The 229163-nt window shown below is 67.7% G+C and carries 202 protein-coding genes and 6 pseudogenes (1 of these 208 running past the window's edge); 95 read left to right on the top strand and 113 right to left on the bottom strand.

Features of this window, described 5'->3' with window-relative positions; genetic code table 11:
• Window positions 1–1515, bottom strand: a 1515-nt coding sequence (locus DIE13_RS07800; protein ID WP_148094083.1) for a PAS domain-containing methyl-accepting chemotaxis protein, incomplete at its 3' end; no start/stop codon positions are given.
• Window positions 1516–1882: 367 nt separating this feature from the next.
• Entirely contained in the window at window positions 1883–3427 is a 1545-nt protein-coding gene (locus tag DIE13_RS07805) for a PAS domain-containing methyl-accepting chemotaxis protein (RefSeq protein WP_124826605.1), read from the bottom strand.
• 417 nt (window positions 3428–3844) lie between these two features.
• Here DIE13_RS07805 and DIE13_RS07810 point away from each other — a divergent pair, with 417 nt between their 5' ends.
• Together DIE13_RS07810 and DIE13_RS07815 are read left to right on the top strand one after the other, a co-directional pair.
• Window positions 3845–4405 (top strand): GNAT family N-acetyltransferase, encoded by a 561-nt coding sequence (locus DIE13_RS07810; RefSeq protein ID WP_124826809.1) that lies wholly within the window; start codon window positions 3845–3847, stop codon window positions 4403–4405.
• 76 nt (window positions 4406–4481) lie between these two features.
• On the top strand, window positions 4482–5006 hold the full coding sequence (locus DIE13_RS07815) for a DUF523 domain-containing protein (protein ID WP_124826606.1): 525 nt from the start codon (window positions 4482–4484) through the stop codon (window positions 5004–5006).
• A 108-nt stretch (window positions 5007–5114) separates the two neighbouring features.
• On the opposite strand, the gene pcaF is transcribed toward DIE13_RS07815, so the two are convergent.
• Window positions 5115–6317: a 3-oxoadipyl-CoA thiolase gene (pcaF, locus tag DIE13_RS07820; RefSeq protein ID WP_124826607.1), complete on the bottom strand. Its 1203-nt coding sequence runs from the start codon at window positions 6315–6317 to the stop codon at window positions 5115–5117.
• Window positions 6318–6544: 227 nt separating this feature from the next.
• Between pcaF and DIE13_RS07825 the strand changes: the two genes are divergently transcribed.
• Window positions 6545–7330, top strand: coding sequence for an IclR family transcriptional regulator (locus DIE13_RS07825; protein ID WP_175750635.1), 786 nt, complete (start codon window positions 6545–6547; stop codon window positions 7328–7330).
• A 228-nt stretch (window positions 7331–7558) separates the two neighbouring features.
• Here DIE13_RS07825 and DIE13_RS07830 read toward each other — a convergent pair whose 3' ends face one another.
• Together DIE13_RS07830 and DIE13_RS07835 are read right to left on the bottom strand one after the other, a co-directional pair.
• Window positions 7559–8674 (bottom strand): succinylglutamate desuccinylase/aspartoacylase family protein, encoded by a 1116-nt coding sequence (locus tag DIE13_RS07830; RefSeq protein WP_124826609.1) that lies wholly within the window; start codon window positions 8672–8674, stop codon window positions 7559–7561.
• Window positions 8675–8722: 48 nt separating this feature from the next.
• Window positions 8723–9505, bottom strand: coding sequence for a transporter substrate-binding domain-containing protein (locus tag DIE13_RS07835; protein ID WP_124826610.1), 783 nt, complete (start codon window positions 9503–9505; stop codon window positions 8723–8725).
• A gap of 145 nt (window positions 9506–9650) precedes the next feature.
• Here DIE13_RS07835 and DIE13_RS07840 point away from each other — a divergent pair, with 145 nt between their 5' ends.
• Window positions 9651–10571 carry a LysR family transcriptional regulator gene (locus DIE13_RS07840; RefSeq protein ID WP_124826611.1) on the top strand — a complete coding sequence of 307 codons (921 nt, stop codon included), beginning with the start codon at window positions 9651–9653 and terminating at the stop codon, window positions 10569–10571.
• 39 nt (window positions 10572–10610) lie between these two features.
• Here DIE13_RS07840 and DIE13_RS07845 read toward each other — a convergent pair whose 3' ends face one another.
• A complete protein-coding gene (locus DIE13_RS07845; protein WP_124826612.1) occupies window positions 10611–11942 on the bottom strand; it encodes an MFS transporter in 1332 nt (443 codons plus the stop codon).
• Window positions 11943–12005: 63 nt separating this feature from the next.
• On the bottom strand, window positions 12006–13193 hold the full coding sequence (locus tag DIE13_RS07850) for a M20 aminoacylase family protein (protein WP_124826613.1): 1188 nt from the start codon (window positions 13191–13193) through the stop codon (window positions 12006–12008).
• A gap of 240 nt (window positions 13194–13433) precedes the next feature.
• Between DIE13_RS07850 and DIE13_RS07855 the strand changes: the two genes are divergently transcribed.
• The 3 genes from DIE13_RS07855 to DIE13_RS07865 all read left to right on the top strand — a co-directional run bounded on the left by DIE13_RS07855 (window position 13434) and on the right by DIE13_RS07865 (window position 15765).
• The gene (locus DIE13_RS07855; RefSeq protein WP_124826614.1) at window positions 13434–14072 is read left to right on the top strand and encodes a TetR/AcrR family transcriptional regulator; all 639 of its coding nucleotides are present in this window, start codon (window positions 13434–13436) and stop codon (window positions 14070–14072) included.
• Window positions 14073–14117: 45 nt separating this feature from the next.
• Window positions 14118–15101: an MDR family oxidoreductase gene (locus DIE13_RS07860; protein WP_124826615.1), complete on the top strand. Its 984-nt coding sequence runs from the start codon at window positions 14118–14120 to the stop codon at window positions 15099–15101.
• An 85-nt stretch (window positions 15102–15186) separates the two neighbouring features.
• Complete coding sequence (locus DIE13_RS07865; RefSeq protein WP_124826616.1) at window positions 15187–15765, top strand: peroxidase-related enzyme; 579 nt, start codon at window positions 15187–15189, stop codon at window positions 15763–15765.
• 58 nt (window positions 15766–15823) lie between these two features.
• On the opposite strand, the gene DIE13_RS07870 is transcribed toward DIE13_RS07865, so the two are convergent.
• Together DIE13_RS07870 and DIE13_RS07875 are read right to left on the bottom strand one after the other, a co-directional pair.
• Window positions 15824–16162 (bottom strand): BON domain-containing protein, encoded by a 339-nt coding sequence (locus DIE13_RS07870; protein WP_175750631.1) that lies wholly within the window; start codon window positions 16160–16162, stop codon window positions 15824–15826.
• A 120-nt stretch (window positions 16163–16282) separates the two neighbouring features.
• The gene (locus tag DIE13_RS07875; RefSeq protein ID WP_175760759.1) at window positions 16283–17320 is read right to left on the bottom strand and encodes a porin; all 1038 of its coding nucleotides are present in this window, start codon (window positions 17318–17320) and stop codon (window positions 16283–16285) included.
• A gap of 394 nt (window positions 17321–17714) precedes the next feature.
• On the opposite strand from DIE13_RS07875, the gene DIE13_RS07880 reads away from it, so the two are divergent.
• The gene (locus tag DIE13_RS07880) at window positions 17715–18335 is read left to right on the top strand and encodes a TetR/AcrR family transcriptional regulator (RefSeq protein WP_124826618.1); all 621 of its coding nucleotides are present in this window, start codon (window positions 17715–17717) and stop codon (window positions 18333–18335) included.
• A gap of 64 nt (window positions 18336–18399) precedes the next feature.
• On the opposite strand, the gene DIE13_RS07885 is transcribed toward DIE13_RS07880, so the two are convergent.
• From DIE13_RS07885 to DIE13_RS07895, 3 genes are all read right to left on the bottom strand, one after another.
• Window positions 18400–19920: a sulfatase gene (locus tag DIE13_RS07885; protein ID WP_124826619.1), complete on the bottom strand. Its 1521-nt coding sequence runs from the start codon at window positions 19918–19920 to the stop codon at window positions 18400–18402.
• A 123-nt stretch (window positions 19921–20043) separates the two neighbouring features.
• Window positions 20044–22191, bottom strand: coding sequence for a beta-glucosidase (locus DIE13_RS07890; protein WP_175786752.1), 2148 nt, complete (start codon window positions 22189–22191; stop codon window positions 20044–20046).
• Window positions 22192–22300: 109 nt separating this feature from the next.
• Window positions 22301–23725: an MFS transporter gene (locus DIE13_RS07895; RefSeq protein ID WP_124826620.1), complete on the bottom strand. Its 1425-nt coding sequence runs from the start codon at window positions 23723–23725 to the stop codon at window positions 22301–22303.
• 347 nt (window positions 23726–24072) lie between these two features.
• On the opposite strand from DIE13_RS07895, the gene zwf reads away from it, so the two are divergent.
• Entirely contained in the window at window positions 24073–25548 is a 1476-nt protein-coding gene (gene zwf / locus DIE13_RS07900; RefSeq protein WP_124826621.1) for a glucose-6-phosphate dehydrogenase, read from the top strand.
• A gap of 97 nt (window positions 25549–25645) precedes the next feature.
• On the opposite strand, the gene DIE13_RS07905 is transcribed toward zwf, so the two are convergent.
• A complete protein-coding gene (locus DIE13_RS07905; RefSeq protein WP_124826622.1) occupies window positions 25646–26590 on the bottom strand; it encodes a LysR family transcriptional regulator in 945 nt (314 codons plus the stop codon).
• A 157-nt stretch (window positions 26591–26747) separates the two neighbouring features.
• On the opposite strand from DIE13_RS07905, the gene dkgB reads away from it, so the two are divergent.
• The 4 genes and pseudogenes from dkgB (at window position 26748) to DIE13_RS07925 (ending at window position 29602) form a co-directional block, all read left to right on the top strand.
• Complete coding sequence (dkgB, locus tag DIE13_RS07910) at window positions 26748–27554, top strand: 2,5-didehydrogluconate reductase DkgB (RefSeq protein WP_124826623.1); 807 nt, start codon at window positions 26748–26750, stop codon at window positions 27552–27554.
• 61 nt (window positions 27555–27615) lie between these two features.
• Entirely contained in the window at window positions 27616–28731 is a 1116-nt protein-coding gene (locus tag DIE13_RS07915) for an alkene reductase (RefSeq protein WP_124826624.1), read from the top strand.
• A pseudogene (locus DIE13_RS33805) lies at window positions 28719–28847 on the top strand (aldo/keto reductase); the annotation flags it as partial. The gene DIE13_RS07915 and the pseudogene DIE13_RS33805, both read left to right, overlap by 13 nt.
• 218 nt (window positions 28848–29065) lie before the next feature.
• Window positions 29066–29602, top strand: coding sequence for a DUF3455 domain-containing protein (locus DIE13_RS07925; RefSeq protein ID WP_124826625.1), 537 nt, complete (start codon window positions 29066–29068; stop codon window positions 29600–29602).
• 106 nt (window positions 29603–29708) lie between these two features.
• On the opposite strand, the gene DIE13_RS07930 is transcribed toward DIE13_RS07925, so the two are convergent.
• On the bottom strand, window positions 29709–30374 hold the full coding sequence (locus tag DIE13_RS07930) for an O-methyltransferase (RefSeq protein ID WP_124826626.1): 666 nt from the start codon (window positions 30372–30374) through the stop codon (window positions 29709–29711).
• Window positions 30375–30422: 48 nt separating this feature from the next.
• On the opposite strand from DIE13_RS07930, the gene DIE13_RS07935 reads away from it, so the two are divergent.
• The 6 genes from DIE13_RS07935 (at window position 30423) to DIE13_RS07960 (ending at window position 37367) form a co-directional block, all read left to right on the top strand.
• Window positions 30423–31109: a TetR family transcriptional regulator gene (locus DIE13_RS07935; protein WP_124826627.1), complete on the top strand. Its 687-nt coding sequence runs from the start codon at window positions 30423–30425 to the stop codon at window positions 31107–31109.
• Between the two features lie 538 nt (window positions 31110–31647).
• The gene (locus tag DIE13_RS07940) at window positions 31648–33036 is read left to right on the top strand and encodes an NCS2 family permease (protein WP_096506545.1); all 1389 of its coding nucleotides are present in this window, start codon (window positions 31648–31650) and stop codon (window positions 33034–33036) included.
• 213 nt (window positions 33037–33249) lie between these two features.
• A complete protein-coding gene (locus DIE13_RS07945) occupies window positions 33250–33846 on the top strand; it encodes a hypothetical protein (RefSeq protein WP_124826628.1) in 597 nt (198 codons plus the stop codon).
• Between the two features lie 217 nt (window positions 33847–34063).
• Window positions 34064–34984 (top strand): LysR substrate-binding domain-containing protein, encoded by a 921-nt coding sequence (locus DIE13_RS07950; protein WP_174928709.1) that lies wholly within the window; start codon window positions 34064–34066, stop codon window positions 34982–34984.
• Between the two features lie 225 nt (window positions 34985–35209).
• The gene (locus DIE13_RS07955) at window positions 35210–35992 is read left to right on the top strand and encodes an ABC transporter substrate-binding protein (protein ID WP_124826629.1); all 783 of its coding nucleotides are present in this window, start codon (window positions 35210–35212) and stop codon (window positions 35990–35992) included.
• Between the two features lie 259 nt (window positions 35993–36251).
• A complete protein-coding gene (locus DIE13_RS07960) occupies window positions 36252–37367 on the top strand; it encodes a succinylglutamate desuccinylase/aspartoacylase family protein (RefSeq protein ID WP_124826630.1) in 1116 nt (371 codons plus the stop codon).
• Between the two features lie 131 nt (window positions 37368–37498).
• Here DIE13_RS07960 and DIE13_RS07965 read toward each other — a convergent pair whose 3' ends face one another.
• The gene (locus DIE13_RS07965; RefSeq protein WP_124826631.1) at window positions 37499–38305 is read right to left on the bottom strand and encodes a MetQ/NlpA family ABC transporter substrate-binding protein; all 807 of its coding nucleotides are present in this window, start codon (window positions 38303–38305) and stop codon (window positions 37499–37501) included.
• Window positions 38306–38612: 307 nt separating this feature from the next.
• On the opposite strand from DIE13_RS07965, the gene DIE13_RS07970 reads away from it, so the two are divergent.
• The 10 genes from DIE13_RS07970 (at window position 38613) to DIE13_RS08015 (ending at window position 48005) form a co-directional block, all read left to right on the top strand.
• Window positions 38613–39773, top strand: coding sequence for a porin (locus DIE13_RS07970; protein ID WP_124826632.1), 1161 nt, complete (start codon window positions 38613–38615; stop codon window positions 39771–39773).
• 206 nt (window positions 39774–39979) lie between these two features.
• Window positions 39980–40240, top strand: coding sequence for a DUF2866 domain-containing protein (locus tag DIE13_RS07975; protein ID WP_059448988.1), 261 nt, complete (start codon window positions 39980–39982; stop codon window positions 40238–40240).
• Between the two features lie 124 nt (window positions 40241–40364).
• Window positions 40365–40748, top strand: a complete 384-nt coding sequence (locus DIE13_RS07980; RefSeq protein ID WP_124826633.1) for a DUF6232 family protein — start codon at window positions 40365–40367, stop codon at window positions 40746–40748.
• A 71-nt stretch (window positions 40749–40819) separates the two neighbouring features.
• Window positions 40820–41047 carry a hypothetical protein gene (locus DIE13_RS07985; protein WP_124826634.1) on the top strand — a complete coding sequence of 76 codons (228 nt, stop codon included), beginning with the start codon at window positions 40820–40822 and terminating at the stop codon, window positions 41045–41047.
• A gap of 232 nt (window positions 41048–41279) precedes the next feature.
• Window positions 41280–43550, top strand: a complete 2271-nt coding sequence (locus DIE13_RS07990; RefSeq protein ID WP_124826635.1) for a TonB-dependent hemoglobin/transferrin/lactoferrin family receptor — start codon at window positions 41280–41282, stop codon at window positions 43548–43550.
• Between the two features lie 49 nt (window positions 43551–43599).
• The gene (locus tag DIE13_RS07995; RefSeq protein ID WP_124826636.1) at window positions 43600–44691 is read left to right on the top strand and encodes a hemin-degrading factor; all 1092 of its coding nucleotides are present in this window, start codon (window positions 43600–43602) and stop codon (window positions 44689–44691) included.
• Entirely contained in the window at window positions 44688–45596 is a 909-nt protein-coding gene (locus tag DIE13_RS08000; protein WP_124826637.1) for a hemin ABC transporter substrate-binding protein, read from the top strand. The genes DIE13_RS07995 and DIE13_RS08000 overlap by 4 nt, the downstream gene beginning before the upstream one ends.
• A 15-nt stretch (window positions 45597–45611) precedes the next feature.
• Entirely contained in the window at window positions 45612–46706 is a 1095-nt protein-coding gene (locus DIE13_RS08005) for an iron ABC transporter permease (RefSeq protein WP_124826638.1), read from the top strand.
• Between the two features lie 18 nt (window positions 46707–46724).
• Complete coding sequence (locus DIE13_RS08010; protein WP_124826639.1) at window positions 46725–47546, top strand: heme ABC transporter ATP-binding protein; 822 nt, start codon at window positions 46725–46727, stop codon at window positions 47544–47546.
• 78 nt (window positions 47547–47624) lie between these two features.
• Window positions 47625–48005 carry a VOC family protein gene (locus tag DIE13_RS08015; RefSeq protein WP_124826640.1) on the top strand — a complete coding sequence of 127 codons (381 nt, stop codon included), beginning with the start codon at window positions 47625–47627 and terminating at the stop codon, window positions 48003–48005.
• Between the two features lie 54 nt (window positions 48006–48059).
• Here DIE13_RS08015 and DIE13_RS08020 read toward each other — a convergent pair whose 3' ends face one another.
• Window positions 48060–48671: a trimeric intracellular cation channel family protein gene (locus DIE13_RS08020; protein ID WP_124826641.1), complete on the bottom strand. Its 612-nt coding sequence runs from the start codon at window positions 48669–48671 to the stop codon at window positions 48060–48062.
• A gap of 185 nt (window positions 48672–48856) precedes the next feature.
• A pseudogene (locus DIE13_RS08025) lies at window positions 48857–49219 on the bottom strand (penicillin-binding protein); the annotation flags it as partial.
• Window positions 49220–49424: 205 nt separating this feature from the next.
• Here DIE13_RS08025 and DIE13_RS08030 point away from each other — a divergent pair.
• On the top strand, window positions 49425–49727 hold the full coding sequence (locus DIE13_RS08030) for an aminoglycoside phosphotransferase family protein (protein ID WP_124826642.1): 303 nt from the start codon (window positions 49425–49427) through the stop codon (window positions 49725–49727).
• Window positions 49728–49838: 111 nt separating this feature from the next.
• On the opposite strand, the gene DIE13_RS08035 is transcribed toward DIE13_RS08030, so the two are convergent.
• From DIE13_RS08035 to DIE13_RS08055, 5 genes are all read right to left on the bottom strand, one after another.
• A complete protein-coding gene (locus DIE13_RS08035; RefSeq protein WP_098554206.1) occupies window positions 49839–50675 on the bottom strand; it encodes a bifunctional allantoicase/(S)-ureidoglycine aminohydrolase in 837 nt (278 codons plus the stop codon).
• Window positions 50676–51477: 802 nt separating this feature from the next.
• Window positions 51478–51906: a hypothetical protein gene (locus tag DIE13_RS08045; RefSeq protein WP_124826644.1), complete on the bottom strand. Its 429-nt coding sequence runs from the start codon at window positions 51904–51906 to the stop codon at window positions 51478–51480.
• A gap of 377 nt (window positions 51907–52283) precedes the next feature.
• Window positions 52284–52943: a methyltransferase family protein gene (locus DIE13_RS08050; RefSeq protein ID WP_124826645.1), complete on the bottom strand. Its 660-nt coding sequence runs from the start codon at window positions 52941–52943 to the stop codon at window positions 52284–52286.
• Window positions 52944–53122: 179 nt separating this feature from the next.
• Window positions 53123–53287, bottom strand: coding sequence for a hypothetical protein (locus DIE13_RS32820; protein ID WP_172441920.1), 165 nt, complete (start codon window positions 53285–53287; stop codon window positions 53123–53125).
• Between the two features lie 232 nt (window positions 53288–53519).
• Window positions 53520–53939: an HIT family protein gene (locus tag DIE13_RS08055; protein ID WP_124826646.1), complete on the bottom strand. Its 420-nt coding sequence runs from the start codon at window positions 53937–53939 to the stop codon at window positions 53520–53522.
• A 239-nt stretch (window positions 53940–54178) separates the two neighbouring features.
• Here DIE13_RS08055 and DIE13_RS08060 point away from each other — a divergent pair, with 239 nt between their 5' ends.
• Window positions 54179–55597 (top strand): serine hydrolase, encoded by a 1419-nt coding sequence (locus DIE13_RS08060; protein ID WP_124826647.1) that lies wholly within the window; start codon window positions 54179–54181, stop codon window positions 55595–55597.
• A gap of 96 nt (window positions 55598–55693) precedes the next feature.
• Here the strand turns inward: DIE13_RS08060 and DIE13_RS08065 are convergent, their stop codons facing one another.
• The 6 genes from DIE13_RS08065 to DIE13_RS08090 all read right to left on the bottom strand — a co-directional run bounded on the left by DIE13_RS08065 (window position 55694) and on the right by DIE13_RS08090 (window position 61243).
• The gene (locus DIE13_RS08065; RefSeq protein WP_124826648.1) at window positions 55694–56317 is read right to left on the bottom strand and encodes a glutathione S-transferase family protein; all 624 of its coding nucleotides are present in this window, start codon (window positions 56315–56317) and stop codon (window positions 55694–55696) included.
• 71 nt (window positions 56318–56388) lie between these two features.
• Window positions 56389–57888, bottom strand: coding sequence for a TIGR01777 family oxidoreductase (locus DIE13_RS08070; protein WP_124826649.1), 1500 nt, complete (start codon window positions 57886–57888; stop codon window positions 56389–56391).
• Window positions 57885–58754: a thiol-disulfide oxidoreductase DCC family protein gene (locus DIE13_RS08075; RefSeq protein WP_124826650.1), complete on the bottom strand. Its 870-nt coding sequence runs from the start codon at window positions 58752–58754 to the stop codon at window positions 57885–57887. Before DIE13_RS08075 ends, DIE13_RS08070 begins: the two co-directional genes overlap by 4 nt.
• A gap of 93 nt (window positions 58755–58847) precedes the next feature.
• Window positions 58848–59318 (bottom strand): DUF2269 domain-containing protein, encoded by a 471-nt coding sequence (locus DIE13_RS08080; RefSeq protein WP_124826651.1) that lies wholly within the window; start codon window positions 59316–59318, stop codon window positions 58848–58850.
• Between the two features lie 2 nt (window positions 59319–59320).
• Entirely contained in the window at window positions 59321–60568 is a 1248-nt protein-coding gene (locus DIE13_RS08085) for an SDR family oxidoreductase (RefSeq protein ID WP_124826652.1), read from the bottom strand.
• Between the two features lie 141 nt (window positions 60569–60709).
• Window positions 60710–61243, bottom strand: coding sequence for a GbsR/MarR family transcriptional regulator (locus tag DIE13_RS08090; protein ID WP_124826653.1), 534 nt, complete (start codon window positions 61241–61243; stop codon window positions 60710–60712).
• A 207-nt stretch (window positions 61244–61450) separates the two neighbouring features.
• On the opposite strand from DIE13_RS08090, the gene fabV reads away from it, so the two are divergent.
• On the top strand, window positions 61451–62653 hold the full coding sequence (gene fabV, locus DIE13_RS08095; RefSeq protein WP_124826654.1) for an enoyl-ACP reductase FabV: 1203 nt from the start codon (window positions 61451–61453) through the stop codon (window positions 62651–62653).
• A 55-nt stretch (window positions 62654–62708) separates the two neighbouring features.
• Here fabV and DIE13_RS08100 read toward each other — a convergent pair whose 3' ends face one another.
• A complete protein-coding gene (locus DIE13_RS08100) occupies window positions 62709–63413 on the bottom strand; it encodes an SDR family oxidoreductase (RefSeq protein WP_124826655.1) in 705 nt (234 codons plus the stop codon).
• 340 nt (window positions 63414–63753) lie between these two features.
• On the opposite strand from DIE13_RS08100, the gene DIE13_RS08105 reads away from it, so the two are divergent.
• On the top strand, window positions 63754–64338 hold the full coding sequence (locus tag DIE13_RS08105; protein WP_124826656.1) for a TetR/AcrR family transcriptional regulator: 585 nt from the start codon (window positions 63754–63756) through the stop codon (window positions 64336–64338).
• Between the two features lie 47 nt (window positions 64339–64385).
• Here DIE13_RS08105 and DIE13_RS08110 read toward each other — a convergent pair whose 3' ends face one another.
• On the bottom strand, window positions 64386–64964 hold the full coding sequence (locus tag DIE13_RS08110) for a hypothetical protein (RefSeq protein WP_124826657.1): 579 nt from the start codon (window positions 64962–64964) through the stop codon (window positions 64386–64388).
• Window positions 64965–65257: 293 nt separating this feature from the next.
• Here DIE13_RS08110 and DIE13_RS08115 point away from each other — a divergent pair, with 293 nt between their 5' ends.
• Window positions 65258–66175, top strand: coding sequence for a DMT family transporter (locus DIE13_RS08115; RefSeq protein ID WP_124826658.1), 918 nt, complete (start codon window positions 65258–65260; stop codon window positions 66173–66175).
• A gap of 94 nt (window positions 66176–66269) precedes the next feature.
• Here the strand turns inward: DIE13_RS08115 and DIE13_RS08120 are convergent, their stop codons facing one another.
• Together DIE13_RS08120 and DIE13_RS08125 are read right to left on the bottom strand one after the other, a co-directional pair.
• A complete protein-coding gene (locus DIE13_RS08120) occupies window positions 66270–67055 on the bottom strand; it encodes a YhfC family intramembrane metalloprotease (protein ID WP_175750621.1) in 786 nt (261 codons plus the stop codon).
• 75 nt (window positions 67056–67130) lie between these two features.
• On the bottom strand, window positions 67131–67661 hold the full coding sequence (locus DIE13_RS08125; RefSeq protein ID WP_124826659.1) for a GNAT family N-acetyltransferase: 531 nt from the start codon (window positions 67659–67661) through the stop codon (window positions 67131–67133).
• A gap of 195 nt (window positions 67662–67856) precedes the next feature.
• Between DIE13_RS08125 and DIE13_RS08130 the strand changes: the two are divergent.
• From DIE13_RS08130 to DIE13_RS08145, 4 genes and pseudogenes are all read left to right on the top strand, one after another.
• Window positions 67857–68150: pseudogene (locus DIE13_RS08130) on the top strand (ArsR/SmtB family transcription factor); the annotation flags it as partial.
• Window positions 68146–68307, top strand: a pseudogene (locus DIE13_RS33360) (polyketide cyclase); the annotation flags it as partial. The pseudogenes DIE13_RS08130 and DIE13_RS33360, both read left to right, overlap by 5 nt.
• 119 nt (window positions 68308–68426) lie before the next feature.
• Window positions 68427–68903 (top strand): SRPBCC family protein, encoded by a 477-nt coding sequence (locus DIE13_RS08140; RefSeq protein ID WP_124826660.1) that lies wholly within the window; start codon window positions 68427–68429, stop codon window positions 68901–68903.
• A gap of 197 nt (window positions 68904–69100) precedes the next feature.
• Complete coding sequence (locus DIE13_RS08145; RefSeq protein ID WP_124826661.1) at window positions 69101–69739, top strand: 2-hydroxychromene-2-carboxylate isomerase; 639 nt, start codon at window positions 69101–69103, stop codon at window positions 69737–69739.
• 25 nt (window positions 69740–69764) lie between these two features.
• On the opposite strand, the gene DIE13_RS08150 is transcribed toward DIE13_RS08145, so the two are convergent.
• Window positions 69765–70748 carry a LysR family transcriptional regulator gene (locus tag DIE13_RS08150; RefSeq protein ID WP_124826662.1) on the bottom strand — a complete coding sequence of 328 codons (984 nt, stop codon included), beginning with the start codon at window positions 70746–70748 and terminating at the stop codon, window positions 69765–69767.
• 100 nt (window positions 70749–70848) lie between these two features.
• Here DIE13_RS08150 and DIE13_RS08155 point away from each other — a divergent pair, with 100 nt between their 5' ends.
• Window positions 70849–72090 carry an MFS transporter gene (locus DIE13_RS08155; RefSeq protein ID WP_124826663.1) on the top strand — a complete coding sequence of 414 codons (1242 nt, stop codon included), beginning with the start codon at window positions 70849–70851 and terminating at the stop codon, window positions 72088–72090.
• Between the two features lie 161 nt (window positions 72091–72251).
• Here DIE13_RS08155 and DIE13_RS08160 read toward each other — a convergent pair whose 3' ends face one another.
• Both DIE13_RS08160 and DIE13_RS08165 read right to left on the bottom strand, forming a co-directional pair.
• Window positions 72252–72911 carry a glutathione S-transferase family protein gene (locus DIE13_RS08160; RefSeq protein WP_124826664.1) on the bottom strand — a complete coding sequence of 220 codons (660 nt, stop codon included), beginning with the start codon at window positions 72909–72911 and terminating at the stop codon, window positions 72252–72254.
• A gap of 128 nt (window positions 72912–73039) precedes the next feature.
• The gene (locus DIE13_RS08165; RefSeq protein WP_124826665.1) at window positions 73040–74110 is read right to left on the bottom strand and encodes a rhodanese-like domain-containing protein; all 1071 of its coding nucleotides are present in this window, start codon (window positions 74108–74110) and stop codon (window positions 73040–73042) included.
• Window positions 74111–74291: 181 nt separating this feature from the next.
• Between DIE13_RS08165 and DIE13_RS08170 the strand changes: the two genes are divergently transcribed.
• Entirely contained in the window at window positions 74292–75200 is a 909-nt protein-coding gene (locus DIE13_RS08170) for an HTH-type transcriptional regulator ArgP (RefSeq protein WP_124826666.1), read from the top strand.
• Between the two features lie 45 nt (window positions 75201–75245).
• On the opposite strand, the gene ltaE is transcribed toward DIE13_RS08170, so the two are convergent.
• The 3 genes from ltaE to DIE13_RS08185 all read right to left on the bottom strand — a co-directional run bounded on the left by ltaE (window position 75246) and on the right by DIE13_RS08185 (window position 77340).
• Window positions 75246–76259: a low-specificity L-threonine aldolase gene (gene ltaE, locus DIE13_RS08175; RefSeq protein ID WP_124826667.1), complete on the bottom strand. Its 1014-nt coding sequence runs from the start codon at window positions 76257–76259 to the stop codon at window positions 75246–75248.
• 213 nt (window positions 76260–76472) lie between these two features.
• The gene (locus DIE13_RS08180) at window positions 76473–77000 is read right to left on the bottom strand and encodes a hypothetical protein (protein ID WP_098554232.1); all 528 of its coding nucleotides are present in this window, start codon (window positions 76998–77000) and stop codon (window positions 76473–76475) included.
• Between the two features lie 13 nt (window positions 77001–77013).
• Window positions 77014–77340, bottom strand: coding sequence for a hypothetical protein (locus DIE13_RS08185; RefSeq protein WP_124826668.1), 327 nt, complete (start codon window positions 77338–77340; stop codon window positions 77014–77016).
• A gap of 523 nt (window positions 77341–77863) precedes the next feature.
• Here DIE13_RS08185 and DIE13_RS08190 point away from each other — a divergent pair.
• Genes DIE13_RS08190 through DIE13_RS08200 form a run of 3 tightly spaced genes read left to right on the top strand, consistent with a single transcriptional unit; the run spans window position 77864 to window position 80464 of the window.
• Window positions 77864–79276: a cytochrome ubiquinol oxidase subunit I gene (locus tag DIE13_RS08190; protein ID WP_124826669.1), complete on the top strand. Its 1413-nt coding sequence runs from the start codon at window positions 77864–77866 to the stop codon at window positions 79274–79276.
• A 29-nt stretch (window positions 79277–79305) separates the two neighbouring features.
• A complete protein-coding gene (cydB, locus tag DIE13_RS08195; RefSeq protein ID WP_124826670.1) occupies window positions 79306–80313 on the top strand; it encodes a cytochrome d ubiquinol oxidase subunit II in 1008 nt (335 codons plus the stop codon).
• The gene (locus tag DIE13_RS08200) at window positions 80285–80464 is read left to right on the top strand and encodes a hypothetical protein (RefSeq protein ID WP_124826671.1); all 180 of its coding nucleotides are present in this window, start codon (window positions 80285–80287) and stop codon (window positions 80462–80464) included. The genes cydB and DIE13_RS08200 overlap by 29 nt, the downstream gene beginning before the upstream one ends.
• A gap of 91 nt (window positions 80465–80555) precedes the next feature.
• On the opposite strand, the gene DIE13_RS08205 is transcribed toward DIE13_RS08200, so the two are convergent.
• Window positions 80556–81230, bottom strand: a complete 675-nt coding sequence (locus tag DIE13_RS08205; RefSeq protein WP_233410046.1) for a hypothetical protein — start codon at window positions 81228–81230, stop codon at window positions 80556–80558.
• Window positions 81231–81328: 98 nt separating this feature from the next.
• Here DIE13_RS08205 and DIE13_RS08210 point away from each other — a divergent pair, with 98 nt between their 5' ends.
• Window positions 81329–82234, top strand: a complete 906-nt coding sequence (locus DIE13_RS08210; RefSeq protein ID WP_233410047.1) for a LysR substrate-binding domain-containing protein — start codon at window positions 81329–81331, stop codon at window positions 82232–82234.
• Between the two features lie 35 nt (window positions 82235–82269).
• Here the strand turns inward: DIE13_RS08210 and DIE13_RS08215 are convergent, their stop codons facing one another.
• Both DIE13_RS08215 and DIE13_RS08220 read right to left on the bottom strand, forming a co-directional pair.
• Window positions 82270–82464, bottom strand: coding sequence for a YqaE/Pmp3 family membrane protein (locus tag DIE13_RS08215; protein WP_014900862.1), 195 nt, complete (start codon window positions 82462–82464; stop codon window positions 82270–82272).
• 161 nt (window positions 82465–82625) lie between these two features.
• Window positions 82626–84302, bottom strand: a complete 1677-nt coding sequence (locus DIE13_RS08220) for an alkaline phosphatase family protein (RefSeq protein ID WP_124826673.1) — start codon at window positions 84300–84302, stop codon at window positions 82626–82628.
• A 308-nt stretch (window positions 84303–84610) separates the two neighbouring features.
• Between DIE13_RS08220 and DIE13_RS08225 the strand changes: the two genes are divergently transcribed.
• Window positions 84611–84832 carry a hypothetical protein gene (locus tag DIE13_RS08225; RefSeq protein WP_124826674.1) on the top strand — a complete coding sequence of 74 codons (222 nt, stop codon included), beginning with the start codon at window positions 84611–84613 and terminating at the stop codon, window positions 84830–84832.
• An 82-nt stretch (window positions 84833–84914) separates the two neighbouring features.
• On the opposite strand, the gene DIE13_RS08230 is transcribed toward DIE13_RS08225, so the two are convergent.
• Both DIE13_RS08230 and DIE13_RS08235 read right to left on the bottom strand, forming a co-directional pair.
• Window positions 84915–88685, bottom strand: coding sequence for a DUF748 domain-containing protein (locus tag DIE13_RS08230; RefSeq protein WP_124826675.1), 3771 nt, complete (start codon window positions 88683–88685; stop codon window positions 84915–84917).
• Between the two features lie 163 nt (window positions 88686–88848).
• Window positions 88849–90285, bottom strand: a complete 1437-nt coding sequence (locus tag DIE13_RS08235; protein WP_124826676.1) for a DUF1254 domain-containing protein — start codon at window positions 90283–90285, stop codon at window positions 88849–88851.
• Window positions 90286–90654: 369 nt separating this feature from the next.
• Between DIE13_RS08235 and DIE13_RS08240 the strand changes: the two genes are divergently transcribed.
• On the top strand, window positions 90655–93441 hold the full coding sequence (locus DIE13_RS08240) for a heavy metal translocating P-type ATPase (protein ID WP_124826677.1): 2787 nt from the start codon (window positions 90655–90657) through the stop codon (window positions 93439–93441).
• Window positions 93442–93573: 132 nt separating this feature from the next.
• On the opposite strand, the gene DIE13_RS08245 is transcribed toward DIE13_RS08240, so the two are convergent.
• On the bottom strand, window positions 93574–94053 hold the full coding sequence (locus DIE13_RS08245; protein ID WP_124826678.1) for an N-acetyltransferase: 480 nt from the start codon (window positions 94051–94053) through the stop codon (window positions 93574–93576).
• Window positions 94054–94246: 193 nt separating this feature from the next.
• Here DIE13_RS08245 and DIE13_RS08250 point away from each other — a divergent pair, with 193 nt between their 5' ends.
• Window positions 94247–95452 carry an MFS transporter gene (locus tag DIE13_RS08250; protein ID WP_124826815.1) on the top strand — a complete coding sequence of 402 codons (1206 nt, stop codon included), beginning with the start codon at window positions 94247–94249 and terminating at the stop codon, window positions 95450–95452.
• Window positions 95453–95496: 44 nt separating this feature from the next.
• Here DIE13_RS08250 and DIE13_RS32825 read toward each other — a convergent pair whose 3' ends face one another.
• From DIE13_RS32825 to DIE13_RS08260, 3 genes are all read right to left on the bottom strand, one after another.
• Window positions 95497–95652 carry a hypothetical protein gene (locus DIE13_RS32825; RefSeq protein WP_006481665.1) on the bottom strand — a complete coding sequence of 52 codons (156 nt, stop codon included), beginning with the start codon at window positions 95650–95652 and terminating at the stop codon, window positions 95497–95499.
• Between the two features lie 185 nt (window positions 95653–95837).
• The gene (locus tag DIE13_RS08255; RefSeq protein WP_311768320.1) at window positions 95838–97019 is read right to left on the bottom strand and encodes a flagellar hook-length control protein FliK; all 1182 of its coding nucleotides are present in this window, start codon (window positions 97017–97019) and stop codon (window positions 95838–95840) included.
• Between the two features lie 286 nt (window positions 97020–97305).
• Window positions 97306–98004, bottom strand: coding sequence for an MgtC/SapB family protein (locus DIE13_RS08260; protein ID WP_124826680.1), 699 nt, complete (start codon window positions 98002–98004; stop codon window positions 97306–97308).
• A gap of 112 nt (window positions 98005–98116) precedes the next feature.
• On the opposite strand from DIE13_RS08260, the gene DIE13_RS08265 reads away from it, so the two are divergent.
• Window positions 98117–99226, top strand: coding sequence for an AGE family epimerase/isomerase (locus tag DIE13_RS08265; protein ID WP_124826681.1), 1110 nt, complete (start codon window positions 98117–98119; stop codon window positions 99224–99226).
• A 252-nt stretch (window positions 99227–99478) separates the two neighbouring features.
• A complete protein-coding gene (locus DIE13_RS08270; protein WP_124826682.1) occupies window positions 99479–99922 on the top strand; it encodes a PaaI family thioesterase in 444 nt (147 codons plus the stop codon).
• Between the two features lie 51 nt (window positions 99923–99973).
• Here the strand turns inward: DIE13_RS08270 and DIE13_RS08275 are convergent, their stop codons facing one another.
• From DIE13_RS08275 to prpB, 5 genes are all read right to left on the bottom strand, one after another.
• Window positions 99974–101026 (bottom strand): CaiB/BaiF CoA-transferase family protein, encoded by a 1053-nt coding sequence (locus DIE13_RS08275; protein ID WP_124826683.1) that lies wholly within the window; start codon window positions 101024–101026, stop codon window positions 99974–99976.
• A gap of 250 nt (window positions 101027–101276) precedes the next feature.
• Window positions 101277–102467 carry a 2-methylaconitate cis-trans isomerase PrpF gene (gene prpF, locus DIE13_RS08280; RefSeq protein ID WP_124826684.1) on the bottom strand — a complete coding sequence of 397 codons (1191 nt, stop codon included), beginning with the start codon at window positions 102465–102467 and terminating at the stop codon, window positions 101277–101279.
• A gap of 120 nt (window positions 102468–102587) precedes the next feature.
• Window positions 102588–105185: a Fe/S-dependent 2-methylisocitrate dehydratase AcnD gene (gene acnD, locus DIE13_RS08285; protein ID WP_124826685.1), complete on the bottom strand. Its 2598-nt coding sequence runs from the start codon at window positions 105183–105185 to the stop codon at window positions 102588–102590.
• Window positions 105186–105267: 82 nt separating this feature from the next.
• Entirely contained in the window at window positions 105268–106440 is a 1173-nt protein-coding gene (prpC, locus tag DIE13_RS08290) for a 2-methylcitrate synthase (RefSeq protein WP_124826686.1), read from the bottom strand.
• Window positions 106441–106553: 113 nt separating this feature from the next.
• Window positions 106554–107447, bottom strand: coding sequence for a methylisocitrate lyase (gene prpB / locus DIE13_RS08295; protein ID WP_124826687.1), 894 nt, complete (start codon window positions 107445–107447; stop codon window positions 106554–106556).
• Window positions 107448–107617: 170 nt separating this feature from the next.
• On the opposite strand from prpB, the gene prpR reads away from it, so the two are divergent.
• The gene (prpR, locus tag DIE13_RS08300) at window positions 107618–109609 is read left to right on the top strand and encodes a propionate catabolism operon regulatory protein PrpR (RefSeq protein ID WP_124826688.1); all 1992 of its coding nucleotides are present in this window, start codon (window positions 107618–107620) and stop codon (window positions 109607–109609) included.
• A gap of 42 nt (window positions 109610–109651) precedes the next feature.
• On the opposite strand, the pseudogene DIE13_RS08305 reads toward prpR, so the two are convergent.
• Window positions 109652–110297, bottom strand: a pseudogene (locus DIE13_RS08305) (CGNR zinc finger domain-containing protein).
• A gap of 235 nt (window positions 110298–110532) precedes the next feature.
• Here DIE13_RS08305 and DIE13_RS08310 point away from each other — a divergent pair.
• Window positions 110533–110916, top strand: coding sequence for a VOC family protein (locus DIE13_RS08310; RefSeq protein ID WP_124826689.1), 384 nt, complete (start codon window positions 110533–110535; stop codon window positions 110914–110916).
• 194 nt (window positions 110917–111110) lie between these two features.
• On the opposite strand, the gene DIE13_RS08315 is transcribed toward DIE13_RS08310, so the two are convergent.
• A complete protein-coding gene (locus tag DIE13_RS08315) occupies window positions 111111–111959 on the bottom strand; it encodes an ureidoglycolate lyase (RefSeq protein WP_124826690.1) in 849 nt (282 codons plus the stop codon).
• Window positions 111960–112574: 615 nt separating this feature from the next.
• Between DIE13_RS08315 and DIE13_RS08325 the strand changes: the two genes are divergently transcribed.
• Both DIE13_RS08325 and DIE13_RS08330 read left to right on the top strand, forming a co-directional pair.
• Window positions 112575–113399 (top strand): IclR family transcriptional regulator, encoded by an 825-nt coding sequence (locus DIE13_RS08325; protein WP_124826691.1) that lies wholly within the window; start codon window positions 112575–112577, stop codon window positions 113397–113399.
• 194 nt (window positions 113400–113593) lie between these two features.
• A complete protein-coding gene (locus DIE13_RS08330) occupies window positions 113594–114145 on the top strand; it encodes a hypothetical protein (protein WP_124826692.1) in 552 nt (183 codons plus the stop codon).
• A gap of 685 nt (window positions 114146–114830) precedes the next feature.
• On the opposite strand, the gene DIE13_RS08335 is transcribed toward DIE13_RS08330, so the two are convergent.
• The 5 genes from DIE13_RS08335 to DIE13_RS08355 all read right to left on the bottom strand — a co-directional run bounded on the left by DIE13_RS08335 (window position 114831) and on the right by DIE13_RS08355 (window position 120570).
• Window positions 114831–117188 (bottom strand): GNAT family N-acetyltransferase, encoded by a 2358-nt coding sequence (locus tag DIE13_RS08335; RefSeq protein WP_124826693.1) that lies wholly within the window; start codon window positions 117186–117188, stop codon window positions 114831–114833.
• Between the two features lie 572 nt (window positions 117189–117760).
• Entirely contained in the window at window positions 117761–118057 is a 297-nt protein-coding gene (locus DIE13_RS08340; protein WP_124826694.1) for an H-NS family nucleoid-associated regulatory protein, read from the bottom strand.
• 102 nt (window positions 118058–118159) lie between these two features.
• Window positions 118160–118444, bottom strand: a complete 285-nt coding sequence (locus DIE13_RS08345) for a hypothetical protein (protein WP_172441939.1) — start codon at window positions 118442–118444, stop codon at window positions 118160–118162.
• Window positions 118445–118506: 62 nt separating this feature from the next.
• The gene (locus DIE13_RS08350) at window positions 118507–119034 is read right to left on the bottom strand and encodes a BON domain-containing protein (protein WP_124826695.1); all 528 of its coding nucleotides are present in this window, start codon (window positions 119032–119034) and stop codon (window positions 118507–118509) included.
• Window positions 119035–119100: 66 nt separating this feature from the next.
• Window positions 119101–120570 (bottom strand): sigma-54-dependent Fis family transcriptional regulator, encoded by a 1470-nt coding sequence (locus DIE13_RS08355; RefSeq protein WP_124826696.1) that lies wholly within the window; start codon window positions 120568–120570, stop codon window positions 119101–119103.
• 324 nt (window positions 120571–120894) lie between these two features.
• Between DIE13_RS08355 and DIE13_RS08360 the strand changes: the two genes are divergently transcribed.
• Entirely contained in the window at window positions 120895–122298 is a 1404-nt protein-coding gene (locus DIE13_RS08360) for a GntP family permease (RefSeq protein ID WP_124826697.1), read from the top strand.
• Window positions 122299–122773: 475 nt separating this feature from the next.
• Window positions 122774–123025: a DUF4148 domain-containing protein gene (locus DIE13_RS08365; protein WP_124826698.1), complete on the top strand. Its 252-nt coding sequence runs from the start codon at window positions 122774–122776 to the stop codon at window positions 123023–123025.
• 52 nt (window positions 123026–123077) lie between these two features.
• Here the strand turns inward: DIE13_RS08365 and DIE13_RS33365 are convergent.
• Both DIE13_RS33365 and DIE13_RS08375 read right to left on the bottom strand, forming a co-directional pair.
• Window positions 123078–123615 (bottom strand): annotated as a pseudogene (locus DIE13_RS33365) (thioredoxin family protein); the annotation flags it as partial.
• A gap of 94 nt (window positions 123616–123709) precedes the next feature.
• Window positions 123710–124210 (bottom strand): GNAT family N-acetyltransferase, encoded by a 501-nt coding sequence (locus DIE13_RS08375; RefSeq protein ID WP_124826699.1) that lies wholly within the window; start codon window positions 124208–124210, stop codon window positions 123710–123712.
• A gap of 529 nt (window positions 124211–124739) precedes the next feature.
• Between DIE13_RS08375 and DIE13_RS08380 the strand changes: the two genes are divergently transcribed.
• The 3 genes from DIE13_RS08380 to DIE13_RS08395 all read left to right on the top strand — a co-directional run bounded on the left by DIE13_RS08380 (window position 124740) and on the right by DIE13_RS08395 (window position 128734).
• Window positions 124740–127079: a phosphocholine-specific phospholipase C gene (locus tag DIE13_RS08380; protein WP_124826700.1), complete on the top strand. Its 2340-nt coding sequence runs from the start codon at window positions 124740–124742 to the stop codon at window positions 127077–127079.
• Between the two features lie 239 nt (window positions 127080–127318).
• Window positions 127319–127588 (top strand): hypothetical protein, encoded by a 270-nt coding sequence (locus DIE13_RS08385; protein WP_098554272.1) that lies wholly within the window; start codon window positions 127319–127321, stop codon window positions 127586–127588.
• Window positions 127589–127741: 153 nt separating this feature from the next.
• A complete protein-coding gene (locus DIE13_RS08395) occupies window positions 127742–128734 on the top strand; it encodes a DedA family protein/thiosulfate sulfurtransferase GlpE (protein WP_124826701.1) in 993 nt (330 codons plus the stop codon).
• Between the two features lie 68 nt (window positions 128735–128802).
• Here DIE13_RS08395 and DIE13_RS08400 read toward each other — a convergent pair whose 3' ends face one another.
• The 7 genes from DIE13_RS08400 to DIE13_RS08430 form a co-directional block, all read right to left on the bottom strand.
• Complete coding sequence (locus DIE13_RS08400) at window positions 128803–130275, bottom strand: OprD family porin (protein WP_124826702.1); 1473 nt, start codon at window positions 130273–130275, stop codon at window positions 128803–128805.
• 159 nt (window positions 130276–130434) lie between these two features.
• On the bottom strand, window positions 130435–131457 hold the full coding sequence (locus DIE13_RS08405; protein ID WP_175750613.1) for an ABC transporter ATP-binding protein: 1023 nt from the start codon (window positions 131455–131457) through the stop codon (window positions 130435–130437).
• Complete coding sequence (locus tag DIE13_RS08410; protein ID WP_124826704.1) at window positions 131454–132446, bottom strand: ABC transporter ATP-binding protein; 993 nt, start codon at window positions 132444–132446, stop codon at window positions 131454–131456. The genes DIE13_RS08405 and DIE13_RS08410 overlap by 4 nt, the downstream gene beginning before the upstream one ends.
• Before the next feature lie 2 nt (window positions 132447–132448).
• Window positions 132449–133351, bottom strand: coding sequence for an ABC transporter permease (locus tag DIE13_RS08415; RefSeq protein WP_124826705.1), 903 nt, complete (start codon window positions 133349–133351; stop codon window positions 132449–132451).
• 13 nt (window positions 133352–133364) lie between these two features.
• Complete coding sequence (locus DIE13_RS08420; protein ID WP_124826706.1) at window positions 133365–134303, bottom strand: ABC transporter permease subunit; 939 nt, start codon at window positions 134301–134303, stop codon at window positions 133365–133367.
• 11 nt (window positions 134304–134314) lie between these two features.
• Complete coding sequence (locus tag DIE13_RS08425) at window positions 134315–135928, bottom strand: peptide ABC transporter substrate-binding protein (RefSeq protein WP_124826707.1); 1614 nt, start codon at window positions 135926–135928, stop codon at window positions 134315–134317.
• 178 nt (window positions 135929–136106) lie between these two features.
• Window positions 136107–136685, bottom strand: a complete 579-nt coding sequence (locus DIE13_RS08430) for a cupin domain-containing protein (protein ID WP_124826708.1) — start codon at window positions 136683–136685, stop codon at window positions 136107–136109.
• Between the two features lie 500 nt (window positions 136686–137185).
• On the opposite strand from DIE13_RS08430, the gene DIE13_RS08440 reads away from it, so the two are divergent.
• Entirely contained in the window at window positions 137186–138709 is a 1524-nt protein-coding gene (locus tag DIE13_RS08440) for a peptide MFS transporter (protein WP_124826709.1), read from the top strand.
• Between the two features lie 120 nt (window positions 138710–138829).
• Window positions 138830–139036 (top strand): hypothetical protein, encoded by a 207-nt coding sequence (locus DIE13_RS08445; RefSeq protein WP_124826710.1) that lies wholly within the window; start codon window positions 138830–138832, stop codon window positions 139034–139036.
• On the opposite strand, the gene DIE13_RS08450 is transcribed toward DIE13_RS08445, so the two are convergent.
• The 3 genes from DIE13_RS08450 to DIE13_RS08460 all read right to left on the bottom strand — a co-directional run bounded on the left by DIE13_RS08450 (window position 139025) and on the right by DIE13_RS08460 (window position 141771).
• Entirely contained in the window at window positions 139025–140164 is a 1140-nt protein-coding gene (locus tag DIE13_RS08450) for an OpgC domain-containing protein (RefSeq protein ID WP_124826711.1), read from the bottom strand. The two genes, DIE13_RS08445 and DIE13_RS08450, sit on opposite strands and share 12 nt — an antisense overlap.
• Window positions 140165–140562: 398 nt before the next feature.
• Window positions 140563–141462 (bottom strand): EamA family transporter RarD, encoded by a 900-nt coding sequence (rarD, locus tag DIE13_RS08455; protein WP_124826712.1) that lies wholly within the window; start codon window positions 141460–141462, stop codon window positions 140563–140565.
• Window positions 141463–141474: 12 nt separating this feature from the next.
• Complete coding sequence (locus tag DIE13_RS08460) at window positions 141475–141771, bottom strand: acylphosphatase (RefSeq protein ID WP_124826713.1); 297 nt, start codon at window positions 141769–141771, stop codon at window positions 141475–141477.
• Window positions 141772–141958: 187 nt separating this feature from the next.
• On the opposite strand from DIE13_RS08460, the gene hpnA reads away from it, so the two are divergent.
• Together hpnA and DIE13_RS08475 are read left to right on the top strand one after the other, a co-directional pair.
• Window positions 141959–142966, top strand: a complete 1008-nt coding sequence (gene hpnA / locus DIE13_RS08470; protein WP_124826714.1) for a hopanoid-associated sugar epimerase — start codon at window positions 141959–141961, stop codon at window positions 142964–142966.
• A gap of 108 nt (window positions 142967–143074) precedes the next feature.
• The gene (locus DIE13_RS08475) at window positions 143075–144370 is read left to right on the top strand and encodes a phage tail protein (protein ID WP_124826715.1); all 1296 of its coding nucleotides are present in this window, start codon (window positions 143075–143077) and stop codon (window positions 144368–144370) included.
• A 108-nt stretch (window positions 144371–144478) separates the two neighbouring features.
• Here the strand turns inward: DIE13_RS08475 and DIE13_RS08480 are convergent, their stop codons facing one another.
• Entirely contained in the window at window positions 144479–145666 is a 1188-nt protein-coding gene (locus tag DIE13_RS08480; protein ID WP_124826716.1) for a glycosyltransferase, read from the bottom strand.
• Between the two features lie 397 nt (window positions 145667–146063).
• On the opposite strand from DIE13_RS08480, the gene ispH reads away from it, so the two are divergent.
• The gene (gene ispH, locus DIE13_RS08490) at window positions 146064–147005 is read left to right on the top strand and encodes a 4-hydroxy-3-methylbut-2-enyl diphosphate reductase (RefSeq protein WP_096507844.1); all 942 of its coding nucleotides are present in this window, start codon (window positions 146064–146066) and stop codon (window positions 147003–147005) included.
• Between the two features lie 12 nt (window positions 147006–147017).
• Window positions 147018–148178 (top strand): adenosyl-hopene transferase HpnH, encoded by a 1161-nt coding sequence (hpnH, locus tag DIE13_RS08495; RefSeq protein ID WP_124826718.1) that lies wholly within the window; start codon window positions 147018–147020, stop codon window positions 148176–148178.
• Between the two features lie 149 nt (window positions 148179–148327).
• On the opposite strand, the gene DIE13_RS08500 is transcribed toward hpnH, so the two are convergent.
• The 3 genes from DIE13_RS08500 to DIE13_RS08515 form a co-directional block, all read right to left on the bottom strand.
• Window positions 148328–148588 carry a hypothetical protein gene (locus DIE13_RS08500; protein WP_124826719.1) on the bottom strand — a complete coding sequence of 87 codons (261 nt, stop codon included), beginning with the start codon at window positions 148586–148588 and terminating at the stop codon, window positions 148328–148330.
• A gap of 152 nt (window positions 148589–148740) precedes the next feature.
• The gene (locus tag DIE13_RS08505) at window positions 148741–149220 is read right to left on the bottom strand and encodes a hypothetical protein (RefSeq protein ID WP_124826720.1); all 480 of its coding nucleotides are present in this window, start codon (window positions 149218–149220) and stop codon (window positions 148741–148743) included.
• A 223-nt stretch (window positions 149221–149443) separates the two neighbouring features.
• On the bottom strand, window positions 149444–149821 hold the full coding sequence (locus DIE13_RS08515; protein ID WP_124826722.1) for a hypothetical protein: 378 nt from the start codon (window positions 149819–149821) through the stop codon (window positions 149444–149446).
• Window positions 149822–150310: 489 nt separating this feature from the next.
• Between DIE13_RS08515 and DIE13_RS08520 the strand changes: the two genes are divergently transcribed.
• Both DIE13_RS08520 and DIE13_RS08525 read left to right on the top strand, forming a co-directional pair.
• Window positions 150311–150664, top strand: a complete 354-nt coding sequence (locus DIE13_RS08520; RefSeq protein WP_124826723.1) for a DOPA 4,5-dioxygenase family protein — start codon at window positions 150311–150313, stop codon at window positions 150662–150664.
• A gap of 142 nt (window positions 150665–150806) precedes the next feature.
• Window positions 150807–151241 (top strand): nuclear transport factor 2 family protein, encoded by a 435-nt coding sequence (locus DIE13_RS08525; RefSeq protein ID WP_124826724.1) that lies wholly within the window; start codon window positions 150807–150809, stop codon window positions 151239–151241.
• Window positions 151242–151262: 21 nt separating this feature from the next.
• Here the strand turns inward: DIE13_RS08525 and trhA are convergent, their stop codons facing one another.
• From trhA to DIE13_RS08540, 3 genes are all read right to left on the bottom strand, one after another.
• Window positions 151263–151883 (bottom strand): PAQR family membrane homeostasis protein TrhA, encoded by a 621-nt coding sequence (gene trhA / locus DIE13_RS08530; RefSeq protein ID WP_124826725.1) that lies wholly within the window; start codon window positions 151881–151883, stop codon window positions 151263–151265.
• Between the two features lie 211 nt (window positions 151884–152094).
• Window positions 152095–152301, bottom strand: a complete 207-nt coding sequence (locus DIE13_RS08535) for a YbdD/YjiX family protein (RefSeq protein ID WP_014900797.1) — start codon at window positions 152299–152301, stop codon at window positions 152095–152097.
• 12 nt (window positions 152302–152313) lie between these two features.
• Window positions 152314–154392: a carbon starvation CstA family protein gene (locus DIE13_RS08540; RefSeq protein WP_096507853.1), complete on the bottom strand. Its 2079-nt coding sequence runs from the start codon at window positions 154390–154392 to the stop codon at window positions 152314–152316.
• 279 nt (window positions 154393–154671) lie between these two features.
• Between DIE13_RS08540 and dapF the strand changes: the two genes are divergently transcribed.
• Window positions 154672–155478, top strand: a complete 807-nt coding sequence (gene dapF, locus DIE13_RS08545) for a diaminopimelate epimerase (protein WP_124826726.1) — start codon at window positions 154672–154674, stop codon at window positions 155476–155478.
• 76 nt (window positions 155479–155554) lie between these two features.
• Here dapF and DIE13_RS08550 read toward each other — a convergent pair whose 3' ends face one another.
• Window positions 155555–155983 (bottom strand): PRC-barrel domain-containing protein, encoded by a 429-nt coding sequence (locus DIE13_RS08550; RefSeq protein WP_124826727.1) that lies wholly within the window; start codon window positions 155981–155983, stop codon window positions 155555–155557.
• Window positions 155984–156362: 379 nt separating this feature from the next.
• Complete coding sequence (locus tag DIE13_RS08555; protein WP_124826728.1) at window positions 156363–157493, bottom strand: 3-deoxy-7-phosphoheptulonate synthase; 1131 nt, start codon at window positions 157491–157493, stop codon at window positions 156363–156365.
• A 364-nt stretch (window positions 157494–157857) separates the two neighbouring features.
• Between DIE13_RS08555 and DIE13_RS08560 the strand changes: the two genes are divergently transcribed.
• On the top strand, window positions 157858–158286 hold the full coding sequence (locus DIE13_RS08560) for a hypothetical protein (RefSeq protein ID WP_233410048.1): 429 nt from the start codon (window positions 157858–157860) through the stop codon (window positions 158284–158286).
• 85 nt (window positions 158287–158371) lie between these two features.
• On the opposite strand, the gene DIE13_RS08565 is transcribed toward DIE13_RS08560, so the two are convergent.
• Window positions 158372–159082, bottom strand: a complete 711-nt coding sequence (locus tag DIE13_RS08565; protein ID WP_124826729.1) for a YceH family protein — start codon at window positions 159080–159082, stop codon at window positions 158372–158374.
• Between the two features lie 405 nt (window positions 159083–159487).
• Between DIE13_RS08565 and DIE13_RS08570 the strand changes: the two genes are divergently transcribed.
• Entirely contained in the window at window positions 159488–160252 is a 765-nt protein-coding gene (locus DIE13_RS08570) for an SDR family oxidoreductase (RefSeq protein WP_124826730.1), read from the top strand.
• A 44-nt stretch (window positions 160253–160296) separates the two neighbouring features.
• On the top strand, window positions 160297–161034 hold the full coding sequence (gene hutC, locus DIE13_RS08575) for a histidine utilization repressor (protein WP_124826731.1): 738 nt from the start codon (window positions 160297–160299) through the stop codon (window positions 161032–161034).
• Window positions 161035–161136: 102 nt separating this feature from the next.
• Here hutC and DIE13_RS08580 read toward each other — a convergent pair whose 3' ends face one another.
• On the bottom strand, window positions 161137–161985 hold the full coding sequence (locus tag DIE13_RS08580; RefSeq protein WP_124826732.1) for a phytanoyl-CoA dioxygenase family protein: 849 nt from the start codon (window positions 161983–161985) through the stop codon (window positions 161137–161139).
• A gap of 39 nt (window positions 161986–162024) precedes the next feature.
• Window positions 162025–162828, bottom strand: a complete 804-nt coding sequence (locus DIE13_RS08585; protein ID WP_124826733.1) for an ABC transporter substrate-binding protein — start codon at window positions 162826–162828, stop codon at window positions 162025–162027.
• Window positions 162829–163431: 603 nt separating this feature from the next.
• Here DIE13_RS08585 and DIE13_RS08590 point away from each other — a divergent pair.
• A complete protein-coding gene (locus DIE13_RS08590; RefSeq protein ID WP_124826734.1) occupies window positions 163432–164295 on the top strand; it encodes a LysR family transcriptional regulator in 864 nt (287 codons plus the stop codon).
• Between the two features lie 79 nt (window positions 164296–164374).
• Here DIE13_RS08590 and DIE13_RS08595 read toward each other — a convergent pair whose 3' ends face one another.
• The 3 genes from DIE13_RS08595 to DIE13_RS08605 form a co-directional block, all read right to left on the bottom strand.
• Entirely contained in the window at window positions 164375–164863 is a 489-nt protein-coding gene (locus DIE13_RS08595) for a nuclear transport factor 2 family protein (protein WP_124826735.1), read from the bottom strand.
• Between the two features lie 59 nt (window positions 164864–164922).
• Window positions 164923–166107 carry an amidohydrolase family protein gene (locus DIE13_RS08600; protein WP_124826736.1) on the bottom strand — a complete coding sequence of 395 codons (1185 nt, stop codon included), beginning with the start codon at window positions 166105–166107 and terminating at the stop codon, window positions 164923–164925.
• A 67-nt stretch (window positions 166108–166174) separates the two neighbouring features.
• The gene (locus DIE13_RS08605) at window positions 166175–167377 is read right to left on the bottom strand and encodes an amidohydrolase family protein (protein ID WP_124826737.1); all 1203 of its coding nucleotides are present in this window, start codon (window positions 167375–167377) and stop codon (window positions 166175–166177) included.
• Window positions 167378–167804: 427 nt separating this feature from the next.
• On the opposite strand from DIE13_RS08605, the gene DIE13_RS08615 reads away from it, so the two are divergent.
• The 3 genes from DIE13_RS08615 to DIE13_RS08625 all read left to right on the top strand — a co-directional run bounded on the left by DIE13_RS08615 (window position 167805) and on the right by DIE13_RS08625 (window position 169453).
• Window positions 167805–168455, top strand: coding sequence for a glycine zipper 2TM domain-containing protein (locus DIE13_RS08615; RefSeq protein WP_124826739.1), 651 nt, complete (start codon window positions 167805–167807; stop codon window positions 168453–168455).
• A gap of 116 nt (window positions 168456–168571) precedes the next feature.
• Window positions 168572–168823, top strand: coding sequence for a hypothetical protein (locus tag DIE13_RS08620; RefSeq protein ID WP_124826740.1), 252 nt, complete (start codon window positions 168572–168574; stop codon window positions 168821–168823).
• 123 nt (window positions 168824–168946) lie between these two features.
• Complete coding sequence (locus tag DIE13_RS08625; protein ID WP_124826741.1) at window positions 168947–169453, top strand: GNAT family N-acetyltransferase; 507 nt, start codon at window positions 168947–168949, stop codon at window positions 169451–169453.
• 69 nt (window positions 169454–169522) lie between these two features.
• Here DIE13_RS08625 and DIE13_RS08630 read toward each other — a convergent pair whose 3' ends face one another.
• Entirely contained in the window at window positions 169523–171517 is a 1995-nt protein-coding gene (locus DIE13_RS08630; RefSeq protein WP_124826742.1) for a glycoside hydrolase family 28 protein, read from the bottom strand.
• Between the two features lie 325 nt (window positions 171518–171842).
• Between DIE13_RS08630 and DIE13_RS08635 the strand changes: the two genes are divergently transcribed.
• Both DIE13_RS08635 and DIE13_RS08640 read left to right on the top strand, forming a co-directional pair.
• Window positions 171843–173201: an aspartate aminotransferase family protein gene (locus DIE13_RS08635; RefSeq protein WP_124826743.1), complete on the top strand. Its 1359-nt coding sequence runs from the start codon at window positions 171843–171845 to the stop codon at window positions 173199–173201.
• Window positions 173202–173314: 113 nt separating this feature from the next.
• Window positions 173315–173719 carry an Lrp/AsnC ligand binding domain-containing protein gene (locus DIE13_RS08640; protein ID WP_124826744.1) on the top strand — a complete coding sequence of 135 codons (405 nt, stop codon included), beginning with the start codon at window positions 173315–173317 and terminating at the stop codon, window positions 173717–173719.
• A gap of 8 nt (window positions 173720–173727) precedes the next feature.
• Here the strand turns inward: DIE13_RS08640 and DIE13_RS08645 are convergent, their stop codons facing one another.
• The 15 genes from DIE13_RS08645 to DIE13_RS08715 all read right to left on the bottom strand — a co-directional run bounded on the left by DIE13_RS08645 (window position 173728) and on the right by DIE13_RS08715 (window position 193390).
• Window positions 173728–174345 carry a PolC-type DNA polymerase III gene (locus tag DIE13_RS08645; RefSeq protein ID WP_124826745.1) on the bottom strand — a complete coding sequence of 206 codons (618 nt, stop codon included), beginning with the start codon at window positions 174343–174345 and terminating at the stop codon, window positions 173728–173730.
• Window positions 174346–174536: 191 nt separating this feature from the next.
• The gene (locus DIE13_RS08650; protein WP_124826746.1) at window positions 174537–176261 is read right to left on the bottom strand and encodes a tannase/feruloyl esterase family alpha/beta hydrolase; all 1725 of its coding nucleotides are present in this window, start codon (window positions 176259–176261) and stop codon (window positions 174537–174539) included.
• Between the two features lie 27 nt (window positions 176262–176288).
• Window positions 176289–177437 (bottom strand): porin, encoded by a 1149-nt coding sequence (locus DIE13_RS08655; RefSeq protein ID WP_124826747.1) that lies wholly within the window; start codon window positions 177435–177437, stop codon window positions 176289–176291.
• A gap of 67 nt (window positions 177438–177504) precedes the next feature.
• The gene (mhpT, locus tag DIE13_RS08660; RefSeq protein ID WP_124826748.1) at window positions 177505–178710 is read right to left on the bottom strand and encodes a 3-(3-hydroxy-phenyl)propionate transporter MhpT; all 1206 of its coding nucleotides are present in this window, start codon (window positions 178708–178710) and stop codon (window positions 177505–177507) included.
• 212 nt (window positions 178711–178922) lie between these two features.
• Window positions 178923–180836, bottom strand: a complete 1914-nt coding sequence (locus tag DIE13_RS08665) for a feruloyl-CoA synthase (protein ID WP_124826749.1) — start codon at window positions 180834–180836, stop codon at window positions 178923–178925.
• Complete coding sequence (locus DIE13_RS08670) at window positions 180833–182281, bottom strand: aldehyde dehydrogenase (RefSeq protein ID WP_124826750.1); 1449 nt, start codon at window positions 182279–182281, stop codon at window positions 180833–180835. The genes DIE13_RS08665 and DIE13_RS08670 overlap by 4 nt, the downstream gene beginning before the upstream one ends.
• Window positions 182282–182339: 58 nt before the next feature.
• Complete coding sequence (locus DIE13_RS08675; RefSeq protein WP_124826751.1) at window positions 182340–183170, bottom strand: p-hydroxycinnamoyl CoA hydratase/lyase; 831 nt, start codon at window positions 183168–183170, stop codon at window positions 182340–182342.
• Between the two features lie 241 nt (window positions 183171–183411).
• Window positions 183412–183951, bottom strand: coding sequence for a MarR family winged helix-turn-helix transcriptional regulator (locus DIE13_RS08680; protein WP_175760796.1), 540 nt, complete (start codon window positions 183949–183951; stop codon window positions 183412–183414).
• Window positions 183952–184972: 1021 nt separating this feature from the next.
• Window positions 184973–185872, bottom strand: coding sequence for an SMP-30/gluconolactonase/LRE family protein (locus DIE13_RS08685; protein WP_124826752.1), 900 nt, complete (start codon window positions 185870–185872; stop codon window positions 184973–184975).
• Window positions 185873–185914: 42 nt separating this feature from the next.
• Window positions 185915–186934: an L-arabinose ABC transporter permease AraH gene (gene araH / locus DIE13_RS08690; protein ID WP_124826753.1), complete on the bottom strand. Its 1020-nt coding sequence runs from the start codon at window positions 186932–186934 to the stop codon at window positions 185915–185917.
• Between the two features lie 31 nt (window positions 186935–186965).
• Window positions 186966–188528 (bottom strand): L-arabinose ABC transporter ATP-binding protein AraG, encoded by a 1563-nt coding sequence (gene araG / locus DIE13_RS08695; RefSeq protein WP_124826754.1) that lies wholly within the window; start codon window positions 188526–188528, stop codon window positions 186966–186968.
• A gap of 20 nt (window positions 188529–188548) precedes the next feature.
• Complete coding sequence (locus tag DIE13_RS08700) at window positions 188549–189553, bottom strand: arabinose ABC transporter substrate-binding protein (protein ID WP_124826755.1); 1005 nt, start codon at window positions 189551–189553, stop codon at window positions 188549–188551.
• A gap of 81 nt (window positions 189554–189634) precedes the next feature.
• Window positions 189635–190564 carry a Gfo/Idh/MocA family protein gene (locus DIE13_RS08705; RefSeq protein WP_124826756.1) on the bottom strand — a complete coding sequence of 310 codons (930 nt, stop codon included), beginning with the start codon at window positions 190562–190564 and terminating at the stop codon, window positions 189635–189637.
• Window positions 190565–190588: 24 nt separating this feature from the next.
• Window positions 190589–191518 (bottom strand): dihydrodipicolinate synthase family protein, encoded by a 930-nt coding sequence (locus DIE13_RS08710; RefSeq protein ID WP_124826757.1) that lies wholly within the window; start codon window positions 191516–191518, stop codon window positions 190589–190591.
• A 120-nt stretch (window positions 191519–191638) separates the two neighbouring features.
• Window positions 191639–193390, bottom strand: a complete 1752-nt coding sequence (locus tag DIE13_RS08715) for an IlvD/Edd family dehydratase (RefSeq protein ID WP_124826758.1) — start codon at window positions 193388–193390, stop codon at window positions 191639–191641.
• Between the two features lie 114 nt (window positions 193391–193504).
• Here DIE13_RS08715 and DIE13_RS08720 point away from each other — a divergent pair, with 114 nt between their 5' ends.
• A complete protein-coding gene (locus DIE13_RS08720) occupies window positions 193505–194455 on the top strand; it encodes a LysR family transcriptional regulator (protein ID WP_124826759.1) in 951 nt (316 codons plus the stop codon).
• A gap of 82 nt (window positions 194456–194537) precedes the next feature.
• Here the strand turns inward: DIE13_RS08720 and DIE13_RS08725 are convergent, their stop codons facing one another.
• Complete coding sequence (locus DIE13_RS08725) at window positions 194538–195182, bottom strand: glutathione S-transferase family protein (protein ID WP_260435045.1); 645 nt, start codon at window positions 195180–195182, stop codon at window positions 194538–194540.
• A gap of 20 nt (window positions 195183–195202) precedes the next feature.
• Window positions 195203–195679 carry an OsmC family protein gene (locus DIE13_RS08730; RefSeq protein ID WP_124826760.1) on the bottom strand — a complete coding sequence of 159 codons (477 nt, stop codon included), beginning with the start codon at window positions 195677–195679 and terminating at the stop codon, window positions 195203–195205.
• 94 nt (window positions 195680–195773) lie between these two features.
• Between DIE13_RS08730 and DIE13_RS08735 the strand changes: the two genes are divergently transcribed.
• A complete protein-coding gene (locus tag DIE13_RS08735; protein WP_124826761.1) occupies window positions 195774–196415 on the top strand; it encodes a GntR family transcriptional regulator in 642 nt (213 codons plus the stop codon).
• A 147-nt stretch (window positions 196416–196562) separates the two neighbouring features.
• Here DIE13_RS08735 and DIE13_RS08740 read toward each other — a convergent pair whose 3' ends face one another.
• A complete protein-coding gene (locus DIE13_RS08740) occupies window positions 196563–197597 on the bottom strand; it encodes a LacI family DNA-binding transcriptional regulator (protein WP_124826762.1) in 1035 nt (344 codons plus the stop codon).
• A gap of 189 nt (window positions 197598–197786) precedes the next feature.
• On the opposite strand from DIE13_RS08740, the gene DIE13_RS08745 reads away from it, so the two are divergent.
• The 5 genes from DIE13_RS08745 (at window position 197787) to DIE13_RS08765 (ending at window position 204149) form a co-directional block, all read left to right on the top strand.
• Window positions 197787–198935, top strand: coding sequence for an ABC transporter ATP-binding protein (locus tag DIE13_RS08745; RefSeq protein WP_124826763.1), 1149 nt, complete (start codon window positions 197787–197789; stop codon window positions 198933–198935).
• A 9-nt stretch (window positions 198936–198944) separates the two neighbouring features.
• A complete protein-coding gene (locus DIE13_RS08750) occupies window positions 198945–200942 on the top strand; it encodes a beta-galactosidase (RefSeq protein ID WP_124826764.1) in 1998 nt (665 codons plus the stop codon).
• A gap of 63 nt (window positions 200943–201005) precedes the next feature.
• Window positions 201006–202265 carry an ABC transporter substrate-binding protein gene (locus DIE13_RS08755; protein ID WP_124826765.1) on the top strand — a complete coding sequence of 420 codons (1260 nt, stop codon included), beginning with the start codon at window positions 201006–201008 and terminating at the stop codon, window positions 202263–202265.
• Between the two features lie 54 nt (window positions 202266–202319).
• Window positions 202320–203276 (top strand): carbohydrate ABC transporter permease, encoded by a 957-nt coding sequence (locus DIE13_RS08760; RefSeq protein WP_124826766.1) that lies wholly within the window; start codon window positions 202320–202322, stop codon window positions 203274–203276.
• Window positions 203277–203297: 21 nt separating this feature from the next.
• Complete coding sequence (locus DIE13_RS08765; protein ID WP_098554357.1) at window positions 203298–204149, top strand: carbohydrate ABC transporter permease; 852 nt, start codon at window positions 203298–203300, stop codon at window positions 204147–204149.
• Between the two features lie 167 nt (window positions 204150–204316).
• Here DIE13_RS08765 and DIE13_RS08770 read toward each other — a convergent pair whose 3' ends face one another.
• Entirely contained in the window at window positions 204317–204931 is a 615-nt protein-coding gene (locus DIE13_RS08770) for a GNAT family N-acetyltransferase (protein WP_233410049.1), read from the bottom strand.
• 270 nt (window positions 204932–205201) lie between these two features.
• Here DIE13_RS08770 and DIE13_RS08775 point away from each other — a divergent pair, with 270 nt between their 5' ends.
• Window positions 205202–205891 (top strand): CoA pyrophosphatase, encoded by a 690-nt coding sequence (locus DIE13_RS08775; RefSeq protein WP_233410050.1) that lies wholly within the window; start codon window positions 205202–205204, stop codon window positions 205889–205891.
• A 56-nt stretch (window positions 205892–205947) separates the two neighbouring features.
• Here DIE13_RS08775 and DIE13_RS08780 read toward each other — a convergent pair whose 3' ends face one another.
• The 3 genes from DIE13_RS08780 to glcC all read right to left on the bottom strand — a co-directional run bounded on the left by DIE13_RS08780 (window position 205948) and on the right by glcC (window position 209093).
• Window positions 205948–206526 (bottom strand): hypothetical protein, encoded by a 579-nt coding sequence (locus DIE13_RS08780; RefSeq protein WP_124826767.1) that lies wholly within the window; start codon window positions 206524–206526, stop codon window positions 205948–205950.
• Between the two features lie 116 nt (window positions 206527–206642).
• On the bottom strand, window positions 206643–208124 hold the full coding sequence (locus DIE13_RS08785) for a nitronate monooxygenase (RefSeq protein WP_124826768.1): 1482 nt from the start codon (window positions 208122–208124) through the stop codon (window positions 206643–206645).
• Window positions 208125–208322: 198 nt separating this feature from the next.
• Window positions 208323–209093 carry a transcriptional regulator GlcC gene (gene glcC / locus DIE13_RS08790; protein WP_098554359.1) on the bottom strand — a complete coding sequence of 257 codons (771 nt, stop codon included), beginning with the start codon at window positions 209091–209093 and terminating at the stop codon, window positions 208323–208325.
• 223 nt (window positions 209094–209316) lie between these two features.
• On the opposite strand from glcC, the gene glcD reads away from it, so the two are divergent.
• The 8 genes from glcD (at window position 209317) to DIE13_RS08830 (ending at window position 220064) form a co-directional block, all read left to right on the top strand.
• Window positions 209317–210816, top strand: a complete 1500-nt coding sequence (gene glcD, locus DIE13_RS08795) for a glycolate oxidase subunit GlcD (protein ID WP_124826769.1) — start codon at window positions 209317–209319, stop codon at window positions 210814–210816.
• Entirely contained in the window at window positions 210816–211892 is a 1077-nt protein-coding gene (gene glcE, locus DIE13_RS08800; protein WP_124826770.1) for a glycolate oxidase subunit GlcE, read from the top strand. The genes glcD and glcE overlap by 1 nt, the downstream gene beginning before the upstream one ends.
• Window positions 211893–211915: 23 nt before the next feature.
• Window positions 211916–213136 carry a glycolate oxidase subunit GlcF gene (gene glcF, locus DIE13_RS08805; RefSeq protein WP_124826771.1) on the top strand — a complete coding sequence of 407 codons (1221 nt, stop codon included), beginning with the start codon at window positions 211916–211918 and terminating at the stop codon, window positions 213134–213136.
• Between the two features lie 22 nt (window positions 213137–213158).
• Window positions 213159–213563 carry a GlcG/HbpS family heme-binding protein gene (locus DIE13_RS08810; RefSeq protein WP_098554363.1) on the top strand — a complete coding sequence of 135 codons (405 nt, stop codon included), beginning with the start codon at window positions 213159–213161 and terminating at the stop codon, window positions 213561–213563.
• Window positions 213564–213605: 42 nt separating this feature from the next.
• Window positions 213606–215780 carry a malate synthase G gene (locus DIE13_RS08815; RefSeq protein WP_124826772.1) on the top strand — a complete coding sequence of 725 codons (2175 nt, stop codon included), beginning with the start codon at window positions 213606–213608 and terminating at the stop codon, window positions 215778–215780.
• 549 nt (window positions 215781–216329) lie between these two features.
• Window positions 216330–217892 carry a sensor domain-containing diguanylate cyclase gene (locus DIE13_RS08820; protein WP_124826773.1) on the top strand — a complete coding sequence of 521 codons (1563 nt, stop codon included), beginning with the start codon at window positions 216330–216332 and terminating at the stop codon, window positions 217890–217892.
• Between the two features lie 116 nt (window positions 217893–218008).
• The gene (locus tag DIE13_RS08825; protein WP_124826774.1) at window positions 218009–219388 is read left to right on the top strand and encodes a cache domain-containing protein; all 1380 of its coding nucleotides are present in this window, start codon (window positions 218009–218011) and stop codon (window positions 219386–219388) included.
• Window positions 219389–219419: 31 nt separating this feature from the next.
• Window positions 219420–220064 carry a response regulator gene (locus tag DIE13_RS08830; protein WP_124826775.1) on the top strand — a complete coding sequence of 215 codons (645 nt, stop codon included), beginning with the start codon at window positions 219420–219422 and terminating at the stop codon, window positions 220062–220064.
• A 15-nt stretch (window positions 220065–220079) separates the two neighbouring features.
• On the opposite strand, the gene DIE13_RS08835 is transcribed toward DIE13_RS08830, so the two are convergent.
• Window positions 220080–221603 carry an MFS transporter gene (locus tag DIE13_RS08835; RefSeq protein ID WP_124826776.1) on the bottom strand — a complete coding sequence of 508 codons (1524 nt, stop codon included), beginning with the start codon at window positions 221601–221603 and terminating at the stop codon, window positions 220080–220082.
• Window positions 221604–221746: 143 nt separating this feature from the next.
• Here DIE13_RS08835 and DIE13_RS08840 point away from each other — a divergent pair, with 143 nt between their 5' ends.
• Window positions 221747–222382: a TetR/AcrR family transcriptional regulator gene (locus DIE13_RS08840; protein ID WP_124826777.1), complete on the top strand. Its 636-nt coding sequence runs from the start codon at window positions 221747–221749 to the stop codon at window positions 222380–222382.
• 92 nt (window positions 222383–222474) lie between these two features.
• On the opposite strand, the gene DIE13_RS08845 is transcribed toward DIE13_RS08840, so the two are convergent.
• Entirely contained in the window at window positions 222475–223071 is a 597-nt protein-coding gene (locus tag DIE13_RS08845; RefSeq protein WP_124826778.1) for a phospholipid-binding protein MlaC, read from the bottom strand.
• Window positions 223072–223398: 327 nt separating this feature from the next.
• Here DIE13_RS08845 and DIE13_RS08850 point away from each other — a divergent pair, with 327 nt between their 5' ends.
• Together DIE13_RS08850 and DIE13_RS08855 are read left to right on the top strand one after the other, a co-directional pair.
• Window positions 223399–226032 (top strand): MMPL family transporter, encoded by a 2634-nt coding sequence (locus DIE13_RS08850; protein ID WP_124826779.1) that lies wholly within the window; start codon window positions 223399–223401, stop codon window positions 226030–226032.
• The gene (locus DIE13_RS08855) at window positions 226025–227029 is read left to right on the top strand and encodes a VacJ family lipoprotein (protein WP_124826780.1); all 1005 of its coding nucleotides are present in this window, start codon (window positions 226025–226027) and stop codon (window positions 227027–227029) included. Before DIE13_RS08850 ends, DIE13_RS08855 begins: the two co-directional genes overlap by 8 nt.
• Before the next feature lie 105 nt (window positions 227030–227134).
• On the opposite strand, the gene DIE13_RS08860 is transcribed toward DIE13_RS08855, so the two are convergent.
• Both DIE13_RS08860 and shc read right to left on the bottom strand, forming a co-directional pair.
• Window positions 227135–227842 (bottom strand): phosphorylase, encoded by a 708-nt coding sequence (locus tag DIE13_RS08860; protein WP_124826781.1) that lies wholly within the window; start codon window positions 227840–227842, stop codon window positions 227135–227137.
• Window positions 227843–227845: 3 nt separating this feature from the next.
• Window positions 227846–229163 carry the 3' portion of a squalene--hopene cyclase gene (gene shc / locus DIE13_RS08865; RefSeq protein WP_124826782.1) on the bottom strand. It continues 656 nt past the right edge of the window, so the window shows 1318 of its 1974 coding nt (coding positions 657–1974); the start codon falls outside the window, past its right edge; the stop codon is at window positions 227846–227848.

Consider the following 229163-nt stretch of genomic DNA (forward strand, 5'->3'; position numbering starts at 1 on the left):
CCGCGTCGCCTGCTGCTTCAGGCTCTCCGACGCCGCCGCACTCTGCTCGACCAGCGCCGCGTTCTGCTGCGTGATGTTGTCCAGATGCACGACCGCCTGATCGACCTGCGCAACCCCCGTGCTCTGCTCGGCGGTCGACGAGCTGATCTCCGCGATCAGGTCCGACACGCGCTTCACCTGCGTGACGATGTCCTCCATCGTCTTGCCCGCTCCATCGACGATCCGTGCACCCGACTCGACCCGTTCGACGCTCGCGCCGATCAGCGTCTTGATCTCCTTCGCCGCATTCGCGCTGCGCTGCGCGAGCGCCCGCACTTCGCCCGCGACCACCGCGAAGCCGCGTCCCTGATCGCCCGCGCGCGCCGCTTCGACCGCCGCGTTCAGCGCGAGGATGTTGGTCTGGAATGCGATCCCGTCGATCACGCCGATGATGTCGGCGATCTTGCGCGAGCTGCCGGTGATGTCGTTCATCGTCGTGACGACTTCGCTCACCGCCTGCCCGCCCCGCTCGGCCGCTTCGCTCGCGGACACCGACAACTGGTTCGCCTGCTGCGCCGTCTCCGCATTGCTCGACACCGTGGCCGTCATCTCGGCCATCGACGCGGCGGTTTGCTGCACGCTGGTCGATGCCTGTTCGGTGCGTGCGCTCAGGTCGTTGTTGCCCTGCGCGATCTCGTTGCTCGCACGCTGCACGTTGAGCACTTGTTCGCTGACGTCGTCGACGAGCCAGCGGAACATCAGCCCGAGCTGGTTGATCGTGCGCAGCGTCATGCCGATTTCGTCGACGCGATTCATCGCGACGCCGCTACGGCTTTCACCGGTCGCGACACGCAATGCCTGATCGCGCAACTGCATCAGCGGACGCGCGATCTGCGCGTCGAGCCATAGCCCGGCGGCAATCGACGCCCCAGCCGTCGCGGCGGCAAATGCCGCGAACCCGGCACCGGCCAGCCCGCATGCCCACCCCGCGCCGACGACGGCCGGCGCCAGCACGCACAGCGTCGAATGCAGCCGCGCACGCACCGACATCGTCTGGAACAGCGACGCGACGCGCATCAGCCCGCCTCGAACAATCAGACCCTTGTGGAAACGGCGGTTGCCGGCCTTGCCTTCGCGGAACGCGCGGTACAGCTCGTCGGCCGCCGCGATCTCGTCGCGCGATGCCTTCGTGCGCACTGACATGTAGCCGGTCGGCTGCCCGTTGCGCATCACCGGCACCGTATTCGAACGCACCCAGTAATGGTCGCCGTTCTTGCGGCGGTTCTTCACGAGCGCGGTCCACGGCTCGCCGTTCCTCAGCGTCGCCCACATGTCGGCGAACGCCTCCTTCGGCATGTCCGGGTGACGCACGACGTTGTGCGGCTGACCTTCGATCTCCTCGGGGGAAAATCCGCTGACCTGAATGAATGCGGCGTTCGCGTACTTGATGTAACTGTCAGCATCGGTAGTCGACATCAGCGTCGCATCATCCGGAAAATCGAATTCGCGTTGCGTGACAGGCTGGTTATTGCGCATGGTGTGGAGTCCCGGGTTGCGGATTTTGCGTCCGCCTGTGGATGAATTCGAGACCGTACGCATCGCGGACAGCCCGCATGCGTTCGATCAGACTCCTGCGCTTTCGGCAAATCTGGCGAAAACATTATGCCAACCACGGGTAAATATGCATTAATCGTTCATCGCCTTGATTTAGCCGAATACTTTGTTTATACGTAAATCAAAAACTCCGCTTTATCAAATAGTTGCGCGCCAATCGTCTGATCATTCAGGACAATTCCTTCGACCGGATTGGCGCATAAATCCGGTTTGATGCATTCGAATCCGATCAAACCGGAAAGAGATTTCGCCGCCTCGTCGCGACGGGATACGCAAGCACGCGCGGCGATTACCGAAACACGTTCACCGCATCCACGAGCCGCGTCGCCTGCTGCTTCAGGCTCTCCGACGCCGCCGCACTCTGCTCGACCAGCGCCGCGTTCTGCTGCGTGATGTTGTCCAGGTGCACGACCGCCTGATCGACCTGCGCAACCCCCGTGCTCTGCTCGGCGGTCGACGAGCTGATCTCCGCGATCAGGTCCGACACGCGCTTCACCTGCGTGACGATGTCCTCCATCGTCCTGCCCGCGTCGTCGACCCGCCGCGCGCCTGATTCGACCCGCTCGACGCTCGCGCCGATCAGCGTCTTGATCTCCTTCGCCGCATTCGCGCTACGCTGCGCGAGCGCCCGCACCTCGCCCGCGACCACCGCGAAACCGCGCCCCTGCTCACCCGCACGCGCGGCTTCGACCGCCGCGTTCAACGCGAGGATGTTGGTCTGGAACGCGATCCCGTCGATCACGCCGATGATGTCGGCGATCTTGCGCGAGCTGTCGGTGATGTCGCTCATCGTCGCGACGACTTCGCTCACCGCCTGCCCGCCCCGCTCGGCCGCTTCGCTCGCGGACACCGACAACTGGTTCGCCTGCAACGCCGTCTCCGCATTGCTCGACACCGTGGCCGTCATCTCGGCCATCGACGCGGCCGTCTGCTGCACGCTGGACGCGGCCTGCTCGGTACGCGCGCTCAAATCGTTGTTGCCCTGCGCGATCTCGTTGCTCGCGCGCTGCACGTTGTGCACCTGTTCGCTGACGTCGTCGACGAGCCAGCGGAACATCAGCCCGAGCTGGTTGATCGTACGCAGCGTCATGCCGATTTCGTCGACGCGGTTCATCCGCACGCCGCGGCGGCTTTCGCCGGTCGCGACGTTCAGCGCCTGGTCGTGCAGCAGCTTCAGCGGACGCACGATCTGCGCGTCGAGCCACAGCCCGGCCGCAACCGACACCCCGCCCGTCGCGGCGGCAAACGCCGCGAGCCCTGCACCGGCCAGCCCGCATGCCCACCCCGCGCCGACGATGGCCGGCGCCAGCATGCACAGAGCCGAATGCACGCGCGCGCGCACCGACATCGTCTGCGGCAGCGACGCGATGCGCAGCAGCCCGGTGCGGACGATCAGTCCTTTGTGGAACTTGCGTTGCCCGGCCTTGCCGTCGCGAAACGCACGGTACAACGCGCCGGCGGCCTCGATCTCGTCGCGCGGCGCCTTGGTACGCACCGACATGTAGCCATGCGGCGCGCCGTTGCGCATCACCGGCACCGCGTTCGCGCGCACCCAGTAATGGTCGCCGTTCTTGCGGCGGTTCTTCACGAGCGCGGTCCACGGCTCGCCGTTCTTCAGCGTCGCCCACATGTCGGCGAACGCCTCTTGCGGCATGTCCGGGTGACGCACGACGTTGTGCGGCTGGCCGACGAGCTCATCGTTCGAGAAGCCGCTCACATGGGCGAACGTCGTGTTCGCGTACGTGATGTAGCTGTCGGCATCGGTGGTCGACATCAACGTGACGTCGTCGGGAAATTCGAATTCTTGTTGGGTGACAGGCTGGTTGTTGCGCATGCAGGGCTCCGAAAGGCGGATCGGAAGACAGGATCCGCGCGGCGCGAAAATCACGCTCAGTAGCCGAAAAACGGTTTATCGCTTTACGACGGTCTCGTTCTTGCTGTCGGCAATTTCAGCTAAAACCTTACCCCTCGAATACAAAAAACACCGAATTCGCTTATCAAAATGACTTGGATCAAATAATCTCGCGATAATCGATGCCCGCACTGTTCCACCGCGGCTCGATGCGTTATGGGAGAACGCCGGGCGGCAAGCCAATGCCGGCAACGGCGACGCTCAGCGAAACGATTCGCCCCCTTTCGCCCAATTCAACCGCCATTCGAAAAATTCGATGAAAAAGATCCGGCACGAACTGAATCGGCCACGCAGGCATACGCCATGCCGCTCGCAACGCGCCACCGGCCAGGCGACCGGATGACGCGCCGCACCGCTACCGAACGCGACGCGCTGTCGGGCCGCCTGCTCGCGCGCGACGAACTGCCGCTGGTGTGGAGCATCGACCGACGCGAGATCATCCACCATCTGTACGCGCTGCGCGACGGCGAGCTGCATCTGGTCCCGGACTTCTACGACGTGCAGGGCTGGCCCGACGGCGAAGCCGAACACTACACGCCGATCCTGCTCGACTGTCACGATCGCGGCGGCTGGTGCCTCGGGATGTTCGACGGCACGCGGCTCGTCGCGGCGGTCATCGTCGACGCCGATCCGCTCGGCGCGCAGCGCGACATGCTGCAACTGAAGTTCCTGCACGTGAGCCACGACTGGCGCGGCTGCGGGCTCGGCGCACGGCTCTATCGCGCGGCCCGCACGCAGGCGCGCGCGATGGGCGCGAAACGTCTGTACGTCTCCGCCACGCCGTCGCAGCACACGATCGACTTCTACCTGCGGCTCGGCTTCACCGTCAGCGCGTCGCCCGACCCGGTGCTGCATGCGCTCGAGCCGGAAGACATCCATATGGAAGCACCGACCGCCTGACGCGAACGTGCGAGCGCGACCGCGAGCCGCGCATAGCACTTCCGCTCGACCCACGCCGCCAACACGGAGAACGACCATGCAGAACGCGCCGCCGCAGCCGGTCCCACCGAAAATCCTCGTCAGCATGTGCGTGCTCGGTCACCCGGTCCGCTACAACGGCTCGGCCAGGACCGCCGCTCACGCGGCGCTCGAACGGTGGCAGCGCGAAGGGCGCCTGGTGCCGGTCTGCCCGGAACTGGCAGGCGGATTGAGCGTGCCGCGCCCGCCCGCCGAGATCGCGGGCGGGGCATCCGGGCAACGCGTGCTGTCGGGTGCCGCGCGCATCGTCGACGTGCATGGCACGGACGTCACGGCAGCGTTCGTCGACGGCGCGCAAACCGCGCTGGCGCTCGCTCGCGCGCACGACTGCCATTTCGCGATCCTCGCGGACGGCAGTCCGTCGTGCGGAAGCCGCTTCATTCATGACGGAAGTTTCACGGGCCGGCGGCATGCCGGTGCCGGCGTCACGGCGGCGTTGCTGCGCGAGCATGGCGTCGAGGTGTTCGCGGACACCGAGATCGACGCGCTCGTCGCCCGCCTTGCGCAACGCACGGAGGGCTGAATGACGAAGTGGCCGTCACGACGATCTCGTGACGGCCACTTCGTTGGCGTTGAAGCAGCGGCGAAGCGGCGCGGATCCTGATCCTGCCGCTTCTTCCGGGTGACGCGCTCAGACGCGTTCGATCGCGATCGCGATGCCCTGGCCGACGCCGATGCACATCGTGCACAGCGCGAAACGGCCGTGGGTGCGATGCAGCTGGTACATCGCGGTCGTCACGAGACGCGCGCCCGATGCGCCGAGCGGATGGCCGAGTGCGATCGCGCCGCCGTTCGGGTTCACGCGAGGATCGTCGTCGGCAACGCCGAGCATGCGCAGCACCGCGAGACCCTGCGACGCGAACGCTTCGTTCAGCTCGATCACGTCGAACTGGTCGATCGTCATTCCGAGTCGCGCGAGCAGCTTCTGCGTGGCGGGCGCCGGGCCGATGCCCATCACGCGCGGCGCGACGCCGGCCGTCGCGATGCCGAGCACGCGGGCGCGCGGCGTCAGGCCGAAACGCTTCGCGGTGGCTTCGTTCGCGAGCAGCAGCGCGGCGGCGCCGTCGTTGACGCCCGACGCATTGCCCGCCGTCACCGAGCCGTCCGGGCGCACGACGCCCTTCAGCTTCGCGAGCGTCTCCAGCGACGTTTCGCGCGGATGCTCGTCACGCGAAAAGACGACGGGATCGCCTTTCTTCTGCGGAATCGTGACCGACACGATTTCCTCGGCAAGCGTGCCGTCCTGCTGCGCACGTGCGGCCTTCTGCTGGCTGCGCAGTGCGAACAGGTCCTGGTCGGCGCGGCTGATGTTGTAGTCGACCGCGACGTTCTCGGCCGTTTCGGGCATCGAATCGACGCCATGCAGCTTTTTCATCAGCGGATTGACGAAGCGCCAGCCGATCGTCGTGTCGTGGATGTCGGCCTGGCGCGCGAATGCGCTGGCAGCCTTGCCCATCACGAACGGCGCGCGCGTCATGCTTTCGACGCCACCGGCCACCATCAGCGCGGCCTCGCCCGACTTGATCGCGCGCGCGGCCACGCCGACCGCGTCCATCCCGGAACCGCACAGGCGGTTGATCGTCGAACCCGGCACACCCTCCGGCAGGCCCGCGAGCAGCGCGGACATGCGCGCGACGTTGCGGTTGTCCTCGCCGGCCTGGTTCGCGCAACCGTAGATCACGTCGTCGATCGCGGTCCAGTCGACGTCGCGGTTGCGCTCGACGAGCGCCTTGAGCGGCACCGCGCCGAGGTCGTCGGCACGCACGCCGGACAGCGCACCGCCGTAACGGCCGATCGGCGTACGAATCGCATCACACAGAAAAGCTTCAGTCATCAGTGTCTCCGGTCTCATGCAAGGCTGGGAAGTGAATGAAACGCGCCCCTTGCATTGCCCGCCGGGATGCGCTTAAATGTTCTATATACGAACATAAGATCGTGTATCGAACGTTCAACGCATCATAGGGAGTGCGGGGACGACCTGTCAAGCGCCTGGTCCGCCGTGCGGTTGGCGTGTCAGGCCCCATGCGCTATCTTCTCGGCTGCACGACAATTCGACCGTTCATGACAACCGAAGACATCCAGAAACCCGGCGACTCCTATGTGCAGTCGTTCGCGCGCGGCCTCGCGGTGATCCGCGCGTTCGACGCCCGGCGCCCGGAGCAGACGCTCACCGAAGTCGCGTCGGCCACCGGACTCACGCGCGCGGGCGCGCGCCGGATCCTGCTCACGCTGCAGACGCTCGGCTACGTCGAGGCCGACGGCCGGCTGTTCCGGCTCACGCCGAAGATCCTCGAGCTCGGCTTTGCGTATCTCACGTCGATGCCCTTCTGGAATCTCGCCGATCCGGTGATGGAGCAACTGTCCGCGCAGATCCACGAAAGCTGCTCGGCGGCCGTGCTCGACCGCACCGAAATCGTCTACGTGCTGCGCGTGCCGACCCACAAGATCATGACGATCAACCTGTCGATCGGCAGCCGCCTGCCCGCGTACTGCACGTCGATGGGCCGCGTGCTGCTGTCCGCGCTCGACGATGCGGCGCTCGACGAGACGCTCGCGCAAAGCGGCATCCGCGCCCACACGCAGCGCACGATCACGGATCTCGGCGAACTGAAGGCGACGATCGCGCAGGTGCGCCAGCAGGGCTGGGCCGTGGTCGACCAGGAACTCGAAGTGGGACTGATGTCGATTTCCGCGCCGATCCGCAACCGGCGCGGGCAGGTGATCGCCGCGATGAACATCAGCGGCAACGCGCAGCGGCACACTGCGAAACAGATGGTGAAGGAATTTCTCGGGCCGCTGCAGCAGGCCGCGCAGACGGTGTCGGATCTGGTGGCACGACGCGGCTGAGCGGCAGGCTCGCATGCCGGCTCGGCGATACGGCATCTCGCGGACAAAAAAAGACGGGCGGCATGCGCCGCCCGTTCAACTCTCTGACTCTGCTGCAACTCCTTCTCACGGAACACGGAGCATGCTCCGCACCGCCCAATTTAGTGACGCGGCGCAAGGCGGTCAATTTGACGAGAACGAAATTGCCCGGCACCTTTCGGACGCCGGGGTGCCTCAGCGCCCCGCCGCTCATGCGCCGAGCAACATCCCCTTGCGCACCGGCACCGTGCCCGTCACGCGGCCGAGCGGCGCGCCGGCCGTCACGAAGCGGATCGCGCGACGCATGTAGAACACGCCGTCGGTGCTGCTCGACACGGTCGTGATCGCATCGGTCAGCGGATCGACGATGTCGAACAGCGGATCGCCGGCGCGGATCGTCGCGCCGATCGCCGCGCGATGCACGAGAATCCCGCTCACCGGCGCGTAGAACTGCTCGCTGCCGGCGAGCGGCGTGGCCGGCGCGAGAAGCGGCGGCAGCGGCGTGCGCTCGCCGCGCACGGCGCCGCACCACACCAGATAGGCGACGAGCGCATCGGCGTCGCGCTCCGCGTATTCGTACGTCACGTCGCGCTGGCCGCGGCATTCGACCGTCACGGCCACCGTGCCCGCCGCCATCGGCGTATGCGCCGGCAAATGCTGCCGCAACTGCGACCACAGCAGGTGATGCGCATCGTCGAACGCGTGGCCGCCCGAATCCTCGGCGAGCAACGACACCTCGGCACCGAGATAGCGCGCAAGCGGCTCGACCTGCGGCCACGCGGTGTCGCTCGTGTACACATGCATCGCCGCTTCGAGCGAACAATGCAGGTCGATCACGACATCGGCATCGTGCGACAGCTTCAGCAGCGCGAGCTGCAACGCGTCGAATTCGGTGCGCGGCGCGATGTCGTCGAGCGCCGCGCCGACGCAATCGCGCACGATCGCGCGATTGCGCGCCGGGTCCGCGCCGAGCCGCTCGCGTGCCCGTGCGGCGATCTCCGCGAGCGGCAGGAAGCCGCGATTGAAGTTGCGCCCGCTCGCGAGATCGAAGCGGCCGATGAATTGCCCGAGCAGATGATGATTGAGGCCGACCGGGTTCGCGACCGGCACGAGCACGATTCCGGCCGCGAGCCGGCCTTCGGCGTCGAGTTGCGCGAGACGCTGCTTGAGCACGACCGCGGCGAGCATCGCCGGGGTCTCGTCCGCATGCAGCGCGGCCTGCAGGTAGATCTTGCGGCCGGCGTCGGCCGGCCCGAAATGGAAGCTCGTCAGCGTGCGCTGTGTGCCGATCGACGGCGACAGGAGCGGCGTGGTGCGAATCTGCATCGATGATCTCGAATGAGGAAGAACGGGAGAATGGGAGATTGGCGCGGCTCAATCGCCGTACGGGTTGAAATCGAAGTACTTCTTCGCGATCCGGTCGTACGTGCCGTCCTTCAGCATCGACGCGATGGCGCCGTCGATCGACGCCTTGAGCGCCGTGTCCGACTGGCGCATCCCGATCCCGACGCCGCGATCGCCCATGTCGAGCGGCGCGCCGACGAACGCGAAGCCCTTGCCCTTCGGCTGGCGCAGGAATCCGTAGTCGGCTTCCACCGCGCCGAGCAGCGCCGCGTCGAGCCGGCCGTTGACGAGATCGGCAAACACGTCGTCCTGGCTCTTGTACGGCACGATGCCGACGCCGGCCGGCGCCCAGTGCGCGAGCGCCCACGATTCGAACTGCGTGCCCGACTGCACGCCGACGCGCTTGCCGGCGAGCGACGCGGTCGTACTGCCGAGCCCGAGCGCGGGCCGCGCGACGAGGCGCGACTTGAAGCGGAACAGCTTCGACGAGAACAGGATCTGCTTCTCGCGCTTCTCGGTGATCGCCATCGACGACAGGATCGCGTCGATCTTGCGCGCCTGCAGTGCCGGGATCATCCCGGAGAATTCCAGCTCGACCCACTGGCAGCGCAGTTGCGCGCGGCGGCAGATCTCGTTGCCGAGATCGACGTCGAAGCCCTTCAGGCTGCCGTCGGGCGCCTTCGCGTCCATCGGCGGATAGGTAGGATCGATGCCGAGACGCACCACGTGCGCGTCGAGCGCATGCGCGGGCGCGGCCGCGAATCCGATGCACAGGGAAACCAGCGGAAGGAGGAAGCGACGGAAGCGTTGCATGCGTTTCATGGTCGACGGAGGGCAGGAAGAGGAACAAGCGGCACGAGCCGGACTGCCTGCGATCGTAGTGCGTGCACGTCGCCGCCGGAACGCGCGGCTGTCTTATCATGATCACTCTTTCCGATCACCGGCACCGCGCTCGACCATGGCGTTCACGCTGTCCCAGCTTCGCATCTTCCAGGCCGTCGTCGAGCATGGCAGCCTGCGCGCCGCCGCACGCGCGCTCGATCTCGCGCAAAGCGGAGTCACCCAGCAGTTGCAGAGTCTCGAAGCAACGCTCGGCGCAACGCTGTTCACGCGCACCAATCGCGGGATCGTGCCGACTGCCGTCGGCCAGCGGCTGCTCGCCCGTTCGGGCGCGATCCTCGGCGAATGCGAACAGGTCGAGCACGAGATCCGGCAACTGAGCGGCACCTATGAGGGCACGGTCACGCTCGGCCTGGTGGCCGAACCGCTGATCGACGCGTTCGCGCCGGTGCTGACGGCATTCCGCGAGCGCTTCGCGAAGGTCGACGTGCACCTGCGCACCGGCACGTCGCGGATGATGATCGGCTGGCTGCGCGAGAACGCGGTGGATTTCGCGATCGCGCTCGTCGCGAAGCAGACCGACACGACCGATCTCGCGGTCACGCCGCTGCATGCGTCGGCGCCGGTGGTCGTCTGCCGCAGCGGCCATCCTGAGCGGCACGCGCAATCGCTTGCCGAGCTGGCCGATTACGCGTGGGTGTCGACGCGTTCGCCGAACCTGAGCGCCGATCCGGTCGTCAACCGGCTGCTCGCGTACTTCGATGTGCACGGCCAGCCGCCGCCGAAGATCATCGCGACCGTCGAAGGGATGTTCGAGACGCTGCAGCTCGTCACGCAGACCGATTGCCTCGCGCTCGAAACCGAAGCCGTCACGCGGCACGGGCCGTTCGCCGGCGCGCTCGCGAAAGTGCCGGTGCGCGAGCAGGCGGAATCGCAGGAGATCTGCCTGCTGCAGCGCGCGGCCGTGCCGTTGACGCCGGCCGCACAGGAACTGGCGACGATGCTTGCGTCATACCTGAGGGCCGTGCGTGGGCGGTAAGCGCGGCGCGCCGCCCGCGGCACGGTCAGTCACGTCGTGTCAGTCCATCGACTCGCGCGCCGTCTCGCGCAGCATCGCCACCGCGATCAGCGACAGCACCACGCACGCCGCCACATAGCCGGCCGGCGCGAGCTTGCTGCCTGTCGTCTTCACGAGCCACGTCGCGATCAGCTGCGCGGTGCCGCCGAAAATCGTCACCGCGAGCGCATACGCGATCGAGATGCCCGTCGCGCGCACGTGGCGCGGCAGCGACTCGCACATCAGCGCCATTTCCGATGCCGACCCGAGCGAATAGAACAGCAGCATCAGCGCGGTCAGCGGCAGGATCACCGACAGCGTCGGATGATGGTTCATCAGCCAGAACGCGGGGAACAGCAGCGGCACCAGCACGCCGCGCCCGACGAAGATCGGCATGCGCCGGCTGCCCAGGCGATCCGACAGCCAGCCGAACATCGGACACGTGACCAGCATCACGCACCCCGACGCAACGCCGACGAACATCGACAGCTTCATCGGCAGGCCGAGCGTATGGATCGCATAGGTCGGCATGTAGAACGTCAGGATGTAGGTCGACACCGTGCCGCCCATCACCGTCAGCATCAGCAGCACGACCGTGCGCGTATGCTGCGAGAACAGCTCGCGCAGCACGCCGCGTTCGATGCCGTGATGGCTGTCGCCGGGCGCATCGTCGGCGAGCCGGCGGCGCAGGTACATGCCGACCGGCGCGATCAGCACGCCCACGAAGAACGGCAGGCGCCAGCCCCAGCCTTCGAGCGCCTCCTTCGTCAGCGTGTTCGACAGCAGCGCCGCGAAGCCCGAGCCCATCAATGCCGCGCCGCCTTGCGTCGCGAGCTGCCAGCTCGCGCGAAACGCGCGGCGCGAAGTGCCGCCCTGCTCGATCAGCGTCGACGTCGCCGCGCCAAACTCGCCGCCCTGCGAAAAACCCTGCATCAGCCGCGCGCAGACGACCAGCAGCGGTGCGGCCACGCCGACCTGCGCATAGGTCGGCGCGATCGCGATCAGGCCGGTGCCGAGCGCCATCAGCATGATCGTCAGGTTCAGCGCGGCCTTGCGGCCCTTGCGGTCCGCATAGACGCCGAGCACGACGCTGCCGAGCGGCCGCGTGAAGAAGCCGGCGGCGAACGTCGCGACCGACAGCAGCAGCGACGTGGTCGGATCGCTCGACGGGAAGAACAGCTTGCCGATCAGCACCGCGAAGAACCCGTACACGGTGAAATCGAAGAACTCCAGCCAGTTGCCGATCACGGCCGCCGCGATCGCGCCGCGCCGCGTGACGGCGGGTGCGCCGTGCGTCTCGGTTCCGGCTGCCCCCGTTGACGCGGGGTGCAGCGCGAGATGGTCTTTCTGCATGCTTCGTGCCTCCTCTCGATGCGGCCGGAAGCGCCGGCCGCCCGCCGTCTCCTGCCACGCTCACTACCCCAGGTAGCGCTCCACGAGACGCGCCCAGAACGCCGCGCCGATCGGCAGGTTGCGGTCGTTGAAGTCGTATTTCGGGTTGTGCACCATGCAGCCGTCCTCGCCTTCGCCGTTGCCGAGCCGCACGAACGAACCCGGCCGCTGCTGCAGCATGAACGCGAAATCCTCGCTGCCCATCAGCAGGTCGGCCTGCTCGACCACGTGCGCATCGCCCACGAGCTCGCGTGCGACCTGCGCGGCGAAATCCGTTTCGGCATCCGTATTGACGACGACCGGATAGCCTTCGATGTACTCGACATTCGCCGTCGCGCCATAGCTCGCGGCCTGCGACTCGGCGAGCTCGACGATGCGGCGCTTGAGCAGCGCGCGCACTTCCGGGCTGAACGAACGCACGCTCAGTTCGAGGCGCGCGCCGTTCGGGATCACGTTGTTCGCGGTGCCCGCATGCATCGAGCCGACCGTGACGACCGCCGGCTGCGACGGGTCGACGTTGCGCGCGACGATCGTCTGCAGCGCCATCACGATGCTCGCCGCGACCACCACCGGGTCGACCGTCAGGTGCGGGCGCGCCGCGTGGCCGCCGACGCCTTCGATCGAGATGATCGCCTTGTCGCCGGCCGACATGAACGGGCCGCGCCGCGTGAGGAACACGCCCGGCGCCGCGCCCGGATGGTTATGCATGCCGTACACGGCATCGCACGGAAAGCGCTCGAACAGGCCGTCGTCGATCATCTTCTTCGCGCCGCTATCGACGCCGTGCTCTTCGGCCGGCTGGAAATACAGGTGCACGGTGCCGGAGAAGTTGCGCGTCTTCGCGAGATGCTGCGCGGCGCCGAGCAGCATCGTCGTATGGCCGTCGTGGCCGCACGCGTGCATCTTGCCGAGCGTGCCGCTCGCGTACGGCAGGCCGGTCGCTTCGAGGATCGGCAGCGCGTCCATGTCCGCGCGGATGCCAATGCTGCGCTTGCCGTCGCCCACGCGCAGCGTGCCGACCACGCCCGTCCTGCCGACCCCGCGCGTCACCTGCCAGCCCCATTGCTCGAGCTTGTCCGCGACGAGCGCGGCCGTTTCGTGCTCCTCGTACGCGAGCTCGGGGTGATGGTGGATGTGGTGGCGAATCTCGCGCAGCCCGTCGGCGGCGGGCATCAGGTCTTCGATTTCGGTGAATCGGACGTCGGTGGTCATCAAGCGGCTCCTGCTGTTTGTCAGCGTATCTGCGCACGCGGGCGATTGCGTGCGGTAAAGCGAGCCACTATATCGAGCCGATACCGGTTCAATAAGATGCTGAATTTTTCACCGCGATAAGCTTTATTAATCAGGGTTAATACTGGCAAGCGCTGCCCGAGCGACGTCGCCCGACAGGCCATTCGCCCCGATTGCCGCCTCGGTCATTGATTTTTGAGACGAACGGTCTATTATTCGCGGATGGACGTTCGAACCGACCCGCCTCGCCGCCGCGGCAGGCCACCCAAACGACACGAGGACCTCGTCGCCACGCGTGACATGCTGTTGCGCACCGGGCTGGAGGTGCTCACCGAAAAGGGCTTTTCGGCCACCGGGCTCGACGAGATCCTCGGCCGCGCCGGCGTGCCGAAGGGCTCGTTCTATCACTACTTCGACAGCAAGGAGGCGTTCGGCCTCGAGTTGATCGACCGCTACGCCGAATTCTTCGCCCGCAAGCTGGACCGCCATTTCAGCCAGCTCGACCGTACGCCGCTGCAGCGCGTGCGCGCGTTCGTCGACGACGCGTGCGAAGGGATGGCCCGCTACGCATACCGCCGCGGCTGCCTGATCGGCAACCTCGGCCAGGAAATGGGCGCGCTGCCCGAGCCTTTCCGCGCGCGGCTGCGTGCCACGTTCGAGGACTGGCAGCGCCGTCTGGCCGACTGCCTGGCCGCCGCGCAACAGGCAGGCGAGCTGGCGGCCTCGGCCGACGTCGCCGAGCTGGCCGCGTTTTTCTGGATCGGCTGGGAAGGCGCCGTGCTGCGCGCGAAGCTCGAACGCAGCGACGTGCCGCTCAAGCTGTTCGCGCAGTTTTTCTTCAACGGCCTGCCACGCCACTGAGTTTTTTTGCCATTGACTAGACGATCGGTCTAAAAAGGAGAACGCATGTTCCAGGGCATCGTGATCGACAAGGACGAAACCGGCCAGCACGCGCGGCTGCAAACGCTGGACGACGCGCAGCTGCCCGCGGGCAACGTGACGATCCGCGTCGGCTATTCGACACTCAACTACAAGGACGGGCTCGCGATCACCGGCAAGAGTCCGGTGGTCCGCAAGTTCCCGATAGTGCCGGGCATCGATCTGGTCGGTGAAGTCGAGCACAGCACGCATCCGGATTACCGCGCGGGCGACCGGGTCGTGCTCAACGGCTGGGGCGTCGGCGAAACGCACTGGGGCGGCCTCGCGCAGAGGGCGCGCGTCGACGGCGACTGGCTCGTGCCGCTGCCGGCCGCGTTTTCTCCAGAACAGGCGATGGCCATCGGCACGGCCGGCTACACCGCGATGCTGTGCGTGATGGCGCTGGAGCGGCACGGCGTGCGTCCGGACGACGGCGAGATCGTCGTGACCGGCGCGGCAGGCGGGGTAGGCAGCGTCGCCACCGCGATTCTCGCCCGGCTCGGCTATCGCGTCGTTACCGTGACCGGCCGCCCCGACGATGCCGACTACCTGCGGCAACTCGGTGCGGCGGAGATCCTCGACCGGTCGCAGTTCAGCACACCCGGCAAGCCGCTCGGCAAGGAACGATGGGCCGGCGCGGTCGACGTTGCCGGCAGCCATGTGCTCGCCAACGTGTGCGCGACCACGCGCTATCGCGGCGTGGTGACCGCCTGCGGCCTCGCCGCCGGGATGGACTTCCCCGCGAGCGTCGCGCCTTTCATCCTGCGCGGCGTGACGCTCGTCGGCATCGACAGCGTGATGTGCCCGCGCGCCGAGCGGCTGGAAGCATGGCGCCGTCTCTCGTCCGATCTGGATGTGGAGAAGCTCGGCACGATCAGCCACCAGGTCGGCCTCGGCGATGTCATCCCGCTCGCCGGCGAACTGATCGGCGGCAAGGTGCGCGGCCGCATCGTCGTGGACGTCAACGCGTAACACGCGCCATGGCAACCCGTCGTTTCTTTTCAGGCGCGCGGCTCGAGCATCGGGCCTGGCCGCGCCGCTTCCTCCAGGAGACTCCATGACCGCTGCAGACAACGCCCCCATCAGCCGCTTCCCGGTGCCGGCACTGGAAGACCTGCCCGACGACATTCGCGAACGCATCGCGGCCGTCCAGGAAAAGTCGGGCTTCATCCCGAACGTGTTCCTGACGCTCGCGCATCGCCCGGACGAGTTCCGCGCGTTCATGGCGTACCACGACGCGCTGATGGACAAGCCGGGCAATCTCACGAAGGCCGAACGCGAAATGATCGTCGTGGCGACCAGCAGCGTGAACCAGTGCCAGTACTGCGTAATCGCCCACGGTGCGATCCTGCGCATTCGCGCGAAGGATCCGCTGATCGCCGATCAGGTCGCGACCAACTACCGCAAGGCCGACATCACCGTGCGTCAGAAGGCGATGCTCGACTTCGCGATGAAGGTGTCGCAGACCGCGCACCAGGTCGGCGAGGCGGACTTCGACACGCTGAAGTCGCATGGTTTCACCGAGGAAGACGTGTGGGACATCGCGGCAATATCGGCGTTCTTCGGGATGTCGAACCGCATCGCGAACGTGACCAACATGCGGCCCAACGCGGAGTTCTACGCGCTGGGGCGCTGAGGGGGCAGGCCGCTTGGCGTCGCGGCGATGCGGCGCCGCCCGCCACGTCGCTGGCCCCTTACCAGTCCTGACCGCGAATCCGCAACCGGTCGCGTACCTCGGCCACGCCCGGCACCGACTGCGCCACCGCAACGGCGATCGCAGCCTGCTGCGCATCCTTCACGTCACCCGACAACGTCACGATGGCGCCGCGCGCAAAGATCAGCATCCGGCTTGCATCCAGGGTCCTCGCCCTGCCGAGCGCGCGTGCAACACGCCGACGCAATGCCCGATCGGCCGCCTTGTTCGCCGCCTTGCTCTCCCCGGCGGGCGCAGATGCCTGCACCGCGGCCGCCGGGGAGGACGCCTCCGTGCGCGGCTCCTGCGCCGTCGCGGCCGCCGCGATCGTCATCATCATCGCGGCAACCACATACCGCCGTTTCGTTGTTCGACCCTGCATGTCCTTTTCTCCTCTGTTTCATACGATCCGGATATCGGCGCGACTCGCGCACCGTCGACCGATTGGCACGCGGCCCGGCTAGAACTGGGTGATGACGCCCATCGAAATGCCGGTGACGGTCCTGCCGTCCGGCCGCAGGCCCAACCCCGCCACGTTCGCCGGGTCCTTCTTGTACGCGCCGGAAAACCCGTTCCGGTCGAACTCCAGATAGAGCTCGGATCGCTTCGACAGGAAATATTCGAGCATCGCGTATGTGGACGTCTTCTTGCCGTCCGCGTTGGTGCGATTGCCGAGATTGCTGGCGATGTCGTAATACGCGGCACCGGTGAACCGTAACGCCGGCGTGATCTGATAGATGATCCCCGCCGACGGAATGCGATCGTGCCGCTCCGCGCCCGACACGCTCGCCGCGCTGACGTCCAGCGCGCTGTAGCCGAGATAGAGCCGCGTCGGTCCGAGTTGCCACGTCGCGCCGCCGATCACGGTTCTCGCCCATTGAGCCGCGGTGGCGTTGTAGGTTTGCTGATACGCGCCGGCGACGAGCACGTCCCGATACTGATAGCTCGCGCCGAGCGCCAGGTTCGTCCCGGCCCGGAAGTTCCCTGCCGCGCCGCCCGGAGAGTAGCTCGCGCGCAGCGCGAAGCCGCCGACGCGTCCGACGTACTTGATCGTGTTGTTGAAGCGTGAATCGAGCGTAAAGAAACTGCCGGCCCAGACGACGCCGGGCGTCGTCGCGAGCGCGGGTCCGTTCGCCTGATTCGGATCGAGCTGCACCCCGATATCCTCGGCGGCGTTGAGCTGGCGCCCGAGTGTCAGTCGGCCGAAGCCGCCTTCCAGCCCGACATACGCACGCTTCGAAAAGAGGCTGCTCGACGAGGCCAGGCTACCGGTCCCGCTGATGAATCCGCTTTGCAGCAGAAAGGTGGCCTTCCATCCGCCGCCGAGATCCTCTTCGCCGCGCATGCCGAACGTGTTGCCCGATACCGAATTGCTGTCGAAACCGACCTGTTGCCCGCCCTTCGCGCCGTCGGTCCACCGTACCCCGCCGCCGATCGTTCCGAACAGCGCGACGCTCGACTGCGCCGCTGCGCACGATGTGAACGTCATGACGCTCATAGCCAGTATTGCTCTCCTCACGATGTCTCCATATTTATTAGTTTTACTGAACGACAACACAAACAAACCTCTACGGCTGCGACGCACGTGCGTGACGAAATCGACCGTTGCGTCGGGTTCGCTCCGCTCTATTGCAGCCGGCGCATCGGCTCCCGGCTCGTCGCCCGGCCGATAATTATCCGATCGGATAATTTAAAGACAAGCCGGACTCCATGTCAAACAACGTGTCGGAATTAGAATAGGTCGACGGTACGGATTTCGATTCGATCCCTGACGAACAGGCGGGCGCTGCACGCGGCCACATTGGAACGGTTTGCCGGCGTCTGCCGCCTGACCATTGCGACGCGCCGCGCGCGGCGGCAGAATTGCACATTTCGATCGGCGGAATACGACGATGCAGATAGCCCGGCAAGCGCAACAGGAACGCAGCGAGCAAACGCGTGCCGACATACTGGACATCGCGCTTGAGCAGTTCTCGACGCGCGGCTTCGACGCGGTGAGCCTGCGGGACATTGCGGACGCGGCCGGGGTCAATCACGCGATGATCCGCTATTACTTCGGCAACAAGGAGAATCTCTGGCGCGCCGCCGTGACACAGCTTTTCGACCGGTTCATGGCCGGTGTCGAACTGCCGTCGCCATCGTCGGATACGTTCTCCATCAATGCGGTCAAGCAGTACATCCGCAACTACGTGCGCTATTGCGCCGCGCATCCCGAGCATGCGCGGCTGATGATGCAGGAAGCGAACCGCGACTCCGAACGCCTGAAATGGATGGCCGAAACCTTCGTGCGGCCTCGCCACGACCGCACCGTCCCGCTGATCCGCTACGTCAGCGAGCAGATCGACGGGCTCGCCGGAATCGATCCGGTGAGATTGCTGTACATGATCACCGCGATCGCCCAGGTGCCTTATCTGCTCACTGCCGAGATGCGCTACGCGCACGGCATCGACGCGCTCGACGAGCAGGCGATCGACGCGCATTGCGACGCGGTCATCGCGCTGGTCTTTCGCTGACCGCCCCAGCATTTGCCGCCGTCGCGCGATGGCACGCGTCGCGCCCGCGCCGAGCCGAAGCCGCTCAGACGATTCGCAGGTTTCGGATCGGAAAAGGCGGCTTGACCGGCTCCGCCGGACGGCGCAGATCATCCGCATGCTTCAGCGCAAGCGCGTCGGCCAGCTCCGCGCGCCCCGTCGCCCGCAACCGTTCGAGATACGCGTGCAGCTTGCCGCGCACGTGATACGGGCCGCCCTCCTTCACGACGTTGACGAGCGGGTCGCGGCCGCGCGCCGCCGACGGCAACATGTCTGCTTCCCATGCATCCAGAAGGCCGATCCCCCGCGCCACGATGTCGGGCCGCTCGCCGGCCAGATTGTGCTGCTCGTGCGGGTCCGTATCGAGGTCGAACAGCAGGATGTCGTCGAACAGGTGATATCCGTCGTGCAACGTACGGATCATCATCCAGTTCTCGAACCGCACGCCGCGCTGGCAAGTCCACGCGCCCTGCGAAACGACCAGGTGATCGCGCCCCTCGTCCGCTCCGGCTTGCAAGCTGGCGGCGAACGACGCGCCGTCCCAGCCTTCCGGGACGGGCTGCCCCAACAGTTCCAGAAGCGTGGCCGTGATGTCGATCTGGTAATGGAACGCGCGATATTCCCGGCCGGCCTCGAGCCCCGGCCACTTCAGCAGCAACGGCACGTGCGTCGTGAACTGGTCCGCGGTCTGGTGATCGCCGTAGACGTTCAGTTCGCCCAGCGTCTCGCCATGGTCGGACGACAGCATGACGGCCGTTTCATCGCCCACGCCGAGCGCCGACAGTTGCGCGAGCAACTTGCCGACATACTCGTCGGCCACCCGCACGCCGGTGTCGTAGCCGTCGAACATCGCGCGAACCGCCGCCATGTCGGGAATGCTCTGCGGCTGGCGCGGATACCACGCGCGCGCGGCTTCGTTCGGCGCGAAACCCGTGCACTCCTGCGCGCCGTGCGGGCCGCAGCCTTCCCAGTGACGGGCCCGAACCGCTTCGGTCAGCCATGCCGGCAACGGCGCATCGGCGAAGGGCTCGCCGTATTCGGCCGCCGCGCGATACGGCGTATGCGGATCCCACATGTGAACGTGGAGAAACCAGTTGTCCTCGGCGCCATGGCGCGCGAGCCAGTCCGACGCCAGCGCGAAGACCTCGTCGGCCGTCTCCCGGCCGAACTTGCCGACGTTGTAGGTTTCGTCGAAACCGGCATACCAGTGAAACGCCGAATGGCGATGCGCGAACGAACTGACGCTCACGGTCTTCAGCCCTGCCTGCTGCATGCGAAACGGGAAGCTGTCGAAATGCAGTTGCGACCAGAACTTACGGTCGGGGCCGCCGATCACCGGATCGGCGTCTTCGCCGCCGTGATTGACGACACCGTTATGGATCCCGAAGCGTCCGGTCAGCAGCGCCGTGCGGCTCGGCAGGCAAGGCGTGTCGGATGCATGGACGTTGCGGAACAGGATGCTCTGTGCGGCGAGCCGGTCGATGTTCGGGCTGGTATTGCGATGGTAGCCGTAGCAGCCGAGATGATCTGGCCTCAGCGTGTCGATGTCGATATAGATGAGTCGCATCGTTGTTCGTCTCCGTATGTTGAATGGATGCGGGCAAAGACCCGCACGTAATCGGTTCGTGGCCGCACCGCATGCCAGGCTGCGTGGCGGCCCGAGAAAGCGACGCGCCGATTGAAGGCGCAGTCAACGTCCGAACGCCCGCGCCTCCAGCGTCGCTTCCGCCGACAGGGCGAAGTCCCCCGCGGACCGTCCGAGCGCCACGCGGTACCGCCCCGCGTCGATACGCCAGCATTTCGACGGCGAGTGAAATCGCGCAAGCAGCCGAGGATCGGCACGCACGGTTACCCGGATCGATTCGCCGGGTTGAAGATGAACGCGCCGGAATCCGAGCAAGCGCATGCGGCAGTCGCCGGCCGCCTCCGTCAGATAAAGCTGCGGGACGTCGGCACCGGCGCGTGCGCCCGTATTGGCGACCGTAAAGGTCGCCGTGACCGTCTCGCCGGCGTCGATCCGGAGATCCTCGTAGGCAAAGCGCGTATAGCTCAACCCGTGCCCGAAGTGAAACAGCGGTTCGCGGCCCGTCTTCGCAAACCAGCGATAGCCGACCTCGGCGCCCTCGTGGTAGTGGACGACAATCGGCGACCCAAGTTCGACATCGGCACCGGGCAACGCCGGATGCGGCGTCTGCTCGACGCCGGCCGGAAACGTGACCGGCAGCCGGCCGGACGGATTGACGTCGCCCGTCAGCACGTCGACGAGCGCCTGCGCGCCCGCTTGACCCGGGAACCATACCTGCACGATCGCACGAACCTTGTCGTGCCACGGCATCGCCACGGGATTGCCGGTCTGCAGCACGACGACGACATGATCGTGCACGCCCGCCAGCGCATCGATCAATGCATCCTGGCCGAACGGCAGCGTCATGTCGGGGCTGTCGAAGCGTTCCGCCTCGTGCCGGATCGCATGCACGATCACGATGTCGGCACGCTTCGCCACGGCCGCCGCATCGGCCACGTGCGCGCCGCTGTCGAACTCGACGACGGCCTCCGGCAAGCGCTTGCGCAGTTCCGCCAGCGGCGCCGGCCCGAACAGCCGCATCGTGGTGGGACCCAATAGCGGATGGCTGCGCAACGGCACCTGCGCGGCATAGCCGCCCGGCGGCATGACCTGGCTCGAGCCGTCTCCTGACAACACGCCCGCCTGCGCATAGCCGCCGATCACGGCAATCCGGCATCGCCCGGGCGACAGCGGCAACGCATGCGCGTCGTTCTTCAGCAGCACGATTCCCTCGCGCGCCGCTTCCAGCGCCACCGCGTGATGCGCAGTGAAGTCGACCGGTTCGGCCGGGCCCCATCGGTCGATCCCGACCGCGTAGCAGGAGCGCAGCATGCGCCGCACCATCTCGCCGATCCGCGCCTTCGAAATCCTGCCGGCTTCATACGCTTGCCGCAGCGGCCCGTTGAACCACTCCTGCGCATCGAGCTGCGCACCGGACTGCTGGTCGAGCCCGTGCAGAGCGAATTCCCAGCCGTAGACCGCCCGCCAGTCGGACATCACCCAGCCCTTGAAACCCATCGCATCCTTGATCGTCTCCTGCAGCAGTTCGCGATTGCCGCACGCATACGCGCCGTTGACGAGGTTGTAGGCGCCCATCAGCGCGCCGGGCTCGCTCGCCTCGAGTGCGATCTGGAAGGCCAGTAGATCGCTTTCCCGATGCGCGGCCGGATCGATCACCGCGTCCAGGAAAAACTTGTTCGTTTCGGTCGCATTGAGCGACACGTGCTTGAGCACGGCGATCACGCCCTCCTGCTGCGTGCCGGACACCATGGCGGCGCCAACGAGACCCGACAGCAGCGGATCCTCGGAGATGTACTCGAAGTTCCTGCCATTGCGCACGTCGCGCACCAGATTGATGCCGCCGCCCAACGCAACGTTGAAGCCGCGCGCCCGCGCCTCCTTGCCGACCGTGCGGCCGATCGCGAGCGCCAGGTCAGGATTGAAGGTCGCCCCGAACGCAAGCCCCGACGGAAAAGCGGTCGCGCAGTCGTCCGGCCCATGCGTATGACGCAGCCCGAGGCTGGCGTCCGCCATCTTCAGCGCCGGAATGCCAAGACGCGGCACGCCCTGCGTGTAGCCGGCGATCACAGGCAACTCGGCCGGCACTCTCGGCTCGCGTCCGGGCCTGCCGAACACGCGTACCATGAGGCTGTAGAGCAGCGCAAACCGCTCGTCGTCGGTCATTTGCGCTTCGCATTCGCTGGCGCGCCGGTCGGGATCGACCTGCGCAGGTTGAATCAAATCGGGCCGGTCGAGAAATTTTTCGGATTCCATGACAATTTTTACAGGGTCGTTCATCGGGTATGTCGACGCCGGTGGCGATGGCCGCACGCGCACGACGCGGCGCACGACGTCACCGCGAAGCGCCCGCAACGGCGCTCGTTCAGGCAGATGGGTGGGTGCGGCGCGCGTGCAAGTCGCGCACGATTTTCCCGTGCAGATCGGGCGAGACCGGATAGCAATACGCAAATAGCGCCGCGATCCCGAGCAGCACCGCCGGCCCCTGCCACTGCAGGGCCCACATGCCGTCGATCGCGGCTTTCGACTGCGGCTGGTTCGCGACGAAACCGATCGCCCCGAGCACATGGCCGATACCGGCCACCGCAATCGCAAGCGCCGCCTTGCGCACGAAAGCGACCACGCCGAAAAGCGTTCCTTCGCCCCTGACGCCGGTGCGCCATTGACCATATTCCACGGTGTCGGGAATCATTGCCCATAGCGAGAGCGACGTCGCGGCCGTGCCGAAACCGATCACGCCGAGCGCGACGAGGAACGACGGCACGCCGATACCCTGCAGCCCGAGCGCACCGAGCATCGCGTTGCCTGCGATCGTGAAGCCGCAACCCAACAGCGCAACGCGCCGCTTCGACGTACGGCGCATGATCCACGCCCAGAACGGAATGGCGACGAACGCCTGCAGCGCGACGACGCCGAGCGCCGTACCGATCAGGTCCTCTCGGTGCAACACGTACTTCAGCAGGTAGGGCAGCATCTTCGACATGACGGTGCTGGCGGCGAACAGTGCGATCGACATCCCGCAAATCAGCAGGAAGGCGCGATTGCGCGACACGGCGGCGAACGCTTCGCGCACCGAGATCGGGTGCGCGTCGGCGCCGATGCGCTCGGCGGTGCAACAGAACGTGAAGAGCAGGACCGGCAATGACGCAGCCGCATAGACGATCGCCACGACGAGGAAACCGTGCCGTTCGTCCGTCGGGCCGAACACGTGCACCAGCTTCAGCATGGACAGCGCCACTACGACGCCTGCCGTGCTCGCGCAGATCATCCGGTAGGCCGCGAGACTGCCACGCTCGCGACTGTCGTCCGTCAGGGTCGCCATCAGCGAATCGTAAGGCATCGACAGCACGGTATAGGCCGTCCGGAAGAGCACGTGCGTGCCGAGGACGAATGCGGTCAGGCCGATGCCACCCGCCATACCGGCGGGGACGAACATCGCGACGAAACTGACGGCGAGCGGCACGCAACCGTACAGCAGATAGGGCCGATAACGGCCCCAACGGGTGCGCGTGCGATTCGCGACGTAGCCGACCACCGGGTCGCACAACGCATCCCACAGCACCGCCCCGCTGAATATCCAGCCGGCCGTGACGGGCGACAGGCCTACGACGTCCGTGTAGTAGTACAGCAGGTACAGCGTGGTCGCCTGCCAGTACAGGTTGAGCCCGAAGTCGCCCATGCCGAAGGCGAGCCGGGTGCGCAGCGCAAGCCTCGCCTTCGATTCCGGCCGGGTTGCCGCAGGTGTCGTCGAATCGGGCAGCGCCACGGAATCGGAATGTGCAGCAGTCATCGAACTCGCCTCGCCAGAAAGGACCTTCCGCGCCCGCCGCGTCAACGCGGCCGGATCGAGCGGGAAAGGCCGACGGCCGTCGCGGGCTGCGCCCGGCCATAAATTATCCGATCGGATAATTTATGGCCGGGCGCGATACGTGTCAAGCGCGATAGCCTTCCATTGGGGCAATCCCCAGGCCCGCGAGCCCACGGATGCAACGCAATCCCTGTTGCATACGGGGGAACCCATCCGCGATCGGGCAAAACCGTGCACTATTGGCGTTTTCACGTACGGGCGCCAACGCACCGGCGCCCGGCGCTTCGACGTCCGCTCCACGCTCACCCGTTTCAGACCGCGAACCACTCATGACGAATCAGCCCAACCAGACCGAAGCCGACCGGCCCGTCGACATGATCATCTTCGGCGGCGGCGGCGACCTGGCCGCCCGCAAGCTGTTGCCCGCACTGTACATGGCGCACCTGCACCGCAACCTGCCGCCGGAGACGCGCATCATCGCGGTCGGCCGCCGCGACTGGGGCATCGACGGCTACCGCCAGTTCATGGACGAGCAGTCGCGCCCGTTCATCGACGACAAGGCCTTCGACGCCGACGCGTGGGCGCGCTTCCTCGACCTGTTCAAGTACGTGCTGATCGACGTGAACGCGCCGGAAGACTATGCGCGGCTCGCGGAAGCGGCGCGCGGCGACGCGATCCGCGTGTTCTACCTGTCGACGTCGCCGGAGCTGTTCACGACGATCTGCGACAACCTGTCGGCCGCGAACCTCGTCGATTCGCGTTCGCGCGTCGTGCTCGAAAAGCCGCTGGGCCACGATCTCGCGTCGGCGAAGGCGATCAACGATGCGGTCGGCAAGCACTTCGAGGAATCGCAGATCTATCGGATCGACCATTATCTCGGCAAGGAAACCGTGCAGAACCTGATGGTGCTGCGCTTCGGCAACCCGATCTTCGGGCCGCTGTGGCAGGCGCCGAGCATCCGCAGCGTGCAGATCACGGTCGCCGAGACGGTGGGCGTGGGCAGCCGCGCGGGCTTTTACGACCATACCGGCGCGCTGCGCGACATGGTGCAGAATCACCTGCTACAGCTGCTGTGCATCGTCGCGATGGAACCGCCGGTGTCGCTCGACCCGGACGCGGTGCGCGACGAGAAGCTGAAGGTGCTGCGCTCGCTGCGGCCGATGGCGCTGTCGGATGTCGCGCGCGACACGGTGCGCGGCCAGTACACGGCCGGCGCGGTCGACGGCCAGCCGGTGAAAGGCTATCTCGAGGAAGACAACGTGCCGGCGGACAGCCGCGCGGAAACCTTCGTCGCGCTGCGCGCGCACATCAACAACTGGCGCTGGGCCAACGTGCCGTTCTTCCTGCGCACCGGCAAGCGGCTGCAGCGCCGCCAGTCGGAAATCGTGATCGAGTTCGCGGACATGCCGTTCTCGATCATTCCGAGCGGCCCGCGCCACTACAGCAACCGTCTCGTGATCCAGCTCCAGCCGGAAGAATCGATCCAGCTGCAGATGCTCGCGAAGGAACCGGGCAGCGGGATGAACATGGTGCCCGTGAGCCTGAACCTCGACCTGCAGCAGGCGATTCCGGAACGGCGCGCGGAAGCGTACGAACGGCTGCTGATCGACGTGATCCGCGGGCGCCTCACGCACTTCATGCGTCGCGACGAGCTCGAAGCCGCATGGTCGTGGGTCGAGCCGATCCTCGACGGCTGGAAGCAGCTCGGCGATCGTCCGCGCCTCTACACGGCCGGCACCTTCGGGCCGGCGGCCTCGTCGGCGCTGCTCGCGCGCGACAACATGTCGTGGTCGGAAGAGGCATAAGGAGCACAACGCGCGACGGCGTGCCCGCGGCGCAAGCGCCGCACGGCACGCCGGTGCATGACGGCGGCTGCCCGTCTGCCCGTTCCGCCTGCCGCGCTTACAGCGGCCCCACCCACGCGGCCTTGCGCCGCGACGGCGCATCGCCCCCGCCACCGGTGCCGCCCAGCACCTCGATCATGTAATCGACGAACGACGCGATCCGCGACGAAATCGCCGTGTTGCGGTAATACACCGCGTTGATCGGCTGTTCGACGTCGAGCGTCTGCCGCGCGAGCACCTGCACGAGGCGCCCGGCCTCGCGATCCTGCGCGGTCATGAAATCCGACAGGCACACGACGCCCGCGCCCTCCAGCGCGAGCTGCCGCAGCGTCTCGCCGCTCGACGACCAGATGCCGGGCTCGATGCGCGACGGCTCGCCGTCCGCGCCGAGGATCGGCCACACGTTCAGCGATTCGGGCTGCGTGAAGCCGAGCAGCGTGTGCTTGTCGAGATCCTCGACCTTGCGCGGCTGGCCGTGCGCTTCGATATACGCGGGGCTCGCGAGAATGCGCAGCCGGCTGTTGCCGATCCGCCGGCTGTGCAGCGTCGAATCCTTGAGCCGGCCGATCCGGATCGCGACGTCGGTGCGCCGCTCGAGCAGGTCGATGATCCCCTCGTTGCTATTGAGCTCCAGATCGACCTTCGGGAAGCGCTCGCGGTAGCCGCGCACGAGCGGCACGATCACGTGCAGCATGAACGGCGTCGCGGCGTCGACGCGCAGCCGCCCCAACGGCATCTCGCGCCGCGCGAGCATCTGCTCCTCGGCATTCTCGACCGATTCGATGATCGCGCGCGCGTCCTGCAGGAACGCGCGCCCTTCTTCCGTCAGCTCCAGCCTGCGCGTGGTCCGGCGCAGCAGCGTGGTCTTCAGCTTCTCCTCGAGCCGCGCGAGCGTGCGGCTGGCGGCCGACACGGTGAGGTCGAGCTGCTGCGCGGCGGCGGTGATCGAACCGGAGTCGACCACGGCCGCAAAGGCCTGGAGTTCGTCGAGCGTGATTTTCATCGCTGCATTCTTGACTGGAAATCAAAACATTTTGGTTTATAGACGTGTTTTTCAGCAAAAGTAAAGTCGGCACACTGTCCATCGATCGCATCCGGACCGCCTTCGACACCGGCCCGACAACCGGCGCGAAGCCGTTTCACTTTCCCAGGAGCACATGATGAGCAGGATTCCCGCATTCGGCCTCGGCACCTTTCGCCTGAAAGACCAGGTTGTCATCGACTCGGTGCGCAACGGCCTCGACGTCGGCTACCGCGCGATCGACACCGCGCAGATCTACGGCAACGAAGCCGAAGTCGGCGCAGCGATCGCCGCCTCGGGCGTGCGCCGCGAAGACGTGTTCCTCACGACCAAGATTTGGGTCGACAACTACGCACCGGAAAAGCTGGCTGCCAGCCTCGAGGAAAGCCTGCGCAAGCTGCGCACCGACACCGTCGACCTGACGCTGATCCACTGGCCGGCCCCGGGCAACGGCGTGTCGATCCAGGCGTTCATGACCGCGCTGGCCGAAGCGAAGGCGAAGGGCCTCACGCGCCGGATCGGCATCTCGAACTTCAACATCGACCTGACGAAGGAAGCGATCGCGGCCGTCGGCAAGGATGCGATCGCGACGAACCAGATCGAACTGAGCCCGTATCTGCAGAACCGCAAGCTGGTCGAGTTCCTGAACGCCGAAGGCATCCACGTGACGTCGTACATGACGCTCGCGTACGGCAAGGTCCTCGGCGACCCGGTGATCGGCGCGATCGCGCGGCGTCACGACGCGACGCCGGCGCAAGTCGCGCTCGCATGGGCACTGCAGCTTGGCTACTCGGTGATTCCGTCGTCGACCAAGCGCGAGAACCTCGCGAGCAACCTGCTCGCGCAGACGCTGCGCCTGACCGACGAAGACATGGCGCAGATCGCCGCGCTCGAGCGCAACGGCCGCGAAGTCGACCCGGCCGGCCTCGCGCCGAAGTGGGACTGAGCCACACCCTCAATCGACCCGTCCGCGGCCAGCCGGCCTCGGCACCCGACAGGACACCATCATGACCCAGGACCCGCTTTTCCAATCGCTGCAGTTCGGCGCGCTGACGCTGCCGAACCGCATCGTGATGCCGCCGATGACGCGTTCGCGCGCCAGCCAGCCCGGCGACGAAGCCAACGAACTGATGGCCGCGTATTACGCGCAACGCGCGAGCGCGGGCCTGATCGTCAGCGAAGGCACCTATATCGCGCCGCTCGGCAAGGGCTACGCATGGACGCCCGGCATCCACACGCCGTCGCAGGTGGCCGGGTGGCGCAAGGTGACGGACGCCGTCCACGCCGCGCATGGCCGCATCTTCGCGCAGCTCTGGCACGTCGGCAGGCTGAGCCACACGAGCCTGCTCGGCGGGCGGCAACCCGTGTCGTCGTCGCCGCTCCAGGCGAAGGGCGTGAACGTGTTCGTCGCCGGTGCAGACGGCAGCACGCCGGGCTTCGTGCAAGCGTCCGAGCCGCGCGCGCTGTCCGTCGACGAAATCCGCGAGATCGTCGATCAGTACCGCGCCGCCGCCCGCAATGCGATCGAGGCCGGTTTCGACGGCGTCGAGCTGCACGGCGCGAACGGCTATCTCGTGAACCAGTTCATCGACTCGAACGCGAACACGCGCACCGACGCATACGGCGACTCGCTCGAAAACCGGCTGCGCTTCCTGCGCGAAGTCGCGCAGGCGCTGATCGAAGGCACGGGCGACGCATCGCGCGTCGGCATCCGCCTCGCGCCGCTGACCACGCTGAACGGCTGCGTCGACGACGATCCGCAAACCACCTACCTCGCCGCGGCGAAGCTGCTCGGCGAACTCGGTGTCGGCTACCTGCACATCGCGGAAGCCGACTGGGACGACGCGCCGCTGATGCCGGTCGAATTCAAGCAACGGCTGCGTGCCGCGTACCCCGGCGTGCTGATCTACGCCGGTGCCTACACCGCCGAGCGCGCACGTGAAGCGATCGCCGCCGGCTGGGCCGACCTCGTCGCGTTCGGCCGCCCGTTCGTCGCGAACCCGGACCTGCCCGAGCGCCTGCGTACCGGCGCCACGCTCGCGCAGCACGACCGCAACACGCTGTTCGGCGGCGGCGCACAGGGCCTGACCGACTATCCGACGCTCGCCCAGGCTGCGGCGTGAGCCGGATCGAGCCTTGCACGCTCGCGCTCGAACGCCCGGCCCCGGACGGCTTCCTGCTGGCCGCCGGCCGCTACACGCTGCTCGACCATGCGGGCGCGCTCGAGCAGCTGATGCCGTAAAGCGTCGCGTGGGACGCGCTGAAGGCCGAACGCCTGATCGCCAGGCATGCGCCGGCGCCGGCCGGCGCGCACCGAGATTGCCGGTTTGAATCGGCCAGGCGCAAATGACTATCGCCGCGATCGTCATTTGCGCATTGCGGCCGGCGCGATTGGCGTCTAGCGTTGACGGGTTCGCCGATAGTTGACCGTCACCCGACCTGAAAGGATGCCCTGCCATGCGAAGCCGTTCCCTGCAACGCGCCACGCTGCCGGCCACCGTGGCCTGCCTTGCGCTGGCCGTCTGTACCGTCTCCGCCCGCGCCGACGAAGCCACCGGTCTCGCGCCGCCCCAGCCGGCCACACCCGTGCTGTCGACGACGGCAGCCGGCGTGCAGGTCTACACGTGCGACTACGACGCCGGACACAAGCTCACGTGGGTGTTCCAGCACCCGGAGGCGATGCTGTTCGACAGCAGCGGCACGCTCGTCGTCCGGCACGGCACAGGGCCGTCGTGGGAGGCGACCGACGGCAGCCGGATCACCGGCAAGAAGCTCGCGCAAGCGCCAGGCGCGCGGCCGGACAGCATCCCGCAACTGCTGCTCGCCGCGACGCCTGCCGCAACGGACCCGAAGACCGCGACCGGCGCGCTTGCCGGCGTGCGCTTCGTCCAGCGGCTCGACACCGCGGGCGGCATGCCGCCGGAATCGGCGTGTTCGACCGAGCATGCGGTCGGCCGTTTTCCGTATTTCGCGCGTTATGTGTTCCTGAAGTAACGCACGACGACGGCTGCCCGAATCCGGGGCGTCGCCGCCGCATCCACTTGATCAGGTATCCTCCATTTTTTCGGCGCCGCTCCGGCTGCCGTGCAACGACCCGGCCTCAGCGAATCCGCATAGACAGCTCGACATCGCCGCCGAACGGCACCGACAGATAGCCGTTGCGCGGTGCGCGCACGTAGGCAAGATAGTCGGGACTGTATTCCGCGTTGTCGGCGACGACGAACGCGCCGGGCCGCAGCCGCGGCTCGACCCGCGCGAGGATCTCCGGATACAGCGCCTTCGCGCCGTCGAGCAGCAGCAGGTCGACGGTATCCGGCAGATCGACAGCCAGCGTGCGCAACGCATCGCCTTCACGGATCTCCACGAGATCGTCGAGCCCGGCCGCGGCCAGGTTCGCCCGCGCCCGTACAACCTTCGACGCTTCGAACTCGCTTGTGATCAACCGGCCGCCGCCGTTGTCGCGCAGCGCGGCCGCGAGGTGCAGCGTCGAAATGCCGAACGACGTGCCGAACTCGACGATCGAGCGCGCGCCGCCGCTGCGCGCGAGCATGTACAGCAGCGTGCCCGTCTCGCGCGACACCGCGAGCGGATAGTCCTTCAGGCGCGCATAGAAATCGGCGTAATCGGTCTTGCTGCGCATCAGCCGCGCGTGCTCGTCGTGCGTCAGGTCGGCGAAGTCCGGATGCGACGCGGGCGACGACGCATCGGCTTCGTCGAACAGGCGCGCGAGCAGCGACGCCAGCGGGGGGTGAATCAGGGTGGTCATGCGAATCTCCGGTGTCAGGTTGAGTGCGTCAGCGCACCCGACTAGAATATGACGAACCATTCACGTTTTACCATTCGCATTGGCAGACCCGTCATGACCGACCGCCGCAACGCCCCGATCGCCTCGCGCAGACAGCCTCGGCAGGCCCGCTCGACCCGGCTCGTCGACGACGTGCTCGAAGCCGCTGTTCAGGTTTTGGCGGCCGAAGGCGCGCAGCGCTTCACGATGGCGCGCGTCGCCGAGCGCGCCGGCGTGAGCGTCGGCTCGCTGTATCAGTACTTCCCGAACAAGGCGGCCGTGCTGTTCCGGCTCCAGCACGAGGAGTGGCGGCAGACGTCCGACATGCTGTGCGGAATGCTTCAAGACGAGCGGAAGACGCCGCCCGAGCGGCTGCGCACCGCCGTCCACGCGTTCATCCGTTCAGAATGCGACGAGGCGCCCATGCGCATCGCACTCGACGATGCGGCGCCCCTCTATCGCGATGCCCCCGAGGCGCAGGCAGTGCGGGCCGAGGGCAACCGGATCTTCAGCGCGTTCATGCGCGAGGCACTGCCCGACGTGTCCGACGCCACGCATGAGATCGCGTGCGAGCTGGTCATGACGACGCTCACGACGGGCGGCAAGGCGTTCTCGGAGACCGCGCGCACGCCGGCGGAAATCGACGCCTATGCGTCCGCGATGGCCGACATGTTCTGCGCGTACCTCGCGCATCTCACGCATCCCGTACAGGATTGACGAAACGAGGGGCCGGAACGAGCGTCAGCGCAGCCCGCGCGCGGCACCGGTATCATCCGGATGCAGGTTGCGCGCGGCCGCGTCTAGCGTAAAACACGGCCGGTTTCACGCGCTTGCGCAGCCTCGACGAAAGACATTCGTAAGATCAGATGCACCACCCGCTCCCGCCCTGCCCGCCGACCCCGCATTCAAATAATCGCCTTAACGGATTCGAACTAGGCGTATACACGCGTTCCGCGACGACGAAGCCCCGTTACACGCCGATATAAGCGCTGAGACATGCGCTGCATGCTTTTCGCCCAATGGGACGTGATGGGCCGTTCGCCTAACCTTCGCTACGGCAAAGCACACGTGACGGGGTCGACCACACCACGCGTCGTACGACGCGACACACTCGCGCCCGCCTCACGGCGCGTACGACGACACGAATCACGCGTCAGGCGTCCCCACGACGTTGCCGACCATTCCAACCAGATTCGAGACACCCTGACGACGGTCCGCTACGACCGTTTCAGCATGCTGATAAAGGAGCAAGCTCATGAGTGATACCCCGGTGCAGCCGACGGTCGGCGTCGGCGCGGAAGAAACGGACTTCGGCACCAAGGGAGTCATCGACCGGTACTTCGACATTTCGTCGCGCGGCAGTACGCAGCGCCGCGAAATCGTCGCGGGCGTGACCACATTCCTCGCGATGGTCTATTCCGTGTTCGTCGTTCCCGGCATGTTCGGCAAGGCCGGCTTCGACACGAGCGCCGTGTTCGTCGCGGTCTGCCTGACTACCGCATTCGGTTCCCTGCTGATGGGCCTGTGGGCGAAGCTGCCGATCGCGATCGGCTGCGCGATTTCGCTGACCGCGTTCACCGCGTTCGGCCTCGTGCTCGGCAAGGGGCTGCATCCGACCGTCGCGCTCGGCGCGGTGTTCCTGATGGGCCTCGTGTTCACGGGCATTTCAGTCACCGGCGTGCGGTCGTGGATCCTGCGCAACCTGCCCGCGGGCGTCGCGCACGGCACCGGGATCGGCATCGGCCTGTTCCTGCTGCTGATCGCGTCGAACGACGTCGGGCTCGTGATCAAGAACCCGGGCGCCGGCCTGCCGGTGTCGCTCGGCCAGATCACCGCGTTCCCGGTCATCATGTCGGTCGTCGGCCTCGCCGCGATCTTCGGGCTCGAGAAGCGTCGCGTGCCGGGCGGCATCCTGCTCGTCGTGATCGCGATCTCGCTGATCGGCCTCGTGTTCGATCCGGCCGTGAAATACCACGGCATCTTCGCGCTGCCGTCGCTGAGCGCACCGGGCCATGCGTCGCTGATCGGCGCGATGGACATCAAGGGTGCGCTGTCGATGTCCGTGCTGCCGAGCGTGCTGGCGCTCGTGATGACCGCCGTGTTCGACGCGACCGGCACGATCCGCGCGGTGGCTGGCCAGGCCGGCCAGCTCGACGAGAACGGCCGCATCATCAACGGCGGCCGCGCGCTGACCGCCGATTCGGTCAGCTCGATCTTCTCCGGCTTCCTCGGCGGCGCACCCGCCGCGGCCTACATCGAATCGAGCGTCGGCGTGGCCGCCGGCGCGAAGACGGGCCTCGCGGCAGCCGTGGTCGGCCTGCTGTTCCTGGTCGTGATGTTCCTGTCGCCGCTCGCGGGCCTCGTGCCGTCGTACGCCACGGCCCCCGCGCTGATGTACGTCGGCCTGCTGATGCTCGGCAGCGTGAGCAAGCTGCACATGGACGACATGGTCGACGCGATGTCGGGGCTCGTATGCGCGGTGTTCATCGTGCTGACCGCGAACATCGTGACGGGCATCATGCTCGGCTTCTCGACGCTCGTGATCGGCCGCATCGCCAGCGGCGAATTCCGCAAGCTGAACGTCGGCACCGTGCTCATCGCCGCCGTGCTTGTCACGTTCTATCTCGGCGGCTGGGCGATCTGACCGCGGAACATGCGCGACGCTGCCGGCAGAAGGGCGGCGCGCATCGGGACGATCTCGTCTCCTCCACCATCCTCGTCGATGGCCTCCAGGCCTGGAAACGCATGTTTCCAGGCTTTTTTTGTCGGTACGGCGCATGGCGGCGCACAGCGCCCAAACGGCGCGACGCGAATTCCCGCCCGGTGCTACGATCGCGCTTTGCCTTCGGGAGCCGCCATGAAAGCGCTCGGCATCGTCTCCGAATCGAGCACCAGGGAGTCGGCGCACAAGCCGCCGTTCATTCCGTCGTTCGGCTTTCACGAGGTGCATGAGTCGCAGCCGATCGGTGCGGCAGCCGCGCGCATCATCGACGCCGTTGCGTCGCTCGACATGCGCACCGATCCGGTCGTCGACGCACTGCTTACGGTGCGCGAGTTGCCCACGGCACTCGTCCGCACGCTGCGCGACGGGCCGGCCCGAGGCGGCGAACGCGCGCGCTTCGGTTTCGATACGTTCACGCTGCTTCACCGCGACGACACGTCGCTGTCGCTCGGCCTCGTCGGACGCTTCTGGCGCCCGGCGCTCGACGTGCGGACGATCGCCGACGCAACGGCCTTCGTGCGGCACGACGACCCGCGCGACGCCAAGCTGGTGCTGCGATTCGAGGTCGTCGGGCTCGCAGCCGGCGCGCACGTGCTGCGCACGGAAACCTTCGTGCACTGCCCGAGTGCGCGCACGCGGTGGCTATTCACGCCGTACTGGCTCGCGATCCGGCTGGCGAGCGGCTGGATCCGGCGCCGCACGCTGACAGCGGTCGAAGCGGCGCTCGCCTGACGCACGCGGCCAGGCTCGAACGCATGCGCGATCCGCCGCATCCGCAAACACGCGTGCTGCGTCATCTGCAATCCTGACCGGCGCGCCGCGGACAGCGGCTCAAAAAGGCCGTCCGCCGCCCGGCGATCCTCGCTGCGCCCGGCGTCCGCCCCGCGACGCGCTACCCTATCGCTCTTCGCGCCGGCGCCCGGCCCGACGCGAGATCCGAATCCGATCGATGACCCGCATCCGAAACCAACTGAACATCGCGCAGCTCCAGGCGTTCGTCTCCGCCGCGCATCACAAGAGCCTGCGCGCCGCCGCGCGCGAGCTCGGCGTCACGCAGCCCGCGATCACGCATACGATCCGCGAACTCGAAACCGCGCTGAACGCGGAACTGCTCGTCCGAAGCGTGCGCGGCGTCGAATTGACCGCGTGCGGCCACGCGCTGCTGCCGCGCGCCGAGCAACTGCTCGGCGACATGCGCCGCACGGTCGAGGCCGTCGAGCAGGTGAAGGGGGAAATGTCGGGCCGCGTCGCGGTCGGCACGATGCCGTCGATCGCGCTGACCGCGCTGCCGCATGCGGTGACGGCATTCCGCCGCTCGATGCCGAACGTGAGCCTGCATCTCGAGGAAGTGACGGTGCCCGACGCGCTCGCGCAACTGCGCAACGGCACGCTCGACATCGCTGCGATGCACCATGTGCCCGCGCTCGACCGCGATTTCACGCAGGTGCCGCTGCTGTCGACCGAATTCACCGTCGTGATGCGCGAAGGGCATCCGCTCGCGCACGCGCGCCGGTTAGAGGAATTACTCGACGCCGAATGGATCGTCACGGTCGGCGCCGAGCAGTTTCCGCACAGCGTGATGATCGCGATGTTCGAGGCCCGCGGGCTGCCGCTGCCGAAGCGCCTGCTGCGCTCGCCGATGTCGTTCGCGGTGACGCTCGGCCTGGTCGCGCACTCCGACGTGATCGGCTGCTTCACGCGTCCGCTGGCCGCGATGGTGGCGCCGCTCGGCATCCGCACGGCCGAACTCGACGAAAGCATGCCGCGCTTCGACCTGTCGATCATCGCCCGGCGCGACCTGCTGCCGACGCCCGCCGTCTCGCAATTCGTCACGTGCCTGCAGCGCGCGGTCAACGAAACGCTCGGTTGAATCGTTCATTCGTCTGAAACGGTCGCGCATGTTCGCACTGCCGTCGGGTCCGGTATCGGGGCATGTCCTAGGCGCCCCGCCGGCATTTTGTCTTGATAATCTTGCGCACGTCGCGCGCCCGAATCGGGCAAGCGAAACGGACAGTCCGACGCGAAACCGCGCCGGGCCGAAGGCTTACGGCGCGGCACAACCGCGCACCCATCGAACAAAACGAGGAGTCACCGAGTGAAAAAGATTCTTGCGGCTGTGACCGTTGCCGTGCTCGCCGTATCGGCCGGCAGCGCCTATGCGAAGGAATGGACGACCGTGCGCTTCGGCGTCGACGCAAGCTACCCGCCTTTCGAATCGAAAGACGCTAGCGGCAAGGTGGTTGGCTTCGACGTCGATCTCGGCAACGAAATCTGCCGTCGCATGCACGCGAAGTGCGTGTGGATCGAAAACGACTTCGACGGGATGATCCCGGCACTGAAGGCCCGCAAGTTCGACGGCGTGCTGTCGTCGATGTCGATGACGCCGGCGCGCCAGGAACAGATCGCGTTCTCGGCGAAGCTGTTCAACACGCCGACGCGCCTCGTCACGAAGAAGGGCGCGGGCCTGCTGCCGACGGCCGAATCGCTGAAGGGCAAGTCGGTCGGCGTCGAGCAGGGCACGATTCAGGAAACCTACGCGAAGACCTACTGGGCGCCGAAGGGCGTAAACGTCGTGCCTTACCAGAACCAGGACCAGGTCTACGCCGACCTGATCTCGGGCCGTCTGGACGGCGCGCTGCAGGACGCGGTGCAGGCTGAAATCGGCTTCCTGAAGACGCCGCGCGGCGCGAGCTTCGACTTCGCCGGCAAGGATATCGACGATCCGAAGACGCTCGGCAACGGCGCCGGCATCGGCCTGCGCAAGGAAGACACCGACCTGAAGACGCAGATCGACGGCGCGATCGCCGGCATGCGCAAGGACGGCACGTACGACAAGATCGCGAAGAAGTACTTCGATTTCGACGTCTACGGCAAGTAATCGCACGTAAAAGCGCGCTTCGCATCCGCGCAGACGGGCCCCGCCAGGGGCCCGTTTTTTTTGTCCGCACGCGGCCGAACACGACGAGAAGCGCATGGCCGAGGCGCTGCCGCGAGGTTATTTTTTACGCGCCAACCTGATGATTCGCAAAGGAAAATAGCGTGCTCGGGGAGCGGTTTGATAGGTTCGACGAAGGCAACGTACAATCGACCTTCCACGCATACCGGATCACTCGCGGCTGCGCCGCACTCTCCCCATCATGCAAACGCAGACCCATCCGCTGATTTCCCCCGCCATCGGCACCGAACGCCAGATCACGAGCTTCCACTACGGCCCGCGCGGCGGCAAGAAGGTCTACATCCAGTCGTCGCTGCACGCGGACGAACTGCCCGGCATGCTGGTCGCCGCGCTGCTGCGTCGCAAGATCGCCGCGCTCGAGACCGCCGGCAAGCTGCGCGGCGAAGTCGTCATCGTGCCCGTGCCGAACCCGATCGGCCTGTCGCAGCACGTGTTCGGCGACCACCTCGGCCGCTTCGATCTCGGCTCGATGCAGAACTTCAACCGCAATTTCTACGATCTCGCGGCGCTCGTGCTGCCGCGCATCGAAAGCCGCCTGACGAACGACGCGCAGCGCAACGTCGCCGCGGTACGCGCCGCGATGCGCGAAGCACTCCACGAGCAGATGCCGCGCACCGAGCTCGACTCGCAGCGTCTCGCGCTGCAGAAGCTGTCGTTCGATGCGGACATCGTGCTCGATCTGCATTGCGACAGCGACGCGGTGCTGCACCTCTATACGAACCCCGACCTGTGGGAAGACGTCGAGCCGCTGGCGCGCTATCTCGACGCGCAGGCCTCGCTGCTCGCGCTGAATTCGGTCGGCAATCCGTTCGACGAGATCCACAGCTTCTGCTGGTCGGACCTGCGCAACCGCTTCGGCGACCGCTTCCCGATCCCGAACGGCGCGATTTCCGTCACGGTGGAGTTGCGCAGCGAGCGCGACGTGTCATACGAGTTCGCGGAGAAGGATGCGCAAGGGATCGTCGAATACCTGACCGAGCGCGGCATCATCGACGGCACGCCCGCGCCGCTGCCGCCGCTCGCGTATCCGGCCACGCCGCTCGCGGGCACCGATCCGCTCGTCGCGCCGGTGTCCGGCGTGATCGTGTTCCGCACGCCGGTCGGCGCGTGGATCGAGGCCGGCCAGGAAGTGGCCGACATCGTCGATCCGCTGACCGACCGCGTGATCACGCTGAAGAGCAGCGTGTCCGGCGTGCTGTACGCGCGCCAGATCGTGCGCTTCGCGACGGCCGGCATGGAAGTCGCTCGCATCGCGGGCGCCACGCCGATCCGCACCGGGTCGCTGCTGTCGGCCTGAGCGGCCCGAACGCCGGCTCGCACGCCGCGCAGCGGCGCGCAGCAACGAAATCGCCCGCTTGCGCGGGCGATTTTCTTTTCGGCTTGACGGCATGCCCGGCCGCGGTGCCGGGCGGCGGCGTGCGTCGACGCTCAGAACGCCGGCACGATCGCGCCGCCGAACTTCTGATCGATGAACTTGCGCACGTCGTCCGATTCATAGGCCGCGACGAGCTTCTTCACCCACGGCTTGTCCTTGTCCTGCGCGCGCACCGCGATCAGGTTCGCGTACGGCCCGCGCAGGTCCTCGATCGCGATCGCATCCTTCACCGGCGTGAGCCCCGCCTTCACCGCGTAGTCGGTGTTGATCGACGCGGCGTCGAGGTCGGGCAGCGCGCGCGGCAGCAGCGCGGCGTCGAGCTCGACGATCTTGATCTTCTTCGGGTTCTCGGCGACGTCGAGCGGCGTCGCGTTCACGCCGTTCGTGCCGGCGCCCGCCTTCAGCTTGATCACCCCGTATTTCTGCAGCAGCAGCAGCGCGCGGTTGCCGTTCGACGGATCGTTCTGGATCCCGACCTTCGCGCCAACCGGCAAGTCCTTCAGCGATTTGAGCTTCTTCGAATAAAAGCCCATCGGCGCCGTGTAGGTCAGCCCGACGTTGACGATCTTGTAGCCGCGCTGCTTGATCTGGCTGTCGAGGAACGGCTGGTGCTGGAAACCGTTCGCATCGAGGTCGCCCGAATCGAGCGCCGCGTTCGGCTGCACGTAGTCGTTGAACTCGATGACCTTGATCGCGAGGCCTTCGCGCGCGGCGACCTTCGTCACCTCGGTCCAGATCTGCGCGTCGGGGCCGCTCATCGTGCCGATCTTCAGCGTCTGAGGGTCGGCGTGCGCGCCGGGCGCCGCAAAGGCCAGCGCCGCGGCGAGCGCGCCGAGGCCGGTCAGGATCGAACGTCGCATGGTGTTCCTCTTGTCCCGTGTCGTTGTTGAACGCGCATCGTGGCACGGGGCCGGAACGGCACCAACCAAGCTTATTTCATGTGCATATTCCGGCGCCGAATCGACGCTCAGGCGGAATCGGTATAACTCCCCGCTGTACAAGCAGGCAGAATCCAGTGTCGCATCGGCACCACACATTCGTCATATGACAAACGCTGTCACATTCATTACGTGGCCCGCCGATAAAGTTGCGACCGGTCCGTGAAAGCGCCCACAGAGAGCGCCGGAACCGCAACTGGACACGCCATTTATTCGCTCGGAGAATCCTTTGAACAAGAAACTGTTGACCCTCGCCGCCCTCGCAGCAACGACTGGCGCGGCGCACGCGCAAAGCAGCGTCACCCTGTACGGCGTGATCGATGCCGGTATCAGCTACGTGAACCACAGCAAGACCGCCAACGGCGGTAGCGGCAAGCTGTTCAAGTACGACGACGGCGTGGCCCAAGGCAGCCGTTGGGGCCTGCGCGGCACCGAAGACCTCGGTGGCGGCCTGAAGGCGATCTTCGTGCTCGAAAACGGCTTCAACAGCGGCAACGGCACGATCGGCCAGGGCGGCGCGATCTTCGGCCGCCAGGCTTATGTCGGCCTGAGCCAGGCGCAATACGGTACGGTCACGCTCGGCCGTCAATACTCGTTCTCGACCGACATCCTCGGTTCGAACTACTCGACGGGCGGCAACACGGTCGCCGGCAACTACGCGTACCACGTGAACGACATCGACCAGCTCACGTCGAGCCGCATCAACAACGCGGTGAAGTTCCAGAGCGCGAACTACGCCGGCTTCACGTTCGGCGCGTTGTACGGCTTCTCGAACTCGACCGACTTCGCCGGCGCACCGTCGACGACGACGGGCACCACGACGACGGCCGGTTCGTCGCGTGCATACAGCTTCGGCCTGAACTACGCGAACGGCCCGTTCGCCCTCGGCGCCGCGTATACGGACATCCGCTTCCCGAGCCAGGCATCGCCGGCGTTCTCGACGTCGATCGCGAACATCGCGCTGACCAACATCCGCGACCTGCGCACGTACGGCGTCGGCGGCCGCTACGTCTTCGGTCCGGCAACGGCATGGGCGCTGTGGACGCGCACGCAGTTCACCCCGGTCGCCGCAGGCGCATCGGGCACGTTCTACAACGCATACGAAGCAGGCCTGAAGTATGCGATCACGCCGGCCCTGTCGGCAGCAGTCGGCTACACGTACACGAACGCAACGCAAAGCGGCAACTCGGCGCACTGGAACCAGGGCAACGTGGCGCTGGACTACGCGCTCAGCAAGCGTACGGACGTGTACGGCCTGGTCGTCGCGCAGAAGGCATCGGGCAACAACGTGCAGGCTCAGATCGGTTCGAGCACGAGCTACTTCAGCACGTCGGGCAACGGTTCGACGAACCAGATCGCCGCTCGCGTCGGTATCCGTCACAAGTTCTAAAGCATCCGCTTAACTCGCGGATCACGACGGCAAGAAGCGCCCCGCTCACGCGGGGCGCTTTTTTATGGGCTTTTAAGTTTCGCTTAATTCTGGACTGAGAGGATGCTCTCACCCCCCCTGTTGGCCGCCTGAGCATCGGCGGCTTTTTTTTTGAGCCCCCTACGGCACCGCCATCAACTGCCCACAAGACAGGATCGGAGGCCATGATGATCGAAGATACCGTTTTCAGCCATCTGCACGCGATTCTGACGCGCCAGCATTCGCTTCCCGTTCAGAGTTGCCGCGTGTCGGTGGAAATGCAGCGCCCGTGGGGCCGCCCGTACCGGCTCGTCGAATGGACGATGCATCTCGACGCACCCGCGCGACGCCAGATCGTACCGGCCGAATCGACCGACGAAGAGATCGCCGAAGTCGTCGCATCGCACGTGCCGGGCCGCCTGTACGGCGACGGCAGGCTGCAGTTCTGACTCCCATACTGTTCCGCTCGTCATCCCCATGCCGGCTCCTCCGCACATGTCATGCGGCACTCGGCCTCGTTTGACGCAGCAACGAAGTCTGCTACGCTGCGCGTTTTCGTCCACGCAACATACGATGGAAAACGCATTCAATGAACGCGGCGTGATGGTCACGCGCAACGGCCTGTCGGCCGCGGGCCAGGTCTTCCCGCTGCGCGACATCCGCAACGTCGACGTCGTCAAGATCCCGAAGAATCGTCTCGTACCGTCGCTGATCTCGCTGATCGGCGCGGCCACCGCCATCGCCGGCGGCATCGGCGCATCGAGCGCGGCGCTCGTCGTCGGCGTGATGCTCGCCGTCGTCGGCTATCTCGCATGGACCACGCAGGACGTCACGTACCGGCTGATGGTCGAGATGCCCGACGGCAAGCGCGAAGCGCTGTCGAGCGTCGACGCCGAGTTCGTCGAACGCGTCGCGCAGATCGTGCGCGATGCACGGACGGCGACGGCCGCCGGCTGATTTCCGCTGCGCGCGGCGACCACCTACTATGGAATGAGCGGCACGCCGCCGCATCGTTCCAGGAGGTCGGCATGAACGCCCAATCGTTGTCCGGCATGCTGCGCGCGCAGGAACTGCTGCTCGTCTCGATGATCCGCTCGCTTCCTCCCGACGCGCGCACCACACTCGTCGACCTCTACGCCGAGCAGCTCGCGTTCGCCGAACAGGCCGGCTTCGAAGGCCACGGCGACCGCGCGACGCACGACGCGTTCATCGCGCATGCGCGCAGCCTCCTGATCCGCATCGAATCGCTGGCCTAGGGCCGGCTTCTCCCGGTTTTCCCCCGCGCGACGCGTACGCCCCGCGCATGACGGCGCTCGTCCGCACGAGTCGCCTTTCTTTCTTGTATTGATAATAATTCTCATTTACACTGACAAAATTGTCAGATTCCTTTCAATTCGCCGTTCGCCGCGTGTCGCGCAAACGGGCCAGCCAGGTGGACGCGTCACCCAGCCAGCCTTCGGGCTTGTTATCGTCAATGGGAGACCACCTGTGCATTACTATCCGCTGGCACGGCAGCCGATCTGTGCCGCGCTGTTCGGCGCGTTCGGCCTGTCCGCCGCCCCGGCTCACGCCGATTCGTCGCCGCAAGGCGCCAACCCGCCACCCGCCGTCCTGACCACCGCCGCCGCGTCCACGCGTGGCGATGCGCTGCTCGATCCCGTCACCGTCACGGCTACCCGCACCGCCACCGCCGCGAGCCGCACGGCTGCGTCCGTGTCGGTCATCACCGCCGACGACCTCGACGAGCAGCAGGCCACCAACATCAAGGACGCGCTGCGCTACGAGCCGGGCGTCACGGTGCGCCGCACCGCGTACCGCCCGGGCAGCGCCGCGCTCGGCGGCGGCCGCGACGGCGATTCGAGCATCAACATCCGCGGCCTCGAAGGCAACCGCGTGCTGCTGATGGAAGACGGCATCCGCCTGCCGAACGCATTCTCGTTCGGGCCGCTCGAAGCGGGCCGCGGCGACTATGCGGATCTCGACATGCTCAAGCGCATCGAGATCCTGCGCGGGCCGGCCTCGGCGCTGTACGGCAGCGACGGGCTGACCGGCGCCGTGAACTTCATCACGAAGGATCCGCGCGACTTGCTGTCGATCTACGGCAAGCCCACCTACTTCTCGTTCCGGCCGAGCTACGATTCCGCCGATCGCAGCGTCGGCGCGACGGTGTCGGCGGCCGGCGGCAACGATCGCGTGCAGGGGATGATCATCGCCGACGGCCGGCGCGGCCACGAGGTCGACACCCGCGGCGACAACAATTCGGCGAGCACGCTGCGCACGACGTCGAACCCTCAGGACGTCTATTCGGAATCGCTGCTCGGCAAGCTCGTGCTGACGCCCACCGCGCGCGACACGATCAGGTTCACCGCCGAAACCGTGCAGCGGCGCGTGAGCACCGACGTGCTGTCGGCGATCAACCCGCCGGGCACGCTCGGCCTCACGACGAACGACCGGCTCGAGCGCAACCGCTTCAGCGTCGACTACGACTTTCGCGACGATACGTCCCGCTGGTTCCAGAATGCGCACGTGCAGTTCTACTACCAGGACGCGAAGCAGGACCAATATGCGTTCGAGACGCGCGGCACGCAGCCGTCGCGCTCGCGCGACAACCAGTACAAGGAGCGCACGTTCGGCGGCTCCGCGTTCGCCGAAAGCGGCTTCTCGACCGGCCCGCTCGCACACAAGCTGCTGTATGGCGTCGACGGCAGCCTGTCGCGCGTGACGAACATGCGCGACGGCACGGTGCCGGGCGTCGGCGAAGCATTTCCGAACAAGGCGTTTCCCGATACCGACTACACGCTGTTCGGCGCGTTCGTGCAGGACCAGATCGGCTATGGCCGGCTGCTCGTCACGCCGGGGCTGCGTTTCGACACGTACCGGCTGAGCCCGACGCAGAGCGATCCGCTGTTTACCGGCACCGCGGTGTCGACGAGCGCGAACGAAGTGTCGCCGCGCGTCGCCGTGCTGTACGAGATCACGCCCGCGCTGATTCCCTATGCGCAATATGCGCACGGCTTCCGCGCGCCGACGCCCGACCAGGTGAACAGCAGCTTCTCGAACCCGGTGTACGGCTACACGTCGATCGGCAATCCGAACCTGAAGCCCGAAACCAGCGACACGTTCGAAGCGGGCCTGCGCGGCAAGGCCGGCACCGGCTACGGCGTCGTGCGCTACAGCGCGGCCGCGTTCACCGGCCGCTACCGCAACTTCATCTCGCGCACGACGATCGCGGGCAGCGGCCGCCCGAGCGACCCGTTCGTGTTCCAGTACGTGAACTTCGCCGATGCGCGCATCCACGGCCTCGAAGGCCGCGCCGAATGGATCATGCCGAACGGCATCACGCTGAAGACGGCGATGGCGTTCACGAAAGGCTCGACGCAGAACGACGGCGCGGCAAGCCAGCCGCTGAACACGATCAACCCGTTCTCGGCGGTGTTCGGCGTGCGCTACGAGCCGGGCGAGCGCTGGTTCGTACAGACCGACCTGCTGTTCCAGGCCGCGAAGCGCGACAAGGATATCGACAAGTCCGACTGCTCGAACAAAGCGTGCTTCGCGCCGCCGTCGTCGTTCGTCGTCGACCTGCGCGGCGGCTACCGCTTCAACAAGCACGTGAGCGCGACGATCGGCATCCGCAACCTGTTCGACCGCAAATACTGGAACTGGTCGGACGTGCGCGGCATCGCCGACGATTCGAAGGTGCTCGATGCGTACACGTCGTCCGGGCGCACCGTCGCCGTCAGCATGAAAGTCGATTTCTGATGCGCGCCGCCGCGCGCTGCTACCCAACCGTCACTTGAAGGAGTCCGACATGATGCATTCCGCCCTTCCCGGTCAACCCGCCACGCCGGCGCGTGCGCCCGCCGCCTTGCGCGACGCGTTCGTCAAGCTCAAGGCCGAGCGCCAGCTGCGCAACCGCGACGTCGCGCAGGCGCTCGGCGTCAGCGAAGGCGAGGCGCTCGCCGCGTTCGTCGGTGAACACGTGGTGCGTCTCGACGCGCGCTTTCCGGCGATGTTCGAGGAAATGCCGCGCCTCGGCCGCGTGATGGCGCTCACGCGCAACGACACGGCCGTCCACGAGAAAGACGGCGAGTACGCGCAGATGAGCCACGACGGCCCGGTCGGCCTCGCACTCGGCGACATCGACCTGCGCATCTTCTATCGTCACTGGGCGTCTGCGTTCGCGGTGCACGACGAAACCACGCACGGCCCGCTGAAGAGCCTGCAGTTCTTCGATGCGCAAGGTCATGCGATCCACAAGGTGTACCTGCGCACGCACAGCGATCATGCGGCGTACGACGCATTCGTCGCACGCTGGCGCGCGGCGTCGCAACAGCCGGGGCTCGATGTCGCGCCCGCCGCACCGAAAGCGCCCGAGCGCGCCGACACCGACATCGACGTCGCGGGCTTTCGTACCGCGTGGGACGCGATGACCGACACGCACCAGTTCTTCGGCATCACGCAGCGCTTCGGCGTGAGCCGCATGCAGGCGCTGCGCCTCGCCGATCCGCGGTACGCGTACCCGGTCGAGACCGCGCATGCGCTGCGCCACGTGCTCGAACGCGCCGCGCAGAGCGGCCAGCCGATCATGGTGTTCGTCGGCAACGCGGGCATGATCCAGATCCACACGGGCCCCGTCGCGAACGTGCGCGAGGTCGGTGCGTGGATCAACGTGCTCGACCCGGGCTTCAACCTGCACGTGCGCGAGGACATGATCGCCGCCGCATGGGTCGTGAAGAAGCCGACAAGCGACGGCATCGTCACGTCGCTCGAACTGTTCGATCGTCAGGGCGACCATGTCGCGCTGCTGTTCGGCGAACGCAAGCCCGGCCGGGTCGAGCGCGACGACTGGCGCGCGCTCGTCGCGACGCTGCCGGCCACTGCACACGGAGAGGCCCGGTGAGCGCCCGATCGTTCGATGCCCGGCGCCGCGTCGTGCTCGCGAGCGCGGTTGCCGGTGCGCTCGCGGGCGTACTTCCCGGCCGCGCGCTGGCGCAGGCCGCGCCGAAGCGCGTCGTCGTGATCGGCGGCGCGATCGCGGAAACCGCGTTCGCGCTCGGCGGCGCCGACGCACGCGGCTACCGGCTCGTCGGTGCGGACACCACCTGCACGTACCCGGATGCCGCGAAGCGCCTGACGAAAGTCGGCTACCAGCGCGCGCTGTCGGCCGAGGGGCTGCTGTCGCTGCGGCCCGATCTCGTGCTCGCGTCGGCGGAAGCCGGCCCGCCCGCCGCGATCGCGCAGGTGAAAGGCGCCGGCGTCGCGGTAACGACGTTTGACGAGCGTCACGACGTCGACTCGGTGCGCGCGAAGATCACCGGCGTCGCGCAGGCGCTGGACGTACGCGATGCCGGCGTCGCGCTGCTGCAACGCTTCGATCGCGACTGGCAGGCCGCGCGCGATGCGGTCGCCGCGCACGTGCCCGGCGGCGCGCAGCCGCCGCGTGTGCTGTTCGTGCTGAACCACACCGGCAACCAGGCGCTCGTCGCCGGCCAGCGCACGGCCGCCGATGCGATGATCCGCTACGCGGGCGCGCGCAATGCGATGCAGGGCTTCGATCACTACAAGCCGCTGACGACCGAAGCGCTCGCCGCCGCCGCACCGGACATCGTGCTGATCTCCGACGAAGGGCTCGCTGCCGTCGGCGGGCGCGCCGCGTTGCTCGCCGCGCCCGGCTTCGGCGCGACGCCGGCCGGCCGCGCACGGCGCGTCGTGTCGCTCGACGCGCTGTTCCTGCTCGGCTTCGGCCCGCGCCTGCCGCTCGCCGTCACGACCCTGCACCGACGCCTGTCGGATGCGCTCGCCTGATTCCGGATCGTCCCGATGCCTGCTCATGCTTCGCCTTTCTCCGCGTCGCCGCACCCGCCGGGCGCCAACGCCGGCGCCGCGCGCGTCGGCGCGTCGCGCCGCGTTGCGCCATTTGCGCTGGCCGCGCTCGCCGTCCTCGTGTGTGCGATGTCCGTCGTCGCGCTGTGCGTCGGTGCCTACCGCATTCCGTTCGCCGAAGCGTGGGCCGCGCTGAGCGGCGACCCGGCCGCGCAGCAGGCACACGCGGTGCTGTTCGACATTCGCGCGCCGCGCGTTGCGCTCGCGCTGCTGGTCGGCGGCGGCTTCGGCGCGGCCGGCGCCGCGATGCAGGCGCTGTTCCGCAATCCGCTCGCGGACCCGGGGCTCGTCGGCGTGTCGAGCGGCGCGGCGCTCGGCGCGACCACGACGATCGTGCTCGGCCCCGCGCTTTTCGCCGCGCACGTGAGCGCGGCCGTGCTGCCCGTCGCCGCATTCGCGGGCGCGCTCGCGGTCGCGGCGCTCGTCTACCGGCTCGCCGCATCGCGCGGCCGTCTCGCGCTGCCGCTGCTGCTGCTCGCCGGCATCGCGATCAACGCGCTGGTCGGCGCGGCGATCGGGCTGCTCACGTTCGTCGCCGACGACGCACAATTGCGCTCGCTGACCTTCTGGAGCCTCGGCAGCCTCGGCGGCGCGCAATGGTCGGCGCTGGCGGCCGTCGCGCCGTGCGTCGCGATCGGCTGCGTGCTGCTCGCGCGCGACCGCGATGCATTGAATGCATTGCAGCTCGGCGAAACCGAGGCATTGCATCTCGGTGTGCCCGTGCAGCGTCTGAAGCGGCGCGTGCTCGTCGCGGTCGCGCTCGCGGTCGGCGCGCTCGTGTCGTGCGCAGGCATCATCGGCTTCATCGGCCTCGTCGCGCCGCACTGCGTGCGCCTCGCATGCGGCCCCGACCAGCGCGTCGTGCTGCCCGGCGCCGCGCTGCTCGGCGCACTGCTGACGCTTGCCGCCGATCTCGCCGCCCGTACGGCGGCCGCCCCCGCCGAGATTCCGCTCGGCGTGCTCACCGCGCTGCTCGGCGCGCCGTTCTTTCTCGCGCTGCTGTGGAAAAGCCGTGGCGCGCTCGGCGGTTGAACCCTTCATTCACGAATCATGCTGACCGCCCATCATCTCGACGTCGCCCGCCGCCACACCGCCGTGCTCCGCAACCTGTCGCTGTCGATCGAACCGGGCCGCGTGACCGCGCTGCTCGGCCGCAACGGCGCGGGCAAGAGCACGCTGCTGAAGACCTTCGCGGGAGAGCTGACCGGCAGCGTCGCGCCGAACGGCGTGCGCGTGACAGGCGACCTCGCGCTGAACGGCGAACCGCTCGCGCGCATCGACGCGCCGCGACTCGCCTGCCTGCGCGCCGTGCTGCCGCAGGCCGCGCAGCCGGCGTTTCCGTTCAGCGTCGACGAAATCGTGCTGCTCGGCCGCTATCCGCATGCGCGGCGCAGCGGTGCAACGTCGCGCCGCGATCGCGACATCGCGTGGTGGGCGCTCGAACGCGCGGGCGCCGACGCGCTCGTCGGACGCGACGTGACGACGCTGTCGGGTGGCGAGCTGGCACGCGTGCAGTTCGCGCGCGTGCTCGCGCAGCTGTGGCCGGACGACGACGCGCCGGAAGCCGCTCCGCGCTACCTGCTGCTCGACGAACCGACCGCCGCGCTCGATCTCGCGCATCAGCACCGGCTGCTCGATACCGTGCGCGAAGTCGCGCGCGAATGGCAGCTCGGCGTGCTCGCGATCGTCCACGATCCGAACCTCGCCGCGCGGCATGCGGATACGATCGCGATGCTCGCCGACGGCACGATCGTCGCGCACGGCGCACCGCGCGACGTGATGACGCCCGCCCATATCGCGCGGTGCTACGGCTTCGCGGTGAAGATGGTGGAAACGGGCGACGGGGCGCCGCCGGTCATGGTGCCGGCGTGACGCCGTTGCATGGCATGAACCGGCTGCGTGCTGCGCAGCCGGCCTCGTCATTCGCTTATCGCCTTCCAGGAGACACACATGCCGCTTCCGATGACCCGCATCATCCTGTACGTGCAGGACGTCGCATTGCTGAAAGCGTTCTATCGGCAATATTTCGATCTTCCGGTCGTCGAGGAAATCGACGACGAATGGGCCGTGCTCGACGCAGGTGCGATCGAGCTCGCGCTGCATCTGGCCGGCCCGGCGTTTCGTCACGCGGCAACGGCGCCCGCGCGCACGGATTCGAACAACGTAAAGCTCGTCTTCTCGATCGACACGGACATCGACGCGCATCGCGCGCGCTTCGTCCGCGATCGCGTGACGGTGCGCGCGCTCAAGCGCTACGACGGCTTCCCGTACCGGATGTACGACGGCGTCGATCCGGAAGGGAATGTCTTCCAGGTGATGCAGCCGGACTGAATGCGTGCGCGACGGCCTATCCGTCGCGTCGCCGCGTCCGGCACACCCGCTCGCTCAATGCTCGAGATCCGCGACGCCGAACGTCCGCATCTTCCAGCCGAGCCGCACCGCGAGCATCCGCATCGTGAAGCCCGCCGCCAGCGCGACCACCGTCGCGACACCCGCATCGATGCCGGCGTGCTGCATCCCGACGTACAGCGCGCCCGTGACGAAAGCGACGCTCGCGTACAGTTCCTCGCGCAGGATCAGCGGCATCTCGTTGCACAGCAGGTCGCGCAGCATCCCGCCGCATACCCCGGTGATCGCACCGGCGAGCACGACGATGATCGGCGCGGTGCCCGTCGACGCGCCGATGTCGCAGCCGATGATCGTGAACGCCGCGAGGCCGATCGCGTCGACGGTGACGAACAGCGTCTTCATCCGCGCGACGTGCCGCGCGGCCCACGAGGCGACGGTCGCCGCGGCGAGCGTGATCATCAGATACTCGGGATGGGCGATCCAGCCGAGCGGATAGTGGCCGAGCAGCACGTCGCGCACGGTGCCGCCGCCGAGCGCGGTCACCGCTCCCACCAGCGCGAGCCCGAAGCGGTCCATCCCGCGCCGCATCCCCATCAGTGCACCCGACATCGCTTCCGCGACGATCGCAATCAGATAAAGCGTATGCATCGTGTGCCTCAGTCTTCGGTACGGAACAGGTCGAGCACGCGCTCGCGCTCGGCCGCGTCGACGGCCGCGGGCGTCGGCGAGTCGGGTTTGCCGTCATTGCCCGGCGCATCGGACGCCGGCGCTCCGCCGCATGCGTAGCGGCTGCGGATGAACGGCGGCACGTCGGCGGTGCAGGTGCCGCGCAGGTATTCGGCGTACACGAAATCGCCGTCGGCGAGCGCGACGTGCTCGTAGAACTTCGCGTCCTCGGCCGCGAGCAGCGCGTGCCGCCTCAGCGGCGAAATGTGCTCGAGCGGCACGAACTCGCGGCGCTCGATGCCATCTTCGGCCAGCAGTTCGCCGTCGCGCGCGAAAATCCGCAGCGGCAGCGCGGGACGATAGACGGCCAGATGTTCGACGGACGGCAGTTGCGTCCAGATGCGATGGATCGTCCATGCGCCGATGCCCGCGCACGCGAGCGTCAGGCCGGGCAGCGCGCCCGCGAGCATGCGCCATTTGCGGCGACGTGGCGATGCGGGAGGCGGAGAGGAAGCGAGGTGGTCGGTCATTCGGGTTCCTTCTTCGATGCGGTGACGGCGGGCGCGCACCACGCGCCCATCCGTCACGAAAGGCGCGCATTGTCGAAGGGATGCCGGGATACCGGAACAATCTTTAGCCAATGTTTGGCTGGCTAAATTTTATTTAGGAATGGCGGTTCATTCGAACCGTCGAACCGCGCGGCGCGAGCTTCGCTTCGCCTGTACCATCGTCGGCATGTTCGACACCTGCCTGCGCCTGTGGGACCTCGTGCCCGACGGCGGCCCCATCCTGACCGCGTGCGGCGGCGTGCTGCCGAACGCCTGGCACGCGCGGCCGGCGATGCTGAAAATCGCCACGTGCGACGAAGCGCGTCGCGTCATGCTCGTCGCCAACGCGGCACAGCTCGACCTGCGCCGGTTGCTGCAATGGATCCTCGCATGGGCCGGCCTGTCGGCGAGCTGGCTGATGGAAGACGAACAATCGCCCGACACGCGGCTGCAGGTCGCGGCACTCGCCGCCACCGCGCTCGGCGCGTAGCACGCGGCGCGCTGCACGGCAACTTCGACGGCGCCATCCGCCGCCGCGCAAATAAAAAAGCCCGCCGGCAATTCACCGGCAGGCTTTCACATCCGACTACCTGCGCGATGCTCAGCGCGCGGGGTTCAGCGTCAGGTTCATGTGACGGTTCACATCCTTGTACAGCAGGTAACGGAAGCGGCCGGGCCCCCCCGAATAGCAGGCCTGCGGGCAGAACGCGCGCAGCCACATGAAGTCGCCCGCTTCCACCTCGACCCAGTCCTGGTTCAGGCGATAGACGGCCTTGCCTTCGAGCACGTACAAGCCGTGCTCCATCACGTGCGTTTCAGCGAACGGAATCACGCCGCCCGGCTCGAACGTCACGATGTTCACGTGCATGTCGTGACGCATGTCGCTCATGTCGACGAAGCGCGTCGTCACCCATGCGCCGTTGGTGCCCGGCATCGGGATCGGCTCGACGTCCTGCTCGTTGGTCACGAACGCTTCCGGCAGCGGAATGCCGTCGACGACCTGATAGTGCTTGCGAACCCAGTGGAAACGCACGGCTGCATCGCTGACGTTGTGCAGCGTCCAGTCGGCACCCGGCGGAATGAATGCGTAGCCGCCCGGCTTCAGCGTGTGCTTCTTGCCCTGCAGCGTCAGCTCGGCTTCGCCTTCGACGACGAACAGCACGGCTTCCGCGTTCTTGTCCTGCTCGGGCTTGTCGCTGCCGCCGCCCGGGTTCACTTCGACGATGTACTGCGAGAAGGTTTCGGCGAAACCCGACAGCGGACGCGCGATCACCCACAGGCGCGTGTTGGTCCAGAACGGCAGCCAGCTCGTGACGATGTCACGCATCACTCCCTTCGGAATGACCGCGTACGCCTCGGTGAACATCGCGCGATCGGTCAGCAGATCGGTCTGCGGCGGGTGGCCGCCATGCGGCGCGTAATACGTTGTCTTAGACATAGAGCATCCAGGCAATGGGTTGGTCCGGCCCCGGGAGAAAACGCCAACCGCGGCACACAGGCGCGTGGGGCACGCATGCGGCGGCGGAACATCGTTGCCGGGGTGGCTTGAAAGCGCGTGCGCCTTCGTTCGGTCGGCCAGGCTTCGCGACGGGTCCGTCCGGTTCAGCGGACGGAGCGACCCATGCTTGTGGGTCCGGCGGCCGGGCCGCGAACACCCGGGGTCATGCGGCGGGGCACGGGGGACGGCACGGTTCGATTCCGTACGCGGGCAGCGCTGACGATAGCGAAGTCGATCCCGATCGACCAATTAAATGTTGCGATGACATCCATTCGATTTCCCACTACCGGCCAGCGCCCGCGACGGCCAGTGAACAGGCATGTCGCGCGGTTTGCGTATCAGGGAAATCCTGATGCGCGGGCTCGTGGATGCGGTGCAGGTGAAATGTCCGGCGCGGACGCGATGCGGACGATCACGCGAATGATGGGCAAGCAGATGCCGCGCTGCTTCGATCACGCGTGCGCGTCGGCTTCAGGACGTGGCGTGACAATGAATGACGTGCATCGGGCACACGGGGATGCAACCGGCGATGTCGTCGCCTGGCGGGAGAGGTCGAGCGGAAGGGAAAGAATGCCGGCCCGTCGATCGGGGCTGACACGATGAACTGCTGAAACCGCGGAAGGTGGCCGGTCCGGCCGGCGATGGCGGCCCGGCTCAGGCTGCCGGTCCGACCATCGGATCGGGTGCTGACGCATCGGGCGCGCCGGTACGCAAGCCGCGCACCGCGCCGCGCCCGTGGCGCTCAGTCCCAGTGACGGTTGTGGCGATGCTTGCGGTGGCGATAGCCATGATCGCGCTCGTACGAGCTGCGCGACATGTTGCCGCCGAGCGCAGCGCCGGCGCCGCCGCCGACTGCCGCACCCAGCAGGCCGCCCGTGCGGCCGCCCATCGCGTTGCCGGCCGCGGTACCCGCGCCGCCGCCGAGGGCGCCGCCGATGATCGCGCCGGTGCGCTCGCGACGGTTCGACGTCACGGCGCCGCCGGCGCCGCCGCCGATCGCACCGCCGATGACGGAGCCCGTGCTGCCGCCGACCGCGCCGCCGACAGCCGCGCCGGCAACCCCGCCGAGCGCGCCGCCAAGCGCGTTGTTCAAGTCACCGGCCATTGCCGGCAGTGCGGTCGCGCCAGCCAGGGCGGCGACGACGAGAGCGGGGGCGATTTTCTTCCACATTCCCGTATTCTTCCTTGTTCGCAATCTGGTTATCGAAGGTCCGCTCGCTACGACGATCTGAACCGATCGACATCGATTCAGGCATTGTGCCGAATCCCGGACCAATTCATTTCAATGAGCTTGCGGCGAAGAATAGCACCGCTCCCGCCTCCTTGCCGTCGACATTCTGGTAACAAGTTGTTTACGAAAATGGACGCTCCGGCGGGCCGGTTGAGAATCCGCAAACGACCGCCGGACGGGCGTTCGCGCGATTTCGGCCCACCTCGGCGGAATGGCCGTGGGCACCGGAATCGCCCTGCCGAGACACACGTGGCAACACATCGGGAAGGAGCGGCGCGCGGTGCCGGCTTCAACCGGCCATCCGGAATTGATGAGGGTCAGTACAGGCCCGGGAGCAGGCGCCAGGTTCGCGCGAAGTACGCGTCGTATTCGGCGCCGAACTGTGCGCGCAGCAGCGCTTCCTCGGAGCGGATGCGCGCGACCAGCGGCACCAGCATCAGCGCGACCAGCAGCAGGCCGACGCCCGAGCGGAACGCGCACGCCCAGCCGATCGAATTGACGAGCAGGCCGAGATAGCTCGGGTTGCGGATGTGGCGATAAATACCGCCCGTGACCAGCGTATGGCCCGGCTGGATGGCAACCAGCCCGCTGAAGCGCTTGCCGAGCACGAATACGGGCCAGATGCGCAGCACCCCGCCCGCGACGTACAGCACGACGCCGAGCCACCGCACCGCATCGCCGCCAAAGGTCCAGACGTCGAGCCGGTCGGTCAGCGCGGGCAGATAGGCCAGCAGGAACCCGCTCGCCCCGAATGCCGCGAGCACCCAGCGGTTGTCGCGGTTCTCGCGCTCGCCAGCGCTCAGGTTGCCTTCGCTAAACATCGCGGCGCAGGCCAGCGCGAACGTCACGACGGCGACAGCGGTCAGTTGCGGATGGGAGAAGAAGGCGGCGAACCCGCCGATGCCGAGCACGGCGAGCCCGAGATAGACGAGCGTGGAGACGCTCGACACGATTGCGACCTTGCGCATGACGGACATGGCTGCCTCGCCGGGATGGGCTTTCCTGTGAAGTACGGGAACCCGGGCAAGCGATGCGCACGCGCGCCGCGACACGGTGCGCGCGTCGACCCTGCCGATGGCGCCACGGCGCCGAACGACACGGCTGCTCGATGTACGGCGCAGCACGCGGGCCGGGCCCGCATGCGTGCACCGCCTGCTCAGCGGATGCGGAAGTTGCCGCCGATCCCGACGCTGATGGGCGGTGCGTAATACGCCGGCGCATAACCGTAGTAGCCCGGCGCGGGCGCATACCCATAAGGCGGCGCAACGTAGCAGCCGGACAGGCCGCCGATCAGCGCAAACGTGATGAGGACTTTGTACATGGCTCGATTCCCGGCGAAAAGGACACGTGGCACCTTGCGAAAGCCGGACCGCCGCGACCTGCGACGACCGGCACGAAGAGGCGATCCGCCCTTCCTGTCGCTCGATGAAACAATGCGCCGAGTCTAGCGCCGGGCCCGCGCGGGCGAGTTTCGCGAGCGGTTACACGTGTTACCTCGCGTCACCGCTGATACAGATGCGCCCCGCGCCACCCACAGGCGAGCCGTGCCCGCGTTACACGAAATGGGCGCGAATGCGCTGCGCGACCGATTCGAGCGCCGCCGCGTCGGCGATGTCGCGCGCGTGCATCCGCAATTCGACGCCTTCCCAGCGCGGGATCACGTGGAAATGCACGTGCGGAACCGTCTGGCCCGCCGCCGCGCCGTTGAACTGGCCGATGAACACGCCGTCCGGTCCGAGCGCCGCGCGCACGGCCGCCGCGATGCGCTGCGCCATGCGGATGCCGGCCGCGGCCGCCTCGCCGGACAGATCGAAAATCTGTGCGGCCGACTCCTTCGGAATCACGAGCACGTGACCGTCGGACTGCGGCATGAGATCCATGATCGCGATGGTTTCGTCGTCTTCGGCGACCTTCACGCACGGCAGTTCGCCGCGCAGGATCTTGGCGAACGGGTTGTTGTTGTCGTAGGTCATGGCGTTTTCCGATAGCGGTTTGACAGGTAGAAGAGCAATGCCGGACGATTATCGGCCGACGCCTCGTCCGAGTTCAACCCGTCCTTTGCCGTGCCGGCCCGCCGATCGCCAAAGCGCGCGACCGGAAAGCGCACGCGGCCGCCATCCATTCGTCACGCAACCGCGATTGCGCCGCGTCGCCGGAACCTGCGACACTGCCGCATCGTTGCCGGCCGGCACGCCACCGAGGACGCTCGCGCATGACGATGTCCATCAAATCGCTGATCCTGCGCGGCGCGGCGCTCGCGGTCGTTGCCGCGATCGGCTACACGGGCTACATGCTGTCCCGGCTCGCGCCGATCGCGACCGGCTATGCGGCGAAAGCACTGTGCTCCGGCGTGTTCGTGTCGGGCCGTCCGGCCGCATCGGTGATCGACATCGACATCATGGCCGGCGTGCATCCGCTCCTGAAACTGGTGCGCCCGTCGATCGATCCCGAGCATCGTCGCGCCGTCGCGACCTTCGCCGGCTTCGCGCAACGCGAAGCGGACTTCAGGCCCGGGCTCGGCTGCACGCTCGCGCTCGGGCCGTCGCCCGGCGTGCTGCCGGCCGCGCTGCCGCCCTTCCCCGACCCGCCGCCCGCGCAAGCGGCGCCCGTCGCCCCCGTCGAGCCGATCGTGCCGCCCGCCGGCATCGACGCACGCAAGCTGCAGACCGCGCTCGATCGTGCGTTCGACGAACCCGATCCGGCGCGGCCGCGGCGCACGCGTGCCATCGTCGTGATGTGGCGCGGCCAGGTGATCGCCGAACGCTATGCGCGCGGCTTCACGGCCGACACGCCGCTGCCCGGCTGGTCGATGACGAAGACCGTGACGGCCGCGCTCGTCGGCATGCTCGTCGCGCAACACAAGCTGTCGCCGGATGCGTCGGCGCTGCTGCCCGAATGGCGCGGCAGCGGCGATCCGCGCGCGGCGATCACGCTCGACGAGCTGCTGCGGATGACGAGCGGCCTGCAATTCAACGAGGACTATGACGACCCGCTGTCCGACGTTGCGGTGATGCTGTTCACGCAGCCCGACACCGCGCGCTTCGCGTCGTCAAAACCGCTCGCCGTGAAGCCCGGCACGCAGTGGCACTACTCGAGCGGCACGAGCGCGATCGTCGCGCGCGTGATGCGCGTCGCGACGGGCGGCACCGAGGACGACTACCTCGCGTTTCCGCGCCGCGCGCTGTTCGCGCCGCTCGGGATGCGCAGCGCGGTGTTCGAGCCCGATGCGTCCGGCACGCTCGGCAGCGCGTCGTTCATGTATGCGAGCGCGCGCGACTGGGCGCGCTTCGGGCAGTTTCTGCTGCAGGACGGCATGTGGAACGGGCAGCGGCTGCTCCCCAAAGGCTGGGTGCGCTACCTGACGCGCGCGACGCCGCTGTCGCCGCACGAGGAATTCGGCGCACATCTGTGGGTGAAAGTGCCGGAGCCGTTCAACGATACGGGCCCGGATGCGCGAGCCCTGCCCGCCGACGCGTTTCATGCGGTCGGCCACGAAGGCCAGTTCGTGAGCGTGGTGCCGAGCCGCCAGCTGGTGGTCGTGCGGCTCGGGCTGTCGCGACCGGAATCCGCGTGGAATCACGAAAGGTTTCTCGAGCGCGTGCTCGACGCCGTGCCCGCGCCGGGCGCGTGACGGCCGGCGCGCGGCTTCCGTGATGCGGGCGGTGACACGGCGGCGGCGGCCAACGCCGTGCCGCCGCACCGCGCCGCGCCTGCTACTCGCGATGCATTACGGATTCGCGCTGCCCGCGTACAGCTTGAAGCCTTCGCGCGTCGCGAGACGGTCGATGTAACGCTTCACCGCCGGGAAATCCGGGTGCTCGAACGGCGTGCCGAACCAGCGGTTCACCGACAGGCCGATCGGAATGTCGGCGAGCGTGAAGTGGTCGCCGGCCACGTATGCGCCGGTCGCTTCGAGCTGCGCGTTCAGTACCGTCATGAGCTTCGTCCAGCCCGCGATCGACTGCGCGATCACCGCCGGATCCTGATGATCGGGCGACTTGCGCACGAGGCCGAGGAATGCGCCCACCCATGAACGGTTCAGGTCGGCCGCCTGCCAGTCGATCCACTGATCGACCCGCGCGCGCGCCTGCGGCTCGGCCGGATACAGCGCATCGCCGCCATACCGGTTCGCGAGGTAGCGGATGATCGTGTTCGACTCCCAAAGCACGAAATCGTCGTCCTTGATCACGGGGACGAGCGCGTTCGGATTCAACGCGAGATAGGTCGGGTCGTTGGTCGTGCGGAAGCCCGAGCCCCAGTCTTCCTGTTCGAACGGCAGGTTCAGCTCGGTGCACAGCCACAGCACCTTGCGGACGTTGATGGACGGGATCTTGCCGAGGACGTGCAGCATGCAGTCTCCTTGTGAGGTCGGATGCAAGGCGTTCGGGACACTCGACAGGCCCGAACGGGTATCCGCCGAATTTATACACGACCTCGGCGCAAACGGCAGGCCGCGCGCGCAAAATCGGTGTGCGGCCGATCGGTCAGGTCGCGCAACGCGTGCTCGGCCGTCGGGAACCGGAACATGAATCCGTCCTGATGCAGCCGTGCCGACATCACGCGCTGCCCGTCCAGCAGCAGCCCGGCCATCTCGCCCATCGCCAGGCGCAGCGGTGCGGCCGGCACGTGCAGCCAGGCGGGACGCCGCAACACCTTCGCGACGACCTGCACGAACTCGCGCTGGGTCAAGGCCACCGGCGCGACCGCGTTGTAGACGCCGCGCATGCCGCCATTCGACATCGCGCGCGCGATGATCCGCAGCACGTCGTCCCGGTGAATCCAGCTCATCACCTGCGCGCCGTCGCCGAACCGGCCGCCCATGCCGACGTAATGCGGCAGCAGCATCGGACGCAACGCGCCGCCGGGGCCGAACACGATGCCCAGCCGCAGCACCACCGTACGCACCCCGTACCGCTCGAGCGGCTGCACCGTCTGTTCCCACTGCCGGCACAACGCCGACATGAAGCCGCTGCCGGCACTGCTGTTCTCGTCGAGCCGCTCGTCGGCCGGCCGCACGCCGTAGTAGCCGATCGCCGACGCCTGGATCCACGTGCGCGGCTTGACCTCGGCGGTCTCGACCCAGCGCATCAGCGCCTGCGTGACGCCGACACGGCTGGCGAGCAGCAGCGCCCGGCGCCGCGTGCTCCAGCGCGCGCCCAGCACCGGCGCGCCCGCGAGATTGACGACCGTGTCGAAATGCTCGTGCGGCTGCAACTGCGCAGCGGACGTCACGCTGCGCACCCGGCCGTGAAACTGGCAGGCCGCACGCAGCGGATCGCGCGCCAGCAACGTGACCGTATGTCCCGCATCGAGCAACTGGTTCACAAGGATTTCGCCGATGAAGCCGGTCCCGCCGGTCACGAGCACGTTGCCGGCCGGCTGCCCGGCGAACGGATTGGCGGCCGGCGCCCGCCGCGCGACCCGGCAGGCCGCGATCCCGTCGCGGATGCCCGACAGCGTCACGCCGACGGCAAACAGGCTGAGCAGCCAGCCGCGCCAGCCGGAATCGAGCGCGCGCAACGCGGTCGGTTCGTGTGCCCACGCGGCCAGCTGCATCGCGAGCATCCCGAACAGCGCCCCGCCGTTGACGGCCAGCAGCGTGTGCAGCACGCGCTCGGTCGCGGGCAGCTTGCGGCTTTGGTCCTCGACGACGAAATCCCACAACGTCAGCGCCACTTCGACGAGCACGACCGCCGCGACGGCCGCCACCCACGCGCCGTGAAAGGCGACGTTCGCGATCGACGCGAACACGACACCGTAGAGCACGGAACGCGCCGCATGAATCGTCAGTTCGAGCCGCGCGCGCGGGCGGTGCGGCAGGTCCTGCGTGAGTTCGTGGTGGTAAAGCGTATCGAATGCGCCCATCGCGCCCTGCACGATCAGCAGGTCGAGTGCCCAGTGAAAAGCCGGCAGCGTGTTCATGCGGTATCCCTCCTCCACAACCAGACGAGCGGCGGCACCATCGCGACGAGCGCCGCAACATCGGCTGCCACGTGGCTCCCTGCCTGCGCGTGCAACGACAACAGCAGGTCCTGCGGTGCCCAGATCAACAGGCCGGCCAGCAGCCATCCCCACACTTCGCGTCTGCGCAGCCGATTGCCGAGGTGAACGAGCGCCAGCATCCAGACCGATGCGCATTGCAGCGTCGCGCCGAACAGCGACAGCCACCAGATCTGCTGCGCGCGCGCCGCGTCGGGCGCCGTTGCGGCCCAGAAATGCAACTCGATGCGCCGGTGATACGTGTCGAGCCACGACGCCCCGGCGACCCACGGAAGCGCCGTGCCGACGAGCAGATGCACGATCGCCGCCGCATACATCCAGTTCACGACGATGCGACGCATGTCGTCGCGCGCGGGCCGATCCGTCGCCGTACCTTGAGCGGCCGTGCCGCTACCGCACGCCCGGGTATCGCAGCGCGCTTCGGTGCGATACCCGAGCCAGCGCGACACGGCGTACCGGTTGCGCGCGACGCGGCGATACAGCGGCGCGAACACGTCGCGCACGGCCGGCGCGCGCAACAGCCAGACGAGCCCGTGACGCCCGACCAGCGTATAGGCGGCCACGATACTGTCCATGCCGGTCAGCATGCGTCCGTCGGGCAGGCGCGCATGCAGCTCGCGATTCATGGCGGAAAGGTCGACGCCCAGCGGCGCGGGATCGAAGCCCGGCTCGGCGATATCGACGCAGGCCAGCCGGTGCTGCCTGTCCCGCGCGCCGAGACGCCTGATTTCCGCCGCGCATAACGGACACCGCCCGTCGAAGTAAAGAACCAGTTCATTCGAACTCATGCTTTGCACTCCTTCTTTTTATCGCAATCATCCTGAATCGATCGACTGCGCGGAACTGCTTACCCCCACCGCACCTGCGCGGCGGCAACGCGCTTACATCGGCTTGAGCACCATCAGGAAGTAGACGGTCATCATTGCGAAGAATGCCGGATAGCCGAGCAGCTCCCAGCGCTTCGCATAGCGCCAGTAGCGCTCCGGCAAGATGGCGTCGCCGTTCGCGTATGCGAGCTTCGCCATCGAGGCCAGTTCGATCTGCAGCCACACGACCGGTAGCCAGCACACCCCCGCGATCGCATACAGCACGATCGACGCGACGAGCCACGGCGTATCCCACTGCCAGCCGGCCGTATGCGCGAGCCACAACCCGGACGCGGGCTGGAACAGTACGGCCGGCGTCGTGAACCACCAGTCCGCGCGCACCACGAGACGCGACACGGCCGCGATCGCCGGCACCGAGCGCGTACGGTTCGCGAAGAACAGGTAGAACGCGGTGCCGAAACCGGTGCCCACCATCAGCACCGAGGACAGGATATGCAGCGTCTTGACGATCAGATAGATATTCATTTTTATTTCTCTTCGGCAAACAGGATCAACAGGATCGCGAGAATCGGCACGTTCTTGAGCACGGGGCCGAACGGCTCGGCGAGCAGGGCCGGCATCGTGACCGCGATGACGGCCGAATACGCGACGATCAGCGCGCCTTGCGCGACCCACAGGCGGCGGGACGGCACGACGACGGTCGCCACGCCGAACGCGAAGTCCAGCGCGCATGCCGCGTAGAGCGCGATCAACGCGGGCAGCCCGGTCAGGTGGGCGTGCGCGAGCATCGCCAGGCTGTCGCTCCGCGGATGGACGAATGCGCTGACGATGGCCGTCCAGATCCAGACGATTGCAAGCGCGCCGAGCAGCAACGGCCGCCGCCACATCGCGAGCGCGTCGTGGCGCAGCACGACCGCGTCCGCGCCGATGAAATGTCGCAGCCCGCGCGGCGGCCGGCCGAGCACGGCCGCGATGGTCGCGGGGTTGCCCGTGTTGCCGCCGCGCAGCATCGTCCACGTGTCGCGGGTCAGCATCGCGCCCGGAATCGCGCCGGACAGCATGGCCGCCGCCCCGACCAGCGGGCTCGGCAGCGCGATACGCGCCGCCGGCGGAAAACCGAGCGCCGCACGATAGCCGCCCAGCATGTCGCGGTACTCGACTTCGTCGGCGCCGACGGCGTCGATGACGCGCTCGCCGGCCGCCGGCGCATCGACGAGCCGCGCGACGAGTTCGGCGAGATCGTCGACATGCACGGGGCGCAGCCGTTGATGGCCGCCCGCCGGCAGCACGTGCACGGGCAGGCTCGCGAGCATCCGGAAGAACCGCGCCGACGTGCCGGACGCGCCGTAGACGAGCGCCGGACGCACGATCCGGGAATCGAGCGGCAGCGTCTGCAGGAAGCGGTCGGCCGCGTGCTTGCTCGCGAAATACGGCGTATCGCCGCGTTCGACGCCCAGCGCAGAAATCTGGATCACGCGCCGCACGCCGCTGCGGCAGCACGCGGTAAAGAGCGCGCACGGCGCCGCCCGATGCACGGTGTCCAGCGCCGCACCGCGCCGGTCGGCGAGGATGCCGACCGCGTTGATCACCACGTCGACGCCGTCCAGCCGGGCCCGCCATGCATCGGCGTCGACGTCCTTCGCGAAGTCGATTTCGACGTCGCGCGGGCCGGCCGCGCGACGCACGCCGTGCAGCACGCGGTGGCCGCCGGCTTCGAGCCGCGCGCTCAGCGCCCGCCCGATGAAGCCGTTCGCGCCGCAGACGAGGATGTTCATGTCGCACTCCGTCGTGCGGCATGCCGGCGATTCGACAGCAAGGCCATGGTCATCGTCATCCTTTATTTACAGTTACTTCTGTAAAGACAGAAATATGAACTCCAAAAAAAGCGGGCTGTCTGCCCGCACGTCCGGTGCCGCCTACTTCGACGACTTGCGCCGGACCGTCTGGCTGATCTTCGCGCCGATGCCGAGCGCCTTCATCAGCGTGTCCGGCTTCAACCGCAGCATTTCGTCCGACCAGGTCGTGAGCGTCTCGACGAACTGCAGCGTGTCGCGGATGCGCTGTTCGGTCTCGCGGCTTTCTTCGGCGATCTCGGGGCTCGTCAGGCAATCGCGGAGCACCGTGAGCGTCGGTTCGATCTCGCGCTGGCGCCGCCCTTCGACGATCAGCTTGAACAGTTCCCAGATGTCGGTCGACGTCTCGAAATGGTCGCGGCGATCGCCCAGCACGTGCACGACCTTCGCTAGCCGCCAGGACTGCAGTTCCTTCAGGCTCGTGCTGACGTTGGAGCGCGCGACGTTGAGCGTCTCGGCGATCTCGTCGGCCGCGATGGGCCGCCCGGCCAGATACAGCAGCGCGTGGATCTGCGAGACGGTGCGGTTGACGCCCCACCGCGAGCCCATTTCGCCCCAGTGGAGAATGAATCGTTCGGCAATCGGTGTGAGTTCCATGTCGGAAAATTTAGTTTTTTCAGTCATTTCTGTCAAGAGAGAAATTAATCGGCGAAGACGCGATGCGCTGCCCGGATAGCCCGGCCCCCGCACGGCTGCGGTCGCCGTTACCGCCCGCCTTTGCCGCCCCGCCTGCCCGCTTCCATTACAATGCGCGGGATTTTTCCGATTTCAGGCCGTCCGCGCCTTTCTGACTAGAGGTTCCCAATGATCATCAAACCGCGCGTGCGTGGCTTCATCTGCGTGACGACTCATCCGGTCGGCTGCGAAGCCAACGTCAAGGAACAGATCGACTACGTGACTTCGCACGGCCCGATCGCCAACGGCCCGAAGAAGGTGCTCGTGATCGGCGCGTCGACCGGCTACGGCCTCGCCGCCCGGATCTCGGCCGCATTCGGCTCGGGCGCGGACACGCTCGGCGTGTTCTTCGAGCGCGCCGGCAGCGAAACGAAGCCGGGCACGGCCGGCTGGTACAACAGCGCCGCATTCGAGAAATTCGCCGCTGAAAAGGGGCTCTATGCGCGCAGCATCAACGGCGACGCATTCTCCGACAAGGTCAAGCAGGTCACGATCGACACCATCAAGCAGGATCTCGGCAAGGTCGATCTGGTTGTCTACAGCCTCGCGGCACCGCGCCGCACGCATCCGAAGACGGGCGAAACCATCAGCTCGACGCTCAAGCCGGTCGGCAAGTCGGTCACGTTCCGCGGCCTCGACACCGACAAGGAAGTGATCCGCGAAGTGTCGCTCGAGCCGGCCACGCAGGAAGAGATCGACGGCACCGTCGCCGTGATGGGCGGCGAGGACTGGCAGATGTGGATCGACGCGCTGGCCGAAGCCGGCGTGCTGGCCGACGGCGCGAAGACGACCGCGTTCACGTATCTCGGCGAGCAGATCACGCACGACATCTACTGGAACGGCTCGATCGGCGAAGCGAAGAAGGATCTCGACAAGAAGGTGCTGTCGATCCGCGACAAGCTGGCCGCGCTCGGCGGCGATGCCCGCGTGTCGGTGCTGAAGGCCGTCGTCACGCAGGCGAGCTCGGCGATCCCGATGATGCCGCTCTACCTGTCGCTGCTGTTCAAGGTGATGAAGGAAACCGGCACGCACGAAGGCTGCATCGAGCAGGTGTACGGGCTCCTGAAGGACAGCCTGTACGGCGCGACGCCGCACAGCGACGACGAAGGCCGCCTGCGCGCGGACTACAAGGAGCTCGATCCGCAAGTGCAGGGCAAGGTCGTCGCGATGTGGGACAAGGTGACGAACGAGAACCTGTACGAGATGACCGACTTCGCCGGCTACAAGACCGAATTCCTGCGTCTGTTCGGCTTCGAGATCGCCGGCGTCGACTACGACGCGGACGTGAACCCGGACGTGAAGATCCCGGGCATCATCGACACGACGGTCTGACGACCGGGCCCGCCGCGCGCGAGCGCGGGCGGCGGGTCGTCTTCCACGAGCGGCGTCAGACCGGCGCCGCCTCGTCCAGATACACACCGTCCGACAACGTGGCCTTCACCTGCCGCGTGAAGTCGTCGGTGGACACCTCCTCCGCTCCGGATTCGATCGCGTCGTAGGCCTGGCGCACGACGTCGGCCGGCGTCGCCTTGGGTACGTCGAGGCCGCGCGTCAGGTCCGTATCGATGAAGCCGGCGTGCAGCCCGACCACCTGCGTGCGTTGCTCGCGCAGCGAATGCCGCAGCCCGTTGGTCAGCGCCCACGCGGCCGATTTCGACACGCCGTAGCCCGACAGGATCGGCCGGTTCACCCAGCTCGCGACGGACAGCACGTTCAGGATCGCGCCGCCGCCGTGGCCGGCGAGCGTTCCCGCGAACGCGCGCGACATCGCCAGCATCCCGAACACGTTGGTCTCCAGGTGAGCGCGCAATGCGTCGACCGCGCCGTCGTCGGTCAGGCTGCCAAGCCGCGCGATGCCCGCGTTGTTGATCAGCAGCGTGACGTCGCGCGCCGCGTCGGCGGCCGCGGCGACCGCCGCCGGGTCAGTCACGTCGAGCTTCACGGGCACCACGCCCGGCAGCGTCACGCTGGCCGGATCGCGTGCGCCCGCATAGACCTTGCGCGCGCCCCGTTCGAGCGCCTGCTTCGCGAACTCGCGGCCAAGCCCGCGGTTCGCGCCCGTGATGAAAACGACTGCACCTTCGATCTTCATGATCGTTCCTTTCCGAGATTCGATCCCGTCCGCGCCGGTTCGCCGCGCGCCCGGAATCCGGTAAAAAACCACGCTGCCTTCGCGCACCGAACCGTTGCCCCGCCGGTACCGGAAGCCGGGCCGTCCCGCCCCCCGCGCCTCGCCGCACCCACGACCCCGACCGACATCCATCCGTGCCGAGCCGGTTGCTTCGCTTCGTCTGCGAAGTCGGCTACACTTAATCTCAATGTCGATCACCATCGTCTTTGCGATGCATAGTGCCAGCACGATTTCGGTACGTCAATGGTGATCGCCATTGTGATTTTCAATCGCGGCAATTGCTGGAATGGGGGAAGGATCGATGGGTGTCTCGAGACAACAGGCTGCCGACAACCGCAACGCGATCGTCGCGGCCGCCGAGCGGCTGTTCCGGGTGCGCGGCGTCGACGCGGTCGGGTTGACGGAATTGATGAAGGAAGCCGGCTTCACGCAGGGCGGCTTCTACAACCATTTCAAGTCGAAGGACGCGCTGGTCGCCGCCGTGATGGACAAGGCGATGCAGGATCGCGCCGATTCGCCGAACGCCGGCAGCGTCGCGAAACAGGCGGCGGCGTACCTGTCGGGCGCGCATCGGGACAACGTCGAAGCCGGCTGCCCGCTGTCGGGCTTCGCGGGCGATGCGCCGCGGCTGACCGACGCGGCGCGCGCTTGCTACACGCGCGGCGTCGCCGCGTATCTCGACCGGCTGGAACGCATGGTAGCCACGGAAGGCTCGGCCACGGCCGACGCGCGCGGCGACGCGATCGCCGTCTTCAGCCAGATGGTCGGTGCGCTGGTGCTGTCACGGGCGGTTGCCGGCACCGATCCCGCCTTGGCCGACGAGATTCTCGATGCGGCACGCCGCGCGCTCGTCGGACAGCCCGGCGATCCGGCCGGGCCGGCATAGCGGCACGGCGCCGTTCGAGCGCTACCGCTACTTCCTGTCGCCATCGCTTATTGGATCGCCCCCGCCGCATCCCACAGCGGCTGCCGGCCGAGCGCCGCATGCCATGTTTCGAACTGCGTGCGCCATGACTCGAACGGCTCCTTCAGCGGATGACGCGGATCCTCGCTGAGCGAATACGCCATCCCTTCGATCAGCCAGCGTGGCTTGGTCGCAACTGCGAGGTTGCCGAGCACTTCGGCCTGCCGGTGATGGATCAGCTCGTGCGCGAGAAAGTAGGTCTGCCAGCCGCGCGGCGCCACGGCCACGCCGAAATCCCCGAGCGTCAATGCCGCGCGTTCGCCGAGGCCGAAAGCATCCGCACACGCGCGCGTCGAGCAGAACACGACGCGCGGTGCCTCGCGAAACGGGCCCACCGCCGCCGCCGCGCGCGCGTAGCCGTCGCGATAGAGCTGCTGCGCCTCGTCGAGCTTCGCGAGATCGTCGATGCAGATGTCCGCGCGTGGACACGACACGCCGGGCAACAGCGCCGGCACGACGACGCGCAGCGGCTTGACGAGCGCGCAAGCGGCGATCGGCAGCGCGACCAGCAGCCCCGTAAGGGCGAAAGCGACGTGGGAGCGTTTCATCGTGGCGGCCATTCCGTTGGCGTTCCGGTGGAGTGTTGCAGCACGAATATATCGGAGCCACGCTGCCGCCGGCCGGCCTTTCTTGCCGCGTGGCTTGCACATGGGCGGCGCGGCCGGTGACGCGCGACAGGAGCGGGCGTCGGAACGTCGCATCGCTGCCCGCTCGGGTTGTCGTTCCGCCCAACTATTAAGACGTTTTTCGACTTGATTTCGCCTGAATAATATATTGGACGGATTACCGGAAGCGTCGCATCCTTGCCGCACATCGACCCGCCGCACCGCAAGGACCGCACATGAAACACAACGAATGGCTCACCGGAATCGGCTACGGACTGCTCGCGGCGCTCATCTGGGGCGGCTTCCCGGTCGTCACGCGGCTGGGCGTCACGCATGCCGCGCTCGACGCGTTCGACATCGCGTTCATCCGCTTCGCCGTATCGGGCACGCTGCTGCTGCCGGTCGTGCTGCGTCGCGGCGTCCGCTCGCTGCGCCCCTCGGCGATCGTGCTGATGGTGATCGGCGCCGGCGCGCCGTACATCCTCACGGTCGCGGCGGCGCTCAGTCGTGCGCCGGTCGGCTACTTCGCGCTGACGCCCGGCAGCATGATCGCGTTCACGGCCGTGCTCAGCCGGTGGATCGCGCGCGAGACGCTGTCCGCCGCACGGATCGCCGGCATCGTCACGATCCTGGCAGGGATGGCGCTGGCCACATCCGACGCACTGAGCGGCGCGATCGGGCCGCTCGCGCTCGCGCTGTTCGTGCTCGGCGGCCTGCTGTGGGCCGTCTATAACGTCACGACGAAGCACGCGGCCGCCGGTGCGCTGCATGCGACGGCCATCGTGTCGGTCGATTCCGCGCTACTCTACTGCCCGCTTTATCTCGTCGCGCGTGGCGACGCCGTATTGCACGCGCCCGTCGCGGCCATCGCCACGCAGGCGATCTACCAGGGCGTGCTGATGTCGGTGCTGGCGCTCTACTGCTTCAGCCGCGCCGTCGTTGCACTGGGCCCGGCGATCGGCGCAACCTTCGCCGCGCTGATGCCGCTGCTCGCCACGCTCGAAGCGGCGCTGCTGCTCGGCGAACGGCCGCACGCCGCGGCGCTCGCCGGCATCGCGGTCGTCACGGCCGGCATGATCGCGAGCCTCGTGAGCCGGAGGCAGTCGGGAGCACCGCGCGCCGTCGCGTCGCCGAAGCCGGCCGCGAACGGGTGACGCGGAAGGCGGCCCGTGCGTCGCCGATGCACTCCGGGCCGGCGCCGCGCTGTCGCAGATCGGGGCCGGCAGCGGCCGCATGCGACGACGCGCGTCATGCCACGCGCCCGCGGCCCGTCGCATCGGCCCCCGATCCTCGTCGACTCCAGCGAATGCCTGCCCACAGAATCGCGAGGCTGCAGACGAGCAGGATTGCCTCGATCAGTATCGAGTCGACATGCCAGTGCCGCGACAGCAGCACGACGACGAGATCGATCCCGAAATGGATCGCGATCGCATAGGCCAGCCATCGCTTCGTCCCGCGCACGAACGTCTGCAACACGATCAGCGACATCCCGACATGCGCCGCGAGCGCGCTAACGCGTTCGAGCAGCGCCAGGAACGGTGACGCGAGCGTCATTCCGGAGAACTGCGACGCGATCAGCGATTGCACGCCGGTGCTCGCGACACCCCCGGCGCGCTCGAGCAGGTAGCCGCCGCAGAGCGCGAGAAAGCCGACGCCGACGAGCAGCATCGCCTCGAGCCCGCCGTGTCCGAGCCCGTACATCACGGCGGTGCGCGGATCGCGTCGACCGGCCAGCAAGTAGCGGAACGCGACCCAGCGCCCGCACTCCTCGAAGAGCCCCGCCGTGAACGCCGCGAATACAAGCATCGGCAAATGCCAGGCCGGATCGGGACCGAGCCGGCGGAACAGCGGAATCTGCCACGACAGTCGCAGCACCGGCTGGAACACGAAAAAGATCAGCATCCCGCACCAGAACGCACGCATCGGCACGTGCGTGCGGCGCCGCCACGCGATCGCGAGCAGCGGCGGTCCGATCAGCGCGGCGATACCCGCGACGAACGTGGCGAACAGCAGAATCGGCGTGACAGCGTGCATGGCGGGCGCTGGATCGCGACGTGGTCAGGCATGCCGATGCGCCCCTGTGCACGGGGGCCGCATCGGCCGGTGCCTCTACACGAGCTGCTTGTGAAAATACGTGGTCGCGCACAGCGCGCCGTCGGGCATCAGCGCGTAGTTCGGCACGATGCCGACGCGCTGCCAGCCGGCCCGCTCGTACAGGCGTTCGGCATCGCCGCCCGTCACCGTGTCGAGCACGAGCACGGTCTTGCCGGCCTCGCGCGCGGCGTCGTCTGCGGCCGCCATCAGACGCGCGGCGATGCCCTGCCGGCGCGCATGACGGGACACGAGCATCTTCGCGATGTCCGCGCGATGCGGCTGGTTCTCCGGCTGCCCGGTCACGACCTGGACGGTGCCGACGATCCGGCCGGCGGCGTCCTCGGCGACGAGCAGGATGCGCTCGCCGCTCGCGACCCCGTCGGCGACGCGCGTCCAGAACGCGACGGCCGTCGCGCGTGCGATCGGCAACATGAAGCTGACGGACGCGCCGCCTTCGACGCAATCGATCAGCACGTCGGCGAGCGCGTCGATGCAGGCGTTCGCTTCGCTCGCGTCGACACGGCGAACGGTCACGGGTTCTGTCATACCCTCTCCGGTATATCAGGCGGGGCACGCGTTCGGCCGGCGTGCGCCCGGGTCGAAAGGCATGCCGCTGCGCAGTCGTGCATGCGCAACGGCGGCAGGTGTTCGGAAACACGTCGCCCGGCCTGGTCGGCGCGTGTTATCGCCCCATCATCCTACGCGACGAAAATTCTCCGTGCATTGCCCATACTTAGCCGCATGGCTAACTTGCGCCCCGGCATCGACGACGTCTTCCACGCCCTCGCCGATCCGACGCGCTGCGCGATCGTCAACGCACTCGGCGGCGGCGGGCGGACCGTGTCGGAACTGGCCGCGCCGTTCGACATGGCGCGGCCGTCGTTCATGAAGCACGTTGCGGTGCTCCAGCGCAGCGGCCTCGTCCAGGCCCGGAAAGACGGCCGCTCGCGCACCTGCAAGCTGGTCGGCAGCCGGCTGGCCGAAGCGGAGCGGTGGCTCACCGCCCGGCGCGCGCTGTGGGAAACACGCTCCGATCATCACGAAGGCCGCCGCCGACGCCGGCTGCAGCTACGAAGCACGCGTGATGCATCCGGACGCGGCGACGCGCGAGCGCCACGAAGCGCTCGACTTTTTCGAGGGCTGGAACATCTGCATCACGCAGCTCGACGAATTCGCGACCGCCTTGCGCTGATTGCATACGCATGCGCGGCCATTGCATGCCGCCACGCACGCGCCTAGGATTCCTGAAGGCAGCACGACGACACGCCGGTATCCAGCATGCACCGTCGCGCGCGCTCCGCGGGAGGCCACATGCTGCACACGCACACGCATTCGACCCGGGTCAGCCGGCACCTGAACGCCCCGCGCGGGCGCGTCTATCGCGCACTGCTCGACCCGCACGCGGTCGAACAATGGAAAGTGCCGGACGGCATGACGTGCCGCGTGCACGCCTACGACGCACGCGAAGGCGGCGCGCTGCGCGTGTCGCTGAGCTACGACGAATCGTCGGGCGGCACCGGCAAGACCGCCGCACACACCGACACCTATCACGGCCGCTTCGTGACGCTCGTGCCCGACGAGCGGATCGTCGAAATCGACGTGTTCGAAACCGACGATCCGATGCTGCGCGGCGCCATGACGATCACGATCACGCTGTCCGACGAAGCAGGCGGCACGCGCGTCGACGCCGTACACGACGGTGTGCCGCCGGGCGTGCCGGCCGCCGACAACGAAACCGGCTGGCAGATGGCGCTAGCAAGGCTCGCGACGCTGGTCGAGAAGGGTTAGTGCGCGCTCGCGTCACGCGGTAATGCCTGCATGCTGACTGCGGCAGCAGCGGGCGCGGCGTCATCATGTGCGCCGCAGGTCCCGTACCGGACCTTGCGGCAGCGCAAAACGCCGCCACGTGCGACACTGGCCCGCATTCACGTGCGCCGCCCCGCCCGCGCACACCCCATCCGAACACGCATGAGGAGACCGACGCGATGAACGCCGCGCGCACCGCCACCTGGTATTTCGATTTCGTTTCCCCGTTCGCCTATCTGCAGCAGGAACGGTTCGACTCGTTGCCGTCCACCGTGGCGTTCGAGCCGAAGCCGATCGTGCTCGGCGCGTTGCTCGCGCACTGGGGCCAGAAAGCGCCGGCCGAGATCGCGGCGAAGCGCACCTTCACTTATCGGCATGCGCAATACCGCGCGGACAAGCTCGGCGTCGCGTTCCGGATGCCGCCCGCGCATCCGTTCAACCCGATCCGGCCGCTGCGTCTCGCGATCGCGATGGGCGGCTCGCCCGACGCGATCCGGCGGATCTTCCGGCACATCTGGCGCGACGGCAACGACGTCTCGACGCCGGACGGCTTTGCCGCGCTGTGCGACGCGGTCGGCTTTCCCGAAGGCGTGACGGCCGTCGAAACCCAGGCGGTAAAGGACGAACTACGCGCGAACACCGATCAGGCGATCGCACACGGCGTGTTCGGCGTGCCGACCTTCGAACTCGACGGCGACCTGTTCTGGGGCGACGACGCGACCGACATGTTCGTCGACTGCGCGACGTCGCGCGCGTGGCTCGACTCGCCCGAAGTGCGCCGCATCAGCGCATTGCCCGAAGGGATCCGGCGCGGCTGACGGGGCGCGCGGCGGCGCCTGCCGCTCACGCATCGCGTCCTTCGACGAGGGCAGGCACGGCCTCGCGCATCATCGCGACGAAGCGCACGAGCCGCGACGGATAGAACTGCGCGTGCGGGTAGGTGATGTAGACCGGCAACGGTGCGGCCTGCCACTCGGGCGCGAGATGCAAGAGTTCGCCGCGCGCGAGATGGTCGGCCAGCATCCACGACGAACCGACGCACGCGCCGACACCCAGCAGCGCAGCGCTGCGCAGCGCGTAGAGATTCGCGGTGGTGATGCGCGGACGAATCGCGATGCGCCGCGTGTCGCCCGTGACGGCTTGCGTCAGCGTCAGCTCGGTCCGGTAGTACGTGCGCAGCGCGAGCCACGGCAACGCGGCAAGCGCGTCGGGATCGGCGGGCACCTCGGCGCCGTTCAGCACGGACGGCGCGGCCACCACGAAGCGCGGCACCTTGGTCAGCCGGATCGCGACGACAGACGGGTCGGTCGGCTCGCCGACCTGGATCGCGCAGTCGATCCCGCTGCCGACGAAATCCCGCACCTCGTCCTGCAACAGCCACTCCACCGATACGCGCGGGTAGTCACGCAGAAACCGCGCGAGCGGCGCGACGAAGCGCTCCTGTCCGAACGCATGCGGCACCGCGACCCGCAGCAGGCCTTCGGGCTCCTCCTGCGCGCCGCGCAGGTCGGCCTCGAACGCCGCCCAGTTCGTCAGCAGCTCCTTCGCGCGCGTGAAACAGCGCTCGCCGTCGACCGTCAACCGCATCGTATGGGTCGTCCGCTGCAGCAGCCGGACCCCGAGCGAGCGTTCGAGCGCCTGGAGCCGCCGGCTGATGGTCGGCTGGGTCGTGTGCAGTTGCGCGGCGGCGGCCGACAGGCTGCCGGCCTCGACTATGCGTACGAAGGTTTCCATCAACTCGAAACGATAGCCCGCGCCGTCGACAGGCACCGCCTGAATGCGCACAGACCCGCCAGCAGCAGGCGAAGCAGGGATTTTCTCGGTCATGCGCCAAGCGTATAACAAATCTGCGCCGGGCGGTACTACCATGGCCGGCCGCCGGTCGGCACACTCGCGTCCATCCGTTACCCCAACAAGGATGTACGCCATGTCCACCCCGACCCGTCTCGATGCCGCGCCCCGCGCGGCCCATGCACCGGCCCATGCGGTCCATGCAGCCGCCGCATCGATGCCCGATCGCCGGCTCGTGCTGCTGTTAGCGGCGGCAGCCGGCCTCGGCGTCGCGCCGCTCTACTATGCCCAGCCGATGCTCGCCGCACTCGGCTCCGATCTCGGCGCGTCGGCGCGCGCGATCGGCTTCGTGCCGACGCTCACGCAGCTCGGCTATGCGCTCGGCATCCTGCTGCTCGCGCCGCTCGGCGACCGCTTCGAGCGGCGCCGCGTGATCGTGACGAAGGCCGCCGCGCTGGTCGTCGCGCTGCTGCTCGCCGCGATCGCGCCGTCGCTCGGGCTGCTGCTGGCCGCGAGCTTCGCGATCGGCCTGACCGCGACGATGGCGCAGGACGTCGTGCCGGCCGCCGCGACGCTCGCGCACGACACGCATCGCGGCCGCATCGTCGGCACGGTGATGACGGGGCTGCTGCTCGGGATCCTGCTGTCGCGCGTCGTCGCCGGGTTCGTGGCGGAGACGGCCGGCTGGCGCGCGATGTTCGCGCTCGCGGCCGCGAGCGTCGCGGTCATCGGCGCCGTGGCCGCGCGCGGGTTGCCGCGCTTCGCGCCGACCACGCAGCTGTCGTACCGCGCGCTGATCGGGTCGCTCGCGGACCTGTGGCGCCGTCATCCGGCGCTGCGCCGCGCCGCGCTCGCGCAAGGGGTGCTCGCCATCGGGTTCAGTGCGTTCTGGTCGACGCTCGCCGTGATGCTGCACGGCGCGCCGTTCCACCTCGGTAGCGCGGCGGCCGGCACATTCGGCCTCGCAGGGGCCGCCGGCGCGCTGGCTGCGCCGATCGCCGGACGCCTCGCCGATCATCACGGCCCCGAACGTGTCACGCGCATCGGCATCGCGATCGCGACTGTGTCGTTCGCCGCGATGGGCGCCGCGCCGCTGATGACGCCGCATGCCCAACTCGCGCTGCTCGCCGCCGCGACGATCGGCTTCGATCTCGGCGTGCAGGCAACGTTGATCGCGCACCAGGCGATCGTGTACCGGATCGATCCCGCGTCGCGCAGCCGCCTCAACGCGGTGTTGTTCGTCGGCATGTTCATCGGGATGGCGGCCGGCGCCGCGCTCGGCAGTTCGTTGCTCGCGCAACTGGGCTGGAATGCGGTGATCGTGCTGGCCGTCACGACGTCGCTCGCTGCGCTGGCCGTGCGCATGTGGCGCTGGTGATTTCCGGCGTCGCGACCCAAAGGCGGGCTTGCCCGCCTTTTCTTTTCATTTTCGTTCGACGCTGCGCGGCCGGGCGCAGCGCGTCGGATCCGTGCGGCGCGCAAGCGGCATCCGATCGTTCGATGCCAGGTTTGCGATCGCCGCGCCCCCGGCCGCGCAGGTCAGTCGCGATCGGGCGCGCCGAGCGGAAAGAACGAACGATACGGCCGCGCCTCGTCGACCGCCCGCGCAAACGACGGCCGCGCAAGCAAGCGCTTGCGATACGCGATCACGTTCGCGAACGACGGATCGATCCGGTGGGTCCAGTCCGCGTAGAACAGGAACGGTGCCGCGCCGCAGTCGGCGAGGCTGAAGCGGTCGCCGGCCGCCCACTCGCGATCGGCCATCTTCCGGTCGAGCCACGCATACGACGTGTCGAGCATCGCCCGTGCATCGGCAACGCCGCGCACGTCACGCTCGTGCTCCGGCCGCAGCGCGTCGTACACCACCTTCTGCTGCGGCGTCGACACGTAGTTGTCGAAGAAGCGATCCATCGTGCGCACCTCGAGTGCCGCGCGCGGATCGTCGGGCAGCAGGCGCACGGGGCCCGGATGCGCGAGGCCGAGATACTCGATGATGATGGTGGCCTCGACCACGGTGCGCCCCGCGTCGACGAGCACCGGGAAGCGCTTCATCGGCCAGAGCGCGGTCAATTCCTGCATCGGCTTCGGATCGTCGTGCGCAAGCACGCGATATTCGAACGGCGTGCCGTTCTCGTACAGCGCGGTCAGCACCTTCTGGCAGTATGACGAAAAGGGATGGGCGTAAAGCGTCGGCGTCATCGCGTGGTCTCCCGGGTTTCGGCGCCGCGTCGTGCAGCGCCACGTGATCGGATACCTTGACGACGAACGGCACCCGCCCGATTCGACAACGTTCCGATCTTTTTTCTCCGGCGCGCGACATCGCACCGCTACGACCGGCCGTCCTTCACGACGCGCCCTTCGCCGCGCCAGCGCAGCATCCCGCCGCCGAGATTCGCCACCGCATCGAAACCCGCCTTCCGCAGGATCACGGTCGCCTGCGCGGAGCGGCCGCCGGCGCGGCACACGGTCACGATCGGCCGGTCGCGTGCGAGCTCGCCGGTGCGCTCGGCCAGCTCGCCGAGCGGAATCGGCGTCGCACCGGGCAGGTGGCCGAGCGGGCCGGCGAATTCGTCCGGCTCGCGCACGTCGACGATCTGCACGGCCGGCAGATGATCCTCGAGCCACTGCGGATCGATTTCCCAGAACCCGGCGAACGTATAGACGAGCGGCGCCCAGTCGGCGGACTGCTGCGCATCGGGTGCGTTCGCGGCGACGCCGCACTGCAGGTTCGCGGGCACCGCGACGTCGATCTGGCGCGGATGCGCGAGCCCGAGGTTGTGCATGTAGCCGGCAAAATCGTCTTCGCTGAGATCGCCGCCCAGGCGCGGATTGAAGCGCCGCTCCTCGCCGACGCTCGTCACCGTCAGCCCGCGATAGTCGTGCGCCGGATACAGCAGGCAGGCCGCCGGCAACGTGAAGAGCCGGCCGTGCACCGCGCGATACAGCGCGTGCGGGTCGCCCTGCTGGAAATCGGTGCGGCCCGTGCCGCGAATCAGCAGGCAGTCGCCGGTGAACGCCATCGATTCGTCGTCGAGTACGAGGCTGATGCAGCCGCTCGTGTGGCCCGGCGTCGCGCGCACCGTCAGGTAACGCGGGCCGAACGTGCAGCGGTCCCCGTCGTTCAGGTAGCGGTCCGCGCCCTGCGCGCCGCTCGCGGCCGAGATCACGATCGCGCTGCCGGTGCGCTGCTTGAGCAGCCACGCACCCGTCACGTGATCGGCATGCACGTGCGTGTCGATGGTCGCGACGAGCCTCAGCCCGAGTTCGTCGAGCAACGCCGCATCGCGGCGCACCTGCTCGAACACCGGGTCGATGAGCAGCGCTTCGCGCGATCCGCGGTCGGCGAGCAGGTAGGTATAAGTCGACGATTGCAGGTCGAAGAGTTGCCGGAAGATCATGGCGAAGTGGCTCCGTCGGCTGGGCGTGGCGGTTGTGCGGCCGGCCCCGTGTGCGCCGCCGCCGCGCGGGGCGCGCGTTCATACAGGGTAGTTCAAAACGCGCACGCCGCCCGGGTCGGGCGCGCATGCTGCCTTACACTACCGGCTGTTCTCGTCTTACGTTCACAGGAATTGCGTCGACATGTCGATGACGATCGATCCGAAGCAGGCCGCCGCACTGCTGGCCGTCGCCGACACCGGCAGCTTCGAGCAGGCCGCCGTGCGCCTGCACGTGACCGCGTCCGCCGTCACGCAGCGGGTCCGCGCGCTGGAGGCGAGCCTCGGCACGCCGCTCGTGTTGCGCACGCGGCCGTGCCGGCCGACGGTGGCCGGGCAACGCGTGCTCCAGCACCTGCGCCGCGTCGCGCTGTTGCAGGCGGACCTGCAAAGCACGCTCGCGACCGAGCGCGAATCGCCGATCTCGGTCACGATCGCACTGAACTCCGACAGCCTCGGCACCTGGTTCCTGCCCGCGCTGACGTCCGTGCTCGCGGGCGAGCGCATCCTGTTCGAGCTGATCGTCGAGGATCAGGACCATACGTTCGCGTTGCTCGAAAGCGGGATGGCCGTCGGCTGCGTGACGACCGAGCCGAAACCGATGCGCGGCTGCGTCGCGACGCCGCTCGGCACGATGCGCTACCGGCTGCTCGCGGCCGCGGCCTTCGCGGCGCGCTGGTTTCCACGCGGCCTGAATCGCACGAGCGCGCGCGCTGCGCCCGTCGTCGCGTATTCGCGGCGCGACACGCTTCAGTCTGCATTCCTGAAGGAAAAGTTCGGGTTGCCCGATGGCGCGTATCCGTGCCACTACGTGCCGGGCACGCACGCGCATTTCGCGGCGGTGCGGCACGGGCTTGGCTATGCGATGGTGCCGGAGCCGCTGATCGGCGGCTCACCGCTCGACGCGCAGGGGCTCGTCGATCTCGCGCCTGCGCATCCGACCGACATCACGCTTTACTGGCATGCGTGGACCGTGCAGTCGCCGACGATGGCGTCGCTGTCCGCGCGGGTCGTCGAAGCGGCGCGCCGGCTGCTCGCGCCGCTGCCGCAGTGAAGTGAAACGAAGTGCCGGGCGTCGTGCACGGCACCATCGGGGACGTTACGCGCGCCGCTGCGCGAAATACGCGCCGACCGCGTCGACGAACGTATCGATGTCCGCGCGCGACACGTCGCAGTGCGTGACGAAGCGCGACGCGTACAGCATCTGCGTGAGGATCCCGCGCTCCTTGAGCCACGCCTCGAGCGGCGCGCAGTCGGCTTCGGGGAATTGCGCGAACACCATGTTCGTCGCGTGCGACAGCACCTTCACCTGCTCGATGCGCGCGAGGCCCTGCGCGAGATGCGCGGCGTTCGCATGATCGTCGGCGAGCCGCTCGACGTTGTGGTCTAGCGCATACAGGCAGGCCGCCGCGAGAATGCCCGACTGCCGCATCCCGCCGCCCAGCACCTTGCGCCAGCGCTGTGCGCGCTCGACCAGCGCGCGATTGCCGACCAGCACCGAACCGACCGGCGCACCGAGACCTTTCGAGAAACAGATCGACACGGTATCGAACGGCGCGCACAGCCCGGCGATCGGACGACCCGACGCGACGGCCGCATTGCACACGCGCGCGCCGTCGAGGTGCGCGGCCAGCCCGCGGCTGCGCGCGAACGCCACGGCTTCCTGCACGTAGCCTTCGGGCAACACCTGGCCGCCGATCGTGTTTTCGAGCGCGAGCAGGCGCGTGCGCGCAAAGTGATTGTCGAGCGGCTTGATCGCCGCGGCGATCTTCGCGAGCGGCAGCGTACCGTCGGGGGCATTCTCGATCGGCTGCGGCTGGATGCTGCCGAGCACCGCCGCGCCGCCGCCTTCGTACTTGTAGGTGTGTGCGAGCTGGCCGACGATGTATTCGTCGCCGCGTTCGCAATGGGCCATCAGCGCGGCCAGGTTGCTCTGCGTGCCGCTCGGGAAAAACAGGCCGGCCTCCTTGCCCGCCCGCTCGGCCGTAGCCGCCTGCAGGCGCAGCACGGTCGGGTCGTCGCCCCATACGTCGTCGCCGACTTCGGCGGCAGTCATCGCGGCCAGCATCGCCTGGCTCGGACGTGTCACGGTATCGCTGCGTAAGTCGATCATATTCGTGCCCTGAGTGAACGCGGACCGGAACCGATGCGCCCGGCCCTGCCGAAACGAGACTCAGAGTGTACGCAATTCGCGCGGCGCGTGCCGATGGGGTCGGGCCGCGCAGCGACGATGCAAGCGCGCTCCGCCGACGAACGGGACGACCACGACCACGACCGCCGCGACGCGCCCCGCGCCGGCACGGCCGGCCAGGGCGAGGCGGTGTCGTCAATAACGCGGCGGCGGCGGCTGGATGCCCGCCGGCGGCATCGGCGGCGCCGAGGGCTGCGCGCTCCCGCCGTATCCGCCGCTCATCCCGCCCGGCACCGGTACGCGGTTGCCGGATGCGTACATGCACTGCAGGTACGCGTAGTCGTAGCGGCGCTGGATGTCGTACGCCGAGCCTTGCGCGGCGCCCGCGCCCACGACGCTGCCCGCGAGCAGCCCGGCACCCGCGCCGACCGCGGCGCCGGTGCCGCCGTTGAACGCCGCACCGGCCGCCGCGCCGAGCGCGGTGCCGACGGCCGCGCTGCCGAGCGCGCTCGCGGTCGAGGCCTGTCCGGCGCTCACGCCGCCCGATTGCTGGAATGCGTATTGCCGGCAGTTCGCGTCGTCGACCCGGAACTGGTCGAACGATTTGCCGGTGCCCGGCAGCGCCATCACGCTCGGGCCGACCGGCATGTATGCGCACGCGCCGAGCAGGCCGGCCAGCGCCAGCACGGCCGGCACACGCAGGGATCGAATTGCCTGGTTCATCGTCGGGCCTCCATCATTGCGGCCGCGCCGGCACCGATCGCCAGCCCGACTTGCAGGTCTTCACATACGGGTAGTAATGCCGCGACGCGTCGCAGTAGTACCAGAGGTTCGCGTCGCCGCCCACCTGCGGCTGATCCTTCTCGACGTACTCGGGCGGCGGGCCGGGATCGACGGGCACCGCGACGACGGGCGGCGGGTAGTAATACGGCGCCGGAACGACGGGGTAGTAATACGGGTAACCGGGGCCGACATAGACCCCGACCCGGGCGGCATGCGCCACGCCGCCCGTCGCGACGGCCACCGCGGCGGCCGCGCCCAGCGCGAGCTTCAATCCATTCACGTCACGTTCTCCGGCAGGACGGTTCGTCGATACGAACCCGATACTTCGAACGCTACGCCGAGCGCGATCCGGCATCCATTACCGGCGCGCACGCGATTGTTGCGCGACGTTACCCGTGTGACAGACGCGGGCGCGAAGGCCCGCCGGCACGCCGTCGTACGTTACACGCTAATGCGTGGAAACGGATCCGCGCGGATCTGAACAGACCGAAGGCCCGCACCGGCCGCGTGCGGCCCGTTGCGCGCAGCGTGGCGGACACGTCGCATCGTTCCGATGATGCGACGCGCCATATTGACGCACGTGCGGCAGACCGCCACGCCGCGGCAGCGCAAGCCGCGCACCGCGTTCTTGATACGAATCAACGATTTATCCCGAAATCGCCCGCAGCCGGCTGGACATCTGCGACGAGTTGGCACATTTCGCGACGCAACATCGCGATCCATACTCCAGCCAACCCCGATGCCCCGTCGGCCGGGGTCCGACGGCACCCGCCGTCGGGTATCGTCAGCCTCGGTCAACTGGTATGGACACCGCATTTTCGGCCCTCGATCTGGCCCGCCTGCAATTCGCGTTCACCGTCTCCTTTCACATCGTCTTCCCGGCGCTGAGCATCGGTCTCGCCAGCTTCATCGCCGTGCTCGAATATCGCTGGCTGAAGACCGGCAAGCAGTACTACAAGACGCTATGCCTGTTCTGGTCGAAGATCTTCGCGGTCGCGTTCGGGATGGGCGTCGTCTCCGGCGTCGTGATGAGCTATCAGTTCGGCACCAACTGGTCGGGCTTCTCGAGCTTCGCCGGCTCCGTCACCGGCCCGCTGCTGATGTACGAGGTGATGACCGCGTTCTTCCTCGAAGCCGGCTTCCTCGGCATCATGCTGTTCGGCTGGAATCGCGTGAGCCCGCGCGCGCACTTCGGCGCGACGCTGATGGTCGCGATCGGCACGCTGATCTCGACGTTCTGGATCCTCGCGTCGAACAGCTGGATGCAGACGCCGCAGGGCTTCGAGATCGTCGACGGCCGCGTCGTGCCGACCGACTGGTTCGCGATCATCTTCAACCCGTCGTTCCCGTACCGCCTGTTCCACATGGCGATCGCCGCGTTCATCGTCGCCGCGCTGGTGGTGGCAGCGACCGGCGCATGGCACCTGCTGAAGGGCCGCCGCGACAAGGGCGTGAAGAAGATGTTCTCGATGGCGCTGTGGCTGCTGCTCGTGCTCGCGCCGCTGCAGGCCGTGGTCGGCGACCAGCACGGCATCAACACGCTGAAGCACCAGCCCGCGAAGATCGCCGCTATCGAGGGGCTGTGGGACACCGAGAAGGGCGGCACCGCGCTCAACCTGTTCGGCATTCCGGACATGAAGGCGGAAACCACGCGCTACGCGGTGAAGGTGCCGCACCTCGGCAGCCTGATCCTCACGCACAGCTGGGACGGCGAGATCCGCGGGCTGAAGGATTTCCCGCCGCAGGACCGCCCGAACTCGACGATCGTGTTCTGGAGCTTCCGGATCATGGTCGGCCTCGGCTTCGCGATGATCGGCCTGGCCGCGCTCGCGTGGCTGCTGCGCCGCCGCGGCCGCCTGTATGAATCGAAGGGATTCCAGCGCTTCGCGCTCGTGATGGGCCCGACCGGTTTCGTGTCGCTGCTCGCGGGCTGGGTCACGACCGAAGCAGGCCGCCAGCCGTGGGTCGTGTATGGCGTGATGCGCACCGCGCAGGCCGCGTCGCCGCTGTCGGTGCAGCAGGTCAGCCTGTCGATGATGACGTTCGTGATCGTGTACTTCCTCGTGTTCGGCACCGGCGTGTACTACATGCTGAAGCTGATGAAGGCCGGCCCCGCGCTGCCCGATGCGCCGCACGACGATACGCCCGACACGCGCCCCGATCACACCGCGCGCCGTCCGATGTCGGCCGTCGACGAGCTGATCGAGACCGTCTGAGCCCACCCATTCCGCATACGAGAAAACCTATGGACGTCACCGTAATCTGGGCCGCGATCATCGCACTGGGGCTCTTCATGTACGTCGTGCTCGACGGCTTCGACCTCGGCATCGGCATCGTCTTCCCGTGCTTCCCGGACGAGAAGGAACGCGACCTGATGATGAACACCGTCGCGCCGGTGTGGGACGGCAACGAAACGTGGCTCGTGCTGGGCGGCGCCGGACTGTACGCCGTGTTCCCGATCGTCTATTCGACGGTGCTGTCGGCGCTGTACCTGCCGCTGATCTTCATGCTCGTGTGCCTGATCTTCCGCGGCGTGTCGTTCGAGATCCGCGCGAAGGCGCGCCGAACGAAACAGCTGTGGGATCTCGCGTTCATCGGCGGCTCGGCCGGTGCGACGCTGTTCCAGGGAATCGCGCTCGGCGCGTTCCTGCAGGGCATCGACGTGAAGAACGGCGTGTACGCCGGCGGCGCGTTCGACTGGCTCACGCCGTTCAGCCTGCTGACGGGCCTCGGCCTGATCGTCACGTATGCGCTGCTCGGCTGCTGCTGGCTCGTCGCGAAGACCGAAGGCGACGTGCAGCGCCGCCTGCATCGCGTGGTGTGGCCGCTGACGGTCGTGCTGCTCGGCTTCATCGCGGTGATCAGCCTGTGGACGCCGCTGCAGGATCCGGCCATCGCGCAGCGCTGGTTCGATTCAGGGCTGTTCTGGCGCCTGCTGCCGGTGCCGTTCCTGGTCGCCGGGTGCGCGGTGTGGATGCGCCGGGCGGTGCGCGACCGGCACGACATGACGCCGTTCGTGCTCGCGCTGGCGCTCGTGCTGCTCGGTTACGTCGGCCTGCTCGTCACGCTGTTCCCGTATGCGATTCCGCAGACGATGACGATCTGGGAAGCGGCCGCGCCGCGTTCGAGCCAGACCTTCACGCTGGTCGGCGCAGCGGTTATCCTCCCGATCATCATCGCCTACACGACGATGGGTTACTGGGTATTCCGAGGCAAGGTGCGCCATGAAGACCAGCATTACTACCACCACTGATTCCACCGCCGGCCAGCCCGGCGCCCCGCGCCCGAAAATGCGCGGCTGGATGTGGTTCATCGTCCTGTGGGCGGGCGGCGTGCTCGGCGCCGTCACGCTCGGCTATGCGTTCAAGATCTTCATGAACCTGACGCTGTTTGCGGTGAAGTAGGCCGCGCGCCACGCCCGACGGCAATCGTTCGCCGCCGGGTGGCCGCCCCGGCCCTCCCTCCACGCTCCCCGCCACGGCGCATGCGCGCCTGTCATTGCGTGCACGACGTCGTGCACAGCACCTTGTCCAGTTCGCCGAAGTAGGTCCGGTAGTAGTCGGGCTCGACGACGGTCTTCGTGCGCGAATCGCCTGCGCTGTCCCACACCGTGCGATCGAACCGCGCCCGAACGATCGCGCCGCGCGCATCGCGCGCCGGGCGGACCGTCACGACCGCCGCCACGCGCTCGTGATCGGGCTTCGCCGGCAGCCATCCGGCACGCGTCTTCAGCGCGCCGCGCAGCAGTTGCCGCCACTTCGGAATCAGCGTGTCGCTGCGTCCGCCTTCGATCAGCCCCGCATCGCGATCGACCGTCACCGGCGCATAGCCCTGCGCGCGCAGCACGCCCGCTGCCGCGTCGAGCGCGCGCGCCTGCGTCGCACCCGCATAGCGGCGATCCGTCATCATGCGCAGCGTCTGCTGTTCGCTGTCCGTCAGGTCGATTTCGGTCTGGCTGGAACTGTAGCGCACCAGCGATCCGCCGCTGCCGGTCTGGCGCTCTTCGGGCGGCTGCTGCGCGCAGCCGGCCAGCATCGCGACCAGGCTCGCGGCAGCGAGCGCCCGCGTGCCGCGTCGGCACGCGAATGCACACTGCATGCGATACGGCGTCGCGCCGCACAAGTCGTCACGTCCGGGTTCCAGCACATCGCGCGGCGCTATGATCGTCATCGGGTCATTCTCCTGTCGGCGCCATGATAGGGATGCGCCCCGAACGAGACAAACGACATTTTTTGACCCACTGTGTAGCTTTTCTTCGCGATCATCCGATGCGCCGCTTGCCGCCCCTGAACGCGCTGCGCAGCTTCGAAGCTGCCGGCCGCCTGCAAAGCCTCACCCTCGCCGCCGAGGAACTGAACGTGACCCAGAGCGCGATCGCGCAGCAGATCCGCGTGCTCGAATCGTTCTTCGGGCAGAAGCTGTTCGAACGCGACGGGCGTTCGCTGCGGCTCACGCCGCGCGCACGGCATTACCTCGTCGACGTCGCGGGGTGCCTCGCGCGGCTCGCGCAGGCGACCGGGCAAATGTTCGAACCGATGGACGGCCGGCCGGTCCGGATCAATGCATCCGTGTCGTTCTCGCATGGATGGTTGCTGCCGCAACTGGCGTTGTTCCATGCCGCGCATCCGGACATCGACGTGCAACTCGTCACGAGCGCCGACGCCGAGCACGATCGCATCGACGAAACGTGCGACGTCGTGATCCGCCGCTACACACCGGAGCTGCGCCGCAAGGGCTTCGTGTCGCGCCCGCTGCTCTCGACCGTCGCGGTGCCCGTGTGCGCGCCCGGCCACCCGGTGCTCGAACAGGCGCGCGCGCCGGCAGACCTGCGCAGCGCCCCGCTGCTCCATTACGCGGGGCTGCCGCAGGCGTGGCAGTACTGGTTCCACCGGGCCGGCAGCGACGTCACCGAAACGCTGCGCGGGCCGTTCTATCGCGAGTTCTTTCTGATGGTCAAGGCAGCCGCGAGCGGGCTCGGCGTATGCCTCGCGCCGCGGGCGGTCATTCGCGACGATCTCGCGAACGGCCGGCTCGTCGCGCTGTTTCCGGAAGTGCACCTCGAAGGGCCGCCGTTTCATTGCCTGTCGCGCGACGACGGCCATCCCGCGCTGCGCACGTTCGTCGACTGGCTGTTCGCGCGGGCCGAGGCGCTCGAAGGGCCGCCGCCGCAGTAGCCGGCGGCAGGAGGTGTCGCCTGCCGCCGCCGGTGTCAGCGCCGCTCGCGCAGCGCCGCTTCGATCTTGCGATCGGTCTTGTACTGGCTCAGCGCATACACCGACCAGATCGCGGCCGGCAGCCAGCCGATGATCGTGAGTTGCAGGATCAGGCAGATGATCCCGGCGATCGGCCGGCCGATCGTGAAGAACTGGAACCACGGCAACAGCAAGGCGAGCAGCAGGCGCATGAACGATCCTCTCGGTGCGTCGTTGAACGGGTGACACGTGGCGAATATGCCGGCGCACGCGCCCGAATTCAACCCGTGCCCCGGCAGCGCGGCGCCGTCACCCGCCCGGCCCCGCCCGCGCCCGCGTCATGCCTCGGGCGCGACCCTCCCGTTCCCTGCGCTCAACGCTCGATACCGAGCCCCGGCAGCACGCGCGTGTTCTCGGCCACCACCGCGTTCAGCAGACGCGGTTCGGCGCCGAGCAGCCCGAGGATCGTCGGCGCGACCTGCTTCGTGCCGACGACGTCGGTTACGGTACGCGCGCGGTGCAGCCCCGGATACGACACGAGCAGGCCGAGGTGGCTGTCGTCCGGCGCGTTGCCGCCGTGCTCCTCGTCCTTCGTCTTGCTCGACGTGTAGATAACACCAGGATTCGGCTGGACGATGATGTCCGGCGTGCGGCCGTTGGCCGGATCGCCGAAGCGCTCGGCCAGCGCCGCGCCGTACAGGATGTAGGCCTGCGAGCCGTCCGCGCAGATCCCCGGCGCGTTGCAGCTCAGGTTCGCCTTCAGCGTCTGCACCACGGCCGTGCGCTGGTTGCGCTCGCGCAGCCAGATCAGGCCGACGTCGTCGGTCTGCACGAAGCCCGTGTCGACGAGGCCGGAGCCGTCGTTCAGGTTGCCCGTCTTCGTGTTGTTCTGGCCGAAGTTGCCGTTCGGGTCGAGGTAGTTGTTCGCCTCGAGCAGCTTCGTCAGCGTGTCGCCGTTCTTCACGAGCTTCGTGTGATCGGTCGGCGACTGGCCATGCTTCGACGTGACGATCACGGCCGTCGACGAATACAGGTTGGCCTGCTTCAGCGCCGCGACGATACGGCCGATCGAGTTGTCGACATAGGTGATCGCGTTGGCGACCTGCCCGTTCGGCGTGAAGTTCGCGTCGAGATAGCCGCCGCCCGTCGCGACCGTCGCCTTCTGCGCGACGCTGAGCGTCTGGAAGTCGGCGCCGAACAGCGTCGGCACCGGCGCGCTCTTCGTGCCCGTCGAATCGCGACCGTCGATCTGGTTGATCAGCGCCTGCACGTGCAGGTTGTCGAAGCGCGCGGTGTGCGAATAGACGTCCGTGTAGTTCGTGCCGGTGGCCGGGTCGATCGAGTTGATCTCGGTGCGCGCGAGATCGTCGACGCCGGTGCCCGACGGCCCGTTCAGCCAGTCATAGCCCCATGCGTGCTTGTCGGCCCACGCGGTGTACGCGTTCGGGATGCCGGCCTTCACGGCCTCGAACACCGTATTGGTCTTCACGTAGTTGTGCGGATAGACCGGCACGCACTTGCCGTTGACCTTCGCGTTCGGGATCGCCTGCGGGTTGAACGCACCGCCGCCGTCGAGGTGGACGAGCGCGCCGCCGTTCTCGGCATCGATGCCCGTCGTCTCGTCGAACACGACGTTCCAGCCCTGCTTGCCCGAACACGTCGTGTCGCTCGGCGCGTACAGGTTGCGGTCGTACGACACGTCGTAGAACAGGCCGGCCGTCTTCGGCGAGCCACCCGTCACGAGCGCCGCGAGCCCCGGGAACGAATCGGACAGACCGGGCGTATACGCGTTCGTGTACGTGACGCCGCTTTGCGCGAGCACCGCGATGTTCGGACACGTGTTCGCGCCGATGCAGCGCGCGAGATCCTGCTCGTGCAGGCCGTCGATGCTGAGCAGCAACACGTGCTTCACGACGCGCCGGCCGCGGCCAGCGTCGTTGCCCTGACCGTTGCCGTCCTGCTGCGCCGCGTAGGCGCCCGCGCTTGCGAGCGCCAGCGCGCCCGCCACCATTGCCGCAACCTTCCGCTGCTTACCAAGGAAAGACATCATCACCCCACCTCATCGATTGACGTTGAATTGCGTGCCCTGCCATCAGGCGCGCAAAATATCGCCGCGCCGTGGGGCGCTCGCATGAAGCGGGGCTTTCTGTTTTCTATCAAACGTAACCAATCGCAAGCGACGCGAAGCCGTCGCGAAGCAAGGTGACCTGGCGCACGCTGCGACGTGCGCGCCCGACACCCGCACCGGGCCGGGCCGGTGCACCGTGCGGGCAGCGGCCCCGCCGCGAGATTTTTTTTCGGGGTTGGCGCGGAACTATTGGCGTGCGATAAAGGGTTTTCCCTGACCCGGAGCCGAGTATGTCGACCCTGGAAGCGCTACGGTTCGTGCTGGACGATGCACGCACCCCGGAAATCATTCGCCATCACGTCGTCGACGCGCTGCAGTACGCGTTGCGCAACCACGGATCCGTGTTCACGGCAAAGGAAGTCGAATGGCTCGCGCAGTGGGACGATGCCCGGCTGCCGCTGGCCGCGAGGAAGGAACTGGACAAGCGCGAACCGGCGATTGCCGTGCGCTGAAACGAAACGCGCCGCCGCGCCCGCTCGATGTGCGGACGCGGCGGCGGCGAAGGGTGGATGGCGGGGTAGTACCGCGCGCGGCTTACTGGAGCCCGAAATCGACGCGCGTCGTCGCACCCTTGTCGTCGATGCCCTTCGCGTCGAGCTTCGGCGCCACGATGAACATGCGGCTCGCATCGATCTTGCCGTCGAGGTACTGACGCACGGCCTCCGCGCGCTGCTGCGCGAGCGCGCGCAGCGCGTTGTCGTCGGCCGGTGCGTGATCGGCAAGCGCCTTCTTCATGTCCGCATCGGGCAGCGTCTTCTGCATGCCGATCAGGTTGCGCGGCTTCTTGAAGTCGGCGGCCTTGTACGCGCGCGTCAGGTACTTGGTGTACTCGGACGGATCGACCTTCACCGACATCGGATCGACGCTCTCGCCCTGGCCGACCACGTCCTTCAGCTTCTGCTGGCGCACCAGGCGATCGACGTACGCTTCGCGCAGCCCCGGCGTGTCCTTCGCCGGATCGACGCGGCCGATCAGGTCCAGCCGGATCGACGGCTTCTCGGTCAGCATCTTCACGACGGTGTCGAGCTTCTTCTGCTGTGCATCGGCCAACTCGTACGAGCCCGGTGCGAACTCGACGTAGCCGAGATCCGCACCGCCGCTGCCGAACGCATTCGCGAGCAGCGTGAACGGCGACGTGACGGCCTTCGCGATCAGGTTCAGCACCGCGTGCCAGATGAGGCCGCCGACGCTGAACTCCGGATTCGACAGCGAGCCCGACACCGGCAGGTTCACGTCGATCTGGCCGCGCGTGTTCTTCAGCAGCGAGATCGCGAGCTTCACCGGCAGCTTGGTCGCCGTGTCGTTGTCGATGTGATCGCCGAACGTGAGCTGGTCGATGAAGATGTGGTTGTTCGCCGACAACTGGTCGTTCGCGAGTTGGTAATGCAGATCGACGTTGAGCTTGCCCTTCGTGATCGGATAGCCGGCGTACTTCGCGGAATACGGCGTCAGGTTGGTCAGCTCGATGTCGTGCGCGGTCGCCGTCAGGTCCAGCGCCGGCTTCTCGATCAGCGGGTTCACCGAGCCCTTGATCGAAATCGGCCCGTTACCTGAAAGGTTCGCGGCGACATCGACCGGCGCGGACGTCGTCGAGTCCGTGCCGAACGCGCCGACCGTGCCCTTGATCGCAACGAGGTTCGCCGTGTAGTTCGGCTTGATGAAGTTGTCGGTGTAGGTCACGCGGCCGTTCTGCAGCACGAGCTGGCCGAAATGCATGCGCACCGGGTTCTGCGGCGGCGTCGCGGCCTTCACGACCGCCGTTGCCGACGCGGCCTGGGTGGCCGCCGGCGGCGTCATGCCCGGCGACAGCGGCACCGGTTCGGTCTTGCTCGCATCACGCGTGAGCGACTGCGCCGGGCCCGACTGCTGCGCGACGACGTCCTTCAGGTTCAGGCGCCCCTGCGCATCGAGCAGCACGCGGCCGTAGAAGTTCGAGAACGTCACGCGCGCCGCGTCGACGTCGGTGCCCTTCTCGTCGTAGCGCACCTTCAGGCTCGACAGCGCGAGCGAGCGCCAGCCCGCGAACGGATCGGAGGTCGCCTTGTCGAGCATCCGCACGTCGACCAGCGCGACGTCGCCGCGATAGGTCGCGCGCGGCGCGTCCTTCACCTGCGCGAACGTCAGGTTGCCCTGCGCGTCGAGCAGCGCGCTCGCGATGGTCGCGTTCAGCGCGCTGCCGAAGTACGGCTCGAACGCGGCCGCGTCGAGGCGGTTGCCGTTGATCTTCAGGCCGAGCTTCAGCGGCTGCGCGGTCACGTCGCCCGACACGTTCAGCGAACCCTTGCGGTTCAGCGTCGCCTTCAACTGCACCGGCAGCGGCTTCGTCATGTCGTCGCTGATCTTCTGCACCGACAGGTCGAGCGGCTTGATCGCGAGCTTCACCGGGCGCGGCGTCGACAGGTCCGTGAAGTTCGCGGACGAATCCTTCACGTTCAGCGCGTCGATCCGGTAATGCCAGGACGGCGCGGCCGCCTCGGCCTTGCGCGCGACCGTGCGCTTGGGCACCGACGCCTGCGCGGGTTCGGCCAGCGCCGCGAGATCGATCTTGCCGTCCTTCAGGCGCTTCACGTCGAGCCCGAGCCCGGTCGCATCCACGCTCGCGATTTCCGCGCTGCGCGCGGCGACGTCGATCTTCGCGATCGTCGCGGTCGCATCCGATAGCGCGATCGCGGGCGCCTTCGCGTCCGGCGTCGCGAGCTTCAGCGACTTCAGGCTCACCGTGCTGTCGGCGACCTGCGCGTCGAGCGGCGTCTTGCCCCAGTCGGCCTTCGCGTTGACGCTCGCGCCGAGCGTGCCGTCGAGCACGCGTGCACGGGTCGCCTCGCCGAGGTAGGGCTGGAACGCCGGCAGCGCGAGCGCATCGATCGTCAGCTTCGTGTCGGCCTGCTTCGCCGCCAGGTCGAGCGCGCCTTCGGCCTTCACGTCGCCGCCGTGCGACAGCGACGTCGACAGCGTGTACTTCGCGGGCGTCTTGCCCTGCAGCGTGAAGCCGTCGAGCGTCGCGGCAAGCCTGGTCAGCGACATCGCGGTCGGCGTCGCCGGCACGCGGTCGTCGACGTTGATCGTGCCGCCGTCGATCGCGAAATGGCGGATCGTGAGATCCAGCGGCGGCGCTTCCTTCGCGGCGGCTTCGGCCTTCGCGCCGCTTGCCGCATCGGCGACAGCAGCGGTGGTGGCGCCCGATGCAGCCGATGCAGCCGATGCAGCCGGCTTGGCCGCGGCGGCCTTCGGCGCGGCAGCAGGCTGCCCGGCGAGCTTCTCGACGTTCAGCACGCCCTGCTTGTCGCGCGACAGGTCGACGACCGGCTGGTCGATCCGGATCTCGTCGAAATGCAGCACGTTGCGCAGCGGCTCGAGGCCGGCCGCCGCGACGTGCACGCCGCGCGCGGCGAACAGCGGCTCGGAAGCCGGGCCGGTGACCTTCGCGTCGTTCAGGTCGACGGTGCCCGACACGCGCAGCGCGGGCGAATCGCCGCTCATCACGAAATTCAGCGTGAGGTCGCTGCTCAGCAGGCCGCTCGTCACGATCACCGGCAGCTTCGACGGCGCGTACGAAATCAGCTTCGGCACGTCGAGCCGGTCGAACTTCAGCGCGACTTCGGATTCGCGCGACTGCGCGAACGGCTTGGTCTTGCCGTCGATCGCGATCGGACTGCCGTCGAACCGCGCGCGCAGCTTCGGCTGCACGAAGATGTCGGTCTTCGACGGCAGCGTCGCGATGAACGGAATCCCGAGCGTCCAGTTGTCGACCACGTGCTTTTCTTTCAGCAGACGATCGTCGAAGTCGATCCGGCCATCGTTGACCTGGATGTTCGATACCGAGAAATGCGTAGGCTTGCTGTCGGGTTTGGACGGCGTCGAGAACTTCTCGATCAGGTCGGTGAAGTTGAAGCGCTGTGCGTCGTAGCGGACGATATGAAAGCGCGGCGAGTCGACCCGCACTTCGTTGACGATCGGCGCGCCGCGGAACAGCGACGACCACGACGGCCGCACGACGAGCTTGCCGATGTCGATGAAGTCGCCCTGGCCGCCGCGCTCGCCGATATGGATGCCGTCGGCTTCGAGGTTCAGCGTGTACGGGTTCAGTGCGATGCGCTGGACGGTGGCCGGCCGGTCGAGCTGCTGGCTCAGTTGCTGTTCGGCGATGTGCCGGATCAGCGGCGGCGCCGCGAAGAACCCGAGCAGTCCGAACAAAACGAGGAAGATCAGCACGCCGAGGCCGATACGCCGGGTCCGGCGCGAGCGTGCAATGCCGCCGAGGGCATGGAGAGTCGAGGGTACGGTTTCTTTGTCTGCGCTTGCCATGCTTGGATGCCTCGGGAATGGATGCCGGGCCGCCCCGGAAACCGGCACGGCCGCGCACGCTATCCCGAAAGTATAGGCTCAGGTGGTGACGGAACGGCGGATGGGCGCGGCCGCCGCGCCCGCCGTTCGGACAGCGGCGGCCGTCATCCGTTCATTTCGGACGTTATTTCCGAACGACGACGGGCGGCATCCACGATCCGTCGCTCGCCTGCGGCTTCGGTGCGTACAGCCGCAGCGCGAGCGTGAATTCGGTGCGCGGCGCAGGCAGCCAGTTGGCGCCGTGCGCGCCGCCCGGCGAGCCCGACACGACCACGTCGATCGAGCCGTCGTGGTTGCGGCGCAGGCGGTCGCGATCGCCGAGCGAGCGGCGCGCCGACCCGACGTCGGGCAGCGCGCCGCCGGCCGTGTACGGCGTAAGCGTCCAGAATCCGCGCACCGGCGGCAGCGCGCCCGGTGCGAAATGCAGCACGTAGCGGTTCGCGCCGTTCAGCGGATGGCCGTCGCTGTCGACGCGCACGAGCGCGAGCGTCTCGTCGTCGCGCGTCGCGGTGCCGAACTGCGTATAGGCCGCATAGGCGCGCAGCGCGTAATCCTGGCCGTACTTGCCTGCCGTGTCGCCGATCCAGCTCCAGCCGTTCGCGTTCAGCAGGTTCGGCGGCGCCGCCGCGAGCCGCGCGCGCGCTTCTGCGACGCCGGCCGTCGCGGCGTTCAGGCGGTCGCCCGTCCACAGCACCGGGTAGCCGGCCGACACGCCGATGTCGTTCAGCAGTTCCTGCGCATGCGCATCGTCGGCCGGGGCCGGATTGTCCTGCAGCGCCTGCGCGAAACGCGCAAAGAACGCCTTCGGATCGAGCGCGGCCACCTGCTCGGCCGGCGTGCCGCCGCTCGCGGCCTCCGACGGCGCGCTGCCCGCATGGACCGCGACCGACGCGCCGCGCGCGGCGCCTGTATAGACGGACAGCGGCACCACGCGAATCGCGCGCTGCAGCTTCTTCACGTTGGTCAGGTCGCGGCCGCCGCTCGTCTGGAGCCGCACTTCGAGCCACGCGTTGGCCGACGGCACGTCGATGCGCACGGCGCCCTTCGGCAGCGTGCCCTGCCAGTCCTTCGCCGCAAAGGCAATCGTTTGCGATCGCGCGCCGCCGCGAGCCGCACGGGCCGCCACGCTCGACGACGACCACAACACGTTCGTCCACATGTCGAGCGCGCGGGCATCCCAATAGCGGCCGCGGGTGTCTGGCAGCGTGACGATCACAGGCTCGGCGCCGACGTCGAGCCAGCCGGTCGAGTCGAGCGTGTCGACGCCCGGCAGCGGCGGGTTCGGCGCGCCGACCGGCGGCAATGCCTGTGCATGACGCAACGTATTGAGCGGCGCCTGACCCGGCTGCGCGCCGTCGCCGCCCGTCGCGGCCTCCTTCGCGACATCCATCAGCACGAGCGGATAGGCATACACATAGGAGTCGGCTACTTCCGCGCGCATCCAGCCGGTTTTACGCTGGATCGCATCGGGTTGCGACGCGCACCCCGTCAGCAGCGCCGCCATGACCAGCGACGCACCTGCGCGTCGCAGAGAAATTGATTCTCGTAGGTTTTCAATCATTGATTACTGGCCGAATATCGTTCTTTTCAGTCAACGCCTTGTGCGACGCGCGATCGGCGAAGGCAAGGCACCCCAGCTTGCCGATCGCCGCTTTGCGACGGCGGGCGCTGATGTCAGGCCGGTATCATAGCGCCTAAGGGCATCCCCCAATATGCCGAATAACCGGCGGAGCGGTAGCCGGCCGTCGTCAGCCGGAAGTTCCGTCGATCCGGCGTCCCGATCGGGGCGCGTCAGCGATCGGTGCGGGCCGACAGGCGCGGCAGAAGCCCGTCCGTGCGTCGGATCGTCGCCGGCGCTTGACCTTCCCATGATGGGAATGTTGATACTGGGATCATTCGCGGCACGAACCGCGCTTTTGGGGAATCCGACATGACTGAATCACTCGCGTCCGCGGCGCTGCAAACGATCGAACTGAGCGTCGACGGCATGCATTGCGGCGGCTGCACGGGCCGCGTGCAGCGTGCACTGGCTGCCGTGCCGGGCGTCGTCGAGGCCGCGGTCGATCTCGATGGGCATGCCGCGACGGCGACTGTGCAGGACACGGTCGAGCCGGCGCAGCTCGTCGAGGCGATCAGCGCGGCGGGATATCGTGCGACGGTGCGCGAGCGGGTTGGCGAGTCGGCTGGGGCGTCGCATGCGCCGGTCGTTGTGACGGCGGAGCTCGACATCGACGGGATGACCTGCGCATCGTGCGTGTCGCGCGTCGAAAAGGCTTTGGCGAAGGTGCCGGGGGTCACCCGTGCGACGGTCAATCTGGCGACCGAGCGTGCCACCATCGACGCCGCACCCGGCGTTTCCACATCGCAGTTGGTGGATGCCGTCACGCAAGCCGGCTACGGCGCGACGCCGGTCGCAGCCGCCCCACCGCCTGCTTCCGCTTCATCGCCTGCCTCGGCCGATCTCGAATTCGACATCGGCGGCATGACGTGCGCCTCCTGCGCCGGCCGCGTCGAGAAAGCGCTGGCCGCTGTCCCGGGTGTCGCGCGCGCGTCGGTCAATCTCGCGACCGAACGCGCGTCGGTGCATGGCGCCGGCCCGCTCGACACCGCGACGCTGATCGCGGCGGTCACGAGGGCCGGCTACCAGGCATCGCTTGCCGCCGCGCCGGAAGCCGTTGCGGCAGCCGGCGCGGACACCGATTCACGCGCCGCCGCCCCGGCGCAAACCACGGACGCCCGCAAGCGCCGCGAAGCAATCCGCGAACGCAACCTCGTGATCGGCTCGGCCGTGCTGAGCGCGCCACTCGTCGTGCCGATGCTCGTCGCGCCGCTCGGCATCGACGCGATGCTGCCCGGCTGGCTCCAGCTCGTACTCGCGTCGATCGTCCAGTTCGGCTTCGGCGCACGCTTCTACCGCGCGGCCTGGCACGCGGTGAAGGCGCGTGCGGGCAACATGGACCTGCTCGTCGTGCTCGGCACATCGGCCGCATTCGGCCTGAGCCTGTGGATGCTGTTGCGCGACCCCGCGGATCCCGGTCACCTGTATTTCGAGGCATCGGCCGTCATCGTCACGCTGGTGCGCTTCGGCAAATGGCTCGAAGCGCGCGCGAAACGCCAGACGACCGAAGCGATCCGCGCGCTGAACGCGCTGCGCCCCGACCGCGCGCGCGTCGTCGAGCACGGCGTCGAACGCGACGTGCCGCTCGCGCAGGTGCGCGTCGGCACGACGGTCGGCATTCGCCCCGGCGAGCGCGTGCCCGTCGACGGCCGGATCGTGTCGGGCCGCTCGCACGTCGACGAATCGCTGATCACCGGCGAAAGCATGCCGGTGCCGAAGGACGACGGCGATCCGGTGACGGCCGGTTCGATCAATGGCGAAGGCGCGCTCGTGGTCGAAACCACCGCGATCGGCGCGGAAACGACGCTCGCGCGCATCATCCGGCTCGTCGAATCCGCGCAGGCGGAAAAGGCGCCGATCCAGCGGCTCGTCGATCGCGTCAGCGAAGTGTTCGTGCCGGCGATCCTCGGCATTGCGGTGCTGACGCTGATCGGCTGGCTGATCGCCGGCGCCGGCACCGAAACGGCGATCCTCAACGCGGTGGCGGTGCTCGTCATCGCGTGCCCGTGCGCGCTCGGCCTCGCGACGCCCGCCGCGATCATGGCCGGCACCGGCGTCGCGGCGCGCCACGGCGTGCTGATCAAGGATGCGCAGGCGCTCGAACTCGCCCAGCGCACCACCGTGATCGCATTCGACAAGACCGGCACGCTGACCGAAGGCAAGCCATCCGTGACGGCGTTCGAAGCCGTCGGCGTCCCGCGCGAACAGGCGCTCGCTATCGCCGCGGCGGTTCAGCGGCACAGCGATCACCCGCTCGCGCGCGCGGTGGTTGCCGCGCACGATGCGGATGCCGCGGCACGACGCGGCGCGACGGGTTCGACCGACGCCCCCGTCGCGGCCGATGCGCGCGCGGTGGCCGGACGCGGCGTCGAAGCACGCGTGAACGGACAACTGCTCGCGCTCGGCAGCACGCGCTGGCGCGACGAACTCGGCATCGTCGCGCCGCCCGCACTCGACACCCGGGCCGGGGAGCTCGAACGGGCGGGCAACACCATTTCGTGGCTGATGCGCGCCGACGCGCCGCGTGCGCTGCTCGCACTGATCGCGTTCGGCGACACCGTGAAGCCCGGCGCGCGCGACGCGATCGCGGCACTGTCGGCGCGCGGCATCGCGAGCGCGCTCGTGACGGGCGACAACCGCGGCAGCGCGGCGGCCGTCGCGGCGGCGCTCGGGATCGACGAAGTGCATGCGCAGGTGCTGCCCGACGACAAGGCGCGCGTGGTCGCGGAACTGAAGCGCACGCATGGCGGAATCGTCGCGATGGTCGGCGACGGGATCAACGACGCCCCCGCGCTCGCCGCGGCCGACGTCGGCATCGCGATGGCGACCGGCACCGACGTCGCGATGCATACAGCCGGCATCACGCTGATGCGCGGCGATCCGGCGCTCGTCGCCGACGCGATCGACATCTCGAAGCGAACCTACCGGAAGATCCAGCAGAACCTGTTCTGGGCGTTCGTCTACAACCTGATCGGTGTGCCGCTCGCGGCGCTCGGCTGGCTGAACCCTGTGATCGCGGGGGCGGCGATGGCGTTTTCCAGCGTCAGCGTCGTGACGAACGCGTTGCTGTTGCGCAGATGGAAGGGGCGCGCGCGATGAGGTAGCGCGGTACGAAAGCGGGCGGGATTCACCGGTTTCGACGAATCCAGCGCGTGCCTCCGTCACGCACGCGCGATCGTGAAATCGTATCGAACCGCAAACGGTGCGCCTGCAGTGTTCGAATCGTCGTCGCTAGCCCGACACGACCGGCTTGATCAGTGTCGTCGTGATCGGCGCAAAACCGCACGCCCGATAGAGCGCGCGGGCGGCCGCGTTGTGATTGAACACCGACAGCCCGATCTCCGTGACGCCATGGGCGCGCGCTTGTGCCTCGAGCGCATCGAGCGCGCGCGTCGCCCAGCCCTGGCGGCGCCGGGACGGAACGATATCGAGGTCGTAGATGAACAGCGTGCGGTTCGGCCCTTCGGGCACGATCGCGTACCAGAGGTCGCCGACGGTGTCGCCGCTGACAGCGTCGATCAGCTGGACGAGCGTCTGGCCGGAGGTGAGCAGACCGTCCGGCAGCAGCGTGTCGAAGCAGGCTCGAGCGCGGGCCGCCGCGTCGTCGGTCGCGTTCTGCCCGGACGACACGAGATCGCGCGCGTAGCCGTCGATGGCGCGCGTGCGGTATGCGTGGAATTCGCCGGCCGTCATCGGCCGCATCTGCAGCATGGCCCGGGGGTCGCGAGGTCAATCGAACTTCCAGTGTAGCGGGACGATCGCACCCGTGCGCGATGCCGATCGCGACGGCCACTGCCCGGGCGGCCGGATCGCGAAACCGCCGCTCGCACGGCGCCCGTTCCCTATGCATCCCCGCCCCGTTCTGATTAAATGGCCGACCCCGACCTTGCACAGAACAATAACGATGAGCGATCTGAAAGGCGAAATCTCCATCGGGAACGCGGACAGCCCCGACACCACCCGCCGCCGCACGTTGTGGGCCGCCTGTGGCGCGCATGCGGTGCATGACGGCCTGACGGACGTCATCTATGTGCTGCTGCCGATCTGGCAGGCACAGTTCGCGATCAACTTCGCGCAGGTCGGCTTGCTACGGGGATCCTATTCCGGGGTGATGGCGGGTTTTCAGCTGCTCGCGAGCCGCGCGGCCCGGCGCTGGGGGCGCGAACGCATGCTGGTGGGCGGAACGGCGCTGGCCGGCATCGCTTACCTGATAGCCGGCCACGCCGGCGGCCTGGCGGCGCTGATGATTGCGCTGGTGCTGGCCGGACTGGGCGCGAGCACGCAGCATCCGCTGGCGTCCTCGATGGTCAGCGACGCCTATGACGCGGGCGGCGGCGTGAAGGAAGCGCTGTCCCAATACAACTTCGCCGGCGATATCGGCAAGACGCTCATCCCCGGCGTGATCGGCCTGCTGCTGACCGTCGTGACGTGGCGCACGGGCACCTTGCTGATCGGGTTGATCGGCGTTGCTTCAGCCGGCCTGATCGCATGGCTGATTCCGTCGAACCGCGCGACTGCCGGGCCGCGCGACAAGGCAGCGAAGGCTATTGCTGTGCGCGGATCGGCCTGGGGTTTGCGCGCGTTGCTCGCGACCGGCACCGTGGACAGTGCGGTGCGGATGGGCTTTCTGACGTTCTTGCCGTTCCTGTTGAAAAGCAAGGGCGCCGGCACCGCCGGTATCGGCCTCGCGCTGGCGCTACTGTTCGTAGGCGGCGCGTTCGGCAAGCTGCTGTGCGGCTATCTGGGCGTGCGCATCGGCATGATGAAGACGGTGTGGCTCACCGAATCCGCGACGTCGCTGCTGATCGTGCTCGCCGTGTTTGCACCGCTGTTCGCGATGATGACGGCGCTTCCGTTACTCGGGCTCGCACTCAACGGAACATCGTCGGTGCTGTACGGCGCCGTGCCCGAACTGGCTGCCGAAGGAAAACGCGAGCAGGCGTTTGCGCTGTTCTACACGGGCACCATCGGCGCCGGCGCGCTGTCGCCGGTTCTGTTCGGCCGACTCGGCGACGTCGCAGGCGTGCCTGCGGCACTGCTTACGCTCGCGTCGGTTCTACTGCTGACGCTGCCGCTGTCGTGGTACGTGCGGAAGGGACTGGATGCCTGACACAGCGCAATCGATCCGGCCGCGCGCGACGGGCGATCAACGAATCAACGGCGGTACAGGACGATCGGGACGAGGTGCGCACGACGCACGCGCTCGGCTTCGGCGCGACGCGCAGCGTACGAATATTCCGCGTCGAGCGGCAGATGCGGGGAGACGAAGAGGTCGTCGATCTTTTGCAGCAGGGCGAGAATGAAGCTCATGAGAGACTCCTGACAGAGAGGGCTAGGGTTTCCCCTTAGATGAGCTCCATTCTAAGGGTTTTCCCTGAACTCTGCCAGCGCGTCGCATCAGTTTGCCGCACCTGTGCGGGCCCTGAGCAGCGGCCCGGCATGACGATCCTTGCCGGTGCAGGGTTTGCAGGTAGGGTCGGAGTATTTATCAGGTTTTATCGGGTTCGGCGCGCACGCTTCGCGGCCGCTGCCTCGCGGTTCGCGCTGCGCTGAAGCCGGTCGACCTGGGACAGCAGCGCTTCATGATGTTCGGCGAGCGTCATCAGCGTCGCCTGCTGCGTCGACAGATCGGCGGCCAGCCGATCGACCCGCTGTTGCCTGACGTCCAGTTCCTGCTTCAGGTTCGCGACCTGTCGCGTTTGCAGCACCAGCGTAACGAGCGCGGCGAACACGACGAATGCCAGCGCCAGCAACAGCCGGTTGACCCGACGCATCTCGCGATCCGCCGCGCGCTTCACGCCGGCCATCTCGCCCTGCAGCGCGGCGAGCCGCTCCGACAACGGACGCAGATGCGCGTCCGGATCGAAAGCCGGGGCATCCGGCACGGCCGGTTGCACGCGGTCCGCCGACAGCTTCGTCACGAAGGAGGCCACGGACGCCACCGGCTGGACCTCGGCCGAAGCAGAAGCCGAGACCTGCCGGTCGGCGTCGTGCGTGCTTGCGGTCATTGCGGGCTCGACGGGCTCCGGCCTCGGCTGCTGTTCAGAGGATGTCGCGGGATCCGGTGCAGCGGTCGATTCCGGCATGGCGGCAACAGCGCCAGTTGCGCCAGCGCCCGCAGCCACGCGCCGTTTGCTACTCGACGATGCACGGCGGCCCTTCGTGGTCGCGCCAGGTGTCGGCGCGGCTTCGGCCGGCACGGTTGTCACGTCGACGCCGTCAGCGTCATTACCCGGCTTCGCGGAGCGATCGGCGGCGGCACCGTCCGTCGCAACGGCGTTCGCCGCCGAACGCTCGATTTTCGTTGTGGACGCATCGGACACTGCCTGCGCCTCCGTCAGGCCGGCATCGGTTGCCGGTTCATCGGCCGCGATCGCAACGATGTCCTCCGACTGCCGTGCGACCTCGGCACCCTTCGCCGCATCGGCATCGACCCTGCGCACGACATCGTCGCCGAGCGCATCGCCCTTTCCGGGCGTCGCCGCGGATTCGTTCATCGTCGCGCCGGCTGCGGCCTGCTCCGCCGCACCCTCCGCGTCACCGCGCGCCTCACCGCCGGACGCGCTGAACCCGTCCAGCGTCGCCTGCCGCCCGGCGTCGTCGCCGGCCACTGCCTCAACTTCGGCAACGGCTTCATCGCGCACCACGGCAGACGCACGCGCGGCCGGCTCCAGCACCGGGTCGCCGAACAGGTCGAGCGTGCGTTCGTCGCGCGACGCTTCGCCGGCCGGCGCATTGCCCGGTCGCGCGGTCGTGCGCGCCGCGGTATTGCCGGCAGCTGCGGCCGAGCGCGACCGCGAACGGGCCAACGAACGATTGGAACGAGAACGGGAACGAGGCAGGGAAACGGATTCGGTCATGGAGTCGGATAACGGGCTCGCGAACGCGGAACCGGATGTCGAACGGAATCAGTGACGGCCATTGTCGCATGACCAATGCCCGCGCCGACCGATCCCATGCCGGCTATTCGTCGCCCATCAGCCCGCTGCCTTCTTCGAATCGCGTGACGCAAGACAGCCCGCGCAGCTTGTCGCAGATGGCACGGTATTCGAGATCGGACACGCGCCCGAGCGCGATGCGCACCTCGTCGTGCTCGCCCGTGTCGTCGGCGCGCTGCACGATGAACTGCTTCACCCGCGCGCTGTCGGGGCCGAGCGCCTCGTGCAGCGAATCGAACGTCAGCGCGCCGCCCACCACCGTCAACGCGAGCTGGCGGCGCTGACGCACCGTGAAGTAGCGCCGTTCGAGCGGCTTGATGCCGGCCAGGATGATCAGGATGATGATCGTTGCGGAAATCGACGCGACATACAGCCCGCCGCCCACCGCAAGGCCGATCGCGGCGACCGACCACAGGCTCGCGGCCGTCGTCAGCCCGCGCACGATCTCGCCGCGCAGCAGGATCGACCCCGCACCGAGGAAGCCGATGCCCGACACCACCTGCGCGGCGATCCGCGACGGATCGAGCACGATGTGGTCGCTGCTGCCGAGCACGTCGGCGAAACCGAACGCCGACACGATCATGATGAGCGTCGAGCCGACGCACACCAGCATGTGCGTGCGCAGGCCCGCCGCCCATGAAAGGCGCTCGCGCTCGAAGCCGATGACGCTGCCGAGCGCCGCCGCGAGAACCAGCCGCATCACGAGTTCCAGGTTGCTGAGCATCCGATTTCCCCTCCTTTTCTGGTGCCGGTCGCGCGGAATGTTATATCCTTGGCCGCGGCCGCGCCGCTCCGGGCCACGCCGACTCGATTCGATCCAAGCGCTCTACCCCGCCATGTCCGCACCCGACTCCGCTTCCGCCCAGGCCGCCCAGTTGCGCGACCATTTCGCGCACGTCATCTTGCCGATCTGGCAGGGTTCAGGGTTCGACCATACGCTGCGGCTACCGTTCGAAGCCGTCGATCCGGCCACGCATGCGCCGCTGCACGTCACCCGTTATCGCGCAATGGCGTGCGCACGGCAACTGTTCGTGTTCGCGCAAGCCGGCAACGCCGCGCACGCGGCCACGCTGTTCGACTCGCTGTGCAGCCGTTTTCGCGATCCGCGCCACGGCGGCTGGTTCTACAGCGTCGACGCGCAAGGCGCGCCGCTCGACACGACGAAGGATCTCTATACGCACGCGTTCATCGTATTCGCATGCGCCGCATGGCATGCGGCATCGGGCGACGCCGCCGCGCGCACGATCGCCGAAGACACCGCCGCACTGATCCAGGACCGCTTCGCACCGCAGCCGGGCGACGCGCGGCTCGACGCCGCGCGTCACGCCGATTTCTCGTCATCGGGCAGCGGCGCGCTGCAAAACCCGTTGATGCACCTGACGGAAGCGTGGCTCGCCGCCGCCGACGCGTTCGGCGACGCGGCGTTCGACGATGCGCTCCTGCGCACCGCGCAGGCCGTCGAGCGCACGTTCGTCGACACGGCAACCGGCTGCGTCGCCGAGCTGCCGCTCGGTGCGGCCGACAACCGCCTCGAGCCCGGCCATCAGTTCGAATGGTTCTATCTGGTCGACGCGGCCGGCGCACGGCTTGCGCAGACCAGCCTGCCCGATGCGCTCGCGCGCGCGTACGCATTCGCCGAGCGGCACGGCGTCGATACGCGGACGGGCGCCGTCTGCGCGGCGCTCGACGCGCAAGGCGCCTGCATCGACGCGACGCAGCGGATCTGGGCGCAGACCGAATACCTGCGCGCGCTCGCGACGCACGGCGGCACGCCGGCCTCCGCGCCGCTCGCGCGGCAGATCGGGCGCTTCGCCGCGCGCTTCCTGCATCCGCGCGGCTGGTTCGAATGCAAGACGGCCGACGGGCAGGTGTCGCGCGCCGACATGCCGTCGACGACGCCCTACCACCTCGCGACCGCCTACGCGGCGCTGCCGACCGGCGCGTAATCCGGACGCCGCGCGCGCGTCGCCCGGTTCGAACACCGACAGCGCCTGCATCAGGTGCGAGGTCTGATTGTTCAGCGACACGGCCGCCATTCACGCCGATTCGCCTGCACACGAGCACGACTCCCGCGTTCGGCGCGGCAATCGCGCCGCATCGCGCCGGCAATCGCAAGAAATGCGGACGAATTTCCTTGCTTATCCGCAGCCCCCTTCCTAGAGTTCAGCGCAAGCGGACACGCATTGCGAGGAAACTCGATGACGGACATCACGGACCGCGCGCGCGGCGCATTGCGCGCGCAACCGTTCAGCATGTTGCTGGGCACGCAGTTGATGCATATCGGCGACAACGAGGTGTCGCTGTGCCTGCCCGTGCGGGAGGAACTGCGGCAACAGCACGGCTTCGTGCATGGCGGCGTCATCGGTTATCTCGCCGACAATGCGCTGACGTTCGCCGGCGCGCTCGTGCTCGGCCCGCGCGTCGTCACCGCCGAATACAAGATCAATTACCTGCGGCCAGCCGTGAACGGCACGCTCGTCGCCCGCGCGAAGGTGGTCTACGCGGGGCGGCATCAGGCGACCTGCCAGTGTCACGTGTTCGTCATCGACGGCGATCACGAGCGGTTGGTCGCGATCGCGCAAGGCACGATCAATCGCGTCGGCGACGGCAAGATGCCGGATACGCCCGAGGAAACGGCGTGATCGCAGCGTGACGGCGATCCGGGCGGCGGAACACGGCGCGCAGCAGGCTCGTCAGCCCGCATCCTCTCCGTTCAGCGGCAGGAAACGCGGCGCCACGCGCGCCCTGATGTTGCCGTTCTCGTCGGTACGATAGATCCCGCGCGCCGCGTTGTGCGGGTGCACCGCCGCGCCGGCCACGCTCAGCACCGGCGCAAAGCACGCGTCGGTGCCCTCGAGCAGCGCGCGCCAGTGCGTGGACGGCTGCTGCGCGAATACCGCCGCGAAACGCGCCTTCAGCGCGGGCCAGCGCGCGCGATCGTACTGCGATGCCGGATCGAGGTCGGTCAGCCCGAGCCGCTCGACCAGCAGCGCATAGAACGGCGGTTCGAGCGCGCCGATCGTCACGCATTCGCCGTCCGCACAGCGATACACGTCGTAGAACGGCGCGTCGTGAAAGAGGCTCGGCCGCGCGCCGTCGAGCTGGCCGTTCGCCCGCGCCCACAGCGCGAGCGAGCCGAGCATCGACACGATGTCGACGATCGCGCCGTCGACCACGCGCCCCGGGCCGCCGCCACGCACGTCGAAGAGGGCGCAGACGATCCCGAACGCGAGCCCGAGTGCGCCGCCCGCATCGCCGACGACGGTCGGCGGCAGGCCGGGCCGGCCATCGCGCGGCGCGGACAGCGACAGCAGGCCGGTCAGCGCGACGTAGTTCAGGTCATGCCCGGCCGCCGCCGCGAGCGGGCCGTGCTGGCCCCAGCCCGTCATGCGTCCGTACACGAGCTTCGGATTGCCGCGTGCGCAATCGGCAGGCCCGAGGCCCAGGCGCTCCATCACGCCGGGACGCAAGCCTTCGATCAGCGCATCGGCTTGCGCGATCAACGCGAGCGCCTCGGCGCGGCCGTCCGGCGTCTTCAGGTCGAGTTCGACGATCGTCTTGCCTTCGCGGAGCAAATCTCCGGCGCGGCCCTGCAGCGCGTCCGGCGCGCTCGTACGGCCGGCCGGGCGCGCGATCAGCGTGATGCGGGCCCCCATCCCGGCGAGCATCCAGCCCGCGAGCGGGCCGGGGCCGAGACCTTCGAATTCGACGATATGGACGCCGGAAAGCGGCGCGTTCAATGACATGGCGACCTCGCGGGAATGCAACCGGCAATGGGGGGAAGCAACGCTCCGATTCGATGCGATGGTACGCGCCGCTCGCGGTGCGCAGGGCGAGCAGGCCGATACGGGAAGTTCGCGTCGACGCCGGATGAAAGCCCGGCGTCGTGCGCCCGCTGCGCGACTGTCCGCCGTCGCGCGACGCACCGGCCAGGATGCGCTGCTTGCTGCACGGCTGACCAGAACCGGAGCACAAGCAGAAACGACCGCGCAACGATCAGAACGCGTCGCCCGGCACGCGCACCCAGCCTTCCATCAGCACGCGCGCGCTGCGGCTCATGATCGCCTTGGTGACGGTCCATTCGCCGTTCTCGAGCTGCGCTTCCGCGCCGACCCGCAGCGTGCCCGACGGATGCCCGAAGCGCACCGCGTTGCGCTCGCCGCCGCCTGCGGCGAGATTGACGAGCGTGCCCGGAATCGCCGCGGCCGTGCCGATCGCGACCGCCGCCGTGCCCATCATCGCGTGGTGCAGCTTGCCCATCGACATCGCGCGCACCAGCAGGTCGACGTCGCCCGCATTCACGCGCTTGCCGCTCGACGCGACATAGTCGGCCGGCTTCGCGACGAACGCGACCTTCGGCGTGTGCTGACGCGTCGCGATCTCGTCGAGCGTGTCGATCAGGCCCATGCGCAGCGCGCCGTGCGCGCGGATCGTCTCGAACTTCTCGAGCGCCTTCGCATCGCCGTTGATCGCATCCTGCAACTCGGTGCCCGTATAGCCGATCGCCTCGGCCTCGACGAAGATGGTCGGGATCCCCGCGTTGATCATCGTCGCCTTCAGCGTGCCGATGCCCGGCACCGCCAGATCGTCGACGAGGTTGCCGGTCGGGAACATCGATCCGCCCGCGCCTTCTTCCTCGGCGGCCGGATCCATGAACTCGAGCTGCACTTCGGCGGCCGGGAACGTGACGCCGTCCAGCTCGAAATCGCCCGTCTCCTGCACCGCACCGTTCGTGATCGGCACGTGCGCGACGATCGTCTTGCCGATGTTCGCCTGCCAGATCCGCACGGTCGCGACGCCGTCGCGCGGCACGCGCGCCGCATCGACCAGCCCGCCGCTGATCGCGAACGGGCCGACCGCCGCCGACAGGTTGCCGCAGTTGCCGGTCCAGTCGACGAACGCCTTGTCGATCGCGACCTGACCGAACAGGTAATCGACGTCGTGACCGGGCCGCGTGCTTTTCGACACGATCACCGTCTTGCTGGTGGACGACGTCGCGCCGCCCATCCCGTCGATCTGCTTGCCGTACGGATCGGGGCTGCCGATCACGCGCAGCAGCAGCGCGTCGCGCGCGGCGCCCGGCGTCTGCGCGGCATCGGGCAGGTCCTGCAGCCGGAAGAACACGCCCTTGCTGGTGCCGCCTCGGATGTAGGTGGCGGGAATCCTGATTTGAGGAATGTGAGCCATGTCTGTGTTGTCCTGTCGACCGGGGCCCGCACTCGCGCGCCGGCTCCGGTCCCATGCAAAGCCATCTGACGACGGGCGATGCACACGTGCACCGCCCGGATTCAACGTATCAGCGCGCCGTCAGGCCGCCGCCTGCGACGATTCGAGGAAGTCCTGCGCGAAGCGCTGCAGCACGCCACCCGCGTCGTAGATCGACACTTCCTCGGCCGTATCGAGCCGGCACGTCACCGGCACCTCGACGCGCTCGCCGCTCTTGCGGTGAATCACGAGCGTGAGATCGGCGCGCGGCTTGCGCTCGCCGATCACGTCGAAGGTCTCGGTGCCGTCGATGCCGAGCGTGGTGCGGTTCGTGCCCGGCTTGAACTCGAGCGGCAGCACGCCCATCCCGATCAGGTTCGTGCGGTGGATCCGCTCGAACCCTTCGGCGACGATCGCCTCGACGCCAGCGAGCCGCACGCCCTTCGCGGCCCAGTCGCGCGACGAGCCCTGGCCGTAGTCGGCGCCGGCGATCACGATCAGCGGCTGCTTGCGATTCATGTACGTCTCGATCGCCTCCCACATCCGCATGACCTTGCCTTCCGGCTCGACGCGCGCGAGCGAACCCTTCTTCACCGCGCCGTCGACGACCGCCATCTCGTTGATCAGCGTCGGGTTCGCGAAGGTCGCGCGCTGCGCGGTCAGGTGGTCGCCGCGGTGCGTCGCATACGAGTTGAAGTCCTCTTCCGGCAGGCCCATCTTCGCGAGGTACTCGCCGGCCGCGCTGTTCGCGAGGATCGCGTTCGACGGCGACAGGTGGTCGGTCGTGATGTTGTCGCCGAGCACCGCGAGCGGACGCATGCCCTGCAGCGTGCGTTCGCCGGCCAGCGCGCCTTCCCAGTACGGCGGACGGCGGATGTACGTACTCTGCGCGCGCCAGTCGTACAGCGGCGCCGCACGTTCGCCCGTATCGGCCGTACGCGCGAACATCGGTTCGTAGACCTTGCGGAACTGCTCGGGCTTCACGCTCGATGCGACGATCGCGTCGATCTCCTCGTCCGTCGGCCAGATGTCTTTCAGCGTGACGGGCTTGCCGTCCCGGTCGTGACCGAGCACGTCCTTCTCGATGTCGAATCGGATCGTGCCGGCGATCGCATACGCGACGACGAGCGGCGGCGACGCGAGGAACGCCTGCTTCGCGTACGGATGAATGCGGCCGTCGAAGTTGCGGTTGCCGGACAGCACGGCCGTCGCGTACAGGTCGCGGTCGACGATCTCCTGCTGGATCTTCGGATCGAGCGCGCCCGACATCCCGTTGCAGGTCGTGCACGCGAACGCGACGATGCCGAAGCCGAGCTTCTCGAGCTCCGGCAGCAGGTTCGCTTCTTCCAGATACAGCTCGACCGCCTTCGATCCCGGCGCGAGCGAGCTCTTCACCCACGGCTTGCGCGCGAGGCCCTTCGCGTTCGCGTTGCGCGCAAGCAAGGCCGCGGCAATCACGTTGCGCGGATTACTGGTGTTCGTGCAGCTCGTGATCGCGGCGATGATCACCGCGCCGTCGGGCATCTCGCCCGCCTTTTCTTCCCACTGGCCGGCGATCCCGCGCGCGGCGAGATCGGACGTCGGCAGCCGCTTGTGCGGGTTCGACGGGCCGGCCATGTTGCGCACGACGCTCGACAGGTCGAACGTCAGCGTGCGCTCGTACTGCGCATCGTTCAGCGTATCGGCCCACAGGCCCGCCGCCTTCGCGTAGGTCTCGACCAGCTTCACCTGCTCGTCGCTGCGGCCGGTGAGGCGCAGGTAGTCGGTCGTCTGGCCGTCGATGAAGAACATCGCGGCCGTTGCGCCGTATTCGGGCGCCATGTTCGAGATCGTCGCGCGATCGCCGAGCGTGAGGCTCGCGGCGCCTGCGCCACGGAATTCCAGATACGCGCCGACCACCTTCTCCTTGCGCAGGAATTCGGTCAGCGCGAGCACGATGTCGGTCGCCGTGATGCCGGGCTGGCGCTTGCCGGTCAGTTCGACGCCGACGATGTCGGGCAGGCGCATCCACGACGCGCGGCCGAGCATCACGTTCTCGGCTTCCAGCCCGCCGACGCCCACCGCGATCACGCCGAGCGCGTCGACGTGCGGCGTGTGGCTGTCGGTGCCGACGCAGGTGTCCGGATACGCAACGCCGTCCTGAACCTGGATCACCGGCGACATCTTCTCCAGGTTGATCTGGTGCATGATGCCGTTGCCCGGCGGAATCACGTCGACGTTCTCGAACGACTGCTTCGTCCATTCGATGAAGTGGAAGCGATCCTCGTTGCGGCGATCCTCGATCGCGCGGTTCTTCGCGAACGCATCCGGATCGAAGCCGCCGCACTCGACGGCGAGCGAATGGTCGACGATCAGTTGCACGGGCACGACCGGGTTCACCTTCGCCGGGTCGCCGCCGCGCTCGGCGATCGCGTCGCGCAAGCCCGCGAGGTCGACGAGCGCCGTCTGGCCGAGGATGTCGTGACACACCACGCGCGCCGGGAACCACGGGAAGTCGCGTTCGCGCTTGCGCTCGATGATCTGCTTCAGCGAATCGGCAAGGATCGCCGGGTCACAGCGGCGCACGAGGTTTTCGGCGAGCACGCGCGACGTATACGGCAGCGTGTCGTAGGCGCCGGGCGCGATCGCTTCGACCGCGGCGCGCGCATCGAAGAAGTCCAGCGACGTGCCGGGCAGGGGTTTGCGGTTGGCGGTATTCATGATGTGGGGCGGGATCCGGGGTAAGACGTTGCGCGCGCGCCGGCCGCCCGCATCACGGGCGCCGGCACGCGCGGCGGGCATTTCAGCGCTTCTCGATCGGCACGAACTGCAGGTCTTCCGGACCGGTGTAGTTCGCGCTCGGGCGGATGATCTTGTTGTCGACGCGCTGCTCGATGATGTGCGCGCTCCAGCCGGACGTGCGCGAGATCACGAACAGCGGCGTGAACATCGCGGTCGGCACGCCCATCATGTGATACGACACGGCGCTGAACCAGTCGAGGTTCGGGAACATCTTCTTCGCGTCCCACATTACCGATTCGAGGCGCTCGGCGATGCTGTACAGCTTCAGGTCGCCCGCTTCCTTCGACAGCTTGTGCGCGACGCCCTTGATCACCTTGTTGCGCGGATCGGAGATCGTGTAGACCGGGTGACCGAAGCCGATCACGACTTCCTTGTTCTCGACGCGGCGGCGGATGTCCGCTTCGGCATCGTCAGGCGAACCGTAGCGGCTCTGGATCTCGTACGCGACTTCGTTCGCGCCGCCGTGCTTCGGGCCGCGCAGCGCGCCGATCGCGCCGGTGATCGCCGAGTAGATGTCCGAGCCCGTGCCCGCGATCACGCGGCCGGTAAACGTCGATGCGTTGAACTCGTGCTCCGCATACAGGATCAGCGACGTGTGCATCGCGTCGACCCACGACTTCGACGGCGTCTTGCCGTGCAGCAGGTGCAGGAAGTGGCCGCCGATCGAGTCGTCGTCGGTTTCCGTCTCGATGCGCTTGCCGTTGTGCGAGAAGTGATACCAGTACAGCAGCATCGAGCCGAGCGATGCCATCAGGCGGTCGGCGATGTCGCGCGCGCCCGGCAGGTTGTGATCGTCCTTCTCCGGCAGCACGGTGCCGAGCACCGACACGCCGGTGCGCATCACGTCCATCGGGTGGGCCGATGCCGGAATCTGCTCGAGCGCGGCCTTCAGCGCGTTCGGCAGCCCGCGCATCGCGCGCAGCTTCGTCTTGTATGCAGCCAGTTCGGTCAGGTTCGGCAGCGTGCCGTGCACGAGCAGGTGCGCGATTTCCTCGAACTCGCACGATTCGGCGACGTCGAGAATATCGTAGCCGCGATAGTGCAGGTCGTTGCCGGTCTTGCCGACCGTGCAGAGCGCCGTGTTGCCGGCCGTCACGCCCGACAGCGCCACCGACTTCTTCGGCTTGAATGCGCCTGCGGCGGCCGGTGCTGCTGCGTCTTTCGTCTCGCTCATGTTTCCGTTCTCCAATGGGTATCGGGGGTGTCATGCCGGCCGGGCCCGGCGCTGGCGCGCGGCCCGGCTTCATGCAAAGCGTTCCGGGAACCGTGTCCCGGCGCGCGGGCTCGTTACTTCTTGCCCTGCGCGAACAGCTCGTCGAGCTTCTGCTCGTAGGCGTGATAGCCGAGGAAGTCGTACAGCTCGGCGCGGGTCTGCATCGTCGGCACAGCCGCCTTCTGCGTGCCGTCGCGACGCAGCGTCTCGTAGAAATTCAGCGCGGCCTTGTTCATCGCGCGATACGCGCCGCAGCAGTACAGCGCGATGTCGACGTTCGCCTCGCGCAGTTCGTCGAGCGTGAAGAGCGGCGTCGAGCCGAACTCGGTCAGGTTCGCGAGGATCGGCACCTTCACGGCGGCCTTGAAGCGGCGATAGTCGTCGAGCGTCTTCATCGCTTCCGGGAAGATCATGTCCGCGCCGGCTTCCACGTAGGCGATCGCGCGCTCGATCGCGGCGTCGATCCCTTCGGCAGCGGCCGCGTCGGTGCGGGCCATGATCACGAACTGGTCGTCGGTACGCGCATCGACCGCGGCCTTCACGCGATCGACCATTTCATCGACCGGCACGACTTCCTTGCCCGGACGGTGGCCGCAGCGCTTCTGGCCGACCTGGTCTTCGAGGTGGACGGCCGCGACGCCGGCCTTGATGAACGAGCGCACCGTGCGCGCGATATTGAACGCGCCGCCCCAGCCCGTATCGATGTCGACGAGCAGCGGCAGGTCGGTCGCGTTGGTGATCCGGTTAGCGTCGATCAGCACGTCTTCCATCGTGCTGATGCCGAGATCGGGGATGCCGAGCGAGTTCGCGGCAACGCCGCCGCCCGACAGGTAGACGGCCTTGAAGCCGACGGCCTGCGCCATCTTGGCTGCATACGCGGTGATCGCGCCGACCACCTGCAGCGGCTGCTCGGCCGCGACTGCCGCGCGGAATTTCGCGCCGGCGCTCTGAAGATGCGTGTTGCTCATGAACGGCCTCCTGAAGGAATGCCCATTAACAGCAAGGACCGGGCCAGCTTGCGGATCGCCGCTAACCCACTGATTCTTAAGCAACCGGCGCGGGCGCCTCGTCGTCCGTCGATTTCAATGCGGCAATTCCATGTTTCAAAAATGAAATCGCACGCGCATAATCGGTCGCCATGGACCTCTCCTCGACCAAACCCGTCGGCCCGGCAGATCGAACGGCGCGCCCGCGCATCTGGGCGATGGGCATCAGCCGCCTGCGCGAGCTGTTTCGCGAGATCGCCGCGGAATTCGACGAACGCGCGGACGTGCGCATCGTCACGCGTGCCTATGAAGACGCGCTGAGCGCAATCGCGGAGGCCGGCACCGCCCGGCCCGACGTGATCGTCGCGGCCGGCTCGAACGGCGCCTTCCTGAAAACGCGGGCGCAGGTGCCGGTCGTGGTCGTGTCGCCGACAGGCTTCGACGTGATGCAGGCGCTTGCGCGGGCGCGGCGCGACGCATCGCGGATCGCGCTCGTCAGCGCCGGCGAGACACCGCCCGAAGTGCGCCGCTTCGTCGCCGCCTACGGCCTCGACGTGCAGTTTGCGTCATATCAGTCCGCGCAGGAAGCGGAAGCCTGCGTGCACGACCTGCACGACCGCGGCATCGAGACGATCGTCGGCCCCGGGCTCGTGACCGACCTCGCGGCGAGCGCCGGCATGGGCGCCGTGTTCCTGTATTCGCACGCGTCGGTGCGCAAAGCCGTCGAGACGGCGCTCGAAGTCGCGTATGCGACGCATGCCGAGGCGTTTCGCCGCCAGCGGCTCGACAATTTGCTGCAGCACCTGCGCGACGGCGTGGTCGCGCTCGACGCGCGCGGCCGCGTCGAGGCGATCAACGAGCGGCTCGCGTCGGCGCTCGGGGTCGAACCCGCGGCGGCTGTCGGCCGCGCGCTCGTCGATCTGCGGCCCGAGCTGCGCACGCTGCGCGGCGAGGATGGCGACGCGCTCGCGACCGTGCGCGGCGTGCGCTACGTCGTGCATCGCGGGCCGCTCGTCGACCGTGGCGTCACGTCGGGCAGCGTGCTGACGTTCCAGGAATCGCGCGCGGTCGAGCGGCTCGATCGTGCGCTGCGTTCGCAGCCGAACACGCAGCAGTTCGCGGCGCGCTATGCGCTCGACGACGTGGTCGGCACGTCCGCGCCGATGGCGCGCGTGCGCGAGCTGGTGCGCCGCTACGCGCGCTCCGACGCGACCGTGCTCGTGCTCGGCGAAAGCGGCACCGGCAAGGAGATGATCGCGCAGAGCCTGCATGCGCTGTCCGCGCGGCGCAGCTATCCGTTCGTCGCGGTCAACTGCGGTGCGTTTCCGGAGGCGCTGCTCGAGAGCGAGCTGTTCGGTTACGAGGAAGGCGCGTTCACCGGCGCGCGGCGCGGCGGCAAGACGGGGTTGTTCGAGGCCGCGCATCGCGGCACGCTGTTTCTCGACGAGATCGGCGAGATGCCGCCGTCGCTGCAAAGCCGGCTGCTGCGCGTGCTGCAGGAGCGCGAGGTGATCCGCCTCGGCTCGACCGAGCCGATCCGCATCGACGTGCGCGTGATCGCCGCGACACATCGTCCGCTGCTCGCCGCCGTCGAAGCCGGCACGTTCCGCGCGGATCTGTATTACCGGCTCAACATCCTGAACATCGGCCTGCCGCCGCTGCGCGATCGCGCGGCTGACATCCCCGCGCTCGCCGCGACGCTGCTCGTGCAGGCGGCGCGGCGCGAGCCGCGGCTGGCCGAGCGCGTGCGCGATGCCGGCGACGCGATGCGCGTGCTCGACGCGACGCAGGCGACGCTCGCGCGCTACCGGTGGCCCGGCAACGTGCGGGAATTGCAGAACGTGATCGAGCGGATCGCGGTGGAACTGGCCGAGGAAGTCGACGCGCACGATCCGGCCGCCGCGTGCGGCGCGCTCGCGCCCGATGCGCTGCAGGCGATCGCGCCCGAGCTGTTCGCCGCGCCGCCCGATGCGGCCGGCGCCGGCGGCGGCGACGATGCACAGACGCTCCAGGCCCGCCGCCGCCGCGCGGAAGCCGACGAGATCCGCGCGGTGCTGGACGCGTGCGGCGGCGACCGCGATCGCGCGTGCGCGATGCTCGGCATCAGCAAGACGACGCTGTGGCGCAAGCTGTCGGCGAAATAGGTTCCGGCGGGACGGGCGGGAAGCGTGGCTCGAGCCGCCGCTTCATTCGGCCTTGTGAAAGTGGCGGTACGCCTTCGCGCGGTTGCCGCACGACGACATCGAGCACCATCGGCGGCTACCGTTCTTGCTGTCGTCGATGAACAGCCACTGGCATGCGTCGTTCGCGCAGCGCTTGACCTTCGCGAGCCGCGTGCCGCCCAGCAGGTCGATCGCCGACCACAGCACCGGGCTCAGCACACCTGCGAGCGTCGCGCCCGCGCGCCCGATCCGCCACGCATAGCCGCCGTCGATCCGCGTCAACGCGACGCGCGGCACGGCCTCCGCCAGAAAACCGCCAAGCAGCGCGAGATCGTCCGCTTGCGGCTCGCGCCGCTCGGCCTGCGCGTGAAAGAGCCGGTACAGCGCCTCGCGCAACGCAAGCGCGCGCAAGCGTCGCCGGCTCGTCATCTCTCTCCTTCTCTTCGACGCGACACGCGTCGGCCAGGCCGGTTGGCACGCGCGCCTGCTCGCGGCACCACGCGAACAGGTCGTCGAGCGTGCCGAAGGTTTCCGTCGGCGCGTCGGCACCGCGCCAGTACCGCGTGTTCGCGAAATCGATGCTCAGCGTTTCGGGCGACGCGGGAATCAGGCAGTCCGTCGTGACGGAAAGTTGCGTATCGTTCATGTCCCGATCGCATCTAACCACCATGGCGGTTGACAAGCCTGCGGACGCTTTCCAACACAACCAGCATGGTGGTTAATAACGGGTTTGCGGCACGGGTGTTCCCTTCAGCTCAAGGCGTCACAGATGTTCGATCGCCTTTCCTCCCGAGTTATCCACACCGGCCGCAGCCGGGCGTTCCACGACAGTACGTCCGGCTGACTGGGTGCCTGTCGACAGGTTTGCTGCACTGACGTCCCTTCTTCAGATCAAGGAGCCACCGATGATCGATCACCTTTCCTTCGGCGTTGCCCGCATCGACCGCAGCCGCGCGTTCTACGACAGCACGCCCGGTGCGCTCGGCTACAAGCGGCTGTATAGCGACGACGGATCCCTCGGATACGGCACCACCGAGCCGGTGCTGTGGTTGCAGCACGCGGAGCGGCCGGTCGCCGCCGATCCCGGGTCGGGGTTGCACGTGTCGTTTCGCGCGTCGTCGCCGGTGGAGGTCGATGCGTTCTACCGCGCAGCACTGCAGCACGGTGGTCAGGACAACGGCGGCCCCGGCAAGCGCGAGCACTACGGCGCCGGCTATTACGCGGCGTTCGCCGTCGATCCCGACGGATACCGGCTAGAAGCGCATTGCGAACTCGACAACATCGTCTGACCCTCTGCCTCCAGACGCGGACGAACGACAAGGGCCCGATTCCGCATCTTGCGGAATCGGGCCCTTGTCTTTGCTGCATCGATGTCCGGTTCGCGACGATCGCCGCCGCCAGTCATGCGGGGCGATCGTATCGGCGTGCGCAGACCGGGAGGCTGCCGGGTTGCGCCGGCACCCGGCCCGCGCCACACCCGCGGTTACTGCGCGCCGCGCGTGCGCTGCAGTTGCTCGCCGAGCCCATCGATCCCGAGGCGTACCATCTGGCCGGGCTTCAGGAACACCGGCGACGGCTTGATGCCCATCCCGACGCCCGGCGGCGTGCCGGTCGTGATGACGTCGCCCGGTTGCAGCGTCATGCAGGCGGACAGATAGGCGATCAACTGCGCGACGCTGAATACCATCGTGCGCGTGTTGCCGTTCTGATAGCGGTGGCCGTCGATTTCGAGCCACAGGTCAAGGCGCTGCGGATCCGGCACCTCGTCGCGCGTGACGAGCCACGGGCCGATCGGGCCGAACGTGTCGAAGCCCTTGCCCTTGTCCCACTGGCCGCCGCGCTCGATCTGCCATTCGCGCTCGGACACGTCGTTGACGACGCAATAGCCTGCGACGTAATCGAGTGCGCGCGCTTCGTCGACATCCTTGCAGGCCGCGCCGATCACGACGCCGAGTTCGACTTCCCAGTCCGTCTTCACGGAGCCCTTCGGGATGTCGATGCCGTCGTTCGGGCCGCAGATCGAACTCGTCCACTTGCCGAACACCACCGGCTCCTTGGGCACCGGCATGCCGGCTTCGGCGGCGTGGTCGGCATAATTCAAACCGATGCCGATGAATTTGCCGACGCGGCCGACGCACGCGCCGATGCGCGGCTCGCCGGACACGAGCGGCAGCGTGGCCGGATCGATCGCGCGCAGCCGCGCGAGACCGGCGTCGGACAGCACATCGCCGGCAAGATCCGGAACGTGCGCGGACAGGTCGCGAATCCGGCCGTCCGCGTCGAGAATACCGGGCTTTTCCTGGCCGGACGGGCCATAGCGAAGCAGTTTCATCGTGCTCAACCTCTGTTGTCGAATGTGACAGGATACCGGCCGACGCAGCCGTTCACAGCCACGCGCCGGACTGAATGTCGATCGTCGATGGCGCGCGTCGGCGCCGTAGCCGGCAGGCCGTTCGACGCGCGAGGCTCGCGCGGGCGCAGCGATCGCGGCGCCGCACCGAAGTGCGACGCGCATCGAACGGGCGGCCGCCGGTCTGCGCATCGGCGACGACGGCCCGGCATCCGCGCCGTCGCTGGCCCGCCGCTCTTTGTACCATCCGCCGCCCGCAATGAAATGACCCGCGACGGATACCGACTATTGGCGCGATCGCCGGCGCTGCGGCGCAGCATCGGGGCTGCCGGCACCGTTGCGCGACGTCGAAATGCCTCGTCCCCGTCTGGACTGGGAGTGAACCAGCAATATTCGTTGTGACCCTGTCATCGGAAACGACCGTTGATCCGTTCTTGATCGGTAACGATTGGTAAAAACACGCTGCATTGCACACTGAAAGTTTGTTGTTAAGCTCGGACGAATGGTGCCTCATCCGTATCCGGAGCCAACGGACCCGTGTGCGACATCGGCCAGCGTGCGTCGCCTGCCGATCGGAAATCCACTGACCTCATACCCATGACGCAAACGACCAACAACCCGTTCTTTGGCAGCGACGCACGGGAGTCGATTGGCGCGACCGACCGCTATCGCGCGCCCGCGCTGGACAAGGGTCTCGACATTCTCGAACTCCTGTCGGAACAGAAGGAAGGACTCACTCGCACCGAGATCACGAAGGAACTCGGCCGCAACGCGAGCGAGATCTACCGGATGCTCGAACGTCTCGTGGCCCGCCGCTACGTGATGCGCTCGAGCGGCGGCGACCGCTATACCCTCAGTCTCAAGCTGTTCGCGCTCGCGCACCGGCATCCGCCGATGAACCGGCTGATCGCCGAGGCGTTGCCGCTAATGCAGCGTTTCGCCGATGCAGCCGAACAGTCGTGCCATCTGTCCGTCTACGATCGCGGCAATCTGCTCGTGATCGCGCAGGTCGACGGTCCCGGCACGTGGGGCGTATCGGTGCGGCTCGGCTCGCGCGTCGGGCTCGCCGACACGGCGTCGGGCCACGTGATGCTGTCGTTCCAGGGTAGCGAGCAGCGCGCGGACATGCTCGCCGAGCACCGCAAGGTCAAGGGCGAAGCGCCGATGAACGAGCAGGAGCTCGCGCGCGCGTGCCAGTCGATCCGCCAGTCCGGCTACGTGCGCCAGGACAGCCGGCAGGCGTACGGCGTCACCGACCTGAGCACGCCGATCCTCGGCCCGTCCGGCCATGCGATCGCGGTGCTCACCTGCCCGTACATGCGCCGGATCGATACCCACATGGCGCCGTCCGTCGATGCGGTCGTCGACGGGCTGCGCGATACGGCCGGCCGTCTGTCGATGTGCCGCGCGCAGACGTGCTGACGCGGGTTTGGGTCGACAGCTGCCGGATGAGCACGCCATCGGGACGCCGGGCAAGTGTGCATGCGAGAAGAGCCACGGTAGTGCAGGCTTGCGCGGGCATTCCGCGGGGCGTTGCCGGGCAGGCGCCGGCGCTACGCTAGAATAGCGGCCCTCTCAAAAACTACGGCGGCTGGCTGTCGCGGCTGCCGTATCCGATGGATGTCATGGCCAAACTTCTGAACGATCAAGAATTCCAGCGTTTCTCCGAACTTCAGCAGAAGCAGGCGAGCTTCACGATCACGCCCGAGGAAGCGGACGAGTTGCGCGACATCGTCGCGCGCGCGCAGCAGAAGCGCGACGATCGTGCCGCAGCGATGCAGGCGATCGAGAACTACATCGAACAGTTCGACATCACGCCCGACGAACTCTTCTCGCCCGAGCAGATCGGCGACGCCGCGCGCACCTACGGGCTCATCACCGCCACGAAGAAAGAACGCACGCTGCCGCCGTCGATCACGTTCAACGGCAAGCCGTACCAATGGACCAAGACGCTTCCGGACGACGTGCGCGCCGCGCTGTTCGACGCATTCACGTCCGGCGAGTCGGTCAAACGCTTCATCGCCATGCCGAAGGACACCGCACGCTGTGCGCTGACGATCGCCCGCCTCGAGCGCGAAACCGGTGGCATTTATGCCGAAACGCACCTCGAAGAACTCGCGATTTCCCGCGACCAGGTGAACGACGCAGCGGCAAAACTCGCTGCGTAAATCCCGCCTCGGGCACGGTTCATGCGTGCCCGCCCCGACGCGAACGCCGGCAAACACCGGCGCCGCGCCAGCCGGAGCACTCCGTTTCCGGGCTCCTGAAAAGTCTCACCTTGGTGTCCCGTAATCGCTCACCAGCACATCCCGCAAAAGCTCACCCAAAGCTCCCGGCGACGCTCACCTGCGTGTCCCGAAAGCCCTCACCGATGCGTTGCGCAGATGCTCCGCAAGCCCTCCCGGAAAGGCTCACCGGGACGTCCCGCAAGCACTCACCGCCAGTTCCCGGGAAGGCTCACCGAACAGCTCCTGTATCGGCTCACCTCGCGCGCCCCGGAAAAGCTCACCCTTTGCTCCCGAAAAGTCTCACCTTTTCGATATTCCCGATGCCGAAGGTGCGGGATGCGAGTGTCGGCGTACTCGAATACGCCGCTGGAACTGTCCACACGCGGATGTCATCGAAGCTCGCAGCAAACCCGATGCGAATGCCGTGTATCGGCGAATTCGCGGTTCCCACAAGTCACTGAGAGCCGCACCGCCTCGTGTATTCGACAGTGCGTCGATGCTCTGCATTCCGAATGCATACCGAATCGGCACAGTCAGCGGTAAAGGGGCGTCGCGGATACCGAGCGAACCGTACCGCCTCGCTTACCTGCGCATCCCCGCCCGGCCGGGCGCGCGTTACGCGCGACTATGGTTGCAGTTTCATTCTGAAGCCCACCACGCCCGGTTCCTCCGTCGTCGAAATCGCGAAGCCGCATGACTTCGCCAGCGAGATCATCGCAGTGTTCTCGCGCAGCGCTTCGCCGATCATCCATGCCGTGCCGCGCGATCGCGCATAGTCGATGATGCGGGTCATCATCAGACGGCCGAGCCCCTTGCCCTTCTGGTCGGGGCGCACCGCGATCGCGAACTCCGCGGTCTCGTTGTCGGGGTCGGCGACCGCGCGCACCACCGCCAGCGTATGCGACCGTCCCGACGCATCGGTGAACGCGACGATGAAGGCCATCTCGCGGTCGTAGTCGATCTGCGTCATGCGCGCCACTTGCGAGTGGTCGAAGCTGCGCACCGCGCCGAAGAAGCGCATGCGCAGATCGTCCGGCGTCATCGCACCCAGCAGCTCGTTGTGCGCTTCCTCGTCTTCCGGGCGGATCGGGCGGATCGTCACGGTCTCGCCGCGCCATTCGAGCGTCTGCTCGAGATGACGCGGATACGGCATGATCGCGAGCCGGCTGCGCCCGGTGGCCAGCGCGACGCGCGGCGCGATGATGTAAGCGCGATCGGACAGCACGCGCAGCGTGACCGACATCGCGACCACCTCGCGGACGTCGCATACGACTTGCGACAGCGCCGTCAGTGCACCGAGCGTCGGCTCGACGGGCGTGCGACGCGCATAGGGTGAACGCTCCATCACCGCACGAGCGAGCACCGTATTCAGCGGCGGCAGCCCGTACACGACGAACGGCGCCGATACACCGTCCGCAGGCGGCACGGCATAGCGGAACACCGGGCCGAAGTTCGAATCGTCGTACATGTCGACCGTGACGTCGACGACCCTGGCGCCGGCCGGTGCATCGGCCGGCTCGCCGTGCAAGTCGAAGTGCGACAGCCAGCGCAGCGCGGCTGCGCCGGCCAGTTCGTGCTCGCCGGCCTCAACCATCCGGCGGGCCTCGGCCTGCGCGGATGCAACGCACTCTGCCGGCTGTAGCGGCGTGCCCTCGGGTGTCTGCATCAGCAACTGCCGCCCGAGGTTGTAATCGACGAGACGCGCGTATGCGCGCGCAAGCCGCTGCGGCGTCGTGTGTACCGGGATGCCGTTCGCGTGCAATGCGTCGCGCGTCGCCGCGTCGACCGCACCGAAGAAACATGCAAGGATGCCGCGATACGCATGCTGCCGCGATTCGATCAGCGTGCGCGCGACGGCATCGGCCGGTGCGCTGTGGGACGTCGAATGCACGACGAACAGCGTGCCCGTCTGCGGAAACGGCGCAAGCGCCTCGATGGCCGCACCGAAATGCTCGGGACGCGCGTCGTCGCCCAACGTCAGCGGATTGCCGGGCGCGACGAGATGCGGCAGCGCGGCCGCCACCGCCGAGGTTGCCGCCACCGGCCAGGCGGCCAGCACGTCGCGCACTTCGGCAACCGCATCGACCGCGAGTTTCGCGACGCCCGCGTCGCTCGTCACGAGCGTCGCCGCGCCGCGCGCGGCGACCCGCCCGACACCGAGCGTCTCGATCTCGTCGAGCAGATCGTCGAGCGCATCGACACGCACCATCCCCGCGCGCTGGAAAGCGGCCGTGTAAAGCGCATCGCCGGGATCCGCGCGCCCGGTGCGCAGCGCCAGCACCGGCTTGTTGCGCGCCGCCGCGCGCGCGGCCGACATGAACTTGCGCGCGGCGCACACCGTGTCGAGTTCGAGCAGGATCGCGCGCGTGCCGGGGTCGCTCGCCAGATAGTCGAGCACGTCGCCCGCATCGACGTCGGCCTCGCTGCCGAGCGCGACGACATGCGAAAAGCCGAGCCCCCGCGCATCGGCCCAGCCCAGCACCGCGTTTGTCAGCGCGTTCGATTGCGACACCCACGCAACGCCGCCCGATCGCGCCGCATAGGCAGCCGCGCCAAAATGCGCATGACGCGACGGTGACAACACGCCGAGGCTGCCCGGCCCGACGATACGGAGCACGAACGGCTTCGCGGCCTTGAGCGTGCGATCGAGCGCCGCGCGATCCGCGTCGGTGCGCGCCTCGCCGACAATCACCGCGACCCGCGTGCCGAGTTCGCCGAGCTTGCGCACGATGCCGGCCCACGTAGCGGGTGGCGTGCAGATCACGGCGACCGAAGGCGGTGCGGGCAATCTGTCGACATCGGCAACGACCGGATGCCCGTTCAGCTCGCGATACCTCGGATTGACGGGCCATACGGGCCCCTCGAATGCGCCGTCGATCACGCGCGCCCAGACGATCGCGCCGAAACTTCCCGCGCGCGACGATGCACCGACGACCGCAACGGACTTGGGCTGGAACAATGCATCGAGATGGCGGACGGTCACATCGGCTCCAAACGGTAACGAAAGACGACCCGACCGGTACACGGGCACGCATGGCCGTGCGCCGGTCGACGCGAACTCCAAGCATAGGCGAACCGGATGCGGCTGCCTATATGCCGAACGGCCGACTGTGCGGCGTACCTCAACGCTTGCAACATGGGCCCGTAACCGATGCCTTCGCACGACGTACCGGATGAAGGCAACACGATGCGGCGATCCGGCCGCGTCCTCCAAGGTGAGGATTTACAGGAGCCATGGTGAGTACATTCGGGAATGGCGCGATGCGCTGCGCCAATGCGCGAGCGGTGATGCCCGTCGGCAGTCCGCCTGCACCGCGAAGCGCGCGAATGCCGATGCGCGAGCACAACGTAATTGCCGGGCTGTTTACCGCAATTCGGCGCGATATCCGGCTGAATCGCAGTGAATTCGCAAAATGGAATCCGATAACCGCGCGTCATTGCCGTTCGATTCGCCGGCCGGAATCGCGCTGCAACGGCACAAAAACAAAACGGTGCGACGGCCGTTGGGCCGTTCGCACCGTCAGTCGACGCACGAAAGGTGAGGATTTTCGGGAGTCAGTCCTCGATCAGGAAACGCGCGCGGTTCTTGCCGAGCCACGCTGGTGCACGCCCGCGACCGCTCCACGTTTCGCCGGTCTTCGGATTCAGGTATTTCGGCGGCAACGGACGCTTCGGCTTTGCGGCAGCGGCGGCGCCTATCGGACGAAAGCCGAGCTCCTCTGCCGTAATGTCGAATTCCTCGATTTTGGCCCGAATAGCGGCAATCGCATCGGCAATCGCCTTTTCGCGTTCCTTGTCGATTTTTTGCTGAAGCCTTTCGAGCTGCGCAGTCAGTTGCCTGTAGGTCGCCATATGGATGGAATTCCGTGAGTGTTATTCATGAAAAATAGCCGACTCCAAGCGAATAGAAAAGCGCTTCTCCCGATTAACGTCCCTCACCCGGTCATTTCGGGATCAATAGCCGCTCTTCTTCTTGCATGCGAAGAGAAGATTTCGCACGGCGTCATCGGTCGACTGATCGAGGATGTCGAATTCCCCGTTGCAGATGGCGCGGGCATTGTCCGTGCAATTACTCCAGTCGTTGCCCGTGCACTGGACCTGCGTAGTCGGGCGCCCATCCGAAGTGAATAGCGGCGCACCGCCGCCACACCCGCCAAGCCCCGCGACAAGGGCCAACAATCCGGCCTGACGCCAATGCGTTCGAGGCCACCGACAGACCGACGCAAGCATGTGTTTCATTGTTCTTTCCGTCAACCATTTTTCTGAATCTCGCGAGTATGCCATGCGCTGTCTTCCACCGTTCAGTCGGGCGTCCGGTCAGGCTGGCCCCGCGTCTTGTACGGCAGCGCTCCGTGCGGATCGTCGGTGATGCGAACGAAAACCCGTTCGACGTCGGGAAGCGCGGCGAGTTCGCGTTGCAATGCCTGCCGATCGAATGCCGGATCCGCACACCCTTCGACATAAATGAAGCGGCGCTGCACGGTGATCCACAGGCTCGTGCCATGCAGGCGGCCGGTGCCGTCGAAATGGGCCTTCGCAGCCGCGGCGATCGGTGCGTCGTACATATACGAATTCGGCTTCGTGCAGCGGTGCGCGAGCCAGCAGGTCGTCCCGCGCTCGGCGCGGTAATGCGCGTCGTCCTCCATCTCGGCGCGGGTCATCCACGGGCCGAGCGGCAGCGGGCATTCGGCAAAGTCCTGCGACAGCGCCACGAACGGATCGTTGTACCAATTGCGCCGCGCCACCGGCGCGTCGGCATCACCCGACTGCGCGAACGCGGACGCCGCTACCAGGACGGTCATCCATCCGGCGATGCCGATGCATTTCATCGTTGTCTCCCGTCCGGTACTGCCACGGTTCGGCCGCCCGCTTGCGACAGCCCCCGCCGCGCGGCGCTATCGGTCGATGCCGAGCGCCGCCAGTTTCTTGTAGAGCGTCGCCCGGCCGATGCCGATGCGCGCGGCCGCTTCGACCACCTTTCCGTCGCAAGCCGCGAGCGCGTCGGTCAGGAACTGGCGCTCCCACGCGGCCAATGCATCGGTATACGAAACGACCGGCGCGTCGCCCGCGTCCCGGGCGGCGGCCGGGGCAGCAGACAGCGCGCCCGCCGGCATGCCGTCCGGCGACACGCGCACCGGGCCGAGGAACGGCGCGAGCGCACCCGCATCGATCACCGAGCGATCCGACAGCATCAGCGCACGCTCGAGCGTGTTGCGCAGCTCGCGCACGTTGCCCGGCCACGGGTATGCGCACAGCATCCGCAGCGCATCGTCGGTCAGTTCGCAATGCGCGGCGCGGCCGTGCTGGGCGGCCAGTTCCTCGAGCGTCGCGTAGACGAGCGCGGCAATGTCGGACGCCCGATCGCGCAGCGGCGGCGCGTGAATGGTCAGCACGTTGAGCCGGTAATAGAGATCGGCGCGAAAGCGGCCGGCCGCGACCAGCGCGGGCAGGTCGGCCGACGTCGCGGCGATGATCCGGACGTCCGCGCGCACGATCCGGTTCGAGCCGACCGGTTCGAACTCCTTGTCCTGCAGCACGCGCAGCAGCTTGCCCTGCAGCGGCAGCGGCATGTCGCCGATCTCGTCGAGAAACAGCGTGCCGCGATCGGCCAGCTCGAACTTGCCGACACGCCCCTTGCGGTCGGCGCCGGTATACGCGCCCGGCGCCGCGCCGAAGAATTCGGTTTCGAGCAGCGTGTCGGGAATCGCGGCGACGTTGACGGTCACGAGCGGCTGGAGCGCGCGCGCCGAAGCCGCGTGGATCGCATGCGCGAGCAACTCCTTGCCGGTGCCCGTCTCGCCGAGCAGCAGCACCGGCGAATCGACCTGCGCGGCGCGCCGTGCCTGCCGCTTGGTTTCGAGGCTCGCGGCACTCGTGCCGACGAAGCTCGCGAATGTGTACTTTGCGCGGCGCGCCTGCGCGAGCGAGCGCTGCGTCGCGATCAACTGCTGCTGAAGCTGCGCATAGCGGGAAAAGATCGGCGTAAGCGTCTTCAACTGGTCGAACAGCGCAAAGCCGATCGCGCCGACCGTCTCGCCCGCCTCGTTCTTCAGCGGCAGCCGGGTGACGACCAGTGGTTCCCGGCCCGTCTCCATGATGTCGAGCAGGATCGGCTGCCCGGTCGATACCACCTCGCGCATCAGGCTGTTCGGAATCACCGTTTCGCAATCGAGACCGACCGCCTGCTGCGGATCGGCGAAACCGAAGCGCGCCGCATATCGCTCGTTCATCCACACGACGCGCGCGTCGCGATCGACGACCACCGTGCCCGCACTCGAATCCTCGAAGGTTCGAAACAGCGACTCGGCAGCGCGCCGCAGCACGTCGCCGTAATTGACGGGCAGGCGAACCCAGTCGTTCATCATCGTGTCGTCGTCTCCGCGTATGCTTGGCCGGATGTCTCCGGATCGAGACGAATTATCTCACTGTGGAGACATGCCGGAATGCCTTGTCCGGGAAAGCCCTGCCCGATTCGGAGGGTTGTCCTGACGGCGGGATCGTCTCCATTCGGAGACGTTTTATGTAGAATCATCAGACATTGGCCGGTGCCGGCTGGCCGGCCAGCGTCGGCCCCATGTCCGGCGGCGCAATCCGGCCTATGGCACGAAACCTGCACGAACCTGAGCCGGTCCGCGACGCGTCGCGATCGAACAACAACCAAAGCCATTCAAAGCCATTAGGAGACTCCCTTGTCTTTCGTGATCGTCCTCGCCGCGCTGGCGTTCCTGATGTTCGCCGCGTATCGCGGCTACAGCGTGATCCTGTTCGCGCCGATCGCCGCGCTCGGCGCGGTCCTTCTGACCGAACCCGCCGCCGTCGCGCCGGTCTTCTCCGGGATCTTCATGGAGAAGATGGTCGGCTTCGTCAAACTGTATTTCCCCGTGTTCATGCTCGGCGCCGTGTTCGGCAAGGTGATCGAACTGTCCGGGTTCTCCGAGTCGATCGTCCATGCCGCGATCCGCTATATCGGCCGCTCGCGCGCGAATGCGGTGATCGTCGCGGTGTGCGCACTGCTCACCTATGGCGGCGTGTCGCTGTTCGTCGTGGTGTTCGCGGTGTATCCGTTCGCGGCCGAACTCTATCGCCAGAGCAACATTCCGAAACGGCTGATGCCCGGCGCGATCGCACTCGGCGCGTTCTCGTTTACGATGGACTCGCTGCCCGGCACGCCGCAGATCCAGAACATCATCCCGACCACGTTCTTCAAGACGACCGCCTGGGCCGCACCTGCGCTCGGCACGATCGGCTCGCTGTTCATCATCGTCGTCGGCCTCACGTATCTGGAATGGCGCCGTCGTTCCGCGATGGCGAAGGGCGAAGGCTATGGCACGTCGCTCGTCAATGAACCGGAACGCGTCGAAACGACGGCACTGCCGAATCCGGCGCTGGCGATCCTGCCGCTGATCCTCGTCGGCGTGTCGAACTTCGCATTCACGAAGCTGATCCCGCAATGGTACGGCGCCGCGTCGTACACGGTCGCACCGGACGTGCTGCCCGGCGTGCACGCGCCGGTCACGACGTCGATCAAGACCGTCGTCGCGATCTGGTCGGTCGAGGCAGCGCTGCTGCTTGGTATCGTGGTGGTCCTCCTGACCGCGTTCAAGCGCGTCAGCGGCCGCTTCGCGACGGGTTCGAAGGCCGCCGTCGCCGGCGCGCTGCTCGCCGCGATGAACACGGCATCGGAATATGGCTTCGGCGGCGTGATCGCCGCGCTGCCGGGCTTCCTCGTCGTCAGCGATGCGCTGAAGAGCATTCCGAACCCGCTCGTGAACGCGGCCGTGTCGGTCAGCTCGCTCGCCGGCATCACGGGTTCGGCGTCGGGCGGGATGAGCATCGCGCTCGCCGCGATGTCGGACCTGTTCATCAAGGGCGCGCAAGCGGCCAACATTCCGCTGGAGGTGCTGCACCGGGTCGTCGCGATGGCCAGCGGCGGCATGGACACGCTGCCGCACAACGGCGCGGTCATCACGCTGCTCGCGGTGACGGGCCTCACGCACCGCGAGTCGTATCGCGACATCTTCGCGGTCACCGTGATCAAGACGCTCGCGGTGTTCTTCGTGATCGCCGTGTACTACGCGACGGGCCTCGTGTAAGCATCCGCACCGGGCGGCGCGCCACCCTACCTCGGCCGGCCGCACCGACGCGGCCGACGCGGCCGACGCTCCGCCCTCCCGCCCTCCCGCCCTTCCGCCTCTTCCCGCGCCCTTCCTTTACGTCGGTGCGGCACACCCGCACCGCAATACGACGCAGCGCTTGCCGATCGGTTTGCCGGCCAAGCCCGGCGGCCACCCCCGGAATGCGCATCCAGCCAGCCCGGCCACCGGCCGCCTCGAGCACCTCTGCCCTCCCCACTACCGCGCGGCTCCGGCACCCCGGCATCCGCCACGCGCCGCCATCCGGCACCGGCCGCCGCCACCTCGCCCCCCACCCATTGTTGCCGGCAGCAGAACACTGCGTTGGGAGCGATCGCATTTTTCCCGCGCGCGGCCGGGCCTACACTCTTTTCAACCGCAGCCGCTTCGTCGAACGAAGGCCGGCCGCCCCGTCGAAAACATGGAGGTCCAGATCATGAAGCGCCTGATCCATGCAGTTGCCATCGCCCTGGCCGTATCCGCCCCGCTCGCTGCGCAAGCGCAGTCGAACGCGCCGCTCACGCGGGCACAGGTTCGCGCCGAAGTGAAGGCGCTCAAGCAGGCCGGCTTCCAGTCGAGCGACTGGTTCTACCCGGCCAGCATCGTTTCCGCCGAAGCGAAGATCGCGCGGCAGCAGGGTGCCGGCTACGGCAGCGCGCGCGGCGCGTCGTCGGAGTCGGGCCAGTAACCGAAGCAACGCGGCACCCGGCTCGCCCGACGGTTCGCCCGCCGTTACAGCGTCACGCCTTCACGGGCCGGATCAGCGTCGCGCACGTCGCTGCCTGCGGATCACCCACCGGCAGCTTCGCGCACACCCCGTCGAACTGCCTGACGACCGACCGGACCGACACATCGTGCGCCGCCGCACCACTGATTCAACTGCGTGACGGCCTTGATCTGCGTACGCAGGTTCGCCCCGCAAAACACATCCCGAGTCTTGCCGGCCCGCGCAAGCACACTTGCGGCGATCCCTTCGATCCGCGCCGAATCGTCCGGCGCAGCGCAATTGCATTCGCGAAACAAGTCGCGCCCCAGCGCGACTTCGTCACCGATCCGCTCGCCGAATCGCAGGCCTCGCGATACCCGTCGAGCGCCGCGGCCTTGTCGCCGCGCGCATTCGCATTCGCGGCGAACCTTGACATGAAGTACTACGGCGTCGACGAACGCGGCAATCCGGCCTTCAACAACGCATCGGATGCGTCGTACGGCCCTGCGTCAGTCAGCGTGTCCGCCGTCGCGAATGCGTACGCACGCCTGTCGCTCGTACACATTCGCGGCGGCCGGAAAATCGCTCGACGAGACGATTCACGCGGCCACCTGAAACGAACGCATTCTCGAATGAACATGACGCGCGGCATCGCGCGCGCGTCCTCTACCGTCGCGGCTTGACCCGTGCCATCTGGTACACCGACGCATACGCACCATCGCGCAACGCATAGTCCGGCGCTTCACCTTCGATGCGGAATCCGTGCTTTTCGTACAGTGCGACCGCCGCAACGTTGTCGACGAACACGGTCAGTTCGATGCGCGTGATGTTCAGCCAGTTTTCGGCGAGCTCGATCGCCGCCGCGAGCAGCCGGGTGCCGACACCGCGGCCGTGATGCGACGCATCGACCATCATCCCGAGCGACGCGGCGTGACGGCGGCGCGGGTTCTGTTCGGGATGCAGCCCGAGATGGCCGACCACCGAACCGTCGATTTCGGCGACGAGGCTCACGCCGTGTTCGCGAATGCGTTCGAGCCGCTGCCGCCATTTCTCGTGCGACGGATATGGATGCTGCAACGTGTTGAGGTACACCGCAGGATGCGCGACGATTTGCCGGATCGCGTCGATGTCGTGCATCTCGCCGTGCCGGATGGTGATATCGGTCATGACTGGGTAGAGTCGAAAGTATCGGTCGCGGGAATGCTGCTGCGGATACGCAACAGCGCATCGAGCTTATCCGATTTCACGCGAATGAAACATGGCCGCCGAATTACCCGGTGCCGTTGCATGCACAACGACACGGCGTCACGCAGCCTTCATGCAGACATCACGCAATCGGCAATTTGTGCCCGATACCGCTCGCGCAAACCGGTAATTTCCTGCCACCTCGAGACCGCTTCGACAGCAGACAATTCGTTGCGCACGCAACATCATCTGTGCGAGTGGACTAAGTCATGTCCGCATCACGTCGACGTCATCTCCGCTCCCTAGACTGGCCGCGCCCTGATCGTCACTCAACGGGCCGGCACGTGCCGACATCCTCCCCCGCGCACACGATGCGTGCGGTGCGCAGGAGCGCGACAACGGCCGACGCATTCGAACGCACATGCATCGCGGATCGTCCCGGGGGGGACGACGCATGGGGTGCTGCTGGACCCGGTCGAGCGCGCACCCACCATCACAGGATCCGAACGCCATGACGTCACGCCGCACATTCCTTCAGAAGACCGCCACTTCAGGCCTCGCCGCCGCCGCGCTGTCGGCGTTTCCGCCGAGCATCCGCCGCGCGCTCGCGATTCCCGCGTTTCACGAAACGGGTACGCTCCACGACGTCAAGCACGTTGTGCTGCTGATGATGGAGAACCGTGCGTTCGACGGCTACTTCGGCACCTTCAAGGGCGTGCGCGGTTATGGCGACCGCTTCGCGGTGCCGTCGCCGAACGGTCGCGACGTGTTCTACCAGACGTATACGCAAACGACGCCCGCGACGACCTTCACGCCGTACCATCTCGACGCGAGCCAGGGCAACGCGCAGCGCGCGGGCGGCACGCCGCACACGTGGGCCGACGCGCAGGCCGCGTGGGACCACGGCCGGATGAACCGCTGGCCCGACGCGAAGACGCCGCTGTCGATGGGCTATTACGACGCGGCGGAAGTGCCGTTCCAGCGCGCACTCGCCGACGCGTTCACGCTGTGCGACCACTATCACTGCGGGATGCACACGGGCACGATCGCGAACCGCCTGTTCTACTGGAGCGGCACCAACGGCCCGAACGGCATCAGCCCGGCCGACGGCAGCCGCGTGAAGCTCGCCGCGCTGAACAACCAGTTCAACGGCGGCAACGACATCGGCCCGTCGAGCCAGGGGTGGACGTGGACGACCTACGCCGACCGGCTGCAGCAGGCCGGCGTGAAATGGAAGGTCTACCAGAGCCTGATCGACAACTTCGGCTGCAACGAGATGATGAGCTTTCGCCACTGGCGCGCCGCCATCGAACAGATGCCCGCCGCGCGCCGGCCCGTCTACGTCGCGTCGACGGACATCACGCAGCCGGTGACGGCGGCCGGCGCGTTCTACGATCCGGCGATCGACGATCCGTTGAGTCCGCTCGCGAAGGGCTTCGGCAACACGATGCCGTACGGCTTCCTCGAAACCTTCCGCGACGACATCCGCAACGGCACGCTCCCCGAAGTGTCGTGGATCGTCCCGCCGTCGGTGTACAGCGAACATCCGGGGCCGTCGAGCCCCGCGCAGGGCGCATGGTACGTGCAGGCGGTGCTCGATGCGCTCACCGCGAATCCGGACGTATGGAGCAAGACCGTACTGCTGATCAACTACGACGAGAACGACGGTTTCTTCGATCATATGCCGTCGCCGGCCGTGCCATCGCGTAACGCGGACGGCACGCTCGCGGGCGGCCATACGCTCGCGAACGCCGACGTGGCCGTCGAGTACCACGACTTCGCGCCGGCCACGTCGAGCCAGCCGGCGGCCGACGGGCGTCCGTACGGCCCGGGCCCGCGCGTGCCGATGTGGGTGGTATCGCCGTGGAGCCGCGGCGGCTGGGTGAACTCGCAGGTGTTCGACCATACGTCGACGCTGCTCTTCCTCGAGAAACGCTTCGGCGTCGTGGAGCCGCAGATCAGCGCGTACCGCCGCGCGGTGTGCGGCGACCTGACGAGCGCGTTCAACTTCCGCGCGCCGAACAACGAACCGCTGCCGACGCTCGCGGGCCGCACGACGAAAAGCCAGGTCGACGCGCTGAGCGCCACGCAGCAGGCCGCGCCGAAAATCACGCCGCCGACCGCCCCGTCGCTGCCCGCGCAGGCCACCGGCGTGCGCCCGTCGCGGGCACTGCCGTACGAGCTGCATGCGAGCGCGCAGGCTGACGCCGGCAAGGGCACCGTCACGCTGAAGTTCGCGAACACGGGCCGCGCGGCGGCGGTGTTCCACGTGTACGACAAGCTGCACCTGGACCGCGTGCCGCGCCGCTACGTCGTCGAACCGGGCAAGGCGCTGCGCGGCGACTGGGCGGCGCAGGCCGACGACGGCGGTAAATATGACCTGTGGGTGCTCGGCCCGAATGGCTATCACCGCCGCTTCACCGGCGACCTGGCCCGGCTCGCGGGCCCGCGCGCACCGCAGCCGGAAGTGCGGGTCGGCTATGCGGGCGGAAGCGGCAACCTGCATCTGCGGCTGCGCAACGACGGCGGCGGCACGGTGCGCTTCACGGTGAAGTCGAACAAGGTGTACGGCGCGCTGTCCGGCCATGGCGCGCACGACGGTCGCGGCAACCAGGACGGCAACGGCCAGGGGCGCGGGCACGGCAACGACGCGGGCACGACGTGGACGGCCACGGTGCGTGCCGGCAGCCAGTCGGAGCTGCGCTGGACGCTCGACTCGACCGGGCACTGGTACGACTTCGTGGTCACCGCGGACAGCGATGCGAGCTTCTCGCGCCGCGTGGCCGGCCGCGTCGAAACGGGCCGCCACTCGGTCAGCGACCCGGCGATGGGGCTGGCCGACCGCTTCTGACGGCACTGCCGCTGCCCGGTCGGGAGCGCCCCGGCCGGGCGCCGCTCGCCGCGCGGCCCGATCCGGCTGAAACGCCCGCCCGGCGCGGCCCAAACATCAGAAGGATAGGTGGTGCAGCCCTCATTTCGAGCCCACGAAAATGCTCCGTGTTGCGGCCCGTTCGCGTTAAACTTCAGCAAAGCTGTACTCAACAACGACATCTTCGCCAACCAGGCATCCACGACACGAGGATAGGTTCGATGCGCACTTCCGGCTCATCCGGGGCAATGACCCTGCTCACCGAACACGACCCGGCCGACGGCCGCGAATTGCGCTCGCTCCGGCTCGAAGCGACCGGCGACGGCAAAAGCGTGCTGCTGATCGAGATCGACGAACGCAAGCCCGGCATCCACCGCGAGGTCCGCTACGAGATCACGCCGGCCGAACTGGTCGCGGCGATCCGCTCGCACGGCGCCGAGCTGCCCGGCGAAAACCACGGCGCCGCATCGCTCGCCCGCACCCCCTCCTGATTTCGAATGGTGAGCCGCGCTCCGCGCGTCGGCTCACCGACATCTCCCTGTCGCCGTCAGGCGCTTTCCGTCGTTCCCGCCACCAGGTTGAAAATGGCCGATAATCGGCCCATCTGCGCATCCTCTCTTGCGCATCCTTTTCGGCCAGCCGTCATGCTCCGTGACCTCGTCGCCCAATACGGGCCGCTTCTCGTCTTCGCCAACGTGCTTGCGGCGGCCATCGGCCTGCCGGTGCCGGCGATGCCGACGCTCGTGCTGTTCGGCGCAATGGCCGCGATGCATCCGGAGATGATCGGCTCGCAGCTCGTGACGGTGATCGCGCTGTCGGTGCTCGGTGCGCTGATCGGCGACACGGCGTGGTATCTCGCCGGGCGGCGTTACGGCGGCGCGACGCTGAAGACGATCTGCCGGCTGTCGCTGTCGCGCGATACCTGCGTGAAGAAGACGGAACGCTTCTTCGGCCGCTACGGTGTGCGTGTGCTTGCGGTCGCACGCTTCATTCCCGGCCTGTCGCTCGTGTCCGTGCCGATGGCCGGCGCGCTCGGCACGCGCTATCGCACGTTCGCCGGCTACGACGCGCTCGGTGCCGCGTTGTGGACGATCGTCGGGCTGGTGGCGGGGCTCGTGTTCTACCGGCAGATCGACTGGCTGTTCGCCGGCGCGAGCCGGCTCGGCCGTGCGGTGCTGCTGGTGATCGTCGCGCTGCTGGCGATCTACGCAGCCGTGCGCTGGATGCGCCGCCGCGCGCTGATCCGCCAGCTCGCGAGCGCACGGATCGGCGTCGACGAGCTCGAACTGCTGCTGCGCGACCCGGCGGCGCCGGTGGTCCTCGACGTACGCTCGCCCGAGCACCGCAAGCTCGACCCGTTCACGATTCCCGGTGCGCAGTTCGCGGACGAGCGGCGCATCGAAGACATCATCGCGCGCTACCCGCTCTCGCAGAAGTTCGTCGTGTACTGCTCGTGCCCGAACGAAGTAACGGCCGCGCTGATGGCCAAGCGCCTGCTCGATGCAGGCTTTACCGATGCGCTGCCGCTGCGTGGCGGCCTCGACGCATGGCGCGACACGGGCCGCCAGCTCACGTCGCTGCTGGAAGACATGCCCGCCGCGAACGATCCGGTGGCGGGCTTGCACAAGCCGGCCTGATCGGACTGACCGCAGGCCGGGCCGCGCGAAACGGAACATACCGCGGGGGACCTTGCGTCCCCCTTCGATCAGAACGCGTGCAGCGGCACGTTCACGACCAGGCGGTACTCGCGGTTCGTCGCGTCCGAGTAGTGCGCGGAACCGTTGTGCCACATCGCGATGAACGTGACCTTCGTGTCCTTCAGCTTGCCGCTCTGGAACGTGTACGACGGGATGAAGCCGAACTCGTGGTGACGGCCCTGCACCGGCGCTCCGTTGCTCCAGTAGATGCTCGACCTGGTCGGGTCGTTCGCCGCGCCCGCGCTGCCGTCCGCACCCCAGCCCGTCACGCCCCAGATCATCGCCTTGAAGCCCGGCAGGCCCGCTTCCTTGCCGTAGAACGTGTAACGCAGCTGCAACGACTTTTCGTGCGGCGCGTTGTAGTCGACGTCCATCGAGTTGGTCAGGAAGATGCCGTTCGTTTCGTTCAGGTAGTCGAAGAACTGGTCGCCCAGGATCTGCTGATAGCCGAGCAGCAGCTCATGCGGGCCGTGCTGCGCCGCCAGCGACAAGCTGTATGCGTTGTTGTCGATCTTGCCCTGCAGCGCGTCGCCCGTGTCATGCGTCGAATAGACGTTGCCGAAGCCCGTCCACTTGATCGTCTGCGTGCTGCCGATGCTGTGCTTCACCGACGCGTAGTACTGGTGCCATACGTCGTCGGCCTGGTTCGCGTACAGCGCGACTTCGCCGTTCGGCGAGTAGTCCCACGTACCGCCGACGTAGGTCAGGCGGTTGATGCGCGTGCCGCCGTACTGGGTCGTGAGGTTCGTGAGCGTCGTATGGCCGCGCGCATCGTTCTTCGTGAAGCTACCGGCTTCGAGCATCACGTTCTTGAATTCATTGCTGACGATCGTCGCACCGAGGAACGTCGGCGGCAGCGCACGGTTGTCGTGCTGCTCCATGAACGGGTTGTCGACGGCCTGCAGACCGTACTTGATCACCGTGTTCGAGATGCGCGCCTTCACGTCGTAGATGCCGGGGAACGCCCACGCGAGCTGGTTCGCGCCGCCACCGCCCTTCGCGATGTGCACCATGCTGCCGGCGCCTGCGCCGCCGTCGAGCTTCAGTGCCGCATACACCGACGCGTCCACGCCGAAGCCGACCAGGCCCGACGTATAGCCGGACTCGAAGTTCGCCATCACGCCCTGGATCCACGCGTGGCGGTGCGGGCCGCCCTTCGCGTCGAGCACGTCCGAATAGTTGCGGAACAGGAAGTCGAGATGGCTGTCGGCGATGAAACCCTTCGCCTTCGATTGCGCAGACGGTTCATCGGGCGGCGTGACGGCCTGGCTCGCTTCGGCGTTGACAATGGCATTCGGGGTGGTTGCCTGCGCAACGGCCGTGCTCGTGCCCGCGGCCGGCGCAGCCTGCGCGACCGTCAGCGGTGCCGGGGCCGCGTCGTCGGCGTGGGCGACGCCGCTCAGCGATACGCCGGCCAGTGCCGGCAGGCCCCATGCAAGCAGCATCTTCGATGCCGTCCCGATCGTCTTCTGCTTTTTCATCGTAATTCTCGTCTTGTGTTGATATCGTCCACGCCGGTCGCGATCCGCTCCCGGCCCCCCGGCTTGCCCGGCTAAAGGCGCGCCTGTACCCGCGGCGCGAAGATCGTTCGCGCCGCACTTACCCCTGTCGACCTGCCTGGTTATGTTTGCTGCGTTACTTCACGCCGCCACGCCCGCGCGGATGCACGCGACCCGCGCGGCCGACCCCTGCCGCACTTCCGGCAGCGGCACGTCCTGCGCGCACGCGTCGATCGCAACCGGGCAGCGCGTGCGGAACGCGCAGCCCGACGGCGGGTTCAGCGGCGAGGGCATCTCGCCCGCCAGCAGCATCGGACGGCGAGCACGCTCGCGCGCCGGCTCCGGCGTCGGCGCCGCATCGAGCAGCGCCTTCGTGTACGGGTGCTGCGGCACGCCGTACACGTCATGCCGCGTGCCGAACTCCATCACGCGGCCGAGATACATCACGAGCACGCGCTGGCTGATGGCCTTCACCACCGCCAGGTCGTGCGCGACGAACAGATAGGACAACGACAGTTCGCGCTGCAGATCGCGCAGCAGGTTCACGATCTGGGCCTGGATCGACACGTCGAGTGCCGACACGGGTTCGTCGCAGATCACGAGTTTCGGCTCGCCGATCAGCGCACGCGCGATACCGACGCGCTGGCACTGCCCGCCGGAAAATTCGTGGGGATAGCGCAGCAGGTGATGTGCATTCAGGCCGACGCGCTCGAGCATCGCGATCACGCGGCGGCGCACTTCGGTGCGGCCGAGACCCGCGTGGTGCGTGACGAGCGGTTCCGCGACGATCTGCTCGATCGTCATGCGCGGATCGAGCGACGCGAGCGGATCCTGGAAGATCATCTGCACTTCGCGGCGCATCGCGGTGCCGCGCAGGTGATCGGACGCCACCGCTTCGCCGCGCCAGCGCACGGTGCCGGCGGTCATCGGCGCGAGGCCGATCAGCGCGCGGGCGAGCGTCGACTTCCCGCAGCCCGACTCGCCGACGAGCCCGACCGTCTCGCCGCGCCTCACGTCGAACGACACGCCATCGACAGCACGCAGCGTGCCCCTCGGCGACCACGGATAGCCGCCGAGCGGCACGCGGAAATGCACCTTCAGATTCTCGACGGACAGCAGCGTGTCGCCCGTCGCGCCGGTATCGCGGCGTTCATTGACGCTCATCGCAGTCCTCCCGTCAGATCGGCCAGCGGCCGGTGGCACGCGCGCACCGCGCCCATGGCGCCATAGGTTTCGAGCGCGGGGCGCGCGGCACCGCAGCGCTCCTCCGCATAGGTGCAGCGCTTCGCGAACGCGCAGCCGACCGGCGCGGTGCCGGGCATCGGCGGATTGCCGGGAATCGCGATGAGCGGTGCATCGTCCGCATCGGTCAGGCGCGGCAGCGCATTGAGCAGGCCGATCGTGTACGGATGCGACGGCGCGGCGAAGATCGACTCGGCCGGCGCGTATTCGACGGTACGGCCCGCATACATGACCATCACGTCGTCCGCGAGGCCGGCGACCACGCCCATGTCGTGCGTGATCAGCACGATCGCGGTGCCGCGCTCGCGGTTCAGCTCGCGCAGCAGGTCGATGATCTGTGCCTGCACGGTCACGTCGAGCGCGGTGGTCGGCTCGTCGGCGATCAGGATTTCCGGCTCGGACAGGAGCGCCATCGCGATCATCACGCGCTGGCGCATGCCGCCCGAGAACTCGTGCGGATACATCCGGATGCGGCGCGCCGCGTCTGGGATGCGCACCGACTCGAGCGCCTCGATCGCGCGCCTGATCGCTTCCTTGCGCGACAGCTTGCGATGCAACTGCAGCGTCTCGGTCATCTGCCGCTCGATCGTCAGGAACGGATTGAGCGACGTCATCGGATCCTGGAAGATCATCGCGATCCGGTCGCCGCGCACCGCGTTCAGCGCGCGCGTATCCATCTCGAGCAGGTTGTCGCCGCGATAGCGCGCGGCGCCCGTCGTCGTACCGTTGCCGGCCAGCAGGCCGAGCAGCGCCATCACGGTCTGGCTCTTGCCCGAGCCCGATTCGCCGACGATGCCGAGCGTCTTGCCGGCTTCGAGCGAGAACGACACGCCGCTCACGGCGTCGATCGGCGGCGCGTCCTTGCGCGTGAAGCGCACGCCGAGGTTTTCAACTTCCAGCAGGGCAGCCATTTTCAGCGATCCTTCGGGTCGAGCGCGTCACGCAGGCCGTCGCCAACGAAGTTCACGCAATAGAGCGTCACGCAGAGCATGACGGCCGGTGCCAGCAGCAGCCACGGCATCGATTCCAGTTTCTGCGCGCCGTCCTGGATCAGCACGCCCCAGCTCGTCATCGGCTCTTGCACGCCGAGGCCGAGAAACGACAGCACCGATTCGGTCAGCACGATGTTCGGCACGGACACGGTCGCGTACACGACGACCACACCAAGCAGGTTCGGCACGACGTGGCGCAGCACGATTGACGCCGGAGACACGCCGATCGCGCGCGCCGCATCGACGAACTCGCGGTTGCGCAGCGACAGCGTCTGGCCGCGCACGACGCGCGCCATGTCGATCCACGAGAACGCGCTGATGGTCAGCACGACCAGCATGAACGAGCGGCCGAACAGGGTCATCATCAGGATCGCGATCAGCAGGTACGGGATCGCGTACATCATGTCGACGACGCGCATCATCGCGGAGTCGATGCGGCCGCCCGCGAAGCCGGCGGTCGCACCCCACGCGACGCCGAACAGGCCGGACACGAGCGTGCCGAGCAGGCCGACCTCGATCGACACGCGGCCGCCGATCAGCGTGCGCACGAGCAGGTCTCGGCCGAGCTCGTCGGTGCCGAACCAGTGCTGGTTCGCGAGCGTCGGCGGCAGGCTGATCGAACCCCAGTCGCTCGCGGCGGGATCGGCCGCGAGCAGCCACGGGCCGACGAAGCACGCGAGCGTGATCAGCGCGAGCAGCACGAGGCTGAACACGGCCGCACGGTTGTGAAGGAAGCGCGCGAACGCGAGCGCCAGCGGCGAGCGCGAACGCGGCGGCGAGTCGGTCTGCACGGGCAGACTGACGACAGGCGTAGTCGGAGTCATCGCATTGCCTCGCTCAATAACGGATGCGCGGATCGAGCCACGCGTACGCGAGGTCGACCAGCAGGTTGAACAGCACCGCACAGACGGTCGTCAGCACGACGAGGCCCAGCACCAGCGTGTAGTCGCGGTTGATGGCGCCGTTCACGACGAGCTGCCCGAGCCCCGGCAGCGCGAACACCGATTCGGTGACGACGGCCGCGGTGATCGACGTGATGCAGACCGTGCCGAACAGCGACACGACCGGCATCAGCGCGGGCTTCAGCGCATGGCGCAGCACGATCGTCGCGCCCGGCAGGCCCTTCGCGCGCGCGGTGCGGATGTAGTTGCTCGACAGCGTCTCGATCATCGAGCCGCGCATCACGCGAGCGAGCAGCGACACGTTGATGAGGGTCAGCAGCACGATCGGCAGCAGCCGGTACTGCCAGCTGCCGTCGCCCCAGCCGCCGGCCGGCAGCCAGCCGTTGCCGGCCGACGTCTTCAGCAGGATCGCGAAGATCCACACCAGCACCGGGCCGAGCACGAACGGCGGCACGACGTTGCCGAAGTTGCCGATCAGCATCACGAAGCGGTCGATCAGGCTGTCGCGACGCACGGCCGCGACGGTGCCGAGCAGCACGCCGAACACGATCGAGATCGGGATCGACACGCCGCCCACGCCGAGACTCACGGGCAGCGCCTTCTTCACGAGATCGTTCACCGACCAGTCGACGTAACGGAACGACGGGCCGAGATCGCCGTGCAGCAGCGAACCGAGATACAGCAGGTACTGCTTCCACAGCGGCTCGTCGAGGTGGTACTTCGCGTTCAGGTTCGCGAGCGTCGCCGCGGACAGCTGCTTCTCCGTATCGAACGGGCCGCCGGGCGTGAAATGCAGCAGCAGGTAGCAGACGGTGATGACGGCGAGAATCGTCGGCACCGCCCACAACGTGCGTCTCAATGCGTAGGCCAGCATGATCGCTCCGCTCAGTGCTTGATCAGGTACAGGTCCTGCGAAGCACGCATGTCGATCACGTTCTTCAGCGAGTAGCCGCCCACGTAGGGCTTCACGAGACGGTCGGCCGAGTACTGGAACAGCGGCACCATCGGCGTGTCGTTCATCGCCATGTCGTGCGCCTGCGTGAGCAGCGCGGCGCGCGCCTTGTCGTCGAGCTTCTGGTTGCCTTCGTCGACGAGCGCGTCGGCCTGCTTGTTGCAGTAGCCGACGGTGTTCTGCGAGCTGCCGCAGCGGATCAGGTCGAAGAAGGTCATCGCGTCGTTGTAGTCGGCGAACCAGCCGTCGCGCGCGATCTGCACCTTGCCGTCATGACGCTCCTTCATCAGCACCTTGAACTCGACGTTCTCGAGCTTCGTGTTGATGCCGAGCTTCGTACGCCATTCCGATGCGGTAAACAGCGCGACCTTCTTGTGCAGGTCGTTGGTGTTGTACGTGAGCGTGAACGACAGCGGCTTCGCATCCGAGTAGCCGGCCTGCTTCAGCAAGTCCTTCGCGGCCGCGACGCGCTTGGCCATCGGCCACGACGCCCATGCCGGCGTGAACGGCTGCACGCCCTTCGTGCCGTTCGGCATCAGGCCGTACATCGGCTTCTCGCCGGCCTGCGTGAGCTTCGACGTGAGCACGTCGCGATCGATCACCATCGATAGCGCCTGGCGCACGCGCTTGTCCTTCAGCGCCGCGTCGCTGTTGTTCAGGTAGTAGTAGTAGGTCGCGAGCTGCAGACCCGGGCGCAGTTCGCCGCCGAACTGCTTGCTGACCTGCTGGAAAATGCCCGACGGGATCGAGTAGCTGTAGTCGATCTGGCCGGCCTGGTACATGCGCATCGCGGTTTCGTCGCTTTCGATCGGCAGGTAGGTGACCTTGTTGATCACGACCTTCGGCGCGTTCCAGTACTTCGCGTCCTTGGTGACCACGATGCGGTTGTTCGGCTGCCAGTCGGCGAGCTGGTACGCACCGTTGCTGACGATGTTGCCCGGGCGCGTCCACGCATCGCCGAACTTCGCGACGGTGTCCTTGTTCACCGGCGCGAGCGGCGCCATTGCGGTCAGTTCGGGGAAGAACGCGACAGGTACGTCGGTCGTCACTTCCAGCGTGTACGGGTCGATCGCACGCACGCCGAGCGTCGTCGGCGCGGCCTTGCCGGCGATGATGTCCTTCGAGTTCTTCACGAATTCGACGAGGATCGTGTACTTCGAGCCCGTCTTCGGATCGACGAGGCGCTCCCACGAATAGACGAAATCGGCGGCCGTCACGGGCTGGCCGTTGCTCCACTTCGCGTCGTGGCGCAGCTTGAAGATCCACGTCTGCGGCGTCTTGCGTTCCCACGATTGCGCGACGCCCGGCACGACCTGGCCGCTCGCGTCGATGCGGGCGAGCCCTTCGAACAGGTCGAGGCCGATCGTGTTGCCGGTCCACGATTCGATGTGCGCCGGGTCGAGCGACTCGACTTCGGCGGGCACCTGGCGCGTCAGGTCCTGTTGAGGAGCGAGCGTGACATTCGACGGAACGGTAACGGCGCGGGCTGCGGGCGTCGTCAGGGCGAGCGCGGCCAGCACGGCCGACATGGCATGCAAGGATTTCATCGTGGCAGTCTAGAGAAGGTTTTTCGGTGAGCGTCGCGCGGCGGATGCCGCGGCTTACGCGTGAGACGCTGACGGGTACAGCGATTGAGGAGGCCCGTGATTCTCGTATTGCATCTTAGTATTCCTTACATTTCTTTCGACAGGTATTCCGTCTTCGAAACGAAGGAATACCTGTGCGCTAGAACAGTCTCGGCGTACCGACCCAGACCACGACCGACTCGACACTCGCGGTGTTGACCCAGCTGTGCGGGACCGTCGACTGATAGTGCGAACTGTCGCCGGCCTGCAGGACGAACGTCTTGCCTTCCAGCGTCAGCGACACTTCCCCTTCAATCACATACAGGAACTCCTCTCCTGCATGTGTCGTCACCTCCGAGCGCTTCTGCCCCGGCGGCATCCGCACGAGGATCGCCTCGAGCTGACGCCCTTCGGACACGTTCGTCAGCCTCGCGAACAGGTTCGCCGAATCGGCGAACCCGAAGAAGCGCAACTGCTCGCCTCGACAGACCGAGCGTTCCTCGCTCGGCGTATCCACGAAGTACTGCACCGTCACGCCGAGTGCCTGTGCGATGCCGGCCAGCGACGTCAGCGACGGCGACGCGAGCCCGCGCTCGACCTGAGACAGAAACGGCTTCGAAATTCCCGCGGCGGTAGCGGTGTCGTCGAGCGTGCGCTTGAGACGTTGGCGCAACGCGCGAATCTTGCTGCCGAGTGCGGCAGCGTCTGCCGCTCGCGAGTTTTCAGTGGGGGGAACCATAGCAGGCCGAAAAGTGGTCGTCAAAAAATGTTTGATGGAAAGTAACTAAGTTAATTCGAGATAGCTTAATCTTCGGGTTCGCACACGTCTTCGGTGTTGAGCCCGGTGCACTAAACAGGGCACGAAGCGAGCGAAACGACGCGCTATCTTGCCAGACTCGCCTGCTTCACAGGCAAGCTGCAAGCGGCTCTCCGGGAATGTTCCGAGAGCCGGGCGCCAAGCTTACAAGTAGATGATGAGACAAATGTTCCTGAAAGCTGCGGCCATATCGGGAGTTTCCCTGAGTGGCGCGGACCTGACGCACCGGACCGGCGAGCGCTACCACTCGCGCGCCGGTCGGGGCCTCGCACCACCTTACCAGGTGGAGTCCGACCCCGGCCCGGGCTGACCTGCCCGACTGTTCCATCGCCGACGCAAAGCCTACCCGGCCACTGTGCTCCGGCGCCAGTTCGACCCCCAAGGCGACGCGCGATCCGCGCCGTCCGTTTCAAACGAGATTGATGATGCACGCACCTGTTTCTCAAACCCGATCGTTTACGACGGTCTTCCTCATCGAAATGTGGGAGCGCTTCGGCTACTACGGCATGGCCGCGCTCCTGGTCCTCTTCATGGTCGACAGGCTCGGTTTCACCGACAGCCATGCGAACCTGACCTGGGGCGCGTTCACCGCGCTCGTCTACGCGTCGCCGTCGATCGGCGGCTGGATCGGCGACAAGGTGCTCGGCGCCCGTCGCACGATGATCATCGGCGCGGCCGTGCTGTGCGCAGGCTACCTGATGCTGGCGGTCCCGAACGATGCGCTGGCGTACATGTACGCATCGCTCGGCGTGATCGTCGTCGGCAACGGCCTGTTCAAGGCCAACGCGGCGAACCTCGTGCGCCGCATCTACGAAGGCGACGATGCGCGCATCGACAGCGCGTTCACGATCTATTACATGGCGGTCAACATCGGCTCGACCGTGTCGATGCTCGCGACGCCGTGGATCAAGGATCACTGGGGCTGGCACACCGCGTTCGCGGTCTGCTGCGCCGGCATGCTGCTCGCGATCCTGAACTTCATGCTGATGCACCGCACGCTCGCGCACATCGGCTCGCAGCCCGACGACCAGCCGATCCGCTGGAAGCGCCTCGGCGGCGTGGCGGCAGGCGGCGTCGCGCTCGCGCTGATCACGCTGTACGTGCTGCAGCACAAGCAGCTCGCGGTCGCGAGTGTGTGGACGGCGGCATTCGCGATCCTCGCGATCTTCGCATACATGATCGCGAAGTCGGAGCGTTCGGAGCGTGCCGGCCTGATCGCCGCGCTCGTGCTGATCGGCCAGGTGATCCTGTTCTTCATCTTCTACGTGCAGATGTCGACGTCGCTGACGCTGTTCGCGCTGCGCAACGTCGATCCGCGCTTCATCCTGTTCGGCACGACGCTGTTCACGTGGAGCGCCGCGCAGTTCCAGGCGCTGAACCCGATCTGGATCATGATGCTGAGCCCCGTGCTGGTGTGGGTCTACAACGCATTCTCGAAGGCCGGCCGTGACCTGCCGGTCGCAGCGAAGTACGCACTCGGCTTCGGCGCGGTGGCCGCCGGCTATCTGGTGTTCACGATCAGCGGCCGCTACGCGGTGGACGGTCGCGTGTCGTCGTGGTTCATGGTGTGGGGCTACGGCCTCTACTCGCTCGGCGAACTGCTGGTGAGCGGCCTCGGCCTCGCGATGATCGCCCGCTACGTGCCGGCGCGCATGAGCGGCTTCATGATGGGCGCGTACTTCGTCGCGACGGGTGTGTCGCAGTACCTCGGCAGCGTCGTCGCGAACTTCGCGCAGATGCCGTCGCACGACCTGCCGGCCACCGAATCGCTGCCGCTCTACCTGTCGCTGTTCGAGAAGCTCGGCTGGCTCGCCGCGATCGGCATGCTGCTCGCCCTGCTGCTGCTGCCGATGATGAACCGCCTGTCGCGCCAGCACCAGCGCTGTGCGGAAGAGCGCCGCGAAGAAGAAGCGCTGCAGGCGCAAGCGATGGCCTCGGCCCAGTAAGTACTATCCCTCGGCGTGCGGCATGCACGCCACATTCTCCCGCCGGCGCGGCCAGCACGTCCTACACTGGTTGCAACAGCGCATCCTGTCCGCCGCGATGCGCACTGGCGGGAGAAAGTCATGAAAAGCAGAACGACACGGCTGTTGAGGATACTGTCCGACATCCGGCACGCGCAGCGCTGCACTGCGCTGCGCGCCGCCCGGGCGGCAGCCGAAGCCGACGCGGTGCTCGCAGAGCAGGACGACCCGAAGTCCGATGCACGCGACGACACCGAATCCGACGATCCGAACGCCGCCCCCCGCTCCCGCATCGGCTCACCTCACTGACGTCACCGCAGCCGCGCCGCGCCATCGCGCGAACCACGTTCCCGAACCCGCCACGGCAATCATCAGTCCGACCGCGCATGCGTCGGCCGCGAGGCCCACGCCGACATGCCGCAGCTCGGCGCCATGCGTGACCGGATGCAGCAGCGAATCGATGACGAGCGAGATCGCGGCGCCCGCGACGAAGCAGATCAGCCCGCGCTGGCCGACCGTGACGACCGGCCGCACCGCGCGCGCGATCCGCGCGATCCAGCCGTAGCGCACGAAGTCGGCCATCAGCCACGCGACCGCCGCAAAGCTGACGATGCGCGGCAGTGCGAGATCGCGCTTGAGCACGCCTTCCGGCACCGGCAGTCCCGACAGCAGCTTGTAGCTCGCGCAGCCGATCACGATCGCGCATGCGACACCGGTCGCCGCGGCGCTCCAGCGGCCGAGCGCGATGCGCCGGTAGACGGGCTGGCAGCGCGCGAGCACGCCGGCGACGAACATCAGTTGCCACGCGAACGGATTGAAGCTCCAGCGAAACGAATCGGTATCCAGCAGCTCGGGCCCGAGCCAGCCGGCCGCAAGCCACGAAGCCGCGCTGAAGCCGACGAGCAGCCACGGATGGCGGCGCGCGAACGGCACGATCACCGGCGACGCGAGCGCGAACAGCACGTACATCGGCAGCACCGACGCGAGATACGGCTGGCGCTGGAAAGTCAGCAGTTCGGCGAGGCCTGTGAGCGGCGACGCGAGCATCACGCTGACGTCGTCGAGCGCGAGGTTCGGCGCATCGATCCCGTAATGGTCGAGCACGACGGACACGACGAGCATCAGCGTCGACGTCGCGAGAAACGCGCGGTAGATCTGCATCGCGCGACGCACGAACCGCCGCTGCGCGGCGCGCGGGCCGTGCCGGTCGGCGATCGCGCCATACGCACTCGCGGTCGCGAAGCCGCCGAGGAACACGAACACTTCGGCCGCGTCGCACAGCGCGAACGCGTGGAGCGTCACGCGCGACAGCACGCTCGCGCCGATGTGGTCGACGACGATCATCAACAACACGATGCCGCGGAAGAAATCGACTTCGATCAGGCGGCCGCTGCGCACGGGCGAAACCGGGGCGGAGGACGGCGCGCTCAACGACATGAGCACACCTTTGCGACGAAGGCGCGACGCGCGCCGGTGGAAAGATCGGAAAGAAAGGGGCGAGCGAAATCAGCAGCGATACGCGTATGCGCGCATCGCACCAACCCGGCCGGCCCGGCACGGAGATGACCGTTCATGGAAAAGCTGCATACGAAGAGAAGACGGTCAGGTCAGTCTAACGGCCGCTCGGGGATACCCTGAGTAACAAAGTGCAACGGAATCTTCTGTTCGTTTACGGGGATGACAGCGGCGATACAGAATTGGCAACGCGGCCAGCCCGATGTCAGTGCGATGCCAGTTCGACGCCAGCATCGCGAAATTCGACCGCAGGAACGCGCGACGCACAGCCCGATGTGCAGCGCTATTTCGCGCTGCCGTCGCGTCGCGAGTGACGACGTTCAGCCGCGCATCGGCAGGCGCCGCATCAGCATCGCGCTGTGCCATGCGGTCAGCGCGACGGCGACCCAGATCGGTCCGTACGTCGCGAGCTGAGAGACACTCAGCGTCTCGCCGAGCAGCAGCAGCGACACCGCGACGAGCAGCACGGGCTCGACGTAGCCGAGGATCCCGAACAGCGCCATCGGCAGCATCCGGCTCGCCTTCAGATAGCTCGCGAGCGCGAGCGTGCTGAGCACGCCGAGCCCCGGCAGCAGCACGGCCCACAGCAGCGGGTGGCCGGCGACCGGCGTCGGGCTCGTCGACACCATCGCGAGCGCGACCGGACCCAGCAGCACGATCTCGATCGCGAACGCGGCCAGCGAATCGGCGTTGATCCGCCGGCGCAGCACGAAATACGGCGGATAGCCGAGCGCGACGACGAGCGTCGGCCACGCGAACGCGCGCGTCGCCCACACCTCGTGCGCGACGCCGAGCGCCGCACACGCGACCGCCGCCCACTGCAGCGGATCGAGCCGTTCGTGATAGTAGTAGCGGCCGACGAGCACCATCGTCAGCGGCAGCAGGAAATAGCCGAGCGACACTTCGAGCATGCGCCCGTGCAGCGGCGCCCACAGGAACAGCCACAGCTGCAGGCCGAGCAGCGCCGCGCTCACCGGCAGCGCGATCAGCAGGCGCCAGTCGCGTACGCTGCGCCGCACGAGTTCGACGAGCGCCGGCCAGCGGCCGCGCAGCGCGATCAGCGCGAGCGCGCCCGGGGCGGTCCACAACACGCGCCACGCGAAGATGTCGAGCCCCGTGAGCGGCGCGAGCAGTTTCGCGTACGCCGACATCAGCGCGAACAGCGTCGACGCCATCACCGACAGCATGAGGCCGCGCCCGGCTTCCGGATACCCCGTCATGTCGTGTTCGCCTTACTGCTGCTGGAAGCGTTCGAAGCGCCTTTCGATCCGACGCTCCTCGAACGTCACTTCGGTCACGCGCGCGGACGGCGGCCCGTGGCGCAGCCATGCGAGCATCCGGTCGATCTGCGCGCCGGGGCCCTGGATCATCGCCTCGACGCTGCCGTCCTCGAGATTCGCGACCCAGCCGCGCAGCTTCAGTGCATGCGCCTCGCGCACCGTCGCATGACGAAAACCGACGCCCTGCACGACGCCGCGCACCCGCACATAGTAGGTCTCGATCCGTTCGTCCAGTTCATTACGGCTCATCGCGTCGCCCTCCCGTTGCATTCAAGCCCGGCATTGTAGTCGCGTCGGCGGCTTCGCACACGCGTATGGCGGGGCCGCAGCGCCGCGGCCGCCCGCGCGGCGCTCGCGTCGCCGCTTGCGCCGACCACGTACAATCTCGCCGACGCACAACCGCCGCGCCGCTCGCGCGCGGCCCTGAAGGAAACGCATGACTGATACCTCCCGCGATCTCGTTCTCGTCACCGGCGCGTCCGGTTTCGTCGGCTCGGCCGTCGCCCGCATCGCGCAGCAGAAAGGCTATGCGGTGCGCGTGCTGGTGCGTCCGACCAGCCCGCGCACGAACGTCGCGGACCTCGACGCCGAGATCGTGACCGGCGACATGCGCGACGAGACGTCGATGCGCGCCGCGCTGCGCGGCGTGCGCTACCTGCTGCACGTGGCGGCCGACTACCGGCTGTGGGCGCCGGATCCGGACGAGATCGAGCGCGCGAACCTCGAAGGCGCGGTCGCGACGATGCGCGCCGCGCGCGCCGAGGGCGTCGAGCGAATCGTCTATACAAGCAGCGTCGCGACGCTGAAGGTCACGAGCGCGGGCGATCCGTCCGACGAGAACCGGCCGCTCACCGCCGAGCAGGCGATCGGCGTGTACAAGCGCAGCAAGGTGCTGGCCGAGCGCGCGGTCGAGCGGATGATCGCCGACGAAGGGCTGCCGGCCGTGATCGTCAATCCGTCGACGCCGATCGGCCCGCGCGACGTGAAGCCGACGCCGACCGGCCGCATCATCGTCGAAGCCGCGCTCGGCAAGATCCCCGCGTTCGTCGATACCGGGCTGAACCTCGTGCACGTCGACGACGTCGCGCACGGCCACTTCCTCGCGCTCGAGCGCGGCCGGATCGGCGAGCGCTACATCCTCGGCGGCGAGAACCTGCCGTTGCAGCAGATGCTGGCCGACATCGCGCAGATGACGAACCGCAAGGCGCCGACGATCGCGCTGCCGCGCTGGCCGCTCTACCCGCTCGCGATGGGCGCGGAGGCCGTCGCGAAGTTCACGAAGAAGGAACCGTTCGTGACCGTCGACGGGCTGCGGATGTCGAAGAACAAGATGTATTTCACGTCCGCGAAGGCCGAGCGCGAGCTTGGCTACCGCGCGCGTCCGTACCGCGAAGGACTGCGCGATGCGCTCGACTGGTTCGGCTCGGCGGGGTACCTGAAGTAACACAAAGCGGCGTGCTTCACGCCGCTTTGCGCACTTTGTTACACGTCGCTGACGGCCCGGCACCGGCGCAGCGGTTAAAATCGCGGGTCTTACGCAGAGAAGACACGCATGAACCTGAACGAACAGATCGATTCGCTCAACGCGGGCGTCGATCAGCTCCTCCACGATCACCACGCCGCACAGCAGGCGGCACGCAGCGCGGAAGCGTTCGCGCGCGCCGCCGCGGCGGAAGCCCGGGCCGCCGCCGAACGTCACGCCGCGGCGGAGAGCGAAGCCCAGGCCGCCGCGCAGCGCCACACGGCTGCTGCAGCGCAGGCCGAGGCCGCGCAGCAACGCCATGCCGACGCGGCCGCCACGGCCGAAGCCGCCGCTCAACGTCACAACGACGCAGCCGCGCAAGCCGAAGCCGCCGTCCAGCGTCACGCCGAAGCGACCGCGCTGACCGAAGCGCTCGCCCAACGTCACGCGGATGCCGAAGCCGCGTCGCAGCGTCATGCGACCGCGATCGCCGAAGCCGAGGCTGCCGCACAGCGCCATCACGCCGCGGCGACCGAAGCGGACGCCGCCGCACAGCGCCATGCCGTGGCCACGGCCGAGGCCGAAGCCGCCGCGAGGCGGTATGCGGAAGCGATCGCCGAAGCCGAAGCCGCGACGCAGCGCCACGCAGAAGCGATCGCAGAAGCCGAAGCGCTCGCGCTGCGTCACACGCAGGCCATCGCCGAAGCGGAAGCCGCCGCGCAGCGTCACGTCGACGCGACCGCCGAGGCCGAAGCCATCACGCAACGCCACGCCGAAGCGATCGCGCAGGCCGAAGCCGCTGCCGAGCGCCACACGAAGGCCATCGCCGACGCGGAAGCGTTGGTCGAAGCCGTCGTGAAGGAAGCCGCTGCGACTGCCGCAGCGCCTGCAGCCGCAGCGGCAGTCGCCGCCGAAGTCGTCGAACCGGCAGCCGAGCCGGTCGGGGAGGCAGTCGCCCCGGTAGCAGCCGATGCCGCCGGCGCAGCGCCGGCGAACGCAGGCGCCGCGATCGAAGTCGCCCCCGCCGCCGAAGCAACCGATGCAGCCGACGCCACGGCCGACAAATCGACGCTGCACGTCGCCCGTCCGTCGCAAAACGAGCTGACGCTGACCGTCAACGGCCAGTCGATCACGCTGCACCCGGAGCAACTGGGCCAGCTGATCGAGGAGCTCGCGCATGCGCGCGCGTCGATGCAGCCGGAACCGCCGCCGGGCATCCCGGCCGGCTGGCGCTTCGTGACGACAAAGAACCCGATGATGGCCGTGCAGAAGCAGTCGAACGGCGATCGCCTGCTGGTCGCGCGCCACACCGGCTACGGCTGGGTGCCGTTCACGTTCTCGCCGGACGTCGTGATCCAGATGTACATGATGCTGACGCAGCGGTAAGCACGCGCGGCCTGCGCCGCAAACGAAACAGCCCGACCGGTTCGCACCGGTCGGGCTGTTTGCCCTCCGAAGTCCGGGAGCGCGCAGCCGGCCTGCGCCGGCCGCCGCTCAGCGCTCCACCGGCGCCTGAACGCGCGCCTTCCACTGACCGCCCTTGCCGCGCCAGTAGCGCCACGCGGACGCGAACGTCGCGCCGACGTAGAACAGCGCGACGAGCGGCAGCGCGGGCGCCCACAGCGGCGAGCGCCGGTAGTAGCGCAGCATCGGTGCATACGCGGTGCACATCGACGCCCATGCGAGCCACGCCGGCCATGCGCGCGCACCGTACACGAGCGCGGCGACCGGCGGCACGAGATAGATGATCGTCATCCCGAGCAGCGTGCCGGCGAGCAGCAGCGGCGAATAGTGAAGCTGGGTGAACGCGGTGCGCGCGATCATGTTCCAGATGTCGCGCCAGCTGTCGTATGGGCGCAGCGACACGCTGCGGTCGGCCAGGTCGAGCCGGATCGGATGCCGGCCGCTGCCGCGATGCTTGATCTGCGCGGCGAGACTGCAGTCGTCGATCAGCGCACCGCGGATCGATTCGATGCCGCCCGCCTCCTCGAGCGCGGTGCGCCTGACGAGCATGCAGCCGCCGGCCGCGCCGGCTGTCCGGTTACGCGGATTGTTGATCCACGAGAACGGATAGAGCTTCGCGAAGAAGAACACGAAGGCCGGGATCAGCGCCTTTTCCCAGAACGAATCGCAGCGCAGCCGCACCATCAGCGACACCAGATCGCGCTGCTCGGCTTGCGCCCGCGTGACGAGTTGCGCCACCGCGTCGGGCGGATGCCCGATGTCGGCATCGGTCAGCAGAAGATAGTCGGCCGGCAGCCCGAGCGTACGAACCGCCGCGATGCCCTGCGACTGCGCCCACACCTTGCCCGACCAGCCGGCCGGCAACGGCTTCGCGGCCAGCACCGTCAGGCGGTCGGCGCGGTTGATCGCAAGCGCGGCCGCGCGGGCGGCGTCGGCCGTGCCGTCGTCGCTGTGGTCGTCCACGATGATCAGATGAAACTCGCCCGGATAATCCTGCTCGAGCAGCGACGTCGCCGCGCGAGCGATCACGTCGACCTCGTTGCGCGCCGGCACGACCGCGACGACGGCCGGCCAGCCGGCTTCGGCAGCAGCGCCGCGCGCGTCGGGCGGCAACGCCCGCGCCGGGCGTGCACGCCAGAAGCCGCCGCGCGCGACGAGCAGCACGATCCAGATCAGCAGCGACAGGCCCGATACAAGGAACGTCAGCGCGAGCATCATCGGCACACCTCCCGCCGGGTGCCGGCCCGCTCAATCGGGGTCGGAGTGAAAACACCCAAATCCGCATGGGCGGCAGGGCAATACGCGTAAGAATCGACGATCATCGAATGGCCTTGAAATGAGCGCGACGCCGGGCAGCCGGACAGGCTGCCCGCGAAACCGCGCAGTTTACCGGGTTCCGCGCCCGCGAGCGCCGACGGGGCGCTGCGGCGATTGCAACAGCGCCGATACGGCACCAAAGCAAGGACGGCCCGATAGAGTTAAAATGCGCGATTAATTCGGGGTTCCGAGGCCTGGCTTGGCCGGTTCGTTTCCTGCCTTCATAACATCAAGCCGGGGCGAGCGGGCAGTGCCAGCTCCTCGAACCCCGGCGTCTGTCGTCGGAGTTCGCTCACCTATGCGAGTCATCCTTGCCCAGCCCCGCGGCTTTTGTGCGGGGGTTGTCCGTGCGATCGAGATCGTCGATCGCGCGCTGCAACAGCACGGCTCGCCGGTCTATGTGCGTCACGAAATCGTGCATAACCGGCATGTCGTCGAAAACCTGCGCAATAAAGGGGCGCGATTCGTTGAGGAGCTCGACGAGGTGCCGCATGGCGCCGTGGCGATCTTCAGCGCACACGGTGTCGCCCAGACGGTCGAGCGTGATGCGCAAACGCGCGGGCTCGACGTGCTCGACGCCACGTGCCCGCTCGTCACGAAAGTGCACGTGCAGGGCCGGCAATACGTCGCGGCGGGCCGCCGGCTGATCCTGATCGGCCATGCGGGCCATCCGGAAGTCGAGGGCACGATCGGCCAGATTCCGGCCGAGGTGATCCTCGTGCAGAGCGAAGCCGAAGTCGGTACGCTGACGCTGCCGGTCGATACGCCGGTGGCATACGTCACGCAGACGACTTTGTCGGTCGACGACACGCGCGGCATCATCGAAGCGCTGCAGCGCCGGTTCACCGACATCGTCGGCCCGGACACGCGCGACATCTGCTACGCGACGCAAAACCGCCAGGCCGCCGTGCGCGAACTGAGCGAGCAGGTCGACGTGCTGCTGGTCGTCGGTGCGACGAACAGCTCGAACTCGAACCGCCTGCGCGAGATCGGCACCGAAAGCGGTGTGCCGAGCTATCTCGTCGCCGACGGCTCGGAAGTGAAAGCCGAATGGTTCGCGGGCGTGCAGACGGTCGGTCTGACCGCCGGCGCGTCGGCACCCGAGGAAATGGTTGAGGATGTAATCAGTGCGCTGCGCGCGCTGGGGCCCGTCGATGTCGCGACGATGGCGGGCCGTGAGGAAAAAGTCGAATTCAAGTTGCCGGCGAAGCTTACGCAAGCTGTCGCCCGCGAAGTTTAAGGAGGACATCTCTTGTCTATTCCGCTGCTCCAGCAAGTCCGCGTCGGCGCATACATCATGCGCCAACACCTGTCCGGCAACAAACGCTATCCGCTCGCGCTGATGCTCGAGCCGCTGTTCCGCTGCAACCTCGCCTGTAACGGCTGCGGCAAGATCGATTATCCGGACCCGATCCTGAACCAGCGCCTGTCCGTCGAGGAATGCCTGGAAGCCGTCGACGAGTGCGGCGCGCCCATCGTGTCGATCGCCGGTGGCGAGCCGCTGCTCCACAAGGAGATGCCGGAAATCGTCAAGGGCATCATGAAGCGCAAGAAGTTCGTGTACCTGTGCACGAACGCGCTGCTGATGGAAAAGAAGATGGACGACTACGAGCCGAATCCGTATTTCGTCTGGTCGGTCCACCTCGACGGCGACAGGGACATGCACGATCATTCCGTGTCGCAGGAAGGCGTGTACGACAAGGCGGTCGCGGCCATCAAGGAAGCGAAGCGCCGCGGCTTCCGCGTGAACATCAACTGCACGCTGTTCAACGATGCGATCCCCGAGCGCGTCGCGAAGTTCTTCGACACGCTGGGGCCGATCGGCGTCGACGGCATCACGGTTTCGCCGGGCTACGCGTACGAGCGCGCCCCGGATCAGCAGCACTTCCTGAACCGCGACAAGACGAAGAACCTGTTCCGCGAAATCCTGAAGCGCGGCGAAGGCGGCAAGCGCTGGTCGTTCAGCCAGTCGTCGCTGTTCCTCGACTTCCTAGCCGGCAACCAGACGTACAAGTGCACGCCGTGGGGCAACCCGGCGCGTACCGTGTTCGGCTGGCAGAAGCCGTGCTATCTGGTCGGCGAAGGTTACGTGAAGACCTTCAAGGAACTGATGGAAGACACGAACTGGGACAACTACGGCGTCGGCAACTACGAAAAGTGCGCGGACTGCATGGTCCACTGCGGCTTCGAAGCCACCGCCGTGATGGACACGATCTCGCATCCGCTGAAGGCACTGCGCGTGAGCAAGAAGGGCATCAAGACCGACGGCCCGTTCGCACCGGACATCTCGATCGCGAAGCAGCGCCCGGCCGAGTACGTGTTCTCGCGCCACGTCGAGATCAAGCTCGAGGAAATCCAGCGCGCAGGCAAGGGCAAGCTGCAGAAGCCGGCAAAGCCGGCAACGGCGGCTTAAGCGCGTTTCGCTGCGCGAAAGGCTTACGCCTTCGCACGAGCGGGCAACGAAGAAGCGCCACGGAGTTCGCTCCGTGGCGCTTTTGTTTGGCCGGCAGCCGTCATGAGACAACGCGTGCGTTCGCGCATATGCCTGCGAACGCCGCCCGCCTAGTGCCGCGACTCCGCCGCCGCGATCAGTTGCCACGCGGTCGGCCCGCGATCGAGCAGCGGGTCGGAAGGCGGGTCGAGATCGTGCCGATGCGCATCGTCGGACGGCAACGTCTGCGACTTCGCGATGCCGATTTCGTCGCCGCACACGGTACACCGATAGATGCCCGCCACCGTCACCTTGCTGCCGGGCAGCAGATTCTCGCTGAATGCGCGGCCGCTTCCGCACGTGAAGTAGCCGCCGATCCTGTATAGCGCCATCGCGCCTCCTGAACGAAACGAATGCGTTCGCGCCGACACGCGCGATCGTCGCGAGCGCGAGGGTGGATCGTCATCGCCCGTACGCGTGCGGGCTGCCGTGATGCCCCTGGACGGCGAGAACCGGCCTCGGGGGCCGGTCGCGTGGCAGCCGCTCAATGCAGAACGGCCGGTTTCCGCATCTTCGATGCCGCCTGCTCGACCAGGGCCGGTTGCCCGGCGGATGCGAACGCGCACACGTGATTCCACAGCTCGGCCAGCCGATGCCGCGTGAGCGTCGCGACGCATGCGTCGTTCGCGGCGAGCACGCGTTCGAGCACCGCGCATTCGTCCTCGTGCAGCGTCCATGCGCCGCTTCGCGCGGCGCGCGCCACGCTCGCGTCGAGCGCCCGCTCCGCCTCGACGCACAGGTCGATGCTCGCATCGGCACATACGTCGTCGTCGAGCGCGAGGAACACCAGATAGACGCTCGTGCGCAACCGCATCAGCAACGTTTCGCTGCCGTGCTCGCCGCGCAGCGCGACGAGCGCCATGTGGCATTTCAGCGAGATGTCGCGCACATGCGCAGGCGGCAGCGGCAGCAGCCATTCGCGGGTCAGCGGCGCGTGCCGACGGCCTTTTCGGACAGCCTTCATGATTCGCACTCGCTTGCAAACGCATCGTCCGCGATGAACACCGGCCATGCCGTTCGGCACGCGACCGCGCTACGGCTCGCGTCCCGCCGGCCGTTCGCAGGACGCCGGGCGTCGTACGCGTCGGCCCGCCACCACGTCGCACGCTCGCCGCGAAACCGGCGCAATGCCGACGTGCGCAACACGTCGGGGAATCGATTCGGGCATCCCATTTGCGTCTCCCGCATCAGAACGTGTTCTCGCCCTTCAGGTAGTACGCGGTCTTCACGAAGAACGCCTGCACCGGATGGCCGCTCCGCGCGGCGCTGTCCGCACGTGCTTCCATCGCGGCCTTCTGCTCGCGCGAACGGTCCGGCATCGGGTTCCTCACCCGCTCCAGCGCGCGTTGCATCGCGAGCGGATAGTTCTGGTTGCCGGCCGTTGTCGCGCGAAAGCCGGCACGCGTCATCTGCATCAGCTGCATGTTGGTTTCGGCACGCGCCGCCGACCAGTTCAACGGCGCGGCGTTCGGCTGCCATTCGGTATTGGATGCCTGTGCGAAGCTCGCGGCGGGCAGCGCGGCAAGCGTAACGGACAGGGCAGCAAGGGAAACGAGGGATCGCATCGTGGCCTCCAGATGGTTGCGTCCGCATCGATCGTCGTCGATGCCGTGCAGTCATCGTATGTCGCGTCGCAATGCGCTTGAATAGCCGATTCCGCAATTGATATTTTCAGCGCGAAAATCCGGGCCGCGATCCACGTGAATCGCCATTGCTGCCGAACCGGAATTTCTTCATTTCATTCAATGACCTGATCGCGTCTTTCCAGGCGATTCGCCGTCGCGCATCCCGCGTTTTTTCAGTTTTCGAAATGAAATATTGCCTGCGCGGGAAGCGGCCGCAGCCCTTGCCGGCGCGGCTTTCGGCACGATGCGACGCATACGGACACGAGCGAGAACGGCACCGCGCTGCAAGCCGAATACCAGGACGCATAGCCCATCCTCCGCGCCGAAATCCCGCTCCGCGACAAGACGTGTCCGACAAGGAAGCGCGATAATTGCGCATCGGCCGTCGTCACGGCTCTCACGCATTCCCTTTTCTTCTCGAGTCCCGCCATGGCTGCCATCGACACCACTGCCATCGATAGTTGGCACGCACACGTCTACTTCGACGCCGCGAGCCGCGACGCGGCCTGGGCGTTTCGCCTGATCGTCGAAGGGCGATTCGGCGCGGTCATCGAACTCGGCCGCTTTCACGAACGCCTCGTCGGCCCGCACCCGGCGTGGTCGTACCAGATCGCGTTCGACGCCGCGCAGTTCGACACCATCGTGCCGTGGCTCGTGCTGAATCACGGCGCGCTTGATATCTTCCTGCATCCGAACACGAACGACGAATTGCGCGACCATCGCGATAGCGCGGTATGGATCGGCAAGTCGTACGTGCTGAATCTCGACGCGCTGGCTGGCTGACCGGCGCACCGGCCGCCCCGTCGACGGCCGGTGCGCGGCCCCATCCGGCAAACGCCGCAGCCACGTTTCGGCTTGGGCTGAAACGTCCGGCGCCGCCGCGTCACTACAGTGGTTCCGTTATCCACGCCTGCCGGAGCCCACCATGACCCACACCGACACCGATGCGCGACGCATTCACGAGAACTGGCACGCCGCCGTCGTCGCACGCGACTTCGACGCGCTGATGTCGCTGTACGCGGACGACGCGATACTCGAAACGCCGCTCGTCGTCGTCACGCTGCCCGACCGCGGCTGCGGCGTGCTGCACGGCAAGGCGGCGATCGGCGAATTCTTCGCGGCGGGCCTGCGCAATCAGGGAAACAAACTCGGACGCTGGTACCGGACCGGGCAGTTCTTTTCGAACGGACAGCAAATCACTTGGGAATATCCGCGCGAAGCGCCGGAAGGCGATCAGGTCGATCTCGTCGAAGTGATGGATCTGCGCGACGGGCTGATCGCCCATCATCGCGTCTACTGGGGGTGGGTCGGGTTCATGGCGCTGCGCGACGCCGCGGCTCGAACGGCCGGGCGCGGATGAGAGCCGTCGCGCCCCGCACGCTCACGCGACATACATCGCGACACTGACGAACTGGCACAGGCTGCCGGCCAGCACGAAAAGGTGCCAGATGCCGTGCCCGTGGCGAATACGCTCGTCGTTGATGAAGAAATAGATGCCGGCGCTGTAGATCACGCCGCCGGCCACGAGCCATGCGGCACCGACCGGCGGCAACGCGTGGATCAGCGGACGGATCGCGACGAGCGCGAGCCAGCCCATCAGCACGTAGAGCACCATCGACACGATGCGCGTGCGCCGCCCCAGCGTGAGTTCCTGCGCGATCCCGAACGCGGCAAGCCCCCAGCTCACGCCGAACAGCGACCAGCCCCACGGGCCGCGCAGCGTGACGAGCGTGAACGGCGTGTAGCTGCCCGCGATCAGCAGATAGATGGCCGAATGATCGCACTTCTGCAGGATCGCCTTGAGCCGCGGATTGCGCACGCTGTGATACGCCGTCGAGATCGCGTAGAGCAGGATCAGCATCGCGCCGTACACGCTGAAGCTCACAATCTTGTAAGGATCGTGGTCGAGTGCGCCCATCGTCACCAGCGCGACCAGCCCTGCCACCGACAGCACCGCGCCGACGAGATGGGAAATGCTGTTGAAACGCTCACCGACATGCACGGCGGATTCTCCTGCGCGGATTCATCGGAAAAAAGAGAGGCATATGATACCGGTCGCTCGATTAAGCCGTACTGAAGCCGGTCAAACGCCGCGGTTACGGCCAGGCGACGCGCACCATCCAGCCCCAAAAAGAAAAAGCGCCGCGAATACCTTCGCGGCGCTTCCTGGTCCATCACCGGCCGGCCTTACCGGGCGGCTTCTTCGGCCCGGTTCAGCAGCACTTCCCTGCCCCCGACCCGTACCGCGCATTCTGGCGTTCGCGGAAGAATGCCTCGTACGTCATCGGCTCGCGGTCCGGATGGGTTTCACGCATGTGCGCGACGTAGGTGTCGTAGTCGGGCAGGCCGACCATCAGCCGCAACGCCTGCCCGAGATAACGCCCCGCGCTGCGCAGGTCGCTGCCAAGATCGCTGAACATCGCGGCCTCCCGTTATCGGCCGCTGCCGAGCGCCTGCGCGGCCGGCATCGGCTCGTACGGCGTCTCGCGCACGGTCGGCTTCGACTCGCGGCGCGCGCGCAGCACGGCAATCACGCCGTACACCGCGATCGCCACGACGACGAAGATGAACAGGCCGGCCAGCGCCGCATCGATGTAGTCGTTGAAGATGATCCGCTGCATCTGCGCGATCGACTTCGCCGGTGCCAGCACCTTGCCTTCGTCCACCGCGGCCTGCAGCTTCGCGGCGTGCGCGAGGAAGCTGACCTTCGGATTCGCGTCGAAGATCTTCTGCCAGCCGGCCGTCAGCGTGCAGATCAGCAGCCACACGGTCGGCACGATCGTCACCCACGCATAACGCTCGCGCTTCATCTTGAACAGCACGACAGTGCCGAGCACCAGCGCGATCGCGGCGAGCATCTGGTTCGAGATGCCGAACAGCGGCCACAGCGTATTGATGCCGCCGAGCGGATCGACCACGCCCTGATACAGGAAGTAGCCCCACGCGGCCACGCACAGCGCGGTGGCGACGAGGTTCGCGGGCAGCGACTCGGTGCGCTTGAGCGCCGGGTGGAACGTGCCGAGCAGGTCCTGCAGCATGAAGCGGCCCGCACGCGTGCCGGCGTCGACGGCCGTCAGGATGAACAGCGCCTCGAACAGGATCGCGAAGTGATACCAGAACGCCATCATCGCTTCGCCGCCGATCACCTGGTGCAGGATGTGCGCCATGCCGACGGCCAGCGTCGGCGCGCCGCCCGCGCGCGCGATGATGGTCGTTTCGCCGACGGCCTTGGCCGTCTGCGTGAGCATGTCCGGCGTCAGCACGAAGCCCCATTGCGTGACGGTGTTCGCCACCGCTTCCGGCGTCGAGCCGAGCACGGCCGCCGGCGCGTTCATCGCGAAGTAGATGCCCGGCTCGATCACGCAGGCCGCGACGAGCGCCATGATCGCGACGAACGATTCCATCAGCATCGCGCCGTAACCGATGAAGCGCGCGTTGGTTTCGTTGTCGATCAGCTTCGGCGTCGTGCCCGACGAGATCAGTGCGTGGAAGCCCGACACCGCGCCGCATGCGATCGTGATGAACAGGAACGGGAACAGGTTGCCCGACCACACCGGGCCGGTGCCGTCGACGAACTTCGTCAGCGCGGGCATCTTCAGTTCCGGTGCGACGACCAGGATGCCGATCGCGAGGCCGAGGATCGTGCCGATCTTCAGGAACGTCGACAGGTAGTCGCGCGGCGCGAGCAGCAGCCACACCGGCAGCACCGATGCGACGAAGCCGTAGCCGATCAGGATCCACGTGAGCTGCGTGCCGTTGAACGTGAACCATGCGGCGAGCGTCGGCGAATCGTGCACGGTCTGGCCGAACGCGATCGATGCCATCAGCAGCACGAAGCCGATGATCGACACTTCGCCGATGCGGCCCGGACGGATGTAGCGCGTGTAGACGCCCATGAACAGCGCGATCGGAATCGTCGCTGCGACGGTGAACGTGCCCCACGGCGAGTTCGTCAGCGCCTTCACGACGATCAGAGCGAGCACCGCGAGAATGATCACCATGATCAGGAACGCGCCGAACAGCGCGATCACGCCGGGCACCGTGCCGAGTTCCATCTTGACGAGGTCGCCGAGCGAGCGGCCGTCGCGACGCGTCGAGATGAACAGCACGATGAAGTCCTGCACCGCGCCCGCGAACACGACGCCGGCCAGGATCCAAAGCATGCCGGGCGTGTAGCCCATCTGCGCGGCGAGCACGGGCCCGACGAGCGGCCCCGCGCCGGCGATCGCGGCGAAGTGATGGCCGAACAGCACGTACTTGTTGGTCGGTACGTAGTCGAGGCCGTCGTTGTATTTCACTGCCGGCGTCATCCGCAGCCCGTCGAGCTGCATGACCTTGCTGGCGATGAAACGGCTGTAGAAGCGATATGCGATCAGATACACGCAGACCGCGGCGATCACGATCCAGAGTGCGCTGACGCGTTCGCCGTGCGCAAGTGCGATCGTCCCGAACGCGAATGCGCCGAGCAGCGCGACCGCGATCCAGAGCAGGGTGCTGGAAGCCCGATTCATGGCGTCTCCTGGTCTCCTATGTGGTTTTGAGTGGATCCGGCAAGGCGCCGAACCCGCGTGACGTCGATGCGTCGTGCCGCGTCTCGTGGAAGCCGCGGCGGTGGGCCGTAGTATTCCGCGCGACGGGGGACGCTTACAAGCGCACAACTACGTACGTGGGGCTACGTAGAATTACGTAGCCCCGGGTCGTTTCGTGTCACGGGCGCCGTCGTCGGGCGGCGATTGATCGCCGTCGACAAGCCACGTACAGTAATTACCTGCCTCGATTATGGAGCCGCCATGCCGATCGGATTTCAGAAGATGAACGCGAACGGCGACGACTTCGTCGTCGTCGACCTGCGCGGCCGGGACGCCGCGCCCCGCATCGACCGCGAGCTCGTGCGGCGCATGGGCGACCGTCGCTGCGGCATCGGCTTCAACCAGCTCGCGGTGATCTCGGACTGCGACGACGCGGCTGCCCGCGTCGCGTTCTGGAACCCCGACGGCTCCGCGCTCGATACCTGCGGCAGCGCGACGCGCGGCATCGCGTGGAAGCTGATGCGGGAGACGGGCGGGGCGTCGATCGTGCTGCGCACCAGCCGAGGGCTGCTTTCCTGTACGCAGGATGCGCACGGGCTGATCACGGTCGAGATGGGCGCGCCGCGCGTCGGCTGGCAGGACGTGCCGCTCGCCGAAGCAGCCGACACGCTCGCGCTCCCGCTGCCCGGCGCACCGGCCGCATGCAACATGGGCAATCCGCATTGCACGTTCTTCGTCGACGATCCCGGCGCGATCGATATCGAAGCGCTCGGGCCGGCGATCGAAACGCATCCGCTGTTTCCGCTGAAAACGAATGTGCATGTCGTGCAGGTGATCAGTCGCACACGTATCCGGCTGCGCATCTGGGAACGCGGCGGCGGCGTGCCGCTCGGCTCGGGCTCGTGTTCGTGCGGCGCGGTGGTCAACGGGATCCGGCGCGGGCTGCTCGACGAGACCGTGCGGGTCAGTTGCGATGGCGGGGATGTCGTCGTGCGGTGGGACGGCGCCGGCAGCGTGTTGCTGAGCGGGCCGGTCGCGTTCGGCTTCGACGGGGTGTGGACGGAGTGACGATGCCGGCGAGGCGGTCGCCGGCAAAAGCGACATGCCCGGCCCGGTACATGCAGGATGCACCGGGCCGCGTGCATCAGTGCTTGTCGTCGATCTGCTTCGGCTTCGGCGGCGACGGCACCTTCGCGTACTGGAACGCCGGCGTCGCCTTCAGCGCATCCTTCGTCGCGCCCGGCAGGTAGATGTTGCCCTTGCGCACGTCGAGCGACGCGATCGGCACCGCGACGTCGTGCGCCGCCACGCCGAGGAAGCCGCCGGCCGACACGATCGCCGCGGACACCGAGCCGTCCGGTGCGACGATCAGGTCGCGCACCGTCCCGACCTTCTGGTTCGCGTCGTTGTACACGGCCTTGCCGAGCACGCTCTTCTTCACGCTCCAGCCTTCGAGCAGCGCTTGCGACTGTTCGACGGTGACGCTGAGCGGCTGCGCGCCGGCGATCTGCGCGTGCGCGCTGACGCTCGATGCGAGTACGGTTGCTGCGATGAGGGTCTTGTAGAACTTCATGTGCATGGCACTCCGGTTCGATTGTTGTTGATTCCGGGAGCGAAACGACGCGGGCGCAACGGCTGACCGGTGCGCGCCCCGCGCTTCGTCGATGGCGTGGCGGCCGGCCGCACCGCCACTGCGTGTACGCTCGGCGGACCGGCGTGGCCGGCCCGCATGCAACACGGCTTCATGGTAGCGGCATTCGCACGATCGTGCGTTCGGGAGGCAACGTCGCAGGCGGGTCGAGCCGGACGAAGATCAACGATGGCGTGAATAGGCGGCGAACGCGTCGCATCCGGCACGAGCGCGGCGCGAAAAAACGGCGGCGTGCGCGTCGATCGGGACAACATCGCAGACGCGCGCGGCGGTGGCGGGGCACTGCCCCGCCACCGCTGCATCACGCGTTGCGCGAATACACGCGCCGATGCCGCACCGCTTCGGCCAGCACGTCGAGCACCGGCTCCGTCTGCGTCCAGCTCAGGCAAGCATCGGTGATCGACACGCCGTACTGCAACGGCACGCCCGGCTTCAGGTCCTGACGTCCGGCCTCGAGATGACTTTCGACCATCACGCCGACGATCCGGTGCTCGCCCTGCGACAACTGCCGCGCGAGATCCTGTGCGACCTCGATCTGCCGTTCGTGCGACTTGTTCGAGTTCGCGTGCGAGCAATCGACCATCACCTGCTCGCGCAACCCGCTCTTGCGCAGCACCGCGCAGCTCGCCTCGACATGCCCGGCATCGTAATTCGGCCCGTTCTTGCCGCCGCGCAGGATCACGTGCGCGTCGTCGTTGCCGCGCGTCTCGAAGATCGCGGCCATCCCCATCTTCGTCATCCCCATGAACGCGTGGCTCGCGCGCGCGGCGACGATCGCGTCCGATGCGACCTGCACGCCGCCGTCGGTGCCGTTCTTGAAGCCGATCGGGCAGCTCAGCCCCGACGCGAGCTGGCGATGGCTCTGGCTCTCGGTGGTGCGCGCGCCGATCGCGCCCCACGCGATCAGGTCCGCGATGTACTGCGGGCTCAGCAGGTCGAGGAATTCGGTCGATGCCGGCAGGCCGAGCGCGTTGATGTCGAGCAGCAGTTGCCGCGCGGCGCGCAGCCCTTCGTTGATCCGGAAGCTGCCGTCCAGACGCGGATCGTTGATGTAGCCCTTCCAGCCGACCGTCGTGCGCGGCTTCTCGAAGTACACGCGCATCGTGATCAGCAGATCGTCCTTCAGCGCATCGGCGGCAGCCTTCAGCCGGCGCGCGTATTCGAGCGCCTGGCCGTGGTCGTGAATCGAGCACGGGCCGACGACGAGCAGCAGACGGTCGTCGCGGCCGTGCAGGATGTCGCCGATCGCGCGGCGCGTGTCCTCGACGAGCGTCTGCGTGCCGGCCGGCACCGGCAGCTCGTCCTGCAACAGCGCCGGCGAGATCAGCGGACGCACCGCGCCGATGCGGACGTCGTCGATGCGCGTGGTGTCCTGCGTCGCGTCGGCGCTGCCTACCTCGCGATCGTGGGAAGGATTGTCGAGGTTCTGCATGGCGATTCTCCGGGACGTCTGTAATGATGGGGAGGCTCGATTATGGCACTCGCGCGGGGCGGCAGCGCCGCGCGACGGGGGCTGCGATCGACATCGACACACCGGTGCGCGACCCGTTCCGCGCGTGCCGGCCGTTCGGCCGAGTGGTCGCGCGTCACGGAAGCGCCGTACGATCGTGGCTGTCCGCTGCCGAAGCGCGACGCCGCTTCTGTCGGAACCGGCGCGCACGGAACAGGGCTGGCGCGTCAACACGGATCTCGGTTCGGCGCCGGGCGCCGCCGCGTCGAGGATCTGCTGTTCCGGCTCGTCGACGCAGGCGCCACGCGAATCGTCGTCGGCTGAACCGCTTCTTCATCACACACACATGAACTTGAAAAAGACGCTCGCTGCCTTGCTGCTGTGCATCGCATTGCCCGCATCGGCCGAAGTCACCACGGAAGTGCTGTGCTTCAGGACGACGGGCGACAAACCCGTGCGCTTCGAGTTGCGCACGTATTACGACGACGTGGCCAAGTGGCAAGGCGGCGTCGTCCGGTATGCAAAATCGAAAACGGCCATCCCGCTGCTGTTCGAGCACCAGGATCAGGAAGAACTCGCGGAAGGCCGTCCGTACCAGTTCACGACCACATGGTGGGAAATGGTCGACGGCAAGATCAACGGCGAATACGAGATGATGAGCCAGGGTGCGATCGTGTATTCGATGACGTACACCAATGCGCGCACCGGCAAGAAGACCGATTTCGAGTGGGCACGGGACGTCGATGCGTCCGCGCAGGCGGGGTGCCGCTGGTAATGGGGGTTCGTGCCGCGCCGCGGTGCGGGTTCGTCATCCGGCACGCCCGCGTGCGCGCCGGTGCAGTGCCGCCTCCGGCGGTCCGTCAGCCCGCGTCGGCCGGCGGGTCGACGTCGATGCCGAGTTCGGCCGCCATCCGCTGAACGAACGCGTTCAGTCGCGCGACTTCATCGGAAAGGCGCTTCTGCTCGGCCTTCAGCGCCTCGAACTCGGACGGCGGAACGGAATCCGAGCCGCTGCCCGCCTCCGCGCTGGCGAAATCGGCCAGGTTCACCTCGCCGCACATCAGGTGCATCCAGCGGTTCTCGCGCGCGCCTGGTGCGCGCGGCAGCCGGACGACGAGCGGCTGCGCACGCGCGGCGAGTTCGTCGAGGAACGCCTCGACCGACGAGATGTCCGCGAAGCCGTGCAGGCGCGCACTGTTCAGGCGCAGTTCGGCGGCCGTCTGCGGGCCGCGCAGCAGCAGGACCGTCAGCAGCGCGATCGCCTGGCTCGGGATGCCGAGCACGCGGTTCGCGTTGTGTTCGAAACGCGGCACGCGGCTGCTGCTGCCCTCCATCACGAGGCTCAGGTGCTTGAGCCCGTCGAGCGCGGTCGTGACTTCGTCTTCGCTGACGTTCATCACTGGCGAGCGCGCGGTTTTCTGGTTGCAGCCCGAGGTCAGCGCATTCAGCGACAGCGGATAGGTGTCCGGCACCGTGTGCTGCTTCTCGACGAGCACCCCGAGAATGCGGGCCTCGAGGGGCGTGAGTTCGCGCAGGGCGCGTGGCGTGGGCATGTCCGGCGTGGTGTTCATGGGTGGCGTCGCAGCGTGCAGCAGATGAAGGGAAACGGTCGCGGCCCGTGCGGCGTCGCGCGCGGGCGAGCCATATGATAGCTCGCGGCGTGGCGCCCGGCGCCGCTTGCCGCGAGCGCGCACTTGCCGCAGCCGGCTTTCGTCCAACGGTTCGGCCACGCGCCGCCGCGCGGCAATGGCGGCGTGCCGCGCCGCGCAATGGCGCTCCGAGCACCTGGCGGCAATCGGCCCACGCGCGGCTTCGCCCGCTCGTTTGCGTGTCGCGCAGGCCGGCGCTACGATACGCGTTCACCCCGACACGCGAGCGCTTCGCGCACCGCGCCGATACCGCGCATTGCCCGTGTCGCCGCGCATGCGCGCCGCCCGTCGACACCGTTCATCCGATCCGTTCACTCGTTCACCGCCATGACCGCCTCCTCTTTCGCGCCGAACGTGCGCGCCATCGTCACCGGACACACGCGCGGCCTCGGCGCGGCGCTCGCCGAACAGTTGCTGCAGGAAGGCGTCGCCGTGCTCGGCGTGTCGCGCAGCCGTCATCCGGCGCTCGCCGCGCAGGCCGGCGACCGTTTCGCCGAAATCGAACTCGACCTGTCGGACACCTCCGCCGTCGCGACGTGGCTGGCCGGCGATACGCTGCGCCGTTTCGTCGACGGCGCATCGATCGTGCTGCTGTTCAACAACGCCGGCATCATCGACCCGATCGGGCCGCTCGATGCGCAGGATCCGGCGCTCGTCGCGCGCGCGGTCGGCCTGAACGTCGCGGCGCCACTGATGCTGTCGGCCGCGCTCGAGCAGGCTGCGTCCGCGCCGACCGAATGCCGGATCCTCCACGTATCGAGCGGCGCCGCGCGCAACGCGTATGCGGGCTGGAGCATCTATTGCGCAACCAAGGCCGCGCTCGACCACCATGCGCGCGCGGTCGCGCTCGACGCGAACCGCGCGCTGCGGATCTGCAGCGTCGCGCCGGGCGTCGTCGACACGGGCATGCAGGCGACGATCCGTTCGACCCCGACCGACCGTTTCCCGCTGCGCGAGAAATTCGACGCGCTGAAGGCGAGCGGCGCGCTGTCGACACCCGAAGCGGCCGCGCGGCAGTTGATCGGCTATGCGTTGAGCGACGGGTTCGGCGCGGTGCCGACGGCCGACGTGCGGGAACTGCCGACGCCCTGATCCGGGATAGAATTTCGCGGTTGCCTTTCCCCAAGGATGCCCCGATGGTCACGAAGACCACCGCACCGTTCCAGCAGATCAAGACGCTCGTTCGCCAGCACGTCGATGCGGGCGACTGGCGCCCGGGGGACCGCATTCCGTCCGAACTCGATCTCGCCGCGCAATTCGGCGTCGCGCGCATGACGGTCAACCGTGCGCTGCGCGAGCTGACCGAGGAAGGCGTGCTCAAGCGCATCGCCGGCGTCGGCACCTTCGTCGCCGAAGCGAAGCCGCAGTCGAACCTGCTGATGATCGCGCACATCCGCGACGAGATCCGCGCACGCGGACACGAATATCGCTGCCGCGTGCTGAGCCAGTCGCGCGAGCCCGCGTCGTTCGACGTTGCGGCCGCGTTCGGGCTGACGGTCAATACGCCGGTCTTTCACGTGGTGTGCGTGCACGAGGAAAACGGACGGCCGATCCAGCTCGAGGACCGTTACGTGAATCCGGCCGCCGCGCCGGCATTCATCGATCAGGATTTCCAGAACGAGCCGCCGTCCGAATACCTGTTCAACAACGTGTCGCACTACGAACTGGAGATCGAACACGTCGTCGACGCGTCGATGCCGACCAGTGAACAGGCGCGGCTGCTCGACATGCGCGCCGACGAGCCGTGCCTCACGCTCACGCGCCGCACCTGGACTAACGGGCTGCCGGTCACGTTCGTGCATTTCCTGCATCCGGGCAACCGTTACCGGCTCGGCTCGCGCTTCAAGCCGGGCGCCGGACGTCACCAGACCTGAACCGCCTTTACCTGCGCCTGAAAACGACGACGCGCGTCGGCCGCTTCCTCTCGAAGCGGCCGACGCGCGCATGAAGCAGCGTGATGCGCCGCTAGCCGCCGCTCAGATCGCGCCGACCTGCCCCGCGCCGCGCGACCACACGACCGGAAACAGCGGATGCTCGAGCGGTGCGCCGTCCGGCAGTTGCTCCGCGAGCCCGGGGAACTCGGGCGAGGTCTTCCAGCGGCGCGGCGCGTGACGGATATCGTCGCCGACGAAGCGGATCGAGAACGCGCGCCGGCGATTCTGCGTGCCGCCCGACGCATGCAGTGTCAGCATCCGGAAGCACACCATGTCGCCCGGTTCGAGCGCCCAGTGGCGGATCGGGAACGCGGCACGATCGGCCTCGATGTCCGGCAGGTCCGCAAGACTGCCTTCCGGGAACCACTTCGCCTCCTTGTCCATGAACGTGCGCGGCATCAGCCACGGCCCCTGGTGCGAGCCGGCGACGAATTCCAGCGTCGATTCGAGCGGCACCGGGTCGACCGGAATCCACATGCTGACGTTGTCGTCGCCTTCGATGTTGTAGTACGGCTGGTCCTGGTGCCACGGCGTGCGCTGCCGCGTGCCCGGCTCCTTCACGAGCAGGTGGTCGTGATGCAGCCGCACGGTCTGCGTGCCCATCAGCGCGGCGGCCACCGACGGCGCGGGCGAATTCACGATGAAGTCTCGGTACGCGTCGTTGTGCTGCCAGTTGCAGAAGTCCTCGAAGAACCAGCCGGGGTCGTCGGGCCGGCTCGCGACCTTCGCGCGTTCGCTCGGCTGCGCAAGGTTCGTGTCGATGCCGGCACGCAGCGCGGCCACTTCGTCGGGCGAGAAGATGCCCTTGATGCACACTGCGCCTTCGTCGCGGAAGGCGGCGATCAGTTCGGGCGTCACGGCTTGCGCGACGCGGTCCTGGATACTCGTCATGGGTTGCCTGTCGATTGAATGAATCACGGAGTCATGGGATCACGGTGCGGAGGTCAGTTGCTGCTTCGCGCCGTAGATGTCGAAGTCGAAATATTTCGCGGCGATCTTCTGGTACGTGCCGTTCGCGCGGATCGCGACGATCGCGTCGTTCAGCCGCTTCTTCATGTCGGTGTCGCCCTTGCGCACACCCATCGCGACGCCGTAGCCGGTGATGCGCACGTCGGTCACGTCGGGGCCCGCGAACGCGTAGCCCTTGCCGCGCGGCGTCCGCAGGAACGAATAGCCGGCCTGCGTCTTGTCCTGGAAGGTCGCGTCGAGCCGGCCGTTCACCAGATCCTGATACACCTGGTCCTGGTTCTGGTACGACACGATCGTCACGCCCTTGGTCGCCCATTCGGCCTTCGCATACGCCTCCTGCGTGGTGCCCTGGTCGATCCCGACGCGCTTGCCGGCGAGCGACGCGGCGGTCGGCAGCAGCTTCGAGCCGGCCGGCGCGACGAGCGCGCCCGGCGACGCATACAGCTTGTTCGAGAAGTCGATCTGCTTGAGCCGCTCGTCAGTGGCCGTCATCGCGGACATGATCACGTCGAACTTGCGCGCGCGCAGCGCGGGAATCATCCCGTCGAAGCCCTGCTCGACCCACACGCATTTCGCATGCATCTGCTCGCAAAGCGCATTGCGCAGATCGATGTCGAAGCCGGCGAGCGAGCCGTCGGGCTGCTTCGCCTCGAACGGCGGATAGGTGGGATCGATGCCCCAGCGGATCGTCGCCGTGTCCTGCGCGAACGAGACGAGCGGCGCGAACGCCAGCGCGGATACGACGAGCTTTGCAGTGCGGTTCATGGTGTGTCCTTGTGGTCTCGACGTGGCGGGCGAGCGCCGGGCGTCCGTTGGGGAGCGTCGTGCCGGCATGCCCGGCGCGGTGATGCGAAAGACGGGGACTTCGGTAAAACTGCATTGCAGTCTAGACCGCTCAATTTTTGAGCGCAAGCGGGGAAATGGAGGGGTAGGAAATCGGGAAACCCGAGAACGAAATCAGGACGAAGAGTGGCACCAGTAATCGTGCTACGGTCATTTTTGCGGGATTTTCACTATATTTCCCCTCGTTTCCGGGCGGGATACTCGCCTGTCACAGGAGGAGTTCCCGCCGATATCCGCCAGGAGGGAGCGTGTCTGTGCAGCTCGGCCGAGCGGGGCCTTCCGCCCACGCATCCTATACCGCATCAGCGGCCGTGAGTGGCGGCCCCGCGCACCCATCGCGTCGCCGCCAACCCTACCGCCGCCACGAGAATCCGCTCGATCGGTGCATACGCGCGGCAGCGCGCATGCTGCAGCGGCGTCGCGTCCGGGGTTCGGCGAAACCGCGATTGCCGGCGACGGGCGGCCATGTTAAAAGTCGTCGCACGCATTTGAAAATGAAATGCTCGAATCCACACAAGTGCAGAAATGAATAGACCTTTGTTCGACCTCGACTTGCTGCGCGCGCTCGTGATGGTCGCCGATTGCGGCAGCTTCACGACAGCATCCGCGCGCCTGCATTCGACGCAGTCGACGGTCAGCCAGAAGGTTCGGCGGCTGGAGGAGATCGCCGGTCATCGCCTGCTCGATCGCGGCACGCGCGACGTGCGGCCCACCGACGCCGGCGTGACGATGCTCGGCTACGCGCGCCGCATGCTCGCGCTGAACGACGAGATGCTGGAAGCGCTGTCGGGCGCGACCGTCGCGCTGACGATCCGGCTCGGCGTGCCCGACGATTTCGCGGCGGGCCGCACGACGCACGTGCTCGCCGCGTTCAGGCGCGATCATCCGCAGGTGAAGCTCGAAGTGACGTGCGGGCTGAGCCGCGACATCAGCGCGGCGTACGATCGGGGCGAGCTCGATCTCGTGCTGATCAAGCAGCGCCGCGACAGCCGCGAGGCGGTGGTGCGCTGGCCGGAGAAACTGCGCTGGATCGACAGCGCGCAGCATCCGACGATCGATCTCGATCCGGTGCCGATCGTCGTGTTTCCGCCGCGCGGGCTCTATCGCGACGACATGATCAAGGCGATCGAGGAGCGCGGCCGCCGCTGGCGGATCAGCTTCACGACGTCGAGCCTGAGCGGCATCCAGGCGGCCGTCGCGGACGGGCTCGGCATCAGCGTGCTGCCCGCGCGCGTGGTGACCGACGAGCACGTGGTGCTGACCGAGAAGGACGGCTTCGCGCCGATCGAGAACATGGACATCGCGATCCTGCATCGGCCGACCGCCGATCCGATGGTCAGCGAGCTGACGAGAACGCTCGCGGCGATGCTGGAGCAAGAGCCGGATTGAGCGCGCGGCGCAGCGATGCGGGCCGGATTCGACGTGAAGGCGACGCCGCTGGAAGCGCCGCACCCGGCGACAACCTTCGTCAGAACATCGTGTTCCCGTTCGCGGCCTGCTCCGGCATCGGCTGGTTCACGTCCCAGTGCTCGACGATCTTGCCGTGCTCGAGCCGGAAGATGTCCATGATCGCGCTGCCGCGCGTGCCGGGTTCGCGCACCGCGTGCACGTGCAGGATCACGTAGTCGCCGTCGACGAACGAGCGCTCGATCTCGCTGTGCGACTGCGGGTATTTGTCGCGCAGGAACGCGACGAACTTGCGGAAGCCGTCGCGGCCGTCGGCCGCGTTCGGGTTGTGCTGCACGTAGCGATCGCCGACGTACGCGAGCGCGGCATCGGCATCCTTCTCGTTCAGGCCTTTTTCGTAGAACGCGAGCACCGTGCGGCGATTCGCCTCCTGCTGTGCGTCGTCCGCGCCGGCCGCCGCCGCATGCACGGCCGTCACCGCGAACATCGCCGCGGCCATCCATCGTGCGGCCCGTGCCGCCATCGCGCCCATCGTCCATCTGCGTCGCATCGTCGTCTCCCGGGGAATCAGGCTGAAAGCAGCCCGATCATACCGGGGCGACGCCATGCTCAGACCAGCGCGCCGTTGCGCGCGACGATCTTCCCCGACGACACGACGAGCCGCCGCGTCGGCCGCGCGACGACGGCCTCGGCGAACGTCAGTGCATCGACGAGCACGACATCCGCGCGCTTGCCGGCTTCCAGACCGTAGTCGGCGAAACCGCAACCGCGTGCCGCGCCGTGCGTCACGCAATCGAGCGCGACTTCGAGCGCGTCGTCGCGGCGGAAATCGTTGCGCATGCCGATCAGCATCGCGCGCTCGAGCATGTCGGGCGAACCGTACGGCGTCCACGTGTCGCGCACGCCGTCGTTGCCGCCGATCACGGTCACGCCGGCCGCGCGGCACGCGGCAACGGGCGGCACCGGCACCGCGGCCGGCGCGGTGGTGACGATCGCGACACCGAGCCCGGCCATCCGCGCGAGCAGCGCATCGCGCTCGCGGTCGGCGATATCGCCAAGGCAGAAGCCGTGGCTGATCGTGACCTTGCCCTGCATCCCGTGCGAGGCCGTGCGCTGCAGGATCAGGTCGAGCGAATACGCGCCCATCGAACCGCGCTCGTGCAGGTGGAGATCGAGCCCGCGGCCGTGGCGCCCGGCGATGCCGAACAGCACGTCCACCGCCTCGACCGGATCGCCTTCGATCGCGCACGGGTCGAGCCCGCCGAGCAGGTCGGCGCCCGCGTCGAGCGCGTCGGACAGCAGCGCGGCCGTGCCGGGGCGCTTGAGCACGCCCGACTGCGGAAACGCGACGATCTGGATGTCGACCTGGCCGCGCAGCGTCTCGCGCGTCGCGAGCACGCCGTGCAGATGCCGCAGCCCGGCTTCGGTGTCGACGTCGACGTGCGTTCGGATACGCGTCGTGCCGGCCGCGAGGAACGCGCGCGACAGCGCGAGCGATGCGGCGCCGGCGTCGTGGCCGCTCGTCGCGCGGTAGTTGCGCTCGTTCTCGATGCGGTCGACGAGGCGCGGCCCCACCGCATTGCGATACCACGGCATCCCCCAGTGCGTCTTGTCGAGGTGCGTGTGGCCTTCGACGAGGCCGGGCAGCGCAAGCGCCCCCGCGCCGTCCTCGATCGCGCAGCCGGCGGGCGCGTCGAGCGACGGGCCCACGCGCGCGATGCGATCGCCGTCGATCAGGATGTCTAGCGCTTCGTCGGCGTGCGTGCGGACGTTGCGGATCATCAGGTTCGTCATGTCGGTTCCGGTAAGGTCGGTCAGTGCAGGGCCGTCACGATGCGCGACCGTGACGGCGCTCAGGTCGTTATCGCGTGAAGCGCAGCCCGGGCGCGAACGGCGCGGCCGTATCGCTTTCGCCGCGGCGGAACACCCAGCGTTCGGCCGGCACGCCGGAGACGGCCGCTGCCGCATTCGGCGCGCTCACCGCGACGAAGCTCGCGTCGCACCCGACCGCGACACCGTAGTTGTCCTTGCCGATCGCACGCGCGCCAGCGTGCGTCGCCATGTCGAGCGCGATGCCGAGCGCTTCGTCGGTATGGAAGCCCGACCGGTAGCCGACCATCATCGCGCGTTGCAGCATGTCGCCGTTGCCGTACGGCCACCATGCGTCACGGATGTTGTCGTTGCCGGCGAACACGTGCACGCCCGCGTCGCGCAGCTGCCGCACCGGCGGGAATGCGCAGTCGCCCGGCGCGTTGGTGAGGATCGACACGCCGGCATCGGCGAGCGCGGCGGCCGCACGCTCGACGTCGTCGTGGCTCACCTGGCCGAGGGCGTATGCGTGGCTCACGTTCACGCGGCCGCCGAGGCCTGCCGCGCGTGTGCGTGCCGCGATCCGCAGCAATTGCGCAATGCCGGTTTCGCCGGGTTCGTGCAGGTGGATGTCGATCTTCGCGCCGCGCTTCTCGGCAATGCCGAACACGATGTCGAGCTGGCCGTCCGCGTCGCCGTCGAGCGTCGTTGGATCGATCCCGCCGACCACGTCCGCGCCTTCGCGCACGGCTGCGTCGAGGATCTCGGCGGTGCCCGGGCACGTCACGACGCCGGCCTGCGGAAACGCGACCAGCTCGATGTCGACGATCCCGCGCCATGGTTCGCGCGCGGCCATCACGGCCTGCAGGTTCGACAGGCCCGTCGTCGCGTCGACGTCGACGTGGCTGCGCATCGCGATCGTGCCGAATGCGGCGGCCTGCCCGATCAGCGCATTGGCGCGCTCGACGATCGCCGGCGCGGCCGCAAGCTGGCGCTTCTCGACCGCAAGCCGCTCGCGCAACGAGCCGACCGGTTCGTGCGGCACCCACCGATCGCCGACGAAGCTCTTGTCGAGATGGATGTGGCCGTCGACGAAACCGGGCAGCACGACGCGCCCGCCGAGGTCGATCGTTTCCGCGCCGGGCGCGGCGGTGCAATCGGCGCCGATCCGGACGAAGCGGCCGCCGCGGACGACGAGGTTGACGGGCTGGCCGCCGGCATCGACGGCGTTGGTGAAGACACGATCGGTGGTCATGACTCGGAATGTAGGTGGGGCAGTCGCTGCGCGACGTCGACGCGGACAGGGGAAGGAACCGCGGCCGACACGGCGCGACTGTTGGCAGGGAATCCGGTCACGATATCGGACAGGGCGGCCAGTGACCAATTAAATGTCGCGATGCCGCGCATTCGATTTCACGATGTGCGGCGCGCGTGCCAGCCAGGCCTGGCGCGGGGATGGGGTGCGATCCCGCAGGCGGGTGGCCAGCCGCAGCCGCGCAGCGCGATGCGTGCCGCCGCTCACGCCGCGACGCGCGACCCGGCGGCGAGTTGCACGGCAACAGACTTTACACGTTGTTACCCGGCCACAACGGACGCGCATCCGCCCATTCCTTATACTCACGCCGAGTTCGCCACCCGTCCCGGCATTCGTCGGCGAACACGTTGCCGATGCAGGAAACACCATGATGCGCATGCCCTCCACGAAGACCGTTCTGTTCGCCTCGCTCGTCGCCGTGGCGGCGCTTCCGCTGACCGCCTGTGTCGCGCCGGGTTACTACGGCGCGCAACCCGGCTATCCGCAACAGCAATACGCGACGCCCGGCTACGCGCAGCCCGCGTATTCGCAACCGGGCTACGTGCAGCCGCAGCAGCCGGCGTATCCGAACCAGACGCCGCAGCCGTACGACCAGTACGGCAACCAGCCGCAATACGGGTCGCAGCCTTACGCGAACCAGCAGCAGTATGGCGGCCAGTACGGCAACGGCTACGGCACGCAATACGGCACGGTCTCGAACATCCTGCCGGTCAACGGCTCGGTCGGCCCGTCGGGTGTCGCGGGCACTGTCGTCGGCGCGCTGGTCGGCGGCGTGCTGGGCAACCAGTTCGGCCGCGGCCACGGCCGCGATGCAGCGACCGTGATCGGCGCGCTCGGCGGCGCAGTCGCGGGCAACCAGATCGGCCAGCAGATGGGCGCGGCGCAACCGCCGAGCAGCTATCGGATCGACGTGCAGCTCAGCGACGGCTCGACGCGCTCGTTCGACGTGCAGTCGCCGGGCGACCTGCGCCCGGGCGATCGCGTGCAGATCAACGGCAATCAGCTCTCGCGGTATTGATGCAGGCCGTGCGCGCCTGACCGGGTCGGGCGCGCTTCAACTCCCCAGCCCTCCTCGAGCCGGCGCGACGCGCGTCGAATGCGCGGCCGCCCGCAGACGCCTCGGTCGCCGGTAACGTGAACACCGTCGTCGGCAACGCGCCGACGGTCAACCAGGTCACGCCGTCGTTCAACGCGGCACTGGAGGGGCTGGACGTCACGCGGAGCCGGGATGTCATGGCCCGACCGTTCATCGAGTCCGGCACGCTGAAGCGCATCGGCGATTTTTCGTACGACACCGGACGCCGGGATTGCCTGGTGCACGCCAAGTACCGCCTGCTCGGAGCGCATGCGCGCACGTTCCGGGACTGGCTGCCGGCGGCCGTCTGATCGCGTGAGCGCGGCCGTTCGAAGCGGCGCAGCGCACGGCACCGAATCCGCTTAGCATTGACACGCCGCCAAGCACCACGCGGCAAATGCCGGCACCCGCCCACTCCCCGACAACGCCAAGCGATGATCACGATCCGCCTGCTCGACGCCGCCGATGCGGCGCAATTCCAGTCCGTCCGGCTTCGCGCGGTCGACACGTCGCCGACCTCGTTCCTGCCGACCCGCGCAGAAGAGGCCGGCGTCTCGGTCGACGAATTCGCGGTGCGCATCACCGCCACTCATGAGCGCGCCGTGTTCGGCGCATTCGACGACGCCTCGCTCGTCGGCATCACGGGCGTGCGCCGCGATGCGCGGGCGAAGGTCTCGCACAAGGCGACGATCTGGGGCGTGTTCGTCGATCCCGCGTATCGCGGGCGGGGGATCGCGCAATCGCTGCTCGACAGCGCGACCGCGCATGCGGCGCAGGCGTGGCAGTGCCGGCAACTGACGCTGTGCGTGAACGAGATCAACGGCACCGCGGAACGGCTGTACGCATCGCAAGGATTCGTCCGGTTCGGCACGGAACCGCGCTCGCTGTTCGTCGACGGCCGCTTCTACGATGAACATCACATGGTGAAGACGCTCGCGTAACGCGTTCGCAGCCAGCTTCGCGTTCGCGTGCATCGATCGGCCGCCCGCGAACGCTTGCCCCTCGTTACCTCACCGCTTGTCGGTAATCGTCGCGTTGACCGCCTGCCCGGCGATCGTCACGTTCGCCAGCGTCATCGCATTCACGTTGAACGCATAGATCGGCCCCGGCGACGTGACGGTCGCCGTGCCCGACGCGACCGGCGTACCGAAATCGCAATTGCTGATCGTCACGCCGGAGATCGGCTGCACCGTGGGCGTCGGCGGCGTGCCGTTGTAGTCGAACGCGATCGGCCCCTGCGCGACGATCGCCTGGAAGCACGACGCGGTCACGCCGTTCAGCGTCACGTTGCTCGCCGTCACGTCCGAGATCGTCACGTTCTGAACGACCGGCGGCCGCGTGCGCACCGCGTCGTTCGCGGGCTGGTAATCGCAGTCGAACGTAACGATCCCGCCCTGCGCGGCCGACGGGTTGCCGGCCGCCGGCGTAACCACGCCGAGCGGCACGCTCGCGTTGACCGGGCTGCCCGCGAGCAGCGCGCTGCCGTAGCCGCCGCCCTTGAGCGTCACGCCGTTCGGCAGCGTGACGCCCTTCACGTGGAAATCCTTCACGTAACCGCCGCGGTTCATGTTGGTCTTCACGCGAATCGCGATGTTCAGCGGGTTGGTCTGCCAGTTCGCGTTCAGCATCGACAGGTTGGTCGCATAGATCTGCTCGACGCCGCCGCCCATTTCGCTGCCGAGCGTGATGCCGCCGTGGCCGCTGTTCATCGTGCAGTTGCGGATCAGGTGCCGCTTCGCCGGGCCATACTCTGTGTCGCGGTCCTTTCCCGACTTGATCGCGATGCAGTCGTCGCCGGTGTTGAACGTGCAGCCCTCGCACAGCACGTCGGTGCATGCGTCGGGATCGAAACCGTCGTTGTTCGGGCCGATGCTGTTGGTCGTCACGCCGCGCATCACGACGTTGCGGCTCGCGGTCGGATGGTGCTGCCAGAACGGCGTGTTCTGCGTCTGGTAGCTCTCCATCAGCACGTTGGTGCAGCCGATGAATTCGACCATGCACGGCCGCAGGTAGTGGCCGAGGCCGAAGATGCGCTTCTCGACCGGCACGCCGGCCTCGGACAGCGCCGGCAGGTAGTTCTGGTCCTGCTGCCACGGCGTGACGGGCGACGTGAGCAGCGTGTAGAGCGCGTCGGGAATCGCCGGCGCGACGATCCGCAGGTCGACGTTGTTCGGGTTCGCATACGCCTGGCTCGGCACCGTCGCGCTCGCGCCGTATGCGCCCGACGACCCTTTGTAGGTCCACCAGCACACGCTGTTGCTTCCGCTGCCGGAAAACGGCGTCATCGCCTGCCCGTTGAGCACCGACGTCGGCCCTTCGCCCGTCAGCGCGATATTCGTCGCATTGCGCGCATAGACGGGCGCACCGTAGTTCAGGCAGTCGTTCGCCTGCCAGCGGCTGTAGTACAGGCGGCCGTTCGCGCCGCAGTCGACCGGGCCGTCCTTCGCGTAGTCGGCCGGGTTCGGGCTGAAGTAGATCGTGCAGTTCGCGCTCAGGTGAAAATTCACGTTGCTCTGCAGTACGATCGGCCCCGCGCAATACCAATTGCCGGGCGGCACGACCACGCGCCCGCCGCCTTCGCGGCGACATGCGTCGATGGCCGCGAGGAACGCCGGACGCGAATCGAACGCGCCGGCCGCGGTCGTCAGCTCGGACCCGGGGCTGACCGGCGATTTCGCCACCGGGTACGGCGACGTCTGCGCGACGATCGCGCATGCACGCGCGCCGTAGTGCGTGACGTCGAACTCGCGCCCGCGGAACGCGAGCCGCGACACGTGCGCGAGCGACGCCGCGATGCGCGCGGCCGCACCGTGCTCGCCCCAGACGAGGTCGACCGCCGCATTCGGCGAGCTGCCTGCCGCAAACGCGCGGGTGGCGGCGAGCGGTCCGCCGAGCACGGCGCCGCCGGCAAGCGCACCGGTCCAGCCGATGAAGGCGCGGCGCGAAACCCGCTTCGACGAGAACGATCGGACAGACGAAGACGAACGGCGGCTGGGTGCGGCCATGGGCACTCCTTCGATGATTTGGGTGTCGATACGCCGGACGGCGGATCTCAATTCATACGTCGTCGTACTACATCGAACAGTCTAGACGCGATCCGCATTCGACCAGTATTTGTCGTTTACCCTGTTTTTATCGGCCAATTTGGCTTGATGTGTGCGCCCACTCACATTTCGTTTTTCTAAAATGAGATATGTTGTCGTATCTTTATGCGCACAAACTGCACGTATGACGGATACGCGGGTCGAGTCCGAATCGACCGCACGCATGGAATATGACAAGCTCGCGGAGGCCTCACTCGTCCATTCCAACCCGTCAGAGGAGCATCAATTGCAGACCCGCCACGGAGTCGACCTCATCCGCGCCCGCGCGCTGTTCGATCGCGAGCGCCGTGCATTCACCGAAGCCATGCCGAAATCCCGCGCGTTGTCGGCGGAAGCGGCCGAGCACCTGCTCTTCGGCGTGCCGTTGCACTGGATGCAGGACTGGTCGACGCCGTTCTCGCTGGTCGTGAAGGAAGCGCGCGGCGCGACTTTCACGGACGTCGACGGTCATCGCTACGCGGACTTCTGCCTCGGCGATACCGGCGCGATGTTCGGCCACGCACCCGAGCCGGTCGCGCACGCGCTCGCCGAACAGGCGACGCGCGGCTACACGACGATGCTGCCGAGCGAGGACGCCGCGTGGGTGTCGCGCGAGCTCGCGCGCCGCTTCAAGCTGCCGGTCTGGCAGTTCGCGCTGAGCGCGAGCGACGCGAACCGCTTCGTGCTGCGCTGGGCGCGCGCGGCCACCGGCCGCGACACGATCGTCGTGTTCAACGGCTGCTATCACGGCACGGTCGACGACGTGTTCGTCGATCTCGTCGACGGCCGCCCGGTGCAGCGCGACAGCCTGCTCGGCCAATCGTACGACCTGCTCGCGAACACGCGCGTCGTCGAATTCAACGATCTGCCCGCGCTCGAAGCGGCGCTGAAGGACGGCGACGTCGCGTGCGTGCTCGCGGAACCGGCGATGACGAACATCGGCATGGTGTTGCCCGAACCGGGTTTCTGGGAAGCCGCGCGCGAACTGACGCGCCGCTACGGCACGCTCCTCGTGATCGACGAAACGCACACGATCAGCAGCGGCCCGGGCGGCTATGCGGTCGCGCATGGTCTCGAACCTGACGTGCTGGTGGTCGGCAAGCCGATCGCGGGCGGCGTGCCGTGCGCGGTATACGGCTTCAGCGCCGAATTCGCGGAGCGCGCGAAAGCGGCGAAGCTGAACGCGCCGCCCGGCCATTCCGGGATCGGCACGACGCTCACCGCGAACATGCTGGCGATGCATGCGATGCGCGCGACGCTCGCGGAAGTCGCGACCGACGCCGCGTATGCGCACATGTTCGAACTGGCCGCGCGGCTCGCCGCCGGGCTCGAACAGGCGATCGCGAAACACGGGCTGCCGTGGTGCGTGACGCGCATCGGCGCGCGCACCGAGTTCCAGTTCTCGCCCACGCCGCCGCGCAACGGCACGATCGCGGGCGCGCAACTCGACAGCGAGCTGGAGCACGTCGTGCATCTGTACCTGCTGAACCGCGGCGTGCTGATCACGCCGTTCCACAACATGATGCTCGTGTGTCCGCAGACGACGGCCGACGACGTCGACACGCTCGTCGCGCAGTTCGACGCGTGCCTGGGCGAACTCGTGTGACGTGATGCACGGCGCGTGCGGGGCGCCCGCGGCGGCGGGCAGCCCGGTGCCGCCGGGCATCCACGCGTCACCGATGCCGAAGGCCGCAACGCGCGCCGCGCCACTTCCGCGAAATAGCGCGCGCCGACCGGCAGGATCTCGTCGTTGAAATCGGACGTCGCGTCGCGCAGCGGCACGCCGGCGCGAACTCGTGCGTGTATTCGAACGTGCACGCCGCATCGGAGAAAGTCGACCATCCGCTGACGATCGTCGTGAACGTCGAGGTCAAGCGCGAGCAGATCGACCAGCTCGACGCGATGAAGCGGACCTTCGAGCGCTGCCCGCAGATCCGGCTGTGCTATCACGTGACGGGGGAATGGGATTTCGTGCCGATCCTGGCCGTGCGCAACCTGGATCGGTACAACGCGCTCACGCGCGAGCTGTTCTTCTCGAACAACAACGCGAAGTGTTTCAAGACGCTGGTGAGCATGAGCCGCGTGAAGGCCGGGCTCGAGGTGCCGGTGGACCTCGGCGAGTGATACGCGGGTCAGCGCGCGCCAGCGGCCAACGCCCCGAAGAACGCCGCGACCTTCGCCTTGCTCGTCGCCTGCAACCGCGACATGAGCCCGTGATCGACGTGCCGCAGCCCGTAGGTCTCGCCGATGTCGCGCTGCAACCGGCACCACAGATGGCTCGCGATCTCCGCGTCGACCATCGCCCGGTGGGCACGGCCCGTCTGCGGCAGGCGCAGCATGTCCGCGAGGTTCGACAGCCGGTGGCTTTGCGCATGCGGATAGATGCGTCTCGACACGAGCATCGTGCACGCGAACGCGTGCTCGGCCGCCATGCCGAGCATGGCAAGCTCGGCCTGCCAGAAGCGCTTGTCGAAGCCCGCGTTGTGCGCGACGACGGGATGGCTGCCGACGAACGCGGCGGCTTCCCTCATGACCTTCGCCACCGGCGGCGCCGACGCGATCATATCGTTCGTGATCCCGGTGAGCGCGACGACGTCGGACGGAATGCGGCGGCCGGCGTTCATCAGGCTCTGGTAACGGTCGACGATCTGGCCGTCGCGCAGCAGAATCACGGCGATTTCGGTCGCCCTGTCCCCCATGTTCGGGGAAAGCCCGGTTGTTTCGAAGTCGAGTACCGCTACGGTTTGCATGGCCGAATCAGAGGAGGGACACCTGGCGCGGCACGTCGATCAGGACGCGTCGCACTGACGAGAAGGCGCCATAGTACCCCGGACGCGACCTCCAACGTCGTGCCCGACACATCGCCGCGTTCCGGGCCCGCACGCTCGTCACGGCGAATGTGCCGATGCGCGCGCATCGGCACATTCACGCTGCCGCTACGTCATCGGCAACTGAAGCTCGCCGCCGAATTCACGTCGCCCGACCCGTTGTAGCGCGCGACCTGCGGATACGGGCACAGCGGACGCGTGCGCCCCGCGCCCCACGACGTCGGCACGTCGGCGTTCGGCACCGCGTTGGTCGTGTCGCGCGCGGTGGCGACGATCTCGGCCGGCGCCTGCCCCTGCTCGACCCACGCGACGAGCGGCGTCAGCATGTCGAACTGGTCGGTCGCGGGGCCGCCCGAACAATGGTTCATTCCCGGCACCGGATAGAAGCGCGCGAAGTCCGACGCGTCGCCGCCGTTCGCCTGCGCGAGCCGCCCGTACCAGTCGCTCGTGTCGTTGAACGAGAACACCGGGTCGCCCGTGCCGTGATAGACGAGCAGCTTCGCGCCGCGCGACTTCAGCGCGGCCAGGTTCGTCTCGTCGGGCGGCGTCATGAACGACCACGCGGATTGCGTATACACGCCGTTCGTCGCGAAGATCGACGGCGCATCGTTGTCCATGTCGAAGCCGAGCGCGAAGCCGGCGAGGTTGGCGAGCGTCGCGGCGGTCTTCGGCGGCGTCATGAACGTGAACGCCATCGCGGCCGGATCGAGCGTGACCGAATTCGACTGCTTCCACGCGGCCCAGCCGCTGCCGGCCACGCCCGGATCGTACGGAAAGCTCGCATAGAGCGCCGCGCCAGCGCTGTTGCGCGCGCCCGCGAACACGTTTTCCAGCGCGCTCTTCTGCGCGGTCGTCAGGCACGATCCGGTGCGCGCGCCGTTCACGCAGGCCGGGATGTCCGTCTCGATGCTGAAGTGCGCCTGGCACGCCGCGACGTCCTGCACCATCCCGTCCGTCGCGCCGTCGAGCGCATCGCATTTCTCGAGTATCTTCGCGCCGACGAACTGGCGCTCCGCATCGGTGAAGCCGCTGCGGATGTCCGGCAGCCCGTTGGTGCCGGTCGCCGACGCGATCTTCGCGAACTGCTGCGCGCCGTACATCTCGCCGATCGCCGCCTTCGGCAAGTGGAAGCCCGGGTCGCCCGCGATGATCCCGTCGTAGTCGCCCGGGTTGCGCGCCGCCGTGACCATCGCGTGACGGCCTCCGTTCGAGCAGCCGTCGAAATAGCTGCGGTCGGGCGCCTTTCCGTACGCGAGCCGGATCACCTGCTTGGCCATCGGCGTGAGCGCGTCGACCGCGCCGTAGCCGTAGTCGATCCGCGCCTGCGGATCGATGCCGAACAGCGGGTTCTGCGCGGCGCTGTGCCCGGAATCCGAGCTGATCACCGCGAAGCCCATGTTCAGCGCATCGGTCAGCGGCCCGCCGCCGCCGATCTCGCCGGTCGCGGTCACGACGTTGCCGTCGAGGCCGCCGTTCGCCTGGTAGAAGAAGCGGCCGTTCCATGCTTTCGGCAAGCGCATCTCGAAGCCGATCGCATAGGTGTTGCCATCCACCGCGCTCACGCGCTCGTTCATCTTCCCTTCGATCACGCAGTGCTCGGCGATCGGCTTGCCGGCCACCGTCAGCGCGCCGGCGGCCGCGGTCGTGACCGACGTGAACGACGTGTTCGCATACGACAGCTTCGCGGCGAGCGCGTCGCAGGTCTGCGTCATCGCGGCGGGCGTCGCGGCGCTCAGGTGCGTCGGCGCGGAGCTGACCGAATCGTCGCCGCCGCAACCGGCGAGCATGGCCGCCGCGGACAGCGGCGCGATACAGAGGAATGCAGATTTCCTGTTCAAGATAACTCCCGTTCGTCAGGCTGCCGATCAGAACATGTGCCGCACGCCGACCATCGCGCCGAGCTGCCCCATCCCTTCGCCGGGCGTCGTGCCGGCACCGCCGCCGCTGACCGCGTAGCGCGCGTGCGCGCTGTTCCACAGATACGACGATTGCGCGTAGACGGCCGTGCGCTTGGTCAGCAGATAGGTCGCGCGCAGCGTGGCCATCGTCGCGCGCGTGTCGTGCGCGCTGTTGACGATCCGGTAGCCTTCGCCGTCGACGACGAAATCGGGCTTCACCGCATACGACGCGCCGACGAAGAATAGGTCCGAGTGCGCGCCGGGCGCGGCCGGCGACCCGGTCGACACGCGCCGCCCGATCCAGCCCGCGCCGATGCGCGCACCGGCCGCCTGCGCATAGGCGCTCACGTGCGTGCGTGCATCCTTGCCGCCACTGCTGGTGAAGGCGACAGGCTCGACGCCGTCGAAGAAGTTCGCGGCCGCGCCGGTGCCGCCGCGCTGTTCCTCGTACGAGGCCGCCGCGCCGAAGTACGCGCTGTCGTACTTGAGCATCACCGACCAGTTGCGGCACTGGAGCGAGTCGCCCGGCACCTGCCCCGCGCACGTGCCCTGCCCCGGAGAGTTGCCGGTGCCCGCGCCGTCGCGGCCGAACGAATAGGCCGCGCCGAGCGTCACGCCGCGATACGTGCCGACGTACGTCACCGCGTTGTCCGCGCGGCCGTTCGGCACGTACGCATCGAACGAGCCGAGCCCGTAGATGTCGGGGCCGATGATGTCCGCGCCCTGCAGCGCCAGGTAGGTCATCGTGTACTGCCGCCCGAACGCGAGCGTGCCGAAGCCGCCCTTCAGCCCGACGAACGCCTGCCGCCCGAACAGCCGGCCGCCCTGCCCGAGATCGCCGCCGCGCACGTTGAAGCCGCTTTCGAGCGTGAAGACCGCCTGGTAGCCGGCGCCGAGATCCTCCGCACCGCGCAGCCCCCAGCGCGACGGCAGTTCGCCCGTCACGCCCGGCATGCGCACCACGTGGTCGCCGGCCGCGTTCGCGTGCGACACGAACTCGACGCCCGTATCGATGATCCCGTACAGCGTCACGCTCGACTGCGCGTGCGCGCCCGGCGCGGCGAGTGCGCAGCATGCGCCTGCGGCCAGCAGGCCGTTCCTTGTGTTCTTTTTCATGTCGTTGCGTCTCCAGACCTTGGTGAGTGGCGCGCTCTGACGGCGCGCATTGAAAAAAGGCGAAACGTCAGTCGCCGGCTTGCGGGCGGCGAATCAGCACCAGCGCGGCGACGGCCGCGACCAGCGTGACGGGGATGCTCGCGCCGATCACGACCGGCGCGCTGCGGCCCGCGGCCAGCAGCGTCGCGGCCGCGAGCGGCCCGACGACGGAGCCGAGCCGGCCGACCGCCACCGCCGCGCCGACGCCCGTGCCGCGCATCGCGGTCGGGTAATAGATCGCGGCGAGCGCATACAGCACCGACTGCCCGCCGACCACGAACATCCCGGCCGCGAACGCGGCCGCCGCGAGCGACGCGAAGCCGGGCGCGGCCGCCAGCGCGGCGAGCGACAGCACGATCCCGACATACATGCCGCCCACCACGCGCGACGCACGCATCCGGTCGAGCGCCGCGCCGATGCCGAGCGCACCGAGCCCCGCGCCCACGTTGAACGCGATCTGCACGAGGCCGACATGCTCGCGATCGAGGCCGCGCGCGGCCATCAGCGACGGCAGCCAGTTCAGCAGGAAGTAGAGGACGATCAGCGTGCAGAAGTAGCTGATCCACAGCGCGAGCGTCGACGTCGTGCGGCCGTCGCCGAACAGCGTGCGCGTGACGCTGGTGCGCGCGGCCTGCGTGCCGGCGATGTCGAGATACGCGCGCGATTCCGGCAGGAACCACACCAGCAGCGGCACGAGCAGCAGCGGGCCCGCGCCGCCGACGTAGAAGATGTGCCGCCATTCGGTGTCGCCGGCGAGCAGCACGCCGATCAGCGACGCGATCACGCCGCCGAACGGGATCCCGCAGTACATCGTGGCCACCGCGCTGCTGCGCGAGCGCGGCTCGACCGCCTCCGACGACAGCGCGATCAGGTTCGGCATCGCGCCGCCGAGCCCGATGCCGGTCAGCACGCGCACGACGACGAGCATCGCGAAGGTCGATACCTGCGCGGTGGCGATCGACAGCAACCCGAACAGCACGACCGACGCGATCAGCACGCGCTTGCGGCCGATCCGGTCGGCGAGCCGCCCGCCGAGCATCGCGCCCGGCAGCAGCCCGAAGGTGCCCGCGCTGAACGCGATGCCCATCTGCGATACGGTCAGCCCGAATTCATGCGCCATGCGCGGCGCGGCGACGCCGACCGACTGCAGGTCGAGCCCTTCCAGAAGGGCGATCGCGAAACACAGCGCGAGCGTGGTCGCGACCGTTGGTTTTTCGGCAACGTACGTATTCATCCTTGTCTCCAATCCCATGTCTTGTAGTCGGTCGGCCCGGCAACGGCCGCCGCGCGCGGCCGCCGGCCAGTGGCGGACCCGCGCGCGAGGTGTCGGCTGAACGGCCGCCAATATCAGGCAGCCTGATTCACTGGCCGCAAGCGTGCCTGCCGGTGCGATGGCCGGCGGGTCGTTACGTGTACTTCCGCTTACTCGTGTCTGCCTGGTGCTGCTTACGCGTACATCACGTCCGGATCGCGCCGCGCCGGGTCGTACAGCGCGTCGATCGCCGCCGCGCGGTGCTGCTGCACGGCCGCCTGGTTCAGCGAACCCTTGTCGGTCACTTCGCCCAGATCGAGCGACGGCGGCTGGTCCATCAGCCGGATGCGCGCGACAAACGTCGAGCCGCCGGTCGCATGCCGGTTCAGCGCGACGAGCCATGCCGCGAACGCCGCACGTACGGCCGGCGCGCGCAGCACATCGCGCACCGGCGCGTCGGCTGCGAGCCCCGCGAGCGCACGGCACGCGTCGACGCGCGGAAACACGAGCAAGCCGATGTCGTCGCGATTGATCCCGGTGACGACCACGTCCTGCACGTATGGCGCGCCGCTCGACACCGCGTTCGCGCGCAACGGCCCGACGCTGACGAACGTGCCGCTGCTCAGCTTGAAATCCTCGGTCAGCCGCCCGTCGAACAGCAGCCCGAGTTCCGGCCGCGCCGGATCGGCGAAGACGCCCGCGTCGCCGCTGCGGTAATAGCCCTCTTCGTCGAACACGTCGCGCGGATCGGCGTCCGCATGCCAGTAGCCGCGCATCACGTTCGGCCCCTTGAAGCGCAGTTCGAGCTTTCCGCCGCACGGCACGAGCTTCGCGTCGCAGCCGGGCGCGGGCAGCCCGATATAGCCGGCGCGCATCAGCGGCCCCGTCGTGAACAGGCACGACGGCGACGCCTCCGTCATCCCGAGGCCGGCCATGATCCGGATGCGCTCGCCGCAATGCGCCTGGGTCACGCGGTCGAGCCGGTCCCACGCGGCCTGCGACAACCCCGCGCCGCCGAAGAAATACAGCTTCACGCGCGAGAAGAACGTGTCGCGCAGCTCGGCGTCGCGTTCGAGCGCGACGGTCAGCTCTTCCCAGCCCTTCGGCACGTTGAAGTAGATCGTCGGCGCGATCTCGCGCAGGTTGCGCACGGTTTCGTCGAAGCGGCCGGGCACCGGGCGGCCGTCGTCGATGTACAGCGTGCCGCCGTTGTACAGCGCGATGCCGAGGTTGTGACTGCCGCCGAACGTGTGATTCCACGGCAGCCAGTCGACCAGCACCGGCGGCTCGCGCGTGAGTTCGGGCATCGTCTGGCGCAGCATCTGCTGGTTGCTGCACAGCATCCGGTGCGTGGTCGGCACGGCCTTCGGCAGCTTCGTCGAACCGGACGTGAACAGGATCTTCGCGAGATGATCCGGGCCGACTGCCGCATGGATCGCGTCGATCGTGCACGGTGCGGTGGCGAGCAGGCGTGACAGCGGCACCGCGCGGCTCTTTCCGTCGGCGTCTGCGGCGGCATCGCCGTCGCGTGCGACGATCAGCGCCGCGTCGGCCGGCAACGTCGCGTCGAGCGCACGCGAGAACGGCGCGCGTTCGGCGACGAACACCGCGCCCGGCCGCAGCACGCCGAGCGTGTGGCGCAGCTTGCCGTAGTCGGTCGACACCAGCGAATACGCGGGCGAGATCGGCGAGTACGGCACGCCGGCCAGCATCGCCGCGAACATCAGTTGCAGATGCTCGAGATCGTTGCCGGACAGCACCGCGAGCGGACGCTCGGCCGACAGCCCTAGATCGACGAGGCCCTGCCCGAGTGCGCGGGCGCGTTCGAGCATCTGCGCATAGGTGATCTCGATCCAGCGGCCGTCGGCGCCGCGCCGCGCGGCCAGCACGCGCTCGGGATGCGCTTGCGCACCGCGCACAAGGCAATCGGTCAGGCGTGCCGGATAGTCGCCGAGCGGTTCGCGCGAGCGCAGATACCATGTGCCGCTTTCCGCGCGGCGAATCTCGGCCGCGCCGACCGCGACGGCCGCCGCGCGATAGCGCACGCCGTCGGCGTGTTGGCCGGCCGCAAGCGGCGCCTTCAATGCATTCATCGTCGGCTCGCTCATATCGGGTAATGACGGGGCGTGGTCTGCACGGTGATCCAGCGCAGCTCGGTGAATTCGGCAATCGACGCGCGGCTGCCGAAGCGGCCGTAGCCGCTCGCCTTCGTGCCGCCGAACGGCATCTGCGCTTCGTCGTGCACGGTCGGACCGTTGATGTGGCAGATCCCCGATTCGATCCGGCGCGCGACCGTCATCGCGCGTGCGACATCGCGGCTGAACACGCTCGCCGACAATCCGAACTCGCTGTCGTTCGCGAGCGCGACGGCTTCGTCGTCGTGGTCCGCCCGCAGGATCGCGACCACCGGCGCGAACGACTCCTCGCGATAGAGCCGCATGTCGCGCGTCACGCCGTCGACGATCGCCGGCTGCATCGTCGCGCCCTCGATCCGGCAGCCGAGCGGCAAGCGTGCGCCGTGCGCACGTGCGTCCTCGACGAGCGACGCGGCACGCGCGGCGGCCGCAGCATCGACCATCGTGCCGAGTGCGTGACCCGCCAGCGGATCGCCGGCCACCAGCGTGCGCGCCTTCTCGCTCAGCCGTTCGACGAGCGCATCGGCGATCGGGCGCGCGGCGATCACGCGCTCGGTCGACATGCAGATCTGCCCCTGGTTGAAGAACGCGCCGAACGCGATCGCGTCGGCCGCCGCATCGACATCCGCATCATCGAGCACGAGCACCGGCGCCTTGCCGCCGAGTTCGAGCAGCACGGGTTTCAGGTGCGCGGCCGCGTGGCGCGCGATGATGCGCCCGACGTGCGTCGATCCGGTGAAGTTGATCCGCTTCACATGCGGATGCGCGATCAGCCGCTCGACGAGCGCCGGCGCATCGGCCGCCGCATGCGTGATCACGTTGACGACACCCGCGCCGAGGCCCGCGTCGTTCAGCACCGCGCCGATCAGCGCGTGCACGCCCGGACACGCTTCGGACGCCTTCAGCACGACCGTGTTGCCGCATGCGAGCGGCATCGCCAGCGCACGCGTGCCGAGGATCACCGGCGCATTCCACGGCGCGATGCCGAGCACCACGCCGCACGGCACGCGCATCGCCAGCGCGAGATTGCCGGGCACGTCGGACGGGATCACGTCGCCGTCGATCTGCGTCGTCATCGACGCGGCCTCGCGCAGCATGTTCGCCGCGAGCGTCACGTTGAAGCCGAGCCAGCCGGGCGTCGCGCCGGTCTCGGCGATGCCGGTCGCGACGATCTCGTCGATGCGCGCGTCCATCAGGTCGGCCGCCTTCAGCAGCCGGCGACGCCGCTCGGTCGGCGCGAGCGCCGCCCATGCGGGAAACGCGCGGTGCGCGGCGTCGATCGCCGCGTCGGCGTCGGCCGGGCCGGCCGCCGGCGCGCGCGACGCGAGCGCGCCCGTCGCGGGGTTGAATCGGTCGAAGGTTCGCCCGTCGCGGGCGGTACACCACTCGCCGGCGATCAGCATCCGTCTGTCGGTCATGTCGTCTCCTGCCTTGCCTGTCTCTTGCGGTTGCGTTGGCGGTTTTGTCAGCGCTGTATCAGCGCTTGTATGCCTGCAGGCCCGGCTTGATCGTCTTGTCGTCGAGGAACTGCTTCAACCCCTGCTCTCGGCCGCGCTCCGGATCGCGCAGTTGCGCCTGGTCGAGCTTCGCGTACAGGTAATCCTCGCACTGCTCCCACGTGAGTTCGCGCGAACGCTTGAAGCCGTGTTTCGCCGCGCGCAGCACGACCGGGTTCTTGTCCATCAGCCGTGCGGCGAGCGCGATCGTCGCGTCGCGCAGGCCGGCCAGCGGCACGCTGCTGTTCACGAGGCCCATGGCCGCCGCTTCGACGCCGGTGAACGTGTCGCCGGTCATGATGTAGTGCAGCGCGCGGCGATGCCCGACCGTGTCCGCCATCGCCTTGCTCACCAGGTTGCCCGGCGGGATGCCCCAGTTGATCTCCGACAGCCCGAACACCGCTTCGTCCGCCGCGATCGCGAGGTCGCACGCGACGAGCGGCGAGAACCCGCCGCCGAAGCACCAGCCGTTCACCATCGCGATCGTCGGCTTGTTGTACATCCGCAGACGGCGCCACTGCCATTCCGATGCGTCGCGACGCACCTTTTCCTGCAGCGCGTCGGAACCGCCGTCGATCTCGCGGAAATATTCCTTCAGATCCATGCCGGCCGTCCACGCGGCGCCCGCGCCGGTCAGCACCAGCACCTTCGCTTCGTCGTCGAATTCGATCGCGTCGAGCACGTCCAGCATCTCCCGGTTCAGCGTCGGGCTCATTGCGTTGCGCTTGTCCGGACGGTTCAGCGTCACCCACGCGATGCCGGCCTCCACCTTCACTTCCACGGTCTGCCAGCGATTGTCGTACTTGCTCATGTCGGTTCCTGTCGTTCGTTTCCAGTGCGATTCGGTGCGCAGCGATCCTGCTGCGAACGGCTTCATTTAATATCAGGCTACCTGATATTGCAAGCGGCACGAACGCCGGTGTAAACCCGGAGCGGAAAGCCGAGGACACGATGGAATCGGGGAACGGTCAGGCCACTGGCGACGACAAGGCGCAGCGGAGGCGGGCTGCACGGGCCCACGCGGGCCCGCGCGATGAAGCGTCGGGAAGCGATCAGCCGCGCAGGTTGCGCGAGAACAGTTCGAGCGCGCGCTGCACATGCGCGGCGTCGTCGGCGGAGATGTCACCGAGCATTCGCGTCTCGACGGGGCGCAGCACGGCTTCGCACTCGCGCAGCATCGCCGCGCCTTCGTCGGTCAGCGTCAGCAGGATGATGCGGCCGTGCGACGGGTCGGCTTCGCGCGTGACGAAACCGCGGGCGGCCATCACGCTCATCACCTCGTTAGCCGATTGCGGCGTGATCCACGAGCGCTCGGCCAACTGCGCATTCGACGACGCGCCGCGCGCCTCGAGCACCGACAGCGCCGTGTATTGCGCGAGCGTGATGCCGAGCGGCGCGAGCGCGTCGGTCATATGGCGGCGCAGCAGCCGGTCGAGGCCGCCGATCACGTAGGTCAGGCGCTGCTGCACGCGCGTCTTCGGCTTGTCGCCCGTCGCGCGGGCGGCGCTTTTCGCGGCGTTCTTCACGGCGCCTGCCGTGGCGCTCGTCGCGGCGTTTTTCGGATTCGCGGGCTTGGTCGGTGCGGAACTCATGGTGCGGGCGGGATGGAATTGCGCGCCATCTTACCAGCACGTCGGGGGCGAACGCATAGTCGCGACATCACTCCCAGCATACCTCCATGTGCTCAGTTGCCTCGTATAAGTACGAAATTATCGGTCGGCACACTAATTAAATTACCAAAAACAATCGATTCTCATCTTGAAAATGGTTCGGCACTTCGTGACGGGGTAAAAAAACAGCTTCATTCCAACCATCACAGGGTGGAGTGACTGCGATACCTGAACCAACAAGGATCAACATGGAACGGGAGTTTCGTTAATTATTAAATATTACAGAATAATTCATTAATCGATTGATGAAATCCATTTATTACTGGCGCAAAAAAATCCTTACTATAAGCCACAAAAAGGTTTGCTAGGATCAGAGTTAAAGAAGTACGAGGGTGTACAAGGATGCATCCCGTTTGAGACTCAAAACACTGTATCAATCGATAGACTAGCCCCGGGCGAAAAACCGCCGCCCGATTCCGCCTACCAAATGGGATTGGATTCGCGCCCGACTATCTTTATTTTAATTATGGTAATTGTGTGTAAAAGAAAGGCCCCCGAACCTTCACAAGCCGGGGGCTTTCGTTTTTCTGCGTCACTTCGGGTTGTGCCGGTGCTTCGTCCACGGAGGTAGCCGCATCTACAGCCCGGCAGCGGCTTCTGTCGTGTCATCCGGCGCCGAAGTATCGAGAGCTCGACGGCGGTTTGTTCCGGCCTACGGTTGCGGAGGGCAGATTTGTGTATAAGACGATGCTTTGAGCCTGGTCGATGGATGTGGCCGGAGGAATATGCGAAGCAGCTGTGAACGGGGAAAGGATGACCTTGCGTCACGTCGGCGTTACGCATTCCGCGATCACGTTTTCCGCGCGGCATTCATGTCGCGGATGCGGCGCGCCTGAATTCCGCTAAGAAAGACGACGGCTGATCAGCCCCGTTCAAGGCCCATCTTTCGTACAACCCGGATCTTTGCCTGCAGCCGATAGAACCTGCCGTCCACACCCGCCATTCATCCAGGACATGTCCCAGCAAATCTCGCGGTCGCCAACCCCGCATGGCCCGTCTGCGCGACGAACACGCCACCGGCATCGGCATCGCTCGCCAGCGCGTCGTCGCTCAACCCGATGCGCGCACTCGTCACGTACAACCGACCTTCCCCATCGATCGCCACGCAGCTCGGCTGCGCCGTCGGCACCGCCACGCGCGCCGTTTCGACACCGTCCGGCCCGTAGCGCACGACCCGCCGGCCGCCCCACTGCGCATTCCACAGCCCGCCGTCGCGGTCCATCGTCGAGCCGTCCGGATCGCCGTCCGCGTCGGTGAGCCGCGCGAACAGCCGCACGTTGGCAACATCGCCGCCCGCGCGGTAATCGCACACGAAAATCTCGCGCACCATCGAATCGCAGAAGTACATCTTCGAACCGTCCGGCGAGAACGCGATGCTGTTCGCGATCGCGGCAGCCGGCAATGCAAGCCGTTCGAGCGTAAGGTCCGGATTGAGCCGATAGAACCCGCCGATCGCGCACGGCGGATCGCCGCCTTCGTCCTTCATCCCGAACACGAACGCGCCGAACGGATCGCAGCGGCCGTCGTTCAGCCGCGTCGGCAGATCCGGCTCGACATCGACGATGCGCGTGAACGCGCCGCTGCGCAGATCGAAGAACGCGAGATGCGTCGCGAACCCGACGAGCAGCACGTCCGGCTCGTTCGTCAGCGCAAAGCACGCCAGCCGCTCCGGCATCGGCCATTGCGCGAGGGCCGAGCCGTCCGCGCGGCAGCGCCACAGGCGCGCGCCTTCGATGTCCGTCCAGTACAACGCGTGCGTCGCGTCGCACCACGTCGCGCCTTCGCCGAGCGTGTTGCGGCTGTCTACGAGCAGTGCCGCCGCGCCCGGACTAGTCTGTTGCATGCCGTCTCCCGATATCTGTCGCTTTCGCGGGCGGCGCGTTGGTCAGATCTTCATCGCGCGCCGCTGGTTGCGACGATACTGGTCGAACAGCACGGCAAGCAACAGAATTCCGCCGCGTATCAGATATTGGTAAAAGGTCGGCACGTTCAGGAGGCTCATCGCGTCCTGCACCGCGCCCATGATCAGCACGCCGACCAGCACGCCGGAGATCGTCGCGACGCCGCCCGTCAGCGACACGCCGCCGAGCACGCATGCGGAGATCACGCCGAGCTCGAGGCCGACCGACGTCTTCGGGTCGCCTAGGCTCATCCGCGACGCGAGCATCACGCCGGCGAAACCGGTCACGAGCCCCTGCAGCACGAACACGGCGATCTTGATGCGCATCACCGGCAGCCCGGCGAGCAACGCGGCCTCGCCGTTGCCGCCCACAGCCAGCACGTTCTTGCCGAACACCGTCTTGCGCAGCAGGAAGCCGAACACGACGAAGCCGACGATGTTGCTCCAGATCGGAAACGAGATGCCGAGGAACGAACCGGAGCCGAGTTCGAAGAAGCGCTCCTCGGAGATCATCACCGCGTCGCCATTCGACGTGATGAACGCGAGACCGCGCACGACTTCCATCATCGCGAGCGTGACGATCAGCGAATTGATCCGCCAGCGCGCGATCAGCACGCCGTTCACGAGCCCGACCGCGCCGCCCGCGAGGATGCCGGCCGCGGTGCCGAACAGGACGCTGTGCGTCGCGGTGATCAGCGTCGATGCGACGACGCCCGAGAACGCGACGATCGACGCGACCGACAGGTCGACCTCGCCGAGCGCGAGCACGAACATCATCGTCACCGCGATCGAGCCGATCAGCGTGACCGACAGCAGCAGGCCCTGGATGTTGCGCGGCGTGAGGAAGTCCGGCACGGTCGCCGACAGCACCGCGAACAGCACCAGGAACACCATCACGATGCCGGAGCGGTTGATCAGTTGCCACACGCCGCCGCGGGCGCGCGCGGGCGCGACGGCGGCATCGGAGGACGGGGAAGTGCGTTGGGGTTGCATGGCCTGGCTCATATCGATTGCATTCCGGTTGACTGCACGCCGCTCAGCGCGGCAGCGCGAGCTTGATCAGCGTGTCGGGCGTCGCCTGCGCCTTCGCGACTTCGCCCGCGATCCGTCCTTCCTTCATCACGACGATGCGGTCCGACACGCCGATCACCTCGGCCAGATCGCTCGACACGATGATCACGGTGCGGCCCGCTTCCGCGAGTTCGTAGAACAGGTTGTAGATTTCCGCGCGCGCGCCGACGTCGATGCCGCGCGTGGGCTCGTCCATCAGGAACACGTCGATGCGCTCGGCCAGCCAGCGCGCGAGCACGACCTTCTGCTGGTTGCCGCCCGACAGCGCGCCGATCGGCGTGTCGCCGTCGCGGGTCTTGATCGCGAGCCGCTCGATATATTTCTGCGCGAGCTCGCGTTCGCGCCGCGCGTCGAGCAGCACGCGCGCCAGGCTGAAATGGCGGCGCGCGCTGATGTTCAGGTTGTCGGCCACCGACGCGATCGCAACGATGCCTTCCTGCTTGCGATCTTCCGGGCACAGCGCGATGCCGGCGCGCACCGCGTGCCGCGGACTCGCGAACGCGACGCGCTTGCCACCGAGCTCGACGTGGCCGCCGCTCGGCCGCGCCGCGCCGTACAGCAGCTTCATCAGCTCCGAGCGGCCCGCGCCGACGAGCCCGAAGAACCCGACGATCTCGCCGCGCCGCGCGGCGAACGACACCGGTTCGGACAGGCCCGGCCCGATCAGCCCCTTCGCCTCGATCAGCACGTCGCCGGCCGCGCGCGGCCGGTAGCCGTACACGTCCTCGATCGAGCGGCCGACCATGCAGCCGATCAGCCGGTCGCGGTCCAGGTCGGCGACCGATTCGAACGTCTCGATCCGCCGGCCGTCGCGAAACACCGTCACGCGATCGCACAGCGCGTCGACTTCCTCCATCCGGTGCGTGACGTAGATGATCGCGCGGCCTTCCGCGCGCAGCGAACGGATGATCCGGAACAGCTGCGTCGTTTCGCGCGCGGACAGCGAACTCGTCGGTTCGTCGAAGGCGATCACGCGCGCGTCGCGCATCAGTGCCTTGCCGATCTCGATCATCTGGCGCTGTCCGATCGACAGATACTTGACCGGGGTATCCGGATCGATGTGCTCGCCGAGCCGCTCCAGCGCATCGAGCGCCCGCACGGCGAGCGCACGTTCGTCGACCACGCCGAGCCGGCTCGGCAGTTGCCCGAGCATCAGGTTTTCCGCGACCGTCAGCTCGGGTACCAGATGCAGTTCCTGGTAGATGATCGCGATGCCGGCCTCGAGCGCGGCGCGTGTCGACGCGAAGCGCTGCACCGTGCCGTTCAGCGTCAGCGTGCCGGCCTGCGGCTGGTTCACGCCCGACAGCACCTTCAGCAGCGTCGATTTCCCCGCGCCGTTCTCGCCCATCAGGCCGTGCACTTCGCCCGCGCGCACCGCCAGCGACACGCCATCGAGCGCGCGCACGCCCGGAAACGTCACCGTGATGCCGTCGAGCGCGAGCAGCGCACCGCCCGGCGCCGGCTTACCGGCGCCGGCTTGCGCGGCGGCGTCGTTGCCGGACACGGCCGTCATCGTCTGCATCGTCATCGCGTCGTCGCCCCGCACGCTCAGATGCCGAGCTCGGCGCGCACGGCCTGCCAGTTCGCGCGCGTCATCAGCTTGCCGCTCGTCTGCGTGTCGGCCGGCGGCATCTTGCCGTTGCGGATCCAGTCGACGAGGTTCTGCGTGCTCTCCTTGCCGTGGTTCGTCGAGCTGACCGCGATCGTCCCGTAGAAGCCGGTCGGCTCCTTCTTCTGGAATTCGGCGAACGCCTCGCCCGCGCCGTTGATGCCGACGCCGATCACGTCGGCTGCCGGGATGTGCAGCTGCTCGGTCGCGCGCACCGCGCCGAGCACGGTTTCCTCGTTCAGTGCGTAGACCACCCACTTCTTCACGTTGGGATGGCGCGCGAGCACGGGCGCGGCCGCACTGAAGCCGCCTTCGTCGTCGGTCGTCTTCTGCGGCGCGTCGAAGATGTTCTCCTGGCGGAAGCCGTTCGCCAGCAGCGCCTGCGTCGCGCCGTCAGTGCGCAGCTTCGCGGTCGGCAGCTCGTAGTTGGTGATGCGCAGTGCGCCGACTTCTTCCGGCTTCCAGCCGCGCCGCTTCATCTCGTCTGCGATCGCCTGGCCGACCTGGTTGCCGATCTTGGTCGCCGACATCCCGAGGTGCGGCACGTTCGGCAGCGGCTTGCCGGTCGAGTCGACGAGCTGGTCGTCGACCGTCACGAACTTCATGTTGTAGCGCTTCGCGCGCGCGGCGATCGCCGGCCCGAGGCGCACGTCGGGCGCGCAGATCACGAAGCCCTGCGCGCCTTGCGAGCCGAGATTGTCGATCGCGGCCAGCACCCTCTCGCCGTCCGGCGTGCCGATCTTCACGACCGAGAAGTTCTCCTTCTGGCCGAGCGCCGACGCGGCATTCTGCTCGTTGATGAACCATGCCTGCTCGGGCATCTTCACCAGGAAGCCGATCTTCAGCGGCGCGTCGGCGTGCGCGGCGCCCTGCGTCCCGAGGGGAGCGATGCAAAGCGCGGCGAGCAGCGCGCGCAGGGTGTGTCGGCGAATCGTGCGGTTCATGCGGTGTCTCCTTGTATTGGCTTGGGTCTTCAACATGCTTCATGCGCGGCCGCGCTCGCAATGGAGCGCGCCGGCACGTTGTCAGCGGCCGAACGCGTCCGTCCCGACGCGCCGCCCGAACAGGAACGCGTCGGCGACGAGCCGCAGCGGCCGGACGTCGACGTCGCTTTCGCCGCGCGCGATCAACGCGTGGAAGTGTGCATACAGCGCCGGATACTCGCGCTCGGACCCGATCTCGACCGGTGCGCCGTCGATCGACAACTGCGCGCCGCCGCGGCTGATCGCGAGCACGCCGTCCGACGTGTCGACCGCGATTTCCCATTGCTCGACGGGGCCGTGGCGCCAGTCGAATTCCGCATGCACGGGCACGCCCTCCGTATCCGCGCAATCGAGCTCGGCCGCGATCGGCATCTGCGCGTCGCTCGGCACATAGAGCGTCGCTTCGCGCAGCACGAGCTCGCGCGGCAGGATCCGCGTGACGATCGACAGCGCGTTGATGCCGGGATCGAACACGCCGAGGCCGCCGGGCTCCCAGATCCACTGCTGCCCCGGATGCCAGCGCCGCACGTCCTCTTTCCAGCGCACCTGCACCGCGCGGATCGTGCGCGTCGCGAGCCAAGCGCGCGCGGGTTCGACCGCGCTCGCGCAGCGCGAATGCCAGGTCGCGAACAACGTAAGGCCGCGTTCGCGCGCGAGCGCGTCCAGCACGGCCACTTCACCGAGCGTCGCGCCCGGCGGCTTTTCGAGCATCACATGCTTGCCGGCTTCGAGCGCGGCGCGCGCCTGCGCATAGCGCACCTGCGGCGGCGCGCACAGCGACACCGCGTCGAGTTCGCGTTCGGCAGCCAGCAGCGCGCCCAGGTCCGGATAGTTGCGCACGCCGGCCACTTCCGCGTGACGGCTCGCACAGGCGCTCAACACGAAGCCCGGCTCGGCGGCGATCGCCGGCAGATGCTGGTCACGCGCGATCTTGCCGATCCCGATCACGCCCAGCGAAAACACCTTGCTCATCTGTGTTCCTCCTTCGCCACTCGCTCAGCGCGCCCAGCGCAGCACGAGCGGATCGAGCCGGCGCGCGATCGCGATCAGTTCGGCGCGCGTGTCCGGATGCAGCTCAGGCATCGGATGCCGCGGCCGCTCGCACGCGATCACGCCGCCTTCGCGCATCAGCGCCTTCGCGGTCAGGATCCCGGACTGACGATTCTCGTGATTGATCAGCGGCAGCCACCTCTGGTAATGCGCGAACGCATCGTCGTGCCGCCCTTCGCGGAACGCGTCGAGGATCGGCCGGATGCCGTCCGGAAATCCGCCGCCCGTCATCGCGCCGGTCGCGCCCGCATGCAGGTCGGCAAGCAGCGTGATCGCCTCTTCGCCGTCCCACGGCCCCTCGATCGCGTCGCCGCCGAGCCGGATCAGCTCGCGCAGCTTGTTCGCCGCACCCGGCGTCTCGATCTTGAAGTACGCGACCTGCTCGATGTCGCGCGCCATCCGTGCAAGGAACGGCGCGGCCAGCGCGGTGCCGCTCGCGGGCGCGTCCTGGATCAGGATCGGGATGGAGATCGCGTCGGACACGCGGGCGTAGAAATCGAAGATCTGCGTTTCCGGCACGCGGAACGTCGCACCGTGATACGGCGGCATCGCCATCACCATCGCCGCGCCGAGCTGCTGCGCGCGCAAGCTGCGCGCCGCGCAGACCTGCGTGCTGTAGTGCGACGTCGTGACGATCACCGGCACGCGGCCGGCGACGTGTTCGAGGATCGTGCGCGTGAGCACGTCGCGCTCGTCGTCGGTGACCGCGAATTGCTCGGAGAAGTTCGCGAGGATGCACAGCCCGTCCGAGCCCGCGTCGATCATGAAATCGACCGCGTGCTTCTGGCTCGCGAGATCGAGCTCGCCGGTATCGGAAAACGTCGTCGGGACGACGGGGAAGATGCCGCGATAACGCGGCGTGCTGCTCGATGTCATGGTTCGCGTCCTGCGTCGGCCCCGATGCGAGGCCATCATGCGTTCACGGGTTTCACAACTTGACGATGCGCGAGCCGATGCCCTCGCGCGGCCGCGGCGCACGTTGCGCCGCCCGGCCGCTCAATGCGAATGGCTCGGCACATCCGCGCCGCGCGTGCCGACCAGGAAGTCGAGGTCGCATCCCTCGTCCGCCTGCAGCACGTGGTCGATATACAGCCGCGCGTAGCCGCCCTTGCCCATCTGCCCGGCCACGCCCGGCGCCGCGGCCGGATCGACGTCCGACAGGCGGCGCTGCAGTTCGTCGTCCGTAATGTCGAGATGCAGCAGGCCGGCCTCGCAGTCGAGTTCGATCCAGTCGCCGTTGCGCACTGCGGCGAGCGGGCCGCCGGCGGCCGCTTCCGGCGCGACGTGCAGCACCACCGTGCCGTATGCGGTGCCGCTCATCCGCGCATCCGAGATGCGCACCATGTCCTTCACGCCCTGGCGCAGCAGCTTCGGCGGCAGCCCCATGTTGCCGACTTCGGCCATCCCCGGATAACCGCGCGGTCCGCAGTTCTTCAGCACCAGCACCGAACCGGCATCGACGTCGAGCGCTTCGTCGTTGATCGTCGCCTTGTAATGGTCCAGGTTCTCGAACACCACCGCGCGGCCGCGATGCTTGAGCAATTCCGGACTCGCCGCCGACGGCTTGAGCACCGCGCCGCGCGGCGCGAGATTGCCGCGCAGGATGCAGATCCCGCCGTCCGCGATCAGCGGCCGGTCGAGCGGGCGGATCACCTCGTCGTCGTAGTTCGGCGCTTCGCGCACGTTGTCCCACAGCGACTTGCCGTTTACCGTCAGCGCGTCGGGGTGCGGCAGCAGCCCGCCCTCGCCGAGCCGGCGCAGCACGGCCGGCAGGCCGCCCGCGTAATAGAACTCCTCCATCAGGAAGCGCCCGGACGGCATCAGGTCGACGATCGTCGGCGTGTCGCGGCCGATGCGCATCCAGTCCTCGAGTTCCAGCGGCACGCCGATGCGGCCCGCGATCGCCTTCAGGTGGATCACCGCATTGGTCGACCCGCCGATCGCCGCGTTCGCACGGATCGCGTTCTCGAACGCGGCGCGCGTCAGGACCTTCGACAGCACGAGCCCTTCGAGCGCCATCTCGACGATACGGATGCCCGACATGTGCGCGAGCACGTAGCGGCGCGAATCGACAGCCGGAATCGCCGCGTTGTGCGGCAACGCGACGCCGAGCGCCTCGGCCATGCACGCCATCGTCGATGCAGTGCCCATCGTGTTGCAGGTGCCGGCCGAGCGCGACATCCCGGCTTCGGCGGACAGAAAGTGATGCAGGTCGATCTCGCCGGCCTTCAACGATTCGTGCAGTTGCCACACGGCCGTGCCCGAGCCGATGTTCCGGCCTTCGAGCTTGCCGTTCAGCATCGGGCCGCCCGACACGACGATCGCCGGCACGTCGCAGCTCGCCGCGCCCATCAGCAACGCCGGGGTCGTCTTGTCGCAGCCGGCGAGCAGCACAACCGCATCGATCGGGTTGCCGCGGATCGCTTCCTCGACGTCCATCGACGCCAGGTTGCGCGTGAGCATCGCCGACGGCCGCAGGTTCGATTCGCCGTTCGAGAACACCGGGAACTCGACCGGAAAGCCGCCCGCCTCGAAGATGCCGCGCTTCACGTGCTCGGCGAGCTTGCGGAAGTGCGCGTTGCACGGCGTCAGTTCGGACCACGTATTGCAGATGCCGATGATCGGCCGACCGTCGAATTCGTGATCGGGAATGCCCTGGTTCTTCATCCAGCTCCGGTACATGAAGCCGTTCTTGTCGTTCGTGCCGAACCATTGCGCGGAGCGCAGCCTGGGTTTTGTTGCCGACATCGTCAGTCCTGTGGTGACGGGATACCGACGCAGTCTAGGGAGAATTTTGATAACTCGCCAATGACGTTTTAGGCGATTACGATATCGATTCCGATATCGATATAAACCCGTACGATGAGCGAAGCCAGCCCGTGGGGAAACCGCAGCCGCCTGAAGACGCGCCAGTTGCTGCTGGTCGTCGCGCTCGCCGACGAAGGCAGCATTCATCGCGCGGCGGCCGCACTGAACATGACGCAGCCGGCCGCGTCGAAGCTGCTGCGCGAGCTGGAGGAATCGATCGGCGCGGTGCTGTTCGAACGGCTGCCGCGCGGGATGCGGCCGACGCTGTATGGCGACGCGCTGATCCGCCATGCGCGCGCGGCGCTCGGCAGCCTCGACCAGGCGCGCGAGGAACTGGCCGCGCTCAAGGCCGGCCATCTCGGGCATGTGGCGGTGGGCGCGATCACGTCGCCGGGGCTGCGGCTCGTGCCGCCGGCCGTCGCGGCCGTGAAAGGAACGCACGCGAACGTGCGGGTGTCCGTCGCGATCGACACGAGCAACGCGCTGCTCGAACACCTCGCGCAGGACAAGCTCGACATCGTGCTCGGCCGGCTGTCCGCCGAACACGACAAGCTGCACCTGCGCTACGAGCCGCTGACCGGCGAGCCGGTCGCCGCGGTCGTGCGGCCCGGCCATCCGCTGCTCGCGCAGGCGCCGCTGTCGCTCGCCGACGTCCAGCGCGCCGCGTGGGTGATGCCGCCTGCCGGCAGCGTGCTGCGCCATCGCTTCGAGCTGGTGTTCCAGCGCGCCAGCCTCGCGCCGCCCGCGAACGTCGTCGAGACGGCCGCGCTGCTTTTCATTACGCAGCTGATCGAGCAGAGCGACATGATCGCGGTGCTGGCGGAGGACGTCGCGCGGTACTACGCGCGACACGGGATCGTTACCGTGCTGCCGCTGGAGATGGATTGCCGGATGGACGATTTCGGGATCATCACGCGCACCGACCGGCTGCCTTCGCCGGCCGTCGCGGTGATGGCCGATGCGATCCGCACGGCCGCGCGGGACGTCTACGGAATCGAACTGTAACGATGCACGGGAAGGCGCGCCCGTGCGGCGCGCGCGCCGGTCGAAGCCGAACGGCACGCAGGCGGCTGCGCCCGCGCGCCGCTTACACCCAGGGCGCCGCGAGCCCTTCCGTCTTCAGCGCCCGCTGGATCGCCGGGCGCGCGAGCACCTGCCGCAGATAGCCGCCGAGCCCCGGACGCTGCCGCGCCGGCTCGGCGAAGCCGCGCGTCCAGCGGCACAGCATCAGTGCATACGGGTCGAGCACCGTATAGTGCGCGCCGAGCAGCCAGGGGCCGCCGCTTGCGTCGAGCTGCGACTCGAGCTGATCCAGCAGCGTCGCCACCTTCGCCTCCGCATGCGCCTTCACCTGCGCGGCCCCCGACGCGTTGCCCGCATCGACCCACCGCTCCGGATAGAAATACGCGATCAGCGTCGCCTGAAGCGTGTTGGTGAGCCACGTCAGCCACGTGTAGAAGCGCGCACGCTCCGGCGTGCCGAGGTCCGGCGCAAGCCGCTGCTCCGGATGCGTGTCGGCAAGATGCAGACAGATCGCGGCCGTCTCGTACAGCACCAGATCGCCGTCGACCAGCACCGGAATGAGCCCGTTCGGATTGAGCGCGAGATATTCGGGCGACTTGTGCTGGTCGCGCGTGCGGTCGACCCACACCAGCTCGAACGGCTTGCCGATTTCTTCCAGCACGAAATGCGGCGCCATGCTTGCGTTGCTCGGGTAGTAGAAGAGCTTCAACGTCGTCCCCCTTGCGTGCGTCACGCCGCAGCGAATTCGATCACCGGCTCGCACCGGATCGGGAAATTGACGGAGTTCGCCACGTAGCACTTCGCATGCGCCGCGTGATGCAGCCGCTCCGCCAGTTCGCGATCGTCGCCAGCGCGAATCGTCACGCGCGGGTGCAGCACGATTTCGGTGAAACGCCCTTGCCCGGTGCTGTCGAGCATCGTGCCTTCGGCCTCGTCGACGTACGCGAGCACGCGGATCCCCGCATCCGAGCATAGATGCAGATACCAGAGCTTGTGGCATGCCGACGCCGACGCCAGCAGCAGGTCCTCCGGATTCCAGCGCGCCGCATCGCCGCGAAACGCGGCATCCGACGAGCCGGGAATGTCCGGCTTCGACCCCGCGCGGATCACATGATCGCGGCCATAGTCGCGATACCCCGACGTGCCGGTTCCCCGGTTGCCGGTCCACTCCACTGTCACGCCGTACTTGTGTTCGCCATGCGCCATCCCGCTCTCCTCTGCTATCGGAACGTGAGGTCGCCATTGTGGCACCTGAATGTCGTTTGGTATACCATTATTCCAAATTCAGGAGCCCAGAGGCATGGAAGCCAGACTCGATTCCACGGCAGACGCGGTGGCCGCATCGCTGCGGGAAATGATCATCAACGGCGAACTGCAGGCAGGCGAGCGGCTCGTCGAGCGCGATCTTGCCGAACGTTTCGGGATCAGCCGGATTCCGATGCGCGAGGCGATCCAGCGCCTTGAGCGCGAAGGGCTGCTGGACATCTTCCGCAATCGCGGCGCGGTCGTCCGGATGCTGAGCGCGTCCGACGTGCAGGAGATCTACGACATGCGCGCGCTGCTCGAAGGCGATGCGATCTTCCGCAGCGTGAAGCGGCTCGACGACGAGACGCTGGCGCGCGCCGAGCTCGTGCACCGGCTGCTCGGCGAATCGGGCGTGCCGCGCCGGCAAGGCGAGCTGAACCGCGAGTTCCATGCGCTGCTGTATTCGTGCTGCGGCAACGAGCGGCAGCTGAAGGCGATCGCGGAACTACGCAGCCAGGTCGAGCGGTACGAGCGGTTGCAGGCGACGCTGCTCGCCGATACGCCATCGTTCCAGGTCGAGCACGAAGACATCCTGCAAGCGTGCCGCGAACGCAATGCACGCGGTGCTCGTGCGATGACGGTCGCGCATCTCGAATCGGCGCGACGGATCGTGATGCGGCTCGTCGAAGGCGAATGAGGCCCGCACCCAATCCGGCCCGGGACTCCGGTTCCGTGCAGTGGCCGGTGACCAGCGCCATTCGCCGCTTCGCCGCTTCGCCGGTTGCGCCCCACGCCGGCAAACCACGCCACGTCCGGTGTCGCGCGGCGCGGCCGCCCGCGACGTCTAGGCCGTCGTGCGCGGCCCCGGCGCCGCGCCCGTCGTCCCCCGCACCACCAACCTCGGCAACGACGCCGTCCGCACCCGCGACACCTCGTCGACCTGCCCGCCCGCCTCGCGCAACGCATTGAGCAGTTCGACCGCGAGCCCCGCCGCCTCGGCGGTCGGGATCGCGACGGTCGTCAACGTCGGACGCGTGTCGCTTGCCAGATGAATGTCGGTAATGCCGACGATCGACAGGTCGTCGGGCACGCGCCTGGCGCGATCGGCCGCCGCGTGCAGTGCGCCGATCGCCGGCAGGTCGTTGGTCGCGACCAGCGCGGTCAGCCCCGGATGCGCATCGAGCAGGCGGCCCGCCGCACGCACGCCGCCGTCGATCGAATCGGGCTCGGCCGCGACGATCGACGCGTCGAGCCCCGCTTCGCGCATCACGTCGACGAAGCCGTCGTAGCGCGCCGCCTGCACGCCGCTCGCCGAGCCGCCGACGATCACGCCGATCGTCCGGTGCCCGAGTTCGAGCAGATGCCGCGTCGCGATCCGCCCCGCCTCGCGGAAATCCACGGCCACGCAAGGCAGCCCCTCGGGCGGCGCATCGGGCCGCTCCCACAGACACAGCACGACCGGCACACCGCGCCGTGCAACGGCGACCAGATCCGGCAGATGCAGGTTCGCGTTGGTCACGAGAATGCCTTCGGAAATCGTCCCGGCGATCTGGTCGAGATACGCCCGCCCCTGCAACGGATCTTCATTCGTATTGCAGACGATCAGGAACTGCCCGTTGCGGCGCACCGCACGCTCGACCGCGAGCGCGAACTCCGGATAGAACGGGTTCGCGATGCTCGACACCATCAGCGCAACCGTCGGCGCGCGCCCTTCCGCGAGCGCCCGCGCGGCCAGATGCGGCCGATACCCGAGCGCCTCCACCGCTTCCAGCACCCGCGCGCGCGTTGCGTCGCCCACCCGCCCGCGGTTGCGCAGCACGTTCGAGACCGTCGCGGCTGTCACGCCGGCGCGGCGCGCGACTTCATCCAGTGTTGCCATTGTCTGCTCACTATATGAGATGCCGATCCAGTATTTGCTTCGCTCACCGAAGCGGCGCACTATCGCCGCACACCCAGCCGCCCGTCCGACGGGCGCGACTCGGCCGCGATCGGGACCGGCTCTTTTTTTGATCGCGATGATTAAGCGCTTAAGCATTACGAAAGCGCATTAGAACATGGAGCGGAGACAATGGCGAGCATCTCGATGCGACGCGTGCAGAAAGCCTATGGCGAGCACGCGCCGGTCATTCGCGACGTCGATCTGGAGATCGGCGCGCACGAGTTCTGCGTGTTCCTCGGCCCGTCCGGCTGCGGCAAGTCGACCCTGTTGCGGATGATCGCGGGCCTCGAGGATCTGAGCGACGGCGAGTTGTCGATCGACGGCCGCCGCGTCGACGACGTGCCGGCCGCCGAGCGCGGCGTCGCGATGGTGTTCCAGAGCTATGCGCTGTTTCCGCACATGACGGTCTACGAGAACATGGCGTTCGGGCTGAAGCTCGCCCGCGTGCCGAGGGCCGAGATCGACCGGAAGGTGCGCGACGCCGCGCGGATCCTGCAGCTCGACACGCTGCTCGAGCGCAAGCCGAAGGCGCTGTCCGGCGGCCAGCGGCAGCGCGTGGCGATCGGCCGCGCGATCGTGCGCGAGCCCGGCGTGTTTCTGTTCGACGAGCCGCTGTCGAACCTCGACGCGGCGCTGCGCGGCCAGACCCGCGTCGAGATCGCGAAACTGCACCGTCAGTTCGAACGGGCGAGCGTCGTGTACGTGACGCACGACCAGACCGAAGCGATGACGCTCGCCGACAAGATCGTGCTGCTGCATACAGGCGCCGACACCGCGCAGCACGGCAGCATCGCGCAGGTCGGCGCGCCGCTCGACCTCTACCACCATCCGGCGAGCCGCTTCGTGGCCGGCTTCATCGGCTCGCCGCGAATGAACTTCCTGCCGACCGTCGTCGCCGCTTGCGACGCGCAGCACACGATCGTCACCGTCGTGCCGTCCGGCGAAACCTTCACGCTGCCGCGCGACGGTTCGGCGCTCGCGCCCGGCGCAACCGTCACACTCGGCATCCGCCCCGAACACCTGACGCTCGGCGCCGCGCACGACGCGACGGCGCTCGCACGCGACGTCGTGCTGGTCGAACGCCTCGGCGAGCAGACCTACGTGCACCTCGACCAGCCCGGCGGCACGCCGCTGATCGCGAAAGTGCCCGGCGACGCGCCGCTGCGTCGCGGCGAGCGCGTACACGCGCATGCGCCGGCTGCGGCCTGCCACCTCTTCACCGAAGACGGCCGCGCGGTGCCCGCGCGCGCCGACGTCCACGTCCACCACTACGCATAAGGATCCGGCATGCGCCTCGGAGTCTGCTACTACCCGGAACACTGGCCGGAATCGATGTGGGCGGACGACGCCCGCCGGATGAAGGCACTCGGCATCGCGCAGGTGCGGATCGCCGAATTCGCGTGGAGCCGCATCGAGCCGTCGCCGGGAGAATACGACTGGGGCTGGCTCGATCGCGCGGTCGACGTGCTCGGCGCGGCCGGTCTCGACATCGTCATGTGCACGCCGACCGCGACGCCGCCGAAGTGGCTCGTCGACCGTCACCCCGACATCCTCGCGGTCGGCGCGGACGGCCGGCCGCGCAAGTTCGGCTCGCGCCGCCACTACGACTTCTCGTCGCCGACCTATCTCGAAGCATCGCGCCGGATCTGCACGGCAGTCGCCGAACGCTATGGCCGCCACCCGGCCGTGCGCTACTGGCAAACCGACAACGAGCTCGGCTGCCACCAGACGGTCGTCAGCTATTCGCCCGCCGCGCTCATGCGCTTTCGCGAATGGCTGAAGGCGCGCTACGACACGATCGACGCACTGAACCGCGCATGGGGCACCGTGTTCTGGAGCATGGAGTACCGCCATTTCGACGAAATCGACGCACCGGTCGGCACCGTGACCGAAGCGCATCCGTCGCATCGCCTCGACTACCGGCGCTTCGCCTCCGACGAAGTCGCTCGCTATCACCGGATGCAGGTCGACGTGATCCGCGCGCATTCGCCGGGCCGCCCCGTCGCGCACAACTTCATGCAGCTCTTCACCGAATTCGACCACTACGACGTGGCGCGCGACCTCGACATCGCGACGTGGGACAGCTACCCGCTCGGCGCGCTCGAGGAGCAATGGTTCGCGCCCGACGTGAAGGCACGCTGGCTGCGCACCGGTCATCCCGATTTCGCGTCGTTCAATCACGATCTCTATCGCGGGATGTCGAAGCTGCCGTTCTGGGTGATGGAGCAGCAGCCGGGGCCCGTGAACTGGGCGCAGTGGAACCCCGCGCCGCTGCCGGGCATGGTGCGGCTGTGGAGCTGGGAAGCATTCGCGCACGGCGCCGGCTGCGTGTCGTACTTCCGCTGGCGGCAGGCGCCGTTCGCGCAGGAACAGATGCATGCGGGCCTGCACACGCCGGACGATCAACTCGACGAAGGCGGCCGCGAAGCGCAGCGCGTCGCGCGCGAAATCGCGGCGGTGCTCGACGCCGGCACGGATACCGATGCGAACGGCCTGGTGCGCGCCCCCGTCGCGCTGGTGTTCGACTACGACGCGAAGTGGCTGTTCGAAGTGCAGCCGCAAGGCGCCGATTTCCACTATCCGCGCTTCGCGTTCGAGTACTACTCGGCGCTGCGCTCGCTCGGCCTCGACGTCGACATCGTTTCCCCGCACGCGCCGCTCGACGGCTACCGGCTCGTCGTGGTGCCGCCGCTGCCGATCGTGCCGGACGACTTCGCGGCACGGCTCGCCGCATCCGGGGCGCATGCGGTGTTCGGCCCGCGCACCGGCTCGAAGACCGCCGACCTGCGGATTCCGCCGACGCTGCCGCCCGGCCCGCTCGCGTCGATCATGCCGATGCGCGTGTGGCGTGTCGAGTCGCTGCGGCCGAACGTGACCGAGCGGATCGACGGCACGTTGCGCGACGGCTCGCCGCTCACCGGCGACGCGCGTCACTGGCGCGATCTCGTCGAGCTGCATGGCGACGACGACGCCCGCGGCATCGTACGCGCGCGCTTCGCCGACGGTCATCCGGCCTGCGTATCGCACGGCGCATTGCACTACTGGGCCGCGCTGTTCGACGACGCGACCACCGTGCGACTGTTCGCCGACGTCGCGGCCGAAGCCGGCCTCGCGCCCGCACCGCTCGGCGACGGACTGCGCATCAGCCGGCGCGGCGGCCTCACCTACGTATTCAACTACCGCAACACGCCGCACACGATTGACGCGGTGCCCCCGTCCGCGTTCGTGGTCGGCACCGCGCAGGTCGAGCCGCAAGGCGTCGCCGCGTATCGAAGCCGTTCGTAGCAACCGCCCCCGGCGCCGCGACGCGCCGGTCACGCACAACGACACACAGGACTGGAGACACACATGACACATCGCCCCCTTCGCGTCGCCGCCCGGCTTGCGACGGCCGCCGCCATCGCGGCCGCATCGTTCGGCGCGGCCGCACCGGCCAACGCGGGCACGCTGACGATCAACATCGCGTTCAAGGGCGCCAGCCAGCGCGCGGTCTGGCAGTCGACGCTCGAGGCGTTCCACAAGGCCCATCCCGACATCGACGTGAAGCCCACCTTCGTCGACGAGGAAGCGTACAAGGTGCAGCTCCCCGCGTGGCTCACGACTGTCGCGCCCGACGTGGTGAACTGGCACGCGGGCGAGCGAATGGCGTACTACGCGAAGCGCGGGCTGTTCGAGGACCTGAGCGGCGACTGGGCGAAAAACGGCTGGGGCGCAATGTACGCGTCGACGCGCGACGCATCGTCGTACAACGGCAAGCAGTACGCGGCGCCGACCGTCTATTACTCGTGGGGGCTGTTCTACCGCAAGGACCTGTTCCGCAAGGTCGGCATCGCCGACGAGCCGAAAACATGGGACCAGTTTCTCGATGCGTGCAGGAAGCTGAAGGCGGCCGGCATCACGCCGATCGCGGTCGGCGGCCGCGATGCGTGGACGCTCGCCGGCTGGTTCGATTATCTCGACCTGCGGCTGAACGGCAACGCGTTCCACCAGCAACTGATGGCCGGCGACGTGCCGTACACCGACCCGCGCGTGAAGAAGGTCTACACGACGTGGAAATCGCTGATCGACGCGGGCTACTTCATCGACAACGCGCTGTCCTACGATCTCGACGGTGCGCAGCCGTTCCTGTTCCAGGGCAAGGCCGCGATGATGCTGATGGGCACCTTCATCGCGGCGGGCTTTCCGCCGAACGTGAAGCAGGAAATGGGCTACTACCGCTTCCCGATCATCGACCCGAAGGTGCCGACCGCCGAAGACGGTCCGGTCGAATCGCTGCACATCCCGACCAAGGCGAAAAACAAGGCCGACGCGCATACGTTCCTCGCGTTCGTCGAAACGCCCGAGATGGGCGCGAAGCTTGCCGAAGGGCTCGGCTCGCTGTCGGCCAACAGCAAGTCGCCGGAGCCGGACGATCCGATCTCGCGAATCGGCTTCCGGATCCTCGCCGACACCCGGGGCGGCGTCGCGCAGTTCTACGACCGCGACATGACGAAGGAAATGGCCGACGAAGGGATGAAGGGGATGCAGCAGTTCGTCGCGAATCCCGCGCAGCTCGATTCGGTGCTCGCGCAACTCGAACAGACCCGCAAGCGGATCTACAAGAAGTAATCGCGTGACTCACGCGGCGGCCGTGCGCCGCCGCGTTCGCCCAGGAGGCTTGCCGTGTCCAGTCCGATCGCGTCCAGACCCGCCGAAACGCCAGCAGCACCGGCCGCCGCGCCGCCGGGCCGCGGATCACCCGCCGCGCGGCCCGCGCGCCGCCCGTCGCCGGCCGTGCGGCGGCAACGGCGCGCCGCGTGGCTCTTTCTCGCGCCCGCGTGCGCGATGGTTGCCGTCTATGTGATCTGGCCGATCCTGTCGACGCTGTGGCTGAGCCTCTGCAACTGGGACGGGATGACCGAGCGCACGTTCGTCGGCCTCGCGAACTACGTCGAGCTGCTGCACGCGCCGACGTTCTACACCGCGTTGCGCAACAACGTGATCTGGCTCGTGCTGTTCATGCTCGCGCCGCCGCTCGGCCTCGCGCTCGCGCTGTACCTGAACCAGGCCGTTGCCGGCATCCGGCTCGTGAAGTCGCTGTTCTTCGCGCCGTTCGTGCTGTCCGGCGTGGTCGTCGGGCTGATCTTCTCGTGGTTCTACGACCCGACCTTCGGCTTGCTCGCGCTCATCGCCGGGCACGGCATTCCGGTGCTCGGCGACGCGCGCTATGCGACGTTCGGCATCGTGTTCGCCGCACTGTGGCCGCAGACCGCGTACTGCATGATCCTGTACCTGACCGGCCTCACGTCGGTGAACCCCGAGCAGATCGAAGCGGCACGGATGGAAGGCGCGCGCGGCTTCGCGCTGCTGTGGCACGTCGTGCTGCCGCAGTTGCGGCCGACCACGTTCATGGCGATCGTCGTCACCGTGATCGGCGCACTGCGCAGCTTCGACCTGATCTCGGTGATGACGGGCGGCGGCCCGTTCGAAAGTTCGACCGTGCTCGCGTATTACATGTACGACCAGGCGATCAAGTACTACCGGCTCGGCTATTCCGCGGCGATCGCCGTCGTGCTGTTCGCGATCATGCTCGTCTACATCGTGTTCCAGTTGCGCCGCATGCTGCGCAACGAACAGTGACCACCCGGGGATTCGCTCATCATGTTTCCGACACCCGTTGCCCACTGGAAGCCGGTCTCGCGCCGGCTGTACAAGCTGTCGCTGCCCGTCGCGCTCGTGATCTGGCTGCTGCCGATGATCGCCGTGTTCGTCACGTCGGTGCGCTCGACCGAGGAGCTCGTCGAAGGTCACTACTGGGGCTGGCCGCGGCACTTCTCGATGATCGAGAACTATCGCGACGCGCTGACCACGTCGCCGATGCTGCATTACTTCTGGAACAGCGTGCAGATCACGGTGCCGTCGGTGCTGGGTTCGATCGCGCTGGCGGCGATGGCCGGGTTCGCGCTCGCCACTTACCGGTTTCGCGGGAATACCGCGTTGTTCGGCACGTTCGTCGCGGGGAACTTCGTGCCGGTGCAGGTGCTGATGATTCCGGTGCGGGACTTGTCGCTCAGGCTTGGCGTGTTCAACACCGTCGAGGCGCTGATCCTGTTTCATGTCGCGTTTCAGACGGGGTTCTGTACGCTGTTTCTGCGCAATTTCATCAAGCAACTGCCGTTCGAGCTGATCGAGGCGGCGCGGATCGAAGGCGCGGGCGAATGGACGGTGTTCTGGCGAATCGTGCTGCCGTTGATCCGCCCTGCGTTGGCCGCGCTCGCGATTCTCGTGTTCACGTTCGTGTGGAACGATTACTTCTGGGCGCTGTGCCTGACGCAAGGCGATGATGCCGCACCGATCACCGTGGGCGTCGCCGCGCTGAAGGGGCAATGGACGACGTCGTGGAACCTCGTGTCGGCCGGATCGATTCTCGCCGCGCTGCCGTCGGTCGCGATGTTCTTCGCGATGCAGAAACACTTCGTCGCGGGGCTGACGTTCGGAGCGACGAAGGGTTGAGCCGGCGCAGGTCGCAAATTCGCATCACCCCTCTTCATCGAGAGGTTGGCCCGCTTCGGCGGGCTTTTTTTACGGCGCGCGCTGGGACAGCGATGCATGACTGGCGCGACGTGCCCACGGTTCGACCACGGAATCTGCGAGCAGCATGTCGACGTTCCGATCGATGCTCAGTCGACCGCTTTCTCGTACAGCGACCACACGCGGCCGTCGGATTTCATTCCGACGCGGATAAAGCCGAGCGACGCGTAATAAGCGCACAGCATCGCGTTGTCGGCGGCGCAATCGAGTCGAACCCAACGCCGGTTCAGGCTGCGCACTTCGCGCGCGCACCAGTCGAGCATGAAGCGGCCGAGCCCGCGCCCGTTGAAACCGCTCCGCACGCACAGCCCGTGCACGTAACCGGCGATCGGTTCCTGCAGGCCCCAGTGCTTGTCGCCGTCGAAGGCCAGCGAAAACGTTCCGACCGACGTGCCGTCCAGGTCCACGACATACACCGCGGCCCGCATGACATGGTTTCGTACCCAAGTGTCGGAGAATCCGTCACCTTCCTTGCCCCACGCATCATCGCCGTGCGCGACTTTCTTCGCATGCGCGTCGTTGCGGATTCGTACCAGGACGGGCACGTCGTCTATCGTAGCCCGGCGCACGCTTGGCGAGGTCATCGTTGGGTTCTCCGCGGGGAAGGCCCGCTTTCGACCCGCTATCCTGCGCTGCACGGACGGGGCTTGTCCAGCCTCGCCGGTCGAATCAAGCTTTTCGACATGAACCCGTCGATCATCCACTCGATTGTTCGCGCCGCGAGCATTCCGGCGGGATAGCTATCGAGTTGACGGTATGCGATCACAACCCGCCCGAAAGGCGGGTTTTTGCTTTTCGGGCCCTGAACGGAGTGCCTGGAAATGACGCGTGAGAATCGCGCAGCCGGCGCGGTCGACATCGAAGACCGGGGACATATCGCAAATACGGTATCGTGGACGAGCGAGCATCGCCCCATTCGCTGAACCGGAACCCCGCATCAAGGTGGTTCCGCTGTATCCCTACAGGAGAACGACGTGGAAACCGGGAAAGGCGCCCTGAATACCCGTGACGAACGCCCCGCGTCGCTGCCGGACACCGGCGCAACGCACGTTCTCGTCGAGTCCATCGTGCAAGGCGTGGCGCGCTTCGGGATTCCGGGTTCGACGAGCTGGCCTGCGATGCAGGAATCGCTCGACGACAGTGGCGGCTTGTGGAAACTTTCGGCCGTGCTGGTCCCCGTCGTGATACGGCCCGCGCCGACGATTCTGCTCACCAAGCGCTCGTCGAACCTGAGCGAATACGCTTCGCACGTGAGCTTCCCCGGCGGCCGCCCGATGGCGTCGGATCACGACGTGGGGTGTACCGCACTCCGCGAGGCCTTCGAAGAGATCTGCCTTGAGCCGGGCGCTGTGCGGCTGGTCGGATGTTTGCCTATTCACAAGACAAGAAAGCGCAATCACGCCATCGTCCCGGTGATCGGCCTCGTTTCCGCTACGGCCGCATGGGCGGCGGCACCGGCCGAGGTTGAAGAGATCTTCGAATTTCCGCTCGCCACGCTGTCGAATCCCGACTTGCCGCGGCAGTACGCGGACGGCGAGCGCACCGGCGCCTGGTATTGGGCAGATCAGCAATACGATATCTGGGGAGTGACTGCCGTCATTCTGAATTCCCTCGCGGAACTGGTACTGGCAGCCGCGCACGGTGCGGGTTCGCGTCGGGCTTGAGGTCGATTCGTCAGATGTGGTCGGCGGCCACCGGGCACGACCCTTTACGGTCGAATTCAGCGTGAGTCGCTTCCGGTTCCGCCCGTCGTCGAAAGCGAATGCCATGTCGCATCTTCCAGGCGAAGGGTGCCCGGACCATATGAAATCAGGCCATCCGCTCGCGCGGCAAGGACGTTGCCCGAATCCCGTTCGTAGAGAAACCACTGCTCGACCGACGGATCGTCACCATATGGCCGGGTTTTCAGTTCGCCGCCCAGGTCGAAACCGAACACCCAGGATTGCGGGTTCGCGCCCCGCTCGACCGACAGCAACTTCTGCCCGTCGATTCCGCGCGTTGCGAGCGTAATCGCATCGTCCGGTGATTCGCTCCAGGCGAGTTCTTCGCCATTCAGCGTGATCGACCAGTGGCAGCAATAGATCCACAGATGCCAGCTACCGGTCACCGTCACCAATCTGCGCGCCGCGAGCGCTCGGACGCGTTCGGACGACGCGAGTGAAGAGACGTCCGGTTCTCTCGTCTGAAGCTCGGGCGTTCCAAATTCCAGCGTCAGAAAGCTCCCGTGCCCCTTCCTGACCAACCATGCGGGATGTCCGTAGACCGGCGCCCAGATGCGATTGAAGTCCGCGAGATCCAATTCCTTTCCCCTTGTCGTTAGCTGGATCGAGCGCCCCGTCGGCTGCACCCGATGACCGGTTCGACGACTTCGAGCCGGCACGCCGGTTTCATTCCCGCGAAACGCGTCCCATACGCTTACACCCCACCCGCTCGCTGCTCCCTCAACCGCACATCCACCGACCCGATATTCTTCTCGTGCGCGACCAGCATCAACGACAGCGCGTGATGTATATCCGGGTCGGCGAGCGTCGGCAGCAGCGCCTGCAGCTTGCGCACGACCCATCTCTGACCACGGTTCAGAAACGCCATCCGCTCGGCCAGATCGTCGATCGCCATCGCCTTCTCATGGAACGAGCCGGTTGCCCGCGTGGGCGTCGCGCCGAGCGTGCGGATCGCGTCGACAAGCACGCTGCACCAGTGCGCTTCGTCCTGGCGGATATGTGCGATCAGACGATGGAGCTCGGCATCTTCCGTCACCTCCGCCGCCGTCTCCGATGCAACGCGAGCCCCCGCGCGCTCCGCTTCCAGCAATTCATCGAGCAGCGCCAGCAACGCCGCACGATGCGCGTCCGACTCGCCTGCCGGTGCAGCCGCCGCCCCTTTCTCGACGCTCGCCGCCGCATCCAGCACGATACGACGCAGCACGTCGCCGGCCGATTCGATCGCACCGATCCGCCCTGCCCCCGTACCCGCATACAGCGCCATCGCTTCGAAATCGCCGGTCATCGTACGCAGCGGCGAATCCGTGCTGAACAGATAGATCGGCCGCCCTTCCTCGTCGCCGATCACGACGCGCTCATCGCCGAACGGATCGCCGCGCTCGCCGCGCGTGACACTCGACGGCAACACACGAACCCGCGCACCGCGTGGCCAGTTGATATGGAAGATGTCGGTCAGCTGTGCGTCGCCTTCACGCGCGTCGACGATCCGCTGCTGGTGATACGCATGCGCGAACGATTCATGCGTTGCAATGAACGCGGTGCCCATCACCGCGCCCTGCGCGCCAAGCGCCATCGCGGCGGCCACGTCCGCGCCATCGACGATCCCGCCCGCCGCCAGCACCGGCAACCGCGTCGCGTGAACCGCTTCGGGCAACAGCTCGGCCAGCGGCCGATCGCCGCGCACATGGCCGCCAGCCTCGTGCCCCTGAACGATCAGCGCCTGTGCACCGGCCGCTTCCGCCGCGCGCGCATCGTCGAGCGACCCGACCTGATGCACCACCCGCACGCCCGCATCGCGCAGACGCCGCACGACGCCCGGCATCACGTCCCAGAACAGCGCAATCACGGGCACACGCAATTCGATGCACGCATCGAGCTGTGCATCGAGCAGTTCAGGCGGCGTCGATGCAGGAATCAGGTTCACGCCGAACGGACGCTCGGTGGCCGAGCGAACCAACCCGACCTCGCGCCGGATCAGCGCGACGGGTTCACGCACCATCCCGAGAAAACCGAACCCGCCGGCGGCACTCACCGCACTCGCAAGCTCGGCCCGCGCAACGCCGCCCATGCCGGCGAGCACGATCGGCCATGCACAGCCGAGCAGATCGCAGACAGGGCGATGCAGGATCTGGACGGCGCGGGCCTCGGGCCCGTCGCCACGCGTCGGAATCGACATGCAGCGTCCTCCTTCAAGGATCGGCGGCGCGTCACGGTCAACCGCCAAAGCACGTGTCGCGTAAAGGCGAAACGGGTCGTGCCGGGCCATGCATCAAATAGATCATATTGCGACATATTCACGCATCAGGCCACCTCGCGATGACGACTTCATTGACGAGCGTCATTACGGCGACGGCCGCTCCAGCGTGCGCTCGCCTCAAGTCCAGCCTTCGAGCCGCAGCGTCGAGCGCACGAGCCGCTGTTCCTCCTGTTCGATCTCGCGCAGATAGTCGACGCACTGGCGGATATGTTCGCTCGCGGCCTTGCGCGCCTGATCGGGCAACCGTCCGGTCACCGCGTTGTAAAGCCGCGCATGCTGGCGGTCGATCTGCTTCTTCAACGGCTCGCGGTGATAGAGATTGTTCACCGACGCGAACACCGAACTGAGCAGCAGATCGGTCAACGATTGCAGCGTATTGACGAGCACCGGATTGTGGGATGCCTCGCAGATCGCGAGATGGAACGCATGGTCGAGCTTCGCGCGCGCGGCCGGATCGAGATCCTGCGCGTCGGCTGCCGTCATTTCCTCGTAACGGCGCCGGATCAGGATGAAATCGGCCGGCGTGCCGCGCAGCGCGGCGAGCCGCGCGGCTTCGGTCTCGAGCATCCCGCGTACCTCGAACAGGTCGTACAGCGTGCGCGGCTGCGAACCGAGCAGATGCATCATCGGCGAGACTTCGCGCTGCGGGGTCAGGCTCGCGACGAACGAGCCCTTGCCGTGCGTCGTATCGATGATCCCGCGCGCGCGCAGCAGCTTCATCCCTTCGCGCACCGCCGTGCGCGACACGCCGAGCTTCTCGGTGAGCCGCCGCTCGGACGGCAGCGCCTGGCCGGCCTTGAGCACGCCGTCGACGATCAGCTGCTCGATCCGCTCGGCGACGACGTCTGCCACATTGCGCGCCGGCGCCTGTCGATCCTGCATTTCCATACTGGTATGACCACTCAGGAAGAATCTCGGCGATTTTCGCACAAACCCTTGTTGTTGTTCGGTTTTTTGACTTCCCCGATACCCGCTTCCGGATGCCGCACAAAAAACTGGTATGACCACTTGCGTGACGTCTGGACACGCCCGCACGTCCCGCCAAGAATGCCGTCCATCCGGCGCGCCGCCACCCGTGCGGCCGCCTGCATGGTGGAGACGGAGACACACGATGAGTTTCACCTACGACGAACGGATCGACGGCCCGCTGGCGACGGTCGATCGCGACACGCTCGTCGCCGCGCTGAACGCGGCGGCGCCCGGCCTCGACGTGCTGCACGAGCGCGAGGCGCTGAAACCGTTCGAATGCGACGGCCTCGCCGCATACCGCACGGTGCCGCTCGCCGTGGTGCTGCCCGACACGGTCGAGCAAGTGCGCGCGGTGCTGCGCGTCGCGGCCGCGCACGGCGTGCCGGTGGTCGCGCGCGGCGCGGGCACCGGCCTGTCGGGCGGCGCGATGCCGCTCGAAAAAGGCATCCTGCTCGTGACGGCGAAGTTCAACCGGATTCTCGACATCGACCCCGATGCCGGCATCGCGCGCGTGCAGCCCGGCGTGCGCAACCTCGCGATCTCGCAGGCGGCCGCGCCGTACGGCCTCTACTACGCGCCCGATCCGTCGTCGCAGATCGCATGCTCGATCGGCGGCAACGTCGCCGAAAACGCGGGCGGCGTGCATTGCCTGAAATACGGGCTCACGGTGCACAACATCCTGAAGGTCGAGATCCTGACGATCGACGGCGATACGCTGACGCTCGGCGCCGACGCGCTCGACGCACCGGGCTTCGACCTGCTCGCGCTCATCACCGGCTCCGAAGGGATGCTTGGCATCGTCACGGAAGTGACCGTGAAGCTGCGGCCGTTGCCGCCGAGCGTGAAGGTGCTGATGGCGAGCTTCGACGACGTCGCCGAAGCGGGTGGGGCGGTCGCGCGCATCATCGGCGCGGGCGTGATTCCCGGCGGGCTCGAGATGATGGACAACCTCGCGATCCGCGCGGCCGAGGATTTCATCCACGCGGGCTACCCGGTCGATGCGCAGGCGATCCTGCTGTGCGAACTCGACGGCAGCGCGAGCGATGTCGAAGAGGACGCCGAACGCGTCGCCGCGCTGCTGCGCGAGGCCGGCGCCTCGGAGATCCGCGTCGCGCGCGACGAAGCCGAGCGCCAGCGTTTCTGGGCCGGCCGCAAGAACGCGTTCCCGGCGGTCGGCCGCATGTCGCCCGACTACTACTGCATGGACGGCACGATTCCGCGCCGCGAACTGCCGCGCGTGCTCGAAGGCATCGCCGCGCTGTCGGCCGAATACGCACTGCCGGTCGCGAACGTGTTCCACGCGGGCGACGGCAACATGCACCCGTTGATCCTGTTCGATGCGAACCGTCCCGGCGAGCTCGACCGCGCGGAAGCGCTCGGCGGCAAGATCCTCGAGCTGTGCGTCGCGGTGGGCGGCAGCATCACCGGCGAACACGGCGTCGGGCGCGAGAAGATCAACCAGATGTGCGTGCAGTTCAACGCCGACGAAATCACGTTCTTCCACGCGGTGAAGGCCGCGTTCGATCCACAGGGCCTGCTCAATCCCGGCAAGAACATCCCGACGCTGCATCGCTGTGCCGAATTCGGTGCGATGCACGTCCATCACGGCAAGCTGCCGTTTCCCGAACTGGAGCGCTTCTGATGCGACGCGACATCGAATCGATCGACGACAGCGCGGCACTCGTCGCACAGGTCGACGCCGCCATCCACGATCGCCAGCCGCTGCACATTCGCGGCGCCGGCACGAAGGCCTTCGTCGGCCGCGCCGTCGAAGGCCGCGCGCTCGACATGCGCACGCACCGCGGCATCGTCGCGTACGACCCGACCGAACTCGTCATCACCGCGCGCGCGGGCACGCCGCTCGCCGAACTCGAAGCGATGCTCGACACGGCCGGCCAGATGCTGCCGTGCGAGCCGCCGTCGTTCGGCGGCGCGGCGACGGTCGGCGGGATGTTCGCGGCCGGGCTGTCGGGGCCGCGCCGCCCGTGGGCGGGCGCGGTGCGCGATTTCGTGCTCGGTTGCCGCGTAATCACCGGCCACGCAAAGCACCTGCGCTTCGGCGGCGAGGTGATGAAGAACGTCGCGGGCTACGACGTGTCGCGGCTGCTCGCCGGCAGTTTCGGTTGTCTCGGCGTCGTGACCGAGGTGTCGCTGAAGGTGCTGCCGAAACCCCGCTCGACCGGCGATCTCGCGTTACCGGTCACGGCGGCCGAAGCCGTGCAACGCGTCGCCGGATGGCGGCGCACCGGGCTGCCGCTGGCCGGCGCCTGCCACGCGGACGGCGTGCTGCGCGTGCGGATCGAAGGCGGCGAGGGCTCGGTGAAGGCCGCGCGCGACACGATCGGCGGCGAGCGGATGGACGATCGCGACGACGGGTTCTGGGCGCGGCTGCGCGAGCTGTCGCTGCCGTTCTTCGACGATCCGCGCCCGCTGTGGCGCGTGTCGGTACCTGCCGCCGCGCCACTCGACGCACTGCCCGGCGCGCTGCTGGTCGACTGGGGCGGCGCGCAGCGCTGGCTGAAGAGCGATGCCGCGCCGGCCGAGGTGCAGCGGTTCGCCGCGCAGTGGGGCGGCCACGCGACCTGCCTCACGCCGGGCGTCACACCCGAGCCGTTCCAGCCGCTGCCGGCCGCGCTGTTGCGCGTGCATCGGCAGTTGAAGACCCGGCTCGACCCGCATGCGATCTTCAATCCCGGCCGCCTGTACGCGGACGTCTGACGCCACCCGATTCCGAACCGCCGATGCAAACCAATCTCAGCGAAGCAAGCAAGGCCCTCGACCGGGCCGACGAAGCGGAAGCGATCCTGCGCGCATGCGTGCACTGCGGCTTCTGCAATGCGACCTGCCCGACCTACCAGGTGCTCGGCAACGAGCTCGACGGGCCGCGCGGACGCATCTACCTGATCAAGCAGATGCTCGAAGGCGAGCCGTGCGGCGAACGCACGCAGCAGCATCTCGACCGCTGCCTGACCTGCCGCAACTGCGAAACGACGTGCCCGTCCGGCGTGCGCTATCACACGCTGCTCGACATCGGCCGCGCGGAAGCGGAAAAGCGCGCACGCCGCCCTGCGCGCGAGCGCCTGCTGCGCGCGGGCCTGCGCCACGTCGTGCCGAGGCCGGCCACCTTCGCCGCGCTGCTGAAGGCCGGCCGCGCGCTGCGCCCGCTGCTGCCGGGCACGCTGCAGGACAAGATCCCGGCCGCCGCTCCCGCCGCCACGCCACGCCCGCCGGTGCGTCATGCGCGGCGCGTGCTGATGCTGGAAGGCTGCGTGCAGCCTTCGCTGTCGCCGAACACCAACGCGGCCGCCGCGCGCGTGCTCGACCGGCTCGGCATCAGCGTCACGCCGGCGCGCGAAGCCGGTTGCTGCGGCGCGACCGAATATCACCTGAACGCCCAGGACGCCGGCCTTGCCCGCGCACGCCGCAACATCGACGCGTGGTGGCCCGCGATCGAGGCGGGCGCGGAAGCGATCGTGCTGACGGCGAGCGGCTGCGGCGCGTTCGTGAAGGAATACGGCGACTTGCTGCGCGCCGACCCCGTCTATGCGGACAAGGCGCGGCGCGTCAGCGCGCTCGCACGCGACCTTGCGGAAGTGATCGCGGCAGAACCGCTCGATGCGCTGGCCGACGCCGCGCCGCGCCGCGTCGCGGTGCATTGCCCGTGCACGCTGCAGCACGCGCAGCGGCTCGGCGGCGCGGTGGAGCGCATCCTGACGCGGCTCGGCTTCGATCTGACGCATGTCGCCGACGGCCATCTGTGCTGCGGCTCGGCCGGCACCTATTCGCTCACGCAACCCGAACTCGCGACGAAACTGCGCGACAACAAGCTCGACGCGCTCGAAGCCGCACGGCCGGACCTGATTGTCACGGCCAATATCGGCTGCCAGACTCACCTGAACGGCGCGGGCCGCACGTCCGTGCGCCACTGGATCGAGCTCGTCGACAACCGACTCGTCAACTGACCGCTGATTCCGGAGGACTTCCATGAAAACGAAACCCGAACTCGAACTCGCCGACGTCGAACGCATGCTCGCGGCGGCCCGCGCGGAGGCCGAGCGCCACGGCTGGGCCGTGTCGATCGCCATCGTCGACGACGGCGGCCACCTGCTCGCGTTCGCGCGCCTGGACGGCGCATCGGCCGCCAGCACGTACATCGCGCAGGACAAGGCCCGCGCGGCGGCGCTCGGCCGTCGCGAGACGAAGGCGTATGAGGATATGATCAACGGTGGCCGCACGGCGTTTCTGAGCGTGCCGCTGACGGGGTTGCTTGAAGGCGGCGTGCCGGTCACGGTGGACGGCCGCATTGCGGGCGCGATCGGTGTGTCTGGCGTAAAGTCCGAGCAGGACGCGCAGATCGCCCGCGCCGGCACACAAAGCGTCGCGGGATAACCAGCCAGGCCACGCGCGCATTTTTCCCCGGGAGGAATCACGATGATCGACCAAGCAGGGCTGCAAGTCGCGCCAGCGCTCAGCCAGTTCATTGAAAACGAAGTGCTGCCGGGCACCGGCATCGACAAAGCCACGTTCTGGAGCGGCTTTTCGGCCCTGGTGCACGACCTGGCGCCGCGCAACCGCGAACTGCTCGCGGAACGCGACCGCCTGCAACAGGAACTCGACGCGTGGCATCGCGCGCACCCCGGCCCGGTGCGCGACCATGCCGCGTATCGCGCGTTCCTCGAAAAGATCGGCTACCTCGTGCCGGCCCCGTCGAACGTCGCGGCAGCCACCGCGAACGTCGACAGCGAGATCGCCACGCAAGCCGGCCCGCAACTCGTCGTGCCGCTGTCGAACGCGCGCTATGCGCTGAACGCCGCGAACGCCCGCTGGGGCAGCCTGTACGACGCGCTGTACGGCACCGATGCGCTGCCCGAAGACGGCGGCGCCGAACGCACGTCGGCCTACAACCCGACGCGCGGCCAGCGCGTGATCGACTACGCGCGCAACGTGCTCGACAACGCGGCGCCGCTCGCGAGCGGCTCGCACCGCGACGCGCTGCGCTACCGCGTGCAGGACGGCCAGCTCGCCGTCGAAACGGGCAAGGGCGTCACGCACCTTGCTCAGCCGGCGCAGTTCGTCGGCTACCAGGGCGCGGCCGATGCGCCGTCCGCGATCCTGCTGAAGCACAATGGCCTGCACCTCGAGATCCAGATCGACGCATCGACCCCCATCGGTCGCGCCGATCTCGCGAACGTGAAGGACGTCGTGCTCGAAGCCGCGGTCAGCACGATCATCGACTGCGAGGATTCCGTCGCGGCCGTCGACGCCGACGACAAGGTCCAGCTCTACCGCAACTGGCTCGGGCTGATGCAGGGCACGCTCGTCGAGGAAGTCGCGAAGGGCGGCAAGACCTTCACGCGCCGCCTGAATGCCGATCGCGAATACACGACGCCGGCCGGCGGCAAACTGTCGCTGCACGGCCGCTCGCTGCTGTTCGTGCGCAACGTCGGCCACCTGATGACGATCGGCGCGGTGCTCGACCGCGACGGCAACGAGATTCCGGAAGGGATCCTCGACGGCGTCGTCACCACGCTGTGCGCGCTACATGACCTGAAGGCCAAGCGCAACTCGCGCACCGGCTCGATCTACATCGTGAAGCCGAAGATGCACGGCCCGGCCGAAGTCGCGTTCGCCGACACGCTGTTCGCGCGCATCGAGGATCTCTACGGCCTGCCGCGCAACACGCTGAAGATGGGCATCATGGACGAGGAGCGCCGCACCAGCGTGAACCTCGCCGCGTGTATCGCCGCGGCCGCCGCGCGTGTCGCGTTCATCAACACCGGCTTCCTCGACCGCACCGGCGACGAGATGCACACCGCGATGGAAGCGGGCCCGATGATCCGCAAGGGCGACATGAAGTCGTCGGCGTGGATCCAGTCGTACGAGCGCAACAACGTGCTGGCAGGCCTGTCGGCCGGCCTGCGCGGCCGCGCGCAGATCGGCAAGGGCATGTGGGCGATGCCGGACCTGATGCACGCGATGCTCGAGCAGAAGATCGCGCATCCGCGCGCCGGCGCGAACACCGCGTGGGTGCCGTCGCCGACCGCCGCGACGCTGCATGCGCTGCACTACCACCTGGTCGACGTGCAGGCCGTCCAGCAGGAACTCGAGAAGACGCCGTACTCGAGCGAGCGCGACGCGCTGCTCGAAGGGCTGCTGACCGTGCCGGTCGTCGAGCGCGCCGCATGGAGCGAAAGCGAGATCCTGAGCGAGGTCGAGAACAACGCGCAGGGCATCCTCGGCTACGTCGTGCGCTGGGTCGAACAGGGCGTCGGCTGCTCGAAGGTACCCGACATCCATGACGTCGGCCTGATGGAAGACCGCGCGACGCTGCGCATCTCCAGCCAGCACATCGCGAACTGGCTGCGTCATGGCGTGATCACCGAGGCATTCGTGCTCGACGTGTTCAAGCGGATGGCGCGCGTCGTCGACCAGCAGAACGCGGGCGATCCGAACTATCGCCCGATGGCGCCCGGCTACGACCAGTCGACCGCGTTCAAGGCCGCGTGCGCGCTGGCGCTGCAGGGCACGTCGCAGCCGAGCGGCTATACCGAGCCGCTGCTGCATCGGTTCCGGCTCGCGTTCAAGGCGCAACAGCACGGCGGTTAAGCCCGTGCATGCGGGATTTCCCGCATGCGGGTTTCACGAAACGGGCGGCCGTCACGGCCGCCCGTTTTTCATATCCGGCTCATGCAATCGCTGAAACGGATAATCGGTACGTATCGCACGACTTCGCCGTCCGGGTTCATCAGGGTTAAAACGTGAAAATCGGCCGGCGGGCCGCGCGCACCACGCCCGCAATGGCACCGGCCCTTGCGCTGCAACGCTTCGCGGGTTATCCGCAAGTATCGGACCGCGTGATAATTTGATCCGGATCAACGAGTCGCAACATTTTCCGCGCGCGCGAATACGCGCGCTATACTCGGACCAATTCGCGCCGCCCGGTTTCGTCGTATCGTCGAATCGCGGCAGATGCAGCCGATGAATAGGTGATTGAATGGTTTATCCAGCCCGCAATTACCGATAATCCGCGCGCGCTTTCCCGGTCGGTCGGACGAAATCCGCACGAAGCGCCGCGTACAGGATCGCCGCCAGCGAATCATACGAACAATCGCATTGGCCCGCCGCCCGGCGACGATGCCCCTCGATCCACGGACCATGGCAGAAACCGACTACGCAATGCCCGGCGAATCCGGCCTGTCGGGCCGTACCGCCGCTCGGCTACGCCGGCTCCTGCTGCCGCACCTGATCTTCTATTCCGGATTGCTGATCGCGCTGCTGCTCCTGCTGCTGTGCGGTATCGTGCTGTACGAGGGCCGCATCGACGCACTCGACCGCGCGCGCACCACGCAGCAGAACATCGCGCTGATGGCGTCCTGGGACATCGAGCGCAACATCGAGCTCTATTCGCTGTCGCTGGACGCGGTCGTCGAAGGCGAGAACGACCCCGAGGTCGTGCGCCTGCCGATGGCGATGCGCCGCCAGGTTCTGTTCGACCGAGCGACGACGGCCAAATATCTCGGCGGCATCTATGTGCTGAATGCGCAGGGCGACATCTCGGTCGACGGCAAGAGCAACGTGCCGCGCAAGGCCAACTTCGCCAACGAGCCGTACTTCGCCGTGCATCGCGACCACCCGGACGTCGGCCTGTACGTCAGCGATCCGTATCATTCGCGGCTGCGCGGCGGCTCGCCGAGCATCGCGCTCAGCCGCCGGATCACGCGGCCCGACGGGTCGTTCGGCGGCGTCGCCGTCATGTCGATCCGGCTCGAATATTTCCAGAACCTGTTCTCGCGCCTGACGCTCGGCGATCGCGGCTCCGTCGCGCTGATCAATACGGACGGCCTGATGCTGGCGCGCCAGCCGTACGATCCGACGATCGTCGGCCGCGACATCAAGCGCGCCAGCACGTTCCGGCATTTCATGACCGCCAGCGAGGGCAGTTTCCTCGACACCGCATCGATCGACGGCGTGCAGCGCATGTACGTGTTCCGGCACCTCGATCACCTGCCGCTGATCATCATGGTCGCGCGCTCGGAAGCCGACATCTTCGCCGCATGGTACGACCGCGCCATCCCGATCGGCTCCGCGATGGCCGTGCTCGCGCTCGGCTTCGTCGGCCTGTCGCTGCTGCTCGACGTGCAGTTGCGCAAGCGTCACCGCGCGGAAACCGAGCTGCAGGCGCTCGCGCGCACCGACGGCCTGACCGGGCTCGACAACCGCCGGATGCTCGATGTCACGCTCGCGCGCGAATGGCGCCGCGCCGCGCGCTCGCAGCACGCGCTGTCGCTGCTGTTCGTCGACGTCGATCACTTCAAGCGCTACAACGATACGCAGGGCCACCAGGCCGGCGACGACGCGCTGTCGGCGGTCGGCCGCTGCATCGCCGGATGCCTGCGCCGGCCGGCCGACTATGCGGCCCGCTACGGCGGCGAGGAGTTCGTCGTGGTGCTGCCCGACGTCGACACGAACGGCGCCGTGTCGATCGCCGAGACGATCCGCACGGGCATTCTCGATCTCGGCATCCGGCACGATGCGGATACGTCCGGCCGCCTGACCGCGAGCATCGGGGTGACGACCTGCTATCCGGAACGCGACGACAGCATCCAGGCCGCGCTGAAGCTCGCCGACGACGCGCTGTACCGCGCGAAGGAGCGCGGACGCAATCGGATCGTCGTGCAGAACGCCGCGAGCGCCGAACCCGAGTCGCGCCGGGCCTGAGCGCGGATCGATCTGCCACGGGCCGCAGCCGTCCGCCCGCGAAATCGCCGACAATGTCGGCTCGCCGCGCCGTTCGCGCGGCGCCCGCCCGCCGGATCGCGCCCGCCACACCACCCATGAGACTCAAGGCAAAGATCTTCCTTCTGGCCATCGTGCCGTTCCTGCTCGCGATCGCCGGCATCGGTTTCGGCGTGCGCCAGCAGGCGACGTCGCTCGCGCGCACGCAGCACGCGACGATTCAGGCCGCGTACCTGTCGAGCAAGGAAGTCGAGCTCAAGCACTACGTCGAACTCGCGACCAGCGCGATCATGCCGCTCTACGCCGCGAGCGGCCGCAACGCGCGCGACGACGGGATGCTGCGCACGCAGGCGCTCGCGATACTGCAGAAGATGGATTTCGGCCCCGACGGCTATTTCTTCGTGTACGACCTGCACGGCAATTCGCTGATGCATCCGCGCGAGCCCGAGCGCGTCGGTCACAACTTCTGGTCGATGCGCGATCCGCACGGCGCGCTGACGATCCAGCAACTGATCGGCGCCGCCTCGCACGGCGGCGGCTTCGTACGCTACACGTGGCAGCGGCCGTCCACGGGCAGGGCCGCGCCGAAGCTCGGCTATGTCGTCGCGCTCGAACGCTGGGGCTGGATGATCGGCACCGGCATCTATCTCGACGACGTCGACACCGCGCTGCAGCGCATCGACGCGCGCGCGTCCGCGAACATCGAGCGCACGATGAGCTGGCTCACCGCGATCGCGCTGACCGGCGCCGCGGCGATCGCGGTGTGCGCGCTGGTGCTCAACGTCAGCGAGTCGCGCAGCGCCGATGCGAAGCTCAAGCAGCTCGCGCAGCGCGTCGTCGAGTCGCAGGAGCAGGAGCGCGAGCGGCTCTCGCGCGAGCTGCATGACGGGATCAGCCAGATGATGGTGTCCGCTAAGCTGATGCTCGAGTCCGCGCTCGCGCGCTTCGAGCGCGGCGCGACGCGCATGCCCGAAGCCGAGCAGGCGCTCGCGTCGGGCGTCGGGCGGCTCGGCGACACGCTGCGCGAAGTGCGGCGCATCTCGCATGCGCTGCGTCCGGCGATGCTCGACGATCTCGGTCTCGCCGCCGCGCTCGAACAGCTCGTGCGCGAGCTCGGCGCCGAAAGCGGCATCGATATCGGCTATACGCAGGTTGCGCACAGCGGCGCGCGGCCGTTGCCTGCCGCCGTCAACACAGCGCTGTTCCGGATCGCGCAGGAAGCGCTCAGCAATATCGTGCATCATGCGCAGGCGTCGCGCGCGGCCGTCACGCTCGACGTCGGCGCGCAGTCCGTCACGCTGACCATCGCCGACAACGGCTGCGGCTTCGACGCCGAACGGTCGCAGACCGATGCGCGCCGCGGCATCGGCCTGCGCAACATGCGCGAGCGCCTCGATGCGCTCGGCGGCATGCTGACGATCACGTCGCAGGTCGGCCACACCGTCGTGGCCGCGCGCGTGCCGCTGCGCGCCGCCTGACGACGCGCCCCATCACCGGAGACCTTTGCCCATGAGCGCCCCCGACACCGCCCGGCCCGCCGCCCGCCTGCTGCTCGTCGACGACCACCCGCTGGTGCGCGACGGCTTGCGGATGCGACTCGAAGCGGCCGATCTGTCCGTGGTCGGCGAGGCCGGCAACGCCGACGAAGCGCTCGCGCTCGCCGCGTCGCTCGAACCCGATCTCACGCTGATGGACGTCGGGATGAACGGCATGAACGGCATCACGCTCGCCGGCGTGTTTCACGAGCGCTTTCCCGGAATTCGCGTGCTGATGCTGTCGATGCACGACAACATCGAATACGTGACGCAGGCCGTGCGCGCCGGCGCGAGCGGTTACCTGCTGAAGGATTCGCCCGCGGGCGAGATCGTGCGCGCGATCGGCGCGGTGCTGGCCGGGCAGACGTTCTTCAGCGAAGGGCTCGCCGCGCGGATGATCCAGGCGAGCGCGGCCGCGTCACCGCTCGACCGGCTGACGCCGCGTGAACGCGACATCCTCGACGCGCTGGCCGAGGGCTTGTCGAGCAAGCAGATCGCGCAGCAAACGGGGCTGTCGGTGCGCACGGTCGAGACGCACCGGCTCAACCTGAAGCGCAAGCTCGAGATCGAAGGGCAGGCGGAACTGATCAAGTTCGCGGTCGAGCATCGGCGGCGGTAGGGCGGTACGGCAGCATCATTCCGGCCGCGAAGCCGCCACGCGCGATGCCTGCCCGTGCGCCGGCCGCTTCCGTTTTTCACGCCGCAGCACCAGCATCACCGCAATCGCAATGCTGAGGACCCCGGAACATCCGGTTGCGACCGAGAACCCGTGCGACATCGCGTCCCGATATGCGCCAAGCATTTCCGTCCGCCCCGCCGCAAACACATGCTCCGTCACCGCCTGCCGCGCCAGCGTACCGGCTTCGGCATGACCGGCCGCCTGCATCGCCGCCGTCATCCTGTGCACCGCGCCGACGCTCATCAGGCTGCCGAGCACCGCAATCCCCATGCTCATCCCGGTCTGCCGCAGCGCGTTCATCGTCGCCGAAGCCATGCCCGCGCGTTCGGCCGGTGCAAGATCCATCACGGTCATCCCCGTTGCCGGCACCGCGAGCCCCATGCCGATGCCCAGCAGCGCCAGCGCGAAGCCGACCGGCACGTAAGGCGTGCCCGTACCCAACCCGGCCATCGCCACGAGCACGATTCCGGTCAACCCATATCCGGCTGCCATCAGCCGATGCAGCGGCACGCGCGCCGCGATACGCCCGAACAGCATCGACGTGATCGCCGTCATCACGAACTGCGGCATCAGTTGCCAGCCGGCTTCGGCCGGCCCGCGCCCCTGCGCCTGCTGCAGGAACAGCGACAGAAAAAACAGGCTGCTGTACCCGGAAAAGCCGAGCACGAACGATGCGAGATTGGCCCGCACCAGCCGCCGGTCGCGAAACAGCCACATGGGCAACAGCGGCCGCGCAACACGCATTTCGATGCGAACGAACGCGACGAGCGCCAGCGCCGCGCCCGCGAGCGGCGCGAGCACCTTCGTGTGCGACACGCCGGCCTCGCCGATGCCGATCAGCCCGTAGGTCAGCAGGCCGAGCCAGATCACGCTCAGCGCCTGTCCGAGCGGATCGAATGCCGCATGCTCGGGATGCCTGCGCTCCGGGATGCCCCACGCGCCGAGCAGCACCGCGCCGATGCCGATCGGCACGTTGACGAGGAAGATGTTCTGCCAGCCGCCGTGCTCGACCAGCAGGCCGCCCAGCAGCGGCCCGAGAATCAGCGCGAGCGCGCTGAACGCGGACCAACCGCCGATCACGCGAGCCCGCTCGCGTGCGTCCGGAAATGCACGCGTGAGGATAGGCATCGCGCCGGGAATCAGCAGCGCACCCGCGATCCCCTGGATCGCCCGCCCGACGAGCAGCGGTTCGAGCCGGCTCGCACACGCACAAACCACCGACCCCGCCGTGAACAGGACCACGCTGCCGAGCCACACGCGCTTGTGCCCGTAGCGGTCGCCGAGCGGCCCCGCGGACAGCATGAACGCCGATAGCGCCAGCGCATACGCGTTCACGACCCACTGGAGGCCGCCGATGTCGGTGTCGAGCGCGGTCTGCAGCGTCGGCAGCGCAACGTTGACGATGCTGACGTCGAGCGTGGCAAGAAACGTCCCCAGGCAAGCAGCCAGGACAAGGGCGGCGCGGCGAGAGCGAGGCATGGCGGTCTGCCCGCAATGGGCACAATGATGAGAATGGTTCTCATCTTATATTCCGACTGACCGTCGGTCAATGAATTGAATTGGCTGCGCCCGAGTCGCTGCCCTAAACTGCGGGCTTTGCATGACGGGCGTTGAGCCACGCGATGACGGACAGGACCAGCACCACGACGACAAAAGACGATGCCCCGGCGGGCAAGACGCCGCGCACGAAGCCGGCGGAAGTCCGCCTCGAGGAGTTGATGGCCGCGGCCGAAACGCTGTTCCTCGCGCAAGGCGTCGACGCGACGACCATCAGCGAGATCGTCGAGCATGCGCAGGTCGCGAAAGGGACGTTCTATCACTACTTCGAATCGAAGTCCGACATGTTGGCCGCGCTCGCGCAGCGCTATACGGCATCGTTCCTCGAGCGGCTGCGGCAAGCGGTGGACGCGTGCGCGGAAGGCGACTGGCTCGGTCGTCTGCGCGCGTGGATCCGCACCAATATCGAGACGTACGCGGCGACCTACCGCATCCACGACATCGTCTACGCGAACCATCACCATCACGATCGCACGAATGCCGACCGGAACGCGATCGTCGAACAGTTGCGCGCGATTCTCGAAGGCGGCGCACAGGCCGGCGCATGGCGGCTCGCGCATCCGACGGTCACCGCGCTGCTGATCTACGCGGGCGTGCACGGTGCGACCGATCACATCATCGCGGCGCCGGACACCGATCGCGCAACGTTCGTCGAAGCCGTCGTCGCGGACTGCCTGCGAATGCTCGGCATCGACGCATAGCGCGCGGCACGGCCGACGGGCCGCGAGCCCGCAACGAAAAAGGGCGCCCCGGGGCGCCCTTCGTGCATGAACCACGGACCGCTCGACGGCGCTCAGTTCGTCCGCGAGTTGTGCTTCTGCAGAAACGCGATCAGCCCGTCGATGCCGCCCGACGCGAGCTGGCTCTTGAACTGGCCCTGGTAGACCTGGATCAGCCACGCACCCGACATGTCGATGTCGTAGATCTTCCAGTCGTTGCCGACCTTGCCGAGCCGGTAGCCGACCGACTGGCTGTCGCCCGGCGTCGCCACCGTCGACTGCACCAGCGCATCGGCGCCCGATGCGCCGCCTGCCTTGAAGGAGAACTTCGCGTCCTGGCTGCCGAGCTGCGCGAGCGACGCGGCATAGGTGCGCGTCATCAGCAGCTTGAACTGCTTGTACAGCTCCTGCTGCTGTTGCGGCGTCGCCTGTTTCCATGCGTCGCCCACCGCGATGCGGGTCGTGCGCTCGAAATTGGTCGCCGGCAGGAAGCGCTGCTCGACGACTTGCGTGACCTTCGCCATGTCGCCGCCGCGCGCGGACGGATCGGCCTTCATCGCGTTGACGGTGCCTTCGACCGCATTGCGGACGACGTCGACCGGCGCGCTCTGCGCGAGAGCGGAAACCGACACAGCGGCCGCCGCGACAAAAGCAAACAGATGACGTTTCATACGGATATCGCACTCGATGAGAAAAAACGGCCGGCGGATTGCAGCGATTGCATCGGCCGGTGGGTCGAAGTATAGCGGCCCCGCCGCCGGCCTGCCGTGCAGTGACCGACTGTTACCTTTGAGCCCCTTTTGTCACAGGGCCCGCCGCAACGCGATCCCGGCCGATTATGTAAATATCCCCATATGAATCGCCGGCCCGTCCGCACCGATTCCTGCGCCGCGGAGCAAATATCCTTCCCGCCCCATCACGCTCCAACGTCGCGACCGACGTCACGTTGCGCCGGTATACTCGTTCCTTTGTCCTTCCCAGCCCCACCGCACCGCCACATGGTGACCTCTCTCATCGTCCGACTCGTTGCATGGTCGGTACGTCGGCCCGTCTGGGTCGTCGTGCTGTCGTTCATCATCGCCGCCTTCAGCGGCGTCTATGTCGCGCAGCACTTCAAGATCAATACCGACATCAGCAAGCTCGTCGATGCCGAGCCGCAATGGGCCGCGCTCGGCCAGGCCGTCGACAAGGCGTTCCCGCAACGCAACGGCACGATCCTCGCGGTAGTCGAGGCGCCCGCGCCCGAGTTCGCGACGGCCGCCGCGCACGCACTCACCGACGCACTGCAGAAGCAGGCCGATGCCGGCCGCATCGGTCAGGTCGCCGAACCGGGCGGCGGCCCGTTCTTCGAGCACAACGGGCTGCTGTTCCTGTCGCAGCAGGACGTCTCGGATACGACGTCGCAGCTCGCGAGCGCGCGTCCGCTCGTCAACGAACTCGCGAAGAACCCGAGCCTGACCGGCCTGGCGACCACGCTGTCCACCACGCTCGGCCAGCCGCTGCTGACCGGCCAGGTGAAGCTGCCGGCGATGGCCAGGCTGCTCGCGCGCAGCGCGGCCACGGTCGATGACGTGCTGGCCGGCAAGCCGGCCGCGTTCTCGTGGCGCGCGCTGGTCGACAGCGATGCCGCGCGGCAACCGGCGCGCGCATTCGTCACCGTGCAGCCGGTGGTCAACTACGGCGCGCTGAAGGCCGGCGCCGAAACGACCCAGGTGATCCGCGACACCGCAACATCGCTCGGCCTCGAGCAACGCTACGGCGCGGTCGTGCGCCTGACCGGCGAACAGCCGCTCGCCGACGACGAATTCGCGTCGGTGGAAGACGGCGCGGCGCTCAATGGCACGCTCACGCTGCTCGTCGTGCTCGGCATCCTGTGGCTCGCGCTGCGCTCGAAGCGGATGATCGGCTCGGTGCTCGTCACGCTGTTCGTCGGCCTCGTCGTGACCGCCGCGCTCGGCCTCGCGATGGTCGGCTCGCTGAACATGATCTCGGTCGCGTTCATGGTGCTGTTCGTCGGCCTCGGCGTCGACTTCTCGATCCAGTACGGCGTGAAATACCGCGAGGAACGCTTCCGCGATCCGCGCATCGACCACGCGCTGATCGGCGCCGCGCACTCGATGGGCATGCCGCTCGCACTCGCCACCGCGGCGGTCGCGGCGAGCTTCTTCTCGTTCATCCCCACGGCCTATCGCGGCGTGTCGGAGCTCGGGCTGATCGCGGGCGTCGGGATGTTCGTCGCCCTGCTGACCACGCTCACGCTGCTGCCCGCGCTGCTGCGCCTGTTCGCGCCGCCGGGCGAATCGAAGACGCCGGGCTTTCCGTGGCTCGCGCCCGTCGACGATTTCCTCGATCGCCATCGCAAGCCGATCCTGATCGGCACGCTCGCGGTCGTGATCGGCGCGCTGCCGCTGCTCGCCTTCCTGCATTTCGACTTCAACCCGCTGCACCTGAAAGATCCGCACAGCGAATCGATGGCGACGCTGCTCGCGCTGAAGGATTCGCCCGAAGCAGCCGTCAACGACGTCACGCTGCTCGCGCCGTCGCTCGCCGATGCCGACGCGGCCGCGAAGCGTCTCGATGCGCTGCCGGAAGTCGGCCGCACGACGACACTGTCGACCTTCATCCCGCCGGACCAGCCGGCCAAGCGCGCCGCGATCGCCGCGGCCGCGAGCGACCTGCTGCCCGCACTGACGCAACCCGCCGCGCCGCCTGCAACGGACGCGCAGCGCGTCGCAGCGCTCAAGCGCGTGTCGGACCTGCTGAGCTATGCGGCGGAAGATCATCCGGGCCCGGGCGCCGCCGCCGCGCAACACCTGTCGGGCTCGCTCGCGAAGCTCGCCGCCGCCGACAGCGCGACGCGCGACCGCGCCGAACGCGCGTTCTCCGACACGCTGCGCATCGCGCTGAACCAGCTCGCGACGCTGCTGCAACCGCAGGACGTCACGCGCGATTCGCTGCCGCCGCAGCTCGTGCGCGACTGGATCGCGCCGGACGGCCACGCGCTCGTGCAGATTTCGCCGAAGGTGCCCAAGGGCGTCGACCCGAACGACGACACGATGCTGCGCCGCTTCGCAAAGGCGGTGAAGGCAGCGGAGCCGGGCGCGATCGGCGGCCCGATCTCGATCCTGCATTCGGCCGACACGATCATCAACGCGTTCCTGCACGCGGCGCTGTGGTCGATCATTTCGATCACGATCCTGCTGTGGGTCACGCTGCGCCGTTTCGGCGACGTGCTGCGCACGCTGATACCGCTGCTCGTGTCGGGCCTCGTGACGCTCGAGATGTGCGTCGTGCTCGGCATGTCGCTCAACTTCGCGAACATCATCGCGCTGCCGCTGATGCTCGGCGTCGGCGTCGCGTTCAAGGTGTACTTCGTGATGGCATGGCGCGCGGGCCAGACGGGCCTGCTGCACTCGAGCCTCACGCACGCGGTGCTGTTCAGCGCCGCGACCACGGCAACCGCCTTCGGCAGCCTGTGGCTGTCGCATCATCCGGGTACGTCGAGCATGGGCAAGCTGCTCGCGCTCGCGCTGACCTGCACCCTGATCGGCGCCGTGGTGTTTCAGCCCGTCCTGATGGGCAAGCCGCGCGTCAAACGCGCCAAGAACCAATCGCAAGGAATCAATGAATAAGGTGCGAATCATTGCGGCGACCGTCGCTGCCAGCGCAGTGCTGAGCGGCTGCGCGACGGGCCCGAACCGCAACCCCAACGACCCGCTCGAGCCGATGAACCGGGCGATGTACAAGTTCAACGACACGGTCGACACGAACATCGCCGTACCGATCGCGAAGGGCTACCAGAAGATCACCCCGACGCCGATGCGCACGGCGATCAGCAACTTCTTCTCGAACCTCGGCGATCTCGGCAACATGGCGAACAACCTGTTGCAGCTGCGCATTACCGATGCGACGCAGGATCTGATGCGCGTTGCGATGAACTCGCTGTTCGGCGTCGCCGGCCTGATCGACATCGCTACGCCGGCCGGGCTGCCGAAGCACCACCAGGATTTCGGGCTGACGATGGCGCGCTGGGGCGTGCCGTCCGGCCCGTACCTCGTGCTGCCCGTGTTCGGGCCGAGCACGATCCGCGACGGCGTCGGCCGTGCGGTGGACGTGCGCTTCAACCTGCTGAACTACATCGAACCGGCCGCGCGCAACCCGATGTACATCGCGCAGTTCATCAGCGCGCGTTCGGACCTGCTCGGCGCGACCGACCTGCTGAAGCAGGCGGCGCTCGATCCGTATTCGTTCGTCCGCGATGCCTACCTGCAGCAGCGCAAGTCGCTGACGTATCACAGCCAGTCGTCGGCGGCCGCGCTGCCGAACTACACCGAGCCGGGCGAATCGGGCGCGGCGCCGGCGGCCACGCCGGCCGTGCCGGGGCTGCCGAACTACGAGGATCCGGGCGAGCCGGGCGGCGCATCGGGCGCCGCGCCGGACGATGCGCCAGCCGCGCCGGGCTTGCCGCAGTACGACGATCCGGGTGCGGACAGCGCGGCGCCCGCGAGCGCACCTGCCGCGGCGTCTTCGGCTGCACCGGCCGGTGCGACGACGGCGCCGGCCGCCAACGGCGCGCCGATCGCGCCGGCAATGCCGACGCTGCCCGCGAGCAGTCCTGTCGCGCAGTAACGCGGCACTGCACTCGCGAGCAGGACCCGAAGCGCTGCATCATGCAGCGCTCTTTTTTTGCGTGCTCGAAAAAGAAAGGGGAAGGGGAGGCGCGGCGAACGCCGCTCAGACGATCCGCAATGCGCCCGCACGCTCGAACGCGTGCCGGGCCTGGATCAGCGTCGTGCGTGCCGCACGCGCGTCGCTGGCGACCTGCAGCAGCGGACCGAGCTGCGACGGCTGCTTCAGCAGTTCGCGCAGGATCGGCAGGATGGCCGTGCTGCCGTCGTCGCGCAGGCCGGCCGTTGCCGCGCGCGGCAGCGTGCGCCACGCCGGGTCGACGATCGCTCGGCACACCGCGAACGGCACGCCGCGCGCCGCAGCGAACGCGGCCGCGATGTGCGACTCCATGTCGACGGCGAGCGCGCCCTTCAAGTGATGCAGCGACGTCTTTTCCTGCTCGCTGATCACCGGCGCGCCGACAGCCGCCATCGTGCCGCGCGTGACGCGCGCCCACACCGGCGTGTCGTGCAGCGCCGCGACGAGCCGCGCGCTCCAGCCCGTGTCCGTCTGCACGCGGCCGAACGGCCCGTCGACCGCGTCCGCGATCACGAGCGCACCGGGCGCCAGATCGGGCGCGAGCCCGCCCGCCGTGCCGAAGCTGACGATGCCCGCGCAACCGCGTGCGGTCGCTTCGGCCAGCGCGCGCTCGAGCCGGTCGGCCCGCGCGGCGAACACCGCCTCGACGCCGTGGCCGCGCGCGATGCGCGCCTCGAACGCCATCCCCGTGACGGCGATGACGGGCAACGTGCCGTTGTGCTGCGTCGCGGCCACGCGTCAGATCCCGACCGTCACGCGCGTCGCGTTCGCGCGCTTCAGGTTGCGATAGCGCGCGAGCGCCCACAGCGGGAAGAACTTGCGATAGCCGTGATAGCGCAGGTAGAACACGCGCGGGAAGCCGGTCGCTGTGAAGCGCGTCTCGTCCCACAGACCTTCGTCGTTCTGCCGGGCGATCAGGTAGTCGATGCCGCGTGCAACGGCCGGGTTGTTCACCTCGCCGGCCGCCATCAGGCCGAGCAGCGCCCAGGCCGTCTGCGACGCGGTGCTCGGCGCCTGCTCGAAGCCGCGGTAGTTCAGCTTGTAGCTGTCGCCGTCCTCGCCCCAGCCGCCGTCCTTGTTCTGGATCGACAGCAGCCACTGCGCGCCGCGCTTCATGCGCGGATCGTCCGGCGTCAGGCCGGCCGCGTTCAGCGAGCACAGGGCCGTCCATGTGCCGTACACGTAGTTCATCCCCCAGCGGCCGTACCAGCTGCCGTCCGGCTCCTGCTCCTTCAGCATGTAGTCGAGCGCGCGGCGGGCCGGATCGCTGTTCAACGGTGTCTCGCCGAGCTGCGACAGCATCGACAGGCAGCGGCCCGACACGTCGGCGGTCGGCGGATCGAGCAGCGCGCCGTGATCCGAGAACGGGATGTTGTTCAGGTAGTACTGCGTGTTTTCCGGTTCGAACGCGCCCCAGCCGCCGTCGCTGCTCTGCATGCCGACGACCCATTCGCGCGCGCGCGCCATCGATTCGCGATACGTGTCCGTGTGCCGGAGCTTCTGCGCGCGGTCCATCGCCATCACGACCACGGCCGTGTCGTCGACATCCGGATAGTGCGCATTCGCGTACTGGAACGCCCAGCCGCCCGGCCGCACGTTCGGGCGGCGCGAGATCCAGTCGCCGCGCACGTCGAGGATCTGCAGCGGGCGCAGCCAGTCGAGGCCGCGCATCGCGGCGTCCTCGGCGCGCGCGTCGCCGGTTTCGAGCAGCGCATGCGCGGCGAGCGACGTGTCCCACACCGGCGACAGGCACGGCTGGCAGTACGCTTCGTCCTCGTTCACGACGAGCAGCTTCTCGACCGACTTGCGCGCGATCGCGCGATTCGGATGATCTTCCGCATAGCCGAGCACGTCGTACATCATCACCGCGTTGGCCATCGCCGGATAGATCGCGCCGAGGCCGTCCTCGCCGTTCAGGCGCTCGTCGACGAACGACACGGCCTGACGGATCGCACGCTCGCGCGTGTAGCTCGGGAACAGCCCGTCGACCGCACGCAGCGCATGGTCGACCACGCGGAAGAACGCGAACCAGCCGGCGCTCTGGTGGCCCTGGCGC

The organism is Burkholderia sp. Bp9016, assembly GCF_003857765.1.
Classification (GTDB): Bacteria; Pseudomonadota; Gammaproteobacteria; order Burkholderiales; family Burkholderiaceae; genus Burkholderia.

Excerpts from the sequence above, each read along its gene's own strand:
- DIE13_RS08005 (WP_124826638.1), top strand. The coding sequence starts at position 45,612 with ATGCCTGCTCATGCTTCGCCTTTCTCCGCGTCGCCGCACCCGCCGGGC.
- mhpT (WP_124826748.1), bottom strand. The coding sequence starts at position 178,710 with ATGAATACGTACGTTGCCGAAAAACCAACGGTCGCGACCACGCTCGCG.
- DIE13_RS08325 (WP_124826691.1), top strand. The coding sequence starts at position 112,575 with ATGACGCAAACGACCAACAACCCGTTCTTTGGCAGCGACGCACGGGAG.
- DIE13_RS08315 (WP_124826690.1), bottom strand. The coding sequence starts at position 111,959 with ATGAAACTGCTTCGCTATGGCCCGTCCGGCCAGGAAAAGCCCGGTATT.
- DIE13_RS08565 (WP_124826729.1), bottom strand. The coding sequence starts at position 159,082 with ATGAACACCACGCCGGACATGCCCACGCCACGCGCCCTGCGCGAACTC.
- DIE13_RS08165 (WP_124826665.1), bottom strand. The coding sequence starts at position 74,110 with ATGATCTTCCGGCAACTCTTCGACCTGCAATCGTCGACTTATACCTAC.
- DIE13_RS08330 (WP_124826692.1), top strand. The coding sequence starts at position 113,594 with ATGGATGTCATGGCCAAACTTCTGAACGATCAAGAATTCCAGCGTTTC.
- DIE13_RS08835 (WP_124826776.1), bottom strand. The coding sequence starts at position 221,603 with ATGCCTCGCTCTCGCCGCGCCGCCCTTGTCCTGGCTGCTTGCCTGGGG.
- DIE13_RS08825 (WP_124826774.1), top strand. The coding sequence starts at position 218,009 with ATGAGACTCAAGGCAAAGATCTTCCTTCTGGCCATCGTGCCGTTCCTG.
- cydB (WP_124826670.1), top strand. The coding sequence starts at position 79,306 with ATGGACGTCACCGTAATCTGGGCCGCGATCATCGCACTGGGGCTCTTC.
- DIE13_RS07995 (WP_124826636.1), top strand. The coding sequence starts at position 43,600 with ATGATGCATTCCGCCCTTCCCGGTCAACCCGCCACGCCGGCGCGTGCG.
- DIE13_RS08830 (WP_124826775.1), top strand. The coding sequence starts at position 219,420 with ATGAGCGCCCCCGACACCGCCCGGCCCGCCGCCCGCCTGCTGCTCGTC.
- DIE13_RS08440 (WP_124826709.1), top strand. The coding sequence starts at position 137,186 with ATGATGCACGCACCTGTTTCTCAAACCCGATCGTTTACGACGGTCTTC.
- DIE13_RS08210 (WP_233410047.1), top strand. The coding sequence starts at position 81,329 with ATGCGCCGCTTGCCGCCCCTGAACGCGCTGCGCAGCTTCGAAGCTGCC.
- DIE13_RS08845 (WP_124826778.1), bottom strand. The coding sequence starts at position 223,071 with ATGAAACGTCATCTGTTTGCTTTTGTCGCGGCGGCCGCTGTGTCGGTT.
- DIE13_RS07880 (WP_124826618.1), top strand. The coding sequence starts at position 17,715 with ATGCAGATAGCCCGGCAAGCGCAACAGGAACGCAGCGAGCAAACGCGT.
- DIE13_RS07835 (WP_124826610.1), bottom strand. The coding sequence starts at position 9,505 with ATGCAACGCTTCCGTCGCTTCCTCCTTCCGCTGGTTTCCCTGTGCATC.
- glcE (WP_124826770.1), top strand. The coding sequence starts at position 210,816 with ATGCGACGCGACATCGAATCGATCGACGACAGCGCGGCACTCGTCGCA.
- DIE13_RS08460 (WP_124826713.1), bottom strand. The coding sequence starts at position 141,771 with ATGAGCCGTAATGAACTGGACGAACGGATCGAGACCTACTATGTGCGG.
- DIE13_RS08475 (WP_124826715.1), top strand. The coding sequence starts at position 143,075 with ATGAACCTGAACGAACAGATCGATTCGCTCAACGCGGGCGTCGATCAG.
- DIE13_RS08430 (WP_124826708.1), bottom strand. The coding sequence starts at position 136,685 with ATGGTTCCCCCCACTGAAAACTCGCGAGCGGCAGACGCTGCCGCACTC.
- DIE13_RS07875 (WP_175760759.1), bottom strand. The coding sequence starts at position 17,320 with ATGAGCGTCATGACGTTCACATCGTGCGCAGCGGCGCAGTCGAGCGTC.
- DIE13_RS08600 (WP_124826736.1), bottom strand. The coding sequence starts at position 166,107 with ATGACGAACCTGATGATCCGCAACGTCCGCACGCACGCCGACGAAGCG.
- DIE13_RS08350 (WP_124826695.1), bottom strand. The coding sequence starts at position 119,034 with ATGAAATGCATCGGCATCGCCGGATGGATGACCGTCCTGGTAGCGGCG.
- DIE13_RS08755 (WP_124826765.1), top strand. The coding sequence starts at position 201,006 with ATGACACATCGCCCCCTTCGCGTCGCCGCCCGGCTTGCGACGGCCGCC.
- DIE13_RS07925 (WP_124826625.1), top strand. The coding sequence starts at position 29,066 with ATGCGAAGCCGTTCCCTGCAACGCGCCACGCTGCCGGCCACCGTGGCC.
- DIE13_RS08355 (WP_124826696.1), bottom strand. The coding sequence starts at position 120,570 with ATGATGAACGACTGGGTTCGCCTGCCCGTCAATTACGGCGACGTGCTG.
- DIE13_RS08685 (WP_124826752.1), bottom strand. The coding sequence starts at position 185,872 with ATGCAACAGACTAGTCCGGGCGCGGCGGCACTGCTCGTAGACAGCCGC.
- DIE13_RS08655 (WP_124826747.1), bottom strand. The coding sequence starts at position 177,437 with ATGAAAAAGAACACAAGGAACGGCCTGCTGGCCGCAGGCGCATGCTGC.
- hutC (WP_124826731.1), top strand. The coding sequence starts at position 160,297 with ATGGTCACGAAGACCACCGCACCGTTCCAGCAGATCAAGACGCTCGTT.
- DIE13_RS07935 (WP_124826627.1), top strand. The coding sequence starts at position 30,423 with ATGACGAACCATTCACGTTTTACCATTCGCATTGGCAGACCCGTCATG.
- DIE13_RS08045 (WP_124826644.1), bottom strand. The coding sequence starts at position 51,906 with ATGTGGAAGAAAATCGCCCCCGCTCTCGTCGTCGCCGCCCTGGCTGGC.
- DIE13_RS07865 (WP_124826616.1), top strand. The coding sequence starts at position 15,187 with ATGACCGCTGCAGACAACGCCCCCATCAGCCGCTTCCCGGTGCCGGCA.
- DIE13_RS08670 (WP_124826750.1), bottom strand. The coding sequence starts at position 182,281 with ATGACCGACAGACGGATGCTGATCGCCGGCGAGTGGTGTACCGCCCGC.
- DIE13_RS07825 (WP_175750635.1), top strand. The coding sequence starts at position 6,545 with ATGACAACCGAAGACATCCAGAAACCCGGCGACTCCTATGTGCAGTCG.
- DIE13_RS08605 (WP_124826737.1), bottom strand. The coding sequence starts at position 167,377 with ATGACCACCGATCGTGTCTTCACCAACGCCGTCGATGCCGGCGGCCAG.
- DIE13_RS08205 (WP_233410046.1), bottom strand. The coding sequence starts at position 81,230 with ATGACGATCATAGCGCCGCGCGATGTGCTGGAACCCGGACGTGACGAC.
- DIE13_RS08065 (WP_124826648.1), bottom strand. The coding sequence starts at position 56,317 with ATGCTGCACGTCCTCGGCAAGATCCCGTCCATCAACGTCCGCAAGGTG.
- DIE13_RS08340 (WP_124826694.1), bottom strand. The coding sequence starts at position 118,057 with ATGGCGACCTACAGGCAACTGACTGCGCAGCTCGAAAGGCTTCAGCAA.
- araG (WP_124826754.1), bottom strand. The coding sequence starts at position 188,528 with ATGACGATGCAGACGATGACGGCCGTGTCCGGCAACGACGCCGCCGCG.
- DIE13_RS08585 (WP_124826733.1), bottom strand. The coding sequence starts at position 162,828 with ATGAACCGCACTGCAAAGCTCGTCGTATCCGCGCTGGCGTTCGCGCCG.
- DIE13_RS08580 (WP_124826732.1), bottom strand. The coding sequence starts at position 161,985 with ATGACGAGTATCCAGGACCGCGTCGCGCAAGCCGTGACGCCCGAACTG.
- DIE13_RS08840 (WP_124826777.1), top strand. The coding sequence starts at position 221,747 with ATGACGGACAGGACCAGCACCACGACGACAAAAGACGATGCCCCGGCG.
- rarD (WP_124826712.1), bottom strand. The coding sequence starts at position 141,462 with ATGACGGGGTATCCGGAAGCCGGGCGCGGCCTCATGCTGTCGGTGATG.
- hpnA (WP_124826714.1), top strand. The coding sequence starts at position 141,959 with ATGACTGATACCTCCCGCGATCTCGTTCTCGTCACCGGCGCGTCCGGT.
- DIE13_RS08570 (WP_124826730.1), top strand. The coding sequence starts at position 159,488 with ATGACCGCCTCCTCTTTCGCGCCGAACGTGCGCGCCATCGTCACCGGA.
- DIE13_RS08225 (WP_124826674.1), top strand. The coding sequence starts at position 84,611 with ATGTCGACCCTGGAAGCGCTACGGTTCGTGCTGGACGATGCACGCACC.
- DIE13_RS07950 (WP_174928709.1), top strand. The coding sequence starts at position 34,064 with ATGACCCGCATCCGAAACCAACTGAACATCGCGCAGCTCCAGGCGTTC.
- DIE13_RS08075 (WP_124826650.1), bottom strand. The coding sequence starts at position 58,754 with ATGAGTTCGAATGAACTGGTTCTTTACTTCGACGGGCGGTGTCCGTTA.
- DIE13_RS32820 (WP_172441920.1), bottom strand. The coding sequence starts at position 53,287 with ATGTACAAAGTCCTCATCACGTTTGCGCTGATCGGCGGCCTGTCCGGC.
- DIE13_RS07960 (WP_124826630.1), top strand. The coding sequence starts at position 36,252 with ATGCAAACGCAGACCCATCCGCTGATTTCCCCCGCCATCGGCACCGAA.
- DIE13_RS08450 (WP_124826711.1), bottom strand. The coding sequence starts at position 140,164 with ATGTCGTTGAGCGCGCCGTCCTCCGCCCCGGTTTCGCCCGTGCGCAGC.
- DIE13_RS08115 (WP_124826658.1), top strand. The coding sequence starts at position 65,258 with ATGAAACACAACGAATGGCTCACCGGAATCGGCTACGGACTGCTCGCG.
- DIE13_RS08230 (WP_124826675.1), bottom strand. The coding sequence starts at position 88,685 with ATGGCAAGCGCAGACAAAGAAACCGTACCCTCGACTCTCCATGCCCTC.
- glcD (WP_124826769.1), top strand. The coding sequence starts at position 209,317 with ATGAGTTTCACCTACGACGAACGGATCGACGGCCCGCTGGCGACGGTC.
- DIE13_RS08405 (WP_175750613.1), bottom strand. The coding sequence starts at position 131,457 with ATGAGCGTCAATGAACGCCGCGATACCGGCGCGACGGGCGACACGCTG.
- DIE13_RS08715 (WP_124826758.1), bottom strand. The coding sequence starts at position 193,390 with ATGTCGGCAACAAAACCCAGGCTGCGCTCCGCGCAATGGTTCGGCACG.
- DIE13_RS07840 (WP_124826611.1), top strand. The coding sequence starts at position 9,651 with ATGGCGTTCACGCTGTCCCAGCTTCGCATCTTCCAGGCCGTCGTCGAG.
- DIE13_RS08750 (WP_124826764.1), top strand. The coding sequence starts at position 198,945 with ATGCGCCTCGGAGTCTGCTACTACCCGGAACACTGGCCGGAATCGATG.
- DIE13_RS08085 (WP_124826652.1), bottom strand. The coding sequence starts at position 60,568 with ATGAACATCCTCGTCTGCGGCGCGAACGGCTTCATCGGGCGGGCGCTG.
- DIE13_RS07905 (WP_124826622.1), bottom strand. The coding sequence starts at position 26,590 with ATGAAAATCACGCTCGACGAACTCCAGGCCTTTGCGGCCGTGGTCGAC.
- DIE13_RS08190 (WP_124826669.1), top strand. The coding sequence starts at position 77,864 with ATGGACACCGCATTTTCGGCCCTCGATCTGGCCCGCCTGCAATTCGCG.
- DIE13_RS32825 (WP_006481665.1), bottom strand. The coding sequence starts at position 95,652 with ATGAGCTTCATTCTCGCCCTGCTGCAAAAGATCGACGACCTCTTCGTC.
- dapF (WP_124826726.1), top strand. The coding sequence starts at position 154,672 with ATGCCGATCGGATTTCAGAAGATGAACGCGAACGGCGACGACTTCGTC.
- DIE13_RS08060 (WP_124826647.1), top strand. The coding sequence starts at position 54,179 with ATGACGATGTCCATCAAATCGCTGATCCTGCGCGGCGCGGCGCTCGCG.
- DIE13_RS08525 (WP_124826724.1), top strand. The coding sequence starts at position 150,807 with ATGACCCACACCGACACCGATGCGCGACGCATTCACGAGAACTGGCAC.
- DIE13_RS08145 (WP_124826661.1), top strand. The coding sequence starts at position 69,101 with ATGAACGCCGCGCGCACCGCCACCTGGTATTTCGATTTCGTTTCCCCG.
- DIE13_RS08555 (WP_124826728.1), bottom strand. The coding sequence starts at position 157,493 with ATGCAGAACCTCGACAATCCTTCCCACGATCGCGAGGTAGGCAGCGCC.
- DIE13_RS08375 (WP_124826699.1), bottom strand. The coding sequence starts at position 124,210 with ATGACCGATATCACCATCCGGCACGGCGAGATGCACGACATCGACGCG.
- glcF (WP_124826771.1), top strand. The coding sequence starts at position 211,916 with ATGCAAACCAATCTCAGCGAAGCAAGCAAGGCCCTCGACCGGGCCGAC.
- DIE13_RS08270 (WP_124826682.1), top strand. The coding sequence starts at position 99,479 with ATGACGGACATCACGGACCGCGCGCGCGGCGCATTGCGCGCGCAACCG.
- DIE13_RS08050 (WP_124826645.1), bottom strand. The coding sequence starts at position 52,943 with ATGTCCGTCATGCGCAAGGTCGCAATCGTGTCGAGCGTCTCCACGCTC.
- DIE13_RS08400 (WP_124826702.1), bottom strand. The coding sequence starts at position 130,275 with ATGAAAAAGCAGAAGACGATCGGGACGGCATCGAAGATGCTGCTTGCA.
- DIE13_RS08520 (WP_124826723.1), top strand. The coding sequence starts at position 150,311 with ATGGCTGCCATCGACACCACTGCCATCGATAGTTGGCACGCACACGTC.
- pcaF (WP_124826607.1), bottom strand. The coding sequence starts at position 6,317 with ATGACTGAAGCTTTTCTGTGTGATGCGATTCGTACGCCGATCGGCCGT.
- DIE13_RS08420 (WP_124826706.1), bottom strand. The coding sequence starts at position 134,303 with ATGCTGGCCTACGCATTGAGACGCACGTTGTGGGCGGTGCCGACGATT.
- DIE13_RS08595 (WP_124826735.1), bottom strand. The coding sequence starts at position 164,863 with ATGCGACGCAGATGGACGATGGGCGCGATGGCGGCACGGGCCGCACGA.
- DIE13_RS07860 (WP_124826615.1), top strand. The coding sequence starts at position 14,118 with ATGTTCCAGGGCATCGTGATCGACAAGGACGAAACCGGCCAGCACGCG.
- DIE13_RS07965 (WP_124826631.1), bottom strand. The coding sequence starts at position 38,305 with ATGCGACGTTCGATCCTGACCGGCCTCGGCGCGCTCGCCGCGGCGCTG.
- DIE13_RS08180 (WP_098554232.1), bottom strand. The coding sequence starts at position 77,000 with ATGAACCAGGCAATTCGATCCCTGCGTGTGCCGGCCGTGCTGGCGCTG.
- DIE13_RS08645 (WP_124826745.1), bottom strand. The coding sequence starts at position 174,345 with ATGCAAACCGTAGCGGTACTCGACTTCGAAACAACCGGGCTTTCCCCG.
- DIE13_RS08625 (WP_124826741.1), top strand. The coding sequence starts at position 168,947 with ATGATCACGATCCGCCTGCTCGACGCCGCCGATGCGGCGCAATTCCAG.
- DIE13_RS07810 (WP_124826809.1), top strand. The coding sequence starts at position 3,845 with ATGACGCGCCGCACCGCTACCGAACGCGACGCGCTGTCGGGCCGCCTG.
- DIE13_RS08550 (WP_124826727.1), bottom strand. The coding sequence starts at position 155,983 with ATGAAGTTCTACAAGACCCTCATCGCAGCAACCGTACTCGCATCGAGC.
- DIE13_RS07940 (WP_096506545.1), top strand. The coding sequence starts at position 31,648 with ATGAGTGATACCCCGGTGCAGCCGACGGTCGGCGTCGGCGCGGAAGAA.
- DIE13_RS07845 (WP_124826612.1), bottom strand. The coding sequence starts at position 11,942 with ATGCAGAAAGACCATCTCGCGCTGCACCCCGCGTCAACGGGGGCAGCC.
- acnD (WP_124826685.1), bottom strand. The coding sequence starts at position 105,185 with ATGAATACCGCCAACCGCAAACCCCTGCCCGGCACGTCGCTGGACTTC.
- DIE13_RS08535 (WP_014900797.1), bottom strand. The coding sequence starts at position 152,301 with ATGTTCAGCGATCTTGGCAGCGACCTGCGCAGCGCGGGGCGTTATCTC.
- DIE13_RS08140 (WP_124826660.1), top strand. The coding sequence starts at position 68,427 with ATGCTGCACACGCACACGCATTCGACCCGGGTCAGCCGGCACCTGAAC.
- DIE13_RS08590 (WP_124826734.1), top strand. The coding sequence starts at position 163,432 with ATGAATAGACCTTTGTTCGACCTCGACTTGCTGCGCGCGCTCGTGATG.
- DIE13_RS08745 (WP_124826763.1), top strand. The coding sequence starts at position 197,787 with ATGGCGAGCATCTCGATGCGACGCGTGCAGAAAGCCTATGGCGAGCAC.
- DIE13_RS08665 (WP_124826749.1), bottom strand. The coding sequence starts at position 180,836 with ATGAGCGAGCCGACGATGAATGCATTGAAGGCGCCGCTTGCGGCCGGC.
- DIE13_RS08700 (WP_124826755.1), bottom strand. The coding sequence starts at position 189,553 with ATGAACCGCACGATTCGCCGACACACCCTGCGCGCGCTGCTCGCCGCG.
- DIE13_RS07985 (WP_124826634.1), top strand. The coding sequence starts at position 40,820 with ATGAACGCCCAATCGTTGTCCGGCATGCTGCGCGCGCAGGAACTGCTG.
- DIE13_RS08170 (WP_124826666.1), top strand. The coding sequence starts at position 74,292 with ATGTCGATGACGATCGATCCGAAGCAGGCCGCCGCACTGCTGGCCGTC.
- DIE13_RS08815 (WP_124826772.1), top strand. The coding sequence starts at position 213,606 with ATGATCGACCAAGCAGGGCTGCAAGTCGCGCCAGCGCTCAGCCAGTTC.
- prpB (WP_124826687.1), bottom strand. The coding sequence starts at position 107,447 with ATGAGCAACACGCATCTTCAGAGCGCCGGCGCGAAATTCCGCGCGGCA.
- DIE13_RS08105 (WP_124826656.1), top strand. The coding sequence starts at position 63,754 with ATGGGTGTCTCGAGACAACAGGCTGCCGACAACCGCAACGCGATCGTC.
- DIE13_RS08735 (WP_124826761.1), top strand. The coding sequence starts at position 195,774 with ATGGAAGCCAGACTCGATTCCACGGCAGACGCGGTGGCCGCATCGCTG.
- DIE13_RS08240 (WP_124826677.1), top strand. The coding sequence starts at position 90,655 with ATGACTGAATCACTCGCGTCCGCGGCGCTGCAAACGATCGAACTGAGC.
- araH (WP_124826753.1), bottom strand. The coding sequence starts at position 186,934 with ATGAGCCAGGCCATGCAACCCCAACGCACTTCCCCGTCCTCCGATGCC.
- DIE13_RS07830 (WP_124826609.1), bottom strand. The coding sequence starts at position 8,674 with ATGCAGATTCGCACCACGCCGCTCCTGTCGCCGTCGATCGGCACACAG.
- ltaE (WP_124826667.1), bottom strand. The coding sequence starts at position 76,259 with ATGATCGACTTACGCAGCGATACCGTGACACGTCCGAGCCAGGCGATG.
- DIE13_RS08540 (WP_096507853.1), bottom strand. The coding sequence starts at position 154,392 with ATGAATCGGGCTTCCAGCACCCTGCTCTGGATCGCGGTCGCGCTGCTC.
- DIE13_RS08120 (WP_175750621.1), bottom strand. The coding sequence starts at position 67,055 with ATGCACGCTGTCACGCCGATTCTGCTGTTCGCCACGTTCGTCGCGGGT.
- DIE13_RS08155 (WP_124826663.1), top strand. The coding sequence starts at position 70,849 with ATGTCCACCCCGACCCGTCTCGATGCCGCGCCCCGCGCGGCCCATGCA.
- fabV (WP_124826654.1), top strand. The coding sequence starts at position 61,451 with ATGATCATCAAACCGCGCGTGCGTGGCTTCATCTGCGTGACGACTCAT.
- DIE13_RS08675 (WP_124826751.1), bottom strand. The coding sequence starts at position 183,170 with ATGAGCAAGTACGACAATCGCTGGCAGACCGTGGAAGTGAAGGTGGAG.
- DIE13_RS08500 (WP_124826719.1), bottom strand. The coding sequence starts at position 148,588 with ATGGCGCTATACAGGATCGGCGGCTACTTCACGTGCGGAAGCGGCCGC.
- DIE13_RS08820 (WP_124826773.1), top strand. The coding sequence starts at position 216,330 with ATGGCAGAAACCGACTACGCAATGCCCGGCGAATCCGGCCTGTCGGGC.
- DIE13_RS07945 (WP_124826628.1), top strand. The coding sequence starts at position 33,250 with ATGAAAGCGCTCGGCATCGTCTCCGAATCGAGCACCAGGGAGTCGGCG.
- DIE13_RS08765 (WP_098554357.1), top strand. The coding sequence starts at position 203,298 with ATGTTTCCGACACCCGTTGCCCACTGGAAGCCGGTCTCGCGCCGGCTG.
- DIE13_RS08345 (WP_172441939.1), bottom strand. The coding sequence starts at position 118,444 with ATGAAACACATGCTTGCGTCGGTCTGTCGGTGGCCTCGAACGCATTGG.
- prpC (WP_124826686.1), bottom strand. The coding sequence starts at position 106,440 with ATGAGCGAGACGAAAGACGCAGCAGCACCGGCCGCCGCAGGCGCATTC.
- DIE13_RS08560 (WP_233410048.1), top strand. The coding sequence starts at position 157,858 with ATGAACTTGAAAAAGACGCTCGCTGCCTTGCTGCTGTGCATCGCATTG.
- DIE13_RS08810 (WP_098554363.1), top strand. The coding sequence starts at position 213,159 with ATGAAAACGAAACCCGAACTCGAACTCGCCGACGTCGAACGCATGCTC.
- prpF (WP_124826684.1), bottom strand. The coding sequence starts at position 102,467 with ATGGCTCACATTCCTCAAATCAGGATTCCCGCCACCTACATCCGAGGC.
- DIE13_RS07815 (WP_124826606.1), top strand. The coding sequence starts at position 4,482 with ATGCAGAACGCGCCGCCGCAGCCGGTCCCACCGAAAATCCTCGTCAGC.
- DIE13_RS08110 (WP_124826657.1), bottom strand. The coding sequence starts at position 64,964 with ATGAAACGCTCCCACGTCGCTTTCGCCCTTACGGGGCTGCTGGTCGCG.
- DIE13_RS08275 (WP_124826683.1), bottom strand. The coding sequence starts at position 101,026 with ATGTCATTGAACGCGCCGCTTTCCGGCGTCCATATCGTCGAATTCGAA.
- DIE13_RS08010 (WP_124826639.1), top strand. The coding sequence starts at position 46,725 with ATGCTGACCGCCCATCATCTCGACGTCGCCCGCCGCCACACCGCCGTG.
- DIE13_RS08505 (WP_124826720.1), bottom strand. The coding sequence starts at position 149,220 with ATGAAGGCTGTCCGAAAAGGCCGTCGGCACGCGCCGCTGACCCGCGAA.
- DIE13_RS08395 (WP_124826701.1), top strand. The coding sequence starts at position 127,742 with ATGCTCCGTGACCTCGTCGCCCAATACGGGCCGCTTCTCGTCTTCGCC.
- DIE13_RS08365 (WP_124826698.1), top strand. The coding sequence starts at position 122,774 with ATGAAGCGCCTGATCCATGCAGTTGCCATCGCCCTGGCCGTATCCGCC.
- DIE13_RS08730 (WP_124826760.1), bottom strand. The coding sequence starts at position 195,679 with ATGGCGCATGGCGAACACAAGTACGGCGTGACAGTGGAGTGGACCGGC.
- DIE13_RS08515 (WP_124826722.1), bottom strand. The coding sequence starts at position 149,821 with ATGCGATCCCTCGTTTCCCTTGCTGCCCTGTCCGTTACGCTTGCCGCG.
- DIE13_RS08090 (WP_124826653.1), bottom strand. The coding sequence starts at position 61,243 with ATGGAACTCACACCGATTGCCGAACGATTCATTCTCCACTGGGGCGAA.
- DIE13_RS08415 (WP_124826705.1), bottom strand. The coding sequence starts at position 133,351 with ATGACTCCGACTACGCCTGTCGTCAGTCTGCCCGTGCAGACCGACTCG.
- DIE13_RS07890 (WP_175786752.1), bottom strand. The coding sequence starts at position 22,191 with ATGGAATCCGAAAAATTTCTCGACCGGCCCGATTTGATTCAACCTGCG.
- DIE13_RS07975 (WP_059448988.1), top strand. The coding sequence starts at position 39,980 with ATGATCGAAGATACCGTTTTCAGCCATCTGCACGCGATTCTGACGCGC.
- DIE13_RS08705 (WP_124826756.1), bottom strand. The coding sequence starts at position 190,564 with ATGAGCAAGGTGTTTTCGCTGGGCGTGATCGGGATCGGCAAGATCGCG.
- DIE13_RS08680 (WP_175760796.1), bottom strand. The coding sequence starts at position 183,951 with ATGAGTTCCGCACCGACCAAGCCCGCGAATCCGAAAAACGCCGCGACG.
- DIE13_RS07915 (WP_124826624.1), top strand. The coding sequence starts at position 27,616 with ATGACCCAGGACCCGCTTTTCCAATCGCTGCAGTTCGGCGCGCTGACG.
- DIE13_RS08410 (WP_124826704.1), bottom strand. The coding sequence starts at position 132,446 with ATGGCTGCCCTGCTGGAAGTTGAAAACCTCGGCGTGCGCTTCACGCGC.
- DIE13_RS08380 (WP_124826700.1), top strand. The coding sequence starts at position 124,740 with ATGACGTCACGCCGCACATTCCTTCAGAAGACCGCCACTTCAGGCCTC.
- DIE13_RS07930 (WP_124826626.1), bottom strand. The coding sequence starts at position 30,374 with ATGACCACCCTGATTCACCCCCCGCTGGCGTCGCTGCTCGCGCGCCTG.
- DIE13_RS08030 (WP_124826642.1), top strand. The coding sequence starts at position 49,425 with ATGTTCGACACCTGCCTGCGCCTGTGGGACCTCGTGCCCGACGGCGGC.
- DIE13_RS08200 (WP_124826671.1), top strand. The coding sequence starts at position 80,285 with ATGAAGACCAGCATTACTACCACCACTGATTCCACCGCCGGCCAGCCC.
- DIE13_RS08710 (WP_124826757.1), bottom strand. The coding sequence starts at position 191,518 with ATGACATCGAGCAGCACGCCGCGTTATCGCGGCATCTTCCCCGTCGTC.
- DIE13_RS08310 (WP_124826689.1), top strand. The coding sequence starts at position 110,533 with ATGATCGATCACCTTTCCTTCGGCGTTGCCCGCATCGACCGCAGCCGC.
- DIE13_RS08630 (WP_124826742.1), bottom strand. The coding sequence starts at position 171,517 with ATGGCCGCACCCAGCCGCCGTTCGTCTTCGTCTGTCCGATCGTTCTCG.
- dkgB (WP_124826623.1), top strand. The coding sequence starts at position 26,748 with ATGAGCAGGATTCCCGCATTCGGCCTCGGCACCTTTCGCCTGAAAGAC.
- glcC (WP_098554359.1), bottom strand. The coding sequence starts at position 209,093 with ATGGAAATGCAGGATCGACAGGCGCCGGCGCGCAATGTGGCAGACGTC.
- DIE13_RS08035 (WP_098554206.1), bottom strand. The coding sequence starts at position 50,675 with ATGTCTAAGACAACGTATTACGCGCCGCATGGCGGCCACCCGCCGCAG.
- DIE13_RS08125 (WP_124826659.1), bottom strand. The coding sequence starts at position 67,661 with ATGACAGAACCCGTGACCGTTCGCCGTGTCGACGCGAGCGAAGCGAAC.
- DIE13_RS08615 (WP_124826739.1), top strand. The coding sequence starts at position 167,805 with ATGATGCGCATGCCCTCCACGAAGACCGTTCTGTTCGCCTCGCTCGTC.
- DIE13_RS08235 (WP_124826676.1), bottom strand. The coding sequence starts at position 90,285 with ATGATTGAAAACCTACGAGAATCAATTTCTCTGCGACGCGCAGGTGCG.
- DIE13_RS08055 (WP_124826646.1), bottom strand. The coding sequence starts at position 53,939 with ATGACCTACGACAACAACAACCCGTTCGCCAAGATCCTGCGCGGCGAA.
- DIE13_RS07870 (WP_175750631.1), bottom strand. The coding sequence starts at position 16,162 with ATGATGATGACGATCGCGGCGGCCGCGACGGCGCAGGAGCCGCGCACG.
- DIE13_RS07805 (WP_124826605.1), bottom strand. The coding sequence starts at position 3,427 with ATGCGCAACAACCAGCCTGTCACCCAACAAGAATTCGAATTTCCCGAC.
- DIE13_RS08215 (WP_014900862.1), bottom strand. The coding sequence starts at position 82,464 with ATGCGCCTGCTGCTCGCCTTGCTGTTGCCGTGGTTCCAGTTCTTCACG.
- DIE13_RS08265 (WP_124826681.1), top strand. The coding sequence starts at position 98,117 with ATGTCCGCACCCGACTCCGCTTCCGCCCAGGCCGCCCAGTTGCGCGAC.
- DIE13_RS07885 (WP_124826619.1), bottom strand. The coding sequence starts at position 19,920 with ATGCGACTCATCTATATCGACATCGACACGCTGAGGCCAGATCATCTC.
- DIE13_RS08445 (WP_124826710.1), top strand. The coding sequence starts at position 138,830 with ATGAAAAGCAGAACGACACGGCTGTTGAGGATACTGTCCGACATCCGG.
- DIE13_RS08425 (WP_124826707.1), bottom strand. The coding sequence starts at position 135,928 with ATGAAATCCTTGCATGCCATGTCGGCCGTGCTGGCCGCGCTCGCCCTG.
- prpR (WP_124826688.1), top strand. The coding sequence starts at position 107,618 with ATGGACCTCTCCTCGACCAAACCCGTCGGCCCGGCAGATCGAACGGCG.
- DIE13_RS08850 (WP_124826779.1), top strand. The coding sequence starts at position 223,399 with ATGGTGACCTCTCTCATCGTCCGACTCGTTGCATGGTCGGTACGTCGG.
- DIE13_RS07850 (WP_124826613.1), bottom strand. The coding sequence starts at position 13,193 with ATGACCACCGACGTCCGATTCACCGAAATCGAAGACCTGATGCCCGCC.
- DIE13_RS08100 (WP_124826655.1), bottom strand. The coding sequence starts at position 63,413 with ATGAAGATCGAAGGTGCAGTCGTTTTCATCACGGGCGCGAACCGCGGG.
- zwf (WP_124826621.1), top strand. The coding sequence starts at position 24,073 with ATGACGAATCAGCCCAACCAGACCGAAGCCGACCGGCCCGTCGACATG.
- DIE13_RS08385 (WP_098554272.1), top strand. The coding sequence starts at position 127,319 with ATGCGCACTTCCGGCTCATCCGGGGCAATGACCCTGCTCACCGAACAC.
- DIE13_RS08015 (WP_124826640.1), top strand. The coding sequence starts at position 47,625 with ATGCCGCTTCCGATGACCCGCATCATCCTGTACGTGCAGGACGTCGCA.
- DIE13_RS08480 (WP_124826716.1), bottom strand. The coding sequence starts at position 145,666 with ATGATGCTCGCGCTGACGTTCCTTGTATCGGGCCTGTCGCTGCTGATC.
- DIE13_RS08245 (WP_124826678.1), bottom strand. The coding sequence starts at position 94,053 with ATGCTGCAGATGCGGCCGATGACGGCCGGCGAATTCCACGCATACCGC.
- DIE13_RS08160 (WP_124826664.1), bottom strand. The coding sequence starts at position 72,911 with ATGACGCCGACGCTTTACGCCCATCCCTTTTCGTCATACTGCCAGAAG.
- DIE13_RS08720 (WP_124826759.1), top strand. The coding sequence starts at position 193,505 with ATGAGCGAAGCCAGCCCGTGGGGAAACCGCAGCCGCCTGAAGACGCGC.
- DIE13_RS08250 (WP_124826815.1), top strand. The coding sequence starts at position 94,247 with ATGAGCGATCTGAAAGGCGAAATCTCCATCGGGAACGCGGACAGCCCC.
- DIE13_RS08785 (WP_124826768.1), bottom strand. The coding sequence starts at position 208,124 with ATGTCGATTCCGACGCGTGGCGACGGGCCCGAGGCCCGCGCCGTCCAG.
- DIE13_RS08070 (WP_124826649.1), bottom strand. The coding sequence starts at position 57,888 with ATGAACACGCTGCCGGCTTTTCACTGGGCACTCGACCTGCTGATCGTG.
- DIE13_RS08740 (WP_124826762.1), bottom strand. The coding sequence starts at position 197,597 with ATGGCAACACTGGATGAAGTCGCGCGCCGCGCCGGCGTGACAGCCGCG.
- DIE13_RS08220 (WP_124826673.1), bottom strand. The coding sequence starts at position 84,302 with ATGATGTCTTTCCTTGGTAAGCAGCGGAAGGTTGCGGCAATGGTGGCG.
- DIE13_RS08020 (WP_124826641.1), bottom strand. The coding sequence starts at position 48,671 with ATGCATACGCTTTATCTGATTGCGATCGTCGCGGAAGCGATGTCGGGT.
- DIE13_RS08260 (WP_124826680.1), bottom strand. The coding sequence starts at position 98,004 with ATGCTCAGCAACCTGGAACTCGTGATGCGGCTGGTTCTCGCGGCGGCG.
- DIE13_RS07980 (WP_124826633.1), top strand. The coding sequence starts at position 40,365 with ATGGAAAACGCATTCAATGAACGCGGCGTGATGGTCACGCGCAACGGC.
- ispH (WP_096507844.1), top strand. The coding sequence starts at position 146,064 with ATGCGAGTCATCCTTGCCCAGCCCCGCGGCTTTTGTGCGGGGGTTGTC.
- DIE13_RS07855 (WP_124826614.1), top strand. The coding sequence starts at position 13,434 with ATGGACGTTCGAACCGACCCGCCTCGCCGCCGCGGCAGGCCACCCAAA.
- DIE13_RS08150 (WP_124826662.1), bottom strand. The coding sequence starts at position 70,748 with ATGACCGAGAAAATCCCTGCTTCGCCTGCTGCTGGCGGGTCTGTGCGC.
- DIE13_RS07895 (WP_124826620.1), bottom strand. The coding sequence starts at position 23,725 with ATGACTGCTGCACATTCCGATTCCGTGGCGCTGCCCGATTCGACGACA.
- DIE13_RS08080 (WP_124826651.1), bottom strand. The coding sequence starts at position 59,318 with ATGAATATCTATCTGATCGTCAAGACGCTGCATATCCTGTCCTCGGTG.
- DIE13_RS08855 (WP_124826780.1), top strand. The coding sequence starts at position 226,025 with ATGAATAAGGTGCGAATCATTGCGGCGACCGTCGCTGCCAGCGCAGTG.